Below are 206430 nucleotides of genomic sequence, written 5' to 3' on the forward strand. Positions count from 1 at the left end.
AAGACCGGCTGTTTGTGTTCGATGAAATAGGTTTTGAAATCATTGACCACTTCAACGACGTCATGAAAAACCTTCTCGTCCTTTGCGCGGTTCATCAGGCCGCGTTCGGCGCCGAAAACCTCCGGAATCTCTGTCATGATCGCACGGCCGCCGGCAAAGGCCACGCGGTCGGCGATCAGCCCGACCAGCGGATTGGCGGTCAGGCCGGAAAAGGCATCCGATCCGCCGCATTTGACGCCGATCGTCAGGTCACGGACGGAACAGGTTTCGCGCCGGTCCTTCTCGACGACGGCGACCAGCGCTTCCAGCGCTTCCAGACCGGCCTCGTGTTCGTCCTCGACCATCTGCGCCGCGAAATATTTCAGGCGGTCGGCGGGGCGGTCTATCTCCCTGATCAGGGCCGAAAGCTGGTTGTTCTCGCAGCCCAGGCCAACGATCAGCACGCCGCCGGCATTGGGGTGCATGGCCAGTGACGCCAGCAGTTTGCGCGTATGATCGAGATCGTCACCCAGTTGCGAACAGCCGAGCGGATGGGTCAGGGCATGGATGCCGTCAACGCGGCCCCTGAAGCGTTCGGAAGCGACGCGCGCCAGCTTTTCCGAGGTTTTGGCCACGCAGCCGACCGTGCATAAAATCCAGATTTCGTTGCGAATCCCGACCTGGCCATCTGCACGGCGGTAACCTTCGAAAGTGGCTTCCATAAGGGCTGGCGGCGTTGTAACGGACGTCGGCTGGTAGCTGTAAGCCTCAAGTCCGCTTAAGCCCGTCACCAGGTTATGGGCATGAACATGCTCACCGGCGGCGATATCCTGCGAGGCGCGGCCAATGCTGAAACCGAGCTTGATGATCTCATCGCCCGCCTGGATATCTTTCAGCGCGATCTTGTGGCCCTTCGGCACATCGCTGCGCAGAACAATCTCACGTCCGTCGATGCCAATGACATAGCCCGCCGCCAGGTCCTGGAGAGCCACTGCGACCGAATCGCCCGCGCTGACCCGCAGCCAGGGCAGTGATAAGCCGGCCGGATCATCCGCCATGAACTTAGACTCCAGTATCAGTTTTACAAATAATGATACCGGTGTCATAAACCTAGAGCCCAACCTTTTCAACCGGGCATTTCAAGAAAATAACTGTTCAGCCGCCGCGAAGCCCGCTACCCATAGCCCAACAAGACGATCAGGCCCCATACTCCATGTCCGAAGACGCTATCGAGGAATTCATCCAGCGCCGCAAGAAGGCGACGATCAATGATGTGGCGCGGCTGGCGCGCGTGTCGAAAAAGACGGTGTCGCGGGTTATTAACAAGTCGCCCAGCGTTCGGGCCGAAACGCGTGACAGAGTCAATGCCATTATCGAGCGCATTGGCTTCCGGCCTGATCCACAGGCGCGCGGCCTGGCCTTCCGCCGGTCGTTCCTGATCGGACTGATCTACGACAATCCCAATGCTCAATATGTCGTCAACATGCAGATGGGCGCGCTCGATGCCCTGCGCGGGTCCGGCAGCGAACTGGTGGTCCACCCGTGCGACCGCCACAGTGAGCGCTTCATCGAGGATATCCGCGATTTCATAGAATTGCAGCGTCTGGCCGGGGTGATCATCCTGCCGCCGATTTCCGAGGACAAGCGCCTGCTGGCCCTGCTGGAGGAACTGGACGTCGATTATGTCCGGGTGTCCGCCGTGCAGCCGACCACGACGACCGGTGGTTACGCGGTCCTGTCAAAAGAGCGCATCGGCTGCCGCGCCGCTGGCGAGCATCTGGCGCAACTGGGCCACAAACAGATCGGTTTTATAACGGGCCCTGAAGGCTATGTTTCGGCCATCGAGCGGCGCGCCGGTTTCCGCGAGGGGCTACAGGCCCACGGACTGGATATAAACTGGGAACTGGAGGCGCAAGGCGCCTATACCTTCGAGTCCGGCCATGCCGCCGCCCTTAAAATTCTCGACCGGCCCAACCGCCCGACCGCCATCTTCGCCAGTAATGATGAAATGGCCATCGGCGCCTATAAGGCGGCCTTTGAGCTGGGCCTGCGCATCCCGGCCGATCTCAGCATCTGCGGCTATGACGACAGCCCCATGGCTCTGCGCGTTTCGCCGCCTCTCACCACGGTCAACCTGCCGAGTCGTGACATGGCGAAGGCGGCCGCCATGACCCTGCTGACCGATGAAGACGACCGCCGGGACGAAATCATCTTTGAATCCGGTCTGGTTGTGCGCGAATCGACGGCCCGTCTGTAGGGCTTGCAAAAAAGCCTGTTGTCAAACGTAATGACACCGGTTACCTATGGCGGAAAATATCTCTCAGGGTCGATCCCCAAGGTCAATAACATGTCCAAGCCGCTTTTCCTTCATGCCGACCGCCTGTTCTCCAGCGATCCGGCCCAGCGCGCCATTGCGCGTGATCTCTATGCCAGCGTGAAGGGCCTGCCGATCCTGTCGCCGCACGGCCATACCGATCCGTCATGGTTTGCCGACAACCAGCCCTTCGAAAACGCCACCGAACTGTTCCTGGCACCAGACCACTATATCTACCGGATGCTTTACAGCCAGGGCATCGATATGGATTCGGTCGGTGTCGGTTCGAAAGCCGGGCCGTCCTCCGCCGACGCGCGTGCCGCCTGGCGTATCTATGCCGCCAACCAGCACCTGTTCCGCGGCACGCCCAGCTTCATGTGGATGAGCCACGTTTTCGGCGAGATCATGGGCTTCGAGGTGGCGCTTGATGAAACCACGGCTGATTTCTATTTCGACCGCATCGGCGAATTGCTGGCTTCGGACGCCTATCGCCCGCGCGCTTTGTTCGATCGCTTCAATATCGAGCTTCTGGCCACGACCGAAGGCCCGACCGATACGTTGGAGCATCATGCGAAAATCAAGGCGTCCGGCTGGAAGGGGCGCGTGGTCACGGCCTATCGTCCCGATCCGGTCATCGATCCGGAGCACGAGGACTTCCACGACAAGCTGGCCCTCTTCGCCGACCTGACCGGCGAGGATGTCCATAGCTGGAAGGGCTATCTTAGCGCTCACCGCAAGCGCCGCGATGTCTTCATGGCGCACGGGGCCACCTCGACCGATCACGGCCACCCGACGGCGCAGACCGCCAATCTGTCGCATTCGGATGCCAAGGACCTGTTCCATCGTGTGCTCAAAAAGCATGTCTCGGCCGAAGACGCTGAGCTTTTCCGCGCCCAGATGCTGACCGAGATGGCGCGTATGTCGCTCGATGACGGCCTGACCATGCAGATCCACCCCGGTGCCTACCGCAATCATAATGCCAGGGTGTTTGATACATATGGCCGCGACAAGGGCGCCGATATCCCCATGCCGACCGGTTATGTCCATGCGCTTAAGCCGCTACTCGATGCGTTCGGTAACGAGAAGAATCTGACGATCATCCTATTCACGCTTGATGAGACCAACTATGCCCGTGAACTGGCGCCGCTGGCCGGTCATTACCCCGTGCTGAAGCTTGGCCCGTCGTGGTGGTTCCACGATTCATCCGAAGGCATGATGCGCTTCCGCGAGCAGGTGACCGAGACGGCCGGTTTCTACAATACGGTCGGCTTCAATGACGATACCCGCGCCTTCCTGTCGATCCCCGCGCGCCACGATGTCGCCCGCCGCATCGACTCGGCCTTCCTGGCGCGTCTGGTGGCTGAGCACAGACTGCCGATCGAAGATGCCGCCCAGGTGATCCAGGACCTGACCTACAACCTGCCGAAAGCGGCGTATAAGCTGTGATTTTATCCTCCCCTGCGAAGCGGGGGAGGATAAAATTAGTGAAGCCTTGTCAGCTTGTCCGGATTGCGCTGGAACCAGACGGCGGTAATCTTGCCGTCAGTGATTTCCACGCTCAGCACATCGGTATAGTCGTCCGTATGTGTGGTCAGCAGTGACAGCACACCATTGACGCGTTCATAGCGCAGGGCCGCCGTGGTGTGGTTGCGGAACTTCTGGTAGATGCCGGCCATGAAGGCGCCGACCCGGCGCTTACCATCCAGAATATTGATTGCCGCCGATATCTTGCCGCCACCGTCGCTGTAGAGCTTTACATCATCGGCCAGCAGGGCTTCCAGCGCCGCCATGTCGCCCTTTTGCGAGGCCACCACAAAGGCTTCGAGATAGCGTCGCTCATCATCGGGCGTCACCTTGAAACGCGGCCGGGATGCCCGGACATGCTGGCGAGCACGTGCCGCCAGTTGCCGGCAACTGTCTTCGGAGCGCTCCAGCGTGCGGGCGATTTCATCATAGCCGATATCGAAGACATCATGCAGCAGGAAGCTGGCGCGCTCCAGCGGTGTCAGACGCTCCAGAGCATAAAGCAGGCCGATGGAGAGATCGTCGGCCAACTCTGTGGCCGCCGCCGGCGAACCGGTAAAATCGCTGACATCGTGCAGCGGTTCGGGCAGCCACGGGCCAACATAGTCGACACGTTTTTTGTGCGCCGATTTCAGGATATCGAGACAGAGGCGTGTCACGATCCGAGTGAGATAGGCGCGCTTGTTGTCGATGGTTTCAGGAGCGGTTTCGCGGACGCGCAGAAAGGCGTCCTGCACGGCGTCCTCCGCCTCGCTGACCGTGCCCAGCATCCGGTAGGCCACGCCTTGCAGATAGCGCCGCTCGTCTTCAAACCATTGGATATCGGAGTGAGGGATCATAGTGATTTTTCAAGCAAGTTTGATCCACAGATAAGCCAGATAAGCACAGATGTTTCCACGCATAAATCCTATCTCCGCTTCTCTGGCTTATCTGTGGATATCTTAGGCTTAGGAAGCCGGTTTATCATTGGCATGGAGGAAGCGCATCGAAACAGCCAGCCGGTTCCAGGCATTGATCATGGCTATGGCCAGTGTCAAATCGGCCATTTCCTTGTCGCTGAACTGCGCCTTGACCTCGGCATAGGTCTCGTCTTCGGCGCGATCGACATCGATATGGGTCAGGCTCTCCGCCCACAGCAGCGCCGCGCGTTCTTTTTCCGTGAACATGCGCGATTCCTCCCAGGCGGGCAGCAGGTTCAGGCGGGCAGGGGTGTCGCCGGCCTTGAGGGCCTCCTCATAGTGCATGTGCAGGCAGAAGGCGCAGCCATTGATCTGCGAGACGCGCAGCTTGACCAGGCTGAGCAGCTTGAGGTCAAGCGCGCCGTGCAGATAGGTTTCAGTGGCTATCAGGCCGTTATAGCCATCGGCGGCCAGAGAGGCGAGGTTCAGGCGGTTGAAATGGGTCATGGCAGTCTCCTTTGGTTAGGGTCTGCCAGTATGACGAGTCAGCCGTCGCCGCTGTGACATGACGGGCATTTTTTTCGCAGAAAGCCGCATTTCGATTGAACATGACACCGGTATCTTTTAGGTTCGCGGCCCGGAAGGAAGCTCAATACCATGTCCCATAAGTCCATTGCCGACCGCTTTACTGCCGCCAGACGCACGGCGACGGCTCTGCCGGATTATCCAGGCGAGCTGCCGGCCGGCATGGCCGATGCCTACGCCATCCAGGATGCGGCCATCGACCAGTGGCACCAGAAACTCGTCGGCTGGAAAATCGCCCGCATTCACCCCGATTTTCAGGCGCGGCACGGCGAGCGCCTGGCCGGGCCGATCTTCGCCAACAGCTTCCATGAATACCGGGGCGAGCCCCTGACCTATCCGATTTTCAGCGACGGTTTTGGCGCGGTCGAGGCCGAGTTCGTCCTGCGCATCGACCACGATGCCGATCCGGAAAAGACTGAATATACGGAAGAAGAGGCCCTGCGCCTGTGCGACGGCCTTTATGCCGGCGTGGAAGTGGCTGGTTCGCCCTTCCCCAGGATCAATGAACTGGGCCCCACGGTTACCGCCTCCGATTTCGGCAATAATTTCGGTGAAATCCTCGGGCCGCGCCTGCTGGAAATCGATTCCGACACCACCCTCGATACGGTGGGGCCCGAGGCCCTGAAAAACTACAGGTCGAAGACCGAAATCGACGGCCAGGTGGTCGGCGAAGGCGGACTGTTCGTCATGCCGGGCGGCCCTTTCCAAGCCCTGGCCTGGCTGGCGGGGCATCTGGCCCGGCGCGGCCGTCCGCTGACGCGCGGCCTGCTGATTTCGACCGGCCAGACCACCGGCGTCCATCGCATCCTGCCCGGCCAGAGCTCGGTTATTACCTTCAGCGGTGTCGCGGATGTGGTAATAGAGCTGAATGCAGTGCCGCTGACCGCCGGCGCGCCAGAGATCGCCTAAAGCAATATCACAAGACACGCAGGAACCCCCATGCCATCGACCGCCCCATTCGTCTGTTTCGGCGAACTGCTGATCCGCCTGACCGTCACCGGCGGTCATCTGCTGGAAAGTCTGGCGCCGCTGCAACCGGTCGTGGGCGGGGCGGAAGCCAATGTGGCGGTCGGGCTGGCGCGCCTGGGCCATGAAACGCGCATGGTCAGCGTGGTGGCCGATAATGCCCTGGGCGTGGCGGCGGTCAATGAATTGCGTCGCTGGGGGGTCGATACCTCTGCCGTGACGAAGGCCCCGCAGCGCATGGGGCTCTATTTCCTGACGCCGGGCGCCATTCATCGCCCGTCGGATATCGTCTATGACCGTGCCGGTTCGGCCTTCGCTCTGGCCGATTTCAGCGCGCTCGACTGGCCCAAATTGCTGAAAGACGCCGGCTGGCTGCATGTCTCCGGCGTTACGGCCGCGCTCGGCGAAAATTGCGTGACCGCAGCCCTCACCGCCATGAAAACGGCCCGCAAACTGGGCGTGAAGGTATCTTTCGACTGCAATTACCGCCCAAAACTGTGGGCCGAATGGAGCGCCGACGCACCCGCCTATATCACTCAATTAATGCAACAGGCCGACCTGATCTTCGGCGGTTACCGCGATATCGAACTGGTCAGCGGCCATCGTTTTAATGATGAGCGCGCGGCGGCGGATTATGCGTTTGCCACCTTCCCGCATCTGCAACGCCTGGTCTGTACCCGCCGCGAACAGGTCAATGTCGATCATAACCGCCTGACCGGCCTGATGTATACGCGCGACCAGTCTCTGGAAACCGACACGCACAATATCGAACGCATCATCGACCGCATCGGCGGCGGGGATGCCTTCGCCGCCGGCGTCATGCACGGCCTGCTGACTGGCGCCGATGATGAAAAGGCGCTCGATTACGGCATTGCCTGCGCCTGCCTGAAACACGCTCAGCCGGGCGACGCTAGCCTGGCCACGCCGGCCGATCTCGACGCTTTCCTCAGCGACGATGGTTTCGACGTCAAGCGATAGGGCGAGCGGACGTCCTTATCTTTCAGAACAAACACATCTGCGGATCACCGCCGCGAAACTGTGTGCTGTCGAGCGGCTGTCCGGGCTTGTCCAGTCCGTAGCGTTTGACGGCCATCTTCAGGCGGTTCTGGATCAGGTCGGCATAGACGCCTTCACCGCGCATCCGGCTGCCGAATTGGGCATTGTAAAGCTTGCCGCCCCGGCATTCGCGGATGTGATTGAGCACCTTGTCGGCACGATCGGGGAAATGGGCGCGCAGCCATTCCTCGAACAGCCCCTTGATTTCATGCGGCAGGCGGATCAGCACGCCGCCGGCCCGCGTGGCGCCGGCATGGGCCGCCGCTTCCATGACCTTTTCGATCTCATGGTCGGTCAGGCCGGGAATGACTGGCGCCATCAGGACGCTGGTCGGGATGCCAGCGTCGGTCAGGGCGCGGACCGTATCGAGACGGCGTGACGGGGTGGCGGCGCGCGGTTCCATAACGCGCGCCAGGTCGCGGTCCAGCGTGGTGATCGACAGGGCGGCCTTGAAGAGGTTGAGGTCCGCCATCGCGGCCAGGATATCGATATCGCGCTGGATCAGGGCCGACTTTGTGATGATATGGACGGGATGGCGGAATTCATACAGCACCTCAAGGATTCCGCGCGTCAGTCTCTCCGATTTTTCGGTCGGCTGGTAGGCGTCGGTATTGATGCCGAGTGCAATCGGCGCGGGGGTGTAGCTCCGCGCTGACAGTTCCTGGCGCAGGGCCTGGGCGGCATCGGGTTTGCGAAAGATGCGCGTCTCGAAATCCATGCCGGGTGAGAGATCGAGCCAGGCGTGCGTTGGCCTGGCAAAGCAGTAGATGCAACCGTGTTCGCAGCCTTTATAGGGGTTTATCGAACGATCAAACCCGACATCGGGCGAGCTGTTGCGGCTGATAACCCGCCTGACCGTATCGACGCCCAATATCGTCTTGCGGCGGGCCTTCGCCCAGTCCTCACGCTCATGGTCGCTCCAGCCGTCATCGATATCGTAACGGTCGGCCACGCCGAAGCGGTGACTGGGTCGGTTGGAGACGGAACCGCGTCCCTTGCGCGGCAGGTCGGGCAGGGCGTCATCACTTTTTGTGCGTGTATCTGGTGGAGGCGCGGGCATGGCCGCACCCTACGCCGAAAAGTGAACAAATCAAGAACAAATTATCAGGCGGCTTTTCCAGGTTTCTGGCTTGCCGGCGGGACAAATGGCGTGACGCCGTCATCATAGATGATTGTGCCGGGTCGCTGCGGATCGAGCGAGAAGGCCGGGGTCAGCGGGCTCTTGTGGCCCTTGAAGCCGCCACTCATGAGCTTGTAGGCGCGGGCGAAGACGATCTTCAACGGTTCCAGGATCTTCGGTGATCTGGCGAGGCTCGGATTAAGACCAAACAGGCGGCGCAGCAAGCCGTTGGCATAGATGATATTGGCGTGCCACAGGGCGCGCGGTGTCATGAACTCGATCGACAGCGATACATTGACCATGTCACCATTGACGATGCGGTGCGGCGCGTTCTGCGGCCAGGTCAGCATCTCGCCTGGCTTGAGATCGTGGATCATTGCCCTGTCGTCGAAGGCGGGATCATAGGGCAGGTTTTCATCGCTTTCGCGCAGGGCAATGCCCTCGATCTGGCGATCAGTGAAGAAGCCGGCATCGGCCGGATAGAGATAGACTTTTTTCACGCCGCGCACCTGCCACAACATCACCATCGGCATGTCGAGATGGTAGACGACATGGGCATTGGGTGAGGAGATCAGCAGGCCGAGATCGGTCTTGAGGTTATGCGTGCCGGTCTTTTCCGCCACCTCGGCGAAGATGCGGTCGCACAGGTCGGCTACGGCGGGATCGGCATGATTGACGCGGCGCAGGTTGAGCCACAGGCGGCCGTGCTTCACGGCTTCCATCAGGGCGCGACCATCCAGTTCGGTGCCGTCCTTCGCCGTTTTGCGGCCGAGATACCATTCGCCGAAAACCGTCGGGTCATAGCCCATGGTGAAGACCTCGACGCTGTCACGCGGATAGCGGTCGATCAGGGCGATCAGCGCCTCCTCGCTGAACAGGTCGCTGTCGGCAATGTTGTGCGTGAAGAGCAGGTTTTCCCTGGTGAAGGCACGCTGTGTTTCCGGTGTCCAGTTGATCAGGGTCATGTCTTTGTCTTTGCGTCTTTTTTGAGCAATACCTGCCCATAAAATTTCATCTTGAAGGGCGGAAACCACAGGGTCTTGCCGAGGCCGCGCGCCGCCTTGTCGAGCACGAAGGCCCGGCGCGGATGGCGCATTGCGAACAGGAAAAGGCTGGCGATTCCGAATATCCCGGCCTGAACCAGGCCCTGTGCCATCCAGCCGGCGCAGGCGAGGAACCGGCCATTGACGCCGCTCGAATGGCTGGGGCCTTGGCCGTAGGCGAAGCCGCGTTTCAGAGTATAGGCCAGCGTAGCGCGCGTGGGCGGCACATCTTCAAAAACCGGGGCATCGGCGGCCCAGGCCATGATCCGACCCTCCGCCTTCATGGCGGTGAAGAGGATGTCGTCCTCGCCGCCCATTTCGTTCTGCAGGGTGCTGAAAGGCGTCTTCGAGGTGAGCGCGGCGGTCTTCAGCAGCGAATTGCCGCAGCCATAATAGTGCGGCAGGATTTCCGATTGCGCCGGTCCGAAGCGCGAGAAAAAATGTTCGTAATAGGGACGATTATGGCGGGTATCGGCAGGTAGGCGGGCTGTGACCGGTCCGAAAACGACATCGGCATCGAATTGCCTTTGCGCCGCCATCAGGCGGTTCAGCCAGTTGGCGGGCGCTTCTTCGTCGTCATCGAGAAAGGCGATGAAATCACTGTTGCATAGGGCCACGGCGCTGTTGCGGGCATTGGCGACGCCGGTTTTAGGCTCGTGGATATAGGTGACCGGGAAGGGCGCAGCAAAAGCTTCGACCTGCGCCCGCGCTGAGGCTTCCGGGCTGTTGTCGCAGACAATCAGGCTGAGCGGCGGCGCGTCCTTCTGGGTGAGAATCGAGCGCATCGCCGTTTCCAGTCCCTGTGGCCGGCGGAAGGTCGGGATGATGACGCAGACGCGCGCCAGATCGCTCTCGGTGTTCCGGGACATAAGGGCGTGCGGACTGCTGTCGGGCATGGAGGTAATGGACGCCTTCGGGACGTAAAGAGATCGGAAAGTCGCGAACCGCAAGGTCCGGGCCAAGCGGACACTGCCACAAAAGGGTAAATTTCAGGTATGGCAGCAGGCTTAACGGTCTTTAAGGCATGGGCGAGATGACAAAAATTCTTGACGTAATGACAAGTATACTTGACATATTGAAATCAGCCATGTAAAGCGTCCTTGTCATTTCATGGGAGGTTGGTCATGACAGGTTCGAAATGGAAGTTTGCCGGCGGGGTGGCTGTGGCGGCATTGATCGGTGGGCTGTTGGGCGGGTTCAATATGAGCTGGAGCCGGGAGCCATCGTTTCCGCTTTATGGCCTGATCATAGATGTCTGCGCCGTTCCGGTCCTGATCATGCTGATCCTTTATGTGCGTAAACTGAAGGCGGCCACGAGCGATGAATTCAGTATCGCCAAGAAGCGCTATGCTGCGCAGAGCGGCTTCATGATCGGTTTCGTGCTGTTCCTGATCACTGGCCTGTTTCCGATCTTTTTGCCGGACCTCTATCGCTGGTTCATCGCCAGCATGGATGGCGCGAATGATGGCTTCCTGATCGGGCGCGTATCCGGTATGGCGCCGTTTGTGCTGGGGCTGCTGATCGGACAGGTCAATGCCTGGCTGAAATACCGCTGATGAAAAACCGCCTGAAAATCCTGCGCGCCGAACGCAACTGGTCGCAGGCCGACCTGGCCGATCGGCTGGCCGTATCGCGCCAGACGATCAATGCCATCGAGACGGAAAAGTACGATCCATCCCTGCCGTTGGCTTTTAAAATTGCGGACCTGTTCGCCTTGCGGATAGAAGATATATTTATGGCCATTTGAGGCGCTTGGGGGATTCATGCTTTCCAGATTGAAAACCGGCCTGCTGGCTGTCACCGCTCTCCTTGGCTGCGCTTTCGCGCCGATGGCTCAGGCCGAAGCACTGACCCATGTTAAGACCGCCCAGGCCGAAGCGCCCGCTACGGTCAAGCCGGCCATTTGGGTGATCAGTGATGCGGATTCAACCATTTACTTACTGGGATCGATCCACGTCATGAAACCGGAGACACCCTGGCTGACGCCTGATATCCAGAGCCGTTTCGACAACGCGCAGGATGTGTGGTTCGAGATTCCCGATCTTGATGACGCCGATACCGCCAAGCCGATCGCGCAAAAATATATGATCGATCCAACCGGGCGGATGGCTGCGGGCTTAATGCCGGAAGAGCTTGAGATTATTGCTGAGTTGCTTGAGCCGCTGGATTACAGAACATTGCAAATCGATTACTACCGAAAATGGGCAGTAGGGCTGCTCATCACAATGCAGCAGGTTAAAAAGCTCGGTTACGTGACGGACACGGGCGTCGATGTGACCCTGATGAAGCAGGCGCGTGAGGCCGGCAAGGGCGTTCACGGCTTCGAGACAATGGAATCGCAGATGCAGGCGCTCGTGCCGGAAACCGAGGCCGACGAACTTGCTGGCTTGCGCGCGACGCTATACGATTTTGAAGTCAGGCCGAAGGATGTCGACGATCTGTTCAGCGCCTGGAAGCAGGGCGATACCGAGGCCCTGACCCGTCTGATGATCGACAAGATGCAGGCGGAAGACCCGAAGAGCTACCAGCGCCTGATCGTCGAGCGCAACGCCGCCTGGGAACCGCAGATCGAGCAGATACTGGCTGGCAAGGGCACGGTTTTCATTACGGTCGGCGCCGGGCACCTGGTCGGGCCGGACAGTGTCATCGCCATGCTGAAACAGCACGGCATAACGGCGGAGCGTGTAGCCTACTGACTGTCCCGATCTGACCTTGGCCCAAAGCTTGCAGCGGTTCCACCGGAATATAAAAACCGGAGGTCGGAAATGCGGGCGGTCAATTACGCGGACGGTGTCTTTTTCAAAAAGAGAAAGCGGTCAACCCGCTGGCTGGTGGAAGCCGGGATCATCATGGGGGCGGCCGTGGGCATTGCCGTCGTCGTGCCGCCGCTCGGCATGTGGTGGCACCGCTCGCACAATCCGGACGCGGTCACCGTGGCCTTTACGCCGGCCGCCGATCCGGATACGGCCGAGGCTGGGGCCGGACCCACGGGATCGCCCCTGTTGTGGGTCATGAAGGCCGGCGATTCCACGGTCTATCTGTTCGGCGGATTCAGCAGTTCGGGCGATATCGCATCCGGCTGGATGGACCGGCGCCTGTTCACGGCCTTTGATAATGCCGATACCACCCTGTTCGAGGTCGGCGCCTATCCCGATGTCCTGCCGGCCGACGTGGTGACACTGCGCCCTGACGCAGCGCTTTATCACCGTGCGGACGCGATGCGAAAGATGACCGTCGGGCTTGATAAGGGCGCATCCGAAGCCGGACGCGTCACCGCCGAGGGCGTGACCGATGACGGTTTTGTGCTGCCAGTCGAAGCCTGGCGCACCGGCGACCAGAAGTCTCTGACCGACACCCTGGCCCTGTTGGCCGAGGCCGATCCGGCGGGCTACGATGCCCTGATCGTGAAGCGCAACCAGACCTGGCTGCCGACCATCGAAAAGGCGCTGAATGAAAAAGGGACGACCTTCGTCACGGTGGGGGCCGCGCACCTGATCGGCCCGGATGGGCTTGTGGCGCAACTGCGTCGGAGCGGCTATGCGGTGACACGGCTTGATTCCGTGACCAAACCGGTGGTGGCGGGCTGAATTGACGCCCCGTTCCGCCCTGTGAATATCGTTGACATTGCGGTGATTATTCGACAAAAGGCCCGCCTAAGCCCCCAACAGCTTAGACGCCTTCTTTCCCTTGCGTGAGGTACGCAGGGTTTTTCGCCGTTTTTGGGGTATTGCCATGACTCAGTCTGAGGATCATTTGTTCGGTGTGTATGCGCGGGCGCCTATCGAGGTGGAACGTGGTGAAGGCAGCCGACTGTATGACCGATCGGGCCGCGAATATCTCGATTTCGTCCAGGGCATCGCCGTCAATGGCCTGGGCCACGCCAATCCGGTTCTGATCGACGCCCTGAACGCTCAGGCGCAGAAGCTGTGGCACGTCTCCAATATCTTCCGCATTCCCGGCCAGGACGAACTGGCGGGCAAGCTGTGCGCGTCGTCCTTTGCCGACCAGGTGTTCTTCACCAATTCCGGCACCGAGGCGGTCGAATGCGCCCTGAAGCTGGCGCGCAAATACCATGCCTCGAAAGGCCATGACGAGCGCATCGACATCATCGGCTTCCAGGGCGCTTTCCACGGCCGCACCTACGCCGCCGTGACCGCTGCCGGCAACCAGACCTATCTCGAAGGCTTCGGTCCGCGTCTGCCGGGCTTCGTCAATGTGTCGCTCGATGATCATGACGCGCTGCGCGCTGCGGCCGAAGCGCCGACCGCTGCGGCCATCCTGGTTGAGCCGGTTCAGGGCGAAGGCGGGGCGCGCGCCCTGACCGACCCCGAACTGCAAATGTTGCGCGATCTGTGTGATGCCAACGGTCTGCTGCTGATCTTCGATGAAATTCAGTGCGGCATGGGCCGGAGCGGCAAGCTGTGGGCCTATGAACATTCCGGCGTCACGCCCGATGTCATGTGTATCGCCAAGGCGCTCGGCGGCGGCTTCCCTATCGGTGCCTGCCTGGCCACGCGTGAGGCGGCGTCCGGCATGGTCGTCGGTTCGCATGGCTCGACCTTTGGCGGTAATCCGCTCGCCATGGCGGTCGGGATCGCCGCTTTCGATGAGATCTCGAAGCCGGAACTGCTGGAAAACGTCGTCAAGGTATCGGGCTATCTCAAGCAGCAGCTTGAGGGCCTGAAGCAGACATATCCTGACATGATAGCGGACGTGCGCGGCAAGGGGCTTCTGATCGGCATCAAGCTGAAGCCCAATAACCGCGAAATGATGGCCCTGGCGCGGGATAACGGTCTGCTGGTGGCCGGCGGTGGTGAAAACTGCATCCGTATGCTGCCGGCGCTGAACCTCACCGAGGCCGATGCCCGCGAGGCGCTGGAGCGTCTGGAAAAGACGTTCGTCGCTGCCCGCGAAAAAGCCAAAGAAACCGCGTAAGTTCAAGATTGGGGTCATGAAGTGGCCCCCAAGGGGGAGTCCTCCATGACCCGTCATTTTCTCGATATCTGCGACCTGACCACCGAAGAGCTGCGCGCCATCGTCGATGACGCCCACGCCCGCAAGCGCCTGCGCCGCGACTGGCCGAAGGGCAAACCCGATGCCGATGCGCCGGCGAAGGATCGTGTGCTGGCCATGATCTTCCAGAAGAACTCAACGCGCACGCGCTTTTCGTTCGATGCGGCCATTCGTCAGCTCGGCGGCCAGGCCATCATCTCGACCTCGAACGACATGCAGCTTGGCCGGGGTGAGCCGATCGAAGACACCGCGAAAGTCCTGTCGCGCATGGTCGACGCCATCATGATCCGCGCCAATGAGCATGATGACGTGGTGCGCCTGGCGGCCGCCTCCACCGTGCCGGTCATAAACGGCCTGACCAACGCCTCGCATCCGTGCCAGATCATCGCCGATATCCAGACGATCGAGGAGCATCGCGGCGCTATCGAGGGCAAGACACTTGCCTGGATCAGCGACGGCAATAATGTCTGCAACAGCCTGATCCATGCGGCGGCGCGTTTCGGCTTTACCCTGAAAATCGCCTGCCCGGCGGCCTACAAGCCCTCTCAGGCCGCGATGGTCTTTGCCTCAGAATCGCGCGCCCATGTCACGGTCACGCAGGATCCGCAAGAAGCAGTTCGTGGCGCCGATGTCGTGCTGGCCGATACCTGGGTCAGCATGGGCGATCTCGATCATGACGAGCGCCTGGCGGCTTTCCAGCCCTACCAGGTCAATGCCGGCCTGATGAAACTGGCCAAGGACAATGCCCTGTTCCTGCACTGCCTGCCGGCTCACCGCGGTGAGGAAGTGACCGAAGATGTCATCGACGGTCCGCAGTCGGTGATCTGGGACGAGGCCGAAAACCGGATACATGCTCAAAAAGCCATCCTGGCCTGGTGTTTTAGCACGCCATCCTTGGCCGATTAGTGCGTTGGCAGCGCTTGCAGGTACAAGCGTACCTGCGGCGCTCGCCGCCTGCTACTCGGCTCAAGGCTGACGGCTAAAAGGGCTCCGTGTCTTTAAGGATGCGGGAACTGTTCCGGCGGCTTGGTCTGTATGCCGATCAGGTTCAGCAGATGCACGACCAGCAGCAGGGCCACCGTAAAGGTCAGCAGCATCAGGAAGCGCCAGGGCACCATGCGCGGCCCCTTGTTCGGGTCCATCGGCCGTGCGCCGAGATAACCGAACAATGCGGTAAAAAGCCCGCTGACAATCGTGAGAATCACGGTAAGGGATAAGGTCAGTTCCATCCGTCGCATATGTCGTGGAACGGCATTTCGGGCAAGGTCGCGGAGCGATTTAATCGCGTATTTCCGCCTGACTGTGGCATTTCCCGCATCCGGTTATTGATCTCGCCAGTTTTCCCCAGAAGATTAACGTCCTGCCATATATAGTGGTTAACAAGGTGTTTACACCCCACATAATGTTGTCTACGCTCGCCACCTGACGAAGTTAGGGGAATCGCATGAGCGCGAACGCACCGTGGAGTGTGAAGGGTATTGACGCCAGGGCGCGCGAAGTCGCCAAGGATCTGGCGCGCCGCTCCGGTCTGACTCTCGGCGAATGGCTCAATCAGATGATTCTCGAAGGCGAGGATGTCGGGGCGCTGATCAGCCGCGAAAGTGCTCGTGTTGAACGCCCTGTTTACCGTGATCCCTATAACGAACCCGAAACGGGAGGGCGTATGGCCCAGAGACACAAGGATGCGCCGCGCAAGCCGGCCACGCCCTATTCATCCGCCGCTCAGCCCCTCAGTTCGCGTGATTTGCGCCGCCGGTCGATCTTTGACGAACGGCCGGCCTATGATGACGGTTATGCCGCCGAAGAGGCGCGCTATGAGGCCGCCTCCAGTGACCTCAGCCGGGTGGCCCGCGCGCTTGAATCTCTGGGCGCGCGCATGGAAAATTCGGAAGCGCGTTCTGCCAGCGCCGTGCGTGGCGTCTCCCATGCCGTCGAGTCGGTCCTGAGCCGGCTGGAGCGCAACGAAGCCGCGCACGCCGAGGTTCAGGGGCGGATCGAAGAGCAGTCCGAAGCCGTCGTGTCATCGTTCGAGCGTTTGGCCCGTACCGAGGAAGACCACGGCCTGTTCGCCGAGCGCCTGGAGCAGGCGGAGCGCCTGATCGATGCTCAGGCCGAGCGCCTTGAAGGTCTGTCCACTCATGTCCGCGAAGCGCGCGAACGTGCCGCGAAAATCGAGCAGGAACTGGCCTCGCCGCAAGCGAACGAAACAGTCCGGGCCGTTGAGGCCACGCTCGGTAAGCTGGCCAACCAGCTTTACGAGGGCGAAGCCCGTACCCGCGACAGCCTGACCGGCGTGCGCGAAGATATGGTCGGCCTGTCGCATCGCCTGTCGCAAATGGAACTGCGTGATCCCGACCGTGCGGCGCAAGGGCTGATCGACAAGGTGGTGGCGCAACTGGCGCACCGCCTCGATGCCGCCGAAGCCAATACCACCGGCGCCATCCGCACGCTCGAACAGGCGTTCAAGGCGCTTGAAGGCCGCCTGAACCAGGTGGAAGCGGGTGGCGATGTCACCGATCCGGAAACCATGAAGTCGCTGAGCGGGCTGGCGGCCGACCTGTCACGACGCGTCGAGGAATCGCGCCAGGATCTGTTCAGCGCCTTGCAGACCGGCAAGCAGGAAACCATCGAGCTGGCGGTCAAGGTCGTGGGTGAGCGCATCGAGCAGTCGGAAAAACGCTCCGCCGGCGCCATAGAGCGCATGGGCCAGGACGTGCTGCGCATCGCCGATAATCTCAACCGCCGCATGGCGGGGGTAGAGACCAGCAATCATGACGGCCTGACCCGCGTCAGCCGTGATGTCCAGCGCATCGCCGATACGGTCGATGGCCGCTTCAACCGCATTGAAGGCAGCCATGCCCAGGCGCTGGAACGTCTCGGCGGCGAGATCGCCCGTATTTCCGAACGTCTGACCGGCAAGATGGCGGACTCCGAACGCCGTGCCGCGGAAGTCGTCGGGGCTGTGGGCGAGCAGTTCGAGCGCCAGCGCACTGAGTTGTCCGACCGCATCCGCGCCAGTGAGGAGCGCACAGCGAAGCTGCTGGAAGAAACGCGCGCCCGTATCGATTCGCGCCTTGCCAAGGTGCAGACGGAAAGCCTGCTGGCGGAAGCCGAGGCAAAGCCGGCAACACGGCCCGTCACGCACGATGACGATATGGACGGCGGACTGCCCAACCCGTTCATAAGCGCGCCGCAGCATTCGCAGGCGGAGGCCGAGGCGCCGATATCGTCTGCATCGGCCGAAGAGGAAACCATCGACCTGACCGGTCGTTTGCTTGATTTCGGCGAACCGCAGTTCAAGCCGGATTTCGATCCGTTCGAGGAAGAGGATCTGGAAGCCGATCTGGTGATGAACGAACCTCTGACGGCCGCTGCTGCGCCATTGGCGCCGCAGGTTCAGACGCCGCTTTCGACTCTGGAAGATGATGACGACAGCGACCCGTTCGCCGATATCGAGGTGTCGCGCAAGACGGCCCCGCGCCAGGCCGTGCATATGGAAAGCATTCCGCAGCAGCCGATGATCCATGCCGAGGTGTCGGCCGAAACCGCGCGCAGTCCATTCGATGATGAGGACGAAGGCGATTTTGATGCCGCTCCGGTTTCGGTCTCGACGCGCGATGCCCTGGCAGCGGCGCGGGCGGCGGTGCGCGCCAGCATCGAAGGCAATGACGACCGCAAGTCGGGCGGCCTGGGTCTGGGGCTCCTGCGGGCCGGTCCGTCAAAGGCCAAGGGCGTCAAGCCGGAAGCCGCTGCAAAAAACAAGGGCGGCAGCACCTTCCTGAATGCCGTAAAGGCGTCGTCGGTGGCCATGGGCCTGGTCGCGGTCGGCACGGCCGGCTGGGTTGTTGTCAACAAGCTGGCCAATGAGCAGAAGGCGCCCACGCCCATCGCGGCTTCGGCCCTGACGGTCAGTGCGCCGGCGGTTCAGGATCAGCAGGCCCTCAAAACACGCTATGACCTGGCCTTGCAGGCTTTGCAGGCCCGCGATCCGAAATCGATTGACCTGATGAAGATGGTGGCCAACCAGGGCTATGCGCCGGCCCAGTACCAGCTTGGTATCCTCTATAAGGGCGGCACGCTGGTCACGCCTGACAAGGCCGAGGCACGCACGTGGATGAAGCGCGCGGCTGAAGGTGGCGTTCCCGCAGCCATGAACGAATACGGTTACATGTTCTATAATGGCGAAGGCGGCGCGCAGGATCGCCCGACGGCGGCGCTGTGGTTCCGCAAGGCGGCGGAGCGCGGCGTCGTCGATGGCCAGTATAATCTGGCCCAGCTCTACCAGAGCGGCAAGGGCGTGCCGCTCAATCCGAGCGAAGCCTACAAGTGGATGAAGATCGCCGCCAATAATGGCGCCGATGGCGCCAAGGCTTACGCCGCTGACCTTGGGTCGCAACTGAGCGACGAACAGCGCGCCCGTGCCGATGACGCCGTGGCGCGGTTCACGCCCATCAGCGACGGCGGGCCGGTGGCGGCCGGTTCGGAATCGGCCGGTTAATCGATTGACTCATAAATCTTTTAAAGGCCGCGCCCTCACAGCGCGGCCTTTCTGTTACCAGTAGCTGCCTGTTTTGAGGCACTTTTGCCAGTGACTGTTGGCGCGCATCCGGCAGGCTGTATCCGAACACAGGGCGGCATCGGCCTGGTGCTTCTGGGCGCATTGCAGTTTGTTGGGATTATCGCCCGCGGCCTGAACCGCTTTGGGCGTGCCCAGCAGGGCCTTCATTTCGGGGGAGGTGGCATAGCTGGCGGGATTCTTGCCGAAAGTGTCCGTGGCCGAAAGACTGGCGCCGTGGGCGACGAGGATTTTTGCCATTTCCACCCGGTCGCGTTCGGCGGCGGTGTGCAGAAGGGTCGAGCCGGTATTGTCCTTGTCGTTCACCCCGACGCAGTTTTCGATATAGGCGGTCAATTCATCCGGATGATTGTACCAGATGGCGTCACGGGCACGCAGGCGGGCGCGGTTCTGCGGCGTGCGACCGTCATTCGTGGTGGCCGTCGCTGCGCGTTCGCAATATCCCATCTCATCCGTGCCCTGATGAGGGGCCAGACTCGTGCCCTGGCTGGACGCCGGGGTGATTGCTGGACTGACTGGCGCGGGCTTCGCCTTGGGCGCCGCGGGCGGTTGCGGCGGCAGGCTGGCGAGATAAGCCTTCATGGTGCTGTCATAGGCATATTGCGCCGGTGTCTTGCCGGATGTGTTCTTGATATCCAGCCGCGCGCCGTGCGCCAGCAGGATCTTGACCGCGCTGAGCTTGTTGCCGTCGATCGCGGTATGCAGCAGCGTATTGCCGGAAGAATCGCGCGAATTGATATCGACGCAGTCTTCCAGGAGCGCGGTCAGTTCGTCATCGTTGTTGAAAAATACGTCTTCACGCGCCCGCAGTCGCGGATCGGTGGCCTGCTTGACCACGCCATCATTGGGCGTGTTCGCGACCGCTTCGCAGGCGCCGCCCCTGGTGTAGGTGGCGGCATTTGCGGCCGGACCGGACCCGGCGCCAACAGCCCCTACCACCAGGCATCCGGCGAAAAAACCCGCGGCGGCGAATATGGCAAATTTTTTCATGTGGTTCCCTCCCTGGCGAAAACCTAATATGCGCCTGAGACCGGGTAAAGCCGGCAAACGCTTTTCCCGGTAAAATGCGATTAGCGCGCGGCTTTTTTCTTCGTAATTTAGTCCTTAGATTCGCATTACGGACGACGGGAATTCTGTTTCACATTTTGTTCCTTTTCATCTTGGCCATGTCCCCGGCGCACGTTAAGCTTTGGTTGTGAGTGAAGACGTAACCCTGAAGCCTCCTGAAACGCCGGTCTGGTGGCGTGACCACGCGCCGAAAGCGGCGCTGGGATATTCGCCGGCGCGCGCCTTTATCGCGGGGGAGGACGCCCGCGCGCTTTCCGTCAATGAATTGCGCGAACTGTGGGGCCGTGAACCCCTGATTGTCGCCAATGCGGCCCTGGTCCGGACGCGCCTGTTCGGCAATCGCCAGCACCGCGAGGCGCGCCATTTCGATGTGCTGGAACTCTTTGCCTTCATCCGCCCGGCGCAGTTCTGCGCGCCTTCCGTGGCCGGGCTGGCCCTGGCCTGCGGCTATGCCGAACCACAGACGCCGGAGGCTCAGGCGCAGGTGTTGTTCGATGTCATCACCCGCCTGTGCGAAGACCTGAAGGCCGCGCCGCTCGGCTTCCGGCTGGTGGCGCAATCGGGCGTGCGGCTGATGGAAAAGCAGGGCTGGCCGTGGGCGCCCCTGCTCCAGGCGGTGCTGGACGAAAGCCAGATACCCGCCGATTACGTGCCGCCGCCGGCGCTCGATGTCTGGACCCTGCTGGAGGAATGGGAAGACCAGCCGCCGGAAGGCCAGGCGCGCGCCGTTTCGCTGACTGAAGAGGAGGTCGGTGCGGCGCTGGATGCCAATCTCGCCCGCGCCGGACTGGATGAACGCCGGCCGGAACAGCGCGAATTCGCCCAGAAGGCCCGTGACATCTTCGCGCCGAAATTCATGAAGGACCAGCCCAATATGCTGCTGGCCGAGGCGGGCACCGGCGTCGGCAAGACGCTGGGCTACCTGGCGCCGGCTCATGCCTGGGCGAGGAAGGCGCAGGGGCAGGTCTGGGTTTCGACCTATACCAAGGCGCTGCAGAAGCAGATCTATAACGACACCCGCGCCCTGTTCGACAGCCCGCATGAGCGCGCCGAACAGGTGGTGGTGCGTAAAGGCCGGGAAAATTATCTCTGCCTGCTCAATTTCCAGGAGCGCCTGAACGGCGCCCACAGCCAACCCGAAATCATCATGGCCGTGCTGATGGCGCGCTGGGTGCTCTACAGCCGCGATGGCGACATCATGAGCGGTGACTTTCCAACCTGGCTGCCGTCGCTGCTGCCGCCCTCATCGCCGGCGCACGTTTTCCAGACCCTGACACCATCGGCGCTCGTGGATCGGCGCGGTGAATGCACCTATGCCGCCTGTCCGCATTACCGGGTCTGCTTCATCGAAAAGTCGGTGCGCAAGGCGAAATCGGCCACCCTGGTCATTGCCAACCACGCCCTCGTCATGGCGCAGGCCGCCTATGACCTGCGCGATGTGGCGCGGGCTGAAATGGAAGCCGAGCTGAACGGCGAGGATATGCAGGATGAGGTGGCGACGTCTGCCCTGTCGCGGCTGATCTTCGACGAAGGCCACCATGTCTTCGAGGCGGCGGACAGCGCCTTCGCCACGCGGCTTTCCGGGCTGGAGGCTTTTGAGCTGCGCCGCTGGATACGCGGCAATGAAGGCCGTTCGCGTCGCGGGCGGGGGCTGGAGGCGCGTCTGGGCGACCTGCTTTCCGGCGATGACGCCTCGAAACAGGCCATGCAGGAACTGATGCGCGCCGCCGTCGTCCTGCCGGCGGAAGGGTTTTCCCAGCGCATTACCGTGCGCACGCAAAGCGGCGGCGGCCTTGATCCGGTGGGGCCAATCGAGGCCCTGCTGGTGGAGGTCTACGGGCAGATTGATATCCGGCAAGGCGAAGCGCGCCTTCGCTCCCGTTTTTCGGCCGATGGCGAGCAGGGGGGCGAATGCGAGGCGCATCCGTGTCTGGAGGGCGTGGCTCTGGCTGCGAAGACCGCGGCGCGAGCCCTGGCCGCCATTGAAGCCCCGCTGCTGGCCCTGGTGCGGGCGCTGGAAGACCGCTTGAGTAGCGGCAAGGAAGATATTGAGCCGGCCGATCGCATCCGCATCGAAGGCGCCCTGCGTGGATTGGAACGGCGGGCGCGGATGCTGCTGCCGGCGTGGCGGGCTTTGTTGCAGCAATTGACGCTGGATGATGAGCCGACACCTGAGGGCGCACAGACCATCGACTGGTTCTCGACCGAAGTGATCCGCGGCCGGGTCGTCGATGTCTGCCTCAACCGCCATTATGTCGATCCCTCCCTGCCGCTGGCCGAATATGTCCTCAAGCCGGCGCATGGCGTGCTGGTGGCCTCCGCCACCCTGAGCGACGGCATTAAGGTGGAAGAAGGGGAGAGCCGGGACATTTTTGCCCTGGCCCGCCAGCGCACCGGTGCCAATCATCTGGTCATGGGCGCGAAAGCCATCCGCGTCGCCTCGCCGTTCGATTATGCCGCTCAGGCGCGTCTGTTTGTCGTCACCGATGTCAGCCGCGAGGATGCGCGCTCGGTGGGTGCGGCCATGCAGGCCCTGTTCGTGGCAGCGAAAGGCGGGGCCCTGGGGCTTTTCACCGCCATTCGTCGCCTGAAAGCGGTCTATGAGCAGATCAACAAGCCGCTGAGCGAGCAGGGGCTGTCGCTTTACGCCCAGCATGTCGATCCGCTCGATGTCTCCGACCTGATCAGCGTCTTCCGCGCCGAACATCATTCCTGCCTGCTGGGCACGGATGCCATCCGTGACGGCGTCGATGTGCCCGGCCAGGCCCTTCGGCTGATCGCCTTTGACCGCATTCCGTGGCCGCGGCCGGATACGCTTCACCGCGCCCGTCGTCAGCATTTCGGCGCCAGGCTTTATGATGATGCGCTCACGCGCGCCAAGCTGGCCCAGGCGTTCGGGCGTCTGATCCGCCGCAAGGACGATCGCGGCGTGTTTGTCATGCTCGATTCCGCCGCGCCGACGCGCCTGTTTTCCGGTCTGCCGGAAGGCGTTCTGGTGCAGAGATGCACACTGGCGGAAGCGATTACCGCTATCGAGAAGTTCCTCTATCCCGATTGACTTTGTTCAGGGCGGCGTGTTTGGTTAACGGCTTAATCCGAGGGGCTTACCGTGACCGACGACCTGACCTTACCTGCCAAGCCGCAAAAGAAGGCCAGCCGCTGGGGGCTGTTCGGTCCCGTAATGCTGCTGGCTCTGATCTGCGCGGCCTGGAGCGGTTACTGGTTCTATACCGCCGGCCGCATCCAGGCGCAGGTGCTGCAACACCAGAAGGCACTGATCGCCGCCGGTTATCAGGCCAGTTTCGATCCGATCAAGGTTACCGGTTTTCCCTATCGCATGGTGATCGATTTCCATCGCCTCAACATCATCTCGCCAAACGGAAAGGGCTTTTCCGCACCGGAACTGCGTGCCGAGGCCAATGCCTATGCACTGGATAACTGGGTAGCGGCGGCGCCGCAAGGCCTGACCCTCTATCGCGGACGGACCGGCGGCATCGATCGCGGCAAGGTCTCGGTCATGGGCAACGGCTTGCGGGCCAGCGCCTTCAACCTGTCGAAGCCGGTCCCGACCGTTGCCATCGAAGGCGATAACCTGGTGCTGGCCGCTTCGGATGCGGGTTACCCACTGCCGTTCACCACGGCGAAAACGCTTGAAGCGCATCTGCGACCTACCAACAATGTGCCCGACAGCGCCGATTTTATGCTGAATTTCACCGGTGCGCAGGGACAGCCGAAGAGCCTGGCCGGTGATTTCGGTGCCAGCAAGGCGCTGTCCCTGCAGGTCGAGGGTGCGATCAGCCATGTCTCGACCCTGCGTGATACCGGTGCTTCCGGCGCCTGGGCGGCGAAGGGCGGGCAGGTCTCGGCCTTTCGCCTGAAGCTGGTGCAGGGCGGGCTTGCGCCCCTGCCGGCCAATATCTTTACCACGGACTGCAAGGCGGCCAGTGCCGGCGATCTCAATGTCTGCGCCAGCAGCGATCTTTTGACCCCGGATGCGGCGGGGCGCGTCAATGGCAAGCTGAATATAGAGATGTCGGGCACGTTCAACCCTATCGATGTGCTGGTCGCGCTGAACCTCATCTCTCAGGAAAACATGACCATTGCCCGGCCCTTGCTCAACATGACCCTGGCGACGCAGGGGGCGCAGAAATTCGCCGTCGAATTTCATGATGGCGGCGCCTGGATTGGGCCTTTGAAAGTTTCAGATGCACCTATACTGCCCTACTAGGCTTTTATACTGACATTTTGCCAAACAAGACTTGTGATGCGGGTGATGGAAGCCTAAAGTCAGGACTTCCTGTCGCCTAATAGGATGTGGTTTATTGAGTACGCTTGCCGACCTCCGCACGCAGATTGACGCCCTGGATGCGGAATTACTGCGTCTCGTTGATGCCCGTGCGGCGCTGGGTAAGGCCATCGGCGAGGCCAAGGCAAAGGAAGAGCCGGCCAACATTCAGGTATCGCTGCTGCGTCCGGACCGCGAAGCCATGCTGATCCGCAAGCTGCTGGCCATGCCGCGCCAGGCTGCCAGCGATGGCGTGGTCGTGCGCATCTGGCGTGAACTCATTTCCGAAAACCTGCGCATTCAGGGGGCCGCCAGTAATGGGGGCCTTCATTTGAATCTGAGCGCCGCCGAACACTCGAAGGAAGTGCTGGTGTGGGCACGCGAACGTTTCGGCATTGCGCCGAGCTTCGGCTATGTCAATGATGCGACAGCGGCCATCCAGGCGGCGCGCGATGTGCGTCATATCTCCGTTTTGAGCCTCGATCCGCGTGGCGGCGCCTGGTGGGCGCGTCTGCTGGCCGAACCGAAGGTGCGGATTATCGCTGCGCTCCCCGAACTCTCGACTGCCCGGCCGCACGCCGTGGCGCTGGCGGCTATCGCGCCGGAACCCACGGGAGACGACATGACCTTCTGGGTCAGCGATTCCGCCGAACACGAAAACAAGATCATCGAAGCGCTTGGCCAGCGGGGCTTCGCCGCCGAATGGCTTTGCACCGCCCAGGGCTTGAAGCTGTTCGGCCTGATGGGCTATGTGCAGGAACATGACGAGCGGCTGGCGACCAAGACGCTTGGCAGCCTGTCAGGCATTATCGGCGCCGCGCCACGCATTTAAAGAGATATCGAAATGACCAAGACCGTACCCGCGCCTAAAGCGGGCATACTGGATATCGCCCCCTATGTCGGCGGCAAGTCGAAGATCGAGGGCGTGGCCGAACCGATCAAGCTGTCTTCCAATGAAAATGCGCTGGGTTGTTCGGCGCTTGCCATCGAAGCCTATGAAAAGGCAAGGGAAAAGCTCTTTCGCTATCCGGATGGCCATGCCGCCCCCTTGCGCGCCGCCGTCGCGGAATATCATGGTCTGGAACCGGAGCGCCTGGTCTTCGGCAATGGCTCTGACGAGGTCTTCGCCCTGCTGAACCAGGTCTATCTTGAAGCCGGCGACAATATTGTCACCGGCGAGCACGGCTTCCTGGCCTATCGCATTTCGGCGCTCGCCTGTCAGGCCGAGGTGAAGCTGGCCGAGGAGCCGGATCAGCGTATCAGCATCGACAAACTGCTCGAACTGGTCGATGATCGGACGAAGATTGTCTACATCTCTAATCCGGCCAATCCGACCGGCACCTGGAATACGCCGGAAGAAATCGCCGACCTGCGGGCGCGGCTCGATCCGTCCATCCTGCTGTGCATCGATGAAGCCTATGCCGAATTTGTCGACGAACCGACCTGGGAGACGGCGTTTCCGATGGCGCGCGGCCTGAATAATATGGTCGTCACGCGCACCTTTTCCAAGATTCACGGCCTCGCGGGCCTGCGTATCGGTTTCGGCTATTGTCCGGTTGAGGTCATCGCTGCGATTGACCGTATCCGCCTGCCCTTCAATGCCAATCTTCCGGCGCAATATGCCGCCGTGGCCGCCTTGCAGGATAAGGTCCATATCGAGGCGTCGCGCCAGCAGGTGCTGAACTGGCAGCCGCGGATGCGTCAGGCCATTGCCGGTCTGGGCTTCGATATCCGCAAGGGGACAGGCAATTTCGTGCTGGTCTATTTCCGCGATGCGGAGGAAGCGGCGCGCGCCAACGAGTTCCTGATGACGCAAGGTCTGATCGTGCGTCATGTTGCCAATTACGGCCTGCCGCAATGCCTGCGCATCACCATCGGTAAAGATGAGGAAAATCAGGCGGTGATCGAAGCGCTGGGCAAGTTCGCGGCTCAAAGACAGTAAGCAAGAAGCCCCACCACCATTGCTTCGCAATGGTTCCCCTCCCCAACAAGTTGGGGAGGTATAAGATATAAAAATCATCCTTCTTATACCTCCCCGCTTGTCGGGGAGCCGGGCGGCCGGTGCCGGGGACCATAAGCGAAGCGCAATGGTGGTGGGGTATCTTACTTTCCTTGCTGCAGCGCGGAAATGTCGCATTATTTGCCGGATCGCGCTAAGCTATCTATATTGCTGACACGCTCACAGCCGAAGTTTCCCCATGCCTGATCAATCCGCCCCTGCCGCCAATACCAAAATCGTCTTCGGACAGGGCTTCCTGAAGGATTGCTGGTGGTTTGCCGCGCTCTCCGGCGATCTGGTGGCAGGCAAGCTGCAGCGCTATGTCATCCTGGGCGAACCTGTCCTGCTGGCGCGTGATCTCGACGGCCGCGCCTTTGCCATGCGCGATATCTGCCCGCACCGCGCCGCCCCGCTTTCCGCCGGTGAGATGATTCGCGATGGCAGGGGCGGGGCCTGCGTGGTGCAGTGCTGCTATCACGGCTGGACCTTCGATACTGAGGGCACCTGCAAGAGCATCCCGTCGCTTACCGCCGACCAACCGATGGACGTGGAGAAAATCAAGGTCCGTTCTTACGAAATCCGCGAACAGCAGGGCATCATCTGGATCTACATCACCGCCGATCCACGCCGCCCGACTGAACCCGATCACGAACCGCCGATCCTGCCGGGTGTGGTGGGCGGCCATAAAAACGATATTAGGCCCATCATCGTCGAAACCATGGATTTCGACAGCCATATCGATCATGCCGTGGTCGGTCTGATGGACCCGGCGCACGGTCCTTATGTGCATCAGCAATGGTGGTGGCGCTCGGCCAAGAAGCAGCTTTCCAAGATCAAGCAATTCGAGCCGCGCGAATACGGCTTCTCGATGGTGCGCCACGCGCCGTCTTCCAACAGCCGCGCCTACAAGATCCTCGGTGGCGCACCGGCCACCGAAATCACTTTCCGTCTGCCGGGTATCCGTTACGAGCATATCGAGATCGGCAGCCAGCAGGTTCTCGGCCTGACCTGCCTGACCCCGATCGATGACAATAAAACCCGCATCACGCAAGTTTTCTGGTCGGATCACGGCCTCTTCCGTTTCATCGCGCCGTTGTTCCGCTTTGGTGCGAAAGCCTTCCTCAAGCAGGATGGCGACATGGTCAATCTGCAAAATGAGGGGCTGAAATATGATCCGGCCCTGATCTGGATCGACGATGCCGATACCCAGGCCAAATGGTATCAGCAGCTTAAAAAGGAATGGATGCAGGCGAGGGCCGAGAAGCGGCCCTTCGTCAATCCGGTCAAGCCGACGACCTTGAAGTGGACGAGTTAAACAAAAAGCCTTCAATCGGATGACTGAAGGCCTTTTGTTTGAGGCACGAAACGCGCGGTCAAGCCGCTTTCAGTCCGGCGACGACAAGCGCGATCTGGGCGTTCAGGCTTTTCGCCAGCCGCTCCATATCGAAGGCGCCGCTGTCGTCGCTGCCCTGATAGGCACGGCGCAGATTGGCGAGGCACAGGTCTTCCAGCACTTCGGACGCGCATTCGACATTGACGGACTGCGGCACTTCATTGCGCGCCTGCGCCGCCTTCAGCGTATCGAGCAGGACGAAACGGATCAGGTCGCTCATCTGCCCGACCTGATTGACCGGTGTCTGGCCCTGGCTCCATTTCATCACAAAGGCGGAGAGCACGATGCGGGCATTGTGCTGGGTGGCCTCATAGCCGCGCATCAGTTGCGTATGCAGGCGGCTGACCAGATCAAGCTTTTCGTCAAGCGCGTCGCGCATGGTACGGATCACGCGACTATTTTCGCTTTCCAAAACGGTCAGGAAGATTTCGTTCTTGTCCGCGAAGTTGGCGAACAGGGCGCCGGTGGAAAGCCCGGCGGCGCGGGCGATATCGCGCAGGGTGGCCGCTTCGAAGCCGCGCTCACGGAAAAGGGTCGCAGCCGATTCGAGAATCTTCAGGCGGTTACGTTCTTTCGACTTGGCGCGATTGCCGGCCGGAACGGGTTTGTCGCTGGCGATGGCAGTCTCACTTACAGGATCGGTGGGATGGTGGGGATCGTACATAACGCGTTACTCGCACACAAAAATGAAGTTTACCTTCGGGGAAGAATTCTCGTCGGATTTGCCCTATTTAGTATGGCCGTCTTCCCATTACAAGGATGACGCCGTTATTCTGTGCGTCACTTTTCAGTACGCACATGAACAGCAAATTGTACGCGCGGCATCAGAAAATCCGTCGCTGTACAAGGATAAATAACTCGACTTTTGGCTATAAAAAGGCGATTTTGTCTCATGACCAAAATACTTTTCTATCTGGCGCTTATCGCCATGTTCGCCGTGCTGGTGGTGCTGGGCGCCGGCATATTCAGCCTGGTGCGTGGCGGCACCTTCCGCGAAAACTGGTCGAACAAGCTGATGCGCCTGCGCGTCCTGTTTCAGGCCATCGCCATTGTGTTGCTGGTTATCCTTGCCTGGGCCATGCACCATTCTTCTTAGCCGCTCAAGCGCCGCGAGGCTTACGCGCAAACGTGCGCGGCGGGCCGTCGCCCTTGCCAAATCTCAATGAATGAGATTTGGAGATACGGTATCCTGCTGCGGGGACTATATGGTCAAGCTCAATAAAATCTACACCCGCACCGGTGATGACGGCACCACCGGCCTGGCTGATGGCTCGCGCCGGCCAAAGGACGATCCGCGTCTGGTCGCCATCGGCAGCGTTGACGAAACCAATGCGGCCCTGGGACTGGTGCGGCTGAACAGCGCAGGCGATCCGGCGCTGGATACCCTGCTAGCGCGCATTCAGAACGAATTGTTCGATCTCGGCGCCGACCTGGCCACGCCGTCTGATGAGGTTTCGTGGACGCCTTTACGCATCAAGGCGCATCAGGTCTTGGCGCTGGAAGCGGCGCTGGATGGCTTCAACGCGCCGATTGCGCCCCTGACCTCCTTCATCCTGCCGGCTGGATCGCCCTTGAGCGCCCATCTGCACTTGGCGCGCACCGTGGCCCGGCGAGCCGAGCGCGATGCCGTTGCCCTGGCCCGGATCGATGGCGAAGCGGTCAATCCAGAAGCATTGAAATACCTCAACCGTCTGTCCGATCTGTTGTTCGTTCTGGCGCGCCATGCTAACGATCAGGGCCGCGCCGACGTCTTGTGGGTGCCGTCGAAATAGCCGCCGAGAGAAGATGATGTCGAAAGCTTTTACCGCCATTGCGCTTATCCTGCCTTGTTTGCTGCTGACGCAGTGCGACGCTGTCGAGAAGGCGGCCGGCAGGGGGAATGCTGAAAATCCGGCGGTGGCTTTTGACGTGGCGATCGAAATGACGCCGGCCGCCGCGGCGCGCTTCAAGGCAACCGGGGATACCCTGGTGGTCGATGTCGCCTATTACGGCTACCCCACCGAAGCCGCGCGCTCGAAAGCCAATGGTCTGCATCAGATAGACCTGGGGCAGGAGCGGGTGGGCGTGCTGCCCAATGTGGCGAAGGTGCATATGCCGGGCGGCGGCCTTAACCAGAAGGGGCTTTCGGATATTGTCGATGGGGACGTCATGGTGCTGGTCGATGGGTACAGCATCACGCCTGACAGCAACGAGGACAATCAGGTGCGATGCAGCTATTACCGCGACCGGCTGGAAATGGCGCGCAGCAAGCCGCCGGTCCTGAAGTGCGATATTCCCGCGAACGACTGATTATTTCGAGGCGGCGCTGTTGACCGCACCATTCACCGCTCTGGCATTGCTCGCCTTCAGCGCATCGTCATGATAATCGATGGTGGCTTTTTCGCCGTCTTTGCGGCCAGTGATGGTCGAGAGCGCGATCGGCGCATAGCACTTGTGCGCCTTCCAGGAATACCAGCCCTGGGCGCTTTCGCACTTCTTCTTCGGGATGTCGTAGAGCCAGCCATATCCAACAATACCCGCGCTGCACAGGCCGAGCAGGATGATGAAGACGTATTTCAGTTTGCCGATCTGGCTGGGCATGGGCAGGGTTTTCCGAAGGCGTAACTTGACGTGAACGTAAACATGTGGTTATTCCTTTATGCGCCAATTAAGGCGGTGGGGCAATGGAAAACGTCCGCTAAAACGCCAAACAGGAATTGACTTTGCGGACGTTGGTCGTCATGTGAAGCCCCATATGAATCCCTGGCCGACATGCCCGGCAAAGGCATCAGGAAACGAACTGAAAAAGGTTAGAAGCCATGAAGATTTTGGTCCCCGTCAAGCGGGTGCTGGATTACAACGTCAAGGTCCGGGTCAAGTCCGACCAGTCGGGCGTCGATCTGGCGAACGTCAAGATGTCGATGAACCCGTTCGATGAAATCGCCGTCGAGGAAGCCACCCGCCTGAAGGAAAAAGGCGTGGCCACTGAGATCGTCGCCGTCTCCATCGGGCCGGCGCAGGCGAAGGATACCATCATCACGGCGCTGACCATAGGCGCCGATCGCGGCATCCTGATCCAGACCGACCAGGACGTTGAGCCGCTGGCCGTCGCCAAGCTGCTGAAAGCCGTAGCCGAGACCGAAAAGCCCGACCTGATCATCATGGGCAAGCAGGCGATCGATGGCGATAACAACGCCACCGGTCAGATGCTTTCCACCCTGCTCGATTGGCCCCAGGCCACCTTCGCTTCCAAGGTCGTGGTCGAAAACGGTGAAGCGCAAGTGACGCGCGAAGTCGATGGCGGCCTGCAGACACTCGGCGTCAAGCTGCCGGCAGTCATTACCACCGACCTGCGCCTCAATGAGCCGCGCTATGCCTCGCTGCCCAATATCATGAAGGCGAAGAAGAAGCCGCTGGAGACAAAGACCGTCGCCGATTACGGCGTCGATGTCACGCCACGCCTGAAAGTTCTCAAGGTCACCGAGCCGCCCAAGCGTTCGGCGGGTAAAAAGTTGGCCGATGCCGCCGAACTGGTCGCCAACCTCAAGTCCGCAGGAGTTCTGTAAGATGGCCGCTCTCGTTATTGCCGATCATGATGGCGCCCACCTGCGCGATACCACCCACAAGACCGTCACTGCCGCCCTGGCCCTGTCGTCCGATGTCGACGTGCTGGTCTATGGCGAAGGCGTGAAAACCGTGGCTGAGGCCGCGTCGAAGATCGCCGGTGTCCGCAAGGTGCTGGTCGCTGAATCCGCCGACCTGAAGCAGGATATCGCCGAAGACGTCGCTGCCCTGATCACCGGCCTGGCGGTCAATTATGATGCCGTCGCCATCCCGGCCTCGGCCTCAGGCAAGAACTTCGCCCCGCGCATCGCTGCCGCACTCGATGTGTCGTTGCTGTCGGACGTGATCGAAGTGGTCGATGGTTCAACCTTTGTGCGTCCGATCTATGCCGGCAACGCGCTGGAAACCGTCCAGACTTCGGAAGCCAAGAAGGTGCTGACCGTCCGCACCACGGCCTTCAAGGCTGCCGCTGAGGGCGGTTCGGCTTCGGTCGAAACCGTCACCGCGCCGGCAACCAAGGCCGGTACGCGCTTTATTTCGGAAGAGAAGGTCACCTCGGATCGTCCCGAACTGGGCGCCGCGAAGATCATCGTTTCCGGTGGCCGTGCGCTCGGTTCGAAAGAAGAGTTCGACGCCGTGATCGATCCGCTGGCTGATAAGCTGGGCGCCGCTGTCGGGGCTAGCAGAGCCGCTGTCGATGCCGGCTATGCTCCGAACGACTACCAGGTTGGCCAAACCGGCAAGGTGGTGGCGCCGGAGCTCTACATCGCCGTCGGTATTTCGGGGGCCATCCAGCACCTCGCCGGCATGAAGGATTCCAAGGTCATCGTGGCCATCAACAAAGATCCGGAAGCGCCGATCTTCTCGGTGGCTGATTATGGACTGGTGGCGGATTACAAGACCGCCATCCCCGACCTGATGAAGGCCCTAGGCTAAGCTCATTTTGTCCCTCCCCGAACCTTCGGGGAGGGACAATTTTTTCCGGGCTATTGCCTTGCCGCAAAGCGCGCTTTATCTCCGTAAAAAGATACAAATTCTACAAGGCGGACAGCATGACCACGATCAGGACCGTAGGCATTATTGGTGCAGGCCAGATGGGGGCGGGGATCGCCCAGGTCTGCGCGCAGGGCGGGTATGAGGTCGCGCTGTATGATGCTTCGGCCGATGCGGTGAAGGCCGCTGTCGGCCGCATTGAAAAGGGCCTTGCCCGCCTGGTCGAAAAGGAAGCGATCACGACTGAGCAGGCGACGGACGCTTTGAAGAAGCTGATGCCGGCGGCGTCCGTTTCGGAACTGAAGGACTGCGACCTGGTTATTGAGGCCGCCACCGAAAAGGAAGAGGTCAAGAACGCCATTTTCAAGTCGGTCTGCGAACACCTAAAGCCCGAAGCCCTTCTGGCCTCCAACACCTCGTCGATCTCGATCACGCGCCTCGCCGCCGCCACCGACCGACCCGGCAAGTTCATCGGCCTGCACTTCATGAACCCGGTGCCGATCATGAAACTGGTCGAAATCATCCGGGGCATCGCCACCGACGCCGCGACCTACGAAACGGCGGTCGCCTTTGCCCAGTCGCTCGGCAAGATCACCGCTAATTCCGAAGATTTCCCGGCCTTCATCGTCAACCGCATCCTTATCCCGATGATCAACGAGGCCATCTACACGCTTTATGAAGGGGTCGGCACGGTCGAGGCCATCGATACCGGTATGAAACTGGGCACCAACCACCCGATGGGGCCGCTCGAACTGGCCGATTTCATCGGTCTGGATACCGTCTTGGCCATCATGAACGTGCTTTATGAAGGTCTGTCGGATTCGAAATACCGCCCGTGCCCGCTGCTGGTGAAATATGTCGAGGCCGGCTGGTATGGCCGCAAGACGGGCCGCGGCTTCTACGATTATCGCGGCGAAAAGCCGGTCCCGACGCGCTAGATGCCAAATCCGGGGCTCAGCTATCGACAGCCCGAACTGCGCTGGATGGCGATCGCCGGCGTGGCGGCGCTATGCCTGCACGGCCTGTGCTGGCTGGGCGCCATTATGCTGAACGGCCATTCGGGCGCGTTTGCCGAAGTGCAACGGCAGGTGATGCTGGCCCTGTTCTGGATGATCGGCACCCTGATCATCTGGAAGATCGCCCCCTCGCCCTCGCGTCTGCACGCCGTCATGACGGTGCTGGCCTGCGCCCTGTTTGTCTGTGGCATCGGCTCGGTTTTCGCCATCGCCAATCTCGTATTTATCCAGCACTACACTTTGAACAGCGTGATGAAGACGCTGGGCCTTGCCAGCCTCCTGCTGCTTCTGATGCAGCTCTGCCTGGCCGTGCCCTCGGCCATTCTGTTGCAGGCAATCGCCTTGAAACGTAATTCAGCCGCCGGATGACCGCCCGCATCCGCACACTGGATCATGTGCGCGGCCTGAGTATTCTGGGCATATTGCTGGTCAATGCCATCGCCTTCGCCCAACCCTTCGCGGTCTACAGCCAGCCGAATATATCGCCCCTGCCGCTGACCAAGGCTGATCTGACCATCTGGTGGGTGATCGAGACCTTTTTCAAGGAAAAATTCATCACCTGCTTTACCCTGCTGTTCGGGGTGAGCGTGTATCTGGTCGGGCGTGATCGAAATCCCGCCGATCCGCTCTATCGCACGCCGCTGTTTCGCCGGCTGGCCTGGCTTGTGGTGTTCGGCCTGATCCACGGTGCCCTGATCTGGCATGGCGATATCCTGCTGTCCTATGCCCTGACCGGCTTCATTTTTTGGCGATGGCAGGACGCCTCGGCGCGCAAGCTGCTGGTCTGGGGCCTCGGCCTGTTTATCGCCGGTGCGGTGGTGATGCTTGGCCCCAATATCGCCACGACCCTGCAGGGTGAGCACGTCACGCCGGATTACGGTGATCTTGCTGAACTGGTCGCCCGGATGCGCGGTCCCTTCCTGATCTCGATGGCGCAGAATGCCACGGTCTGGAGCGAGACCATTGTATCGGAAGTGCTCGGTTATATGCCGACCACCCTGGGCTTGATGATGGTGGGCTTAAGCCTCTTCAAGACCGGCCTTTTGCGTGGCGAAGCGCCGATGCGGACCTATCTCTGGCTGATGGCGGCGGGGGCGGTGAGCCTGATGCTGATCGGCTGGCAGGCGCGGGTGACACTGGCGGCCGGTTTTCCCTATCCGGAGATATTTGGGCTTTATGCCCTGGCCAATGATCTTTTGTGCCTGCCGGTGGCGCTGGGCTATGTCAGCGTATTGGTGTTGCTCGGGCGGACATCAGTGGGTGCGGTGCTGTTATATCCACTGGCCTGTGCCGGAAGGATGGCCTTCACCAACTATCTGACGCAGTCCCTGATCATGACGGGGGTGTTCTATGGCGGACGCGGCCCGGACTGGTTTGGTGAAATGAACCATGCGGCGCTGGTGCCGGTCGTCGCGACCATCTGGATCGGTCAGTTGGTTGTCAGCACAATCTGGATGTCGGTCTTCCGTTACGGGCCGTTCGAATGGGGCTGGCGGTGTCTGACTTACCAGCGCTGGATGCCGATTTTAAAGTAAGATACCCCACCACCAACGCGCAAGGGCGCGTCGGTCCCCCTCCCCAGTAAACTGGGGAGGTACAAGAAACCAAACTCTTGTACCTCCCCGACTTGTCGGGGAGGGGGACCGCGCCATTCTTTATGGCGTGGTGGTGGGGCTTCTTGCTTAACCTATTCCGCCAATAGCCTATCCAGCAGGGCCTGGACTTCCGGCGTATCCCACTTGGCCTCACCATCCAGGCGCGCCACCTGACGGCCCTGTTTGTCGAGGATCAGGGTGCCGGGCATTCCGGTGATATTGTATTTCGATGGCGCCTGGAATTCCTGGTCGGCATAGACCTCCAGCGGCTGCTGCACATCCATGAAGGATTTGACATCGGCAAACTTGTCCTCGGTATCAACGCTGAGCGGCAACACTTTCACGCCCTTGCCGGCATAGTGTTCCTGAAGCTTGGCCAGGGTCGGCATCTCGAACCGGCAGGGCGCGCACCACGTCGCCCAGACATTCAGCACCACGACCTGGCCCTTGAAGTCGCTCAGTTTTACAGGCTTCTGGTTACGATCGATAAAGCTGATATCCGCTATTGTGACAGGCGCCTCGTTCGTTACCAGCTTGGCCAGCGCGCCCTTGGCATAGACGGCGAGTGGCCCCTTGGCCTGGGCGACGGCGGGCGCGTTTGTGGCCGCGATTTCGGTGCCCGGTACCGTGCCGGCCGGCTTTGCCACCAGACGCCAGGTTACCAGCGCGACGAGCGCCAGAACCACTATGGTTACAACGGCAATCACCGCCGCCGGCGGGCGTTTCATTTTTCTGACCCTGGGCGTGTTTGCGGCCTTGGGTTCCGCGGCGTCCTCCGCTATAGGCATGACCGCCGGGGCGACAGAAGGCTCGCCCTGAATTTCAGATTCCGTTGAGGGCGTTGCTTCGTCCTCATTCAACCTGGGTTCCGTCATGACCGATCCATCCGCCCAAAAAGCCCCGAACGCGCAGGCCCCTCAACAGGGCCAGAAAATGTGGGGCGGTCGTTTTACTGCCCGACCCGATGAGATTATGCAAGCCATCAATGTCTCCATCGATGTCGATAAACGCCTTTGGCAGCAAGACCTTGCGGGTTCGAAAGCCCACTGCGTCATGCTGGCCAAACAAGGTATCATAAGTTCGGAAGACTCCCAAATCATCCTGAACGGGCTGGAAACCATAACCGCCGAGATCGAGGCCGGAACCTTCCCTTTCCGCGCCGAGTTCGAAGACATTCACATGAATGTCGAGGCGCGTCTGCGCGAACTGATCGGCGCCACAGCCGGCCGCCTGCATACCGCCCGTTCGCGCAATGATCAGGTGGCGACCGATTTCCGCCTGTGGGTGCGCGACCAGGTCGATCTCACCATCCAGCAGCTTTATGACCTGCAGGGCGCACTGCTCAAGCGCGCCGAAGACTATGCCGATGCCCTGATGCCGGGCTTTACCCATTTGCAGCCCGCGCAACCGGTGACTTTTGGTCACCACCTGATGGCCTATGTCGAGATGATCGGCCGCGACCGGACGCGCTTTATCGATGCGCGCGCCCGCATGAACGAGAACCCGCTGGGTTCGGCAGCACTGGCCGGTTCGCCCTTCCCGATCGACCGCCACATGACGGCCCAGGCGTTGGGTTTTGACCGCCCCACCGGTAATTCGCTCGATGGCGTGTCGGATCGTGATTTCGCGCTTGAATCCTTAAGCCACGCCGCCATCTGCGCCGGACACCTGTCGCGCCTGGCCGAAGAGATCGTCATCTGGACGACGCCCTATTTCGGCTTCATCCGCCTGTCGGATGCGTTCTCGACCGGCTCCTCCATCATGCCGCAGAAGCGCAACCCGGATGCAGCCGAACTGGTGCGCGCCAAGACCGGCCGCATCAATGGCGCGCTGATCGCCCTGACCACGGTAATGAAGGGCCTGCCGCTGGCCTATTCCAAGGACATGCAGGAAGACAAGCCGCCGGTCTTCGAAGCCTTCGATGCCCTCGATCTCGCCATCCGCGCCATGACCGGCATGGTGCTCGATCTCCAGGCCAATACCGAGAAGATGGCCGCCGCCGCGGGCGCCGGTTTCTCGACCGCGACCGACCTGGCCGACTGGCTGGTGCGGAACTTAGGCATTCCCTTCCGCGATGCGCACCATATTACCGGCGCTGCGGTCAAGCTGGCGGAAGCGCAGGGTGTGGATTTGGCGCAACTAAGCCTTGGCGATCTGCAAAATCTGGAAGCCAGGATCACGGATGATGTGTATAAGGTGTTAACGCCTGAGGCCAGTTGCGCCAGCCGTCAAAGCTACGGCGGCACGGCGCCCGATCAGGTTCGCATTCAAATCCAGCGCTGGAAGGATCAACGCTCATGATGACGCCTAAAAACACCCGCCTTGCCATGACGATCGTGCTGGGTGCCGCGCTGGCTGCCTCCCTGCTGTCGGCCTGTGGCAAGCTGGGCGATCTCGAGCGCGCGCCGCCGATGATGAACAAGAAGGCGGCCGCCGAATGGTCGACCTCGCAGAACCCAGATGGCGGCGTGACCACCACGACCGATTCCTCGACGTCTCGCGCCACGGAAAAAGCAACGCCGGACGCCGATGCCAAGAACAGTATGGAAAACCCCTATGCCGTCAACAAGCGCATCCAGGATGCGCCGCTGGAAGGCACGGGCAGCAATAACGGCTTCCGCGACGCCCCGAACAAGTAAGTCCAATACGTAGATGAACCATTTCGAGTACCACGACGGCGAACTTTACTGCGAACAGGTCTCTTTGCGCGAACTGGCCGATACCGTCGGCACACCGCTATATGTCTATTCCTCGGCGACCCTTGAGCGGCATTATAATGTCTTCGCCGATGCCCTGTCGTCGAAGCCGGAACTGCGCAGCCCCAAGGGTGAGGCGCCGCTGGTGGCCTATGCCACCAAGGCCAATTCCAACCTGGGCGTGCTGGCCACTCTGGCGGCACAGGGCTGCGGGGCTGATACGGTTTCGGAAGGGGAAATCCGCAAGGCGCTGAAAGCGGGCATTCCGGCGGATCGCATCGTCTTTTCCGGCGTCGGCAAGACCGATGCGGAAATGGCATTCGCGCTGAAAGCGGGCATCTATCAGCTCAATGTCGAGTCACGCCCCGAACTGGAACGCCTGGCCCGCGTGGCCGCCGAACTCGACATGGTGGCGCCCTTTGTCATCCGCATCAATCCGGGCGTCGGCGCCGGTGGTCATGAAAAGATCACCACGGGCGGGGCGAAAGACAAGTTCGGCATCTCGGCGGCGGAAGCCTTGTCGCTTTACGCCGCCGCGGCCGGTCACCCCAATCTCGCGCCCATGGGCATTGCCTGTCATATCGGCAGCCAGATTCTCGATCTCAAGCCGTTGCAGGAAGCCTTCACCAGGATGCGCGGCTGGGTCGAGCAATTGCGCGCTGAGGGCCTGAGCGTTGAGCGCCTCGATCTTGGTGGCGGGCTCGGCGTGCCCTATTTCAACCAGAAGGAGCCGGCCAGCGTGGCCGACTATGCCGAAATGACGGCCCTGGCCGCCGGTAATCTGGGTGTACGCTATACCTTCGAGCCGGGCCGCCTGATCGCCGCCAATGCCGGTGTGCTGATCTCGAAGGTGGTGCATGTCCATGAGCGCGCCGATTCCGGCCAGCAGTTCCTGGTGATCGACGCGGCGATGAACGACCTGATCCGTCCGGCGCTTTACGATGCCTTTCATGATATCCGCCCCGTGGCACGCCCCGGCAACGAGACGGCGACCTATGATGTGGTCGGGCCGATCTGCGAGACCGGCGATACCTTCACGCGCGGGCGGGAGATGCCTGTGATGCAGGCGGGTGAACTGGTGTCCTTCATGAGCGCCGGGGCCTATGGCGCGGTCATGGGAAGCGAATATAATTCGCGGCCACTCGCGCCGGAGGTGTTGGTGCGTGACGCTGACTGGTCTGTCGTGCGTCCTCGGCCAAGTTATGAAGAGATGATGGCGCGGGAGCCGATTCCGGCCTGGCTGTCACCGTCACCACGCGTCAAAACGGCTTGATTTGGAATAGGGGGGGCTATGCAGCAGAGCAATCAATCACCGTTGGCGCCGCTCAATCGCGGATTGTTCTTCACGAAAGCGACGATGATCTGGGAGCGTCTGCTGCTGCCATTCCTGTTCCCATTCGTGCTTCTGGCCCTGCTGATCGCGGTGGCGGGGCAGTGGGGGCTGTTTGGGGGGCTGCCGAAAGCGGCGCATATTGCCGTGCTGGTGGTTGGGCTGATCCTCTGCATCATTGCCGCGGTGCGCACAATTTTACGCTTTCGGATGCCGACCTTCACCGAAATCAATACCCGTCTGGCGCTGGATAATGGCCTTCGCCCGGACCGTTTGCTGGCCATGCGTCATGAGAAAAACCAACCGCCTTTGAAGGTCGGCAAAGCTAAGGCGGGCATCGCGGCCTCCGATCCGTTTGCCCTGCGCTATGTGGCCTTGGCGGCGGCGATACTGGGTTTCCTGATCCAGGGGCCGGTATCGGTTGAGCGGGTGGCGAGCGGATTTGTGCCACTGGGAAATAATGTGCAGAGTTTTGCAGCCGTAAGTCTTAAGTAAGAAACCCCACCACCATTTCGCCTTCGGCTCATGGTCCCCCTCCCCAACAAGTTGGGGAGGTATAAGACAAAGCGCCTTCCTATACCTCCCCACCTCTGGTGGGGAGGGGGACCGCACGACGCGCAAAGCGCTAGATGCAGTGGTGGGGTTTCTTGCTTATTAAACCTAATCCAGAACCCCGATGTAGGGCAGGGCGCGATATTTGCCGCCATCATCCAGTCCGTAGCCGACGAGATAGCGCGCCGGCGCTTCCCAGGCACAGAAATCGACCTCCATCTCACGCATCTTGCTGTCCTTCATCGGATCGGGCTTGCGGGCGAAAACGGCGGTCAGTACTTCCGAAGCACCGGCTTCCCGAGCGATCTCGCAGGCGATTTTCAGTGAGGCGCCGGTATCGAGCACATCGTCCATGATCAGCACCTGCCGGCCTTCGACCGAGCGCTGCAAGGGCGCACGGATCAGCATGGCGCCGCTTTCGTGACTGTCGGCGTAGGAGGACAGCCACAGGGCATCAAAGGCGATATCCTTGCCCGCACGATTGAGGGCGCGGCTGAGATCGGCGGCGAACCAGATGCCGCCGGTCAGCAGGCAGACCCCGACGCAGTCCGGCTTTATATAGTCGATCATCAGATCGGCCAGCGCGGTGACGCGGCCCTGAACCTCGTCTTCACTGAGCAGAGCGGCAGGTCGGTGATCGGTCATGCGTATACTCGGTAAGCTAGTGGGACGCGCCGTGGGTGTCGGCAGCCTCATGAGGCAGGCTTGAGCGCAGGGCCGGCTCCGGCTGGTCATGCGCCGGTTCATCGGCCGCCTCGGCATGGGCAGGTGCGGCCTCCGGCGGTGCGGCCGTTTCGTGCGCTGGTTTGGACGCCGTTTCGTCAGCCACTTCGTGACCGGCGCCTTCGTCATGGCCGCTCACCGGCGTGACGCGCAGGTCGGGGCCGGCGGTCTTCATCTTCTTCATCGCCACCAGGTCGAAATCGAGGTCGAGCGACGAGGTCAGGTTCTTTGGGTCGGCGACATCGAAGACCAGGGTGCGCGTGGCATGGGGCGCCACGACGAGGCCGTCCGACGGCATCAGCACTGAATTGAACTCCTGCAGGGTAGAATCGAGCAGCTTGACGCGGACCGGCGGCACCGGCACCGGCTTGTCACTGGTGTTCTTTATCTGTGCCTTGACCGTCACCACGAAGCGTCCGCCCTTGAAGGCGGCATCCGCGTTCTTGTCGCCGAAGACGAGATGCGTGCCATTGACCTTCATGCCGACCATGGCATAGGCGCCGGCGATGCGCGGGAAGGCGCGGACGATATCGACGCGCAGGAAGAAGCCCAGCGCCAGGATCAGCGCAAAGGCGGCCGCCATGCCGCCCCAGACCATGCCCTGCGCCGCCAGGGCCTTCATCCGCTTCTTGTCTTCGAGGATGGCGCGGTATTTCAGCGGCAGCTTCTTGGCCTTGACCGTATGCAGATCCTCGACCGTTTCCTTCTCGGACTTCTTGACGTCGCTGAAGGAGAGATCGATCGGCTTTTCCGGGCGTTCGGCGTGCCAGGTGGTCTTACAGGCCGCGCAGCGCACAGTCCGTCCGCGAACGCCCAGTTGGGATTCGTTGAGCGTGTATTTCGTCGCGCAGTTAGGACAGCTCAGGATCATGATCAGTTAAGTCGAACGGCACCGAATCAGTACATAAACCCGTTAACCACATACGGGTTCTTAACCTTATGTCCCCAAAAGTCTTAACAACTGATCAAGCCAGGGCCCCGCAAAGCTGATATGACGACCCCGCCATCAGACACCGATCGCCAGCCGCGCCGCCACGCGGAACCGGAGGCTGTTGTGGCCTTCCATGGCGTGTCGCTGGGTTATGACCTGGGGATGCCAAAGACACTGGCCGCCGGGCTGAACGAAGACGACCTGATCCTGAAAAATCTCAATTTCGAGCTGCCGGCCGGGTCGTTTCATTTCCTGACCGGGCCGTCGGGTTCGGGCAAGACCTCGCTGCTGAAGATGATCTATCTGGCGCAGAAACCGACCACCGGCGTGATCGAGCTGTTCGGCGAAACCATCCGGCCGCATGACCGTGCCCAGACCGCCGGCCTGCGCCGCCGCCTCGGCATCATTTTCCAGGATTTCCGCCTGCTTGAGCATCTGAATGTGTTTGATAATGCGGCCCTGCCGCTGTTTGTTCATGGCGCGCATTTCCACGAATATCATGATGATGTCACCGAACTGCTCAACTGGGTGGGGCTGAAAAACCGGCTCGATGCCATGCCGAATGTGCTTTCCGGTGGCGAGAAGCAGCGCCTGGCCATCGCCCGTGCCGTGGTGACGCGTCCAACCCTGATCCTGGCGGACGAACCGACCGGCAATATAGATTACGCCATGGGCCTGCGCATCATGCGCCTGTTCATCGAGCTGAACCGCCTGGGCGCCACTGTGCTGATCGCCACCCATGATGAAGGTCTGGTGAAGGCGTCCGGTATGCCGGTGCTCGAACTGCGCCAGGGGCAGTTATTTCAGCGGGACGTTTCGGAGGGCGTGCGATGATCGGGCCGATCGTTGCAAAACTCGGGGTTTTGAAGGCCGGCAAGCTGTTGCCGCAGCAGGACCAGCGCGAGGTGGCCCTGCATTATGTCATCGGCGTTTTGTGTTTCCTGGCCTGCATGGCGGCCATGGTGGTCATGGCATCCGATCGCGCCGCCCACGGCTGGTCACGCGATATCCGCGCCGAGGTAACCGTTCAGGTGCGTCCGACCGGCCTGGAAAGCGGCTCCATCGCGGCGGCCAAGGCGGCGGAGGTGCTGGCCGGCGTCAAGGGGGTGGGGCAGGTGACGGCGCTGGAACCGGAAAAGGCCAAGGATCTGATCAAGCCCTGGCTGGGCGATGCCGTGCTCGATGATCTGCCGATCCCCAACCTGGTGGAGGTCACGCTCGACCAGCGCCACCCGGCCACGACCCAGGCCATGATGAATGCCCTGACTGATGCCAGTATCGATGCCAGCATCGATGATCATTCGACCTGGCTGAAGGATGTCGAGCAAAGCGCCCTGACCATCCGACTGATTTCGCTGGGGATATTTTTCATCATATTCTCGGCCACCGGCGCCGTGGTGGGGTTTGCCACCCGCGCCGGCCTGACCGCCCGCGCCGATATCGTCGATGTGCTGTCCTTGTGCGGCGCCAGCGATATCTTCATCGCCGAACGCTTCCAGTGGCGCTTTGCCCGCATGGCGTTTGAATCCGGCCTGCTGGGCGCGGGTCTGGCGGGTGCGGTCATGGCGCTCATAAAAGCCACAGGTTCCTCACAAAGCTTTGCCATAGCCCTTCCCTTTTCATGGTCCGACCTGTTAATATTAATTCCATGTCCGTTCCTGGTTGCGTTGATCGGCGCCCTGACCGCGCGTATGGTAACCTTGCGGCTGCTGGCGCAGCATGACTGAACTGTATTGAGGGGGAGGCTGATATTATCAAACATATGCGCACCCTGATCGCCCTGTTCGTGGTTATCCTGCTGTGGACGGCCGGCCTGTTCGCGTTCGCCGACCGCGTCATCGATTCAACCCCCGCCGTCGAACCCGCCGAACCGGCGGACGCCATAGTCGTGCTGACGGGCGCATCTGACCTGCGCCTCAAGGCCGGAATGCGCCTGCTGGAACGCCGTAAGGGCGCGCGCATGTTCATTTCGGGGGTCAATCCGGAGGTCAAGCGGCCGGAACTGATGGCGGTGACCGAAGGCTCGAAGCGGCTTTATGAATGCTGCGTCGATCTCGGCTATCAGGCGGAAAATACCGTCGGCAATGCCCATGAAATCGCTGACTGGGCGCGGGGTCACGACTTCTATACCCTGATCGTCGTCACCTCGGATTATCACATGCCGCGCTCGCTGCTGGAGCTGAAGGCCGATATGCCGGGGGCCACCCTTATTCCCTATCCCGTCGCCACGCCGGACCTCGACGCACGCGGCTGGTGGAAATCGCGCAAGGGCCAGCGCATCATCGTGCTTGAATACTGCAAATACATGGCCATTCTCGGCCGTGACGCCATATTGAGCATATCGCGCAAGTTCGGTGACAAGGGCGGCGCGCCGGAGCCGAAGGCGGGCACCGAAGACGCCATGGCTGCGAGTTCGGCTTCGTGAGTTTTCTGATTACGCGTATTCGGTCTCTGTTGTTCATGCTGTGGCTCTATGGAACCATGGCCTTTTTTGGTATTCTCTGTTCGCCGCTGCTGCTTTTCCCGATACCCGCCGCCATGGCTGTTATCCGCTGGTGGGCCGGGTCAGTGCTCTTCGGGGCGCGCTGGATCGTGGGGGTGAAGGTCGAGTTTCGCGGCCTGGAGCACCGGCCGGATGGCCCGGCCCTGATCGCCGGCAAGCACCTGAGTATGCTCGATACTATTGCGCCTTTCGTTGTGCTGAAGCGGCCGGCCTACGTGCTCAAACACTCGCTGATCTATCTGCCGTTTCTGGGCTGGTACGCCCTGAGAACCAAGATGGTCGCCATCCGCCGCGAAGATGCTGCCAAGGCACTGAAACTCATGGTTTCGGCCTGCCGCGCGCGTTTGAATGAGGGGCGCCAGATCCTTATTTTCCCGGAAGGCACGCGGTCGGATGTCGGTGACGATCCGGTCTACAAACCGGGCGTGGCGGCGCTTTATCGTGATCTCGAAGTGCCCTGTCACCTGCTGGCGACCAACAGCGGCCAGTTCTGGCCCGGCCACGGCATCGACCGTAAACCGGGTACAGTCGTGTTCGAGTTCCTGCCGCCCCTGCCGGCCGGCCTGAAGCGCGGTGAACTGATGGCGCAGATGAAGGAAAGGCTGGAGACTGCGTCCAATGCCCTGGTGGCGGAACATGCGCGCTGAGGATATCGTTGCCCGGCAGTTAGATGCCTATAATGCGAAGGATATCTATGGCTTCATGTCCTGCTGGGCGGAGAATGCCGAGATATTCGCGCATCCGGATGTGCTGCTGGCGCGGGGCCATGCCGATATCCGCGCCCGGCATGTCCTGCGCTTTCAGGAGCCGGACCTCTTTGCGCATCTGGTCAGCCGGATTGTCATGGGCAATCGCGTCGTCGATACCGAACTGGTGACGCGCAATTTCCCAGAAGGCGTCGGTCAGGTCGATGTCATCGGCATCTATGAGATCGAAGACAGCCTGATCGCGCGCGCCTGGTTTTTGATGGGTGAGCCTAGGCTGGCCCCGGCTCACCCTTAAGCCTTACGACAGAACCACCACGACGACGCGGCGGTTGGCGGCGCGGCCTTCGCGGGTATTGTTCGGGGCCACTGGCTGTTCCGAGCCGTAGGAGATGGCCGACATGCGGTTCAGTGCCACGCCCTGCTGGTTCAGGAAGCGGCGGACGCTGTCAGCGCGCGCCTGACCGAGGCGGTAGTTGATGTCATCCGTGCCCGTGGCGTCGGTATAGCCCTGGATTTCGAGATAGACGTTCTTGTTGTCGGTCTTGAGTTGCTCGGCGAGCTGGCTCAGCTTTGCCTTGGTCTCTTCCGAGAGGACGGCCTTGTCGGTATCGAAGCGGGCCGAGTCATCACTGAGGACAATGGAGTAGACGAACTTGCCTTCGGCCAGCTTGCCAGCGGCCGTGGCGCGGTCGAGCGCATCCTGGGTGGTCTTGTCGAGTTGCGACAGGTGTGCGTCGTTCTGGTCGATGCGGCCGTTCACGGTGGTGATTTTTTCATCGACATATTTATGGCTGGCGCAACCGGAAACCGCGATCATAAGCGGCATTGCCGTCAGAAGCGCCATGGATTTGAAACGTATCATAAAGAACCTATTGAATGAAAAGCGGGCCTCTGAGTTGGCCTGAAATTCTCTATAAGCGGGAAAAAAAGACGGAAAGAGGGCAAATTAATAAAGGATTAATAAGGGACTTCGGCATGGCCGGTAAGCCACTGCCAGGCGCACAAAAAGAAGGCGGAGCGGTCAGGGGAGCCGCTCCGCCGTTTTCAAGGCCGGTTGGGGGGTATGGAATACCGGCCTAGAAAGGTGAAATTACGTGATAATCAATGCACGTTGGACATATCGACCGGTCCCTTTGGGCGCGGCACGGTCCAGACCAGCAGGGCGCAGATGAGGAACAGAACGGCGGCGCCCATAAAGACACCATTGGTCGAAATCATCAGGGCTTGTGCGTTCACCAACCGGTCGGCCGTCGCAATAGCGGCTTCGCGTGACATGCCGCCCTGCATCAGCGAATCGATGAACGCCTGAATGCCCTTCAGGCTGTCGACAATGCCTTCATGGTTTTTCGTGGCGTTGTTTTCCCAGATGGTGGTGACGAATGAAGTGGCGACGGCGCCCGACATGGTGCGGATGAAATTCTGCAGGCCGGCGGCATTGGCGGTTTCTTCCGGCTTGACGGAACCCATCGAAATTTGCAGCAGAGGCATGAAGAAGAAGGGCATACCGACGCCGGTCAGGAAGATCAGGAAAGCGATCTGACCGAAGCTCATCTCCATGGTGGAAAGGCCGCGGATGAAGGTAATGATGGCCAGCCAGCCGACGCCTAAGAAGATCAGGCGGCGCGGATCGACCCGGACGGCCAGTTGCGCGGCAATCGGCGCGGCGAAAATGGCGAGTACACCCACCATGCCGGTGGCGTTGCCGGCCCAGGAGGCCGTCCAGCCGAGGTTATTTTGCAGCCATAACGGGCCGATGACATTGATGGCGAAGAAGGAGCCGATCATCAGCGCCATACAGACCATGGCGATGGAGAACCCCCTGTGTCGGAAGACGCGCAGGTCGACGATCGGGTTGGCGTCGGTCAGTTCCCATATCAGGAAGGAGATGAAACCGAGCGCGGCGATGAGGGCCAGGGTGATGATGAAGGGCGAGGCGAACCATTCGTTTTCCTTGCCGAGGTCGAGCATCAGTTGCAGTGCGCCGACCCACAGGATCAGAAGGCCGAGGCCGACCGTATCGACGCGGGCCTTCGTGGTCCGGGTTTCCTGGCTGAACAGAACGCGCCAGACGAGGAAGCCGGCGCCGATAGCGACGGGCACGTTGACGAGGAAGATCGAGCCCCAGCCGAAGTTGTCGCACAGGGTGCCGCCGAGCATCGGGCCGGCGACGGGCGCCACCAGGGTGGTGATGGCCCAGATGCCCATGGCGGCCGGTTGCAGCTTCTTGGGGAAGATGGTCAGCAGCAGGGTTTGCGACAGGGGCATCAGCGGGCCGCCGCAGAAACCCTGCAGGATGCGCGCCATGACCAGGATTTCCAGAGATGGCGAGATGCCGCACAGGAAGGAGGCAATGCCGAAGCCGATCAGGGATACGGAAAAGACGCGGACCGTGCCGAAGCGCGAGGCCAGCCAGCCGGTCAGCGGCACGGCGATGGCCTCGGCCACGGCGTAGGAGGTGATGACCCAGGTGCCCTGCGAGGTGGAGACGCCGAGCGCGCCGGCGATATTGGGCACCGAGACATTGGCGATGGACACGTCGAGAATGGCGACGAAATTAGCCATGGCCAGCAGGATGCCGCAGAGCCAGAGCGTGAGGCCGGTCAGCGGCACGGGTTCTTTGTAGGTTGTGTCGGCGGTGGTGGCGGACATGGGTCGCAACTTTCCAAAATAGGATTTTGGCTCACATATTGAAAGCAAGAGACCCCACCACAACGCCCTTAAGGGCGCGGTCCCCCTCCCCAGTAAACTGGGGAGGTATAAGGGCATCTATTTTCCTTGTAACTCCCCCAGTTTTAGGGGAGGTGGCAGCCCGAAGGGCTGACGGTAGGGGGGCTTTAGTCGTATTTACTCGATAACGCTGATCTTGGCCTTCATGCTCATGCCGACACGAAGCGGGTGTTGCTTCAGCTCCGTCGGGTTGAGCGAGATGCGGACCGGCACGCGCTGGACCACCTTGATCCAGTTGCCGGTGGCGTTCTGGGCCGGGATAATGGCCATGGAGGAGCCGGTGCCGCCGGAAAGGCCGGCGACCTTGCCGTGATACTTGACGCTGCCGCCATAAACGTCAGCGGTCAGTTCAACCGGCTGGCCAACCTTGACCTTCTTGAGCTGCACTTCCTTGAAATTGGCGTTCACATAGGCGCTCTGGATCGGCACGATGCTCATCAGGGCCTGTCCGACCTGGACGCGCTGGCCGACCTCGACGGTATTGCGCGAAACGATGCCGTCGATCGGCGAACGGATGACGGTGCGGTCGAGATCGAGCTGGGCCTGCTCCACCTTGACGCGGGCCGCGACGACCTGCGGGTTCTCGGTGACGCCGACGCCGGAAATCAGGGCGGTGTTGGAGGCGCGCTGACCGACGGCGGCCGCGGCCTGGGCCTTTGCGGTGGCGAGCGCCGCCTGGGCCTGGTCCATGGCGGTTTTGGCGTTCTGCACGTCTTCGCCGGAAACGGCGCCGCTGGCGGCCAGAGCCTTGCGGTCGTTATAGGATTTCACAGCATTGTCGTAGGTCGCCTGGGCGTTATTGACCTGGGCGGCACTGGCATCGGCCTGGGCCTTCAGGGTGGCGTCGTTTTCATAATAGGTGCCGATCTGGCGGGTGGCCTGATCGAGCTGGGCCTGGGCGGCGGCGAGCGCCAGCCTGGCGTCGGTGTCGTCGAGCACCACCAGCACGTCGCCGGCCTTGACCGGCTTGGTCTCGTAGATGTCGGCGACCTTGACCGGCGCCGAGACCAGTGGGGTGATGGAGGCCGTGGAGGCGTCGACATAGGCGTTGTCGGTTTCGACCGACTTGCCGCCCTCGATCAGGGTGTAGGCGCCGAAGCCGAGAGCGGCCACGGCAACCACGCCGCCGAAGATGAGAAAGAGTGGGCCGCGGGCTTTGGAATTGACGGGCCTGGCGGGAGCGGCGGTGTCCAGGGTTGCCGAGGGGGAGGATTGATCGGGCATGATGCTAACTTCGTGTGTGCTTAATGCGATTGAAAGCCGCCGCCGAGGGCGGCGATGAGGCTGATGCGATTATTATAGGCCTGGGCGGTCAGGTCGGACAGGTCGAGTTCGGCGGAGGTCAGCTTGACCTGGGCGTCGATCAGGTCGAGCTTGCTGGACAGGTTGCGCTGGACGCGCAGATTGACCAGGTCATAAGCCTGTTGCGCGCTGTCGACGCGGGTCTTCGCTTCGGCGATCTGGTCTGCGGTCGATTTGGTGCTGATCGCCGCGTCGGAAACCTGGCGCAGGGCGGTCACCAGCGTCTTGTTATAGTTGGCGACGGCCGAATTGTAGTCGGCTTCGGCGCCGCGATACTGGGCGCGCAGGCGACCTTCAGCAAACAGGGGCAGGCTTATGGCCGGGCCGATGCTGCCGATTGTGGAATCATGGCGGGTCAGGCCATCCCAGTCGAGCGCCTGGAGGCCCCATTCGGCGCTGAACTTCACATCGGGATAGAAGTCGGCCCTGGTATATTTGATGTTCTGGCCTTGCGCTTCCACCATCAGGCGGGCGGCTTCGACATCCGGGCGACGGCCGAGCAGATTCAGGCTGGCATCGGCAGGCAGGGACGCAAATTCGACCGGGGCGAGGGCGGGGCGCTGGATGGTCAGGCCGCGATCCGGACCGGCACCGACCAGGGCGGCGATCAGGTTGTTCTGCAGCTTGATGGCGGCTTCGGCGCCGGAAAGGCGGGCGGCCAGGCGGGCCTGCTCGTCAGCATTATTCAGCACCGAGTCCTTCGGTTCCAGGTTGTGCGCGGCGCGGGCCTGCATCAGTTGCAGGCGGGAGTCGCTGTTGGCCTTGACGGCGGCGAGGTCGTCGCGCTGCTGGTAAAGCCGGTCAAGCTCGACATAGGCGCGGGTCACGGCCACGGCGATATCCTGCCGGGCGGCGATGCTTTCGACCTCCGCCGCCTTGCCTTGCGCGAAGGCGCCCTTGCGGGCCGCTTTCGCCTTGCCCCACAGGCCCAGATCGTAGTTGGCGCCGATCGTGGCGCGGGTCAGCGGATGATAGCCCTTGGGCAGGAAGTCGCGGAAGGCCGCCGGATAACCCATGTTCAGGCTCTGTTGGGTCTCGGTGATCGAGCCGTTGAGCGACAGGCTGGGTTTCAGGGCCTCGGTAATCTGTTCGCTGGAGGCCACGGCCTTTTGCAGGCGGGCATCGGCGGTCTGGATATCGGGCGAATTGGCGAAGGCTTCGTCGATCAGGGCATCGAGCTGCGCATCGTTGAAACCTTTCCACCAGTCCTGCGTCGGCCAGGCCCCCGATTCAGCCGGCAGGCTCTGCGTGGCGGCAAGGTCGGAGCGTGGGGCAATAGTATGGGAATCCGGCACGGACGCGCAGTTGGCCAGCAGCGCGGTGGCGGCTGCAAGTGCGCTCAGGCTGGCCGCTTTCGTCAGGAAGGCGCGCGAGAAAACCGGCGCTTCAAATTTATGGGGGGAGGGCATCTGGAGGAGGTCCTGAAACACAAAAAGGTGAACCGTACTGTACAGTTCGGTTTATTTGCGCTAAGATGCAAATCAAGTCAAGCTCTAACTGTACAGTATGGTACAAATTTTTATGGAAATGCCAACAAAAACCTTGAAGGGCGCCGCAACTTTCAAGGAAGCCCCTACTTTTAAGGATCAACGCCGCGAACGCATCATCCAGGTGGCGCGCAGCGTATTTTACGAAGTCGGTTATGCCGGCGCCAGCATGTCGATGATATCGAGCCGCCTTGGCGGTTCGAAGGCGACCCTCTATGCCTATTTCAACAGCAAGGAAGACCTGTTTGAGGCCATTATCCGCGAGCAGTGCGGCCAGATTGCCGACCTGTTCCTGGCCCATACCGGCACGGACGACTTGCGCGCAACGCTCGCGGTCATGGGCCGTGAACTGCTGACGGCGATCATGTCGGATGAGGCGGTCCGCACCTTTCAGCTCATTGTCGAGGAAAGCCACCGCAATCCGCAACTGGCCGAGATGTTTCATAATGTCATCCAGAGCCAGGGCGGTTCCAACCTGGTCAATCTGTTGCAGGCGGCCCACGCGCGCGGCCAGATCAATGCGCCCAACAGCCAGGAAGCGGCCATGGTGCTGAAAAGCCTGATCTTCGGCGACTGCCACTTCAAGCGCATCATGAACCTGGCGGCACAGCCGACCGAGGCGCATCTGTCGCGTCAGGTCGACCTGGCGGTCGATATCTTCATGGCCTATTACGGTTCGAAGTCCGCCGGCTAAGTGTTTACCAAAGTGTAAACCTTTTTGGTTAACGTCCGTTAAGCAAAGGGTTTCACATGGCCAAAACAACAGACGAATCAACGCCTTTTGATGTTCGCCCGAACGCGCAGGCTTTGCTGCGCAAACAACGCCGGGCGGCGGATTTCGACCGGATATGCGCCGGCGTCTGTGAACTGGCCGCGGCGATCTTCGATGTACCGATGGCTGCCTTAAGCCTGCGTGAGGGGGAGGGCCTGACGCCCACCTCCGCCTTTGGCATCCCCAATATCGATGTGCTGGACGACATTGCCTTTACCGAACGTCCGTTGATTGCCGGCGAGGGGCTGAGCATAGAAGACGCCGCGCGCGATGCCCGCTATTTCCTGGAAAGCGCCGTCCTGCGCGCCCCATATATCCGTTTCTATGCCGATATGCCGCTGGTGCATGACGGCGGGATCATCGGCGTTCTCGCCCTGGCCGATGCCGCGCCGCGTACGGATTTCCCGGCGACGAAACAGGCCGTGCTGACAAAATTCGCCGACCAGGCGGCCACCCTGCTGGCCCTGGTGCAAGGCGCGGGCAGTGACATGCAGGGGATATTGCACATGCAGCAAAAACGTCTGGACCGCGCTGCGGAACTGGCCGGCTTCGGTTACTGGACGATAGATCTGGTCAGCCGTGAGGTTGTCTGGTCCAGGGAAATGTATGGCCTGCTGGGCCTGAATCAAAAGACATACCGGCCGCAGGTGGCCACGCAGCTCGATATCTATCAGCCGGAGGATCGTCCGGTCGTGATTGAGCACTTTCAGCGCGCCGTCAATGCCGGTGAGGATTTCGATTTCGAATTGCGCATTATTCGCCGCCGGGACAAGACCGCGCGCCTGATCCGCACAAAAGGCGGGGTCGAATATGATGGCGATGGCGCGCCGGTCCGGCTGTGTGCTGTGGTGCGCGATGTCACCGAAGCGACGGCCCCGACCCCGGCCGAGGAAGGCTTCCTTGGCCATATTGCCGACGAACTGCGCGCGCCGCTCAACGAGATCGTCAGCTATGCCCGAATGATCGAAACGCGGCCGGTTTCCGGCAGCGAAATCGCCGATTTTGCCCGCCATCTGCAAACCTCCGCGCAGGCAATGAAGACGCTGATCGGTGATGCGCTGAGCCATGAACCGGCCGCGTCCAGTGAGAAAGACAACGAGATAATCGATGTCGCCGCGATGATCAGTGAGGCTGTCGAAGCCTTCACGCCTCAGGCCCAGGCTGCACAAACCCGGCTGAGCGCCCATTTTGTCGATTTCACCCGCAAGCAGGCGCGTCTCGACGATATGCGGGTGCGGCAGGTGCTGCAAAACCTGATCGCCAATGCCTGTAAATTCACACAGGGCGGCGTCATCAGCGTCACCGCCAGCCAGGTGACGGCGGAAAATCCGCAGACACTGAAACCGGAAATCCGCCTGCATGTCAGTGTTCGCGATAGCGGCATCGGCATGGAGGAAGCACAGGCGCGCACTCTCTTCAGTGGCGGCAAGAAGAAGCATGGCCTGGGGCTGTCCGTCGCCCAGGCGATCGTCGAAAGTCTCGGCGGTTATATCGGCGTGGTGTCGCGGCCAGGCGAAGGCACCAATGTGTGGTTTGAAATCCCCATCGACTGGGTGGATGCGCCCGAGATGAAACCCGATCCGAAAGCCGTGCCCGTACCGCGTACCTTGAGGCGACAGACTTTTGACACGCCTCAGTCCCCTCCGGCCTATGCGCCGCCCCGGCCGCGTATCGACGCCGTGCCGTCTGCGCCAACAAAACATGCGCCGGTAGATGAAGACCGCATCAACCGCGAATATCTGCGCGCCCTGTTGGCGGATATGAAGCTCGACCTGCAATAACCCTGTTAATCTTGCGGGTAAGTTGTATTTTAAGACTTAGTCAGTAGCCTGACCGCGACCGGCTGCAAAATAAGCAGCCTTTCGGGGACGGGAATGACCGACGATCTCAAGACGCAACGCGACCGCTATATCGCCTTTTCCCTGGCGGCCGCGGATCTGCTGATCGAGGCGGACAGCGACTTTCGTATCATCAGGACGATCGGCGCCACCCAGGCCCTGCTGAGCGGACTGGGCGAAAGCGTGGTCGGGCGAGACGTCTCTGATATCTTTATCCCGATCGATCGCGCCTTTGCCCGCCACCTGTTCAATCGCGCCAAAACGATCGGCCGCATCGAACCCTGCGGCCTGAATCTGCAACAGGCAGAAGGCCCGCCCCTGCTGGTCAATATGGGGGCCTGTTACCTCGGCACCGGCGAGGGCAGCACCTTTATCAGCCTGACTGTTCTGTCGGATGGCGTGGTGGCGCAAACCACGGCGGACGGGCAAGCCGGTCTGCTTGATCTCGATGCCTATCTCGGATTCGCCACGCGGAAGATCGGCGTCAGGGGGGAGACCGCGCCGAAGGATATGAAGCTGGTGCGCGTCGCCGGCCTTTCCCAGGCCATGCGCCAGTTGCCGAAGGATCAGACAGACCTGCTGATGGGCGAGATCAGTTCGGTCCTGCGCGCCCAGGCCGTGGGCGGCAGCGCGGCGGCGCGGTTATCAGACGAAGCCTTCAGCTACATCCCTTCCGCCAAGGGGCAAGGGGCCTCGCCTGAAGTCATTTCGCGCGATATCCGCGCGGCGGCCGTGGCCGCGGGCCTGCCGGAAAACAGTCTTTCCCCCTCTGTACTCAATCTCGAACTCTCCACCGGCAATCTGGATCAGGACAGCATCGCCAAGGCCCTGCAATATGTCCTGAGCGATTTCTGCCGGCCAGAGCGCAGCCCGATCAGTTCGCTGGCGCAGGGTCTGAAATCGGCCATGGCCGAAACGGTCCAGCATTTCGACAGCATCCGCGCCCTGATCGACGGCGACAAATACACTTTGTTCTATCAGCCGGTGGTATGCCTGGCCGATCGCACGACGCACCATTACGAGGCCCTGCTGCGCTTCGCCGACGGCCGGGCGCCCTTCGATACCATCCGCCTGTCCGAGCAACTGGGGCTGGTGCAGGATTTCGACCTGGCGGTGGCCAGGAAGGCGATCGAGACCCTGGGACGGCATGAGGGCGCGACCATCGCCATCAACCTTTCCGGCCTGTCGATCCAGGGCGACCAGTTCCGCGAGCATCTGCGCCAGTTGCTGGGTGGCGCCGGCGGTGTGAGCCAGAGGCTGATGTTCGAATTGACCGAATCCAACGCCATCGAGGATATCGAGGCTGCCGCCACCTTCCTGCGCTGGCTGCAGCGCACGGGCTACCGGGTCTGCCTCGATGATTTCGGCGCCGGCGCGGCCACCTATACCTATCTGCGTCATTTCGATGTCGATTTCGTCAAGATCGACGGGCCTTTCCTCAAGGAGGCCCGCGACAATCCCCGTCAGCGCGCCCTGGTGCGCTCGGTCAGTCATCTGTGCCGTGATCTGCATACCGAGGTAGTGGCCGAAATGATCGAAGATGACGCCATGGCGGCGCTATGCCAGGAAATGGGCATAGGCTATGGCCAGGGCTATCTGTTCGGCAAGCCGAAGCCACAGATCGACACGCCGAAGCCGCTGGTGGTCGGCAAGCGCAAAGGGTTCAGCGAAAGCTGGGGGTAGACTGGCGGAAAATTAGGCGGAAAATCCGATCTGGCGCATCTTAGGTTTTATGAAAATGCACAGACTGATTTCCCTTTTGCCCGCCATCGCCCTGTTAGCCGGAACCGCCGCTGACGCCCGCGACTACTGGTTCGGTGCCGATCTTTCCTATGTCAACGAGATGAAGGCTTGCGGTGCAAAGTACGATTACAAGGGCGAGACCGACGCCTACAGGATCTTCGCGCAGTCGGGCCATAATCTCGTTCGCGTCCGTATCTGGGTCGATGCCAAATGGACGCCCTATTCCAACCTGGCCGATGTCGAAACAACCATCGCCGCCGCGAAAGCGCAGGGGCAGAAGGTGCTGCTCGATTTCCACTATTCCGATGACTGGGCCGATGGCGGCAAGCAACTGGTGCCGGCCGCCTGGGCCGGTCTCTCCGAGGACGATCAGGCGAAGGCGCTCTATCAATATACGCTCAATACGCTGAATGCGCTGAAAGCCAAGGGGCTGATGCCGGAAATGGTGCAGGTGGGCAACGAGACCAATGGTGAGATTCTGCGCACCCAGCCGGAAGAGCATGTCGCCATCAACTGGGCGCGCAATGCGAAGCTGTTCAATGCCGGGATCAGGGGCGTACGCGATGCTTCGGCAGATAGTTCCATAAAGCCGGAAATCATGCTGCACATCGCCCAGCCGGAAAATATCGAGCCGTGGTTCGATGCCGCCACGAAGGCCGGCGTCACCGGCTATGACATCATCGGCATGAGCTATTACAGCCGCTGGTCGAAGGAAGACATGAATGGCCTGGCCGAGACCATTCGCCGGATTCACTACAAATTCGGCAAGGAGGTGGTGGTGGTCGAGACCGGCTATGCCTTCACCGACATGCCGGCCGACAGTGCCAATAATCTGCTGGGTTCTGCCTATGCCCTGAAGGACTATCCGGTCTCGGTGTCCGGGCAGGCAAAATACATGCACGACCTGATGCAGCAGACGCTCGATGCCGGCGGGATCGGCGTCGTCTACTGGGAGCCGGCCTGGGTGTCGACCAAGTGCCGCACGCGCTGGGCGCAAGGGTCAGACTGGGAAAACGCCGCCTTCTTCGACTATAAGGGCAAGGCCCTGCCGGCGCTGGAATGGCCGAAAGCCTCATATGTCTGGCCGGTGGCGGTCACCTTCACGGTGCCGGATCATGGTCAGGCGGCGCAATATCTCGGCGGTGATTTCACCGGCGGTATAGCTGTGGCCATGCAGAAAGTAGGTGGGCAATTCACCTATACCGCCTGGCTGCGGCCGGGCGGTCATGTGTTGGTCGGCACGGCGGAAAATGCAGACGCGCTGGGCGATGCAGAGGCGCTGGACGTGACGGTGCCGGCATCCGGCGGGTCGGTTGTGTTGGGAAGGCCACAGCCATAATATTGTAGTACAATTATCTGGAAGATCGTCGTTATTGTGTTATAAATCCGTAAAAGCCTTAAAACGGCGGATAAAAACACACGGGGAGCGGCGGAAATTCCGATGTCAAACATCGTACATACGGGGCCATCTGGGGAAGCGCGTAAAACGTTGCTGGCTTTTGTGGGCGCGCAGATATTACCGCATGAGGCGGATCTGCGTCATTGGCTGTTGCGACTGGGTGTGAAGGCGCATGAACTTGATGATATCGTCCAGGACGTTTATTGCCGCCTGTTGCGGCTTGAGCGCTTCGATCATATCGAGGATCCGCGCGCCTATCTCTTCCGCTGCGCGCGCAACGTCCTTCTGGAGCAGGTGCGGCGCAGCAAGGTGGTGTCGATCATGACCGTGCAGAATCTCGATGAACTGGGCGTGGCCGATCTGGGACCGAACCCGGAAAGCGCCGCCTCGTCGCGCGCCGAACTGGTCCGGGTGCTGGGCCTGATCGAAGGGCTGCCAGAGCGCTGCCGCCAGGTGTTTGAACTGCGCAAGGTGCATGGTCTCTCCCAGGCCGAAACGGCGAAAGCGCTGCGTCTCAGCGAGAATATTGTCGAGAAGGAAACGGCCAAAGGGCTGGGCCTCATCCTGCGCCATATGGCGGATGCCGGATCGGGTGTGGTGACGGCGCTTAAAGCCAATGCCGGACACAAGAGGATTTATGTCGCGGATTGATGAAGAAGCGACGCGTTGGGTCGCCCGGTTGAGTCATGAGGTCGGTGCCGATGTGAGGGCGGAATTTGACGCCTGGCATGATGCGGACCCGCGCCACCAGGGCGCCTATCTGCGCGCTGAGGCAGCCTGGACAATGCTCGATCGCGCCGAGGTTCTCACGCATGGCGACACCCTGCTGGCCCGCCGGGCGCTGGCGGAAAAGCTGAAGCGGCATCGCGCTTCCGTCAGCCGCCGCTATGTCATGGGCGGGGCGGTGGCGGCATCGCTGACGGGCGCGGTGGCGGTAGGCTATGTGCTGGCCAATCGCTTAAGTGTTGCCACCGGTGTCGGCGAATTGCGCAGTATCCCCCTCAAGGATCGCTCGATCGCCTCTGTCAACACCGACAGCCAGATCGATGTCGATATGACACCGCAGATCCGCCATGTCGCCCTGGTGAAGGGCGAAGCCTGGTTCGAGGTGACGAAGAATCCAGCGGTGCCGTTTGTCGTCTCCGCTGGTGATATCCGCGTGCGCGCGGTCGGCACGGCCTTCAGTGTGCGCCGGCGCGAGGGCGGCGCCGATGTGCTGGTCACCGAAGGCACGGTCGAGGCATGGAACGTCAATGACAAGAATAAGCGCGTCACGCTGACGGCCGGCCATGAAGCCTTCGTGCCGGTGAAGGCGGAAACGGTCGAAGTGACCTACCGCCCCGAAGAGGTCGAGCGCCGGCTGGCCTGGCGGGAGCGCGAGATCGTCCTCAATTCCGAAACCCTGGCCGAGGCGGTGGCCGAATTCAACCGCTATAACAGCCGCCGGATCGTCATTGCTGATCCAGCCCTGGGTGAGCAGAAACTGGTGGGTGGCTTCCATGTCGATCAGCCGGAAACCTTTGCCCGCGCCGTGCAGACGGCGCTCAATGTGCCGGTCAGCGAGACCGACGACCGTATCATAATTGGCACAGCCAGCGCTTCCTTATAAAAAAGTCGTACAATTCGGCGGAAAAAAACCAGCCGGACATCTTGGTTTCAGAAGGCGCGAAAAAATGCGCCTCGACAACAAGATGCAAGCACAAAGTAGTCAGGGAACATCATATGTCACATTGGAATAATGCCGCCTTCCGCGCGGCGCTTATGGGCTCGGTCGCCGCGGTCGTCATGGTGGCGCATCCGGCCGCCGCCCAAACAAAGACTTTCAACATTCCGGCGCAGGACGCCGCCACCGGTATACCGGCCTTTGTCAAACAATCCGGCCTGCAGGTGCTGGCCACGGCCGCCGATCTGCAGGGCATCCGCACCAATGCGGTTTCTGGCAGCCTGAGCAACGATGCGGCGCTGAGCCAACTCGTCGCCAATACCGGCCTGGCCGTGAAGACCAATGATGGCGCCTCCGCCGTGATCGTACGCGCCGCCGCTGCCGATGCCGTGGCCAGCGAGGCCGCCGCCGAAGCCCCGGCCGATCCGCAGGAAGTGGTCGTGGTCGGCGTGCGTAAGTCGTTGCGCGATGCCCTCGATGTCAAGCGCCGCAATACCGGCATTGTCGAAGCCATTTCCTCGAAGGATATCGGCGCCCTGCCGGATGTCACCATCGCCGAGACGCTGAACCGCCTGCCGGGCATCACCGCCACGCGCGACCGCGGCAATGACAGCCAGGCATCGATCCGGGGCCTGGGCGCCCGCATGGTGCTGGGCACGGTCAATGGCCGCGAAGTCGCCTCATCGGAGCCCGACCGCAATGTACGCTGGGAAGTCTATCCGTCGGAAGTTGTCTCCGGTGCGGCGGTCTACAAATCTTCGGAAGCCAGGCTGATCTCCGGCGGCATTTCCGGCACGGTCGACCTGCAAACCATCCGTCCGCTCGATTACAAGGGGCCGTCCTTCGTGCTGCGCGCCGGCCCGGTCTATTATGATGGCGGATCTGCCTTCCCGAACTATGACGGCCTGGGCTATCGCGCCTCGGCCTCTTTCGTCCATCGCTTCTCGAACAGCTTCGCGGCGGTTCTCGGCCTGACCTCGCAGGTCCAGAAGAACGGCTACGAATCCGTGCAGGGCTGGGGCTATAATTCCGGCGCCGATAACGGTCCGGTCGTGGCCGGCGACGCCACCAAATATAATACGCCCTGGGGGGCGCAGGCCGAGGCGAAGCGCCTGAAGGAATCGCGCTTCGGGGCTTCGCTCGGTTTGCAGTTCAAGCCGACCGATAATTTCCAGCTCAGCTATGACCTGCTCTATTCCGACATCAAGATCCACGAATTGCAGGACCAGGCCTGGTATGGCGATGGCGCCTGGGGCAACTGGGACGGCGGCAATTATGGCAACTATACCGACGGCGCCACGGCGTCCGGTCAGGCGCCGGTCATCAACAGCAATGGCGATGTGGTGGCGGCAAGCGTCGCCTGGGCCGGCGATAAGTCGGTCGTGGCGCGCTATACCGAGGACAAGACCCTCATCGTCCAGGGCCTGAACGGCAAGTGGACCAGCGAGCACTGGACGGTGTCGGCCGATGCCTCCTATTCCAAGGCGCAGCGCTATAACCTGTGGGCCGCCAACGAACTCGCCTACTGGCCCAGCCTGATGACCTATGATTTCCGCGACAAGCCGGTCATCACCGTTTCCTCTGCGCCGGAAGATAACACCCAGACCGCGCAGACCGGCCAGACCTCGCTGGGCGCCGTTACCGATGAACTGGGCGCCGTGCATCTCGATTTCGAGCGTCACCTCGACAGCGGCTTTTTCAAGAGCATCCTGTTCGGGGTACGCGCCTCGGACCGCACCAAGGCGCTGGGCTCGCTGAACAGCACGGTCTCGCCGATTATCGGCGCCGTGCCGGATTATCTGCTGTCGGGCTACAGCTTCAAGAACTTCAATATCCCGACCATCCTGACCGGTGATTTCGGCGCCCTGGCGACGCATCTCTACGGCACCTCGTTCGACATCGATCCGAAGACCACGCCGATCACCGACCGGGTCAAGGAAAAGGTCTCCGAAGCCTATCTCGAAGGCACCTATGCCACCACGATCGGCGGCATTCCGGTGGATGGCAATATCGGCGTCCGCGTCGTCGATGTCGATGCCACCTCGGCCGGCACCTCGACCGTCGCCGGTGCCTGGTATGAAGCCACGCCCGGCAACTGGGTACAGACCATGGTCACCACACCGGTCACCGGCGGCGCCAGCTATTCCAAGGTTCTGCCCTCGGCCACGGCGCGTCTCGATTTCGGCAATGGCCAGTACCTGAAGCTTTCGGCCGCCAAGGTGATCTCGCGTCCGCCGCTGAACGACATGATCATTACCCGCCAGATATCCTCCAGCGCGCCCTATACCGGCTCTTCGGGCAATCCGTATCTGAAGCCGTTCGAGGCCACGCAACTGGATATCTCTTACGAGAACTACTTCAACAAGGACGCCCTGTTTGCGGTCAGCGTCTATCACAAGCAGGTCGATAACTTTGTCGGCTACGCGTCGCGTCAGGAAACGATCGACGGCAATGTCTATACCCTGACCTCGCCGGTCAACTCTGACAAGGGCGGCCGTATCGATGGCGTGGAACTGACCTACCAGTCATCGTTCGGCTTTATCGGTCTTGACCACTTCGGCATCTATTCCAACTATGCCTATGTCGATTCCGACCTGACGGAAATGTCGGCGGGGCTGCCGCTGAATGGCCTGGCCAAGAACACCGGGACGCTGGATTTCTGGTACTCCGATCACGGCATCGATGCGCGCCTGGGCACCAAGTATCACGACACCTACACGGCCATCTATGGCTGGAATGATGCGCAACTGATCCGCGTCCGTCCGGAAACGACCATGGATTTCTCGATCAGCTACCAGATCAACCCGATCGTCCAGGTCCGCTTCCAGGCCAACAACCTGCTGGATACGCCGCTGCGCACCTATAACGACAACGTAAAGGACCGTCTGGGCCGCTATGACCTTTATGGCAAGCGCTACCTGCTCGACTTTACGCTGAAGTACTAAAGGGCGTTAAGTAAGAAACCCCACCACCACGCCCATGAAGAATGGGCGCGGTCCCCCTCCCCGAACAAGTCGGGGAGGCATAAGAAAGGAAGCACCTAGCTTGTACCTCCCCACCTATGGTGGGGAGGGGGACCGCACGAAGCGCGATAGCGCTAGATGCGGTGGTGGGGTTTCTTGCTTTCTTAAATTCAATTCCCATGGCCAGCCCTTGACCTCATCAGGGGCTGGCCATCATTGTATCTGCAAACCTAAGAGGAACCGCCGTCATGCTTGACCTGAACCGCCGCCATCTGCTGGCAGGCACCGCCGCCACCTTCGTCGCCGTTCAGGCAAGTACATCGCAGGCGCAGACCGAAACGATCAGACAAGACGATCGCCGCACGCGCTTCGATACCGGCTGGCGGTTTGCCTTTGGTCACCTCTACGACGCGGAAAAGGATTTCGGCTATGGGGCCGACCAGCGCACCTATGCCAAGCAGGGACCGGACGCTACACCGGTGGCCAAGGCGGATTACGATGACTCTCAGTGGCGGCCCGTCACCCTGCCGCACGACTGGGCGGTGGAACTGCCGTTCGTTCATAAAGAGCCGAAAACACCCCTTAAGCCCGATGATCATGGCGCGGTCTGGGACCCGGCCGCCAATCATGGCTACAAGCCGCTTGGGCGCGACTATCCGGAAACCAGCGTTGGCTGGTATCGGAAAGTCTTCACGCTCGATGCCGCCGATAAAGGCAAGCGCATTTCGCTGGAATTCGACGGTGTCTTCCGCGACGCCATGGTGGTGATCAACGGCTATATCGTGAAGCGCAATGACAGCGGCTATACGCCCTTCCGCGTCGAGCTGAACGACTTCCTCAATACGGACAACACACCCAATACGGTGCTGGTGCGCGTCGATGCCTCACTGGGCGAGGGCTGGTTCTATGAAGGTGCGGGCATCTACCGCCATGTCTGGCTGGTGAAGACCGATCCGGTGCATATCCCGCAATATGGTGTCTGCATTAGAGCAAAGGCAGACGGCACGGTAGAGGTCATTACGACGGTGCGGAATGATAGTGATCAGGCTCAGGACGTTATGATTCTGCCGATTACGTCATCACCAAACACTATTCATCCTGCCAAAAATTTGCATCTTGTACCTTGGGAATCTGTAGAAATACGTCAATCTCTGAAAGTCACTTCACCGCACCTTTGGTCCCTTGAAGATCCGTACCTGTATAATTTAAGCATTCAAATTTTTGCTGAAAATCAATTGCGGGATTCCGTCACTACCCGCTTCGGCTTCCGCGATATCCGCTTCGACGCCGAGAGCGGCTTCTTCCTCAATGGCCAATCCGTCAAACTGAAGGGCACCTGCAATCACCAGGACCATGCCGGTGTCGGTGCCGCCATTCCCGATGCCCTGCAACGCTGGCGGTTGCAGCAACTGAAAGACATGGGCTGCAACGCCTATCGCGCCTCGCACAATCCGCCGACGCCGGAACTGCTCGACCTGTGCGACGAGATGGGCATTCTGGTCATCGACGAAACGCGCATGATGACCTCCTCGCCGGAAGGGCTGGCGCAGCTTGAAACCCTGATCAAGCGCGATCGCAATCACCCCTCGGTCATCCTGTGGTCGATCGGCAATGAGGAACCGCAGCAGGGCACCGAACGCGGCGCCCATATCGCCCGCACCATGAAGCGCCTGTGCAATGACCTGGACCCGACCCGCCTGATCACGGCGGCGATGGATAACGGTTACGGCGAGGGCATTACCGAGGTGATCGATGTCATCGGTTTCAACTACCGCGATCAGTTGATCGACGGCTTCCACGACAAGTTCCCCGACAAGCCGATTATCGGCACGGAAACCGCCTCGACGGTTTCGACACGAGGCGAATATGTGAAGAATGACGCCGCCCATATCGTGCCGGCCTATGATACCGCCGCGCCGTGGTGGGCGACCACGGCCGAGGGCTGGTGGCCGCATTTCGATGCCAAGCCCTATATCGCGGGTGGCTTTATCTGGACCGGCTTTGATTATCGCGGCGAGCCGACGCCCTACAGCGAATGGCCGTCGATTTCATCGCAGTTCGGTGCGCTTGATACCTGCGGCTTCCCGAAGGACAACTACTATTATTACCGCGCCTGGTGGCGGCCGGAGCCGCTGCTGCACCTCTTCCCGCACTGGAATTGGGAGGGCCGGGAAGGCAAGGACATTTCCGTCTGGGCGCACAGCAATGCCGATGAGGTCGAACTGTTCGTCAACGGCAAGTCGGCCGGTCGCAAAACCGTCACAAAGGATTTCCACGTCGAATGGACTGTGCCTTACCAGCCGGGCAGGATCGAAGCCTTCGCCTATAAAGCCGGCAAGGTTATCCTGAAAGACAAGCGTGAGACGGCGGGTGTGCCGGCGAAGATCGTCCTGACCACCGATCGCACAGCGCTTGCCAATGACGGCATGGATTGCACGGTGATCAGGGCCGAGGTCTTTGACGCCAGGGGGCGTCCGGTGCCGAGGGCGGATAACCTGATCAAGTTTGCTGTGTCCGGTCCGGGCGCGGTCATCGGCGTCGGCAATGGTAACCCGAACAGTCACGAAGCCGACAAGGCGTCCGAGCGCAAGGCGTTCAATGGCCTGTGTTGCGCTATCGTGCAGGTGACGGGGGCGGGCGGCATCACCGTCACTGCCACGGCGGATGGGTTAGCCGGCGGTAAGGTCATGCTGAAGTCGGCTTAACAGTCGTCGTCAATTACCCCTCCGTCGCGGACTTACGCCGCGCCACCTCCCCTCCAAGAGGGGAGGATTTTTTAATGGCTCCTCCCCTCTTGGAGGGGAGGTGGCGAGCAAGCGCAGCGCGTCGAGACGGAGGGGTAACAACCGGCGGCAATCACCCCGCCTGATCACCCCACAGCTTCTTCAACGCCGGACCGCGACCGCAGCCGACATAATAGGCGTTATAGTGCGCGGCGTGGGTCTGCCAGTAGTGCTGGTGATAGTCCTCTGCCGGATAGAAGGGCAGACCGGTATTGGTCGATTTGACGATCAGCGTATAGATCGGCTTGTTCAGTTGCCGGCCGACCGCCTGTTTCGAGGCCACGGCCGCATTATATTGCGCATCCGAAAAGGTGAAGATGGCCGTGCGGTAATTGTCGCCGCCATCGCAGATGACGCGCGCCTTCGTCGTCGGGTCGGTCGAGTGCCAGTAGGTATCGAGCAATTGCTGGTAGCTGACCTGGTCGGGGTCATAGGTCACTTCCACGGCCTCGACATGGCCGGTGCGGCCGCTGACCACGTCCTCGTAAGAGGGATTTTTTACCGAGCCCCCCATAAAGCCCGCGCGGGTATTGGTCACGCCCTTTACATGGTCGAAGGCTTTCTGGGTGCTCCAGAAACAGCCGCCGGCGAAAACGGCCACCTGTGCGTCAGCCGCCAAGGCATTGCCGGCGAAACTGAAGGCCAGCAGGCTTGTCACAAAAAGTCGTCTCAGCATGCTGATCTCCTATGCCGGAATAAACTTGAGGGCTACGCCATTGCTGCAATAGCGTTTGCCGGTGGGGGCGGGGCCGTCATCAAACAGGTGGCCGTGATGGCCGCCGCAGCGCGCGCAGTGATATTCGGTGCGCGGAATGCCGATGGCGAAGTCGGTCTTGGTTTGCAGATGGCCGGGGATGGCGCGGAAGAAGCTCGGCCAGCCGGTGCCCGAATCATACTTGGTGTCAGAATCAAACAAAGGCAGGTCGCAGCCCAGACAGGCGAAGATGCCTTTGCGGTGTTCATTGAGCAGCGGACTGGTGAATGGCCGCTCGGTCGCCTCATGGCGCAGCACATTATAGGCGGCAGGCGGGAGGCGCTTCTTCCACTCGGCATCGCTGAGTTTCAGCGGCGCGACGGTTTCGGCCTCGCTTTGCGAACAGGCGGCCATAAGCGCGCCCATTCCGGCCAGGGAGAGAAAGTGACGGCGTAACATAGGAGACTCCGTAAAAGGCTTACCCTGACTTATACGCTCAAAATCCGCATCGGGTTACAGGCCGGAAACTGTGGCCATTATAACGCACCCCGTGCCTATCCGGTTTGTAAAGACCTCATAAAGACCGTCGTCACATAAGTGTCAAATCAGTTACACGCGACTGTCATGAAGCGCGCCTATTGCGCCGTGCGTGGCCCTGGCTGTTCGGGGTTCAAAAAATTACAAGCACACGCACAAGGTAATTTCACCATGAAAAAATCCCTCGTCATCGGCACGGCCGTCGCCGCCATCGCGCTGGCCGCCATTGCTTCGGGCGCCTCGGCCCAGGATACGACCATCTCCGGCCGTATGTATGCCGACTTCACCAATATCGACAATAAGGTCGATGGCGTCGAAGCCGCCCCGACGGGCACGGGCTTCGATATCAAGCGCCTGTATATCGGCATCGACCACAAGTTCTCCGACATGTTCTCGGCCAATGTGACGACCGACTTCCAGTACAGCTCGGCCATCAGCTCGACCGAAATCTACCTGAAGAAGGCTTACGTCCAGGCGAAGTTCTCCGACGCCCTGGTCGTGCGCGTCGGCGCCACGGACCTGCCCTGGGTGCCTTACGCCGAAGACATGTACGGCTTCCGCTTTGTTGAAAACACCGTTGCCGACCGTACCAAGTTCGCCACCTCTTCGGACTGGGGCCTGCACGCTGCCGGCAAGCTGAACAGCAACTTCTCCTACGCTGTCGCCGCCATCAACGGCTCCGGCTACAAGAACCCCAGCCGCTCGAAGAGCATGGACTTTGAAGGCCGCCTGAGCGCCAAGTTCGACACGCTGAATTTCGCCATCGGTGGTTACACCGGCAAGCTCGGTCAGGAAGTCGCCGGCGGCGCCGCCACGCCGAACACTGCCACCCGCTTCAACGCCCTGGCCGCCTATATCGGCGACCGCAGCCGTTTCGGCGTCGAATATTTCTCGGCCAACGACTACTCGGCCGCCCTGGTCAAGAGCCCGGCCAGTGTTGACGACAAGGCTGACGGCGTGTCGGTCTTCGGTTCCTACCGCCTGACCCCGGTCTATACCGTGTTCGCCCGCGCCGAAGAAGTGAAGCCCTCGAAGACGCTCTCGCCGTCCAAGAAGGACAAGTACTACAACCTCGGCATCAACTTCACCGCTTACAAGGGCATCCAGTTCGCCGCCGTCGCCAAGCACGACGAGATCACCTCGATCGGTCACAAGACCGAATCCAACGAAATCGGTATCTGGACCGAGGTTCGTTACTAGGAATTGCCGGGCGGGCCGCTGAGTGATCACGGCCCGCTTTTGCATTCGGTTGTCTTTTTAAATTCCGCGCGCTGTAACAAAACTGTCGTAATAACGCGATAGAGCATCCGGACAGCCCGCAAAACATCCCTTCCCAAGGAGATACGCATGTTCAAGTTTCTGAAAGTGGCCCTCGCCGCTGCCGTGATGACCGCTTCGGTCGGTTCGGCTGCCATGGCTGCCGATTCGATTTCCGGCGCCGGCGCCACCTTCCCGGCCCCGCTCTACGCCAAGTGGGCTGAAGGTTACAAGCGCTCGACTGGCATCGCGCTGAACTATCAGGCCATCGGTTCCGGCGGCGGCATCAAGCAGATCAAGGCGAAGACCGTCGATTTCGGCGCCTCCGACAAGCCGCTGACCCCGGATGAACTGGACGCGTCCGGCCTGTATCAGTTCCCGACCGTTGTCGGCGGCGTTGTGCCGGCCATCAACATTCCGGGCGTCCCCACCGGCAAGCTGAAGCTGCCGGGCGCTGTCCTGGCCGATATCTTCCTCGGCAAGATCACCACCTGGAACGATCCGGCCATCACCAAGTGGAACGCCGGCCTGAACCTGCCGGCCCTGCCGATCACCGTCGTTCACCGTTCGGATGGCTCCGGCACCACCTTCCTGTTCACCTCCTATCTTGGCATCGCTTCGCCGGAATGGAAGCAGAACGTCGGTGCCTCTGACGCCGTTGAATGGCCCGCCGGTGTCGGCGGCAAGGGTAACGACGGTGTCGCCGCCCTCGTTCGCCAGACGGCCGGCTCGATCGGTTACGTCGAATACGCCTACGTCATGAAGACCGGCATTGCCTACGCACTGGTCGCCTCCAAGGACGCCACCTGGCCGATGCCGACCGCCGCAAACTTCAAGGCCGCGACCGCCGGCGCCGACTGGGCTCACGCCCCCGGCAACTACGTGCTGATCCTGAACCAGCCGGGCGCCAATGCCTGGCCGATCACCGGCGCTACCTTCATCCTGATGTATAAGGAACAGGCCAATGCCGCCAAGGCCGCCGAAGTGCTGAAGTTCTTCGACTATGCCTATAAGACCGGCGACTTCAACGCCAATGAACTGTACTATGTGCCGCTGCCGGCCACGGTGAAGTCGATGATCCGCAAGCAATGGTCCGCCAACATTAAAGCGAACGGCGCTGCTGTTTACAACTCGCCGAACAAGTAAGATCAGGACTGCCTGACAAGGAAGGCGAGGATGACCTGAAAGGCCATGCCTCGCCTTCTCTTGTTTCTGCTCTCCGCAGCCCTTATAGCTGCATCCCGAAGATGAACCAGGACGAGATTTATGTCTGCTGAAACCAAGTCGCCCCGCTTCGACCCTACCGATCCGATCTTTCGCTGGGTGTCGTTCGGCGCCGCCACCCTGCTGCTGGTGGTTCTGGGCGGGCTGATCGCCTCTCTGGTCTATGGCGGCTGGCCGGCGCTTTCGACCTTCGGCCTGGAATTCTTTCTGAAGTTTAAGGATTGTCCGGCCGGTCACGGTGGTCATTTCTGCATCGATACGCCATGGAACCCGGTCACCGATGTCTATAGCGCCACGGCGCCGATCGTAGGCACGATCGTCTCCTCCTTCCTGGCCCTGCTGTTCGCCTTACCGATCGCCATCGGCGTCGCGGTTTTCCTCACGCAGTTCTGCCCGCGGGCGCTGGCCCAGCCCCTGTCGACGGCGGTCGAGCTTCTGGCCGGCATCCCCTCGATCGTCTACGGCATGTGGGGCCTGTTCGTTTTCGCTCCGTGGTTTGCGAAGACCATCCAGATGCCACTGATGGTCGCGGCCTCGCAGGATCCGACCTCGTGGGGCGCCAAGCTGGTGGCCGGGATCCCCAATGGTGCCAATCTCTTCACCGCCTCGATCATCCTGGCCATCATGGTGCTGCCCTACATGGCTTCGGTATTCCGTGAACTGTTCCGCTCCATTCCCGCGCAGGTGCGCGAAGCGGCCTTCGGTGTCGGCGCCACACCATTTGAAGTCACCACCTCGGTCATCATTCCTTACGTAAAGCAGGGTATGATCGGCGTGATCATGCTGGGCCTCGGCCGCGCGCTCGGCGAGACCATGGCCGTCACCTTCATCATCGGTAATTCACACCGTTTCCCCAAGTCGCTGTTCGACTCATCCTCGACCATCGCTTCCACCATCGCCAACGAATTTGCCGAAGCAACCTCCGACCTGCATACCTCGGCCCTGGTGGCGCTTGGCCTGATCCTCTTCCTGATCACCTTTACCGTGCTGGCGATTGCGCGCTGGCTCCTGTCCACCCAGCGTTACTAAGGAGAGGCAAAAATGGATCGCGCGCTTCGTCGTAAACTCGCCAACTATGTCTTTATCGGGCTGTGCGTCATCGGCACGGCTATCGCTCTGGGCGCCCTGGCACTCATCCTGTGGTCGCTGTTTTCACAGGGTATCGGTGGGATGAACCCGAAAATCTTCACCATGGATACGCCGGCGGCCGGTTCAGAAGGCGGCCTGCGCAACGCCATCGTGGGCTCCATCCTGATGTGCGGCGTCGGCATGATCATCGCCGTGGTAGTCGGCATCCTGGCCGGCACCTGGCTGGCTGAAATCGGCGGCGACACCACCTACGGCCATATCGTCCGCTTTCTGAACGACGTGCTACTGTCGGCGCCCTCCATCCTGATCGGCCTGTTCGTCTACGAACTGCTGGTGTTCAAGAGCAACCCGCTGTCACTGGGCCATTTCTCCGGCTGGGCAGGTGCCATCTCACTTGCCATCCTGGCCACGCCGATCGTGACGCGGACGACCGAGGATATCCTTAATCTGCAACCCAATGCCCTGCGCGAAGCCGGCATGGCGCTGGGCGCCTCGCAGTTCACTACCATCCGCTCGATCATCTGGAAGGCGGCGGGATCCGGTCTGCTCACCGGTGGTCTGCTGGGCTTTGCCCGTATCTCCGGCGAGACCGCGCCGCTGCTGTTCACGGCCCTGGGCAACCAGTTCTACAACGGCAATCTGAGCCAGCCGATGGCCAGCCTGCCGGTCACCATGTTCAACTTCGCGCTGACGCCCTATGAAGACCTCAACAAGCTGGCCTGGGCTGGTGCGCTTCTGGTCGCTGTCGCCGTGCTGGGGGTCAATATTCTTGGCCGCTGGCTCGCGCGCGAAAAGAATGCCGGCCATTAATCCCTTATTGCTCATCAACTGAGAACAGTCATGACAACCGACACGACCTCCCCGGATTTCAAAAGCGTCATCGTTCCGCCGCCCGAAGGCAGCCTGGTGCTTGAAATCAGGAAGCTGAACTTCTTCTATGGCCAGCATCAGGCGCTGTTCGGTGTCGATCTGCCGGTGAAGAAGAACGCCATCACCGCCCTGATCGGGCCGTCGGGCTGCGGGAAATCGACCCTGCTGCGCACGATCAACCGCATCTATGATCTCTATCCCGGCCAGCGCGCCGAGGGCGAGATCCTGTTTGAAGGTGAAAACCTGATCGGCCCCAAGGTGGACGTGGCCGCCCTGCGTGCCCGTATCGGTATGGTCTTCCAGAAGCCGACCCCGTTCCCGATGTCGATCTACGACAATGTCGCCTTCGGTGTGCGCCTGCACAGTTCGAAGTCGAAGGCGGAACTGGATGAACTGGTGGAAAGTTCGCTGCGCAAGGCGGCGCTGTGGGACGAAGTGAAGGACAAGCTGCACAAGTCCGGCCTGGGGCTTTCCGGCGGTCAGCAGCAGCGTCTCTGCGTGGCGCGCGGCATCGCGGTCAATCCGGAAATCCTGCTGCTCGATGAGCCGGCCTCGGCGCTCGATCCGATCTCGACCGCCAAGCTGGAAGACACGCTGGAAGAGCTGAAGAGCGACTACACGATCGTCATCGTGACGCACAACCTGCAACAGGCGGCGCGCCTGTCGAACTATACGGGTTTCATGTTCCTCGGCAAGATGGTCGAGTTCGGCCCGACCGAGGAACTGTTCGTCAAACCGAAGGTCGACAAGACTGGCGATTATATCGGTGGTCGCTTCGGGTGATGATTTCCTGGGCGTGGGGGCTGTGCCCCCACAAACCTTGCCTTATTCCAAAGAAAAACCCGGCCTTTTAAAGGCCGGGTTTTTCTTTGGAAAGAGAGAAGACTTAGGGCCGCGGGCCCCAAACCCCATAAGTCAGTGTACATACAGCGTCCGCGCGTCACTGTCGAAGGTCGTGCCGTCAGTGCGCGTTGCGCGGATGCTCAGCTTGTGTTCGCCCGATGTCAGCGAGCCGGCCGGGAATTTGAAATCATATTGCAGCTTCGGCCAGTTGGGATCGTATTTCAGCATGTCAGGTACGCGGAATGCCTCCGGATCGAGACCATAGCGCGCCCGTGTCACCACCTTGCCATCCAGCAGCACATCAACCGCGGTGACGCCCATCGGATCAGCCGCGGCGCCGTGATAATTGCCGGTATCGTCGCGGCTGAGGAATTCCCCGCGTTCCGGATGGGCGATATAGGCCGGTGGGAAGAAGGCGCATGGTGCGCCGGAAATATCGGTCAGCGGATGGGTGCGCACGCGCGCTGTGTAGAAATCGACGGCCATCTTGTAGGGCGGCAGGGCCACGATGCGGAATGGCTCGATGTCCTCGAAATTCTGGCAAAGCTTGGTATACATCGCCACCTTGTCAGCCTCATGATAGATATAGGACGGCTCCAGCATGGCCAGCATCACGCCCTTGCCGGCCTGCTTTTGCAGAAGGGCCGACATATCCAGCCCCCATTTGTGCCGCGCCACCACGAAGCGCGTCAGTTCATCGTTCGGATCGTCGAGCGTATAGAAGCGGCGATGGCTGTCGCCTGATCCGGGAAATTCCATATGGACGGCGCTCATATGGCTATTGGCGGCCCAGGCCACGTCCGGACCGAAACGTTCCTTCGCGCGGGCATCTGCGGCGGCGATATCGGGCTCCAGAAGCGACCAGTTCTCGTTCTTGAGGATGTTATGCTCGCGCAGCGCATAGGGCAGTTCTGCCGAATGGACGAAGGCCCACTGATAGGCGGTTCCGGCGATGCCGACCGCCAGGGCCATCAGCGGCGCCGTGGCGATCACAGCCATGCGCATATAGCGCCGGCCTTGTGTCACGGCCCGGCTCATGAAGTTTTCCAGCAGGTCCGGTACGAAGGGCAGCAGCGGGATAAAGGCCATGAAGGGCCAGTGCGGCATGATCTTCTTGTTGAAGATGGTCTGCACGCCGTAGAAAACGAGGATGACGACAAACTGCCAGGCCAGCAGGCTTTCCGGCTTGTCGCGGTCGCGGATAAGGCCGTTCTTCGCGGCCACCACCATGGCGGTGAAGAAGACGGGGGTGCCCATGGCGAACTGGGTCTCAAAATAACTCAGCAGGCGGCCGGGATCGGGCTTGAACTGCGGGCGGTTGAGCACATGGAACTGGATGGCCGGCCAGTCATTAAGTGCATTATAGATCAGCGAGGGCAGGAGGCCCAGCAGGGCCACGCCGGCGGTGATCCAGACGCCCGGCTTCGTCCATAATTTGCGCCCCTGCGCATTGGCCAGCATGAAGACGACGACAGCCAGGCCCGGTGCCAGGAAACGGAAATGCACCAGCAGGCCCACCGCCGCGCAGACGCCGGTCAACACCCACCACTTGACCTGATCCTGCTGGATGGCGCGGATCAGGCAGCCGAGCATCAGGGCCATCAGCACCTGCAGTGCGCCTTCGGGATAGAAGACTGTGCCGTTGAGCGACAGGGGCGGCAGGAGCAGGGCGATCATCGCCGCCCACAACGCGTTGCGGTGACTGACCAGCGGCGTGGCCATGAAATAGACGGCAAACGGCATCATCGTGGCGATGATCAGCGAGACGATCCGCAAGGGCAGGACGTGCCAGCCGAAGATCGCTGTCACCAGCCGCGCCAGCCAGGGGAAGCCGGCGGGAATATCGGGATAGCCAAGATCGAGATAGGCGCCAGAGACGACGAAATGGCCTTCTTCCCAGATCACATGGCTGATCAGGGCGACATAGAATTTCCAGGCCAGCAGGATCGCGCCCAGTATGAAGGTGGCGCGGATCAGGCTTTTGTCATCGCCCAGGAAAGGCTTTTGCGGCGCCAGCGGCGGGCGCTCACTATTCAGATCGTAGAATTCGGCCATGTGGTCTCCCCAGTCAGTCCCGACTTATAGCGGGCCTTAGGGAACGGGGTAAAGCCCCCTAAGCTTCGACCCGTTCGCGTGTGGCGCTGGAGACGGTGTAATCGGCGGCGACCCGGACATCGCGCAGGTGGCGCACCTGGCGGATCGATTCCTCGTAAAGCGGATGAGCCTTGTAGGCGCGGAAGTCCTCGATCGTATTGAATTCGCCATAAACGATGACGTCGATCTCGTTGGCGATCTGGTCGATCTTTTCGTTATAGGCCACTTCCAGCAGGGCGGCGTGCTCGATCTGGGTCAGGACGGACAGGCCGCGATAAATGGCCTCACGATCCGCTTCATTCGGGCTGGAAAACATAACAATGTGACGGATCATGACAATTCTTTAGGCAGGCTTTTCGTAACAAATCGAACGACCCCGTTCCCTTAAACCGTGAGGCTTATCCGTCAAGCGCCGATTTGCCGCACGCTTCTGTTCGGGTGCGTTATTCCCCGGCCAATCCTTCAGCGTGGCCGCAGGCGTGGTCATGGACATGAACCGGGCGATGATAGAGATAGTTGCAGGTATGACCGGCAGCGATCAGCATGGCGCCGATCACGCTCATGGCCACTTCCACATCGCTGAGCGCGGGGATAAAGGCGGCGAGGGCCAGCAGGATCAGGCCGGAGACGATGGGGGCGGAAATCTGCCATTTGCGCCAGACGTGTGAGGCGCGAATGGCCCACAGGCTGATCGGCGCGGCGGTCAGCACCAGGGCGGCATGGACCCAGCTTCCGGTAAAGGGGGTCAGGACCGGCAGCAGCACAACCAGGAACGGCAGGGCCAGGCAATGCACCACGCACAGGGCGGAAAGCGCCAGCGAGGCGATATCGAGCCATTTTTTCTTCAGGTCAGGCATGGTCAGTGTTACCGTGGGCCGGCGGAAACGCCGTGGTCATGCAAATATGTTATATTGTAACTTTTTGCAAGGGTGGGCCCGAAATATAATTATGAGGAGGGGATATGATCGCCTTTGCCGAGATTGAAAAACGGGCTGTTGAACGCAAAGGGAATCTGGTGCCGCTGCTGCATAATCCCCTGTCGGCAAAGGAAATCGCCGCCATTCCCGATGACCGTTGGCTGTCGCAGATGACGCGCTGCATTTTCGAGGCCGGGTTCAACTGGGATCTGATCGACAAACGCTGGCCGCAGTTTGAAACGGCCTTTGAAAACTTCGACATTACCCGCTGGGTCTTTATGTCGGACGACGATCTCGACCATCTGCTGAAGACGCCGGGCCTGGTGGCCAATGCGCAGAAGATCCATTCGGTCGGCGAAAATGCCCGCTTCATTTCCGATATCGGCCAGACGCACGGCTCGGCCGGCGCCTGGTTCGCGGACTGGCCGGCCGGGCGCTATATGGAGCTGTGCCTGGAACTGAAGGCGCGTGGGTCACGGCTTGGCGGTATAACCGGCCAGCGCATGATGCGGCGCATGGGTGTCGATGCCCTGATCCTGACCCCGACCGTGGTGAAGGCGCTGAATCACTGGAGCGTAATCGACAGCGAGCCGACCTCGAAAAAAGCTTTTCTCGGTTTGCAGACCATATTGGATGAATGGCGCGCTGAAACTGGACATGGCCTGAACCATATCAGCCAGATTTTGGCCTGGTCGATCGACTGAGCAGGATACCAAAGTAAGACCTTGCGTATTTAATAAATCAATTTTAGTTATTGCGCCAATCCGGACAACACGGACATCGGGAGACGAGATTATGGTGAACGCGCAACAGCGGCTGGCGGACCTGCGCGCCGAATATGAGGCCCTGATTGCGGAAGCCAATGCCCCGCAGCCGCGCAGCAACGGCATCTATCAGCGCTGGCAAAATCCGGTTGTTACAGCCGCCCATGTGCCGCTGGAATGGCGTTACGACTTCAACCCTGAGACCAATCCGTTCATGATGGAGCGGATGGGCATCAACGCCACTTTCAACGCCGGGGCGATGAAGTGGCAGGGGAAGTACATCGTTATGGTGCGCGTCGAGGGCGATGACCGAAAATCGTTCTTCGCCGTCGCCGAGAGCGCCACGGGCATCGATGGCTTCCGCTTCTGGCCGAAACCGGTGGTGCTGCCACAGACAGAAGATCCCGACACCAATGTCTATGATATGCGCCTGACGCAGCACGCCGACGGCTGGATTTACGGCCTCTTCTGTACCGAGCGCAAGGACTTGACCCAGCCGGATGACCTGTCGGCGGCGACGGCGCAGTGCGGCATTGCCCGCACGAAGGATCTGATCACCTGGGAGCGCCTGCCGGACCTGATCACCCATTCCGGCCAGCAACGCAATGTGGTGCTGCATCCCGAATTCATCGACGGCAAGTACGCCCTCTATACCCGCCCGCAGGATGGCTTTATCTCTGTCGGTTCCGGCGGCGGCATCGGTTGGGGCCTGACCGATGATATGACAAACGCGGTGATCGACCGTGAAGTGATCGTCGACAACAAGGTCTACCACACCATCAAGGAGATCAAGAACGGCCAGGGACCGGCGCCGATCAAAACGCCGGAAGGCTGGCTGCATCTGGCGCATGGTGTGCGCAATACGGCGGCGGGCCTGCGCTATGTGCTTTACATGTTCATGACGGCGCTCGACGAACCCTGGAAGATCATCCATGCGCCGGGCGGGCACTTCATAGCGCCACAAGGAGCGGAGCGTGTCGGTGACGTGTCGAACGTCACCTTCGCCAACGGCTGGATCGCCGATGAGGACGGCAAGGTCTTCATCTATTACGCCTCGTCGGACACCCGCCTGCATGTGGCGACCTCGACCGTTGCGCAACTGGTCGATTACTGCCAGAACACCCCGGCTGATCCGCTGACCTCCGCGGCCTGCGTGCAGCAGCGTATCGATCTGATTGCCAAAAATGAGGCATACAATGCTGCCTACACGGCGGCCAAATGAAGCTGCGCGAAGACGCCCGTGCCGAAGGTCTGCGCCTACTCGACTGGTGGGCCAGCCATCTGGTCGATGACTGCGGCGGCTTTTACGGCGAGGTCGATGCCGATGACCGGCCGGTGCCCGAGGCATCGAAAAGTATCATCCTCAATACACGCCTGCTGTGGTTTTTCAGCGCCATGGCGGGAAAGGGTGATGCGCGTGCGGCGGGGCTGGCCCGGCGTGCGGCGGACTATATCCGGACCTATTTCCATGATGCCGAACAGGGTGGCCTCTACTGGTTGCTGAAGGCGGACGGCCGCCCCGAAGACACCCGCAAGCAGGCCTATGCCCAAGCATTTGCGGTCTATGCCTTTGCCGAATATTATCACGCCACCGGCGATGCGGCCGCGCTCACCTTTGCGCGCGACCTTCAGGCCCTGATCGAGGCGAAATACTGGGACTCCGAACGCGGTGGCTATATCGAAGCGCTTAATCGCGCGTGGAATCCGCCGGCGGATCAGCGCCTGTCCGACAAAGACCTCGATGCGCCCAAGACCATGAACACGCACCTGCATGTGCTGGAAGCCTATAGCCGGCTGCATGGGGTAGCGCCGACAGAGGACACGCGCGCGGCCCTGTATCGTATTCTCACCGTGTTTCTCGATCGCTTTGTTGCACCAGATGGCCATCTGCGATTGTTCTTCGATATGGCGTGGAACGACCTGACGCTGTCGATCTCCTATGGTCACGATATCGAGGCCAGTTGGCTGATCTGGGAAGCGGCAGAAGCACTCGACGATAAGGCCCTGCTCGAACGCGCCCGGCCTATCGTGCTGGCCCTGGCCGGGACCGCGCGCCGCGAAGGCATGAGTGAGGGCGGCGCATTCAGCTACGAAAAGAGCTTCGACGGCCATACCGATCCCGACGGTGAATGGTGGGAGCAGGCGGAAGCCCTGGTCGGTTTCGTCAATGCCTGGCAGATGACCGGCGAGGCGAACTGGCTGGAGGCCGCCGAAAAGGTCTGGGCCTATACGAAGACGCAATATGGCGCGGGCGGGGTGTCCGAATGGACCTGGTACGCCGCCTCAGCGTCAAAAGATAAGATCTATAAGGCGGGCCAATGGAAATGCCCGTATCATAACGGACGGGCGATGATTGAAGTGGCCCGCCAGTTGAGGAAGACCTAAATCCCTTGATCCTCCCCTGCGATAGCGGAGGAGGTGGCCAGTTTGTCTGGCCGGAGGGGGCATACTGACGGCGGGGTTTGCCCCCTCCGTCAGCGACTACGCGCTGACACCTCCCCCGTAAACAGGGGAGGATAAGAGAATAAAAGGGGCAAGGAAATGAACTTACAACCAATCGACCTCGCCATCGTCGCCGGCTATCTCTTGCTGACCGTCGGGCTCGGTTTCTGGGTGGCGAAGCTCGCTTCCGGCAGCATCCAGGGCTATTTCCTGGCGGGCAACAAGCTGCCGTGGTGGGTGCTGGGGCTGTCAAACGCGTCAGGGATGTTCGATGTCGCCGGCACCATGTGGATGGTCGGGCTGCTGGTGGTGTACGGCCTGAAATCGGTCTTCATCCCGTGGCTGTGGCCTGTGTTCAACCAGGTCTTCCTGATGGCCTTTCTGGCGATCTGGCTCCGGCGTTCCGGCAAGCTGACTGGCGCCGAATGGATCAGCTTCCGTTTCGGTGAGGATTTCGGTGCCCGCGCCTCGCACCTGATCAATGTCGTCTTCGCCCTGATCATGGTGGTGGGGATGCTGGCCTTCGGATTCCTGGGGATTGGCAAGCTGGCGGCCGAGTTCATCCCCTACAGGTTTTCCGCCGATCCGATGATCAATGACAAGATCTACGGCCTGATCGTCGTGGCCCTGACCACGGTCTATTCGGTCAAGGGCGGCATGTATTCCGTGGTCATGACCGAAATCCTGCAATTCTTCATCAAGCTGGTTGTCTGCATCGCTATCGCCTGGATCGCCATGTCGCTGGTGACGCCCGAGATGATCCGCGCCGTGGTGCCGGCCGGCTGGCACGACATCCTGTTCGGCTGGAAGCTTGATCTCGACTGGGCCGGCCTGGCGCGCTCGGCGGCGCCGGACCAGAAGGTGGTGGCCGATACGGCCGTCTCGGTGATCTCGAAGGAGGGCTATTCGGCCTTCGGCATCTTCTTCATTCTGATGACGTTTCAGGGCGTACTCAAGGCCATGTCCGGGCCGGCGCCGAACTATGACATGCAGCGCCTGCTGTCGGCCAAATCGCCCACCGAAGCGGCCAAGATTTCCGGCTTCGTCAATGTGGTGCTGCTGTTCCCGCGCTACCTGATGATTGCCGGCATGGCGGTGCTGGCCCTGTGCTTTATCGGCCCGCAATGGACGCATATGCAGGCGGTCGCCGCGGCGTCCGGCCAGAGCTTTACCGGCGATATCGATTCCATCCTTCCATGGGTGATCCGCAACTACATGCCGCCGGGCCTGATGGGGCTGGCGCTGGCGGGGATGCTGTCGGCCTTCATGGCCACCTATTCGGCCTCGCTCAATGCGGCGCCAGCCTATGTGGTCAATGATATCTACCGCAAATATATCCGCCCCGATGCGCCGCAGAAGCGACTGGTTCATCTGAGCTATGCCACCTCCCTGACCTTTGCGGTGCTGGGGGCGCTGATCGGCTGGCAACTGACCTCGATCGACGGGATTGTCGGCTGGATCACCACGGGTCTTTATGGCGGCTATACGGTCGCCAATGTCATCAAGTGGTACTGGTGGCGGCTGAATGGCACCGGCTATGCGGCGAGCATGGCGCTGGGCGTGGCCGTGGCGATGTGGATGGCGGTGTGGAAAGACCCGGTGACCGGTCAGGCGATCAATGCGCTGTCGGCCTTTCCGTGGCTGCTGCTGGCCTGTCTGGCTGCGGCGGTGATCGGTTCGTATGTGACTAAGCCGACCGATATGGCGACGCTTAAGCTGTTCTATAAAAAGACTCGCCCCTGGGGTTTCTGGAAGCCGGTGCTGGAGGCCCTGCGCACCGATGAGCCCGAGGTTCAGCCTAATCGTGACTTCTGGCGCGACATGTTCAACTCGCTGACCGGCGTGGTGTGGCAGACGGCGATCACCGCCTCGGCCATCTTCCTGATCATCCGTGAGATGGATCGCTTCTGGCTGTCGCTGGGGCTGGTGGTGCTGTGCTCGGTGGTGATGAAGTTCACCTGGTGGGATAAGCTGCGGGACGAACCGGCGTAGTTTTGGAAAGTAAGATACCCCACCACCATCTTCGCTTACGCTCGATGGTCCCCCTCCCCGGCATAGCCGGGGAGGTATAAGAAAAAACATACCTCCCCAACTTTGTTGGGGAGGGGAACCGCGTCCGCAGGGCGGGGCGGTGGGGTTTCTTGCTTCACTTCTCTTGCATCAAACTGTAACCGAATTACATACAGTGGGCGTCATTCAGGAGTGCCCGCTGTGAAAATCGAAATCTGGTCCGATGTCATCTGTCCGTTCTGCTATATCGGCAAGGCGGAGCTCGAAACCGCGCTGAAACAGTGGGGCGGCGAGGCCGATATCAGTCACCGGTCCTTTCGTCTGTCGCCCGGCCAGACGGTGATCCCCACCGACCTGATGTTGCAGCAGAAATACGGCATGAGTCCGCAGCAGGTAAGTGCCAATCAGGCGCAGGTCACGGCGCGCGCGGCACAGGCGGGGCTCGAGTTTCATCTCGATGGCACACTGGCCGGCGATACCACCGATGCCCACCGCCTGATCGCTTTGGCGCAGGGCCACGGCAAGCAGACCGAGGCGGTCGACCGGCTTTACCGCGCCTATTTCACCGATGGCCGCAATATCTTCGACCGCGCCGTGCTGCATGAGATCGGCGCGGAGCTTGGCTTGGCCGCCGCGGATATCGATGCGGCTTTCACCTCGTCCGATATCGATATGTCCATCGCGCTCGATCAGCGCCAGGCGCAGGTCTACGGCGTGCACGGCGTGCCTTTTGTGGTGGTGGATGGCAAATATGCCGTTTCGGGTGCCCAGCCGGTGGCCGCTTTTCTGCAGACGCTTCAGGCCGCGGAGACCGAAGCGAAAAAGAATCCGGTCGTTGAAGGCGATGCCTGTGGGCATAGATGGCTGCGATCCCGCATAAAATAAATGTGGCGAGTCAATTGGCGAACGGGGAGGCGCGGCCTATATAGCCGTTTATCCTCCATTCCGAGCCCAGTCGAAAGCGACCGCCTGATGAGTCCTCCCAATTTGCAGAATACCCCGATGCCGAAGCCAAAAGCCAAGGTATCGGAGACGATCGCCTTTCTGAAGCCATACCTCTGGCCGTCCGATCGCGCCGACCTGAAAATTCAGGTGATCTGGGCATTGCTCGCCATGCTGGTCGGCAAGCTGTTGACGGTGATCACGCCCTATCTGTTCAAATGGGGCGTCAATGCTCTGGGGCCGCACGCGCCGCAAGTGCAGAATCCGGGCTTCTGGAGCCTGATCCTGGCCATGCCGCTGCTGATGGTCATCGGCTATGGCATTTCCCGTATCTTGTTCAATGTGTTCAACAATATCCGTGACGCCATGTTTGCGGCGGTCGGCCAGCACGCTGTGCGCGGCCTGGCCAACCGCGCCTTCGTCCATCTGCATAATCTGAGCCTGCGCTTCCATCTTCAGCGCCGCACCGGCGGGCTGTCGCGCGTTATCGAACGCGGAAAGGCGGGGATCGAGACCATCATCCGCCTGACTATGATGGTAGGCATCCCGACGATTGTCGAATTTGTCCTGACCGCTGTCATCATCGCTTTTCAGTTTAGCTGGATCTATGTCGTCGTCGTGGCCGCCACGGTTTTCGTCTATGTCTGGTTCTCGATCATCGCCTCCAACTGGCGGATCAGCATCCGCAAGGACATGAACGAGGCGGACTCGGATTCGATGTCCAAGGCGGTCGATTCCCTGCTGAATTTCGAGACCGTCAAATATTTCGGTAACGAGGCGCACGAGTCGGCGCGTTATGACCGCGCCACTGCCATGTATGAAAAGGCGGCCATTCGCACCTATACCTCCCTGGCCTGGCTCAATATCGGCCAGACGGTGATCTTCGGCATCGGCATGACCATCGTCATGGTGCTGTCGGCCTGGGAAGTGTCGCAAGGCAAGCAGTCGATCGGCCACCTGGTCATGATCAATGCCTATATGATGCAACTCTCCATCCCGCTGAACTTTATCGGTACGCTCTACCGCGAAATCTCGACCGGCCTGATCGACATGGAAGCCATGTTCAAGCTGCTGGACGAACCCGCCGAAGTCACCGACAAGGCCGATGCGCCGGACCTGGTGGTCAGCGATGGCAAGGTGGCGTTCAAGGACGTGATCTTCTCCTATGATCCGGACCGAGAAATCCTGAAGGGCGTTTCGTTCGAGATTCCGGCCGGCAAAACGGTCGCTGTCGTCGGACCTTCCGGTGCCGGCAAATCCACCCTGTCGCGCCTGTTGTTCCGCTTCTATGATGTGAAGGGCGGCTCTATCGAGATCGATGGCCAGGATATACGTGAGGTCAACCAGGCCTCCTTGCGCAAGGCCATCGGCATGGTGCCGCAGGATACGGTGCTGTTTAACGATACAGTGGGCTATAATATCGGTTATGGCCGCTATGGCGCCTCGCGCGAGGAGATCGAGGACGCCGCCGAGGCCGCCCAGATCGCCGGCTTTATCAGCACCTTGCCGAAGGGCTATGAGACTGAAGTCGGTGAGCGCGGCCTGAAGCTCTCCGGCGGGGAAAAGCAGCGTGTGGCCATCGCTCGTACCCTTCTGAAAGCGCCGCCGATCCTGATCCTTGATGAGGCGACCTCGGCGCTCGATACCCACACCGAGCGCGAGATCCAGGCATCGCTCGATGACGTGTCTAAGAACCGCACGACACTGGTCATTGCCCACCGCCTGTCAACCGTCGTTGGCGCAGATGAAATCCTGGTGCTCAAGGATGGCGTGGTGGCCGAGCGCGGCAAGCATTCCGACCTGATGAAGCTGAACGGCATCTATCACTCGATGTGGGAACGTCAGCGCGCCGCCGATGCCGCCCGCGAGACGCTTGCCAAAGTGGTTGCGGAAGTCGAATAGCGCTTTCCTGGCGCTTGCACCACGCTACCGCTATCGCCGGGAAGTGAGGCGTGGATTTCCCGCTTCGCGGGAAGGCGAAATGGTCAATAAAAAAAGCCCCTCGCGCCAGATGGTGCGAGGGGCTTTTTTTGCTTATTGCGGCAGCTTACATCGAAGACGAAGTGGTCGTCGTTGTGGTCGTGGTCGACATGGCGGCATCCGACATGGCGGCGTCGGAGGCCGGGGCCATGGTGTCTACGGCCGGCGAGGTAACCTCGGTCGAGGTTTCGGTTGTGGTGGTCGTGTCGGCCGGCTTCGAGCAGGCGGCAACGGAAAGCGAAGCCGCAGCGACGGCGGCGATAGCGATGAACTTGAACGTATTGCGCATGATTGTGATTCCTTCTCACCAAGACGTGAAGGACTATGGCGAAGGGGGCATATGGAAGCGCTGTGGCTGCGGGGCAGATTCCATAAAAATCTCATAAAGAGATTTTACGCACGGTTACTGCGCCACCCAGCCACCGTCGATGCTGAGGGGCGCGCCATTGATCGCCTTGCCGGCATCCGAACACAGGAAGACGGCAAGCGCTGTGATGTCCTCGACCGTGACAAATTCGCCGGTCGGTTGGGCGGCCAGGATGACGTCCTTGATCACCTGCTCGCGCGTCATGTTGCGTGCCTTCATGGTGTCCGGGATCTGCTTGTCGACCAGCGGTGTGTGGACATAGCCGGGGCAGATAGCGTTGGCAGTAATACCAAAGGTGGCGCCTTCGAGCGCAATTGTCTTGGTAAAGCCGAGCAGGCCGTGCTTGGCGGCGACATAGGCCGACTTGAACGGCGATGCCACCAGCGCATGGGCCGAGGCGATGTTGACGATGCGGCCCCACTTCTTCGCCTTCATGCCGGGGAAGGCGAGGCGCGTGGTGTGGAAGCTGGAGGTCAGGTTGAGGCCGATAATGGCGTCCCACTTTTCCGGCGGGAAATCCTCGATCGGCGAAACGAACTGGATGCCGGCATTGTTGACAAGGATATCGACCCCGCCGAGATTGTCGTTGATGTCCTTGAACAGTGCTTCAATCTGGTCGGCCTTTGTCAGGTCGGCGCCGTTGAACCTCACCTCAACGCCGTGTTCGGCCGCCAGATCAGCGCGGACCTTTTCGATCTCGGCGGCGTCGCCGAAACCGTTGAGCATGATCTTCGCCCCCTGCGCCGCCAGCCCCTTCGCTATCGCCAGCCCGATACCGCTGGTGGAGCCTGTGATGAGGGCGGTCTTGCCGGAGAGAGCTTGAGACATGAGCTTATTCCTTTGGCTTTTTGGGGGAGGAGTCTTGTGCGTGTGAGGCGACATTGAGCGCCTGCTTGCCGCATTGTTCGACAAAGGTCATGGTCGCACGAGTCTGGTCCTGGCCGTATTTCAGGCAGGTGGCGGCCCAGCGCTTCTGCAGTTCGGCCATGCTGGCGGGATCATGCTTTGCGGATGCCTCGTTCATCAGGGCGATGGCTTCCTGGGTGAAGGCGGCGGTATCTTCGGCATAACGATGGGAGGTGGTGCTGATCATCTCGATCAGGTTGATCAGGCTGCGCGCGGCGCGCTGCTGCTGGTCAGCCATCAGGCGCAGGCCATTCTCAAAGGACGAGGGGGTGGTCATGTCCGCTGTCTCCTCCGTAAGGCGGTATATTCTCAACCAAATAACGCAAAACTATGGCGGTTTTCGCACAGTTGCGCAAATGCAAAACAACTGATGGGAAAGCGCTGTCTTAATTTAAAAGAATGGTGCCCAGAAGAACCTTGGCGCCCTTGCGGCCGAGGATCGCATCCGTGGCGGACTGGAGCTGCATGGCGATAAAGTCGGTATTGACCATGGCGGTCGAATTGAGCGTGCCGGCATAGGCTTGCAGGCGAGCGACATAGGCATCCTGGAGGCGCGGCTGATAGAGCTTGATCTGTTCGACCAGCTTGGCGTCTTCGCAATAGAGGCCCATGTCGACACTGAGCGTGCCGTGCCGCCGGCGGCTGGCCTCGGTAAAGACATTGATTGTCTTGAACTGCGTATAGTTTTCGCCGCCGCCCTTTTTCTTGGGTTCGGAAGCAAAGGCGACCGGTGCGATAAGACCGGTTGCGGCGGCAAGGGCGAGGAACTGTCTGCGGATCATTTCAGCAGTCTAACCCAGTGGCGTTAAGGTCCGGTTTATGTGAGGTAAATATGAAATTTACCATAAATTCAATGATATAAGTCAACTCAGAATTAAGGGATTCCCGGTATTTTTGATAAAGGCAAAGGGCGACGGACAAATTTCAACCTCATGAACCTGCTTCATTCACAGACCCAGCGCCTGTTGCGAAAGGTCAACTGTCCGGCGGTCAGTCTGCTGATCGTTGAGGACAACGATGCCTCGCGCCGCCTGGTGATCGAGTTGCTGCGCGCCGCCGGCTTCGTCAATCTGAGCTTCGCCCGAAACGCCGAAGAGGCGCTCGATCATCTGCAGAACCAGGCGCCGGACCTCATGTTGCTGGACTGGAACCTGCCGGGCATGTCGGGCCTGGAACTGGTGACCCTGATCCGCGCGGCGGCGCACCGGCCGGACGTGCGCATCCCTGATCCGGCCCTGCCGGTGGTCATGCTGACGGCTCGCCAGCGCGCTAATGATGTGGCGCTGGCGCGCGATGCGGGGATCAGTGAATTTGTCGTCAAGCCGTTTTCCACCAGCTCCCTGCTTAAGGCCATATCATCGGCCCTGACCCGGAAGCGCCCTGCGCTGATGGAGGCCGTCTCGCCCGAGCGCCGCCGGCGCAAGGCGCAACTGTTTCCGGGCCTGCTGCGGCGGCCGGAGGGCGGGGCAAAGCACACGCCCGCGGAAGCCGGACTTCAGACCTTGCGCGGCCTTATGGGCGCCGGCGGCCGGGTGCCGGAGATCGACCATATCAATCAGGTCGTCAGGCATCTGATGGAGAATCAGGCCCAGGCGCACGCCTTTCACCGGCACCTCGTCGAACAGGCGACCCAGTCCCTGAACGAGTATGTGAAGCTGGCCGGCAGAACCGCCGATACCGAGGTCATTGACGTGCATCTCGATGCGCTCATACGTCTGAACGAGACGCCTCACGCTGATGACGATGAGGCCCTGAATATCGTCCGCCACCTCAAGGTGCTTGTCACCAAACGCAAAACCAGCCGCAGGCTTGCTTCCAGGGTTACCCAATGAACGCTTTCACCACTCTGGACAGCCGCACAACCCTCAACAACACCCTGTCGAACCGGGATGTGCGCAGCCTCGCCAATCTCGGCGAGACGGCCTCGACAAGCCGTGTCCTCAACCTGTCGGCGGTCCACGTCAATTCCGCGCACGAGAAGGACTACCAGTTGCGGCCGTTCTTCCGCGATTCGCAGATGAACAAGGCCATACTGGTCAAGCATACGCTGCGCGCCAATGAACGCGAGCTTTTCGGCCGTTATCGCCGCACGGCCACCAAGATCATCCTGCCCTTCGATGCGACGGACCTCAAGCTGGGCGGGCGCTCGATCCTGGTCAACCAGGTCGGTTTCGACGCCTTCTGCCGTGGCTATTTCGGCGATGACATCAATGCCAATACCGATGTGCAGACCTTACGTCTGCTCGATCAGTTGCCCTCGGTCGATCCCTTCCTGGTGCGCGAGCACCTGTCGCGCCATGGCCACAAGCCGGGCGCCTGTTATCTGAAGATTTCACCCTACGACATCCAGCGCATGATCGGTTTCGCCAACGAAGAGATAGAGCGGCTGGTGCGCACGGCCTTTTCCGGTTCGATCGGCGGGTCGGCCATCAAGCTGGCCGGCAAGATTCTCGCTAATGAACTCGATTCCGAACTGTGGCCGCTGAAAGCGACCTTGCGCATGGCGGATGATGAGTTCTCCGATGGTATCTTCTCCTGGCGCGGCTTCCTGTATTTCAAATGGCGCCACATCGAGTTGCAGGACGAAATGCGCAAGGTGCTGGAGGGGCTCTCCACCTACCAGCCTATCGGCGCCTGCGATGACGGCACGCGCGACTACCTGAAAGAGGTGCGCCCGCGCCTGGCCAGCCGGATCGTCAATGCCGTCGCCAGCGTCGGCCGGACGCTCAATGTCTATGACCGGGCCTATCATGCCCTCGTGCATGGCGAAAATCCCGGTCCGTTCCGCCGCTTCCTGCTTGATGGGCCGAGCCTGTTTTTTGAGCTGGGGGAAAGTATCGGCATTCTCAGCCACATCGCCTCCTTCTGGAGCTACCGGATGGGTCAGTCGATGATGACCCAGCGCCTGACGCCGTTTGAATATGGTGACATCCTGATGGATTTTGAAGAGTCGCTGTCGGTCGTCTCGCTGGATGACGAAGAGGGCGCCGGATGATCGGCACCAGTCTCGCCTTCACAGACGGTCTGAACCGCGCCGCCACGGACAGCGACTTTACCTCCACGCGCGAGGTGCGCAATCTCGCCAATCTGAACCGCACCTGGTCGTCCTGCCGGGTGCTCAATCTCGCCAAGATCTATACGGCCTATAAGGACAATGAGGACTATCTCGCCAAGCCCCTGTTTGAGCACTCGGCGCTCAATCGCGCCCTGATCCTCAAGCACACCTTGCGGCTCGACGAACGCGATCTCTTTCCGGGCGGGCGCCGCACGGTCACCAAGGTCATCCTGCCCTACGACCCCTATGACCTGCGCCTGGGCGGCCGGTCGTTCTTCGTGCGCCAGACCCAGTACGAACCGATGATGCGCACCTATCTCGGCATCGAGGACATGGGCAAGAACCGGGATGCGAAAATCCTGCGCTGCATCGACGAACTGCCGTCGCTCGATCCCTTCCTGCTGCGCGAGCACCTCGACAAGGCTGGCTGCAATCCCTCCGGGGTCTATTTCCAGATTTCGCCGCAGGACCTGAAGGCCATGACCGCCTTTACGGCGCGCGAAATCGAGAACCTGGTCAATGTGGCGCTGGGGCAGGGCAAGAACAGCAAGGGCGCCACCCGGCTGGGCAACAAGATCCTGTCGGACAATCTCAGCAAGACCCTGGCGCCTCTGCAAATGACCCTGCAGATGAGCGACGAGGAGTTCCAGGAAGGCATTATGTGCTGGCGCGGTTTCCTCTATTACAAATGGTGTCACGTCGAATTGCAAAGCGGCCTGCGCGACGTTCTGGGCGGGCTGGGCAGTTACCGAACCTCAGGCAGCTATGACGAGGCCATGCGGGGGTATCTGAAAAAGGCGCGGCCGCGTATCGCAAAGGCGGTGGTCGAGATCATCAATGACGCCCGCGATACGCTCGATCACTATGATCAGGTCTATCACGCCCTGGCGGTGCGGCGCGATCCGGAGCCCTTCCGGCAATTCCTGCTGTTCGGCTCGGAACTGTTCATCGAACTGGGCCACAAGATCGGCATTCTGAACCATATCTCGTCGTTCTGGAAATACCGCATGGCGCGGCTTAACCGCAAGGGCGCGAAGCCGCTTCAGGATATCGAATTCGCCGACATGCTCGTGGATTTCGAGGCCAGCCTGTTCAACAATCTGAAGAAAGATCCCATGCGTCAGCGGGCGTAGGACTACTTTCTCCTCCCCTGCGAAGCGGGGGAGGTGTCGAGCAAGCGCAGCGCGTCGAGACGGAGGGGGCATGACGGCGCGTGGTTGCCCCCTCCGTCAGCGACACCGGCTCTGCGAGCCTCGCGCTGCCACCTCCCCCGCTTCGCAAGGGAGGAGATATCTTACTTATCCATCAGCTTCTGCATGAAGTAGGTGTAGTCGATGGCATAACGACGAGCGCGTTCCGGCAGGTTGGAGGCCGCCGCGTGGCCGCCTTCGGTGTTCTCATAATAGTAGAACGGCAGGCCCATTTCTTCAAAGAGGGCCGCCATCTTCCGGGCATGGACCGGGCCGACGCGATCGTCCTTGGTCGAGGTCTCGAACAGCGGTTCCGGATAGGCGACACCGGCTTTCACATTGTGATAGGGCGAGATGCCGCGCAGGAAGGCGCCTTCGACCGGATCGTTCGGATCGCCATATTCGCCCTGCCAGGAAGCGCCGGCCGACATCTTGGTATAGTTGACCATATCGAGCAGCGGCACCTGCACATCGACCGCGTTCCACAGGTCCGGGCGCTGGGTAAGCTGCACGCCCATCAAAAGCCCGCCATTGGAACCGCCCATGATGCCGAGGTGGCGCGGCGTGGTGATCTTTTTGGCGATCAGATCCTCGGCCACGGCCTGGAAGTCATTATAGATATTCTGGCGCTTGGTCTTCAGGCCGGCTTCGTGCCAGGCGGGGCCGAATTCGCCGCCGCCGCGGATATTGGCCAGCACGAAGGCGCCGCCCTTTTCCAGCCACAGCTTGCCGATGGTGCCGGAATAGTAGGGCGTCGAAGAGACTTCGAAACCACCATAGGCATTGAGGATGGTCGGCGTCGTTCCGTCGAGCGGGATGTCCTTCCGCGCGATCAGGAAATAAGGCACCTTCGTGCCGTCCTTCGAGATGGCCCAGAATTGCTGCACCTGCAAGCCATCGGCATTGAAGCGCGCGGGCGAGGTCTTGATCTGCTCCACCGTACCGGCCGCCGCATCGACATTGAGCAGTGTGTTGGGGATCAGGAAGGAGGAGACGCTGACCAGGACGCGGTCGCTCTGGTCGTCGGTCGAGACGATATCGAGCGCCGAATTGGCCGGCAGGTCAAGCTTCTTCGCCGACCATTTACTGCCGCTGTAGTCATAGCTCCACACCTCGCCGGTGACGTTGGACAACAGCGACAGGATCAAGCGATCTTTCGTCTGGCTGATGCTCTCTACCGACTGATGGGCGTCCGGCTGGAAGAGCAGGGTGGGCTCCAGGTGCGACGGATCGGTCAGTGCCTTCGCCAGATCGAACACCAGCACGGCGCCGGTCTTGAAAACCGTGCCCTTGGCCGAGGTCCAGTCCTCTTTCAGGCTGTAGATCGCCTGCCCCTTCATATAGCCATTGAAGTTCGACGATGTCGGCAGGGGCAGTTCGACCGCCTTGTCACCGGCGTAGAAAAGCTGCTGGCTATGGAAGAAATCGAGGCCGCGATAGGCATAATCCATGACATATGTGCCATCAACATCGCGCAGCACGGTGCGGCCGGCGCTGACGTCTTGCTTGGTGCCGCGATAGATTTCGACTGCCTGGTCGAGCGGCTGGCCGCGCTTCAACACCTTGGTGATGTAGGCGTAAGAGGATTCAGTAACATCACCCGGCGTCCACTCGCGCGTGACATAGAGCGTATCGGCATCGCGCCAGGTGACGCTCTGCTTGCCTTCGGGCAGTCCGAAACCGCCGATGATGAAGCTTTTCGTCGTGATATCGAACTCGCGCACGATTGTGGCGTCCTTGCCGCCGTCGGATAACTCGATCAGGCAGCGCGTATAGTCCGGCGCCAGGCAGTTGGCGCCTTCATAGACCCAGTTCTTGCCTTCGGCCTTGGAGAGCGCGTCGATATCGAGGATGGTGTCCCACTGCGGCGTGGCGGACTTGTAAGACTCCCAGGTCGTCTGGCGCCAGATGCCGTGGGTGTGGTCGCTATCCTGCCAGAAGTTCTGCACCAGACCCTTGTGGGCGAAGGTCGGGTAGGCGATGCGGTCGGTGGCCTGGAGGATAGCGAGGGCCTCCGCCTGATTCTGCGCAAAACGCGGGTCTTTGGAAAGTTTGTCGATGGTGGTCTGGTTATGCGCCAGCACCCATTTCATGGCCTCGGCGCCATCGATCTCATCGAGGAAGGCGCGCGGATCGGGCGCATCTTTCGGCGCGGTATTGGGATTGTCGGCGACGGCCTTGGCAACTGTGGTCATGGTCTCTGCGTGCAGGGTAAAGGGAGACAGGGGCAGCGCAAACAGCGCCGTTGTCACACATAGCGATTTCAGGGAAATTTGCATCGGGAGGAGCCACCTTTTTCAGACGCTTAAGATTGCGAATGAAACTAGCGGCTTTCCGCAACTTGGCAAGCTTGGGCAAGATTACAAAAGAGTCATGATCGCCTTTGAAAAAGTACTTTACAAAATAAAGTTCTTTAGTCATTTATGCTGACACCTTCAAAGGAGCCGTTCATGTCCACCCTGTCCCTTACCAACGAAACGTCATTCGATGCTTCCCAGCCGGCCGTCATGGAAGGCGGCATGACCTTCTGGGCGGGCCTGAGCTTCGGCACGGCCAGCTTCGTGCAGTATCTCATTCTCTCCGGTCATATCACCCTGCCGCATCCGGCCCTGATGGGCGTGCTGTGGATGGCGGCTGCTATTGCCTTTGTGCTGTTCGGGATCGTCTTCAAGGTCGGCAGCGACCGCCTGATGCTGCAACAGCCGGCGGTCCGGCGTTTTCGCGCGGTCTGGGGTACGCTGATCCTCGGCGCCGCCGTAGTGATTGCCGCCCTGATGATCATGATGGTCAAGTTCGGTGCCGCCGCTAATGCCAGCTTCATCATCTCGCCGATCGCCCTGTCGGTCTATGGCGTCGGCTGGCGCGTGGCGGGGGTGATGACCGGCAAATCGTGGCCGAAATGGCTGTCGCTGGGGGCTTTCGGCACGGCGATCGGCCTGGCGCTGCTGGCTGGGCGGCCCGAACAGTCGCTGGCCTATGCCGCCGCCCTTTTTGTCTTTGCCATTCTGCCTGGCCTGTCGCTGCTGCTGCGTCCCGTTAACTGATCCGAACAAGGAATAACCCCCATGTCCAACCTGCAATCCGATATCGATTACATGAAATCCCTGGCCGAGGCCGGTGGCAAGGGGCCGCTCAGAAACGGCGCCACCCTCTTTTGGGCCGGTCTGCTCTATGGCCTCGCCGCTATCGGTCAATATGCCATGATCGTGGGTTGGCTGCCGAAATCCGGCGCGGTCTCGGCTTTTATCTGGTTCGGCGCCAGTATCATCTTCGGCATCATTGCCACGGTCTTCTGTTTTGACCGCCTGCGCATAAAGGGATCGGTCAGTAATCGCGCCACGGCCTCAGCCTGGTCGGCGGTCGGCCTGGGGATCGTCGCCTTTCTGATCAGCGTGGCGGTGATTGCCAATATCTACCAGAATTTCGAGCCGCTCTCCTATCTGATCGCCCCGGTGATCCTGCTGTTTTACGGCATGGGCTGGTGGGTCAGCGCCCAGATGTCGGGCCTGGGCTGGCTGAAACTGATCAGCCTGGGCAGTTTTGTCGCGGCGCCTGCGGTTTCCTGCCTGGCCGGGCAGCCGGTCCAGATGCTGGCCTATGCCGGCTGCCTGTTTCTCTTCGCCATGGTGCCGGGCCTCGTGCTGATGCGCGCTGAAAAGGCGTAAGGCTATGGGTGACGATTTCAATATCGAGGCCATTGATGACGTCATCCATGGCCGCCTGCGACTAGGCGTCATGGCTTTTTTGTCGACGGCTGGTTCGGCGGATTTTCCCCTGCTGAAAAGCCGGCTCCAGGCAACGGACGGCAATCTGTCGGTGCAGTTGCGCAAGCTTGAAGAGGCGGGCTATGTGCTGATCGAGAAGGCGTTTGTCGGCAAGAAACCCCAGACTACCGTGACCCTGACCGATACGGGACGCGCCGCCTATATCGGCTATCTCGACGCCATGCGAAAGCTGATCGCGGATTCGGAAGCATAAGAAAGATACCCCACCACCACGCCATGAAGAATGGCGCGGTCCCCCTCCCCACCATAGGTGGGGAGGTATAAAAAAGAAGATGGGCATATACCTTACACCTCCCCGCTTGTCGGGGAGGGGACCGCACGACCGCAGGGAGATGCGGTGGTGGGGTATCTTGCTTTCTTTCCCTCACGAAAAAATCATTTCATTGGAAACCAGTTTGGCGCTACACTTCCAAAAAAGAGGAGGCGCCAATGTTGGATGAAAAGCATGGGATCGTGGGCGGTTATGTGCCCGAGCGCGCCGACTGGACCATCGATCAGGACTGGCACCTCTATACGGCCGAAGAACACGCCACCTGGAAGACGCTCTATGAGCGCCAGATGAAGCTGATCCCCCGCCGCGCTTCGCAGCACTATCTCGACGGCCTGTCCGATCTGCCGATCACCGCTGACGCCATTCCCGATTTCGAGCGCCTCTCCGATGTTCTGGAAAAGCGCACCGGCTGGCGCGTGGTGGCCGTGCCGGGCATGGTGCCGAACGATGTCTTCTTCACCCACATGGCCAATCGTCGCTTCCCGGCCGGGCAGTTTATCCGCAAATCCCACCAGCTCGACTATCTGCAGGAACCGGACGTTTTCCACGATATTTTCGGCCACGTGCCGATGATGGTCAATCCGGTGATGGCCGACTTCATGCAGGCCTATGGCGAAGGCGGTCTCAAGGCCATGCGGCTGGGTGAACTGGACCGCATCGCGCGGCTATACTGGTATACGGTCGAATTCGGCCTGATCGCAGAAAACAACGATGTGCGCATCTTCGGTGGCGGCATATTATCCTCCTTTACCGAAACCCGGTTTGCGCTGGAAAGCCCTTCGCCCAACCGCATCGGCTTCGATCTGGAGCGTGTCATGCGCACGGATTACCGTATCGACGAATTCCAGGAGACCTATTTCGTCATGCCGTCGATCGATACCCTGTTCGACATGGCCAATACCGATTTCGGCCCGATCTATGAGCGTCTGAAATCCGTTCGGGATTACGGCCTGGCCGAAGTCCTGCCAACCGATCATATCTATACGCGCGGCACGGGGGAATATCACCGGGCGCTGGCCTAGATTTGACAGCGCGTCGCGCCCGTGGTCTGTGGTTGCAAAACGGGAGCAAACACATGTCCATCCATCGTCGTCACTTGCTGGCCGGCTTTTCAGCGCTCGGCCTTGTCGGCCTGTCCGCCAATGCGGCCGCGCTCAAACAGCCCTATCAGAAGATCGGCCTTCAGCTTTACACCGTGCGCGATGCCTTTTCCGCCGATCCGGCCGGCACCCTGCAAAAGGTTAAGGCGCTGGGCTATGATTATATTGAAACCATATCGTATGGCGGCATGGCGCCGGCGGCGCTCAAGGCAAAGCTGGCGGAGATCGGCCTGACCGCGCCGTCAGCTCATATCGGCCTTAATGATTGGCAAACCCGCCCGGAAGCCGCGCTGGATGACCTTGCCGCGCTGGGCGCCGACTATGCCGTGCTGGCCTGGATGCCGCCGGAAGACCGCAAGGACTGGAAGGTGCTCGGCGAAAAAATGAACACATGGGGGGCGCTGGCGAAAGCGCGAAGCTTAAGCTTCGCCTATCACAATCACGATTTCGAATTCACCAAAACCGCCGAGGGCGAGATGCCCTATCATCTGCTGCTGGAAAATACCGATCCGGCCCTGGTGAACTTCGAGCTCGATTGCTATTGGGCCAGTTTCGCCGGTCATGATCCGCTGCATATCCTGCAAAAACATGGCGACCGCATCCGGCTGCTGCACCTGAAGGATAAGGCGGCGGATGGTTCGATGGCGCCGGTCGGCGAGGGCACGATCGATTTCGCCGCCATATTGGCGAAGGCCAATGACCTCGGCATCAAATACGGCTTTGTCGAGCATGACAATCCGGCCGATCCGTGGGCGAGTATCGCCACGAGTATCCAGAATTTGAAGGGTTGATCCTTTTATCCTCCCCTGCGATGGCGGGGGAGGTGCCACGGCTTGTCCGTGGCGGAGGGGGCAATTCCACTGTCCGTTTGCCCCCTCCGTCAGCGACACCGGCTCTGCGAGCCTCGCGCTGCCACCTCCCCCGCTATCGCAGGGGAGGAGAAGCAGGAGTTACTTCTCCCCCGCTTTCTTCTGGTAATAATCACCCAGCACGAAAAACGCCTGCTTGCGTTGACCGGTTTCGGAGAGAAGCCCCTTGCGGTTCCAGCCCTGCTGCCAGGTATTCTGCCGGCGCGGTGAACGGAAGTCCTTTAAGATCCACGGCGACATCCCGGCCAGGAAGGGAATATGGTCGGCCATTTCCAGCGTCGCCTTGTAATAGCTTGCCTGATAATCCTCGCTGAAACGGTGCTGCTGAGCCGGATCGTGGTAACCGTATTTGGCCCCGGCGCCGAATTCGGAGAAGATCATCGGCTTGTCATAATCCGAATGCCAGACCGTCTTGCGGACATCTTCCAGCGTGCCGTTTCCGTACCAGCCGTTATAGGTATTGATGCCGATGACATCGAGATAGGCGGCCAGCGGATCCTTGATCGAAATGTCATTGGGGCCGTTGGAGGTGGCAGTGTTCAAAGCCGCCGAAATCAGACGCGAACCATCAAGATCGTGCGCTTCCTGCGCCAGGGTGCCGAGGAAGTGATTGCGCGCGTCTGATATCGGGGTTTCGTTGCCCACGCTCCAGATGACGACGGCGGCGCGGTTGCGGTCACGCAGAATGTTTTCGGCGATCATTTTCTGTGCCGCCTGGAGCGTTTCCGGTCGGGTGAAATTGGCGCTCCAGTAGACCGGGATTTCGCTCCAGACCAGGAGGCCCAGTTCATCGGCCATGCGGGTCGTGACTTCGGAATGCGGATAATGCGCCAGCCTGACAAAATTGCCGTGCAGGCCGGTTTTAATCTCGGTCAGCAGGGCGCGCGAGGCTTCCGGCGTGATGCGGCGTGACGGATCGGGACCGAACTCCTCCTCATGCAGGGAGATGCCGCGCAGGAAAAGCGGCTTGCCATTGAGGATGATCTGGCTGCCCTTCACCTCTATGGTGCGAAAGCCGATGCGGTCGCTTAAGGAATCGGCACCCGCGGTTACTCTGACATCGTAGAGGGTCGGCGTGTCGGGTGACCAGCGTTTCAGCCCGGCCGGCGCCTTGGCCGACAGGCTGACGCGGCCATCGGCGCCGGTGGTGCCCTTCAGCATCAGTTTCAGCGCCGGTACACTGACCTCCACGGCCTGATCGGCCTTATCAGCGCCCTCAAGCGCCACATCGGCGGCGATGCGGCCATCCTTAGTCAGGCGGATGAAATCGTCGTCGATATAGGTCTGTGGCGTGGTGACGAGCGTGACATCGCGGGTGATGCCGCCATAGGTTTCCCAGTCGGTGACCGTCGGCGGAATGGTGTCGGGCGTGCGCGTCGAATCGACCGCGACAACGAGATTGTTATCCTTAGCGCGCAGTTTATCCGTCACGTCGAAGGCGAAAGGGGTAAAGCCGCCTTCGTGCTCGCCGATGACCTGACCGTTGAGATAGACCGTCGCGCGGTAATCCGCCGCGCCGAAGCGCAGGAAGATACGCTTGCCATCCGCTGCGGGCGCATCGAAGCGCTTCTGATACCACATCAGGCCGTTATAATAACGTAGCTGCGGATCGTAGCCGATCCACGAACCGGGGATATCGGCCAGCGGCGCGCGGCCCAGGTCGTATTCGTAAAGCGCGTTGGGATTGTCACGCGATGCCTGCTCGACATTGATATCGGCCCCGCGGGTCTGGCTGACCTTGAAAGGTCGGCCGAGAAAATCGGCCTGGCCATCGCGGTAGGGATCGACACTGTAATGCCAGGGGCCGGACAGCGAGACGCCCTCACGCCGATCGGCATTCACAAGCACATAGGCTGGCACCAGAGCGGCATAGGCGGCATTGTCGGCGGGGCTGGCCGGTGCGGCATAAAGCGGTGTTGCCGCAAGCATCAAGGTTGCGATAATGGATGCAAAAACGGGCCGGTTGCGGCGCATGACGATTTCCTCACCTGTTGTTTTGACCAAGGCTATCCGCTTAAGACACCGGTGGCAAGGTGCCGCAGAATTGACTTGCCGCGACGCTTGTCAAATGCCGCGCCGACGCGCAAGATGTCGTTATGCGCCCTCTACTTTCGACTGATGACCTATCCGCCCTGCCGCAGGATTTGCCCGACTGGACGCTGGAAGACGGCGGAAAGGCGATTTCGCGTCATCTTAAATTCGCCGACTTCAAACAGGCATTCGCCTTCATGACGCGGGTCGCTGCAGAGGCCGACCGCATGGATCACCATCCGGAATGGTCCAATGTCTATAATACCGTCTCGATCCGCCTGACCACGCACGATTCCGGTGGGCTGACCAAAAGCGATATTAAGCTGGCCCGGCTGATCGACCAGGCAGCGTCAGGCGTATAAGCTACTCACGCATTTAATTTTTATTTTTCTGCCCGTAGTTCTGGTTCTACCCATTAGTTAGTGATCCCCTGTCTTCAGGGGTCCGGCGGCGTCTATATTTAGAGGATCACGGAATACCCATGCTCGAAAAGAAAAACACCATTCTGATCGTTGATGACGAAGAAGAAATCCGCAAGATGCTCAGCATCTTTCTCGATGCGGCGGATTTCAAGGTGTGCGAATGCGATTCAGGCAAGCAGGCCCTGCGCATGAGCGCTTCGGTTCGTCCCGATCTTATCCTGCTTGACTTAGGTTTGCCCGATATCGACGGCAAGGAAGTCATCACCAAGATCCGCGAATGGTCGAATGTGCCGATCGTCGTGTTGACCGCCCGCTCGGAAGATGCCGACGCGGCACCGGCGCTCAATACCGGCGCCGATGACTATGTCACCAAGCCGTTCTCGGCCGAAGTCCTGCTGGCCCGCATCAATGCCAATCTGCGCAAGTCGGCGGTGAAGGAAGTCGGCGATCCGGAAATCGTGCATGGTCCGATCCGCATGGACCTGGTGCGCCATGAGGTCTTCATCGATGACGAGCGTATCGGCTTCACCCCCAAGGAATATGACCTGCTGCGCTTCTTCCTGGTCAATCGCGGCCGGATGCTGACGCACAAGCAGATCCTGAAGGAAGTCTGGGGGCCGGCTCACCTGGAGGATACGCAGTATCTGCGCGTCTATATCGGCCAGGTGCGCGACAAGCTGGAGACCCGTCCGGGCCTGGGCAAGTCGATCGTGTCGGAATCCGGTATCGGTTACCGCATGGATATGGTCAGCTAAGTCCTCGCGTACAGCCCGCATAGAAATCCGGCAGGGTATGTCCCTGCCGGATTTTTTATGTCCGCTTTCCGAAACAATGGCGCATTTATTCCATCCTTATCTTCTAATCGTGGGTTGTCTTTGTATATTTATGGCCGGTCGCATACCGTAAACTTAATTATCTGCGCCATTCAGGGCGGGGTTGTATAGGAGAACGCTATGCTTAACTGGATTGTCACTTTCTTTATTCTGGCCGTCATCGCGGCCTTCTTTGGTTTCACGGGCCTGGCCGGCACCTTTGCCGAAATTGCCAAGTTCATTGCCGTAATCTTTGTGGTTCTGTTTGTGGCCAGCCTGGTCTACCGCATGATTACCGGCCGCAGTGCCAATCCACCGCTATAGCTTACCCGGTTGGGAAGTGCTGATCCTGAAAAAACCGGCCCTGTAATGGGGCCGGTTTTTTCGTGGCTGTCCGTGATCTTCCTACGCCTTCTTGTTGGCGTACCAAAGGGTGAAGATGGCGCCGCCTTCGGGGTGGTTATGCAGTTCGATGCGGCCGTCGAGCAGGCGCATGATGTACTGACTGATGGTCAGGCCAAGGCCGGTTGAGGCATTCTGCTGGTCGGTCTTTTGCAGGCGGGTATATTTGTCAAAGACCGCCGCCTGTTTTTCAAGGGGGATGCCTTCGCCATGGTCGCGGATACGAACAAAACCTTCGCCGTTTTCCAGGCCGTATTCGACCTCGATCACCGGATTGGCGGTCTTGCGGCCGCCGAACTTGAAAGCATTGTGGAGCACCAGGCCGATGGCGCGGCTGCCGAGCATCGGATCGGTCACCAGGTCATCGGCGGACCCGATGGCGGTAATCTTGATTTCGCCCTTTGTCTTGAGCGGGCCTAAGCGCGCCAGGCTGTCATTGATCATCTGGCTTAAGCGGGCGCTCTCAAAGCGCGGCCTGACGGCGTCGGCCTCGAACTTGGCCATATCGAGAATATTTGTGATGAAGTGATCGAGGCGGAAGGCTTCGGTCAGGGCCGAGCTGATCAGCGATCTGCGCTTCTCTTCGCTCAGCTTGTCATAAAGCATGGTCATGACCTCCAGCGAGCCGATAATGGTGGCCAGCGGGGTTTTCAGGTCATGTGATACCGACGAAAGCATTTGGCGATGCAGGTATTCACGAATCTCGTCATGTGTCGGGGAGCTTATATCTTCGGGCTTCATAGCCATTTCTTACCAACAATGTACAGGTTGCGCAAACAGACTTGAGCAGTATTAAAGGAAGGGCGCAAAGAAAGGGAGCAAGGCCTTACACCTTGCTCCCTCAGGAACCGAAGCCTGTCAGCCAGGGGAAAAACTGAGGCTTCGGCAATGACGGAGATCAGCGCATCACGCCAAACAGATAGAGCAGAAGAATGACGGGGATGGGCACCCCTACGAGCCACAGCAATATGCCTTTCATGCCTTATCCTTTTTGGTCCTGTGCGTTTTGTGCTTTTTGTTTGTCGGCTTTGGCCTTCAGGTCGGTCGAGGTTTCCGACACCGCGCTGGATGTGACCTTGCCGGTCTTTGACAGTGCCGAGGAAGCGGCCTGGCCGGTATCCTTCAGCGCATCGCCGACCTTGTCTATATTGTCCTTGTCGGTGGCTTCATCGGCCGCCTTGCTGACCACTGCGGGCAGCGCATCGACCGCCTTGCCGACCTGATCGCCGGCGGTCACGACATGCGTCTTGTTATAATACCAGACGCCGGCGACCGCGACGATCAGCAGAAGAATGATGATCAGGACAAACCGGCCGAAACCGGAACCGCGGGTATATTCCGTCATCGATCAATCATTCCAGGTATCAGCGATATGAGCATAGATGGCCAGTTCGCCGAAATCCTCATCAATGTCGAACAGCTCGGGAATATCGTCCTCGAAATATTCGCCATCGATGCTGACCTGACGGACCGGCGTGGGTTTCGGTGCGGGGAAGGGAATGATCTGTGCGTTCATGACTGTCTCCTTCATCGGGAAAATTACATCTTAGGGTCCATGACCGGCGGGATTTCCGACGGCAGTTCCGGATTGCCGTCCGGCGCCGGCGGATCGTATTCCGGTGCATTGTCCGGCGGCGGCGTTGTGTCCGGGGTAGCGGGTTCGACTTCAGGGTCACCGGCAGAAGCGAAGGTTTCCTCGACCGCTGGAATAAGACTACTGATACGGCGTAGCGCCTTCGACATTTCCTCGACGCGGCGTTCCTGGTCGGTCGAGGGGGCAAGATTGCCGCCTTCACCTTCGAAGCGCAGGAAATCATCCAGCGACAGGGCCAGTTCCTTTTGCGCCTCGATCAGGGTGTCATAGCCGACTTCACTGATCTTCTGCGCGGCGTCGAGGCCCTTGAGATAGGTGGTGGTCCAGTCATTCAACCTAGCCACCTGGAGCTTGACATCGGTCTTGAGCCGGGCGGCATCGCAGCCGGACAGAAGCCGCTTGAGGTCATGCGACATCTTCTGAACGGATTCGATATGATCGTGGTCATAGAGCGCGGAAAGGGCCTGCGGATTCAGGGCCGCGCTGCCGGCCGGCGCGCGTTTGACCTCGCTTGCGGTCACACCCTGGCTGGTTGGGCTGGTGCGGACAGAATTGTCGCGGACGTGTGTGTCGGGCATGGCCACCTCCTCCTGGCAATAAGGTTGGAGGTCAGCCTAACCCTAAAGCCTGCAAGGGCTCAGTGCCTAAGCTTCGCATTGCGGATAAGGGAGCGGTAAAGGGCTCAGGCCGGCTGGCGCGCGGGAATGGCGCCGAGCTTCTGCGCCAATATGCCGGGCAGGACGGGCTTGGAGATATAGTCGTCCATGCCGGCCGCCAGGCAGCGTTCGCGGTCACCGGCCAGGGCATGGGCCGTGACACCGATAATGGTATGGCGCGGGTCTCCGGCCTTTTCGCCTTCGCGGATATGGCGGGTGGTATCGAGGCCGTCCATGCCGTGCATCTGCACGTCCATCAGGATGGCGTGGAAGGGCGGGGAGGTCTCGATCAGGTCCAGCGCCTCGCGCCCGGATGTGGCGGCGACCGTTTCATAACCCAGTTCATCAAGCATCAGGTTGAGGACCATGATATTGGGTTCGTAGTCCTCAACGATCAACACGGTCGGCTTTGCGCCTGCCGCCGTGACCGGTGCCTGGTAAGCTGTGGCGGGCTCGGCGGCGTTTTCCGGTGCGGCCGTCTCCGGGTCAGGCGCGCACGGCAGGTCGAGGGTAACGGTAAAGCTTGAGCCGGTGCCCGGATCGCTCTCGACCACGACATCGCCGCCCATCAGTTGCACCAGCGAGCGGGCGATAGAAAGGCCAAGGCCCGATCCGCCGAAGCGTCGCGTAATGCTTTCATCGGCCTGGGTGAATTTCTCGAATATCAGTGGCAACTTGTCGGCCGGGATGCCGATGCCGCTGTCATGGACGCGGATCATCAGCCCGCAGGTTTCGCCGTCAGACGGCCGGACATGCGCCTCGATGGCAATTTCGCCGCTGTCGGTGAACTTCAGCGCATTGCTGACCAGGTTCATCAAGACCTGCTGGAGCCGCGAACGGTCGCCGAGCATCCATTGACCCGCCGATTCATCCTCGACGCGCAAGGAGAGGCCCTTGCGCTCTATATCCGGCTCGAACATGACGCGGATATCGTGAAGGATGGCCGAGACCTGAAAAGGAATGCTTTCCAGTTCGATATGGTCGTCCTCGATGCGGCTGATATCGAGCAGGTCGTTGATCAGCTTGAGCAGCAAATCGGCATTGGTGCGTAGGGTCTCGACGATCTTCTGCTGGTGATCGTCCAGTGCCGTATGTGACAGAACCGTAGCCAGACCCGTCACCACGTTCATAGGCGTGCGGATTTCGTGGCTCATGGTGGCCAGGAAACGGCTCTTGGCCTGGTTGGCGGCTTCCGCGCGTTCCTTGGCCAGTTTAAGCTCGACGCTTTGCTGCGCATTTTCGCGCAACAACCGTTCCTTGGTGAAGGCGGCCACCATGATGGCCGGCAGCAGGTCGAGATAGGTCTGGTTGACGTCCTTCACCGCATAGTCGGCCGCGCCCTTTTCCAGCGCTTCCAGGGCAATGCGCTCGTCGCCGCCGGCGGTCAGGATAACGGCGGGCGGCACGACGGCCAGTTGGGTCAGGCGGTCGAGCATCTGCAGGCCGCTCATGCCCGGCAGGTTGTAATCGACCAGCAGCAGATCGAAATCACGCTGATTCAGCAGCGCCAGCGCTTCCTCGGCGGTGACGACGGTCTCTACCTTCAGCCCGATCCGTTCCATGCGCTTTTGCAGCAGGCGCGCCAGCGCCGCATCGTCCTCGACATAGAGGATATTCTGCATCGCGGGGTGCGTTGTCTTGGAAACGGGCGTTTCAGGCATGGTTCAGGCACACTCAGGGACGGGTATGTGGGACGCGAACTATGGTCAGCATAAGGCCAAGCTTCTGTATGGCCTCGGAAAAATCGTTATAACCCACCGGCTTGGTCATGAAGGCGTTGCAGCCGAGCGCATAGCAGCGATCGATGTCGCGCGGATTGTCGGTGGTGGTCAGTACAATGACCGGAATGCGCCGGGTGGTTTCGTCGGTCTTGAGGCGGCCAAGGATTTCAAATCCGTCGACATCCGGCAGGTTGAGATCAAGGACGACAACCGTCCGGTCGAGCGGCTGGGTATGGGCGTCGCTGCCGAAGAAATAGGTCAGGGCCTCGTGACCGTCCCGCAGGCGGGTGATCGGGTTGAGCACGCCGGCGCGCTGGAGATTGCGGTTGATCAGGTTGGCGTGGCCTTCGTCGTCCTCGATCAGGACCACTGAAAAGGGCTGGGTAAAGGTACTGATCATGCCGCGTCCTCACCCTTTATCGTCTGGTCATTGGAGGCGGTCACTGGCATCCGCTTCGGCAGGCTGACATGGAAGGCTGTGCCGACACCTAATTGGGAGTCAAACCAGATGGCGCCGTTCATCTTGCGCAGGGTGGCCTTCACGAAAGCCATGCCTAAACCTAAGCCGCGCACATCGCCGGTATTGCGGGCGCGGCGGAAGATATTGAAAACACGGTCGGAATCCTCGGCATCGATGCCCCGGCCATTATCGCGGAGCGTGAAGATATAGTCGCGGCTCGTCTCCTGGCACGACATCTCGATGCGCCCCGGCTCGCCGGGCTTAAGATATTTGACGGCGTTATCGAGCAGGTTGGAAAAGACCTGTTCGAGCGCGATCGGATCGGTGATCAGTTTCGGCAGGGGTTTGACATTGACCTCGACCGCCTTGCTGCTGATCTCGTAGCTCTGGGCGCCCAGGCATTTGTCGAAGACGGCCTGGGCATCGACCAGTTCATCCCGGTAGACGAACTTGCCGATGCGCGACAAGTCGAGAATGGCGGTGGTCAGGGTATCCATGCGATCGACGGCATTGCCGATGAAACCCAGGGCTTCCGGGATGTCCTTGCGCAGGATATGCTCCAGTCGCGCCCAGGCTTCCGCGCCCAGCTTTTTCTGCTGCGGTTCGAGCAGGTCGTCCACCTCCTGCACGGCCAGGGCCAGTTCATGCGAGAAGCCCTTGAGATTGACCAGGGGCGAACGCATGTCGTGCGATGTGATGTAGGTGAAGGCTTCCATGTCGTTATTGAGCTGGCGCAGTTCTTCCTCGCGGTTTTTCTGCTCGGTGATGTCGGTATGGGTGCCGATCATGGTGCGGATCTGGCCGAACTTGTCCCAGGCGCCGACGCCGCGCGCCATCATCCAGCGCCAGGTGCCGTCCTTGTGTTTCAGGCGGAAGATGTTGTTGTAGGTCGGGGTCTGCTTGATGATGTAGTCGTGGCGCACCTGCATGTAGGCGTCGAAGTCGTCCGGATGGACCAGGGCGCTGAAGGTGTGCATGTCCGTATCCAGCTCGTCTTCGCCGTAGCCGAGCATGGCCTTGAATTCTTTGGACATATATATGGTTTCATTGATGAAGTTCAGCTCGAAGACGCCATCGTTTGTGCCGTTCATCACGGAGCGGAAACGCGCTTCGGCACCTTCGTTGAGCGCCCGGATATCTTCGTTTTCACTTTCTAGGCGGATGATCAGGATGGTGCCGCACAGAACGATACCGACACCGAGGATCGTGCCGATGACAAGAATATAGAAGAAGTTGGTCTTGCGCGGCTCGACCAGGTCGCGGCGGGTCTTCACGCTGGCCAGACGGTGGGCGATGCTGGCTTCGATGATGGTCTCCACCTCGTCCATCTGGGCACGCTGTATGCTGAGGGCGTTCTGGCTGACCTGCCCGCGGCCATGCGCGTGCATGTAGTTCATCTGCGATTCCAGCAGCTTCTGCAGGCTGTCCACGCGATCCAGCAGGCTGTTGGTTTCAGCGAAGGCGTTGGATTCGTAATAGGTGGCCTGGCGCAGGGCCATGATCTCGCCAGGCAGGCGGTCCGAGGCAATTTCATAGGGTTTCAGGTAGGTCTTGTCGCCGGTCAGCACATATCCGCGCACCCCGGTTTCCATATCGACAATATCCATCAATATGTTCTTGGTGCGCCGGATGTTTTCGTACTCATAACGCATGTAATCATTCAGGTTTTGCGACTTCTGGTACTGGTCGTAGATGACGAGGCTGAAGGCGCACAGCGCTATCGAAATGACGCTGAAAAATGCCAGATACAGGTGTTTGACATTGAGTCCCCACGGCATTTTCATCAGGATCGGCCAAACCCCCTGCGGCGCAGTAATCAACCCCTTGTCGGGATTGGTAAAACCCGCGGTTTTTACACGCACAAACTCTCTCTCGTGATCACGCTAATGCACGAGCGGTAATAGGGCAATAAGCGAGGATGGGGATAATATAAAGAAGGCGTAAGGACGATATGCGAGAAAATAGCCAAAAATCGTCACAGTGAACTGGATTTTGGGGGCTTCTGTGCCCTGGCATTCGATTTGTCACGCGATCTGCGCAGGCCGGACCAAAAGGCGCCGGCCACATCGCCGACCTTGTTTATGACGGGCGCGACGATCGGTGCCTGGCTTTGAAAAATCTGTTCGACATCACTGCGCACCCGGCCGAAAAGCGCGGCGGCTGCCCACCCGGATGCCCCCAGAATGACAAGTGTCAGGGCCGTCGTGGAGAGCGTGGCCGCCACAACGCCAATGCCGGCCGCCACGAGCTGCAGGTAAATCACATACAGCAGGCCGGCGATCATGAGGGCGGATAGAATGATGCCGAACAGACCCATGAGTGTTGCCAGCATCAGGTTGGAAACAGCACTCATGACATGGGTTTTCGAGTCGTTGAGCTTCTTCGTCGCCGACAGAAGGTCAAAGATTCGCGTGACCCAGAACATGAGCGGGAATACCTCCTGAAGCTGACAATCTGTATCCGGATGAAATCTTAACGGCGGGTCAGTAGGGCGCCCAGGATGAAGCCGGCACCAAGCGCGATGGCGGACGAGCGGACCGGATTGGTCTTGATCTCGGTTTCGATGCGGTGCGTCGCATTCTTGCTGCCATCGAGCGTGCGGTCGAACAGGCCGCGAACCTTCTGGCCCGCTTCGTTGGCATAGCCGCTGACATCATTCAGGATGTCGTGGCCGCGGTCATTCAGATCACGGGCAGCTTCGCGGGCATTATTCGAGGCTTCGCGGGCGCTGCTGCGGATGTCATGTTCGGCCAGGCTCTTGGTGACATTGGCGGCGGCCTTGGTGGCGGAAGACAGCATGGGGTAATCTCCTGACTGAGTGTAACCGGAAAGTCCGGCGTTACAGATATTTCGGGGAGGAAGAATGGGGGTCACGTTCACATCAGGCTTGTCTGAAACCCAGGGGCTGGGGGGGCGGAGAAGGGCTTGAGAGAAGCGGATGTGAACGTGATGATTGAAGACTAAAGGCCGGGCTTTAAGGAAGCCATGTGCAGGCGGACAGCCATAAATAAAGAAACCATAAACGGGCTTAGTGCCGTAAAGCGACTTACGTCATTCTTACCGGTAATCAGGCGCTCCGGTGCATCAATTTTACGGGCGAAACCCTATGGTCATGATGACTGCGGAGATGTCCGCGGCATTGATTTTAAAATTGATTTAAAGGAGAAGCCACATGACAGTTAAGGCCAGTATCAAGGAAACCACGGGGGCCGCCGAAGAAGAACTGGGTGAAGCCCTGGGTGATGCCAAAATGGCCGACAAGGGCCGCCAGTTGCGCAATGAAGGCCGTGTTGAAAACGGCAAAACGCCGAAGACGACGGTCCCCGGTACGCAGAAGGAAAAGCACCATATGGGCTCCTGAGCCCGGAAGGTATGATCTGAAAAGACCTCTCCCGGATGCCGGAAGAGGTCTTTTCTATGTTTATTCGGCGGCATCCCTCTGTGCGGCGGCATCATAGCCCAGGTGCGCCAGCAGATCCTTTATCTTGATCGAGGCGAAGTGGATCGATGAGTCGGCCACACCATAGGGCATGAATATCCATTCGCCGCAGCGCAGGGCGCCGCAGGTATAGATGACGTTAGGCACATAGCCTTCACGATTGTCTTCGGAAGGCGACAATAAAGCCTCCTTTGAGCGCGCCAGGACGATGCGCGGGTCATTCTTGTCCAGCAGGGCGGCGCCAAGCGAATAGCGCCTGACAGGCCCGACGCCGTGGGTCAGCACCAGCCAGCCCTCATCCAGTTCGATCGGCGAACCGCAATTCCCCATCTGGATCAGTTCCCACGGCGCCTCCGGCCCCAGGATCTTGTCGCCATTGTTCCAGGTGTATTTATCGTCGCTCTCAAGATAGAAGATGCTCTCGTGATCGAGCCGTCCGACCGCCGCCCAGCGGCCGTTGATCTTGCGCGGAAAGAAGCCCAGTCCTTTGTGCTGCGAGGCGGCGCCGCGAAACGGCGTCAGGCGGAACGAGCGGAAATCTGAGGTTTCAAAGCATTCGCAGGCAATTTCACGGCCGTTATAGGCCGTATAGGTGCCCATGATGGCCGAGGCGCCGTTTTCATCGATGAACTTGACCATGCGCAGGTCTTCCAGGCCGTTGGTCTGCGAGCGCGTTACCGGAAACAGCACGGTTTCGGAAATCGGGCACGCCTGATGGCCATGAACGGTGATGGCGCCGTCAAGCGGCGCATTGCCAAGAGGCTTGGCGGCGACGGCAAAATCGGCTTCCGGCTTCAGTTCCATCGTGCCGTCCTTGTAAAAGGTGCCTTCGCGGAAGGAGATGGTCGAGATATGGCCTTCGCCGACCGTGCGCGTCGACATGATGAAATTGGTGCCGCCATTGGCATTGCTCTGGTCGGGATGCACCACCACGCTGGGGTTCATGACCGCGGCCGCCTGATAGCTGTATTCATGGCAGAAATAGGCACCGATCAGGGCCATATGGTCCTCGTCCAGGTGCTCCATGCCGCCCTGCATGGCCTGCATGGCCTTGAAGCGATCCAGGAAGATACCGCGCGTCTGCCAGTGCCGGCCGGTAAAGTCGCGGTTGACGATTTCAAGCTCCTCCCTGACTGTATCGGGCGACATGGCCGAGATCGCATTGCAGATGCGGGTGACGCGAGACATCGCCCCCATGGCGCTGTCTCGCGGATTGACGGAAATCGAAAACGGCAGGATGACGACGCGGTCCGGATTGGAGCGCAGCATTGTCGGGCTGATCAGCATGTCGGTCATTTTGTAACCCCTCAGATGGGCAGTTTAAGCAACGCAGATGGCGGGGCGCCTGCGCGACCCGCCTGACTTGTGATATCTGTATCCAGCGGACTACAGGTCAGCCTTCAGGGCCGCCCAGCTCATCGGATACGAGAGGATGGATTCCGCGCCCTGGTTGAAATTGAGGCCGTTGGGATTGAGGCCGTCATAGCAGCCGCCTTCGCCATCGAGCAGCGACAGGCCGGCGGTGTTTTCGCCATGGAACCAGGCAAAGGCGCGCAGGGCTTCTTCCCGCCACGAATGGTCGCCGGTAATACGCCAGGCGCTTAAAGATGCGTCGATTGTGGCCAGAACCTCCAGCGGCTGCTGGTCGTAGAGTGGGTGATCCGGGCCGTCGTCGGAGAATTTGGAATTGGGGATCGGCACGAAGACGCCATCCCTTATCTGCTTTTTCATCAGCCATTTTTGCGCCGTCAGGCCGTCTTCAACCATGTCCGGCTCGGCCAGGAAGGCGCCGCCCAGAATGAGCCCCTCACTGATGCGCGCATTGTCATAGGCCAGGTCAGGTTCGAACCACTCGTGCCCGGCACGCGCATGAGCTTTGAAGCGCTGGTGCAGATCGCGCGTGAAATACCGGACAAGCACCTGCATTTCCTGGCCATCGCCGAACACGCCGAAGGCGCGGACCAGCGACTTGATCATGACGGCGCGCGACCGCAGGCTGGTCCAGCTTTCGACCTTTGGCAGGATCTGCGTGCCGAGATCGCAGGCCCACCGCCTCAGGTCTTCCGGCAGGCCAGAGCGGGCGACATCGACCAGAGCTTCGCAGGAGCGGGCATTGCAGTCATCAAAACCGCCGTCATCGAGCCAGTCGCGGCCATAGGACATGAAATTACGGAAACTTTCGCCATTCCAGGCGTGATTCAGGAAGGCGGCATACCGATAAGCCAGCGAGACCTGCCCGGCGGTCAGTGGCATGAGGCGCGACTGCCGGGCCACCAGGGAAAGCGCGCGGGCATTGTCATCGGCACAATAACCATGCTGGCGATCCGGCAGGCGGTACTTGCCATGCTGGAAAATGCCGCAGTCGTCGGTCATGCGTTCGATAGCGGCCCAGGATGGCGGCGCCGGCAGGGCGGCGGCATGGCGCTTCGGGGCTTCATAATGGGCCACGTCATCGGTGGCGCGGGCGACATAGGCGCCGGCCACGGCGGACCAGCGCGAGGGCTGGGCGGCCAAATAGGCGCGCATCGACATGTCCGCGCGGATCTTGTCGGAGGCCAGCAGTTTGGTAATCGCTTCGGCGAACGCCTTAGTGTCATGGAAGTCGCACAGGATGCCGACGCCATCGGCCAGAGCCTCCACCGCGTGCCAGTAGGGCGTCGAAACTGTCGGGCGGCCGAGCGCCAGGGCATAGGACAGTGTACCTGAGGTGATCTGGGTTTCGGTCAGATAGGGCGTGACATAGACATCCGTCGCCTGAAGAATATCGATCAGGTCGTTGTCGCTGATAAAGCGGTTGATGAAGCGGATATTGTCCTCGACGCCCAGTTCGCGCGCCATGGCTTTCAGGCCGTCGCGGTATTTCTCGCCTTCGTGCCTGACCAGGTGAGGATGCGTGGCGCCGATAACGAGATAAACCACGTCAGGGCAGGTCTTGCGGATGTCCGGCAGGGCGGCGATGACCGTTTCAATACCCTTATTGGGAGACAACAGGCCAAAAGTGGTCAGGGTCTTCTTGCCGGCCAGGTGCAGGTGTGGCTTGAATTCGGCGGTATCGCGCAGAGGCCGAGACGGCGCGCCGTGCGGGACGATGCTGATCTGCTCCGGTTTGACGCCATAGACGCGCTGGAGGATATCAGCGCCTTTCTGTGCCATGGTGACCAGGGTCGAGGACAGGCGGATCAGCGCCTGCATGACCCGCTTCTGTTCGTCGTTCGGCTTTTCCAGGATCGTGTGCAGGGTGGTGACGATCGGGAAATTGACGCGCTCCAGGCATTCGATCAGATGGGCGCCGGACGGGCCGCCATAGATGCCGAATTCATGCTGTACGAAAAGCACCTGCGTGCCGTCGGCATTGAGTGTTTCGGCGAGATCGCGGTAGGCGGCGATGTCATCCTGCGGAATCTGGTGCGTGACTTCGAGCGGATAATCGTAGGTCGCGCCGGGATCATTCATGGCGATGACGTCCCAGTCGGTATTCGGCAGGGCCTTGCTCAGGCAGGCATACATGTCACGGGTAAAGGTGGCCAGGCCGCACTGGCGCGGCGGGAAATTGCCGATGATCGCGGCTTTGGACAGGACGACATCTTTGCCCGACAGGCTGTCATTCAGCGTCGTGGCGATGCTTTGCGGCAAACCTTCCGTTTCAACTTCGGCATCATGGGCAATTTCGAAACTGTTGGCCTGCAGCATGTCCGGGCTCCGCGAAGATGAAAGGCGCCCAGCAGAAAAGTCACAGATAAACCGTCTGAAAGAACCTTTGCGGGCATCGATGGAATGAAGGCGGCGGGGCTGATATTACCTCGCTTCTGATTGACAGTGGCGGTTCGGCTGTAAAGATTCAGTATGATTCACGGTGCGGCGCAATAAACGGCCTGTCACACTTGCGTGACTCAGGCGGCGCGAACAGGTGTGAAAAAGCTGTTGGCGGTCAGTCGGCCGGTGCGGGGATTATCGGTCAGGCGGGCGCCATCGAACAGGGCGCAGTGAAGCACGTGGCTGCAATAAATCACCAGACGGTTGAATTTTGGCGCGACTGTTTCCAGCAGTTCGTAATTGGGCGTATCTGGCCCGGTATAACCGGTCAGGCGGTCACCCAGGGCGTCCAGTTCGCTGGCAACCATCGCCATATAGGCTTCGCGGCGGGTACGGTCGATCGATTCAAAGCCTGTGGGTATGTGCCGGAAAAAGCCGGTGCCGCCGGCCTGGTCACGGCCGAGATAATGCACCATGGCCAGGCAGCGCGGATCGGGCTGGTCATAATGCGGAATCTTTTGCAGCGGCTGCATTTCCTCGGCGGGCAGGGTCGACAGCGCGAAGAAGGCGCGGGAGAGCAGCCGGCCGTCACCGATGTCGAAAGCGCGCATCAGGCTGGGACGCAGGATCGGCAGCAGGGTTTGAAGATAGGCCGGTGGCAGCGGCGCGTTGAGGCCGGGATAGAAGGTGGCCTCCGGTGCCGAAAAGGAGGTTTGCGCGGCGGCTTCAACCAACTGTTCCGGGTTGAGCAGAACATCGTCTATGACGATGAGCGGGTGCAATTCTTCGCCATAATGGCGAAGTTGCACGCGGGCGGCGGGATTGATCTGGATAACGAGATCGGCAGCAGACATGCCCGATCCTAGCGCAGATTCCACGACTCTGCCCGTGATTTTTGAAGTGATTTTTAATGCACGAAATTTTGAACGGCAAAAATGCTGCGTCGCAATATGGATGCTTGACGCGGATAACGGCCGCTGACAGGTTTCAACTCCCAATGTGCAGATTAAATGTCACAACCAGATGACATACTGCCGTCATTACCGAGGCCAGACCCTTAACCTCAGATGCTCACAGGAGCCGCCAATGACCAGTAGCCATTTTGTCACCACGCCCGATGGGGCCGAGATATATTTCAAGGACTGGGGGGCGAAAGAGGCGCCCGTCATCATGTTCCACCACGGCTGGCCCCTGTCATCGGACGATTGGGACACCCAGATGCTGTATTTCCTGGGCAAGGGTTTCCGCGTCGTCGCTCACGACCGCCGCGGCCATGGCCGGTCTTCGCAGATCAGTGAAGGTCACGACATGGATCATTACGCCGCCGACGCCAATGCCGTGGTCGAACATCTCGACCTGAAGAACGCTGTCCATATCGGTCACTCGACCGGCGGCGGCCAGGTGGCGCGCTATGTGGCGAAATTCGGGGGAAATGGCCGGGTTTCCAAGGCCGTGCTGATCAGCGCCGTCACGCCGATCATGCTGAAGACCGAGGCCTTCCCGCTGGGCTCGCCGATCGATGTTTTTGACGGCCTGCGCGAACAGACGGCCAGTAATCGCACCCAGTTTTACAAGGATCTGCCCATTCCCTTCTATGGCTTCAACCGCGACGGCGCAAAACCGATCGATGGCGTGATCGACAACTGGTGGCGTCAGGGCATGATGGGTAGTGCCAAGGCGCACTATGAAGGCATCAAGGCATTCTCCGAAACCGACCTGAGCGGTGACCTCAAGGCGATCGACGTGCCGGTGCTGATCATGCACGGTGATGACGACCAGATCGTGCCTTACAAGGCGGCCGCTCTGGAAGCCGTCAAGCTGGTCAAGCACGGCGCGCTGAAAATCTACGAGGGCTTTCCGCACGGCATGTGTACCACCCATGCCGATGTGATTAATCCGGACCTGCTGGCCTTTATCCAGTCTTGATCTGATATCGCCGCCGGTCTTCTTTGAGACCGGCGGTTTTCATGTGCCGTTCAGCGCCTGATACAGCGTTGACTGACGCTCTACGCCTTAACGGGAAACGGCTTCCCAGCGTCCTGAAGTCTCCGAACGGAACAGGGCGTCGATGATCCGCATATTGATGCGGGCGTCCTCAATGCCATAGGGTAGAGGGCTTTCGCCGCGCACGGCGGAGGTAAAGGCTTCGCCCATCAGGGTATACTGGTTCGATGGTTGCAGGGTATGCGTCACCGCCGTGGCGCCATTGAAGCTCTGGCCGTCATCGACCGTGATGACCTGCGGGGCATCGGGCGGCTGGTTGAAGGGGATGGACAGTGACAGGCGCGCCTTGTCGCCCATGATGGTGACGCCTTGGCCGGGGGTAAGCGCGGTCGAAACGGCGAAGGTCAGTTGGCGCCCCTCACCGAAATCGAGCAGGCCGGAGGTGATGGTATCTGTGCCGAAGGTCGCATCCCTGCTGATCAGAGCCATGACGCGCACCGGCTCGGCCTCGAAAAAGAAGCGTCCGGCGACAATCGGATAACAACCGATGTCCATCAGGCCGCCGCCGCCCCATTCCACCTTGTTGCGGATATTATTGGCGTCCATGTTGTTGTAGCTGAACCACGACTGGATTATTTTCGGCGCGCCGATGGCGCCTTCGCGGATCAGCCGGCGCGCCTCCAGCCATTGCAGCGAATGGCGCACCATAAAGGCTTCCATAATGTGAACCTTGTGGCTCACCTCGGCCAGTTGGTCGAGCTCGGCAGCATTGAGCGCCATTGGTTTTTCGCACAGCACATGCTTGCCGGCCCTCGCGGCGGCAAGTGTCATGGGCACATGCAGGTGGTTGGGCAGGGGATTGTAGATGACCTCGATCTCCGGATCGGCCAGCAGGTCTTCATAGGATCCGTAGGCCGCTTCCAGGCCGAGTGTTTCGACAGCGCTTTTTGCAGCGTCGAAATTGCGTGACGCCAGCCCCTTCACGCGGATCAGGTCACTCTGCATCAGCGCCGGGATGACCTTGTTGACACCGATCTTTGCCGTGCTCAGCACGCCCCATACGGTCTTTTGCATCTATTTCAGTCTCTCGATGAGCGCCATGGCAGCGGCGGGATTCAGCACCTTATGGCCGCTGATCACATACAGGAAGACGTCGTGAGGCTTCGGCGACTGTTTTTCACCATAGGTGGCCAGATCGCCGGGCACCTGGCCCTCGGCGAGCGTGCGGGCGCGATAGGCCCATTCATCCAGCGCCTGTTCGCTATAGCCTTTTTCATGCTGGTCGCTTGTGCCCATGATGCGGACATAGGCGAAATCGGCGGTCAGGTCGGCGATGACCGGGAAATCGCTGTCGGCGCCGGTGATAATGGCCACATTATAGTGTCGCGCCAAATCGACAAATGCCCTGCACTGGAACGTCGGATGACGCACCTCGACGGCATGGCGCAGGCGAACGCCATCCTGCTCCGGCGGCAGCAGCTTGAAGAAGTTCTCGAAATCGGCAGGATCAAATTTCTTGGTGGCCATGAACTGCCAATTGATCGGCCCCAGCTTCTCCTTCAGTTCGGTAATGCCGCTAGCCAGAAAGCGCTCGACCGACTCCTTCGATTCGGCCAGGTTCTTGCGGTTGGTGGCGTAGCGAGTGCCCTTGACAGAGAAGACAAAATTATCCGGCGTCTCCGCCCGCCATTTCTGGAACGAGGACGGCTTCTGTGCGCCGTAATAGGTGCCGTTGATCTCGATCGAGGTCAGCTTGGAGGATGCATATTCAAGCTCGCGTTTCTGCGCCAGGCCCTCGGGATAGAAGGGGCCGCGCCAGTCTTCATAGGTCCAGCCGCCGATACCGACATAGATGGTCATGCGTGTCTCCCTTACATAAAAAATTTTGCTGCGTCATAATTCGCAATTCTATTTGCCAGTTGGTGTGGCGAAGTACCCGATTGATTTGCCAAGTCAGGCAGTGCTCCGGCAGCCAGAAGTAGCTCTATTGTTTCACCCGCACCTCGATAGTTAAATACAGCTCGAAAGAGAGCGGTATTGCCGAAACTATCCTGAATATTGCAAGAAGCGCCACTTTCCAACAACATGCCAATTGATTTCGCATCTTGATTTTGGGCAGCGAAGTGTAAAGCGGTCCAACCCTCCCGATCTACAGCATCTACCGCTACACCTGCTGTTATTAAATCGCGCACCTTTGAGTGATCCTGATCAATAACGGCTTCGTGCAGCTCGGTCCTCCTGACCGCGTCCTTGATGCTCATATGATTACCCGATCCGTTTCCCTTGCTGACATGTTCTGATGTGGTGCCAAACTATGCTATAAAAAGCCAATCTAAAATGTGGCAGTATTTTACATGTTCACTTTATGTTCTTGTTGTGGCAAGAGTCAATGATTATGGATAGTGACCTTCCAGAAATGCGGCAAAGAAAGATCATCCATATCGATATGGATGCCTTTTTCGCGTCGGTGGAACAGCGTGATCATCCGGAGCTGCGCGGCAAGCCGGTGGCCGTGGGCGGCGGCTCCGAACGCGGAGTCGTGGCGGCGGCCAGTTACGAGGCGCGCAAGTATGGCGTCCATTCGGCCATGCCGTCGGTTACTGCCAAACGCAAATGCCCGGACCTGATTTTCGTGCGGCATCGCTTCGATGTCTACAAGCAGGTGTCGCGTCAGATCCGGGATATTTTCGAGGACTACACGCCGCTGGTCGAGCCGCTGTCGCTCGATGAAGCCTATCTCGATGTCACCGAAAACCGCAAGGGCATGGCCTCCGCCACGGAAATCGCGGAGGAGATCCGCGCCCGCATCTGGGAGACGACGCAACTGACCGCCTCGGCTGGCGTTTCCTACAACAAGTTCCTGGCCAAGCTGGCCTCGGATCAGAACAAGCCCAACGGCCTGTTCGTCATCAAGCCGGCCATGGGGCCGGTATTTGCCGCCTCATTGCCGGTCAAGAAATTCCACGGCATCGGCCCGGCGACGGCAGCCAAGATGAACCGGCTGGGCCTCTATACGGGCGAGGATATCCGCAACCAGACGCTTGATTTCCTGGAGCAGCATTTCGGCGTGTCGGGGCGGTATTACTACGGCATTTCGCGCGGCATCGATCACCGCCAGGTCAGGCCCGACCGCGAGCGCAAGTCGATCGGCGCCGAGAACACCTTCTTTACCGACACGACTGATTTCGATACGGCCTGGGGGTTTCTCGATCCGTTGATCGACAAGGTGTGGCGCTATGTCGAGGCCAATGACATCAAGGGGCGGACGGTCACGCTCAAGGTCAAGTTTTCCGATTTTCGCATCATTACCCGCAGCCGGTCAGGACTTGTGCCTGTGATGAGCAAGCCCGAACTGACAGGGTATGTGCGGGCGTTGCTCGAAGGCGTATTTCCGGTGTCGAAGGGCATACGGCTTCTGGGAGTTACACTTTCATCTCTGGGAGAGAGAGCGGAAAACGAAACTGAACAATTAAGCTTGTCGCTCTAAATAAGATACCCCACCACCGCGTCTCCCTACGGTCGTGCGGTCCCCGGCACCGGCCGCCCGGCTTCCCAACAAGTTGGGGAGGTATAAAAAGATAAATGCGACCTTCTTATACCTCCCCGGCTATGCCGGGGAGGGGGACCACGAGCGCAGCGAAGTGGTGGTGGGGTTTCTTACTTCTCCTACTACCCATTTCCTCAGCTTGTTATTTGGACGATGCGCGACTAGATTAACCTCATGTCTTCGCGTCCCGCATTGATCGATGGATTTGGCCGCCGCCTCAGCTATGTGCGGCTGTCGGTGACGGATCGCTGCGACCTGCGCTGCACCTATTGCATGAGCGAGCACCAGACCTTCCTGCCGCGCAAGGACCTGCTCAGTTTTGAGGAAATGGAGCGCCTCAGCCTGTTCCTTATCGACAGTGGCGTCGAGCGCCTGCGCATTACCGGCGGCGAGCCTTTGGTACGCAAGGGGGTGCTGGAGTTTATCACCCGGTTGGGTGAGCAGGTGCATGAGGGGCGCCTGAAGGAACTCACACTGACGACCAACGGCACCTTGCTTGAGGGCGCCGCGCCGGTTCTGGCCGAAGCGGGGGTAAAGCGCATCAATGTGTCGTGTGACAGCCTGAATCCGGAAGTCTATCGCCGCATCACCCGCGGCGGCGATCTCGGCAAGGTGCTGGCGGGCATTGAAGCGGCGCAAGGCGAGGGCATACATATCAAGCTCAATGTCGTCGCCCTGGCCGAGGATAACCGCGCCGAGATTCCCGATATCATCCGCTTCGCCCATAAGCGCGGTATGGATGTGTCCCTGATTGAGACCATGCCGCTGGGCGATGAGATTTCAGGCCGCGAGGCGCAGTTCGTGTCGCTGAAGGATGTGCTGTCGAGCCTACGCAGTTTCTGGCAGGTCGAGGGCGTCAGCGACACGACCGGCGGACCGGCGCGATATTATCGCATCGCGGAAACAGGGGGCAAACTCGGCCTGATTACGCCGCTCAGCCATAATTTCTGTGATACCTGCAATCGCGTGCGCATCACCTGCACCGGCCAGCTCTATATGTGCCTGGGCCAGGACGACCACGTCGATCTTCGCGCGGCCCTGCGTGAGGATGCCACGAATGGCGGCCTTGAGGCGGCGCTGGCGCAAGCTTTGGCGCATAAGCCAAAAGCGCATGATTTTTTCATTGCCGAGGCCGGGCTGGCGCAACCGGAACGTCCGCACGCACCGGCGCGGACGATGTCGCTTACAGGTGGTTGATATTGGCAAAGGCCGCGTCGTCAGACACGGCAATTGTATGGACATCCTGGCTGGCCAGGAAGCGCATAACCGCCAGTCCGCCCTCGGCTTTTTGCAGAGCCTCGCGCAGGGCATCGGCGACCGACACCCGCCACAGGGCGCACAGTGGATAGTCTCGTACACCCTTGAAATAAACCACGTCGGCGGGCGGGGCCGCCAGAAGCTGCGCTACCATGTCTTCCGGCAGGTCGGGCATGTCGCAGGGCGCGGTGATGACCTGTGTTTCACCCGCCGCTCTTGCCATTTCCAGTGCGCTCAGGACGCCCGTCAGCGGGCCCAGCTCGACCAATGCCGGGTCATCGAAGATCAGCGAAAGGCCAAGGCATGACAGGGGCAGGACGAGGGGGGTGCCCTTTGCGCCGGCATTTATGACGAGGCCGTTCACCTGCGGTTTGAGGCGGGCGATCATGGTTTCGATCAGGGTAGAACGGCCATAGGGCGCAAAGGGCTTATTACCGCCCATGCGTTTGCCTTTGCCGCCGGCCAGGAGTACCAGTTGTGGTGTCATGATATGTCAGTTTAAAGCCGGGGCGGCAGGTGTAAAGGCCGGGTTTTGAGTCTAACTGCCTGAATTATAACTCTCCTTATGGGTTTTTTATAAGGCGTATCTGGCTCCTTATTGGATGCTTATGCGGGCGCCCTATAGGGTTTTTGACAATCGGATGAACGGCCAGGCAGTCCGCCTGACCGCCAAGGGGCATGGCACAGGGGGCATGGAAGACGAATGAACAGAGGCAAGGCCGGGCGTTTGGGCAAACAATTCAGAATGGACCTGAGCGTATCGCTTGGCTTGTCCGTGGTCGCCATGTTTTTTTTCATCAGCGGGATTATTTCATACGTCAATATTCAGACCCTGAACCGCGACAGCGAGCAGATCGCCCATACCCATGAAGTCCTGCTGGGGCTGAACAATGTGCTGTCCACGATGAAGGATGCCGAGACCGGCCAGCGCGGCTTTGTCATCACCGGCCAGGAAAGCTATCTTGAGCCCTATAACGAGGCCCTGACCGGCATCGATGAGCAGATCCAGCGCATCGAGCAACTGACTCGTGACAATCCGGATCAGCAGCGCCGCATCGCCCCTCTGAAATCGCACATTGCCGCCAAGCTCCAGGAGTTGAGCACGGTCATCGAGATGCGCCGCAGCGAAGGTGTGCAGGCCGCCATGGCGCGTGTGGCCACCAATCGCGGCAAGGAAGACATGGATGCCATCAGGGCCCAGGTCGCTTTGATGCAGACGACGGAAAGTAATCTGCGCCAGGTGCGTGTCGCAGAGATGGATGCCGCCTATGACACGGCGGTCGCCAGTATTTCGGTCACCGCCCTGATCGGTGTCCTGCTATCAATCGTCATTACTATCATGATCAGTCGCGCCTCGGCCATGCGCCGCCGGGAGGAATGGTTGCAGGCCGGCCAAGTCGGGCTGTCCGCGGCCATGATGGGCGAGCAGAGGCTGGATCAACTGGGCCACAGCATTCTGGCCTTCCTGTCGGACTATGCCCATGCCAGTGCCGGCGCCTTCTACGCCCTGACCGACGGCGCCTATAAGCGCAGCGCAACTGTGGGCGTGCCGGAGCAGGCGCCGGTGCCGGTGACGTTCACGGCGAAGGACGGCCTGCTCGGCCAGGCCGTCAGCGAAGGCAAGGCGATCATGCTGCGAGACCTGCCCGCCACGGATGAGAACCATCATCTCTCGGTCGGTGCCGCGCTGGGTCAATGGCGCCCGCGTCACCTGCTGGTGGCGCCGGCGAAGTCGGAACGCCGGGTGGATGCGGTCATCGAACTGGGCTTCGTGGAGCCCGTTTCCGACCTGACGCTTGATTTGATGGCGCGGGTCTCCGAATCCATCAGCATCGCCGTGCAAACCGCCAACTACCGTGCCAACCTGCAAAACCTGCTGGAAGAAACCCAGCGCCAGTCTGAGGAACTGCAAAGCCAGGGCGAGGAACTGCGCGTCAATAACGAGGAACTGGAAGAGCAGGGGCGCGCGCTCAAGGAATCGCACTTCCGCCTCGAACAGCAGCAGGCCGAGCTGGAACAGACCAATTCCCAACTGGAAGAACAGACTGCCGCCCTTGAACGCCAAAAGGATGACCTGGCCCGTTCGACGAAGGAGATCGAGGCCAAGGCGCGCGAACTGGAGCAGGCCAGCCGCTACAAATCCGACTTTCTGGCCAATATGTCGCACGAACTGCGCACCCCGCTCAATTCGTCGCTGATCCTGGCCAAGCTGCTGGGGGATAATCCGGACGGCAACCTGACCGAGGAGCAGGTCAAGTTCGCCCAGACCATCCAGTCGTCCGGCAATGACCTGCTGGCCCTGATCAATGATATTCTCGACCTGTCGAAGATCGAGGCCGGCCAGATGGAAATCCGCGCCGAAAGCCTGTCCCTGGCGCGGCTGGTGAAAGACATGCAGCGCACCTTCGAGCCGATCGCGGCGCAAAAGGGGTTGGCCTTCAATGTGAAGATTGCCAGGGGATTGCCGGACACCATCGAAACCGATCGCCAGCGCCTGGAGCAGGTCTTGAAGAACCTGCTGTCGAACGCCTTCAAGTTCACCGAAAAGGGTTCGGTCGAACTGGCCCTGTCGAAGGACGGAGACGACCAGGTGGTCATGGCGGTCACCGATACCGGCATCGGCATTTCCTCGGACCACCAGGCCGCGATATTCGAAGCCTTCAGGCAGGCGGACGGCACGATCAGCCGTAAATACGGCGGCACCGGCCTCGGCCTGTCGATCTCGCGTGAACTGACCCGCCTGCTTGGTGGCGCCATCGCCCTGAAAAGCACGCCGGGCAAGGGCTCGACCTTCGCCCTGAACCTGCCGCTGGCCTATGATCCGGGGCATGTCTCCACCGCTCTGATCACGCCCCTCCTGACCGGTGCGCATGAGCCTGACGATCATGCCCTGGCCGAAACCGCGCCGCCCGTCATCAAGGGCAAGGCGGTGAGGAAGCCCTTGCCGCCCGGCCGCGTGCAGGACGACCGCGACCGGCTCGATCCGAAACGCCGCACCATACTGGTGGTGGAGGATGATGTGTCCTTTGCCGGCATCCTCTATGAGCTGGCGCATGGCCAGGAGTTTCAGTGCCTCGTCGCCACCTCGGCCGAGGAAGCACTCGACATGGTGCAGCAATATACCCCGGCCGCCGTGGTGCTCGATATCGGCCTGCCGGATCATTCCGGTCTGTCCGTGCTCGATCGCCTGAAGCGCGATACCCGCACGCGTCACATTCCGGTCCATGTCGTTTCCGGCTCGGATTACCAGCATACGGCCCTGTCGCTGGGCGCCGTCGGCTACATGCTGAAACCGGTCAAGCGCGATGAACTGGTCGATGCCTTCAAGTCGCTGGAAAACCGCCTGAGCCAGCAGATGCGTCGGGTGCTGATTGTCGAAGACGATGAGGTCCAGCGCGACAGTGTGTCCCGACTGCTGAAATCGAACGACACGGAAACCATCGCGGTAGGCACTGCGGCGGAATGCCTTGACCTGCTCAAGAGTCAGACCTTCGACTGCATGGTGCTCGATCTCACCCTGCCGGACGCCACCGGCTATTCGCTGCTGGAAACCCTGTCTCAGGAAGACGCCTATGCCTTCCCGCCGGTCATCGTCTATACCGGCCGCGACCTCTCTTACGATGACGAGCAGAAGCTGCGCCGTTATTCGTCCTCCATCATCATCAAGGGCGCCAAGTCGCCGGAGCGCCTGCTCGATGAGGTGACTCTTTTCCTGCATCAGGTGGTCTCCGAGCTGTCTCCGGAACAGCAGACCCTGCTGAAAAAGGCCAAGAACCGCGACGCCATGCTGGAGGGCCGCCGCATTCTGGTGGTCGAGGATGATGTGCGCAATGTCTATGCCGTCACCAATATCTTCGAGCCCCTGGGCGCCATCGTTTCGATCGCCCGCAATGGCCGCGAGGCGCTCGACCTGCTGGAAAAGACCAATGACCGCAAGGACAGCGACAGCGCCATAGACCTGGTGCTGATGGACGTGATGATGCCGGAAATGGACGGCCTGACCGCCACGCGCGAAATCCGCAAGCGCAAGGACTGGGCCAAATTGCCGGTCATCATGCTGACGGCCAAGGCGATGAAGGACGACCAGGAGCGCTGCCTCGATGCCGGCGCCAATGATTACATGGCCAAGCCGCTCGATGTCGAAAAGCTTATTTCACTGGTGCGGGTATGGATGCCGAGGTAACAGACGTGACCCCCGTTGGGAACGTGAAAACGGAAGATATCGAAATCCGGCTGCTGCTGGAGGCGATTTTCCGCAGGTATCACTATGATTTCCGCGGCTATGCCATGGCATCGGTCAAGCGTCGCCTGATCCAGGCGCGCGAACATTTCCACTGCCAGACCTTCTCCGCCCTGCAGGATCTGATCCTGCATGATCCCGGCATGATGACGGCCATGCTGCCCTACCTGACGGTACAGGTCTCCGAACTGTTCCGTGACCCGCTCTATTTCAAGGCCGTCCGCGAAAAGGTGGTGCCGCACCTGAAGACGTACCCGTCGCTCAAGGTATGGATCGCCGGATGCAGCACCGGCGAGGAGCTTTATTCCTTCGCTATTCTGTTCCGCGAGGAGGGGCTGTTCGACCGCACCCTGTTCTACGCCACCGATATCAATCACGACGCGCTGAAAAAGGCCGAGGCCGGCGTCTACAGTCTCGACCGCATCAAGCTGTTCACCGAGAACCATCGCCTCTCTGGCGGCAAGGGGTCGCTGTCGGACTATTACAATGCCGCCTATGGCGCGGCGTCGTTCGATAAATCCTTGCGCAAAAATGTCGTCTTTTCGGATCACAGCCTGGCCACCGATGCGGTCTTTGCGGAGACCCAGATGGTCTCCTGCCGCAACGTGCTGATCTATTTCGATCGGGAATTGCAGGACCGCGCCATCAGCCTCTTCAAAGGCTCGCTGACGCGCAAGGGCTTTCTCGGCCTGGGCTCCAAGGAGACCCTGCGCTTTTCCTCAAGCGCCGACGCCTTCAGCGATTTCGCCCATGACGAGCGCATCTATCAGAAGCGGGATGGGACATGAGCATATCTGCCAGAAGTCAGCCCTCATCCAGGGAAGCGGCACCGCAGGCGGTGGTGATCGGCGTATCGGCCGGCGGCCTTAACGCGTTGTCGGCCATCCTGCCGCAACTGCCTGCCGATTATCCCCTGCCGGTCATGATCGTCATCCATCTGCCGCCGGACCGCAATAGCGTGGTCGCCGAACTGTTTGATGAAAAATGCGCCCTGACCGTGCGCGAAGCCGAGGACAAGGAAGATATCCTGCCGGGACATGTCTATTTCGCCCCGCCCGACTACCATCTGCTGGTCGAGGCCGATCATCGCCTGTCGCTCTCTTCGGAGGAGCCGGTGCTGTTCTCGCGGCCATCGGTCGATGTGCTGTTCGAGACAGCGGCTGATGTCTATGGCGAGGGCCTGATCGGGGTCATCCTGACCGGCGCCAACCCGGACGGTGCGGCGGGCCTCAAGGCGGTGATGGCCGCCGGCGGCCGGGGACTGGTCCAGCGGCCTGATCTGTCCTATGCCAGCGCCATGCCGGAAGCCGCGCTCGAATTCAGCCCCCAGGCCGAGGCCCTGAGCCTGGAGCAGATCGCCGAAAAGCTTCGGGAGGCGGTCTCAATATGAACCCCGCCCATATTCCCGTACCGATCCTGATCGTCGATGATCTGCCGGAAAACCTGCTGTCGCTTGAGGCCGTGCTGCGCCGCGACGGGCTGGAATTCATCAAGGCACGCTCCGGCACCGAGGCGCTGGAAATCCTGCTGCGTCAGGAAGTGGCGCTCGCCCTGCTGGATGTCCAGATGCCGGAGATGGACGGTTTTGAGTTGGCCGAGACCATGCGCGGGTCTGAGCGCACACGGCGCATCCCGATCATCTTCCTGACGGCCGGCGTCACCGACCGGGCGCGGCGCTTCCGCGGCTATGAGGCCGGCGCGGTGGATTTTCTCGAAAAACCGATCGAGGCAGATATCCTGCGCTCCAAGGTCGCTGTCTTTTCCGAACTTTACCTGCAGCGTCGCCAACTGGCCGTTCAGCGCGACAACCTGAAAGCCTTCGCCGAGGAAAACCTGCGCCTGCTGAAGGAAAGCCGGGAAAACGCCCAGGCGCTGAAGGAGGCTGATATCCGCAAGGATGAATTCCTGGCCACCCTGGCGCATGAGCTGCGCAATCCGCTGGCGCCGATCCGCAACGGTCTGCAGATCCTGCGCATGGCCCCGGAAGGCCCGCGGGCCGAGGAGGTGCGTGGCATGATGGATCGCCAGCTCACCCATATGGTGCGCCTGATAGATGACCTGCTTGATGTTTCCCGCGTCTCGCGCGGCCGTATCGATCTGCGCAAGGCCAGGATGAGTCTCCAGTCAGCCGTTCAATCGGCGCTGGAAACCTCGCGGCCGCTGATCGAGGATAACCGGCACAATCTGATCCTCGATATTCCCGAAACACCGCTGTGGGTGGAGGGCGACCTGACGCGCCTGGCGCAGGTCGTATCGAACCTGCTCAATAATGCCGCCAAATATACGCCACCCGGCGGTGAAATCCGGCTGACGATGCGTGAACATGACGGTCAGGCCGATATAGAGGTCGCCGATAATGGCCTGGGTATCGATCCCGACATGCTGCCGCGGGTCTTCGAGCTGTTCACCCAGGCCGACCGTCATCTCGATCGCTCGCAGGGGGGATTAGGTATCGGCCTGGCGCTGGTCAGCAAGCTGGTGGAGATGCACGGCGGCACCAGCCGCGCGGTCAGCGAAGGCGCCGGCAAGGGCAGTACCTTTACGATCAGCCTGCCCCTGTCCGATACGCATGGGGAATTCGCTGGTGAGGGGTTGCAGAAAAAACAGACAAGGGACGCTGCGCCCCTCAAGGTGCTGATCGTCGATGACAATGTCGATTCCGCCCAGACCAGTCTGTGGATGCTTGACCTGATGGGGCACAGGGGTATGGTGGCGCACGAGGGCGTCCGCGCCCTTGAGATGGCCCGTGAGCAGACACCCGATGTCGTGCTGCTGGATATCGGAATGCCGGGCATGGATGGCTATGAGGTCTGCCGGCAACTCCGGCAGATGCCCGAAATGAAAAACAAAACCGTGATCGCCCAGACCGGATGGGGCCAGGAAAGTGATCGCCAGAAGGCGTTTGCGGCCGGTTTCGACCATCATATCACCAAGCCGGTGAGTCTTGACCTGCTGACGCAATTGTTGGCGGATATACGTCTCACCGCAGCAAAAGCCGGAGACCCGCAACATGGCTGACGGACCAGGTAAGGCAAATAACGGGAATGGGCCCATGCGCATCATGATCGTCGAGGACAACGAGGCCCTGGCGCAGACCACCGGCTGGCTGGTCGAGATGATCGGCTATGATTACCGGCTGGCGGCCAATGGCCCGGAGGCCATCGCCACCTATCCGGAGTACAGGCCGGATGTCTTCATGATCGATATCGGCTTGCCGGGCATGAATGGCTACGACCTGTGCCGTGAGCTGAAGTCACGCCCGGATATCGGCAAGGCCATCTTCATCGCCCAGACCGGATGGGGCGAAGCCGAGCATCGCCGAATGACGGCGGAAGCTGGTTTCGATCATCATCTGGTCAAGCCGCTCTATCTCGAAACGCTGGAAGCCGTGCTCGGCGAAATCGCCAAAGCCAAGTAAATCTCCATCCTTGGCCGATTAGTACGCAGTCTACGCTTGCAGGTACAAGTGTACCTGCGGCGCTTGCCGGCTACTACTCGACTCAAGGCTGAAAATTTACCACGCAGTGCGGAAGAAAGTAAAAAGTTAGCCGATCCTGATCTGAAAATGGAAACAGGCGCCGCCGAGCGGATCGGGACGATGTGCCTGTGGCGAGGCCAGCACAAGCGCGCTGCCGTGGCCGGCGATAATCTGCTTCGCCAGGCTGAGGCCGACGCCGGTACCGGTCGCCTTGGTGGAATAAAAGGGCATGAAGACCTGGTCGGCATTTTCCGCCGGAATGCCCTTGCCGGAGTCCTCGATCTCGAACAGCACGGCCTCGCCATCGCGTTTCAGCCGCAGGCGGACGCGCGGATCTGGCTTTTCCAGCGCCGCCTGAGCCCCATTATTGAGCAGGTTGGAAACCCCCAGCCACATCTGGTCCTCGTCCATCATCAGCGACAGGTCACTATCGGCGATATCGGTCTCGAAGCGGACGCCCTTGTCGCCCCATTGCGCGGCAAAACTCTCACACAGCACTTCGAGCCAAAGGTTCAGGCCGCAAGACCGGATGACCGGCGGCGGCAGGCGCGTCAGGGCGCGGTAGGCGTTGATGAAATCGGTCAGGCCCTCCGTGCGCGCCACCACCCGCTCCAGCGCCTTCACAGCCGCGGCGCGAGACTCCGGCGTGTCGTCGCCCAGCAGATCGAGTGCGCTCTTGCTCATCGAGGCCACCGGCGTCAGGGCGTTCATCAGTTCGTGGTTCAGCACCTTCAGCAGGTCGCGCAGGGCATTGGCCTCGGCGGCGCGGACATCGGCCGAGATATCGGTCAGAACGGCGAGATGCGACAGATGATCCGCCTCTTCCATTTCGGCGATATGAACCGCGAAGGTCTGGCCTTTCCATTTGATCTGTGACGCCATGCCGGCGAGGCCCAGTGGGGCGGCTCCGGACGTATCGCCCAGAAGCGCCCGACGCGCCGCCACCGGCAGGGCGTAGGAGACATCGAACAGATTGCGCGCCGCCCGGTTGACGGCGATCAACTGGCCGTTATCCGGTTGCAGCAGGAGCGGGGAAGGCGTCTGGTCGAGCAATACCTGCAGACGCCGGCGGCTGAGTTCAGCGGTGAAGATGGCACCCGGCTGGGTGCGTTTCAGCAGATCGCGGCCGAGGACAAGCGCGCTGTGACTGAGGCCGAGCCAGGCGAGGGTTATGGCTCCCAGTCCGCAGACCAGCGCGCTGGCATAAAGGCCGCGCGTCAGGGCCAGCCACCCGAAGGCGCCCAGAACGAAGACGCCTGCCTGTGCTGTCAGGGGCCAGACAACCGGCGGTATGGCGCGTTTAAAGACCATGCTTTTCCATCCGCCGGTAAAGCGCCGCCCGCGTCACGCCCAGATCCTTCGCCGCCTGCGAGATATTGAACTGATGGCGGTTGAGGGCTTCGCGGATCAGTTCCTTCTCGGAGCGTTCCAGGTTCAGGTCCTGCGGGGGCGGCGGCGCGGCGACAACGCGCGGTGCTTCCAGCGCGGCCCGGATCGAGGCAATGAAGCGGTCATTGTTCCACGGTTTGACGACGAAATCCTGCGCCCCCATGCGCATGGCCTGGATGGCGATGGTCATGCCGGAATGGCCGGTTACGACGACTACGGGCAGGGCGGGGGTCAGCGCCATCTGTTCGGCGAGGAATTTCAGGCCCGCCTCGCCGGAGGTATCGCCGCGCCTGTAGTTGAGGTCGAGCAGCAGGATATCGACCGGCGTCACCGCCAGTTTTTCACGCGCCTCTTCGGGGGTCTGCGCCTTGACCAGGGTGAAGCCGTGGCGCAACAAAACCAGCTCCGCCGCATCGAGAACATCGGCGTCGTCATCGAGAAACAGGGCGGTCAGAGGCGGCTTGATCATGTTCGGAATCGGACACTTTGCGGCGGGCAATTTCGGGAGTATGGGGTGAAAAATGCTGAAAAGTCAAATAAAAATAGTGGTTTATGCCTATTGAAAAACCTGTGTTAGCTTCTTACCATGCCCGATACACCTGTTAAATCCGCCCGCGCCGACCGCATCATCGCCAAAACGTGGTGGCGGCGCCGCCCGTTCCAGATCGGCCTGGCCGCCGGTATGGTGGTAGTGGTTACCCTAGGCGCTTTCGCCCTGTTGCCACCGTCCAATACCGTCACGGTCGCCGCCGACAGCCTCGATACGGGCGAGGTCACCCGCGCCGCCTTTCAGGACTATGTCGCCCTGCGCGCCGCCGTCGAGCCGCTGGATATCACCTACATCACCGCCGAGACCAGTGGCCGGGTGATCAGCGTCGCGGCATCGGACGGCATCATGGTCACGCCTGGCCAGCCGCTGGCCATGCTGGGCAATCCGGACCTGACGCTTCAGGTCTCGTCACGCGAGGCCGATATCTCCGCCCGCCTCAGCGATACCAATAACCAGTTGATGAACCTGCAGACCCAGCAGCAGGCGAATGAGCAGGCCGTGGCCGATGTCGCCTATGCCCTGCACAGGGCCGAGGAAGAGTTGTCCAAGCGCCAGATGCTGCGCGAGCATGGCGTCTATAACGATGCCGCTGTCCAGACCTATGTCGATGAAGTCGCCTACCAGAAGCAGCGCCTCGCGGGCCTGAAAAGCCAGCAGGCGCAGCAATCGCAATTCTATATCAGCCAGCGCCAGCAGATTCTCGCCAGCGCCAGTGACCTGCGTCAGAGCCGCGATGAGGTCCGCCGCGGACTGAACGCGCTCAATCTCACGGCGCCGGTGGCCGGCCGCCTGACCGATTTCAATCTGAAGCCCGGCCAGGCCGTGAAGATTGGCGATCCGCTGGGTGAGGTCGATTCCGAAGGCACTTACAAACTGAAGGCAGAGGTCGATGAATTCTATCTCAGCCGCCTGTCGGTGGGGCTGAAGGCCACGACCAGTGTGCATGGCCAGGAGACCCCCGTGCATATCAGCAAGGTCTTTCCGCAGGTCAATAATGGCCGGATCACCGTCGAACTCGAATTCGACCGGATGCCCGCCGACCTCAAGCGCGGCGAAACCGTCGATGTCCGCCTGTCGCTCGGCGCCACCGAAATGGCGCTTCTGGCGCCCTCCGGCTCCTGGCTGAATGACACCGGCGGCGCGTCGATTTTCGTCCTGAACAGCAGCGGTGACAAGGCCAGCCGCCGTGCCGTCACTGTTGGCCGCCGCAATCCGGAATATGTCGAAATTCTTTCCGGCCTCAAACCCGGTGACCGCGTCGTCACCGGCGGCACCCAGAATCTCATCAAGGCCCAACACCTTCGTCTTACCAAGAGCGCCAAATGACCAACCTGATCGAACTCCAGAATATCACCCGCCTCTATCGCTCGGACGAGGTCGAGACCACGGCGCTGCATAATATCTCGCTGCATATCAAACGTGGCGAATTCGTCGCCATCATGGGGCCTTCGGGCTGCGGGAAATCGACCCTGCTGAATATCCTCGGCACCATCGACCGCCCGACCGCCGGCGCGTATCTCTTTGATGGTGCCGACCTGGCGAAGATGAGCGAGAAAAACCTGGCGAAGCACCGCGCCCGCCACCTGGGCTTCATCTTCCAGAGCTTCAACTTGGTCGATGACCTGACCATCTACGAAAATATCGAACTGGGCCTGCTCTATCGTGGCGGCATCAAGGGCGGCCGCCGTCAGGCGATCGAAGGCGCCATGGACAAGGTCGGCATCGCCCACCGTGCCCGCCACTTTCCGCACCAGCTTTCCGGCGGCCAGCAGCAGCGCGCCGCCATTGCCCGCGCCATTGTGGGCCAGCCTGACCTGATCCTAGCCGATGAGCCGACGGGCAATCTCGATACCGAAAACGGCGCGCAGGTGATGGAGATTTTGAAGAGTCTGAACAAGGCAGGCGCCACCATCATCATGGTCACTCACTCGCAAAGCCATGCTGATCAGGCCAGCCGCCAGGTCGATATCCTCGACGGCCAACTGGTCGCCTCTGTGGCCCAAGTTCTTTAGGAAGGTGTTGTAATGCTGCGCTCCGCCTTCACCGCCTTTTTCCGATCGTTTATCCGCCATCCGCTCTATGCCCTGCTCAACCTGCTGGGCCTGAGCTTCGGCATCGCCGTCTTCATCACGCTCAGCCTGTTTTACCGCTTTGAAACCAGTTACGAAAACTGGAGTCCGGAACGGCCGCATATCTACGAAATGGGTACGCGCTATCATTTCCCCGGCATGACCGAGGATGTTTTCATGAGCGCCATGGGCGGCCTAACCGAAGAAATCAAAACGGCCTATCCGCAGATCGAGAGCACCCGCGACTGGAGCAATCCGGTGATCGTCCACAAGGGCGCCGAAGTCTATAACGAGCAGATCGAACTGGTTGACGGAAACTTCCTGACTTTTTTCGGCGTGCCCATGCTCTATGGCGACGCGGCGACGGCGCTGGCCGATCCGTCGAAAGTGGTGCTGAGTGTCAGTATGGCGCGTAAATATTTCGGCACGGTCAACGCCGTCGGGCGCATCATGACCCTGAATGACGAGGAGGGGCTGAAGACCTACACGGTCAGCGCCATCATCGCCGACCTGCCGAAAAATACCGACACCAAGCTGGACATGCTGCGCCTGCTGACGCCGCAACGCACGGCGATGGAGCCCTATACCTGGCATAATTGGGGCTCAGGCCAACTGGAAGCCTATTTCAGGTTTAAAACTCCGGCGGACGCCAGTGCCTTTGCACGACAATTGCCGGCCTTCACCGACCGTCAGATTGGCCAGAAATTCGGCACCGATGTCACGCCGCACAAGATCCTCGAACTGGTTCTGGTGCCATGGGCCGACAAACATCTGATCGATCCAAAGCTGAAAGCGGCCATTATCTCGCTGGGTGTGGTCGGTATCGTCGCCCTGGTTCTGGCCCTGATCAACTATGTCAACCTGGCGACGGCGCGGGCGGGCCTGCGGGCACGCGAGGTGGCCGTGCGCAAGACACTGGGCGCGCCGCCCGCCACCCTGCGGCTACAATTCCTTGTCGAAGCTCTGTTGACCATGCTTCTGGCTTTTTTGGTGGCGCTGTCGCTCGTCGAACTGAGCCTGCCGCTCATCAACAGCGCCGGCGGCCTGTTCCTCAAGCTCGATTACCAGACAGATATCACTTGGCTTTTGAGCGTGCTGGGTATTGTGCTGGCGGCAGGCCTGTTGGCAGCCCTTTATCCGGCCTTTGCCCTGGCGGCGTTCAAACCGGCGCAGGTCCTGGCGTCCAGCCGCACGCCGGGGGGCGGCCGCATGGCGGGATTTTTGCGCGTCGGCCTGGCCATGGTGCAGTTCGCCGCCGTGGCCGTGGCCTTTGTCCTGATCATGGGCTTCATGCTGCAAATTCAGCATATCCAGAATGCAGACATCGGCTTCCAGCGTGACAACCTGATGATCGTTCAGTCGATACGCGACAATGCCGTCAGCCAGGCGCAGCGCGAAAGCTTTATCGCCGCTGCCCGCACCTTGCCCGGCGTCAGCCACGCTGCCATAGCCAATGCGATTCCCGGTGACCAAAGCACAAGCAACAGCTCGAATATCGTCCGCCCCGGTCAGGTCGATAGCCCGACCCTGTCGCCAACGGTGAACTGGTCGATTGTCGGTGAGGATTACTTCCAACTGCTTGGCGCAAAGGTTCTGGTTGGTCGCGTTTTCGACGCGCAGCGTGGCGAGGACCAGAAGTGGGCCGACGACGGCGCGGGAGACAAAAGCCGTGTCTACAGCGTCGTCATCAGCCGCCGTGCCGCGAAAGACATGGGCTTCGCTTCGCCGCAGGCTGCGCTGAACCAGCCCGCCAGGTTCAATGACCATCAGGTGCGCATCATCGGTGTCGTTGAGGACATGCGCTTCTACAATCCGAACCAGCCTATCCCGCCGAAGCTTTACCTGTTCGATGTTCACGCCTCTTATGCGGTCGTCGGCATGGTGCGCTATCAGGGCCTGTCCGAGCCGAAGATGCGCGAGCAACTCCGCAAGCTGTGGCGTCAGATCGCGCCGGACGTGCCGTTCGACGTCACGAGTGCGGCCGACAATCTCGACACCTATTACAAGCCCGAACGCGACCGCACGCACCTGTTCACCATCGGTGCCGGGATCGCCGCCCTCATCGGCTGTATCGGCCTCTACGGCATGGCGGCCTTCAATACCGGACGGCGCGTGCGCGAAATCGGCGTACGCAAGGTACTGGGGGCCTCGGCCGGACAGGTGGTCGGCTTGCTGCTGGTGCAGTTCCTGCTGCCGGTGGCCCTGGCCAGCCTGATCGCCTGGCCGCTGGGCTGGCTGGCCCTGCAACGCTGGCTGATGCAGTTCGATGACGCCATCGCCATGCCGCTGTGGATCTTCCCGGTGGCATCAGTGGTGGCGCTGCTGATCGCCCTGGTGACGGTGGCGGGCGTGGCCTTCGGTGCCGCCCGCACCGAACCAGGAAAGGCGCTGCGTCACGAGTGATCAGTCGATCAGCGGCGCGACCCAATTCTGGAATGCCGCAACGGCCGTCTCATGCTTCGGCGAGAGACGGCCGGTGTCGTAGACGCCGGCGTCAAGGTTTTGCTGCACCTTCTCGGCGATCCATTTGTCTTCGGCCGTCACCTGATCGGACATGGCGATAGTGGCATCCGGCACCGGTTCGCCGTCGGGCGTCAGGTAGAGATAATCGAGTTGGGTCTGCTTATGCCCCACTGGCGACATACGCTCGATCATCAGGCCGCGATTATAGACATTGATGCCGATATTGGGCCACACCCAGCCCCACAGGCCGTCATAGACCGCGCCTGATTTCGGTGGGGCGTCGTGCAGCACCGCGTGGCCTTCCACCGTCACCTTGTACTGTTCCGAGATGATCTCCGCATCTAACGAAGGGTGCATGGCCGGCACATGATAGCCTTCGAGATAGTTCTCCACATAGGTCTTCCAGTTGCAATCGAGCAGGTGGGTGCGGCGCAAGCCCACCTTCAGGTTCGACCAGTCGGTATCCTTCAGCCGCGCATCGAGCGGCGCCATTTGGGCCTGAAAATCGGGCAGGTTTTCACCGATGCCGGCAAACACCAAACCGCGCCAGACTTGCAGCTTGATCGGATAGAGACCGTATTCGCGCGGGTCGAAATCGGAGGCCGCGCCGAAGTCACGAGCGGCGCGCAGGCGGCCGTCCAGCGTATAGCGCCAGCCATGATACTGGCAGGTAAGATAGCCGTCACAGGTGCCTGACTCTTCGCGCGTCAGCGGTCCGGCGCGGTGGCGGCAGACATTGTGAAAGGCGCGTAAAGTCCCGTCATCGCCACGCACGATGACCACGGGATAGCCGGCAAGGATATCCGCCCGCCAGTCACACGGCTTGGCCAGGGCGCTTTCATGTGTCAGGAACTGCCAGTGATCGGCAAAGACCCGCTGGCGCTCGATCGGCCAGAATGCCGGATCGACATACCATTTTGCCGGGGCCGTAACAGGCGAGCTGGTTTTCGCGGGGCTGTCGGCGGTGTCCATCATTTTTGTCCTTTTGTGCGCAATATGTGCGCGCCATAAATCAGGGCGCCGACAGTGATCATCACCGTGGAGGCCCCCAGCAGTTTCAGGAAAGCCATCAGCGGGTGCGGTTCTTCCGGACTCGGCACCAGGCTGCCCGCAATAGCGCTCAGCACCATGACGGTGCCCAGAAGCGCCAGAAAGAGTGCCCAAGGCTTGCCGCCCGGCGTGCGAAAATCCAGCCTGCCGTCATTGCGTTTCTGCACAATCCAGTAGGCGGCGAACATCCACAGATAGGGGATCATGAAGGTGATGACGCCCATGGCGACGACGAAATCATAGGCGCCGGCCACGGTCGAGCCCAGGGCGCTCAGGGCCAGTACGGCGATGGTCAGCAATGCCTGTATCCAGATGGCGACGACCGGCGCGCCAGTCCTCGGATCGAGGCGGCCCACCGCCGGGGGCAGCATCCGGTCGACGCCGACGGCGAAGGGCAGGCGCGCCGCCGCGCCGAACCAGGCGCTCAAGCCGCCCAGCAGGGATAAGCCGATGATCAGCAGAAAGGCGGGTTGCGCCGCCGCCAGATGCAGTTTGTCCAGCGCTGCGCCAATCGCCTCGGGCAGGCCGCCCAGCCGCGAGGCCAGGCTCTGCGGCACGATCATCAGCATGGCACCGGTGCCGATGGCATAGCCCAGGGTCTGCAATATGGCCAGCAGGCCCAGCGCCCGCACGACCGTTTTGACGCCGCCCTTCACCTCATTGCGCATCAGGGCCACGCCCTCGACGCCGGCATAGGCGAACAACATGCTCGACCACAGGATGGCGCCATTGGCATTGAGCGGCGGCAGGTAGCTGGCAGCGGCGAAGTCGGTGGCGGAACCATCGCGGCCGCTCAGGTAAAATCCGGTGGCGATGATAAAGACAAGCAGCGAAATCGACATGGCGGCGCCGATCACTGGCAGCCATTTGCCGACACCGAAGCCTCGCGCGTGCATCAGCGCCACGAGGATGACCAGCAGGGACGTGGCGGCGAAAGCGCCCGACGGCTGCGCGAATATCAAGCCCAGCGGAGCGCCCCAGCCAGTGGCGACCAGGGACCGTCCGAACAGATTGACGATGAAGAACAGCAGGCTGGCGAAATAGGGCAGGTTGCACGCCCAGTATAACCAGCCGCACAGGAAGCCGGCGAAGGGGCCTTGCGTCTCGCGCGTCCAGGCATAGATGGCGCCCTCTTCGGGAAAGCGCGCGGAAAGCTCCAAAGTGGCCGTCAGCAGCGGAATGAGAAACAGGATGGCGGCGGCGATCCAGATCGGCAGGGCCACCGGTCCGGTCGCTGCGCCCGTGGCCAGCCAGCGGATGCTGAAATTCATCGCGGCGGCATAGAGGGTAATGCCGAGGAGACCCGTTTTTTTCGCCGTTGTCATGATGCCGTCCCCGCGCCTTAAGGATGATTGCGCCGGTAACGGATAATCGTCAAGCCACCGTCAGATGATCGCCCAATCTGACCAAGCCGCTTTTCAGCACCCGCGCCGTTATGCCGCCGTGGCCGCGCACGGCATTGTAACCGCCAGTGCCGAAGGTTTCCTCCATGCGCGAACAGGGATGGCATTCACCGGTCATTTCCAGCAGGGCTTCGCCCAGCCGGAAGCGCTTGTCCTTCAGGGCCAGCAGGTTAAGGCCGCGAATGACGATATTGCGGCGGAGTTGTTCGGGCGTCACCTTTTGATCGAGGTAGCTGGCTATGGCGGCGATATCTTCGCTCTGGATCAGCGTGACGTGGCGCGTGCCGCGTTTCGGGTTGCTGTAATGATCGCCGATCACGCCGGCCTGCGTATCCAGAACCACGCTGTCGACCACGCTGACCGGCCCGCGCCTGATGGGACGCACGCCCATCCAATCGACCACGCCCGGCCGCATCCGTGCGTTCAGCAGTTCGGCCAGCGGTGATTTCGGATTGAGCATGACATCAGACTATCCCGCCTCCGGTATAGTATCAATGATTGGGCGTTAGTTTTTCCGCCTCGCCCATATCGGCGTGGACGCGCGTCAGGGCCATTGAGGCCGCCGCGATCCGGTTCAGGCTTTCGCTGATCTGCGGCAGGGCGCTGTGTGTTTCGATGACCTGCGCCGATTCCAGGATATCGTTCAGCGGGCCGGTGATCTTCTGGCGTGACAGGCGCAGGATTCGGTCCTTGAGTTCATTGACCTTTTTCAGGGCCTCCAGTTGTCCGCGCACCTGTCCTTCGGCGCGGGCATTGCGCAGCACATAGGCCAGTTGGTGCGACAGCAACCGCCAGTTCAGCGGCTTGACGACGAAGGACGTAGCGCCCAGAGCAAAGGCGCGATCGACCGCCACCATGTCCTCGCGGCCGGTCACCACCACGATCGGCAGGTGCTTCAATTGCTCGTCCCAACGGATGCGTTCGATCAGTTCGAAACCATCCAGGCGCGGCATGTCGAGATCGACCAGGGCAATATCGATGCCGCCCTGGTTCAGCCGTTCGAGCGCCACCAGGCCATCTTCCGCCACCTCGACCTCGACTGTTGGCGTTGCCAGGTGAACCATGGCGAATTCACGCAGGATGGGATCATCGTCGGCCACCAGAACGCGGGCAGATTCAAATTCAACAAAATGGGTCATGAGGATAATTTGGGTGCGGATTTCATCGGGCCTACGCCTTCGGGTACGGGCACCCCCGAACCGGTATAGTTGCTGTTGATGGTCAGGACCGGATTTTGCCGCAAGGTCAGGGTCTTGGCGACGATGACGCTCCAGGCGGAATCCTGCGCCACATTGCCCGGCGTATCGACAACCAGATGGGCGTTGGGAATATAGATGGTGCCGAGCAACTGGCTGACATTGCCTGAGGCGATGCTGAACGTGCCAAGATTGTCACGCGAGGTGGCGATCAGGAAGCCGGCATTGGGGCCGCTCTTGCGCGCCGTCAGGCGAACCGTGGCGTTTTTCGAGAAGTTGAACACATTGCCAACGCCGAAGACCAGCGACACATCGTCTCCGCGCAGTGTCGAATTGTCGGTCATGATCAGCGGCGCCAGGAAATAGTGATCGCCGGGCTGCAAAAAGAGCGTTCCATTGCCGATGACAGTGATCGGCAGGCAGTGCAGGCCGGGCGGCAGGCTCATCGTGCCGGAGCCGAGCTGTATGGGGAGCAGGGGGCCTTTGAGCAGGTTGCACGGCGTCTTGCTGCCCAGGTCCATGGCGGCAAACGGATCATCTATGGGCAGGGCGCCGGAATGGCCGGTGGGCTCCACCGGGCCGGACACGGAGCCCACCGCCTGGGCGGCCTCGGCCTGGATCAGTGCGCTGCTGGCCACCCTGATATCGGCATTGGCATGAACGGCGCAGCCGGTGGCGCGAATGCGTGCGGAGCCCTGCACCTGGATGCCGCCGGCTTTTGCCGTTTGCAGGATGCACAGAGGCACGCGCTGCACGTTTTCAGCCGTGGCGGTGGCGGCCAGGGCTTGATCGCCGAAGTTCATGAAACCGATCAGCGGTTTGTGTTCGGCGGTTCCGGTGACCGTCACCGAACCGGCGCGCTTATCTACCGTTGCGGTGAAGGTGGGCGTTGTCGTCTTGCCGCCGGTGCCACTTGTTTCGATTGATTGTTGAGCAACGGTTATGGCTGTCTGTGTGACCTGGGCGGAACCGACCGTGGCGACCGCAAGCTGCCCCGCGCCGGCCAGGGCCCCGGCATCGGCGGCGGCCTGAAGGCCTGAACGCGCGCTGGTCATGTCGGTGATTTCGAGAACGCCGGTCACGGCCAGTATGACAGGCACGGCGGAAAGCGCCGCGATCACGCTGACATTGCCGCCGATTTGCCGGCAGGCCCAGGTCAGATAGGTTTGAAGTCTCAGCCGGCCCATGGATTTGTCCTTAGTCTAAACCATGGCAGTGAGATTTTAAGATTTGCTTATTAGACTTGGTTTACGACGCAATGTAGACAAGACTATCGCAAAGGTTGTGCGCGCTTAAGCTCATTTCGTTTTATGTATAGAGGGTGAATAAACGCGCAATGCCGGCAGATATCCAAAACAGTCGCAGTAAATCCTCTATTTCCACACGCTTAAACTGGCTGGTTATTGGATCGGTTCTGTTTTCAACCCTGCCAGTTGCCGGTCTGTTTGTCGCCCGCGAATCCACGCGCCAGGCCGAATCCCGCTGGTCGGTGATGAAGACTGCGGCCGATGTCCTGGCTTCCAGCGCGGAAGATGCGGTCGCTGTCAGTGACCGCAGCCGCGCCTATACCGCCCTGCGCGCCGTCACACGCACGCCCGGCATCACCTATGCCCGCGTCGAGGCGCATGATGGCTCGGCCCTGGCTGAAATGGGGGCCGGCGCCCGCCTGAAAAGCGATGTCACGCTCGATGCCGAGAACCGCCATCCCGATATCATGGCCCTGGTCTCGACCCGCACCATCGAGGTTCATGCCCCGGTGATGAGTAGCGGCCACCAGATCGGTCAGGTGGTCGTGGTCCACAAATCGGAGGATTTTGCCCGCACCCTTTTGCAGGCGCTGGCGGGCATTTTCGGACTGGCGGCCATAGCCCTGGGGCTGGCGCTTTTCGTGGCGCGCCGCCTGCAAAGGGCGATGATCCGGCCCCTGACCGATCTGACCGGCGCCATCGAGGCGATCACCCAACAGGGCGATTTTAGCCGCCGGGTCGAGACCAAAAGCCGGGATGAGCTGGGCGTTCTGGTCACCGGCTTCAACACCATGATAGACGCCATACGGGTGCGCGACAAAAAACTGGAAGCCCATCTGATCGGGTTGGAGCAGGAGGTCGAGGACCGCACGGCCGACTATCTGAAGGCGCGCGACGAGGCCCTTTCCGCCAATGCCGCCAAGTCGGATTTCCTCGCCACCATGAGTCACGAAATCCGCACGCCGATGAACGGGGTCATGGTCATGGCCGAACTTCTGGCCGCCGAAAGCCTGCCGGCACGTGCCAAACGCCATGCCCGTACCATCGCCAAATCTGGCCGGTCGCTTCTGGCTGTGATCAACGATATCCTCGATTTTTCCAAGATCGAGGCCGGCAAGCTGGAGGTCGAGATCTGTGAGGTCGATATCCTTGATTGCGTCGATGACACCCTGGCCCTGTTCCAGGCGAAGGCGCGCGAAAAAGGCATCGAACTGGTGGCCCATGCGCATCCCGAAGCACCGCGCCTGGCGCCGGCCGACCCGGTCCGGCTGGGGCAGGTGGTGTCGAATCTTGTTTCAAATGCCCTGAAATTTACCGAAAAAGGCCATGTGCTGGTGTCGATCGAACCGGATAAGAAACCCGGCTTCTGGCGCCTGGTGGTCAGGGATACCGGTATCGGTATTGCGCGTGACAAGCTGGGCGCCATCTTCTCCGCCTTCACTCAGGAAGACCAGACGACGACGCGGCGTTTCGGCGGTACTGGCCTGGGCCTGAGCATTTCCAAGCGTCTGGTCGAGGCCATGGGCGGCGCCATCGCCGTTACCAGCGAACAGGGAAAAGGCACGCAATTCCATGTGCGGATGCCGGCGCTGGACTATGCGCCACCTTGCGCCCCGCCGGTGATCCATGACCTAGTGCGGCCGGTCGTCAATCTCCACATTCACGGCGATGTCGAAAACGAAGTCCTGGCCGAGCGGCTGAAAGAGGCGAATATCCGCTTCGGTCCGGACAGGCCGCGTCTGGTCCTGGCGGATGCCGCAAGCCGCGATCACCTGGATGTCAAACCGGAAGCCCTGGTTCTGCTGGCCTATCCTGATGATGCCGATGCCGAACAGTGGGTGCGCGATGGCCGCGCCGCCGCCGTGCTTTCGCGGCCCCTGCGCCACCGCGATATCGACACGCTGATCGAACGCCTGCGCGATGGTGGCGATTTCGTGCTTTATGATACCGATGCCGATCCCGAAGGCGTCGATGCCGCCTACCCGCAGGCGCGGGTGCTGGTGGTCGATGATGGCGAGGTCAACCGTGAGGTCGCCATCGAGGCGCTGGCGCGGTTCGGTATTGCCGCCGCCGTGGCGGTCGATGGCGCCGATGCTCTGGAAAAGATGCAGGTGCAGGATTTCGACCTGGTGCTGATGGATGGCTCCATGCCGGTGATGGATGGCTTCGAGGCTACCCGGCAATGGAGAACTCTGGAAGCGGAGGGGCAGCGCCTGCCGATTGTCGCCCTGACGGCCCATGTGGTTGGCCATGCCGCCCAGGCGTGGAAGGAGGCCGGCATGGACGATGTGCTGCACAAGCCCTTCACGCTGCGCGACATGGCCGCCATACTGCGCACACACCTGCGGGAAGACCTGCGCACCGCCGCCCTGCCGCGCGTGGCCGAAATCGAGGTGCCGGCGCCGGTCCTGCCGGAAGTTGATGGCGATCTGTTCGACAAGGCGGTAATCACCGGACTGGTCGAAGGGCTGCACAATGGCCGGGGTGATTTCGTCCGCCGCGTCGTCGGGCTTTATCGCAGCCATGCGCCGGAAGCGGCCACTACCCTGCTGGCCGCCCACGCCGAGGGCGACGATGACCGCCTGGCGCGCGCGGCCCACGCGCTGAAATCGATGAGCCTCAATATCGGCGCCAAAACCGTTGCCGGCGTGGCGGCGGGTATCGAACGCGCCATTCGGGTCGAGCACCGGGCCATCGCCTCCGACGAGATCGCCATGGCGGCGACCTGGGTGGAACGCACGCTCGCCGGACTGGAGCAGATGATCGGCGACGAGCCGACAGCACCGGAAAACCCAAAAACCGCAGCCAAGCCCAAAAAGAAAAAGGCCACGCCGGCGGTGGCCGTGACGGTTGATCCGGAGGTTGCTCTGGTCCGCGAGATCGAGGCCGATATCGAGGCGGGCGCATTCGAGATGGAATATCAGCCGATCTATGACCGCACCGGCGAGGCGATCGTCAGCGCTGAGGCCCTGATGCGCTGGCGCCGCGGTGATCGTGCGCCCATCGGTCCGGCGGTGTTTATTCCCGTGGCCGAGCGTTCGGGCCTGATCACGCGGCTCGGCACTTTCGCCCGTCGCCGCGTGCTGGAAACCACGGCCGACTGGAATATTCCGGTGGCGATCAATGTATCGCCGATCGAACTGGACAAGCCGGGCTTCGTGGCCGGCGTCCGTGCCCTGCTCGATGAGACCGGTTTCGATCCGAAGCGCCTGGTGCTGGAAGTGACCGAAACCGCCTTCCTCGGTGACCCCGATCGCGTGCGGCAATTGTTCAATGACCTGCGCAGCCTCGGCATCAAGCTGGCGCTCGATGATTTCGGCGTCGGCTATTCCTCTCTGACGGCCCTGCATCGTTTCCCGTTCGACAAGATCAAGATCGATAGGGAATTCGTCATGGCACTGGATGGCGAACCGCGCGCGGCGCTGGAGGCCCTGGCGATTATCCAGGCGGTCACCGGCATTGGTCGCGCTTTCGGTATGCGGGTCACGGCCGAAGGGATCGAGACCATCAGCCAGCACAGCCACCTGAAGGCGGCGGGTGTCCACACCATGCAGGGCTACCTGTTCGGCAAGGCCATGCCGGCGGAGGCGTTCGGACGGCTGATCAGTACGTCGCCCATACTGAAACGCGCCTGACGTTTTTAGCTGGATTTCTTATTTTATTCCCGCAAAAGAGTACCGGCGCATTTGCGGGAGGTGGATAGTGGCGGTTCGATATCTGGGGGTGAGCCTGCTGGCAATGGTGGCGATGTCGGCCCATGCTGAGCCGCCGACGGAAGTCATTGTCCAGGGGCAGCGTTTCGCCCCCTATAGCGGGGATGCCGTTTTCAGCCGTGTGGATCTGACCGGTACTCAACTGACCGGCGGCGCCTCGCTTGACCAGGTTTTGAAACAAACGGCACAGGCGTCCCTGTTCCGTCGCTCGTCCAGCCTGACCGCCAATCCGACCGTGCAGGGTATGTCATTGCGTGCCATCGCCCCGTCCGGCGCCGGGCGGGCACTGGTGACGATGGATGGTATTCCGCAGAACGACCCCTTCGGCGGCTGGGTGATCTGGGCCGGCATTCCATCGGACGGACTCGCCAGCGCCCATGTGGTACGCGGCGCTGGCGGCGGGGCCTATGGCGCGGGCGCACTGACCGGCGTGGTCGATCTGTCGCTTGTACCGCCGCAGGCTTTACGTCCCTATATCCAGGCCAGTATCGATAATCATGACGGTGGTGGCCTTCAGGCCGGTTTTGCCATGGGCAATCATATCGGCGTCCATCTCACCGACCGGACCCTTGAGGGTGATATACCCGTGCGCGGCAGCCAGCGCGGTGCCGCCGATGTGGCGACACACGGCCGGGACCGCAGCCTGCTGATCAATGGCCAGTGGGCGGTGGCTGAGGGCGAACTGTCCCTGCTGGCCGGAGGCTATGACAGTATGCGCGAGACCGGCCTGAAAGGGGCTGTGGCGCGATCGAAAGGCGATCAGATCAGCCTGGCCTGGACGCGCCAGCCGACCGCTGAGGCGCTCGGTTATCGTTTGCAAATCTGGCACAAGGACTCAGACCTCTCCAACCGCTCGATGTCAGTCCTGCCCGGCCGCAGCGGCACGTCCCTGGCCAATGATCAGGTCAAGACGCCGGCGACAGGCGATGGTTTTAATGCGGCGATCCGCCACCAGACCCTCCATTCCGAATGGGAAATCGGCATCGATGCCCGTACCGGCGAGGGGGAGTCGCGCGAATATTACCGCTATATGGCCGGTGCGGCGACACGGTATCGCGTCTCCGGCGGCGAGAATGCCCTGGCCGGACTCTATGTGCAGGGCACACACGCCATTGACCGCTGGACCCTGACCGGTGCGGTGCGCATCGATGAATGGAAGACCTCGGGCGCGCATCGCTTCGAACGTGACCTGACCACCGGTTTGCCCGTACTCGATCTGGACCTGCCATCCAAACAGCAGACCGTCGGGTCTGGCCGGCTGGGGGTGGCATATCAGGTCTCGCCACAAAATGCCCTGCGCGCGGCCATCTACAGCGGCTTCCGGCCGCCGAGCCTGAATGAACTCTACCGGCCATTCCGCGTCGGCAATGATGTCACCGAAGCCAATGCCGACCTGAAGCCGGAGACCCTGACCGGTGGTGAAATCGGCTGGCGGCGCAGTGGCCAGCGCCTGCATCTCGACGCCGATATCTTCTCCAATATCGTCAGCGATCCGGTCACCAATGTCACGCTCGGTATCGGGCCGGGCACCTTTCCGGTGGCCGGCTTTATTCCCGCAGGCGGCGCCTATCGTCAGCGCCGGAATGTCGGTGAAATCCGTGCCTATGGGCTGGAAGCGCAGGCTCAGTATCAGATCAGCGATACCCTGGCGCTCAATGCCGCCCTGACCGCCACCCATGCGCGCGTCGGCAAGGCAGACGCAGCGGTCAATGGCAAGCGGCCCGCCCAAGCACCGGCTTACAGCGCCTCGATCGGCGCCGAAGGGCAGATGGCGAAATTCGGCTGGCGTGCCGACTGGCTGTTCGAGGGACAGAGCTTCGAGGACGATCTCAATGCCCTGCCGCTGAAGCCCTACAGCAATTTAAACCTGGCGCTGGACTATTCGTTTACGCCGCGGGTCAGCCTGGGCCTGCGTGTCGATAATGCCTTCGACGCGGCGATCCAGATCCAGCGCAGCAATGACGGCACGGTCAGTTTCGACACCAGCCGCATGGTCACGCTAACCCTGAGTTATCGGCGTTAAAGCGTGGCGATATAGGCACGGCTTTCCTTGAGCGACTCGATCACCGGCTTGAGATAGGGCGGCTCCTGTTCGATGAAGTAATTCTTCACGCCCAGTTCCTGCGCGGCGGCGAAGACCGGCTTCCAGTCGATCATGCCCTTGCCGATTTCGGTCGAACGGAATCCGGCCGGGATGGTCGCGTCCTTGATCATGTCCTTGACGTGCAGCAGGTCGAGACGATCGGCATATTTCTTCATCATCGCCACCGGATCGGCGCCGGCCACCGCCACCCAGCCGAGGTCGAGCTCGGCGCGCAACTGGTCGGCCGGAGCGGCGGCCATCAGGATATCGTAGCCGGTCTGCCCGTTGCCGAGATCGGTGAATTCCATCGGGTGATTGTGCCAGGCCAGTTTCAGGCCCGCCTTGTTTATGGCCGGCGCGATGGCCGCCAGGTGTTCGGCATTCATTTTCCAGGCATCCAGAGTCATGGCCTTGATCATGCCGGTTATCCAGTCGCTGCCAGCAGGCAGGGGGGCGGGCGTCTTCGGCGAGGAACAGACCAGCCATTCGGCGCCGAGCGCCAGGGCCTCGGCTATTTCCTTGTCGAGATTGTCGATCAGCTTGGGCATGTTGGAGTGGGCGCTGCGGACTTTCAGCCCCGCCGACTCGATCAGGGCTTTGTATTCGGCGGCGGTCTTGCCTTGCGTGCCGGCCGTCTCGACGACGTCATAACCGGCGTTTTTCACCGCGTTCAGGGTGCCGGCAATGTCCTTCGCCAGTTCGGCATTGACTGTATAGAGCTGGACGCCGACCGGCCAGGTTGCCAGCACGCTTTTAGCTTTGGTTTCAGGTGCAGGAGCAGGCGGCGCTTTGCAGCCGGCAAGCGCCGTCAGGCTGAATATGCCTGCACCGAGGAGCATGTGGCGGCGCGAGGGGACGGGTTGTGTCATGGTATCTTCCTGCCTGTAAAAGCACGGTCTGCGCCGCGATCCGTCGCAGATAAGCACGAATTGTAATCGAATACAATCGCCGCTCTTACGAATGCGTCCTTGTGGATTGCTGCGAGAACATATATAGAACTTTTGGTCATGTCCCGCGAATTCACCACTCTTCCGCCGCTCTATTACCGCGATCATTTCCGCGAAATGATCGGCTTCCTCACCTCGGTCTACGGCGCGATGCTGGGCACGGAAGAGCGGGCTTTCATCACGCGTTTCGATGCGCTCGATGAATGGGCGCAGTGCCTTTATATCCGCATGAGCAACCGCAAGAAGGCCGTTTTTTCGCCGCGCGACCTGGCCTATCAGGAGATCGGCGACCTGTGGGGCGGGCTTGACCAGTTGCGCGCGCACGGTTTTATCCGCGAGATCGACGTGCGTGATTATCGCGCCTGTCTGGACGATCGTCCGAAGCCGGACCTGATCGACCTGGCGCGCGGTCATCAGCTTGAGGTGAAAAGCGGCTGGAGCAAGCCGAAACTGGTCGGCTTCCTGTATGAACACCTGCCTTACGAGCGCTTTTCATCCGGTTTCCTGCACTCGGATCATTTCGTGCCCGAACATAAGGAGACGCTGGGCTTCCTGCTCTATCTCTATTTCGGCAAACTCAGCGACAACATGACCAGCTTCGCCCTGCGTGACCTGGGCGTCGTGTCGGTGAAAGCGCGCGACAGCTACCAGGCGCGCTTCGAGACTCTGGAAGAGGCACGGGCCGGTTATTTCTACACGCGGCAGCTCCGCGCCCTGAAAGACGGGGCGGATTTTCGCGCGCTGGCCGAAACGCTTGATGACTGGCCGATGCCGCTGGCGGAACCCGCGATCGGCCTGCGTGATACCCTGCTGCACCAGATCGGCCTGGCGTTTGAAAAACAGAGAGATGCTGCTTCGGCGCTTGCCGTTTATGCGCGGTCCGGCGCCTTTGAGAGCCATGAGCGCAGTGTGCGCCTGCTGTATAATATCGGCGCGGCCGAAGAGGCGAAGGTCCGGCTGGAAGCCATGCTGGAAAGCCCGGCGCATGACGAGGAATATATCTTCGCCAGCGATTTTTATGCCCGCAAGTTCGGCCAGCAGCGCATTGGAGTCTACACGCAATTGCTGCGTTCGGCGGAGACGATCGAGGTCGATGAGCTTTATCGTGGCGACGCCGAATTTGCCGCCATGCAGGTCTATGCCCGGCAGGGCTGGACCGCGCATCACACCGAAAACGGCCTGTGGCCGGTATTGTTCGGACTTGTCTTCTGGGAGGAGCTGTTTGGCAGCGGTGCCGGCTTTGCCTCCGAATTTGACCAACGCCCGCAAAGCCTGAAGGACAAGATTTTCCATACGCGCTTTGCCGATGAGATCGCGGAAAAGCTGGCGCGTGTGCAGTCCGGCACGGCGCTGAAAATGCTGCGCGAAACGATCCGGCAAAGACAGGGCGAACATAACGGTCTGTTTGACTGGTTCGATGGCCTGGAGGCGTTGGTCACCTCGTTTCTGACCGCCGCACCATCCGAAGCCGTGGCGGTATTGCTGCAAAAAATGGCGGAAGATTTCCATGCCCTGCGCGATGGTTTCCCCGATTTGGTGCTTATCCGTGACGGGCAGGTGCGCTTCGTCGAGATCAAGGGCGAAGGCGACCAAATCCGTCGTCACCAGTTGGCGCGGCTGAATTTGCTGCGCAATATCGGCTTTGAAGCCGATATCTGCCGCGTGACCTACCGCACCGATCCGGACCAGGTCTATGTCGTGGTCGACGTCGAAACCACGGGCGGGCGGCCGCCCAATGACCGGGTCACCGAAATCGGCGCGGTCAAGGTCCGTAAGGGCGAAATCATCGGCGAGTGGTCGTCTCTGATCAATCCGGAAAAGCGCATCCCGCATTTCATCACCCAACTGACAGGCATCAGCAACGATATGGTGCGCGATGCGCCGAAATTCGCTGATATCGCTGATGACTTCGCCGATTTCATAGAAGGCGCCATTTTTGTGGCGCATAATGCGACATTCGATCATGGGTTCATCGCCAGCGAGTTTCGCCGGATCGAGCGGCGCTTCCGTCACCCGAAGCTGTGTACTTGCGCGGCCATGCGCAAACACTATCCTGGCCAGGCTTCCTATGGCCTGGCGAACCTGTGCCGCACCTTCGATATCGAGTTGGTCAATCACCACCGGGCGCTAGCGGATGCCCGCGCGGCAGCGGCCCTGCTGAACCTGGTGAACGAAAAGCGCCTGGAAATGTATCTGCCAAACGCCAAAAATCGCAAAAATATCACAGTAGACTAAAAATACTGATCCACTCTGGCGTCGAATCCTTATAAACAGGCACTATAGTGCCGGCTTTGGAGGGAAGATGTCGGAAGAATTGCCGCAGGTGCTGATCGTGATCGATGTCCAGGAAGGCTTCATCACGCCGCATTCGCAGCATGTGGTAACCCCGCTGGAAAACCTTCAGTACGAGTTCGATCATGTCATTTTCACCAGGTTCTATAATCCGGAGCCCTCGCCGTTCCGGAAGATACTCGGCTATGACAGGATGCCTCCGAAAAGCCCGGAAACCGAACTGGCGCTTCTGCCGCGCGATGACGCCGTGGTCATCAGCCGGCCTCTCTACAGCTGCGTCACCGAAACCCTGTTGGTGCGTTTGAAAACCTGGGGCGTGCGTGAGGTCTTTATTGCCGGTATCGCCACCGAAGCCTGTATTCTCAAAAGCGTGCTTGATCTGTTTGAACTGAATATTCGGCCGTGGGTGCTGGAAGACCTGTGCGCGAGCGACAAGGGCGCGGAGTTTCACGATCCGGCAATCAAGCTCATGGGCAAGCTGATCGGACCGCAGCACATCATAAAGAGCACCGGCCCGGAAGCCTCGGCTGGCCGCGTCTAGTCCTCACAATCCGCGATGTGGTGCGGGAAAAGCCTGTTCTTTCCCATCCACAGGCCACCCAGGATAGCCAGCACACCCACGCCGGCCAGTCCGGCCAGGGCCAGGCTCGTTTTCGGCAGGTTGCGGTAGTTTTCCAATAGACGCTCAGCCTTCATGCTTAGCGTGTCCCTGGCGGGAATGGCGGCGTAGGTGTTGGGGGCGTCGATATAGTCCATGGCGGCACCTCATTTTTGTAGTGCTAATCTAACCGCGAAAATCATCAGAAAACACAGCTTAACCGTTTCCATCATGTAAGGATTTGGTGAACCGTATACGCCCGTTCTTGCGCGTATTTGTGCCGCAGCGGGAAGGTTTACGTCTCATCGCTTACGGCTTTTTTACGAAAGTGCCTGCCTTTCTGCTTTTTTTCCTTACGGATGATTTGAGATACTGAAAATGTCAAAGAGTCAAACTCAATGACAATAAAAAAGCCAGAGAGACGAAGCGTTTGACACATGTCAACCCATTCACCTCTCTGGTTTTTTATTGTCTGAACCGTAAGAAAACGGCCCCATGTTCGGGGCCGTTTCTGTTGGTAAGCATCAGTAGCTGCTGGGCGGGTCGCTGGCCGGAAAGCTGTCATCGATCATGGAATCGATCTGACCTTCATCAAGATTATCGCGCAATTTCTTATCACGGCGCAATTGCGTGCGATGGGGCGTCGTGCGGAAAAAGCCCGTCAGGAAGGCCGTTACGAAGGTCGTGACGGTATCGATCATTCCGGCCTTGTGGCTGGCGTCCAGACCGAGCGCACTCTTTGTCGCCTTGAGGGTGTCGGCTTCGCTGATCGCATCCTCGCCGGTTCTGACCGGCGAGATGATTTTTTCGTCCGTACCTTCGGGGGGGAAGGGGTCGTTTTGGTCCGACCCGCGCGCCACGTCGGACGGGTGTGTGCCGCTGCCGGAACTGCACGTCCGGGCGTCCGCGTTCTGATCGGTCCTGATGTCAAAATCGGCCATGGAGTCCTCCTGTGAAGGTTCAAGTTTAGGCGCTGACGGATAAAGTCACGCTGGCGATCATCCCTTGTCAAAATAAGGCTGTAATAAGCATCTTGAGATCGGTCGCGCGGCGTGACATAGAGGCCGCACCGGATGCCGGATAGCCAAGGAACCGACATGATCACCGAAATCGCCACCCTGACCATCGATCCTGCTAGGGCCGCTGACTTTGAAGCCGCCGTGGCGGCTGCCGCGCCGCACTTTAAAAGCGCCGAAGGCTGTCACGGCATGTCGCTGGAAAAGGTGATCGAGACGCCGGGCCTGTATAATCTGCGCGTTCTGTGGGAAACGGTCGATCATCACATGGTCACTTTCCGCAGCAGCGATAATTTTCAGCAATGGCGTGCCCTGGCCGGTCCCTTCTTTACCGACGCCCCTAAAGTGGTGCATGGTGAAACCGTTGGCCAGTATTTCTGACGACCAAGAGATTTTTTGATATGACCGAACCAACCAAGCCCGCCCGCGAGACGCGCAAGTCGCTGCTGACTCCGCTCGAATTCGCCCGTATTGCCGATCTGGCATGGCGCACTGATCCGCGCGGTTCGCTGGCGCGTCAGATTTCCGAAGCGACCGGCGTGTCGGAAAGCTCGATCGAGCGCTGGTTGAAGGATGAGCGTCATCCGGCGCCGGCGGAGCGCATTGCCGAAGCCCTGCGTCTGGCCGACAAGCGGATGCATGAAAACAGCGATTTTCTCTATAATGTCGCCATGACCCTGGCGAAAAATCCGAACTAATCCCGGGGCAGGATCACCCGCAAGATCGTGGTGATCACCACGCCGAGGCTTACACCCGCGATCACGGTCAGGGCCACGTTCAGCAGATCATTGGTATCGGGCTGGGTTTCGGGAACGCCTTCTGAACCGCCGAGCGGGCGCCGGGCCTTCAGCGGGGCATTGCGCGCTTCGGCGGCCTGCCATACAGCATCCGCGCGCGGCGTCCAGTCCCAGATGCCGGGGTGCTCGCTTTCCGGTTCCAGCGCGTTCGGATGTAAGGGCGGCTGGAAGGGGGCGGGTTTTGTCAAAGGGGTTTGCCGGGCGGGAACGGTGAGTTCTGTCATGACGGGCTCCTTATGCGGATCGTCAGCATAAACCACCGGGCATAAAAATGGACATCACGCTTCCGGCACGGCCCATCAACAGCGCGTAAGCAAAAAAGCGCGTGACGGAGGCCACGCGCTTTCATACCAAATTTAGGAAAGCGCCGCCGTTACGATGATCTCGACGCGGTATTCCGGCGCGGCCAGTTTGACTTCGCCGGTGGCGCGGGCCGGCGGATTGGCCGGGTCGACCCAGGCGTCCCAGACGGCGTTCATGGCGGCGAAATCGGCCATGTCGGCCAGCCAGATGGTGGCGGTGAGCAGGCGCGATTTGTCGGTGCCGGCCTCGGCCAGCAGGGCATCGATCTGCGCCAGCACGACAGTGGTCTGTTCGGTGAGCGAGGTGCCCGGTTCGCCGACCTGGCCGGCCAGATAGACGATACCGTTATGGATGACGGCCTGGCTCATGCGCTTGCCGGGGTCGAGTCTTTTGATAGTCATATGAAGCTCCTTCTTGACTGCGCAGCCATGCCGGGGATTGGTGTGCCTGGCAACAGTCCTGAGACAAAAAATGCCCGTCCGGTCGTGCCGGACGGGCATCAGGATATGAGAACGGTCAGTCAGCCTAGAAGCGGTAGCTCATGCCGAGCTTGTAAGAAGCGCCATAGCGGTAATAGCCCTGCGGCAGCAATGGATTGCCGTTGATGCTGTAGGTATTGGCCTCGTCGAGCAGGTTCTGGCCTTCCAGGGTGATGTCCAGGTGTTCATTGATCTTGTAGGAGGCGTGCGCCGTCACCCAGGTGATCGGATCGGCCTGCTCGTTATAGCCGGCGCCGAGCACATTGGTGGCCGTGACGAAGCCGTCCGTATGGTCGCCGGTCAGGCTGAGCGAGATCGGACCATGATCATAGAAGAGGCCGAGCGAGTAGACCGACGGCGCAATGCCTTCGAGCGGTCGCTCCTGGTCGCCGACAAAGCTCGTGGACCAGTTGCGGGTATATTGCGCGCGCACGCCCAGGCCGTTTTCCAGGAAGTGCTGGAGACCGATTTCAATGCCGCTGACCTTGGCGTAATCGCCATTGATCGGGCGGCTGACATTGAACAGATAGCCCGGCACGCCGATATCCTGGCCCGGTTCCCAGCTACTGGTGATCTGGTCCTTGATATGCTTGTGGAAGGCGGCGAAGTTGAAGATCGAGTTCTTGCCGAAATACCATTCCAGAGAGGCGTCAACCTGATCGGCCGAATAGGGCCGCAGGTTGGCATTGCCGCCGTAGATCTGGGTGAACTCACCCCACGAGACGCTTTCCGTGGTATTGGTCGGGGCCAGCATTTCGACTGACGGACGCGCCATGGTGCGGGCGGCGCCCAGGCGCAGGCGCAGGGTTTCGGTGAGGCGGTAGTTGAGGTTGGCCGAGGGCAGCCAATAGGTATATTCGCTGTCCTGCGTCACCGAGGTCGGATCGGCATAGACGGCGGTGTAGTTGAAGGCGCCGTTCTCGATGATGTCGAGGATTTTGGCATCCCACGCCTGGGCGGTTGTCTGCGTCTGCACCACGCGCAGGCCGACATTGCCCGTCCAGCGCTCGCCGGAGAGATTGGCCTGCACAAAGCCGGCCCAGGTCTTTTCACCGACGCGATAGCTTTGCAGCGGGTTCCAGACCGGGGCCGCATCGGCATAAGTGTAGGGCTCGCCATCCGGGCGCAGGTGGCCGTCATAGGCGGCCAGGGCCTGCTCATAGGCGGGCACGTCAAACGCCAGGAAGGTGCGCGGGAAGTTGCCGGGCACTTCGCTCATGAAGTTGGGCAGGGTGAAGCTGTGCGAAATCACGTTGCTGCCGAGATCGCCGACATTGATCGCATTGTCGCCGGAATAATAGTCGGCGCCGCCGGTCAGCGAGTTGTTGATCAGGTCGCGCGACTTCTTGCGGTCAGTATAGGTGACACCGAATTGCAGGCTTTCAAGCCATCCCTTACTGGCCGCCCACTTGCCGGCGAACGAGGCGCCGTTGATTTCATCGTCGATATTGTCGCCTGCCAGCGAGAAATAGTGGGTGTTGAAATCGGAGTCGGTAAAGGCGCCGCTGGCCAGCCCGCTCGACAGATCACGGCCGTCGTCGAAATTGACGGTGACGCTCGGCACATAGGCGCCGGTCAGTTCGATATGAGCCGAATTGGGCTGGTTCATTCGCAGCACGACATAGCTGTCCTGACCGCCGGAATGACGCGATGAGGTCGAGCGATAGACATCGCCGGTCAGGGTCAGGGTGTCGCTCACGCGCCATTCGGCATTGGCGCCGAACAGGTCGGTTTCGACAACGCGGTAGGAGGTCTGGTTGAGCAGTTCCGGATTGAGCCGCATCTCCGGATCGGGGTTGGTCATGTCGAAGCTGGTGACGATACCGTTCTGGATCACCATGTTGGACCAGCGGCCGGGCGCATACAGCGGATAGAAGGACTGCTGGTAACCGACCTGCGGGGAATCGAGTTTCGTTGTCAGACCATCCACCACCAGGCGGAAATTGTCGTTCGGCCGCCATTCGACCTTGGCGGTGAAAGCGCTGCGCTTCTTCTGCTCCAAGATGGAACCGACGCGGAACTGGCCCGGACCGATGAGGCCATATTCCTCCGGATCGAGCACACCATTGTTGTTCGGGTCGATATTGCCGCCCCAGGCATTGCCCCACAGCCAGCTTTCATCGGTGGGGTCGGGGTTGCGCGTCCAGCCGCCGTCATTGCCGGCCACGTCGGTGCGGTCGTCGCGCTTTTCGAGGACGACACCGAACAGGACACCCAGCTTGTCGTCCGCGAAGGTGTTGCTGTAGACGCCGGACAGCTTTTGCCCGTCGAGTTCGGACATCTGGTTGCGGTCGCCTTCCAGGCGCAGGATGCCGTGCTGGCCGCGCTTGTCGAACGGGCTGGCCGAACGCAGGTTGATCAGGCCGCCGATCGCGCCTTCCGTCAGCGAGGCTTCGGCCCCCTTGATGACATCGGCGCCGCTGATGACATCGGAGGGCAGCACATCATAGGCGAAGTCGCGGCCGGCGCCGTCGGTCGCCAGGATGCGGCCATTGAAGGTGGAGAGCGTGTATTCCGGCCCAAGGCCGCGGACACTGACCTTCTGGCCTTCGCCGCCGGCCGTGCGGGAAATCGACACGCCGGTAATGTGGCTGAGCGAGTCGGCGACGTTATCGTCGGGGAACATGCCGAGTTCCAGGGCACTGATCGAATCCTGCACGGTGGTGGCATCGCGCTTCAGCTTGACGGCGCGCGCGACGCTGGCCCGGACGCCGACGACGATAACTTCCTGGGGGACTTCAGTGGTGGCCGGATCGGCGGCTGGGGTTTCCTGGGCACTGACGTGGGGCGCTGTCGCAAGCGCAATCAGTGCGGCGCCCGAAGCAAGCCATTTGCGTTTCATTCCTATGGTCGGCATTTCTAGTCTCCATATATAATGGCGCGTGGCGGCGCTCATTCCCTTATGTTGCGATTTATGTACGCTTTTGTTGTTTTGTCTACATTATCTTTCGTTTTATATGTTAATCGCAACAAAAAAGAAGCAAATTTGACACATATTTGATCAGGCCGCCGGGTTTTGCCAGCCTGAAACTGATGGTCGATGTTGAATTTCCGCTGTGTTTGAGGGATAAGCGGCATATCGAAACGAAACCTGTGAGTCCGGGGACCGAAACAAAATGGCCGAAGGTGCGGTAAAACTGACGCGCGATACCTCAGAGCGCCGGCGCGAGATCACGGCCATGCTCAAATCGAGAGGCAGCGTACAGGTCGTGGCCCTGTCGGAACAGTTTGGCGTCTCCATGCAGACCATCCGCAAGGACCTGCACTATCTGGAAGAGCACGGCATCGCCACACGCGCCTATGGCGGCGCCATTTCCTCGGAAGTGGTGACGGTCAATGCCGAGCCGCCGATCGAGGCCAAGCGCACCAGCCACCCGGAAGAAAAGGAACGGATCGGCCGCCTCGCCGCATCTATGGTGCAGCCGGGTGATTCGATCATGCTCGATTCGGGCACCACGGCGCTCCAGATCGCCCGTTTTCTGCCGGATGACGAGGATGTCACGGTCGTCACCAATGATTTCGAGGTGCTGTCGGCCCTGGCGCAGAAACGAAAGATAAAGATCGTTATGCTGGGCGGCGAGCTGCGCCGCAAGAACATGGCCTTTTATGGCGCGCAGACTGTAGCGGCGCTAGATGACCTACTGCTCGACAAGCTGTTCCTCGGCGTCGATGGTTTCGATGTCGAGCGCGGCATCACTACGCACCACGAACCGGAAGCGCAACTGAATCGCAAGATGGTCGAGACGGCGCGCCAGGTGATCGCCATTACCGACTCATCGAAGTTCGGCAAGGTCTGCCTGCATCGCATTATCGACATCAGCGAGATCGACGCCCTGATTACCGATGCCGACGCGCCTGACTTCATTCGGGAGGCTGCCGACCGCCTCGGTTTCAAGCTGCATATGGCCTGATTATTTTTTCAGCGCCGCGTCGCCCCAGGTGACGATCAGCGGTAGATCACTTGTGCGATTGTCGGCACGGGCCACCAGTTCCACCACTTTTACGCCGGAAATATCGGCGTTCAGGGTCTTTGCCGGCTCGCCGTAAACGCTTTTGGTTTCCGTCAGCAGTCTGCCGTCGCCATAGACCTGAAAGATCACCGCGTCCTTGAGGTTCTGGGTGGTGTCATCCACCCCGGCCTGCGTCTCGAAGCGCGTGAAACCATCATTTTTCACTTCCATGCGCGAGCCGGCCAGTATACCGATGCCAGTGGCGAAGGGATGGCCAGCCACCTGCAAATTCTGGTCATAGGGCGTGGAATCGGCCTGCGCCCCGCCCCAGCCGGTATAGGCCGCCCGCGAACCGCCGCCCCGGCTGCTGTCCCACGGACTGATCATGCGGTGGACCATCGGATCGGGTTGCGGCACGATCACGCCGTCCTCGGCAACATGGATATTGCCGGGTATTTCCGAAAGGTACAGGCCATCGGCCAGTTGCCGCGCGCCCCTGGCCTCAAAGACAAGCGTCTCACGCGGCGCAACCTTCAGCAGGGTTTCGCCGCTGAAGCTTTGCGTAGCCTTAGACCAGAGGTCGGTAAGTGCGATAGTGCCGGTCATCTTGAGATGGGCAGCCGTCAGCGCCACATCGGCCGGCGCCAGTCCGCGATTGAAAATGGCCACGGCCTTGTCGCCATTGCTCAGGGTTTTGACAAAGATCTCGACATCATCGGACATATATTCGAGCACCGCCTGATGGCCGCTCTTGTCCTGATTGAGCCGGATAATATCGGCATTGCCCCAGATATCCAGCAGGGATTTCGGCGCCTTGCGCAGGTCATAACCAATGATCAGGGGCGCGTTGATAATGGCCCACAGGCTGAAATGCGAGCGCGCCTCGGTCAGGTGGTTTTCATCGAAATCACCATGGCCGACGAACAGCATGTCCGGATCATTCCACGCGCCAGGATGGGCATAGAGGGCACGCGTGGCGGCACTGTCAAAGGTATGCAGCATTCTTGTCCATTCCGGCGTAATGTCCTGGCTGGTGCGCCACATGTTCCCGACGTCATGGCCCCACTGGCGCACATCGGCCGTGCCCCAGTTGCAAAGAGACAGGATGTAATCGTTATCCGGGTTGCTTTTGGCCAGGGCGTCAGAGACGCTTTGATACAGGGCGCGAACCTGCGGAATATCGGTGCGGTTAATGGCGCTCTGATCGATAATCGGCGCGAAGGCGCGGTAGCCTTCCGATTTCACCACCGGCTCATCTGGGCCGTAATAGTTCAGGCCGCAGGCATCGACCTTGATATAGTCAAAGCCCCACTGGCGGAAATAGAGATCGATATCCTGATCGACATGGCCATATAACCCGACCTCGCGTTCGGCCGCTGTGCCCTCAGGCAGGTTGGGCGAATGCAGGTCAAAGCGCTGCGAGCAGGCATTGCGGCCCATGTCGCTGTAGATGCCGGCCTTTAATCCCATGGCGTGGATGCGATCGGTGAACGGCTTGAAACTGCTGTCACCTTTCAATTTTGCCGACGGAAATATCTGCGTGCGGATCAGCATCCGTCCATCGGAGGTGCGGCGCTTCAGCCACCAGCCGTCATCGATATTGACGTAGTTGTAGCCGAGTTTGGCAAGGCCGCTGTCTACCAAAGCCTGGGCGGCGCCGAGCACCTTTTCCTCATCGACTTCGGTGCGATAGGCATTCCACGAATTCCAGCCCATCGGCGGGGTCAGCGCCTGGCCACGAGTTTTGGCGGTCCATTTGCCGGTAACTTCTAAATGACCAGTCGCGTCCAAAGTATCAGCCATGGCCGAACCGCTGGCGAACAAAGCGGCCGCAATAGCGAGCGTGGCAGGGATGAGCGTCCTGTAGCGGGGCATTAAGGCGTTTCCTGTCAGTTCAGATATTCGCGGACGGCATTGCGGTAATATATCTTATCGATAACGGCCTTGGGCAGGGCCAGGCCCTTTGCGTCGGCGTGGATGTCGCTGACGTGCTGGCTTTCGCCGGTCGCCAGATAGGTCCAGTCCGACAGCCAGTAGTCGTGCGCCACCTTTTTGAATTCCGCGGGGTTTTCCCCCGGATTCAGCGTCAGGTCGGTGCCGTACATGATGCGATCCTGGTATTTGATAAAGAAATTCCGTACCTTGTCGTAATCCTGCACCGACTGGGCCTGGATCTGCGTGATCCGCGCCGCCAGTTCGATATTGGCGTTGGGATAGGCATCCAGGAATTTCGCCGCTTCATCGACGCTCCATTCCAGACTGGCGAAGTGAGCGCCGACGAATTTCAGGTCGGGATGACGGGCCACGAAGCGGTCGCGCGTCGCCATCAGCGCTTCGTAGCGCGGCATTTCCGGGTGCAGGTACATGTAGTATTCCGGATGCGCCTTGAAATATGAGCGGTCATTATCCGTGCTCATTTCATCCATCGGCAGCCAGCAGTTTTTCGGTTCGCCCTGGTGATTTATCAGCACCTTGTCGGCGGCAATGATGTGGGCGATCACCGGATCAAAGCGCGGGTCGTCGATGAAGATCAGCTTGCCGTCAGTATCGCGTTCGATCAGGCCGACATTTTTCCAGATCTTGACCGCCACGGCACCCTGTTTGAATTCGGAATCAAGCCAGGCATTGGTCTTTTCCGCCCAGCCGGGCGCGGTAAAACCCTTCATGGTGAAGGCGGTGGCGAAGTGAAAATGCGCCGGATCGGCATTATGGAAGTGATGGGCGACGGCGGCCTGATCGGCGAGGGCCGGAAATTCCGGATAATCGACGTTGATGCTCAAGAGCTCGAAACCATCTGCCTTCGCCTGGTCGACAAAGGCCGGATCGGTGACATTGACATGGACGTGGGAGTCGAACTTTTTCACCTTGGCGAAATCGGCCACCGTATAGCCCGGATCGGCGGCGCAGGCCCCTGTGGCGAGCAATGAGGCCGTGGCGAGAAGGCTCAAAAACAGGCGGCGTCTGGTCATATTCCGGCTCCCAAATTTTGAAAACAAAGAAAACGAAATTTAATGTTGCGTTTTCATGTCTTTTTGTTTGCCTTTTTAATTTGACTTATGCAAGATCAAAAATGAACCATGCGCAACAGCGGGGAGGCGCCGACCATGATAACGCAGAACCTGACCAGCCGGCGCGGTATGCTCAAGCTATTGTCGGGCACGGTTATGGCTTCCGGGCTGATGGCCACGGCCGGCCGCGCGCAAAGCGCTTCCGTCGCCACGGTCGGTGATTCCGCCATCGCCATCGATTTCGACCTGAGCCTGAATAGCCGCATCATCGCCCGACAAAATGGCAAGGCGGTCGAACTGACCGATTTCGCGCCGTCGGAAACGGTGACGCTCAAGGATGGTACGCTGATTGACCGCTTTACTTTCGCCGACAAGAGCCAGAAGCCGCTCAGCGATATCCACGGCAAGGGCATTCTGTACACCGTGCGCGGCGTCTCTCCGGAAGGGCTGGAAAAGACGGTCGAGATCGCGTTCTATGACCGCTATCCCGGCTTCGCCATCGCCAAAGTCACCTATCGCAATACTGGCAGCGCCAACATCGATGTCGCCGCCTGGACGTCGCACAGCCATATGCTGAAAGGCACCACCTTCTGGTCCTTTTCCGGTTCGTCACACGACGACCGCCGGGATTGGGTGCAGCCGGTCAAAGCCGGTTTCGATCAGCCGAATTTCATGGGCATGAACGCCTCCGATTATGGCAGCGGCACGCCGATCGTCGATGTTTGGCGGCCGGATGCCGGTCTGGCGGTCGGCCATATCGAAAACACGCCCAAGCTGATCTCCCTGCCGCTGATTGCCACGGCGGCCGGCGCCGGTGTCGGTATCCGCTATGATCATGCCGCCACACTGAAAGCCGGCGACAGCCTGACCACGCTCGATACCTTTATCAGTGTCCACCAGCGCGATCACTACGCCACGCTCGATACCTACCGCCGGGTGATGGCCGATCGTGGTCTGGCGGCGCCGAAGCCCCCGGCGGAATCCTACGAGCCCGTCTGGTGCGCCTGGGGCTATCAGCGCAATTTCACGGTGGAGGAGATCGAAAGCACCTTTGCCAAGGCGAAAGATGTGGGGCTGGGCTGGGCCGTGCTCGATGATGGCTGGCAGACCTCCGAGGGCGACTGGTATCTCGATGCGAAAAAGTTTCCGCGTAAGGACGCGGACATGATCGCCTTTGTGCAGTCGATCAAAAAGGCGGGCTTGCGGCCGCGCCTGTGGCTGGCGCCTTTGGCTGTCGATCCGGGCACCGACCTGCTGCACGATCACACTGACATGCTGCTGCTCAATCAGGACGGCGCGGTGCAGAATGTCACCTGGTGGAATGCCTTCTATCTGTGTCCGGCCTACCAGCCGACGCGCGAATATTATCGCCAGCTTATCCGTAAAATCATCGGCGAGTGGGGCTTCGAGGGGCTGAAACTCGATGGTCAGCACATGAACGGCGTGGCGCCCTGTTATAATCCGGCGCACAATCACGCCAAACCGGAAGACTCTGTCGAGCATCTCCAGGATTTCTGGAAGCTGATCTATGACACGGCACGCGAGATCAATCCGAATGCGGTGGTCGAATTCTGCCCGTGCGGCACGTCCTACGCCTTCCATAACCTGCCCTACACCAATCATGTGCCGGCCTCTGATCCGCTCAGCTCGTGGCAGGTGCGCCTGAAGGGCAAGTCACTGAAGGGCCTGATGGGGCGCGATGCGGCCTATGCCGGTGATCACGTCGAGCTTTCCGATGGCGGCGACGATTTCGCCTCGACCGTCGGCATAGGCGGCATCGTCTCGACCAAGTTCACCTGGCCGGGGCCGGGCCATGAAAAGGGCGAGAACTTCCAGTTGACGCCGGAGCGCGAGGTGATGTGGCGCAAGTGGGTGGGGCTTTACAAAACACACATGCTTTCCACCGGCCAGTATCGCGGCGAACTTTACGATATCGGCTTCGACAAGCCGGAAGCCCATGCCGTCGAAAAGGACGGCAAGTTCTATTACGCCTTCTATGCTGACAAGTGGGATGGCGAGGTGGAGCTGCGCGGATTGACGAAGAAACGCTACCGCCTGCGCGACTATTTCAACGACAAGGCTTTGGGTGATATCGCGCCGGCCAGGAACCGAATTCCGGCAAAATTCGAGCGCTTCCTGCTGATTGAAGCCACGCCGGTTTAAAGGGGGAATTACATGAATGAACCGATGCCGGAAGGCACACCTGTGGCGGCGACCGGCAAGCGCTGGCTGATCTTTGCGCTGGCCGTTGTGGCCCTGTGGGGCGTCTGGGGCGCCTTTACCGGCATCTCGGCGCAGAAGGGCTTCCCTGAAACCCTGACCTATTGCGTGTGGGCGGTGACCATGATCCTGCCGGCGCTCTATGTGCTGGCGAGGGCGGGCTGGAAGCTCGACCGCGATCCGAAATCCATCCTCTACGGCCTGATCATCGGCCTGCTGGGCGCCGGTGGCCAGATGGTGCTGTTCTATGCCGTCAATACCGGCCCGGCCTATCTGATCTTTCCGGTGATTTCGCTGTCGCCGCTGGTGACCATCCTGATGTCGGCTGCCTTCCTGAAAGAGCGGACGACAAAGCTGGGCCTGCTCGGTGTGGTGCTGGCCCTGATCGCCCTGCCGATGTTCGATTTCTCGCCGGATAAGGGGTTCAGCTTCATGAATGGCGGGGTGTGGTTTCCGCTCGCCCTGATCATCATGGCGTGTTGGGGCGTCCAGGCCTATTTCATGAAACTCTCCAATAATTCGATGAGCGCCGAGAGCATCTTCTTCTACATGATGATCACCGGCCTGATGCTGGTGCCGGTGGCCTGGCTGATGACCGATTTCAGCAAGCCGATCAACTGGGGACTGGATGGGCCGTGGCTGGCTGCGGCCATCCAGGTACTGAATGCCATCGGCGCCCTGTGTCTGGTCTATGCCTTCCGTCATGGCAAGGCGATCGTGGTGGCGCCCCTGACCAATGCCGGTGCGCCGCTGGTAACGGCGGTGATTTCGCTGGTCGTCGCCAATGTCATCCCCGGCGAACTGAAAATTGTCGGCCTGGTGCTGGCGGTGATCGCTTCGGCCCTGCTGGCCCTGGCGGCCTGATTTTATCTCAACTGATGGCCGGTCCTGTGTTCCCTTCAGGATCGGTCTTTTTTGTTTCGCGTTTCATCTAAAGACCATAAAAACGAAATTTATATGTTTCGTTTTCATTGTTTTGGTTGCGTTGTGTCGTCTGTTGCAGTAAGAGTCGCTTTAACACACAGACTCTGACTTAAAGGGATATTCCATGAAGGCCATGCTCGATCTGGTCGCCCGCCACAAGGCCGGGCAGGCGGTCGGTATAACCTCGGTCTGCTCGGCGCACCCACTGGTCGTGGAAGCGACTTTTGTTCACGCGCTGAAGCGAAAATCCGACGTCACCCTGATCGAGGCGACCTGCAATCAGGTCAATCAGGACGGCGGCTATACCGGCATGAAACCGGCCGATTTCGTCGCCTTCGTCCATGCCATCGCCGACAAGGTTGGTCTTGCTCGCCAGCGCATCCTGCTGGGAGGTGATCACCTTGGTCCCAATCCCTGGACGCATCTTGGCGCTGATGAGGCAATGCAAAAAGCCGAAGTGCTGATCGAACAATATGTCGCTGCCGGCTTCCGCAAGATCCACGCCGATTGCTCGATGTCATGCGCCGGTGATCCGGTGCCCCTGCCGGAAGAGACCATCGCCCGCCGTGCCGCCCGCCTGATCGCTATCGCCGAAGCGACCCACGCCAGGGTCGGTGGTGAACCGCCGGTCTATGTCATCGGCACCGAAGTGCCGGTGCCGGGCGGCGCCCATGAAGACCTGCCGGAACTGGAGGTCACCACGCCCGAAGCCGCACTGGCCACCATCGAAACCCACATGGCGATCTTTGCCGAACTGGGGCTTTCCGCTGCCTGGCCGCGTGTTATCGCAACGGTGGTGCAGCCTGGCGTCGAGTTCGATCACCACAAGGTCATCGACTATAGCCGCGCCAAGGCGGTCAAACTCAGCCACGCCATCGATAGCCTGCCGACGATTGTTTTCGAGGCCCATTCCACCGATTACCAGACGCCGAAGGCGCTGAAGCAACTGGTCGAGGACCATTTCGCTATCCTCAAGGTTGGCCCCGGCGTCACCTTCGCCCTGCGCGAGGCGCTGTGGGCGCTCGATGCCATCGAAGGCGAATGGATCGCACCGGACAAACAATCGGGCTTCCGCGAAGTGGTCATCGATCGCATGACGGCCGAGCCGAAGAACTGGGCGAAATATTATCACGCCACAGGCGCGGCCCTGCAGTTTGACCTGCAATACAGCCTCTCCGACCGCATCCGCTATTACTGGCCCGATGACAAGATCCAGGCGGCGCAGGAAAGGCTGTTCGGCAACCTGACGCAGTCGCCACCGCCTTTGGCCCTGGTCAGCCAGTATCTGCCGGATGCCTATGCGTCTATCCGTGCCGGTGGCCTGAAACTGACACCTGAAAACCTGGTGATCGCCCATATCGGCGCCACCCTCGATGCCTATCTGGCCGCCTGTACGCCTATTTTGGAGTTGATTGATGCCTGACCCTGTAACTCAACTTGGTATCGATGAGGCGGAGCTGCAAAGGCTGGGCGCTTTATGGACGGCGCGCGAAATCGAGCAACAGCCGGAAATGCTGCGCCAGACACAAAGCCTGCTCTCTGCACAAAAAGACGCGATCGAAGCCTTTCTCAAGCCGCTGCTTGATCGCAAGGCACGCATTATCCTGACCGGCGCCGGCACCTCGGCCTTTATTGGCGAATGCCTGGCGCCAGCTCTGGCGGCGCGCCTGAAAACGCGCGTTGAGGCCATCCCGACCACCGATCTCGCCTGCGCCCCGCAACTCTATTTCGAAACGGATACGCCGACCCTGCTGGTCTCCTTCGGCCGTTCTGGCAACAGTCCCGAAAGCGTCGCCGCCGCGCAACTGGCCGATCGCTTCGTCATCGACCTGCATCATCTGGTCATCACCTGTAACGCGGAGGGCGCGCTTGCGGCCTATGGCCAGGGCGCCAGGGGGCTGACCATCCTGCTGCCGGAAGCGACGCATGACCGCAGCTTCGCCATGACCTCCAGCTTCTCGTGCATGACCTATGCGGCACTGGCGGCGTTTTCCGGCATTGAGGCCATGCAGGGCCGTATCGAGGCCATCGCCACGGCGACGCAAGGTGTGCTTACCGATTACACCGCGGCCATGAAGCAGACGGCCTCGGAAGGCTATGAACGCATCGTCTATCTTGGTAGTCATATCTTCCAGGGGCTGGCGCGCGAGTCCGGTCTCAAGCTGCTGGAACTGACCAATGGCGGTCTGGTGACCATGTTCGATTCGCCGCTCGGTTTCCGCCATGGCCCGAAGACCATCGTAAACAGCAAGACCCTGGTGGTCGTCTTCTTCTCCAACAACGCCTATACCCGCGGCTATGATGGCGATCTGCTAGACGAGCTGCGTAAGGATAATGACGCCGCCCGCGTCATCGCCATCACGGCGCAGGATGGCGTCGGCGTCGAGGCGGCCGATACGGTGCGCATCCGGGGGCTGGAAACGGCCGACGACACCGACCTGCTTTTCCCCTATATCATCTGTCCGCAGGTTTTCGCCTTTTACGAATCCCTGAACCATGGCCTGACGCCCGACAAGCCGAATGCGTCGGGCACGGTCAATCGCGTCGTGCAGGGCGTGCGTATCCACGAACTGGGGTAAATCGGATAATGGGGTATCTGTTAGGCGTCGATGGTGGTGGCACCAAGACCGAATTCGTCCTGGTCGATGCTAAAGGGCATGTGCGGGCCACTTATCAGGGCGGTTCGTGCTACTATATCCAGATCGGCTTCGATGGCCTGCATGAACTGCTGGCCGAAGGTGTTCAGGCTGTGCTTTCTCAGGTTTCCGGAAAACCGGAAGATATCGATTTCGCCTTTTTCGGCCTGCCCGCCTATGGCGAGGATTCTATCGCCGAGCCGATGCTTGATGTTGTGCCGGAAGCGGTGCTGGGGCATCGTCGTTATGCCTGCGGCAATGACATGATCTGCGGCTGGGCCGGATCGCTGGCGGGTGCCGACGGCATCAATATCGTGGCTGGCACCGGCTCGATCGGCTATGGCGAGCATGGCGGCCTGTCGGCACGCGGCGGCGGCTGGGGCGAAGTCTTTTCCGACGAAGGCTCTGCCTACTGGATCGCCATTTCCGGCCTCAATGCCTTTTCGCGCATGGCCGATGGCCGGCTGGTAAAAGGGCCGCTCTATGACGTGTTCATGCAGGCGCTGGACCTGAAAAACGACCTGGATATCTGCGGGTATGTCTTTGGCCGCGAAACGCCCTCGCGTGACAAGATCGCCGCCATGTCGAAGCTGGTGTCGCAATCCGCCGAGGCTGGCGATCGCGTGGCATTGAAGATTTTCGGTTCAGCAGGCTATGAACTGGCGGCCATTGTGGATGCCATCCGCGGTAAGCTGAACTACGCGCCGGATGAGTCGGTGGTCCTGTCCTATTCCGGCGGTGTCTTCAAATGCGGTGCGCTGATCCTTGAGCCGTTCCGCAAGCATCTCAACAGTTTCTCGCGGATGCCAGATAGCCCCCGCTATGACCTGCGCAAGCCGCTCCATGCGCCCAGCATCGGATCGGCCCTCTATGCGGCGCGGCGTTTGGGACGGCCGTTCAGTGCCGATGTGCTGGCCACCCTGCCACGCCTGTAAAAAGCAGGTGCCGCATCTGCCTGTTTGACAAAAGCCCATCTGCCATTGATGTTTGTCGGATACAAAAAAAGCAGGAAGCGACATGGATATCTTCAGGATCAAAATGGCCCTTAGCTGGCTGATCTGCGGCCTGATGGCGGCGGCGCCGGCGACGCAGGTGCAGGCCGCAAAGCCGACGGTAAGCGCCATGCCGGCAAAGGTGTCGTTCGCGCCGGCGGATGTTATCGCCCTGACCGAAAAGGTGGCCGATTATCAGATCGCCACTCTGGCGGCTGGCTGGATACCTGCGAACGCCTCCTGGGATACGCCAGACCCGAAGGGCTGGGTGCAGGGCGCGCTGTTCGTCGGCCTGACCGACATGGCCGATCATAGCCACAATCCGATCTACAAGGATCTGATCCTGGCAAGAGGCGAGGCCAACAAATGGGAACTCGGCAAGCGCGTGTATCACGCCGACGATCATGTCATCGGCCAGTCCTATCTGTGGGCGGCGAAGCACGGCGCACCCGCCGGTGCGCTTAAGCCGATGCAGGCGCGTTTCGACGCGATCCTGGCCAAGCCGGCCGATGTCACTCTGATCTATCCGGCGGAGGGCGATGCCAACTGCACCGATCGCTGGTGCTGGTGCGATGCCCTTTTCATGGCCCCGGCCACATGGATCGGGCTTTCGGCCGCCACCGGCGACCCACGTTATGCCGAGTTTGCCAAAAAGGAATTCTGGGCGACCTACGACGTTCTCTATGACAAGGACGAACACCTGTTCTACCGCGATGCCCGCTTCTTCGACCGCCGCGGACCGAATGGCGAAAAGGTCTTCTGGAGCCGGGGCGATGGCTGGGTCTTCGCCGGTCTGGCGCGTATTCTGGAGGTTCTTCCGGCCAATGATGTCGACCATCCGCGCTTTGTGGCGCTCTATAGGGAGATGGCGGCGAAGATTAAAGCGATCCAGTTGGATACCGGCTACTGGGCGCCTTCGCTGCTGGCCGATCCGAAGACAGCTCTGCCGGAGACCAGCGGCACCGCCTTCTATACCTACGGCCTGGCCTGGGGTGTGCGCAACGGTACGCTTTCGCGCGCCGAATACGAACCGGCCGTCCGCAAGGGCTGGGCGGCGCTGGTGGCGGCGGTCCATCCCGATGGCAAGCTGGGCTACGTCCAGCCGGTCAGCGATCGCCCGGATAATGTCGGCTACGATGATACGCAGTTCTACGGCGTTGGCGCCTTCCTGCTGGCCGGCACCGCCGTGGCCGATCTCAAGCTGCAATAGGAGAATATGATGCGCTTCATATCCGTTGTTGCTCTCGCGCTCATGGCCACCGGCGCACAGGCGCAAAGCCTGACCGTGCATAATCCCGGTCCGGCACGCGATAGTGCTGTGATCGACCTGCCGGCACCTATGGATGCCAAGGTGCAATCCGCCCGGATCGGCGATACGGCCTATCCAGTGCAGGCGCTCAACGCGAAATTCCGGCTTGTCGCGCCGCTGAAAGCTGGTGACACCATGGTGACGCTTTCGCCTGACGCCGCGCCTGAACAGCCCCGGCGTGTTCTGGTGACGCTGAATATCCAGGATGGCGGCCATCTCGAAGGCGATGCGAATAAAGGCGGTGCGATCAAGGGCGGCACCTTCCATCTGCGTGACCGGTTCACTTCGCCGCCCGATCATTTCATTCATGACGGCCTGATTGCCTTTGAAGGTATCGGCTGGGAATCCGACAAGGTGGCCTATCGCCTCTATCTTGATGAACGTAATGTCACCGACATCTTCGGTAAGTATTGCTCAGGCATGATCTTCCCCAATGTCGGCCATGGCTTCGACGACTATCAGTATCCGGTCGCCTGGGGCGGGGATATCTTCAAGGTCGGGGCGTCGCTGGGCGTTGGTGGCATAGGACTGCTGCGCGACGGCAAGGCGACGCAGATCGGGCCTTCGACCATTACTGGCCGCGTGATCGCCAATGGTCCGGTGACGGCCATAGCCGGTGTCGATGCCGATACCATAGGCGGCGGTAAGGGCAGTATCCACGCCACCTATGCCATCACAGCCGGCAGCGTCATCACCGAAGTGACCGTAAAGGCCGATCAGGTGGGCGAGCCTCTGGTGACCGGCCTGACCATTCATCCCGGCGACCAGACCTTTACCCCGCAAGCGTCCCGCGACTGGACCTATATCGCCGCCTGGGGACCGCAGGAGCATGGCCCCGACTGCGTAGGCTGGGCGGTCTTCTATCGCGCCGGTGATGTGACGGGTGCGCCGGTTAATGACGGCCAGACCCTATTTATCCAGTTCAAATCACTCACCGACGCCCATTCCCGCTTCGGTGCCCGCTGGACTCAGGAGGGCAGGGACGCCGCACCTGGCATCCGCGATCTGGCTGGCTTCAGGGCATGGCTCGAACAGACGATGGACGAGTTCAACCATCCGCTGACGATTGGCGGTTAATCGAACAGCGTCGCCAGACCGATCAGTTCCATATCGGGAACGGCGGTGCGCCAGACGGGAATTCGGCTGAGGAAACCGCTGAAGGACGGATTTTCGGTAAAGCGTGCGGCAAAGACCTCGGCATCAAACGCATCGCCAATGATATCCATCAAGGCGCCGGCCAGATAGATACCGCTGGTGGCACTCATTATCAGGGCGATATCGGCGGCCATGTCGGCCAGCCAGACCGTGGTCAGGTGGATAACCTCGCACGCGGTGGCATCGCCCGAGCGGGCGCGTTCGACGATTTCCGCAGGCGACAGTTCGGGTGCGGTCTGGTCATCCAGGGCGTTCAGTATGGTCCACAGGTCGCGGAATCCCTGCTGCGACATCGCCGTTTCGCGCACCACGCCGCCGCGCAGGTCGCGCAGGCCATTGATGACCTGCCATTCGCGTTCGGTTTTGGCCGCCAGACTGGAATGTCCGCCTTCGCCGGGCAGGGCTGTCCAGCCGCCGGCGCCATCGGAGAGCAGGGCGGCATTGCCCAGGCCGTAATTTGGGCCCAGCACCAGCATGACCGTCTCTTCGCCCGGTTGGCCTTCCTGGACGCTGATTCGTTCGCCGCGGCGCAGTTTGGGCATGGCCAGGGCGCGGGCCACGAAGCAATTGACCAGGTTGACGCGCTGGATATCAAGCGCCGCCCGCAGGTCTTCACGCGTGATTTCCATGCCGTCTTCCAGGCGTGTCAGCCGGCCGTTCTCTTCGGATCGGCGGGCGGAAACGGCGGCGCCCTTCAGTTTCGGATGGCCATGAGCGTCCAGGAAATGGGCCAGCGCCACATCAAAATCCGCCCGGCTGGCGCAGATGAAGGTGGCGGCTTCGCCGGGGCGTCGCCCGATCTCCGCCAGCGCAAAGCTAACGCGCGCACCCTTGGAAAAGTCACAAACCAGCACCTGTTCAGTCACTGGACACTCCCCGTATTACTCTGTTGCGGCTTTTCCACCGCTTATTTTCAGAGCTTACGCGCCCACTGTTAAGGCAAGCTGAATCCTGCAAAGTGCAGATTTAAAGGTCGAGGAACAGGGCCTTCCCAGACCGGCATGAAGCGGGGCTGGATTGCATTTGTCGATGGACGGAGAGGCCGGATAGGGGCACGGTGGTGGAGCTAAGCGGATTCGAACCGCTGGCCTCCTCATTGCGAACGAGGCGCTCTACCAACTGAGCTATAGCCCCGTGCCGTTCGGTGGGTGTCTTATTAAGGCAAGTTTGCCGCCTGTCAAGCGGTCCTTAACTTGTAACCGATAGGGAATGTCCTATATTCACAGACGTAGTCAGATCAGGGGTTCTATATGCCAGTCGGTATCGCCGGTTTTCTTTATTTTGTGGTCGATGGCCTGTTCGGCATTATCATTCTGGCGCTGGTGCTTTCGGCCATTCTGAGCTGGCTGGTGGCCTTCAATATCATCAACACGCGCAATCGTGCCGTCTATATGATCCTGGACGTGCTGGACCGGATCACCACGCCGATCCTGGCGCCTTTCCGTGCCATCATTCCGCCGATGGGCGGGCTGGATATCAGCTTTATCGTCGCCTTCCTGGTTATTCAGGGCATCAAGATTTATCTGTTGCCGCCGGCCTTCCTGACCTTGCAGCAGCTCATTGGTTAATTCACCGCTATGCGGCTTTTTGTCCGCCTGACGCCGAAATCTTCGGTCGAGCGTATCGATGGTTGGGACCAGGATGAAAAGGGCCGCCGGTTCCTGAAAGTTCGTGTGCGCGCCGCGCCGATCGAAGGGCGCGCCAACGAGGCCCTGATCGCTTTCCTGGCCAAGTCCCTGAAACTGCCGAAATCGCGCCTGTCGCTTGTGGTCGGCGATACCGCTCGTCTCAAGCAGATCGAGATAGACGGATTGGACGAAAGCGAACTGACCGGCCTGCTTCCATAAAGAAAGCCCCCGGCACTTTCGCACCGGAGGCCAGTTCACCTTTGCGAGGTGGCTCTGTTACGCGGCAACCGTGGCGGCAGCGCGAATCTGGTCATTGATGGCGGCCGAGACCTGGCTGCCTGAAGCGGTGCCGCCGAGATCCTTGGTCAGCACGCCCTTTTCAACGATGGCATCAATAGCCGCGTCCAGTGCGTCAGCTTCCGTCAGCAGGTTGAGCGAGAAGCGCAGCAGCATGGCGACCGACTTCAATGTGCCGATCGGATTAGCGAGATCCTTGCCGGCGATATCCGGCGCGGAGCCGTGGATCGGCTCGTAGAGCCCCTTGCCGGAGGTGCCCAGCGAGGCCGAGCCCAGCAGGCCGATTGAGCCCGGCAGGACCGAGGCAAGGTCGGAGAGGATGTCGCCGAACATGTTCTCGGTCACGATCACATCGAACGCCGTCGGGCGGGTGACGAGGTGCATGGCCATCGAGTCGACAAGGTTGTGCTCCAGCTCGACGTCGGAATACTCGGCCTTGTGCAGCTTCATGACGGTTTCGCGCCACAGGCGGCTGGTTTCAATGACATTGGCCTTGTCGACGCTGGTCACCTTGTTGCGGCGCTTGCGGGCGGCCTCGAAGGCGACGCGAGCGACGCGTTCGATTTCCGCGACCGTATAGACGCATTCGTCGATCGCGGTATCTTCGGTGCGGGTCTGCTTGCCGAAATAGAGGCCACCCGTCAGTTCACGGACGATCAGCATGTCGGCGCCTTCGACCACTTCACGCTTCAGCGGCGAACGGTGGATCTGCGAGGCCTTGACCTCCATCGGGCGAAGATTGGCGAACAGGCCCATCGACTTGCGCACGGCCAGCAGGCCCTGCTCCGGGCGCATCTTGCCGAGGTCCCACTTAGGCCCGCCGACGGCGCCGAGCAGCACGGCATCGGCCGCCAGGCAGGCCTTGTCGGTATCTTCCGGGTACGGATTGTTGTCGGTATCGATGGCGATGCCGCCGATACGCTTCTCTTCGAAATTGAAGGTGTGGCCGTAGACCTCGCCGATGACCTTCAGGGCCGATACGCCGGCGGCGGCGACTTCGGGACCGATGCCGTCACCCGGCAGGACGACGATGTTAAAAGTACCCATTTAAGCGGCCTTTCCGTGGGATTGTTCGTAAGCTTCAATTTGCGGCAGGCGCTTTTGCAGCCAACCCATGGCATCCACGCCTTCCAGCAGGCACTGGCGGGCGAATTCCTCGACCTGGAAGGTGAAGACGGTGCCGTCTTCCAGGGTCAGGGCGCATTTTTCCAGATCGACGGTAACGCGCTGCTGCGGGTTCTTGAGCAGCTTGTCATAGGTCGGCTGATCGACCACGATCGGCACCAGGCCGTTCTTGAGCGAGTTCGACTTGAAGATGTCGGCGATCTCGGTCGAGATCACGGCCTTGAAGCCATAGTCCATTAACGCCCACGGGGCGTGTTCGCGCGACGAGCCGCAGCCGAGATTGTTGCCGGCCACCAGCACGCGGTGCTCGGTCGGGTCGATGGTGTTGAGGATGAAATCCTTGTTCGAGCCATCGGCATTGTAGCGCCAGTCATTGAACGCCACCTTGCCGAGACCGGCCTTGGTGGTGGTGGTCAGGAAGCGGGCTGGAATGATCTGGTCGGTATCGATATTGGCTTCCGGCAGGACGACGATGCGCGACGAGAAGCTGTTTACGGGTTCCTGATTGGACATGGATTAAGCCTCCTCAAGAGCCATGAATTGACGGGGATCGGCGACATGGCCGGCGATGGCGGAGGCGGCAGCGGTGGCCGGCGAGGCCAGTACGGTGCGCGAACCGGGGCCCTGGCGGCCTTCGAAGTTGCGGTTCGAGGTCGAAACGGCCAATTGGCCCGGCAGGACGAAGTCACCATTCATGGCGATGCACATCGAGCAGCCCGGCAGACGCCATTCGGCGCCGGCCTCGGTGAAGATCTTGTCCAGGCCTTCCTTTTCGGCCTCGACACGAACCCATTCCGAACCCGGTACGACGAGGGCGCGCACGCCTTCAGCGACCTTGCGACCCTTGAAGATTTCGGCCGCGGCGCGCAGGTCGGCCATGCGGCCGTTGGTGCACGAGCCGATGAAGACGACATCGACCTTCTCGACTTCGCGCTTTTCGCCGCCGGTGAAGTGCATGTACTTCAGGGCGCGTTCTTCATCCTCGTTGGCGGCCACGGGCACGCCCTTGACGATCGGGGCGCCCTGATCCGGGCTGGTGCCCCAGGTGGCCATCGGCTCGATGGCCGAGCCGTCGATGCGGATTTCCTTGTCGAAGGTAGCGCCATCGTCGGACTTCAGCTTTAGCCACTCAGCGGCGGCGGCATCGTAGGCCTCGCCTTGCGGCACATACTGACGGCCGCGCAGCCAGTCGACCGTCTTCTGGTCGGGGGCGATCATGCCGCAGCGGGCGCCGGCTTCGATGGAGAGGTTGCAGACCGTCATGCGGCCTTCCATGTCCAGCGCCTCGATGACCGGGCCGGCATATTCCAGCGCGTAGCCGGTGCCACCCGAAAATCCCAAGGTGGCGATGACCGTCAGGGCAACGTCCTTGCCGGTGACGCCCGGCTGGAGCTTGCCGTCGATGGTGATGCGCATGGTCTTGGGCTTGCGCTGGGCCAGGCACTGGGTGGCCAGGACGTGGCCGACTTCCGAGGTGCCGATGCCGAAGGCGATGCAGCCAAAGGCGCCGTGGGTCGAGGTGTGCGAGTCGCCGCAGACGACCGTGTAGCCCGGCTGGGTCAGGCCCATTTCCGGCCCGATGACGTGGACGACGCCGCGGTTCTCAGCATCATAGCCGAAGAGGCGCACGCCGTTCTTGGCGGCATTCTGTTCGAGCGTATGGACCTGGATTTCCGCCTGCTTGGTGACGTAGGGGCGATTGCCTTGCGCATCGGGGCGCAGGGTCGGAATCGAGTGATCCAGGGTGGCGAAGGTGCGGTCCGGGCGGCGGACCTTCAGGCCGCGTGCCTCCAGTTCGGAAAACGCCTGCGGGCTCGTGACTTCGTGGACCAGGTGCAGGTCGATATAGAGCACGGCGGGGCTGTTGGCGCCCTCCGGCTCGACGACGTGCGCGTCCCATACTTTTTCAAACAGCGACTTTGGTCGGGTAGATTGGGCCATGGTTATAACTCTAGGTTCGTTTCATTTTCTCCTCCCCTGCAAAGCGGGGGAGGTGTCGCGGCTTGTCCGCGACGGAGGGGGCATTTGCTTTCGTGGCGGCCCCCTCCACCACTTCGTGGTCCCCCTCCCCCGCAAGCAGGGGAGGAGAAAAGAGTCTTACTCGGCCGGGACGGGCGCCTGGATCGGGTCCAGCCAACCGAAGCGGTCTTCCGTGGTGCCGTTGAACAGGCCGTGGAACAGGGTCATCAGACGCTTGGTGACCTTGCCCGGACCGGCGGCGCGGGTGGGGATATCATCGACCGAACGGATCGGAGTGATTTCCGCCGCCGTGCCGCACATGAAGATTTCGTCAGCCAGGTACATCATCTCGCGCGGCAGGGCCTGTTCGATGACTTCGATGCCATCGGCCCTGGCCAGCTTGATGATCGAATCGCGCGTGATGCCGCCGAGGATGGAGGCCGCGACCGGCGGGGTGTGGATCTTGCCGTTCATGATCAGGAACAGGTTTTCACCCGCGCCTTCCGACAGACGGCCGTCGGTACCCAAACCAATACCTTCAGCATAACCACGACCACGGGCTTCCTTGCCGATCAGGTAGGACGACAGATAGTTGCCACCCATCTTCGCGGCGGTCGGGATGGTGTTCGGCGCGGCGCGCTGCCACGACGAGATGCAGACATCCACGCCCTTTTGCAGGCCCTCTTCACCGAGATAGGCGCCCCACGGGAAGGCGGCGACGGCGAAATCGACCTTGATGTTATCGCCCTTCGGCGTGACGCCGAGGCCGTTTTCACCCAGGAAGGCAACCGGACGCCAGTAGGCACTCTTCAGGCCGTTGGCGGTGAGGGTGTCCTTACAGGCCGCGATCATCTGATCCAGCGTGTAGGGGATTTTGATGCCGTAGATACGGGCGGAATCTTCGAGGCGGATCAGGTGGTCGCGCAGGCGGAAACCGACCGAGCCATTCGGCGTGTCATAGGCGCGGATGCCTTCGAAGACGGAGGTGCCGTAGTGCAGGGCGTGGGTCAGAACGTGGACCTTGGCGTCTTCCCAGGCAACCATTTGGCCGTTCAGCCAGATTTTGTCAGCGAGTTTTGTCATGTTCAACAATCTTGATATGTTCGTATTGGGGAGTTCTGTACGCCTTTTCACAGGCGTCAAAAAGATGGATTTTGCTTAAAACAACCCAAATACTTGGCCGGGGCCGCGACCACGGCCCCGATACCTCATCCCCTGACTTCCTGCCGTCGCCTGCGTGCTCATGCGCTGACCTTGCTCTTCGCTGCCGGCGCAGAAGCGCCGCGCGGATCACTGGCCAGACGCTTGATGCCGTAAAGACGATCGATCTGCAGGCCGAGAATATCCGTGTTGCGTGAGGGGTCACGCGGACGCACCGTCAGGGACAGGCCGCGCTTGTCCTCGCCGAGATCGTAGAGTTCAGCACCATCGATGTTGAACCCCCGCCGCTCGACGAGGCCCAGAATTCGCAGGAGGCTGCCTTCGAGGCGATCCAGCTCAATATGAATCAAGTGGCTCATCCCAACGCTCCTCCATCATTTCCGCATTCGAGGCGCCTGGGGGAACCAGGGGCCAGACGTTTTCGCGCGGATCAATTAACACATGCAACAGGGTTGGCCCCTCGGCGGCCAGCAGCTTGTCCAGCGCCCCCTCGACCTCATGGCGATGAGTGATGCGGAAGGCGGACAGGCCAAAGGCGCGGGCGACCTCGACGAAGTCGGGATTGTCCGACAGGTCGATTTCACTGTAATTTTCCTGGTAGAATAGCTCCTGCCACTGACGCACCAGGCCGAGCGAGGAGTTGTCCAGAAGAACGATCTTCAGGGGGATATTGTAGCGATTGAGCGTCGCCATCTCCTGAATATTCATCATGAAGCTGCCATCGCCCGAAATGGTGACGACGTGGTGGTCGGGCTTGGCCAGCTTGGCGCCGACCCCGGCCGGCAGGCCGTAGCCCATGGCGCCTGAGCCGCCGGAGGTCAGGTGACCGCGGTTGTGGGCGAATTCGCAGTGCTGCGCCACCCACATCTGGTGCTGGCCGACGTCACAGGCGGCGATGAAGGTATCACCGGCCTTTTCCGACAGCGATTTCAGCAGGCCCGGCGCATAGATGCCCTTGCCTGGCGCATTGTACTTGAAGCGGTATTCCCACTTGTCGGCCTTGCACTTCTCGACCCACTTCTGGATACCCTGAACCTTGGGGTTCAGGGTCTCGATGGTGGTCTTGAGATTGCCGACAATGGCGACATCGGCGCGGCGCAGCTTGTTGATCTCGGCCGGATCAATATCGGCGTGGATGATCCTGGCGTTCGGCGCGAAGGCGTTCAGCTTGCCGGTGGCGCGGTCATCGAAGCGCGCGCCCAGCACGATCAGCAGGTCCGAATCCTGGACGGCGATATTGGCGGCACGGGTGCCGTGCATACCCAGCATACCAAGGAACAGGTCATCGGTGGTCGGGATTGTGCCCAGCCCCTTCAGGGTAGAGACGGCGGGAATGCCGGTACGGGCGACCAGAGCGCGCAATTCGGCGGAAGCGTGGGCCATCTCGACCCCGCCGCCGATATAGAACAGCGGGTGCTTCGATTGTTCGATCAGTTTTTCAGCCGCCCGGATGGCAGAGGCGTCCGGTTCGGGCGCGGTCCATTCCGGGAAGGTGGCGGCACCGGAAACGGCGACGTAAGAGGCCGCGACGTCCTTCGGGATATCGACCAGCACCGGGCCGGGACGGCCTTCGGCGGCGATCGCAAAGGCTTCGGACAGGATGGCGGGGATATCGGCGGCGTTACGGACCAGCCACGAATGTTTGACAATCGGCAGGGTCAGGCCCAGGATATCGACTTCCTGGAAGCCGTCCGTACCCATCAGGTGCGTGGCGACCTGGCCGGTGATGCAGACGAGCGGGACGCTGTCCATATAGGCATTGGCGATGCCGGTGATCAGGTTGGTGGCGCCGGGACCGGACGTGGCCATGCAGACGCCGGTCTTGCCGGTGGCGCGCGCATAGGCGTCTGCGGCAAACGCCGCGCCCTGCTCATGGCGCACCAGGATATGCTGCAAACCAGAACCGGCCAAAGCATCATAGATGGGCATGATGGCGCCGCCGGGATAGCCGAACACGGTCTCGACCCCCAGCGCCTTCAGCGTGGAGATGACCAGTTGTGCGCCTGTCGGTTGGTTGCTCATCGTAAAACTCGGAAAATCTTGAAAGGGTGCGGCGGACCCGCCTAGGTCCGCCGCCGCCACTGGATTGAACCCGTCCAATCCAGGGTAATGCTTATCGATGCTTACGCGTCGACATTGGCCTTGTTCTGCAGCCAGCTCATGCGGCCGCGCAGATCCTTGCCGACCTTTTCGATCGGGTGGTTCAGGTCGGTGTTCATCAGCGAGTTGTAGCGCGGCCGGCCGGCCTGGTTTTCCAGGATCCATTCACGGGCGAAGGTGGCGTCCTGAATGTCCTTCAGAACTTCACGCATACGCTCGCGCGTTTCGCTGTTGATGATGCGCGGGCCGGAGACCAGGTCGCCATACTTGCAGGTTTCCGAAACGAAGGAGTGCATCTTGGCGAAGCCGCCTTCATACAGCAGGTCGACGATCAGCTTCAGTTCGTGCAGCACTTCGAAATAGGCGATTTCCGGACGATAGCCGGCTTCGACCAGGGTCTCGAAGCCCATCAGGACCAGTTCGGTGGTGCCGCCGCAGAGAACGGCCTGTTCGCCGAACAGGTCGGTTTCGGTTTCTTCACGGAAGGTCGTTTCGATAACGCCGCCGACGGTGCCGCCGATGCCGCGGGCATAGCCCAGGGCCTTGCGGGCAGCCGTACCGGTGACGTCGCGGTCAACGGCGAAGAGCGACGGCACGCCGCGGCCGCGCTGGTATTCGCGGCGGACGAGATCGCCGGGGCCCTTCGGGGCAACCAGGATGACATCCATGTCGGCGCGCGGCACGACGCGGCCATAGAGGACCGAGAAGCCGTGAGCGAACAGCAGGGCCGCACCCTTGGGGGCGAAGGGCTCGATGATGTCCTTGTAGATCTCGGCGTGCGACATGTCCGGGGTCAGGATGGCGATGATGGTGGCGTCGGCGATCGCGTCCTTGATTTCGGCGGTTTGCAGGCCGTCATGGGTGGCCTTGTCGTAGCCGGAACCGCCCTTGCGGACACCGACGATGACATCGGCGCCGGAATCGCGGAGGTTCTGGGCATGGGCGCGGCCCTGGCTGCCGTAACCGATAATGGCGATGCGCTCGCCCTTCAGGCTGTCCGGCGAAACGTCGTCATTGGTGTAGATCTTCACAGTAGTCTCCAAGGTATGGGGTATTGAGGATTAAAAGGAACCGTCGCGGGTGACCGAGGTCACCATGCGGGCATATTTTTCCAGGGCGCCGGCGCCGAAGGTCTTTTGACCGGGCTTTTGCATCCTGGCGGCACGGCGCATGTCGATATCGGCGAGGATATCGATGCGGCGCGCCGCGATGTCGATGTGGATGATGTCGTCGTCATTGATATAGGCGATCGGGCCGCGCGCCGAGGCGGACGGCGCGACCTGACCGATGACCGACCCGGAACAGGTGCCAATATGACCGTCGGTGATGAGGGTGACGCGCTCGATGCCGGCGCCTTCCAGGGCGGCGCTGATGTCGCCGAGATCGTCGGCGCGATAGGCCATGTCGCCTTCGTGGCGGATGATGACGATGTCGCAATCGCGGATCTGGCCGGCATGAACCGCCGCCAGGGCGTCACCGGCGGATTCGAAGACGCGGGCACGACCGTCATAGGCTTCGGTTGTGAAACCATCGAGGCGGATGACGCAGCCAGCAGGTGCCAGCGAACCATGGAGAATAGCGAAGCCTTGCGAAGCGCGTACCACGGCGGCCGAACCCTTGAACGGGGCGGCTGTCTGCGTGTTGATCTGGCTCTGCATGGTCACGATAAAATCTCTTCCGGTTCAGATATTGAGATGTGCGAAAAAATCCCGCTCAGGTCAGGAGCGGGAGGATGTATCCTCTTTAGTGCGGGTGTTTAAACCTGCGCTACCACTCCGAAAGCATGGGGCGTACTACGCCCCCAATAAGCAGCGATACGAGGTCAAGTACAATGACAGCCATAACGAACGAGGTCGCCAGAGCGCGAAGCTCTTGCGTCTTGTTCTTTGCAATGGCGATGGCCGAAGCCTTGGTCATAACTCAACTCCGCGCTACCCCGGATGGGTGCGTTATCCACATATAGCCAGAACTCTTTTCAAATTGCAAAGGAAATTTGGAAAAATTTTTCGGCAATTCAAGTTATTACGGCAATGCAGCAAAAGATTTTATCGAAATTCGCGGAATATGGGGTAAATAAATTCAAAATTGAGGGTGAAATCACGAAAAAGGGCGAGGCGGAAGGCAAAAAAACGCAACAATCTGTCCCCTGCATAAATCGCATCATTCCCTAACGGCAGGGCATCCCTTGTCATGTGCCATTTGCGGCCTATCATAGGCTTATAATAAGGGGAACCGCCATGAAGATATTCGCTGTCGCCGCCATAGGGCTCTGCCTGGCTATGCCCGCTTTCGCAGAGGACTTGCGCAAACCGGGCGATTATCCGCTCGGCGCCGACTCGCAGGTTCAGGCCGTGCCACATGGCCAGGTGGTCGGGCCCATGGAATTTCACTCGCGGGCGATCCCCGATACGGTGCGGCGCTACTGGGTCTACGTGCCGGCGGGCTACAGCGCCGCCACGCCGCCCAACCTTTTGGTCTTCCAGGATGGCCAGCGGGCGCTCAATCCGGGCGGGCCACTGCGCATCAATACCGTGCTGGATAACCTGATCGCCAGGGGCGATATTCCGCCGACGCTCGGCGTTTTCGTCACGCCCGGTAATGTCAGCGAACACTATCCCGATAATCTTGGCATGGGTAATCCCGATCACCGCGCCGAGGAATACGACGCCTTGAACGACGATTACAGCCGGATGCTGATCGATGAACTGCTGCCGGAAGTGGCGAAGAGCTACAGGTTCAGTGACGATCCGAAGAAACGCATTATCGGCGGCACCTCCAGCGGGGCGATCGCGGCGTTTACCGTGGCGTGGAATCATCCGGAGGCGTTCGGCAATGTCATCAGCATGATCGGCAGTTTCACCTCGATCGGTATGCATCCGGCGACGGCGACCACGCCCTTTATCCCCGGCGGCGACACCTATCCCGGCCTGATCCGCAAATCGAAGATCAGGCCCTTGCGGATTTTCATGCAGGACGGCTCGAACGATCTCGACAACGAGCATGGCAACTGGTTTCTGTCCAGCCAGCAGATGGTCAAATCGATCGAATGGGCCAATGCCAATGCCGATAAGTGGAACCTCGGCCCGGCACGCTACGACCTGAAACATGTCTGGGGCGACGGAGGCCATTCCGACCAGCACGGCGGCTCGATGCTGCCGGATATCCTGCGCTGGATGTGGCGGGATCAAGGAAAGTAAGGCTATCCACAGATTACACAGATTGCGCAGATTTTTAGAAAGGGAAGGAATCCACAGATTAAGCCAGGTAAGCGCAGATGATTTGATGCGGGCTGTGATTCAGGCGCGAAATGAAGCCCATTCTTATGCGCCTTCGGCGCGTCTTATGACTTATCACGTGCTCGAACCATCTGTGCAATCTGTGTAATCTGTGGATCACCTTATCCTTCGTGAAATCGCAAAAATCATTGCCTTAAATCGGATGAGGACTATATAGAGCCCATCCCGCAAAACCTTGTTCCGTCTACATTTGCTTACATAGGTAACGGGTTTTTGTTTTACCGCACTTTTTAGTCCAAAAAGTGCGTCACACTTTTTGGAAAGTGCTCTGTCATGCCCGCCTTACGTTCCCGCACCACCACCTTCGGCCGCAACATGGCGGGCGCGCGGGCGCTCTGGCGGGCCACCGGCATGAAGAACGAGGATTTCTCCAAGCCGATCATCGCGGTCGTCAACTCCTTCACCCAGTTCGTGCCGGGCCACGTTCATCTGAAAGACCTCGGCCAACTTGTGGCGCGCGAGATCGAGAAGGCTGGCGGCGTTGCCAAGGAATTCAACACCATCGCGGTCGACGACGGCATCGCCATGGGCCACGGCGGGATGCTCTATTCACTGCCGTCGCGCGACATCATCGCCGACAGCGTCGAATATATGGTCAATGCCCACTGCGCCGACGCCATGGTCTGCATCTCGAACTGCGACAAGATCACGCCGGGGATGCTGAATGCCGCCCTGCGCATCAATATCCCCGTCATCTTCGTCTCCGGTGGCCCGATGGAGGCCGGCAAGGTGGTCTGGCCCGATGAAAGCGGCAAGGCGAAAACCCATGCGCTCGATCTGGTTGATGCCATGATGCAGGCCGGCGATGACCGCATTTCCGATGCCCAGGTCCAGGCCGTCGAGGAAGCCGCCTGCCCGACCTGCGGCTCGTGCTCCGGCATGTTCACCGCCAATTCGATGAACTGCCTGACCGAAGCGCTCGGCCTGTCGCTCCCCGGCAATGGCACGACGCTTGCCACCCACTCCGACCGTCAGCGCCTGTTCTGCGAAGCCGGCCGCACCATCGTCGACCTGTGCGACCGCTGGTACGGCCAGGACGACGCCTCGGTGCTGCCGCGCTCCATCGCCACCAAGGAAGCCTTCGAGAACGCCATGACGCTCGACGTCGCCATGGGCGGCTCGACCAATACCGTGCTGCATATCCTGGCCGCGGCGCAGGAAGCCGGTGTCGATTTCACCATGCAGGACATCGACCGGATTTCGCGCAAGACGCCCTGCATCTGCAAGGTAGCGCCGGCCTCTTCGGAGGTGCATATCGAGGACGTTCACCGCGCCGGCGGCATTGTCGGCATCATGGGCGAACTGCATCGCGGCGGCCTGATCCATGGCGAACAGCCGACCGTGCATTCGCCCACACTGGCCGCGGCGCTGGCCCACTGGGACATCAAATCCTCCAATGATTCCTCGGTCGCCGAATTCTTCAAGGCGGCGCCGGGCGGCGTGCGCACCACGCAGGCCTTCTCACAATCGAAGCGCTGGGACGAACTCGACACCAACCGCCAGTCGGGTGTGATCCGCTCGGTCGAGAACGCCTTCACCAAGGATGGCGGCCTGGCTGTGCTCTACGGCAATATCGCCGAAAAGGGCTGCATCGTGAAAACCGCCGGGGTCGATGAATCTATCTGGAAGTTTACTGGCAAGGCGCGCGTGTTTGAAAGCCAGGATTCGGCAACGACCGCCATCCTCGGCAACCAGATCGTCGAAGGCGATGTCGTGGTCATCCGCTACGAAGGCCCCAAGGGCGGTCCGGGCATGCAGGAAATGCTCTACCCAACCACCTATCTGAAGTCCAAGGGGTTGGGCAAGGCCTGCGCCTTGTTGACCGACGGCCGCTTCTCCGGCGGCACCTCGGGCCTGTCCATCGGCCATGCCTCGCCGGAAGCGGCGGCCGGTGGGCTGATCGCCCTTGTGGAAGACGGCGACCTGATCGAGATCGATATCCCGAACCGCACCATCCATCTGGTGCTGTCGGATCGTGAGATCGCCGAACGCCGCGCCGCCGAAGAGCATCGCGGGGCGGATGCCTACACACCGAAGAACCGCGAGCGCTATGTCTCCAAAGCACTTCAGGCCTATGCGGCGCTTGTCACCTCGGCCGATACCGGTGCCGTGCGTGATCTGGGGCAACTGAAGAAGTAGGGCCTAAAGGGACGCCTGCTCATCCGTCTGCAAGGGCCGGGAGATGGTGGTGTGGCCGAAGGCGGAAACCGGATAGGTCAGGGCCGGGGCGGGTTCTGGCGCCGGCGCTTCTGATGGCGCTGCGCTGGTGATCATCCCCAGAAGGCGCTCGGTTTCCGGTCGCGGCCGCCTCAACCGGTCGCGCAGCCCGCGTGCCAGCCAGTCGCCGATCGGCAGGCAGATCACAAAGGCGGTGAGCAGGATGAGGAAGCCCTGAAACATAAGCAAAATCATGGGCGCCGGCGCCTTTTCCGGCTGATCCAGCGTTCGGCGAAGCCGCAGGCAATGCCGAGGCACAGGGCGATGACTATGGCGCCGCGCAGTTCATAGACCAGGTAGATCATGGGGCGATCCTGATCCGTGTCACCGGCCCCAGGAGGGGGCCATAGCCACCGGGCAGGGTCTTGGCGGCCTCAATGGCGGGCTTGAGGTCCTGGGCCAGGCAGGGTTTCATTTCATCTGCGGATTGCGACCTGCAGGTAAAGGTGACCGTCTGGCCATCCATATGGACCTCGATATCGGTCAGTCCCTTTTCGGCGAGGGTGGAGTCCATTTCCGATTGCAGGTGCGCTTCAATGGCCCGGCTGGTGCGGGGCAGAACGAGAGCGGCCAGTAGAATCAGCCCTACAAGACCCGAAAAATAGATTGCCCCCCGCTTCACTCCACGCCCCCGAAGCTTTCTGCCGCGAAATCAATATCCACTATGCGAAGGTTAATGCTTTGTACGAGGTTGCACAACGGCGGTGCGGCATAAATACGCCTGGTGTCACCTAAATACCTCGCATATGCGCTGAAAAAGCCGCGCGACAGGTCACCGATTTGCTGTAGATTTGACACGAGACTAACGGAGGCAGAATGGACAGGCGGTTTTTACTGACGGGCATTGTTAGCCTGGGGGCAATGAGTTTGGCGAGTGATGCTTTGGCAAAACTCTCCATTGCGGATGCGCAAGCGGGACTGCGTGCCGCGCTGAAACAGGGGGCGGATACGGCGGTGACGCATCTCTCCCAGACCAATGGCTACTGGGGTGATCCGCAGATTCGCATCCCCCTGCCGAAATCCTTAGCCAGCGCGCAGAAGTTGTTGAAGCCGTTGGGCCAGTCCGGCCTGCTCGATGACCTGCATCTGCGCATGAACCGGGCCGCGGAAAACGCGGCGCCTGTGGCGCGCGGCCTGTTCGTCAATGCCATCCAGACCCTGACCATCAATGACGCGGTGGGCATCATCAGGGGCGGCAATACGGCCGGCACCCTCTATCTGCAAAAGAAAACGACGCCGGCTCTGACGGCCGCCTTCACCCCGCCGATGGAAAACGCCATGCAGGCCAGCGGTGCGGTTGATTATTTCGACCGGGCGATAAAGCGTAACAACCTGAAATCCTATTTCCAGACCGATGCCAAGACCTATCTCGGGCAATATGCCACGGGTCTCGCCCTGCAAGGGCTGTTCATCTTTGTGGGAAGAGAGGAAACCGCCATCCGCCGCGATCCGGCCAAGCGGACCACCCAGATTCTGAAGTCGGTTTTCGGCTGATCAGGCGCGCTTTTCATCTGCTGAGGCAAGAAATGCCGGCACTTCCGCTTCCGTCATCGGTTGGGCGAAATAATAGCCCTGCACCATGCGGCAGCCGAGATCACGCAAGGTCGCAAGTTGCGCCGCCGTTTCCACGCCCTCGATAATGCAGTCCAGCCCCATGTCGGCGCAAAGGGCGGTCAGGGATTTGACGATCTTGAGGCTGACCGGGTTTGAGCCGATATCGGTGATGAAACTGCGGTCGACCTTGATCTTGTCGAGCGGCAGACGATGGACATGGCTTAAGGACGAATAGCCGGTGCCGAAATCATCGAGCGAAATGCCGGCGCCCAGCGCCTTGAGGGTCTGAACTGCCGCCACCGCCTGCTTGAAATCATGCGCGACGGCGGTTTCGGTAATTTCGAAATCGATGCGCTTCGGATCGACCCGGCTGCGGTTGATAATGGCGATGATCTGCACCACGGTTTCCGAATCCGACAGGTCGTGCGCCGACAGGTTGAACGACATGCGGATGTCCGCCGGCCATTGCGCCAGCGCCGCCAGCGCTTTTTTCAGCAGGGTCTTGGTGACGCCGCGCACATGTCCGGCGCGTTCGGCCACAGGGATGAAGCGATCGGGGCTGACATTGCCCAGAGTCGGGCTTTGCCAGCGCGCCAGGGCCTCGAAGGCACGGACCCGGCCGGTGGTGATGTCGACGATCGGCTGGAAAACCATGGACAGTTCGGCGTCGAGATCGGCATTTTGCAGGGCCTGTTCGATGACGCTGTGGCTGCGGATCTGTTCCTCGTGTTCCGTGGAAAAGATGACCATCTGGCCGCGCTGGTGGCGCTTGGCGTGGTAAAGCGCATAGTCGGCGCGCTCAAACAGGGCCTGCGGGTCGTTCGCTGACTGCGGATAGCCGGCCACGCCGATGGAGGAGCCGAGCAGCGCCTGCGAACTGCCGACGGCATAGGGCAGGCGGATGACGTCGCTAATGGCGGCCCCCAGCCAGCGCAGTTCGTCGCGTGTCGGGTTGCCGGAAACGATAAAGCCGAATTCGTCGCCGCCGAGGCGCGCCAGGATGATGTCGTCACCGCAGGCTTCCTTCAAACGTTGCGCGGCCTCGGTCAGGACCCGGTCGCCGGTCATGTGGCCATAGGTATCATTGACCGGTTTGAATCCATCGAGATCTACGATGCCGATGGCGAAGGCCGCGCCGGTCGTTTGGGCCCGTTCGTGTTGCTTGGTCAGTTCGGCGAAAAACCAGCGGCGGTTGGCCAGGCCGGTCAGGGCGTCGAGATTGGCGATACGGAAATTTTCATCGCCCAGCCGGCGTGTTTCGCTGCGTGATTCCACCAGCCGCGCGAAATCACGCGAATAGATCAGAAGGACGATGATCATGGCGGCGGAGACGAATACCAGGTTGAGCGCCATGGCTTTCAGGCTCGTCTGCGGCTGGAGCAGGAAGAAGATAATGAAGGGGACGTTGACGATCAGTGTCACGATAATCGCCGCGGACCGCATGTGCATCAGGCAGAAGATGCAGCCTATGACGGTCACGGCCATGTAAAAGGCGACATGGCCATGTGCATAGGCATCGCCATATCCATAGAGGATCAGGCCCCAGGCCGTGAAGGCGGCGGCAATGACAATCGCCAGTCGGTTGGTCTGGCGCAATTGTTTGAGGACCATCTCGTCCGTCGGCATTTTACGCGAACGATTGAGCCACTTGACCAGGCGCAGAATACACATCAGGCACAGCACGGCCGGCAGGCCCACGGTCAGCCAGAAGGGCGCCACATTCACATAACTCGTGGCCACGGCAATCGTATTGGTCGTCAGCAGCAAGTAAAGCAGGGGGATCTGCTTGGCAAAGGCGTCATACTGCGCACGCGACAACTCCGCATTGCCGGTCGGCACCCGAAAGACATTCGCCACACGCTGAAAAAACAATAATCCGGACACCAATACCCTGCACCTGTCTTCCCGCCCTCAAACAGCGGCGGGTACAACCATAGCGCAGTTATGTATATAATCGGTTAGTGGCCGTGATTACGCCGCCAGATTGTCCATTTCCTGCTTCACGCGCCCGGATTCCTCCGCCACATGGGCAAAGGTGTGGCTGATATTTTCCAGACTTTCGTTGATTTCGCTGACCGCCGTGACCGCCGCCTGCATGTTGGCGGTGATCTCGCTGGTGGCGGCACTCTGCTGCTCCAGTGTGCCGGCCACGGAGGTGACATTGCCGAGCACTTCATTCATCGAACTTGAAATCAGGCCGAGTGCGCCGACCACCTCGCCGGTGACGGCCTGCATGTTGGCGATTTCGGCGGCGATGGTCTGGGTGGAGCGCGCCGCCTGGTTGGCCAGGGACTTGACCTCGGAGGCGACGACAGCAAAACCGCGGCCGGCCTCCCCCGCGCGGGCGGATTCGATGGTGGCATTGAGTGCCAGCAGGTTGATCTGGCCGGCGATGTCCTGGATCAGGGTCACCACATTGGTCATGGAGGTGGCCGACTTGTTGAGCGATTCGGCCGAAGTATTGGCGACCTCGGTATGTTTGAACACGCCTTCCACGCTGCCGCGCGCATGGCCCATGCTGTTGGAGATGTCGCGCACGCTCTGCGCCAGTTCTTCCGATGCCGCGGCCACGCTGTGGATCATGGCGCCGGTTTCGGTCGAGGCGCTGGCGGCGATGCCGGCCTTTTCATGGGCTTCGGAAATGCTGCCGACCACCACGCCGAGTTCGCTGTTCAGTTCGGTGCCGCGGATACGGCGTCGTACCGTATCCGTGATATCGGTGGCAAACTTGACAACCTTCACCACGGCGCCGGTGTCGTCAAAGATCGGATTATAGGTGGCCTGGATATAGATATCGCGGCCGCCCTTGCCGAGGCGGCGGTATTCAGCGGCCTGGTATTCGCCGCGCCCCAGCTTATCCCAGAACTGGCGATAGGCGCTCGATTGCACATAGTCCGGTTCGCAGAACATGGCGTGATGCTTGCCGACGATTTCATCGAGACTATACCCGACAGCCGCAAGGAAGTTCGGGTTGGCGTTGAGAATTGTGCCGGATGGCGTAAATTCGATGACGGCCTGGGCGCGATCGAGCGCCTCCATCTTGCCATTGACATCGAGGTCGCGCAGGCGGGACTGTGTGATGTCGGAGGCAAACTTGATGACCTTGGTCACCTTGCCGGCTTCATCGCGGATCGGGTTGTAAGTGGCCTGGAGCCAGATGACCCGTCCGCCCTTGCCGAAACGCTTGAAGGTATTGGAGGCAAAATGCCCCTGGCCGAGATCGTGCCAGAATTGGCGATAGTCCTGCGTTTTTATATATTCCGGATCGCAGAAGAGACTGTGATGCTGGCCGGAAATCTCGCTCAGGCTGTAACCGACGGTGTTGAGAAAGTTGCTGTTGGCGGTCAGGATCTCTCCCGACGGAGTGAATTCTATGACGGCCTGCGAAGCGTGGAGGGCGTCGATGATGGCCTTGGTATCGTTGTGGTTGGTCTTTTTGAAAAACATGATACGCCTCACGCCCCTGAAACGGTTACTCTTCCGAATCTGGATCAGGCTAGGGCGTATAGGGTTAATGGATAGTTTATTGGCGTGTAAATATGTATTGGATACTTATTTCGTATATCGGATACGGATCTTTTTATTCAGTATAGGAAATTAATACTGATAAAGAATTTAAATAAGGCCAAATAATTTTGCGGCTCCGTGATGTTATGCAAAGATAGTAGAAAGCGGAAGGTGTTAAATTGTTTGCGTGCTGTAACAATTATGGCGTGTATATTCGTCAAACTCTGGCCGTGAACATTGATTTATATTCGCCATATGAGCGAAAATTCCATCTAAAGATATTTTTAAACAATTCAGGATTGCAGAAGGCGCGCGAAAGTTGATTATTGTGCTGTCCGAACCGGCGCCTGCGCATTGCAGATATCGACCGCGCCGGCGGGCCTCACGAAAAACGCGCCGGAGCGATTGGCGCGGGCCTTTATCCACGCGGCAAAGGCCGGGCTGTCGCTGTCCATTACCTGAAAGGATGGGCGTTCGGCTGGCGGCAGGTCAGCGGCCATTTTCGCGGAAACGATCTTTATGCGCTGGCTGTCATCCTTGTAAAAGCCCAGCTCTTCCGTGCCGCGCGGCCGGTCGGTCAGGAACTCCATACCATTGATCACGCGTCCGACCACGGCCAGATTGCGGTCGAGATGGCGCGGGGCGTGACCGATCGCGGTATAAAGCTGTGTGCCGGAGCCGGTATCGGGCGCTACATCACGCGCCACGCCGATCATGCCATAGCAATGGATCAGCCAGGCGGTGTGACCATCGCTCGCCACCGGCCAGGACTTCACATGGCCAGCCTGTTCGGCATAGGCGTCACGATATGGCAATGCCTTGAAACCCGATGGCAGGGCAAATTCATATTCCGCCGGCGGGGTGGGGTTTATTCCCTTTGCCTCGGTCTTGTCCTCGTCAGGCCGGCCCCATTGCACGACATAGGCGTCCTGAACGCGCAGGATCGAGGCGCCGTCGAAATAGCCGGAGCGCACAAGCTGGCGGATATTGGCGACATGGACCGGTGCGAAATCCGGCGCCAGTTGGTAGGTGACCTGATGACCGTCGGCCAGGGTCATCACCACCAGGTCATCCGGCGATACAGTCATCCAGGCGCTGGCCGGGGCGGCGTCGAGCACTTCCTGCGGCGATGCCTGGGTAGCGCCGCCCTGCTGGGTAATGGGCGCGGCCCCGATCAGGAACAGGGCGGCGGTGCCGGTCAGGAGCAGGCGCTTGAACATTGATATCTCCAGAAGGTTTCACTGGAGACTACGCCGTCGCAGGTCGGTTGCAAGCATAAAAACTGACGGTTTTCTTCGTATTTTGGCTCAAATTGATGACTGCAATCATTGTTGATCCGGGTTGGCGGACAAGGATATTGCGGTCCTGTAATGAACATGAAAAGCAGGAGAGGTATTTAAGAGGTTGTCTGTTGAGTAAGCATCGTTTTGTTGTTTTGGATGCCGTTCGCGGCGTATGTGCGCTGGCCGTCATGGCGTTTCATTTTACCGGTCATACCGATTTTCCGAACGCCGTTGTCGCTGTCGATCTGTTTTTCATGCTGAGCGGCTTTGTTATTTGCGCCTCGTACGGTCAGCGAGTCGAACGGGGTGAGATTACCTTTAGCCAACTCATCATGAAACGCCTCATACGTCTGTATCCTATGTTCCTGCTCGGCCTGGCTCTGGGCAGCCTGACGCTGATCGTCATGCGCGCCAATGGTTATACGACGATCAGCAATTTTGAAATTTTGGGCGCCGCCGTTTTCAATTCGCTGTTCATGCCTTTGATCAACACCATATCGATCCACAATTTCGGCAATCTCCAACCAGCCATCGGCTCAATAGCGCCGGCAAACGGTGCACTATGGTCATTGTTTTTCGAGGCATTCATCAGTTTGTGCATGATGGCTTTCATAAATCGCAGGCCCAGGGAACTGGCCATGATTTGTGTTCTGGCCTTGGTGTTCTGGTTCATTCTGGGTCTCGCGCTTAATATTTCTGCGCATAGCCGTACGCTCCAGATAATGGGGGGATATACGTCCGGAAATGTGATGCTGGGCTATCCAAGGGTCATATTCGGCTTCTCAGTCGGAGTCCTTATTTATAAACTGACGGAAGGGACAACGCCGGCCGGTCTTGCCCTGCTGAAAATGAGGGCAAGCCTCGGCCTGTTTGCCAAAAGTCCGGTCATGCTGATAATCCTGACTATAGCTGCGCTGTGCATCACCTATGATCTGCGTGGAATGGTATATCTGGCTTCGCTGATTGTCCTTTGCCCGCTTATTCTTTTGCTCGGATCCGGAATGACCGCGCCTGGGCGCATTGTGGCGGGCATATCAAATGCCTTGGGCTGGTTGTCCTATCCACTCTATTGTCTGCATATTCCAGTTGGTAATCTGATTTCGGTCTGGCTCCACGGAATAAGGGCAGACGCGCCTCTGGCCTTCCAATTGGACTTTCCGCTGGTGGCCTCGGCCGCGAGCATTTTACTGGCTGTGATAGCCGGGTTGGCCATCGATGAGCCTGTCCGAAAATGGCTCACGCGGCGGTTTGATAATGGAGGTGCCGTCGTCAGAAAAACCTCTGGCCGTACTGAACCGGGTAAAACCACATCTTAACCACGTCTGTTCACCGCGTTTTCGCATCCGCAGCGTAGGATGGAGGCTCAATCGATGGAGTTTCCCTTGCTGCCCCAAATGTCGCGCGCCGCCAAAATGACCCTGCTTGTCCGCACCTGCCTGGCGGTCCTTACCGTGACCATTGCCATTCTGGTCTTCGGGCCGTTTGGCGGTCTGGAACAGAAGGTCGGCTTCACCGACAAGGAAGCGCATGTGCTGGCTTTTTATGCCCTGACGGGCTTAAGCCTGCTGGCCCTGCCGAAAATCCGCAAATGGGACGTGGCCCTGATCTGCCTGGCCATCGGCGGCCTGATCGAGGTGGTGCAGGCCATGGTGGGCCGCGATGGCAATGTACCAGACTGGCTGGCGGATGCGTTCGGCATATCCCTGGTCATGGCGCCGCTGGTCATGCAGTCGATGCGCCGGTCGATGCAGGGCAGCCGCCCGTCGCGCCGCCGCACAGATCGTGTGGGCGCGAATGCCGATGCGGTCAGCAAGTTGCCTCTCTGAATTTTCCATAGTTATAAAAATGGCGCCGGTAGCTGAGTTCCGGCGCCATTTCATTTCGTCCGGTGTCAGGCCCTATTCGACATAGTTGCTGTCGATGGAGGCATAGACGATGCCTGGCTTTTCGATCTGTGCCAGTTCGACCGCGCCGGTCGCATCGACTTTTGCCTTGCCGTCAACGGCGTAGGCAACATTGTTCGAAACGTAGTTGTAAGTGAAATAGGTGCTGACCACGCCGTCATTGACCTTGCAGCCTTCGACCTTGATCAGGCGCTTGCTCTGGGCGGGGGCGCTGTCACGGACCTTGTCAGCGGCCGCATCGGCGATGGGCTTGCCGACGGCTTCTTCCTGGGCGGTGGTGCAGCTATGCGACGAGGGGTTAGTGAAGCTGCCTTCGGCAAAGCTCGGGGCAGCGGAAACGGAAGCGACCAGCAGGGCGGCGCCGGCGAGGAGGGAGACGGATTTCATCATGGGACACACTCACAAAGTTTAGGGTTGCGGTTTATAGCGCGTCACGGCCTAAAAGAGGGGAGGGAGTGGCTGTGACAAACCGAGGCTGCACCACATTGACAGCGCTGTCATTAACAAATATCGCGCTGCAACATTTTGTGATCGTATACGATTATTCAGTCAAATGTACGATCAGCGAATTGTGACCAAAACCGTATGGGTTTTAATTCGGCGGGAACAGGTACAGTAATCGGTAGGTGGGTTTCCCGGCCAATATATTCGTGAAGGTTGGTCCCGTAATAAATAATATCGGATTGATAGACGGAGAATACGGGATTGTCGGCCTCGGCGGGATCAGACGGCAGATAGCGGTGACCGCACAGAGGGATAAGCTTAGGCGCAGCATCAACAATTTCATTAAGCGCACTGGCACGTAATTTCGCCGTCACAGGACGGTTTCCCCAATCAGGCAACCACAGGCTATTGTTTTCAACATCAAACAATAGCCCTTCGTAAGGCCAACGCAACATTGTTCTGATTGCCTCATTATCCGATCGCCAATCGTAATGCAGAAGTGGATGGCGCTCACTCAGAAAGGCCATCAGGTCCGGCGGAAACACCAAACCGTACATATCCTGCGCCCGATCCAGTTCTTTCGGTGTATAAGCCTCAAACCATTCGATCTTCATATGCCCCCGCCCTATTTTTGCTTTCGGCCTAAGCCCGCTCGCTTTTCAGTGGCCGTGACAACAGGGCCTCGATGGCGCGGGACACGTCCATCTCGCCGGTCAGGACGGCATTGACCGCCTCGCAGATCGGCAGTTCGACCTTGTGTTTGCGGCCGAGATCAACCACGGCCGGCGCCGATTGCACACCTTCCGCCACTGACACCTTGCCTTCGAGGAACTGGGCCAGGGTCTGCCCCTGACCAAGCGCCAGGCCGACGCTCATATTGCGTGATTGCGGCGAGCTACATGTGAGCACCAGATCGCCCAGCCCGCACAGGCCGGACATGGTCTCGAAGCGCGCGCCTAGCGCAATCGCCATGCGCGACATCTCGGCGAAGCCACGCGTGATCAGGGCGGCGTGGGCATTGCGCCCCAGCCCCTTGCCCTCGGCGATGCCGCAGGCGATGGCGATGACGTTCTTGATCGCGCCACCAGCCTCGGCGCCGATCAGGTCGGTCGATTGATAGGGCCGGAAGGTGGGGCCGGCCAGGGTGGCGGCGATGCGCGCGCCCAGCGCCTCATCCTCGCAGGCGATGGTGACGGCCGACGGCAGTCCCATGGCCACTTCCCTGGCGAAGTTGGGACCGGCCAGCACGCCGGGACTGGCTTCGGGCAGAACATCTTCCAGCACCTCGGTCATCAGGGCGTCCGTGCCGCGCTCGACGCCCTTGGCGCACAACACCACCGGTAGGCCGTCTCTGACATAAGGCTTGAAGGCGGACAGTGTGGCGCGCATGAACTGCGCCGGCGGCACGGCCAGGATCAGGTCGCACGCCGCCAGGTCGGCGAAGTCGCTGGTGGCGGTGATATCGGCCGAAAGCCTGACCCCGCCGAGATAGAGGCTGTTTTCGTGCTGGCCATTGATCGAGGCCACCACCTCCGGTTCGCGGGCGTGGAGGATGACGGTATTGCCGCCGAGCGTCGAAACCTGCGCCAGCGCCGTGCCCCAGGCGCCCGCGCCGATGACGCCTACCTTGTTGAAAGTCTGAACCGTCACGCCTTGGCTCCCTTGCGGCCGGAATATTTATGGATCGGCGCATGGGCGGCGCTCGTCTCATCGAGCGGCCAGCGCGGCCGCGCGATGGTGCTCATGCCCGTCTCTGTGTCGGGGAGCGCACCCTTGCCCAGCTTTTCATAATGTTCAAGCCCCGCCAGGGCGATCATGGCGGCATTATCGGTGCAGTATTTCAGCGGCGGGGCTTTCAGCACGAAGCCATTTTTCTCCGCCGTGGCGGTCAGAGCCGCGCGCAGCGCCAGATTGGCCGCCACGCCGCCGGCCACCACAAAGGCCGGATCGGTTACGGTGGTTTGTTCTCTGAAAAGCTTCATGGCGCGGTCGGAGCGTTCGACCAGTTGCCGGGCAATCGCCGCCTGCACACCGGCGCAGAGGTCGGCCCGATCCTGCTCTGTCTTCACTTCGGCATGGGCGATCAGGGCGGCGGCGGTCTTCAGGCCCGAAAAGGAAAAGTCGCAGTCCTTGCGGCCCAGCAGGGCGCGCGGCAGGGTAAAGCGGCTGGCGTCGCCGGTTTTGGCGCAGGCTTCCAGCGCCGGACCGCCGGGATAGCCCAGTCCCAGCACCTTGGCGATCTTGTCGAAAGCCTCGCCCGCCGCGTCATCGATGGTGGTGCCGAGACGCTCATAATCGCCGACGCCCTTCACGCTCAGAAGCTGGCAATGGCCGCCGGAAATCAGCAACAACAGGAAGGGAAACTGGACATCTTCGGTCAGGCGGGCGGAAAGGGCGTGGCCTTCCAGATGGTTGATACCGATCAGCGGCAGGTCGCGCGCCAGGGCAAAGCCCTTGGCGAACGAAAGCCCCACCATCACACCGCCGATCAGACCGGGGCCGGAGGTGGCCGCCACCAGATCAAGCCCCGGATCGCCGGCTTCCGCCAGCGCCTGCCGCGCCAGATCGTCAATGGTCTCGACATGGCTGCGCGCGGCGATTTCCGGCACCACGCCGCCGAACGCCTTGTGCTGCATCACCTGGCTGTGGATGACCGATGACAGTACATGCGTGCCCGCATCATCGCGGCGCACCACCGCCACGGCGGTTTCGTCGCAACTCGATTCGATACCCAGAACGGTCAGGCTTGAGGACATAACAACCCTTGCAAGATACCCCACCACCCCGCCCTTCGGGCGCGGTCCCCCTCCCCATCAAAGATGGGGAGGTACAGGAAAAACTATACCTCCCCGGCTATGCCGGGGAGGGGGACCGCACGACGCGCGAAGCGCTAGATGCGGTGGTGGGGCTTCTTACTACAAAGAACATAAGAAAGATGGCTCTTAACACCCTGCCATATAGTCGCACGTCAAGTCTTTTGCATTGATCCTGCATGACAAAGTGCTAGTGAAGGGCCATGAGCAAGCTGAAAATCGGTACGCGTGGATCGAAACTGGCCCTGACGCAATGCGGCTGGGTGCAGCGGCAGATCGTGGCCTTGATGGGTTTTGATCCGGCCCAGGCCGACGACATTGCCCCCTTGACCATCATCACCACCCAGGGTGACCGTATCCAGGACCGCCGCCTGATCGAGGCCGGTGGCAAGCAGTTGTTCACCAAGGAAATCGAGGACGCCCTGCTGCGCGGCGATATCGATGTCGCCGTTCATTCGCTGAAGGATATGCCGGCGGCCGATATTCCCGGCCTCAGCCTTTGCGCCATACCGGTGCGCGAAGACCCGCGCGACGCCTTTATCAGCCTGAAGTATGAACGTGTGGAAGACATGCCCGCCGGTGCGCGGCTCGGCACGGCCAGTTTGCGGCGTCAGGCGCAGATGCTCAGCCTGCGCCCGGATCTCGAAATCGTCATGATACGCGGCAATGTCGATACGCGCCTGTCGAAACTGGCCGCCGGCGATTGTGACGCCATGCTGCTGGCGGCGGCGGGCCTCAACCGCATGGGGCTGAGCGCGCATATCCGCTCCTATATTGATGCCGATATCCACGCCTCCGCCCCCGGCCAGGGCGCGCTGGCCGTGCAATGCCGCTCCGATGATCTCGGCGCCGAATGGATGCGCAAGCTGCATCACGAACCGACCTTCCTCGCAGTCCAGGCCGAGCGCGGCGCGCTCGAAGCGCTCGAAGCCTCCTGCCGCACGGCGGTGGGCGCCTATGCGACCATCGACGGCGATACCCTGTCGCTGTTTGTCGAGGCGCTCAGCGCCGATGGCAAGACCCGCTGGCAGCGGCGCGAAACCCTGATCCATCCGAATGCCCTGAGCGCCCGCAATCTGGGCCTGCGGCTGGGCGTTGAAATCAAGGTCGAGGCGGGGCCTGATCTTATTCAGATCGGCGGCTAGGATGACAAATCGCGCGCCTCTCGTCTGGGTTACGCGCACCACCGAAGGCGCCCGCCGGACCGCCCGCGCGGTCGAAGCCTTGGGCTATCACACCCTCGTCGCGCCGGTGCTGAAGATTCAGGCGCTAAAGCCGATCATTGATCCACACAGTTTTGACGGGGTGATTTTCACCAGCCGCAATGGGCTGAATGCCTTCTCTAGCTTGTGTGGCCGCCGCGCGCTGACGGCCTGGTGCGTCGGTGACGCCACCGCCCGGGCGGCAGGCGAGAAAGGTTTTCAGCCGGTGATCAGCGCCGGCGCTGATAGCAAGGCGCTCGTCGCGCTAATTCGCCAGACCGCCGATCGGCACAGCCGCCTTTTCTATGCTGCGCCGGCCGAACCGGCGGCGGCACTCTGTCAGGTTCTGTGCGCCGATGGTTTTCAGGTCAGTGAAGCGGCAGTTTACGAAACGCAAAGTGTGGTGCCGCGCCTGAACCCTGCCGATCTGCCGCGCATCCGCCATATCCTTGTGCAATCGCCAAAGGCCGGCCGCGCCATCGCCGAGGCGCTGATCGCCTGGCATGATAAACTTTGCTTCCCCAATCTCCGCTTTATCTGTATTTCTGAAGCGGCATGGCAAGGCGTGGAAGCCGGTTTGCGCCAAAGCGCCGCGCCGGAAATCAGAAAGGCCGTGGCGGCGGGACTGGATCGGCGCATTGCCGAGACGCCCGATGAGGCCGCCATGCTGAGACTGTTAGAGACGGACGGATGATATGAGCGACCCGCTAAATACCAGCGACATCAATGCCGAGGGCCAGGCCATAGAGACTCAAGATTGGGCCGATCCGAAAACCACAAATATCGCGCGCCTGATGGCCTTCTTCATCCTGCCGTCGGTGTTTGTCCTGATCGCCATTTTCGCCGTTTTCTGGGGGCTGACCCATCAGAAGAAACCGGCCGTCGCCACCGCGGCACCGGTGCCCGCTGTCAGCGCCCCGGCCGTGGCCACCGACAAGGATGCCCAGATCGCGCAACTGCAAGCCCAGCTTCTGGCCCTGCAGAGCCAGTTTCATCCCGTTGAAGGCGCTCCTGCGGCTCCCGCGCAGCCCTATTATGCTCCAGACCCCACGGCTTTGGCGCAACTCTCCGCCCGTGTCGACCGCGTCGAGGCCGCCCAGCGCGAACTGGTCAAGGCCACGGCCGCCGCCTATGCCGCGCGCAGCCTGCAACTGGCGGCGCAGGATGAAAAGCCCTTCCTTTCGGAACTGGCCGTGGTCGAGCCGGCGCTGAATGATCCGGCTGTTGCCGCAGCCTTACGCCCCTATGCCGAAAAGGGCGTGCCAAGCGCGGTCGCCCTGGCCGTCACCTTTCCCTCTGTCGCCGCCCGCGCCAATATCGCCGCCCATGCCGATGACGGCAAGACCGGCCTCCTCGACAAGATCCGTCACGCACTCGGCGGCTTCATCTCAGTGCGGCGCATTGGCAATCCGGGCGGGCAAGGGGCAGAAGCCATACTCGAACGGGCTGAAATCCGGCTGAACAGCGGCGATCTCAAAGGCGCCGTCGCCTATCTCGATACGCTTTCTCCCGCGGCGCAAAAAGCCCTGTCGCCGTGGCTGGAGGAAGCCCGCGCCCGCGTACTGGTCGATGACACCACGCGACGCCTTTCGGAAACCGCACTCAATCGCCTGAGCCAGATGACCGGCAGCCCGTCCGCGCCGCTGATCAATGGGGGCGTCCTGTGACCCGGACCGTTCTCATCCTGCTGGGTATCATTGCCCTTGTGGCCCTGGCCATTGCCGGTATCGGCGATGCCGGGCAGGCGTCGCTCGTCTGGCTCGGCTATCGCATCGATACATCGGCGTCGGCAGCCATTATCATCGTCGGCATCATGGCCTTCTGCGCCGTCAGCTTCTGGAACGTCGCCCTGTGGCTGTCGCGCTCACCGCAGCGTGCCGAACGCGCCCGCGCCCGCGCGCGCCGCAAACAGGGGGATGAGACCCTCACACGCGGCTTCCTGGCCGTGGCCAATGGCGATGGCGCCGAGGCCCGGCGGCAGGCGGCCAAGGCGCTCGATGTCTGCGATAACGTCCCAGTCGTTCGCATCCTGACCGCCATGGCCGCCGAACAGTCCGGCGATGACGTGGCAACCCGGACGGCCTATTCCGCCATGCTGAACGTGCCCGAACTGAAACTGGCCGGCCTCAAGGGACTGATGCACCTGGCGAAAGGCCAGGGCGAAAAGACAGAAGCGGTCCGTTTGGCCACTGAAGCCTACAACCAGTCAAAACCCGCCATGTGGGCCTTTGAGACCCTGTTCGAGGCCCGTCTCGAAGCCGGTGAGTGGGCCGAAGCGCTCGACCTGATCGATGGCGCCCTGAACCGCAAGCTGATCTCGCCGATCTTCTCCGAGCGCGCCAAGGCATCGCTGATGGCCGCCTCGGCTGCGCGGCTGGAAACCTCTGACGACGCCCAGATGCGCGACCAGGCGCTCGATTACGCGCAGCGCGCGGCCAAGCTGCAACCGGCCTTCACGCCGGCGGCGATCATCGCCGCGCGCCTGCTGAACAAGGCGAAAAAAGTGGGCCGCGCCGAGGATGTGCTGGAAGCGGCCTGGGGCGCCCAGCCGCATCCGGCCATCTGGCTGACCTACCGCGATCTCGTTTCCAGCGAGACGCCGAAGGAGCGCGCGCGCCGCCTTCAGGGTCTGATCGACCGCAACAAGAACCACCGCGAAAGCCGGATGCTGCAACTGGAACGCGCCTTGCTGGCCGGATCGAAACCCGACATCACCGCCGCCATGGCGGCCCTGGCCGATGACGCCACGGAAGACAAGCTGACCAAGCGGGTGAGCGGGCTGATGTCGCGCGGGGCTCAAGGTCTGGGCGACCTTGAGGCCGCCCGCACCTGGGTGGCGCAGGCGGCCCTGGCCAGTGGCGAACCGGAATGGTCGGATATCGATGCTGAAGGCAATGCGTTTGCCTATAGCGCCTCGGACTGGAGCGATCTGATCCTGACCTTTGCCCGCAACGCTGCCCTGGCCCATCCGCGCTATGAACGGGGGGAAAAGGGCCTGCCGGAAGTGCCGGACCTGTCGTCGCGCTACGTGCCGTCCATGCCGTTCATCAAGGCGGCGCGCAAAACGACCGGCGGCAAGATCAATCCGATTCCACAGCCGGACGATCCGGGCGATTACGATACGGCGATTACCGGCCAGAATCTGGATGTGATTGCGGTGCCCCAGGTCAAGACGGCCCGTCCGCGCCGCACATCGCCGCGCACAAAGAAATAGCGTTTAGGCTCTTGGCAAGCCGCCAAGACCTGTGTAATGAACGCGCCTGCTCGCGCGCCACGCGCCGCGACGCTGTTTCCGGGCCGCTTTAGCTCAGCCGGTAGAGCACCTCATTCGTAATTAGCGGGTCTAATTACTTTTGACGTGTAAAACCAATGAGTTATTTGCGACAACGCCGAATTAGTAGGGCATTAGTAGGGCCTTGCTTTAATTGGGCCGCTTTAGCTCAGCCGGTAGAGCACATCATTCGTAATGATGGGGTCAGGTGTTCGAGTCACCTAAGCGGCACCACTTTCTTTTGAAAATCAACACACTAACCACCTTGTCTTGGCCGCTTTGCGCCCCAATCCGGACATGCGGGTGACCATCTCATAGCCAACCCAAAATCGGACAAAGTTGGCATCATAGTGCCTTAGTGCTTCAATGCCGAACCGGCTGCGAGCACTAGGCTCAGGGAGGCGGCGGCACGCAACCTTATTTTGCGACAAATGTTCACTATTTGTTCCCATGTGGATCAAATGTGTGTAAAATCGGTGTTGTTAACAGGGTGATTCGTTTTTGTGGGGAAGTTTGTGCACAAGGCCGCCACCAGTTGCACAACAAGAACCATCCATCCAAAGGTGAAAGGCTGCGCACGCCCGCAAAAATAAGGCGGCATTAACCAAATCGTGAGTCAGATCGTATCATGAATATTATGGCAGACAAATTCGCCCGCGCACCGATTGCGAGTTTGCGTAGCAACCTCGAATTTGTCTGCTGGTCACGGATGCAAGCCGAAGCCGGACAGGCTTTGGAGGAGATAGTAAGGCGCAAAGAGCTTGAACGCCAGTCTGGAAATGGCGTTTTCTTTTGGGGAGTAGGCAACCCTCCCGCCAAAATCACTTCCGCATTAGCCAAGGTGCACCATCCTGTCGCAGTAGTTTTTTCGATTATGAAATCAAAGCCAAAGGCGGGGGACGTTTCGCCAAGCCGGATAGTAATGTGGCAGACTTATATTGATCGAGATGGCTTGAAGCGCGAAATGCCCGACCACGTTTTGGTGACAAGCCGAGGCGATACCACTAAAGGCGCCAAGCGTAGCCACTATGCCCTAATCTGCTATTCGGCGGCTCCGCTTGCTATTGAGCGAGGCTGCCCCTTCGACCCTGGGGCCTATCGGAATACGGGCGAAATGGGAAAGCCGATCGGGGCATCGCAGGTCACAGCTTTACTCCAGCCTATCCGCGAAGAAAGCCGTTCTTCTTCCTATGAAGTTAATTTGCGGGCGACATTGCATGATAGCTATTGGGTCAGGCTCGAAGATCCGGTTGACGTCAACGCCGCGGCCATGACGAAAGCGCTGAAATCGACCGATCGAATTGATTGGCTAGATTCCGTAAGAAAAATGAAGGCCGTCGCGGGCCAAGTTCCCGCGAGTGTACGGTTTCCAAAATCTCTCCAACTTGATCTTATGTAGAAAGCGGTCTAATTTTACAACTTTCGAGTTCATCATGAGCAAAATATATTGAATGCCGACACCAAAAATCTGGTTAGTGAATTGCGTAATGCCGGCTTTACTATGGAGGCAATTGATGCGGCGTGGCCAAGTTGGTGGACTGACGATGCAGAGTCCTCACCATCCGCGCGAACTGAACTGCGGTTTGCGCTAGCTCGTAAGCTTGGCCTTTCCCCCAAGCCACTGCTTGGAGAAAGAGTTGAATTTGTTTGGAACGATGAAGCTCGTTTCAAACACCTGACGGCACAAGATAAACTTCAGCAGTCTGTGCTGTCATCGTTCGGCGTATCAATCGGCCGTATATTAGTCCGATCGCTTGAAAAATCATCCCACAGCTCGATCACCGCCGGTGCCCTTCGGCAAGCCATCCTTTCAAGTTCCGACTACGTCGATTTGAAAAGCTTAATTTCGTTTTGCTGGTCAATCGGTATTCCCATCATTCATCTTCGCGTTTTCCCCCTCGCGGCGAAGAACATGCACGCCATGGTCGTTTCGACCGAGGGCCAATATGCTATTCTCTTAGGCAAGGACGATAAGTACCCAGCTCCCTTAGCGTTTACGCTGGCCCACGAGATCGGTCATATCCTTTTAGGACATTTGGCAAACACGCCCGCATTGGTTGACATGGCTGACCCTGGAGAAGGGGATGCAGACGATAACCAGGAAGTCCAAGCCAATGAATTTGCCCTCGAGCTACTTACAGGATCGCCTAAACCCAATATTCAGACCGAAATAGAATTCTTTTCGGCGAGGGCGCTTGCAGAATCGGTCATAAATGCTGGCCCACATTACAAAATTGAGCCTGGCACATTAGCTCTCTGCGCTGGCTATGTAACTAAACGCTGGCCAGCCGCGATCGGAGCTCTGCGGCACATTTATGGACAACCCACTCCCCTATGGGAATCAATAAATAACTTCGCCGCTCAACAAATTGAATGGGATAGAATATCGATTGAATCGGCTGAATATTTAAGCAACATCATGAATGTAGCAAATGGCTAGTGAAATTTTACTCGACAACGATATCATTATAAAGTCTTCACAGTTCTCCATAACTGATGAATTGGTGAAATCCCTTAATAATTACGGCTCACCTCATATATTATCCGTATCGGCCTTTGTAATTTTGAAGCAGGTTACGGCTAAGAAAAAGCTAAGTAACCCGGGTCAAATATCAAAAAACTGCACGACTTTATTAGGGCATCTTAATAGGATTGAGCCTACCGAAAAAGAAATAAGTTTGGCTGCGGATTTGGAAGACCAAGCGCGCACAATGCTACTGGAATTAGACGTCGGCGAAAGCCAGCTGCTTGCAATTTTGATGAATAGAGGCTCACGCCTTATGGTAACGGGTGATAAAAGAGCGATTATTGGCATAGAACAATTCATAAAAGGAAAATTCGAGTTTAAACATAAGATAGCTTGCTTTGAACAATTACTTTTGGAAATAATAGGCATGCATGATTTCGACACACTTCGTGCTAAAATCTGCACAGAAGCGGTGGCCGACAAAGCTATATCCATTTGCTTTTCCTGTCTATCGGGCGAATCTCAAAAAGACAGCGCCCTCTCAGGGCTTTCTAGTTACATAAACAGTGTCCGAAATACCTCCCCTGAAAGCTTAATTATTTCGAATGATCTTTCAGCCTTGTCCTCTTAGATAAACTGCGTATGGCGGTTTGAGCTCCGCTACTAGATTGATCTTGACTTCCGAACGCGGCACCTCATTCGAAAGTTGAGGCGCGTCCAGCACCTCCAGACACGCTTTGTCTACTCGGCCTTTAATGTAATTGCTGCCCAGCCGGCCTGTACTGGGACCAACCGGCACCCGCGTCTGATCCAAGTAAAAGCTAAAATCTTCTGCATGAAGCTTATCGATTACCAATGCGTATCGAGAACCAAGGACATTAATTGGCGCCGGGATGTCGGTCCATTTTACGCCGTCTGCTGAAAACTCACTCGCTCGGAGCGGTTCAGCATAATGATTGGATTCCATCTCCTGCATGCATAAAAAAATTGGCTCATCTTTTTTTGCAATGCTCTCAGCGAATGGCTGAACCATTTTGAGTGGATGGCAGGTATTTCCGCCATATCCCCACATAGCAAAGCCAGCATCATCAATTTCTTTCGATTTTCTCTTGATGATATCGGCCAAGCTTTCCTGCGCATGGACTCCTACTTTCATGTAGAGGAGGCCTGCCCCAGGTTTGAAGATTTTAGCCATTATTTTCCTCCAGAAATTCTAATTCGTACTCGTCGTCATGCGCCATACCATAATCGAGTCGCTTCTTTTCACGCACATAACGAACGCGTGGCTCTTTGGATCTCCCATAAAAATTTTGGAGGCGAATAGCGTCAGTTATTGCTTCGCTAGGCATTTCACTAGGAATGATGCCCGGCACTGACTTAAAGTACATATTGCAAGACTTGAGGTCTGGCGCATCATCCAAATGATACAAGTGCAGCTTAGGCTGAAATTTTGAAACGAAAAATCCGCTCTCCAACGCAAAAAGTTGAACCCTCGCAAGTACTTGCTGAGGCCAAACCAATTCGTTGTCGTCAGCGATAACAACCATGCCCTCGCCCTGCCAGCCGATTGCTTCCATACCTCGTTGAGCGAAGACATTAACGCTCGCGCCACCATTGGAGGCGCCCCAGGGCGGATTAGTATAGAAGCAGTCGTATTTTTGGCTGGATGGGAATGCATCAAGGACATTATAAAGCTTAGCATCCAGATTTTCGATCCTCTCGCGGTCCGCAAACCTCATCACGGCTTGGACAACACGTTCGTCAAAGTCGAAAACGGTTATTCTGCTTGGGCCAAAGTCCAAAACATTTCGGGCCTTAAGATAAGCAACGCAAACGCTGATCGCGTCTCCATCACCTATGAATGCTAAGCGTTTTCCGTCAGCCCAATCAGCGACGGCTTCACTTTGCAAGACCATGTCACCTGTTTTCATGTGAATTTGGTCAAATTGCCTAAGCGGTCGAGGGCGATTTTGAATCACGTCCGATACCGCATTAATCGCCTCTTTTAAGTCGATCTTTCCTCGCATGCCCCCTCCGTTCAAACGGCTTATTGTAGTCTTGCTGCTAACTCCTGGGTTAAGTCATCGATGGGTTTATTAGAGTCGAAAAAGTAAACAGGTGTGCCTATAGATATCCCGTAAGAAACAGCTACAGAACCCTGTAAATATGTATGAAGCCGAGCCTCTTCAAGAGTAACAGCTGGTCGTCCTGCCGCATTTGCGGCAATCCGGGATATCGCAATGTCGGGTGGCGTGAACAATACCCATATTTCATCCGGTAAGAGTGCTTGAATTTGCTCCGCCGCGAATGCGGTTACACGGTAACCATAGTGCTCTTTAGTTACAGGATGGCTATCAATTATTACGTGTCCAATTGACCGTTTTTGCGCCACCCACTTTAACAGCTGTGTGTCGAGAGCCAAGATGTGTTCTGCAGTTGCAACCCTTGAGGATTTGCTGCGAAGGTCGTCCTGGCTACCGATATCTGAACCCAGGTTGCTGAGATATTCTGTGAGACGAGCCCCATATTCCCAAACAGCCAGCCCTTCTTTTAAGGCAGAGAGCCTCTTTGTTACGCTGCTTTTCCCAGCTGCAGGCGCGCCAGTCAGATAGATCGTTTTCCAGCTCATACGCATCTCCGACTCGAATCATTATCACAGGTATTGTTTTCTGTCCAAGTAACTCGGGGTTGCTCAACAGCGGTTGCCGAATGTCCGCTTTGATAAGCTGCCGGACCATTCGAAATGTCCGCAAAGGGCCGATATTGTTGAAAAAGTCTGATTTAGAGTAATTTTGAAGAAAAAGTTGGCCATAGAGATCGATGGGAAAATCTGACGCGAGTGGAGCCGCGAATTTGTCCATCGGCACTCAGCGGCGTCCCTGGCTCGATTTAATGGAGGTTTTGCGTCGGAATAATGATCGGCGTTCAGCTAGCGAAATTTAAGAGACCGTGCGACTGAGGACTTTTTCAACAATATCGGCCAAGTCCGGTCGTCAGATGTCAATTTTCTGGGGTAATCTGGCCGAAAGTTCCTGAAATAATGCTTCCGGCGTAACGCCTATTGCTCGTGCAATAGCATAAAATTCGAGAACGTCGATCCGCCGTTGTGAGGACTCTACCAGCGAAATGAATTTTTGGGTTTTACCGAGGCGTTGGCCTAATTCAGTCTGAGTAAGACCTGCCTTCTTTCTCGTTTCGATCAGAAGGTCGATCAATGTCTTATGATGTCCTGTAAAAACTGTTTTGGGCATCACGGGGCCTGATCAGTAAATGATACAAGCGCTCCAATTAAACCGAAGGATGAACTACCCGAATTTTCGGTAGTCAAATTTTCTGTATTTTTGTTGCCTTTGCGCGAAATCCTGTTGTAGTGAGCATGGAGAATGGGGATATCAATTGCCGCGTATCCAGGGTTCCAAAGCTTACTATATAAAGTTAGGCCCTGGTGGGGCGTGGGAAACCACGTGCCTGAACGAAGGAACATTACGCCTCGGCCATAACGAAATCCCACACGAGCTTGCCCAGACTAAAGATCGGGAAGCTATCCGCCAGCGCTTCATTGATTTGGGCGTATCGTCCGCTAAAGCCAGCGACAAGACGCGCGAATTGCTGACCTTCTATGCTGGCGACGAGTCAGTGATTTGGATTACGTTTTCGCGCGGTTTGCTTTGGTGGTGCCATGCCATGGCCGAGGTCAAGCCGACACCAGACGGAGACGACCGTGGCGCGCGCTGGAAGCGATGTGTAACGCCCTGGTCGAGCTTTAGCGTTGGTGGCGCCCTTTTACACATAAGCGCCCTCAGCGGTCGCCTGACACGCACAGCGGGCTATCGCCAGAATATATGCAATATCGCCGATACGGACTATCTGCTGGCACGCCTCAATGACGAACCGCAGCCTGATATCGCAAAGGCTGTTGAGGCACGGGACAACCTATCGACCGCACTCGTCCGTCTTATCGCAAAACTCTCATGGCAAGATTTCGAACTCTTTGTCGATTTGATCTTCACCAGCAGCGGGTGGCGGCGTACCGGTGCCCTGGGTGGGACGCAAAAGACTGTCGATATCGAACTCGAACTGCCCTCCACTAACGAGCGAGCGTTTGTGCAAGTCAAATCTGCGACGAATCAATCTGAGTTTGATCAATATCTGTCGGCGTTCGGATCACGGCCAGAGACACGCATGTTCTACGCCTACCACACTTTGGATAAGGGCTGTGCTTTGAATTGCGCTGAAAAGGGTGTGGCGATCTTGGGGCCAGAACGCTTATCAAAAATGGCATTGAATGCAGGTTTAACAGACTGGCTCATTCAAAAGGCATCCTAGTCATTTCGTCGCGGAATAAATGGTAATATATAACCATATTTGTAAATTTCTGGAGGGGTTGAAATGAGAAATATGCTAGAAGCACTGGCGATCAGTGGGCTCGTCATGTCGTTTGCAAATAACGCAACAGCTAGAGAAGTCCCGCTTACACAACATGTGGTAGGAGCCGCTCCAACCTGGGACCAAGCGATTTCCACTGGGGAACGCGCAATCAAGGATCGGATGGTTGATCCGGATTCTACGAAGATCGAGTGGCCATATCAATTTTCTGCAGTTTCTAGGAAGGCGCCCTTCGGCAAAACGCGCTACGGTTATTTTACCTGTGGTACAGTCAATAGCAAAAATCGAATGGGCGGCTACTCAGGCAAGCAGTGGTTTCTGATAATGTTGAAGGACGGCGCCGTCACGGACCTAGAAATCGATTCACCCGGCGATGGTCAATGGACGGCTTATGAGTGCCTTGCTGACGTAAAAGCAGGCAATTTAGTGCCGATCACCATCAATGCTAGCTCGCACCCGGCTCCAGCAACTAGCCTTATAACAAAGCCGGTCATGGGCATTGATTTTGCGGCCGTGCCCGAAGGCGCTTATATTGGTAAGGTGACACCTAAAGGAGCCGCCGATCAAGCAGGGCTCAAACCGGGAATGGTCATCGCCGAAGTCAATGGCATCTCATTGAAGGGTATGACGCTTGCTGGCATCCAAAGCATCTTCACCGCTATCGAGGGCGAAATGAACCTTATGGTGGTCGGCGTGGGCGAGGTGCGTATGCACAAAGCCATTCCGTCTGGTTAGAACCGTCGGTAACGGTCGTAACCCCTATAACGGTAAAAGCGATTAAAAGCCCTAAGGCCCACCCGCTTTAGTACCCATATAGGGTAGTAAAGGGGTGGGTTATAACCGTTACCGACGTAGTCACATGGGCGAATTGGGGCGCGATGTAAGCCGCCAATATCCCTTCATTTTCCTTCCAGCTTCGGTGGTGATGGTTGTAGGACCGTTCCAACCGAGAGCTTTCATGACCTTTGAAAGGCGTCGATAATGATGTTTCTGAAGCTGAGCACCTGAAATCTTCAGGACGTTTTCAAGCAGGTAAACACTTGACATAAGTTCACGCCCATTAAAGACATCGGGCTCGGTGCTCAACACGACGTCTTCCCAAGGGTCGGGTTCCAACCGTTGCCCCTGCTCAGAAGCAGCCACGTCCCATAAGTCAATTGGGAGCAAGATGCTTTCCCCATTAGCCTCACGAAAAGCCGCCTCTGCCCAAAGCTGATTTCGGGTAACAGAAAGCAGTTCGGTGTCTATATCCCCGGTTCGCACGGGCCAGAACCTTCGATTGCCAGTTTCATCCTTGAGATACTGATCATCATTCGTCGTGCCGATAAGAATCACTCGACGAGGACGAACTTCAGCAAATCGACCATACGCTGCACGGCCCCGATCAATCGAGCGAGAAGCAAACGCCTTCACCTTATTGACATCGGCATGACGCATACCTGCCAATTCCCCAAGTTCATAAAGCCATACCCCTTCCAGCGCCTCCATCTGCGCCCGAGGTTCTAAGGCTAGCAAATCTTGATCGCTGAAATATTCTTCTCCTGCGAGAATTTTGATTGCCGAAGACTTTCCGGAACCTTGAGGCCCTTCAAGAACCAAGATGGTATCAAACTTTACGCCAGGGCTTCGGACGCGGCGTACAGCGGCAATCAGTACGATGCGACCAACAGCCCGGATGTACTGGCTATCTTCTGCACCAGCGAGATCAACCAGCCAGCGGTCAATGCGCTCAATCCCGTCCCAAACTAGCGAATTGAGATAGTCAAGCAAAGGGTCATACGCATTTTCATTGCATAATTGATAGACAGCATCACGCGTCATTTCCGAGCCGGGATCAAACCCGAAGTGCTTATTAATCAAATCTCTAACAAGGAGGCACACCTTGTCAGTCATTTCACCGTGGTGAGACTGAAGCGCTTCCCCCTCAACGTACATACGGTTTTTGAAAACATTGTACGAACATCGAATACGAAGACGAATTATCCCTACTTGCGTATTTTGGAACGTTCTTTTGGGGATGCCGTGACTTTCACCGTCCGGCCAATCATTACTGACTGCACGCAATGATTTTTGCGTCTGACGTAGCGCCTCAGCATGTGGATTGCGCTTTTCTAAGATGGATTCGGAAATACCATAGTCGCTATTGAGCAGGATGCCTGCGACTTCCTCGACGCTATAGCCGGCTCGATGCAGGGCGCATGTGACCGCGAATACCGTTTCACTTCTGCTTCGGTATCGAGGTTTAGCTGAATTACGAGGGTTTTCAGGATCGTCTCCTTTACGAATAAGCTGATCAATTCGAGAGGCGAGCCCTGGGCGAATTTCAGCGGGCCGTAGATTCGAGTTGGCAACGGACACTGCATTCGTTTTCTCGACAACATGCCTGGGACTAATTTCTAAAACTTCGCCGAATTCAGAAATGTCATATGCACGTGACATGTCAGTATATTCTCTGACAATGCGCGACAGCGTGCGCTTTCGCCCTTTTGAAGCCTTAACCTTGGTAGGAATATTTATGGTCCCCGGAAGGCGTAAAATACGGCTTACGTCTGTGGCCGCTCGGTCACCATCAAGCCGCTCCACTAACCAGCGGTTACGGTTCTCTACACCAGCAATGTCAGTAGTTTCCTGCTTAAGTCTCCAATAAACATTATACCCACCGCCTGAGAGAACGACGACGGTAGGAGGCAGTGGAAAATTCTTAATACGTTCCAAGCCTTCCGGATCATCGATGTCGACGTGTAAATACCTTACACTGGCGACGTCTTCTTTCTTAGCTTTTCGGTTTCGAATGCCGGGCTTCAATATGTTGACGTGCAGGTACATATTTTCACGTCCCTGCCTCTGGTCAATAAACTGACGCATCGCAAGTAAGTCTGTCGGTGCAAAACTACGCGCGGTTATAGAGCCATCAGGGACTATGGTGACAAAATGGGCGATGTCGTTAGGATGAAGCAGGGAGGCAAACTCCAAAGCTTCATTCGTATTCCCCTTGAATTCTGTATCGGTCATCAGGCCACCCCGCCTTCAGGGGAAACGCGATGCGCCTGTATCCAAGCGTCCAATGCGTCTGGTTCATACCGGACCGCCCGTCCGTATTTGACATATGGTGGCCCAGACCCTTCCCAGCGCTTACGCTGCAACCAGGCGGGCGAAATGCCCATGATTTTAGCCACCTGCATTTCGTGCAGAAGAGGCTTGCGGTGATTGATTTCCTTCATTGAAAACTCCTTCAGATTGAGGGAGTTTCAAAATTGTTCAGAACGGTCGTGAATTGTTGGGGAGAAAATCAGCCAATTTCCCCAACATTTCATTCTTCGTCTGGGAGCGAGACAGGAACAGCCGCCTGCCTTAATTCAAGCAAAATCCGAATTAAAATTTGGTTCTCAATGCTTTCTCTCAAGTAGTCATGTTGTGAAATACGATATTTGAGCGTATTTGGCATATCAGGAAGTATTTCATTAAGTTTTTTGGCTTTATTTATCACATCTTTCCCATTGTATTTATGGCGAAGATGTTCTTTTTTTGAATACAGATTGTTTTTGTCTACACTGTAATAGAATTTATTAGCTGCTAATTCGGACAACTTATTTACAGAAATCGTTTTTTTCTTTTTGGCTTTATATTGCAGGGCTTGATCTGCCATCCAAAGCAAGACCTGTTCCTCTTTTTCTTTATCAGGTCCATTGTCGCCGGCTCTTCGAGGTAGCGGGGCATCTGACAATTCCCTTCCAGTAATAGCTTGGATCGCCGTTTTTAAACGTGTGCCCCGCTGCGCCCCATCGTCCGAAGGGTGCGCATCAATCAACGACAAAACCAACCGTTCTAACAAAGTCGGGCCAAAGCTTATTCCTTTGAGTGGGTCGAATTCGTCATCGGTCGTTGGTCTGCTCTCCTCAGCATCTGCGGAAACGCCCATACCAGCGTCCTGTTCCATTTGCGCTCTGAGATCATCCGGGAATGCTCGCCCGTCCTCGATTTTATTACCGCCCACCCACCAACTCCAAAATCTGCTGCGCCACTTTTTCGACCGGCTTACGCAACCGCTCGACGTCCATAATAATGTAACCGCCAGTCACATCACCGTCGCTGCGGTGATTGAGCAAGCGCTTCAAGGCATAATGCGGTACATCCATGCTTTCCGCTACAGTCACGAAGGTCCGCCGAAGATCATGCAGCGTAAAGGCAATGCCGCACCTTTCCTTGACTCGATTATAGAACCGCTTCGTCTCAACCAAATGCCCGGTTACGCCGTCACCGGGGAATACCCATTCCTCATCTGGCATCTGATCACGGCGGGATAGCAACAACTCATAAAGATATGTCGACAACGGCAATTGCAGCGGATCGCCATTTTTGGTCCTCGGAACTGTCAATATGCGGCCGTCAAGGTCGATGCAGTCCCATCTTAAGCGGGCGATTTCAGAGCGGCGCATACCGGTCAAAAGCGCAACGATAAGAAAGTCGCGCACACTATCATCTTCCTCGTGGACGGCTTGCCACCAGTCGGGCAGGCCATGTACGGGGATAACGCTCCGGCGGCGACGCTCCTTATTCCAGGCGCGCGCCTGGGTCAGGATGGACACGGGGTTGGGCGGAATGTCGTCATATGCCGCTGCCGTGAAATTATAGACCGATCTTAAATGCCGCATGACAGTATTGGCGGTGTAAGCGCCGTTCTTGTCACTGAGCCACTTATGCCGGTCCAATACCATCCGCCGGCTGATTTCGATAATCGGTTTGTCGGCCCAATCCTTTAGATAGACCCTGACGGTTCGCTCATAGTTGAACTGGCTGGATTTCGCCAAAGGGCGCCGATTGAAAAATTCATCGAACGCGCCTTTGACTGTCAGATCAGCGCCAGTAATTTCCTCGCTTCGCGGATCATTACCATTGGCCATTTCACTGAGAATTTCCATGGCCCGCTTGCGCGCCACTTCAGGCGTTGTGGTTCCATATTTGCCTATGGTGACGCGGATGGTACGCCTCTTCACCTGAGCTTCGGCGTAAAACACTTTGGTTTTGGTCCCGACCCGGAGGCCGAACCCGATTAAATCGGAATCCCGGTACAGGATTTGCCCCGAGGCGGGGCTTTCGATGGCATCGATTGAACGTTTTGTGAGACGAATTGCTGGCATGGTGCACCTCCAAGCCAATTCCAAATATATCCATTTTGGAAAAAACATAGAGAATTCAGCACGCTAAAAGTGCATTCAAATGTGTTCAAAGATATTCCGGTAAAGTGGAGACCATCAACAGGTGGTAAAATGATCGATAGAGCGAAAGCTCACGCCCAAGCAATGTGAAGGCCCGGCTAACGGCGATCCGAAATCGTTGTGGCCGGTCGATTAGGGGAGGGGAGAGTTACGGCCACATTCTGCTGGTTCCTGCCAATGCGATAGGGCGCGCAAGCGGCCACGGCCTGAAGAGCTAGGGCTTCCGATTGCAGGGTCTGCTCCGTGATTCGCTCATTGGGGTCGCGTTCGATCTCGGGTGGCGTGGCCAGTTCTCCCCGCTCGTCGAAACTCAGCTTCAAGCGGGTCGGCAAGGTGTAAGCGTTCGCCAAACGGCTCCAGCACGGGGCGATGGCGTTCCACAGCTCATGAGCAGCTTGGTCCTGGTTATTTGTTGCGGCCGCAACTCCTTCAACGGCGCTCGTCTTATGGGCCATGGCAGCCCTGGCGTAATCCATGGCTGGCTGACGCTTCAGATAGAGGACCGTGCCCATCACAATGATAGCAAAGACGAGCAGGAATTTAACTTGCCACGACATCGAAAGCGCACTCTCTCTTCGCAGGTAAAGACATCATCATTAAGGGCCGCATCGGGCCATTCCAAAATCGTCTGCTGATCCTCATCGTACGACCGCAGCCATTTGACCTGACTTGCCTGTCGGACTGGCTGGCATTTGTCCCGGTGTCGGGAACTGCACCACGACATTCTGCTGACCTTGCGCCATCGGGTAGGCGCCGCATTCAGACAAGGCCTGGAGCGCCTGCGCCTCGGACTTCAGACTCTGATCGGTGATTTTCGCATCCGGATCCCGTTCGATTTCAGGTGGCAAAGCCAGCCCACCATTGGCATCGAAGCTGATCTTCAGTGTCGCCGGCAGGGTCGCGCCATCGGCGATGCGGTTCCAGCAGGGGGCTATAGCATTCCACAGATCGAGATTGGCTTGACCGTTTTGGCCGAAGGCGCCGGCCGTGGCTTCGGCAGTGCTGTCCTTGAGGTCGTTGCTGTCTGACTGTAGCGCTTGCCTGACGGGCGCTTCCGGCTTTTCGGCCCGGGACACTTGCTGATCCGCTGGGGTGGCCTCGTCCTGGGTTTCGGAGATATCGGTAGGTTCCGGTGTCGCCACAGACGGTTCAGCCGTCGCCGTTTGTCCCGCTTCCTCGGATGCTTTGGGAGGCGTCAGCTCAGACAGGTCGACGAGCGTTACAGCCGTGCCGGCGCCATTGACCGTGCCAAGGCCGGTTACGGTTCCCATACTGGCGCTAAGCCCCGTGTTGGAAGGGAGGAGCAAAAGCACCAGGCCAAGATGCAGCAATGCTGAGCCCGTTATAGCGATCGCTCGGCGTTGATAGGGAGATGAGCTGTCCAACCGGGACATGATCGGGAAGAGGGCGGCACCGGTCCACCGCCGCAGACGGCGGCCCAAAACCGAGGGAAAAGAATTGAACACCAACAAGGCCGGCACAGTCATATCGATACGCTCCGAAGCCCTGGCTGGCGGATCACGGGCCTAGTTGGTTGTAGCCGTTTCTTCCGTCGGTGCGGTATCCGTTACGGCGTAGGTTGCAATCTGATTGTCAGTGGTCGAGACCGTCGCACTGTCCGCCTGAAGCGCACTCGACTGCTGCGCCGTAAGCATCGTCTCAGCAGTCAGGGAACTGCTCAGCGTCGATCCGGTCACTGTGCAGGTGCCCGTCGCCTGGCGTTTGACCTGCGTCCGGTTACCGGCGGAATCGTAGGCGTAACAGATTTGCTTACTATCGGGATAGGTGACCTTGATGACCCGGCCGAGGGCATCATACTGATAGGTTGTATTGCCGGCAGAGGCCGACGTCCCCCAAAGCATTCCGGCGCACAAAACGGCCGAAATGGCTACCCTGGTGGAGACGGCAATCGCTTTATCCACAACGTTTTTAGGTGAACCTGTCATTTACCATCCCCCAGCATTGGCTGTTGGGGAGGATGCAACTAAAGAGGCGTGAAATTCAAGACATATATTTTCAAAGTGAGCAGAAATTTCGCTTGTCAGGCGGTATTATTTCATAGCACCTTCAGCGGTGGGATGTGGCACTGGAGGGGGCGGATGCGTAAATTGCATCGTGTCAAACGTGGCGTGGCTGTCGTCGGCATTGCGGGGATTTGCGGGGCGGTTTTGACGCCATTGGCAGCCCTTGCCGACAACTCTCCTTATACCGCTCCGGACAAGGTGGCCATTGACCCGAATGGCGTCGACCTGCTGGGGCTCCACCTGATGAAGCCGCAGACCTTCCTGACCATCGGCGACCCGAATGCGGGCGGTCTTGTCGTCGACTATCAAGGTCCACAGTCGCATAGCTATGCCGGCGCGATTGTATACTGGGGTAAAAAGGCAGGCACCAGCAGTCCCGGCTATGTCACGTTGAATCAGTTGAGGGTAAAAATCGGAGGCTCCACCGATACCTTCTATATGCAACCGTCCAATGCCAGTTGCGCGACGGCGTGTCCCAATGAAAATGGCCCCGGCAACTCGATCGCCAAATCTGGCTCGAACTGGATATATACCTCCAAGGACGGAGCGATCTACACATTCGATGCACTCGATACGCCGGCTTATAGCTCGACACGGGTCGAGCAATTCATTGGCAAGCTTCAAAGCATCCTTCGGCCAGACGGCACCCTTATAACCATCAACTACGACATCAACCCGACCTGCCCGATTGCCGGCACCTGCTACCGTATCAAAAGCGTTATCAGCAACCGGGGCTACG

General features: G+C 59.9%; 194 protein-coding genes and 2 tRNA genes (1 of these 196 only partly in view). 107 read left to right on the top strand and 89 right to left on the bottom strand.

What is annotated here, in order from left to right; all coding sequences use genetic code 11:
- A protein-coding gene (locus BLO49_RS12900; protein WP_090649324.1) for a UxaA family hydrolase crosses the window boundary here: on the bottom strand, positions 1-1037 show its 5' portion. Its footprint begins 469 nt before the window's first position; the window shows 1037 of its 1506 coding nt (coding positions 1-1037); the start codon lies at positions 1035-1037; its stop codon lies beyond the left edge, outside the window.
- Positions 1038-1192: 155 nt separating this feature from the next.
- Here BLO49_RS12900 and BLO49_RS12905 point away from each other — a divergent pair, with 155 nt between their 5' ends.
- Both BLO49_RS12905 and uxaC read left to right on the top strand, forming a co-directional pair.
- Positions 1193-2236 (top strand): LacI family DNA-binding transcriptional regulator, encoded by a 1044-nt coding sequence (locus tag BLO49_RS12905; protein ID WP_090649327.1) that lies wholly within the window; start codon positions 1193-1195, stop codon positions 2234-2236.
- A 90-nt stretch (positions 2237-2326) separates the two neighbouring features.
- A complete protein-coding gene (gene uxaC, locus BLO49_RS12910; protein WP_090649731.1) occupies positions 2327-3739 on the top strand; it encodes a glucuronate isomerase in 1413 nt (470 codons plus the stop codon).
- A 35-nt stretch (positions 3740-3774) separates the two neighbouring features.
- On the opposite strand, the gene BLO49_RS12915 is transcribed toward uxaC, so the two are convergent.
- Both BLO49_RS12915 and BLO49_RS12920 read right to left on the bottom strand, forming a co-directional pair.
- A complete protein-coding gene (locus BLO49_RS12915) occupies positions 3775-4656 on the bottom strand; it encodes a sigma-70 family RNA polymerase sigma factor (protein ID WP_090649330.1) in 882 nt (293 codons plus the stop codon).
- A 108-nt stretch (positions 4657-4764) separates the two neighbouring features.
- Positions 4765-5223 (bottom strand): carboxymuconolactone decarboxylase family protein, encoded by a 459-nt coding sequence (locus tag BLO49_RS12920; protein ID WP_090649333.1) that lies wholly within the window; start codon positions 5221-5223, stop codon positions 4765-4767.
- 150 nt (positions 5224-5373) lie between these two features.
- Between BLO49_RS12920 and BLO49_RS12925 the strand changes: the two genes are divergently transcribed.
- On the top strand, positions 5374-6210 hold the full coding sequence (locus BLO49_RS12925; RefSeq protein WP_090649336.1) for a 2-keto-4-pentenoate hydratase: 837 nt from the start codon (positions 5374-5376) through the stop codon (positions 6208-6210).
- A gap of 30 nt (positions 6211-6240) precedes the next feature.
- The gene (locus BLO49_RS12930; RefSeq protein WP_090649339.1) at positions 6241-7245 is read left to right on the top strand and encodes a sugar kinase; all 1005 of its coding nucleotides are present in this window, start codon (positions 6241-6243) and stop codon (positions 7243-7245) included.
- A 22-nt stretch (positions 7246-7267) separates the two neighbouring features.
- Here the strand turns inward: BLO49_RS12930 and BLO49_RS12935 are convergent, their stop codons facing one another.
- From BLO49_RS12935 to BLO49_RS12945, 3 genes are read right to left on the bottom strand one after another with little or no spacing between them, the layout of a single operon-like run.
- Entirely contained in the window at positions 7268-8383 is a 1116-nt protein-coding gene (locus BLO49_RS12935; RefSeq protein WP_090649342.1) for a PA0069 family radical SAM protein, read from the bottom strand.
- A 44-nt stretch (positions 8384-8427) separates the two neighbouring features.
- Positions 8428-9408, bottom strand: coding sequence for a hypothetical protein (locus tag BLO49_RS12940; RefSeq protein ID WP_090649345.1), 981 nt, complete (start codon positions 9406-9408; stop codon positions 8428-8430).
- Positions 9405-10355 (bottom strand): glycosyltransferase family 2 protein, encoded by a 951-nt coding sequence (locus BLO49_RS12945; protein ID WP_090649732.1) that lies wholly within the window; start codon positions 10353-10355, stop codon positions 9405-9407. The genes BLO49_RS12940 and BLO49_RS12945 overlap by 4 nt, the downstream gene beginning before the upstream one ends.
- A gap of 255 nt (positions 10356-10610) precedes the next feature.
- On the opposite strand from BLO49_RS12945, the gene BLO49_RS12950 reads away from it, so the two are divergent.
- The 6 genes from BLO49_RS12950 to argF all read left to right on the top strand — a co-directional run bounded on the left by BLO49_RS12950 (position 10611) and on the right by argF (position 15405).
- Positions 10611-11042: a hypothetical protein gene (locus BLO49_RS12950; RefSeq protein WP_090649348.1), complete on the top strand. Its 432-nt coding sequence runs from the start codon at positions 10611-10613 to the stop codon at positions 11040-11042.
- Positions 11042-11233 (top strand): helix-turn-helix transcriptional regulator, encoded by a 192-nt coding sequence (locus tag BLO49_RS12955; protein WP_090649352.1) that lies wholly within the window; start codon positions 11042-11044, stop codon positions 11231-11233. Before BLO49_RS12950 ends, BLO49_RS12955 begins: the two co-directional genes overlap by 1 nt.
- 16 nt (positions 11234-11249) lie before the next feature.
- Positions 11250-12182: a TraB/GumN family protein gene (locus BLO49_RS12960; RefSeq protein ID WP_090649355.1), complete on the top strand. Its 933-nt coding sequence runs from the start codon at positions 11250-11252 to the stop codon at positions 12180-12182.
- Positions 12183-12251: 69 nt separating this feature from the next.
- Positions 12252-13073: a TraB/GumN family protein gene (locus BLO49_RS12965; RefSeq protein ID WP_090649358.1), complete on the top strand. Its 822-nt coding sequence runs from the start codon at positions 12252-12254 to the stop codon at positions 13071-13073.
- Between the two features lie 145 nt (positions 13074-13218).
- Positions 13219-14421 carry an aspartate aminotransferase family protein gene (locus tag BLO49_RS12970; RefSeq protein ID WP_090649361.1) on the top strand — a complete coding sequence of 401 codons (1203 nt, stop codon included), beginning with the start codon at positions 13219-13221 and terminating at the stop codon, positions 14419-14421.
- Between the two features lie 45 nt (positions 14422-14466).
- Positions 14467-15405, top strand: coding sequence for an ornithine carbamoyltransferase (argF, locus tag BLO49_RS12975; RefSeq protein ID WP_090649364.1), 939 nt, complete (start codon positions 14467-14469; stop codon positions 15403-15405).
- A gap of 92 nt (positions 15406-15497) precedes the next feature.
- Here the strand turns inward: argF and BLO49_RS12980 are convergent, their stop codons facing one another.
- A complete protein-coding gene (locus tag BLO49_RS12980) occupies positions 15498-15728 on the bottom strand; it encodes a hypothetical protein (RefSeq protein WP_170828337.1) in 231 nt (76 codons plus the stop codon).
- A gap of 215 nt (positions 15729-15943) precedes the next feature.
- On the opposite strand from BLO49_RS12980, the gene BLO49_RS12985 reads away from it, so the two are divergent.
- Positions 15944-18997 (top strand): SEL1-like repeat protein, encoded by a 3054-nt coding sequence (locus BLO49_RS12985; RefSeq protein WP_090649369.1) that lies wholly within the window; start codon positions 15944-15946, stop codon positions 18995-18997.
- Positions 18998-19051: 54 nt separating this feature from the next.
- On the opposite strand, the gene BLO49_RS12990 is transcribed toward BLO49_RS12985, so the two are convergent.
- On the bottom strand, positions 19052-20065 hold the full coding sequence (locus BLO49_RS12990) for an ankyrin repeat domain-containing protein (protein WP_090649373.1): 1014 nt from the start codon (positions 20063-20065) through the stop codon (positions 19052-19054).
- A gap of 205 nt (positions 20066-20270) precedes the next feature.
- Between BLO49_RS12990 and BLO49_RS12995 the strand changes: the two genes are divergently transcribed.
- The 5 genes from BLO49_RS12995 to BLO49_RS13015 all read left to right on the top strand — a co-directional run bounded on the left by BLO49_RS12995 (position 20271) and on the right by BLO49_RS13015 (position 27742).
- Entirely contained in the window at positions 20271-23201 is a 2931-nt protein-coding gene (locus BLO49_RS12995; RefSeq protein ID WP_245679022.1) for an ATP-dependent DNA helicase, read from the top strand.
- A 51-nt stretch (positions 23202-23252) separates the two neighbouring features.
- Positions 23253-24371 (top strand): DUF2125 domain-containing protein, encoded by a 1119-nt coding sequence (locus BLO49_RS13000; protein WP_245679023.1) that lies wholly within the window; start codon positions 23253-23255, stop codon positions 24369-24371.
- Positions 24372-24465: 94 nt separating this feature from the next.
- Entirely contained in the window at positions 24466-25260 is a 795-nt protein-coding gene (locus BLO49_RS13005) for a chorismate mutase (RefSeq protein WP_090649379.1), read from the top strand.
- 12 nt (positions 25261-25272) lie between these two features.
- Positions 25273-26370 (top strand): histidinol-phosphate transaminase, encoded by a 1098-nt coding sequence (gene hisC, locus BLO49_RS13010; RefSeq protein ID WP_090649382.1) that lies wholly within the window; start codon positions 25273-25275, stop codon positions 26368-26370.
- Positions 26371-26626: 256 nt separating this feature from the next.
- On the top strand, positions 26627-27742 hold the full coding sequence (locus tag BLO49_RS13015; protein WP_090649385.1) for an aromatic ring-hydroxylating oxygenase subunit alpha: 1116 nt from the start codon (positions 26627-26629) through the stop codon (positions 27740-27742).
- A 58-nt stretch (positions 27743-27800) separates the two neighbouring features.
- On the opposite strand, the gene BLO49_RS13020 is transcribed toward BLO49_RS13015, so the two are convergent.
- Positions 27801-28484, bottom strand: a complete 684-nt coding sequence (locus tag BLO49_RS13020) for a TetR/AcrR family transcriptional regulator (RefSeq protein ID WP_090649388.1) — start codon at positions 28482-28484, stop codon at positions 27801-27803.
- 228 nt (positions 28485-28712) lie between these two features.
- On the opposite strand from BLO49_RS13020, the gene BLO49_RS13025 reads away from it, so the two are divergent.
- The 3 genes from BLO49_RS13025 (at position 28713) to BLO49_RS13035 (ending at position 30109) form a co-directional block, all read left to right on the top strand.
- Entirely contained in the window at positions 28713-28916 is a 204-nt protein-coding gene (locus BLO49_RS13025; protein ID WP_090649391.1) for a twin transmembrane helix small protein, read from the top strand.
- A 109-nt stretch (positions 28917-29025) separates the two neighbouring features.
- Complete coding sequence (locus BLO49_RS13030) at positions 29026-29592, top strand: cob(I)yrinic acid a,c-diamide adenosyltransferase (RefSeq protein WP_090649394.1); 567 nt, start codon at positions 29026-29028, stop codon at positions 29590-29592.
- A gap of 16 nt (positions 29593-29608) precedes the next feature.
- Positions 29609-30109, top strand: coding sequence for a hypothetical protein (locus tag BLO49_RS13035; RefSeq protein WP_139159692.1), 501 nt, complete (start codon positions 29609-29611; stop codon positions 30107-30109).
- Here BLO49_RS13035 and BLO49_RS13040 read toward each other — a convergent pair whose 3' ends face one another.
- A complete protein-coding gene (locus tag BLO49_RS13040) occupies positions 30110-30400 on the bottom strand; it encodes a hypothetical protein (RefSeq protein ID WP_090649400.1) in 291 nt (96 codons plus the stop codon). It lies immediately after the preceding gene.
- Between the two features lie 218 nt (positions 30401-30618).
- Here BLO49_RS13040 and BLO49_RS13045 point away from each other — a divergent pair, with 218 nt between their 5' ends.
- The 5 genes from BLO49_RS13045 to BLO49_RS13065 all read left to right on the top strand — a co-directional run bounded on the left by BLO49_RS13045 (position 30619) and on the right by BLO49_RS13065 (position 34907).
- A complete protein-coding gene (locus BLO49_RS13045; protein WP_090649403.1) occupies positions 30619-31365 on the top strand; it encodes an electron transfer flavoprotein subunit beta/FixA family protein in 747 nt (248 codons plus the stop codon).
- A 1-nt stretch (position 31366) separates the two neighbouring features.
- Entirely contained in the window at positions 31367-32299 is a 933-nt protein-coding gene (locus BLO49_RS13050; RefSeq protein WP_090649406.1) for an electron transfer flavoprotein subunit alpha/FixB family protein, read from the top strand.
- Between the two features lie 116 nt (positions 32300-32415).
- Positions 32416-33294 carry a 3-hydroxybutyryl-CoA dehydrogenase gene (locus BLO49_RS13055; RefSeq protein WP_090649408.1) on the top strand — a complete coding sequence of 293 codons (879 nt, stop codon included), beginning with the start codon at positions 32416-32418 and terminating at the stop codon, positions 33292-33294.
- Complete coding sequence (locus tag BLO49_RS13060; RefSeq protein WP_090649410.1) at positions 33295-33741, top strand: hypothetical protein; 447 nt, start codon at positions 33295-33297, stop codon at positions 33739-33741.
- Entirely contained in the window at positions 33738-34907 is a 1170-nt protein-coding gene (locus BLO49_RS13065) for a DUF418 domain-containing protein (RefSeq protein WP_090649413.1), read from the top strand. Before BLO49_RS13060 ends, BLO49_RS13065 begins: the two co-directional genes overlap by 4 nt.
- A gap of 152 nt (positions 34908-35059) precedes the next feature.
- On the opposite strand, the gene BLO49_RS13070 is transcribed toward BLO49_RS13065, so the two are convergent.
- The gene (locus BLO49_RS13070) at positions 35060-35695 is read right to left on the bottom strand and encodes a TlpA family protein disulfide reductase (RefSeq protein WP_170828338.1); all 636 of its coding nucleotides are present in this window, start codon (positions 35693-35695) and stop codon (positions 35060-35062) included.
- 145 nt (positions 35696-35840) lie between these two features.
- On the opposite strand from BLO49_RS13070, the gene argH reads away from it, so the two are divergent.
- The 4 genes from argH to BLO49_RS13090 are packed head-to-tail and all read left to right on the top strand — an operon-like array spanning position 35841 to position 39488.
- Positions 35841-37268 (top strand): argininosuccinate lyase, encoded by a 1428-nt coding sequence (gene argH / locus BLO49_RS13075; RefSeq protein ID WP_245679024.1) that lies wholly within the window; start codon positions 35841-35843, stop codon positions 37266-37268.
- Positions 37265-37606: a hypothetical protein gene (locus BLO49_RS13080; protein ID WP_245679025.1), complete on the top strand. Its 342-nt coding sequence runs from the start codon at positions 37265-37267 to the stop codon at positions 37604-37606. Before argH ends, BLO49_RS13080 begins: the two co-directional genes overlap by 4 nt.
- Positions 37607-37619: 13 nt before the next feature.
- On the top strand, positions 37620-38936 hold the full coding sequence (gene lysA / locus BLO49_RS13085; RefSeq protein WP_090649418.1) for a diaminopimelate decarboxylase: 1317 nt from the start codon (positions 37620-37622) through the stop codon (positions 38934-38936).
- A gap of 18 nt (positions 38937-38954) precedes the next feature.
- Positions 38955-39488, top strand: a complete 534-nt coding sequence (locus BLO49_RS13090; protein ID WP_090649421.1) for a DUF4175 family protein — start codon at positions 38955-38957, stop codon at positions 39486-39488.
- A 165-nt stretch (positions 39489-39653) separates the two neighbouring features.
- Here BLO49_RS13090 and BLO49_RS13095 read toward each other — a convergent pair whose 3' ends face one another.
- Both BLO49_RS13095 and BLO49_RS13100 read right to left on the bottom strand, forming a co-directional pair.
- On the bottom strand, positions 39654-40190 hold the full coding sequence (locus tag BLO49_RS13095; RefSeq protein ID WP_090649424.1) for a phosphoribosyltransferase: 537 nt from the start codon (positions 40188-40190) through the stop codon (positions 39654-39656).
- A 16-nt stretch (positions 40191-40206) separates the two neighbouring features.
- Positions 40207-41139, bottom strand: coding sequence for an MJ0042-type zinc finger domain-containing protein (locus BLO49_RS13100; protein WP_090649427.1), 933 nt, complete (start codon positions 41137-41139; stop codon positions 40207-40209).
- Positions 41140-41259: 120 nt separating this feature from the next.
- On the opposite strand from BLO49_RS13100, the gene BLO49_RS13105 reads away from it, so the two are divergent.
- Genes BLO49_RS13105 through BLO49_RS13125 form a run of 5 tightly spaced genes read left to right on the top strand, consistent with a single transcriptional unit; the run spans position 41260 to position 44704 of the window.
- The gene (locus tag BLO49_RS13105) at positions 41260-42033 is read left to right on the top strand and encodes a cell division ATP-binding protein FtsE (protein WP_090649430.1); all 774 of its coding nucleotides are present in this window, start codon (positions 41260-41262) and stop codon (positions 42031-42033) included.
- A complete protein-coding gene (locus BLO49_RS13110; protein WP_090649433.1) occupies positions 42030-42926 on the top strand; it encodes a cell division protein FtsX in 897 nt (298 codons plus the stop codon). The genes BLO49_RS13105 and BLO49_RS13110 overlap by 4 nt, the downstream gene beginning before the upstream one ends.
- A 35-nt stretch (positions 42927-42961) precedes the next feature.
- The gene (locus BLO49_RS13115; protein ID WP_090649436.1) at positions 42962-43624 is read left to right on the top strand and encodes a YdcF family protein; all 663 of its coding nucleotides are present in this window, start codon (positions 42962-42964) and stop codon (positions 43622-43624) included.
- Positions 43625-43632: 8 nt separating this feature from the next.
- Positions 43633-44349 (top strand): lysophospholipid acyltransferase family protein, encoded by a 717-nt coding sequence (locus BLO49_RS13120; RefSeq protein ID WP_090649739.1) that lies wholly within the window; start codon positions 43633-43635, stop codon positions 44347-44349.
- Positions 44339-44704, top strand: a complete 366-nt coding sequence (locus tag BLO49_RS13125) for a nuclear transport factor 2 family protein (RefSeq protein WP_245679026.1) — start codon at positions 44339-44341, stop codon at positions 44702-44704. Before BLO49_RS13120 ends, BLO49_RS13125 begins: the two co-directional genes overlap by 11 nt.
- A gap of 3 nt (positions 44705-44707) precedes the next feature.
- On the opposite strand, the gene BLO49_RS13130 is transcribed toward BLO49_RS13125, so the two are convergent.
- The 4 genes from BLO49_RS13130 to BLO49_RS13145 all read right to left on the bottom strand — a co-directional run bounded on the left by BLO49_RS13130 (position 44708) and on the right by BLO49_RS13145 (position 49847).
- Positions 44708-45271, bottom strand: coding sequence for an OmpA family protein (locus tag BLO49_RS13130; protein WP_090649442.1), 564 nt, complete (start codon positions 45269-45271; stop codon positions 44708-44710).
- 239 nt (positions 45272-45510) lie between these two features.
- Entirely contained in the window at positions 45511-47058 is a 1548-nt protein-coding gene (locus BLO49_RS13135) for a DHA2 family efflux MFS transporter permease subunit (protein ID WP_090649445.1), read from the bottom strand.
- Between the two features lie 195 nt (positions 47059-47253).
- Positions 47254-48360: an HlyD family secretion protein gene (locus BLO49_RS13140; RefSeq protein ID WP_090649448.1), complete on the bottom strand. Its 1107-nt coding sequence runs from the start codon at positions 48358-48360 to the stop codon at positions 47254-47256.
- Positions 48361-48380: 20 nt separating this feature from the next.
- On the bottom strand, positions 48381-49847 hold the full coding sequence (locus BLO49_RS13145) for an efflux transporter outer membrane subunit (protein WP_090649451.1): 1467 nt from the start codon (positions 49845-49847) through the stop codon (positions 48381-48383).
- A 118-nt stretch (positions 49848-49965) separates the two neighbouring features.
- On the opposite strand from BLO49_RS13145, the gene BLO49_RS13150 reads away from it, so the two are divergent.
- The 8 genes from BLO49_RS13150 to galA all read left to right on the top strand — a co-directional run bounded on the left by BLO49_RS13150 (position 49966) and on the right by galA (position 63008).
- On the top strand, positions 49966-50619 hold the full coding sequence (locus tag BLO49_RS13150; protein WP_245679027.1) for a TetR/AcrR family transcriptional regulator: 654 nt from the start codon (positions 49966-49968) through the stop codon (positions 50617-50619).
- Between the two features lie 56 nt (positions 50620-50675).
- The gene (locus tag BLO49_RS13155) at positions 50676-52478 is read left to right on the top strand and encodes a sensor histidine kinase (RefSeq protein WP_090649457.1); all 1803 of its coding nucleotides are present in this window, start codon (positions 50676-50678) and stop codon (positions 52476-52478) included.
- Between the two features lie 93 nt (positions 52479-52571).
- Positions 52572-54218: an EAL domain-containing protein gene (locus BLO49_RS13160; protein WP_090649460.1), complete on the top strand. Its 1647-nt coding sequence runs from the start codon at positions 52572-52574 to the stop codon at positions 54216-54218.
- A gap of 55 nt (positions 54219-54273) precedes the next feature.
- Entirely contained in the window at positions 54274-55617 is a 1344-nt protein-coding gene (locus tag BLO49_RS13165; protein WP_245679028.1) for a glycoside hydrolase family 53 protein, read from the top strand.
- Positions 55618-55719: 102 nt separating this feature from the next.
- Positions 55720-56328, top strand: a complete 609-nt coding sequence (locus BLO49_RS13170) for an RNA polymerase sigma factor (protein WP_090649466.1) — start codon at positions 55720-55722, stop codon at positions 56326-56328.
- Positions 56315-57286 carry a FecR family protein gene (locus BLO49_RS13175; RefSeq protein ID WP_090649470.1) on the top strand — a complete coding sequence of 324 codons (972 nt, stop codon included), beginning with the start codon at positions 56315-56317 and terminating at the stop codon, positions 57284-57286. The genes BLO49_RS13170 and BLO49_RS13175 overlap by 14 nt, the downstream gene beginning before the upstream one ends.
- A gap of 113 nt (positions 57287-57399) precedes the next feature.
- Complete coding sequence (locus tag BLO49_RS13180) at positions 57400-60285, top strand: TonB-dependent receptor (protein ID WP_090649471.1); 2886 nt, start codon at positions 57400-57402, stop codon at positions 60283-60285.
- Positions 60286-60551: 266 nt separating this feature from the next.
- Positions 60552-63008: a beta-galactosidase GalA gene (gene galA, locus BLO49_RS13185; RefSeq protein WP_090649474.1), complete on the top strand. Its 2457-nt coding sequence runs from the start codon at positions 60552-60554 to the stop codon at positions 63006-63008.
- A gap of 151 nt (positions 63009-63159) precedes the next feature.
- Here galA and msrA read toward each other — a convergent pair whose 3' ends face one another.
- Together msrA and msrB are read right to left on the bottom strand one after the other, a co-directional pair.
- Positions 63160-63762: a peptide-methionine (S)-S-oxide reductase MsrA gene (gene msrA / locus BLO49_RS13190; RefSeq protein ID WP_090649477.1), complete on the bottom strand. Its 603-nt coding sequence runs from the start codon at positions 63760-63762 to the stop codon at positions 63160-63162.
- A gap of 9 nt (positions 63763-63771) precedes the next feature.
- Positions 63772-64239, bottom strand: a complete 468-nt coding sequence (gene msrB, locus BLO49_RS13195; RefSeq protein ID WP_090649480.1) for a peptide-methionine (R)-S-oxide reductase MsrB — start codon at positions 64237-64239, stop codon at positions 63772-63774.
- A gap of 249 nt (positions 64240-64488) precedes the next feature.
- On the opposite strand from msrB, the gene BLO49_RS13200 reads away from it, so the two are divergent.
- The 5 genes from BLO49_RS13200 (at position 64489) to pstB (ending at position 69540) form a co-directional block, all read left to right on the top strand.
- Positions 64489-65517, top strand: a complete 1029-nt coding sequence (locus tag BLO49_RS13200) for a porin (protein WP_090649483.1) — start codon at positions 64489-64491, stop codon at positions 65515-65517.
- Between the two features lie 147 nt (positions 65518-65664).
- On the top strand, positions 65665-66720 hold the full coding sequence (gene pstS, locus BLO49_RS13205; RefSeq protein WP_090649486.1) for a phosphate ABC transporter substrate-binding protein PstS: 1056 nt from the start codon (positions 65665-65667) through the stop codon (positions 66718-66720).
- A gap of 120 nt (positions 66721-66840) precedes the next feature.
- The gene (gene pstC / locus BLO49_RS13210) at positions 66841-67827 is read left to right on the top strand and encodes a phosphate ABC transporter permease subunit PstC (protein ID WP_090649489.1); all 987 of its coding nucleotides are present in this window, start codon (positions 66841-66843) and stop codon (positions 67825-67827) included.
- A gap of 12 nt (positions 67828-67839) precedes the next feature.
- Entirely contained in the window at positions 67840-68697 is an 858-nt protein-coding gene (pstA, locus tag BLO49_RS13215) for a phosphate ABC transporter permease PstA (protein ID WP_090649492.1), read from the top strand.
- 30 nt (positions 68698-68727) lie between these two features.
- Positions 68728-69540, top strand: coding sequence for a phosphate ABC transporter ATP-binding protein PstB (gene pstB, locus BLO49_RS13220; RefSeq protein WP_090649495.1), 813 nt, complete (start codon positions 68728-68730; stop codon positions 69538-69540).
- Between the two features lie 132 nt (positions 69541-69672).
- On the opposite strand, the gene BLO49_RS13225 is transcribed toward pstB, so the two are convergent.
- The 3 genes from BLO49_RS13225 to BLO49_RS13235 form a co-directional block, all read right to left on the bottom strand.
- A complete protein-coding gene (locus BLO49_RS13225) occupies positions 69673-71655 on the bottom strand; it encodes an ArnT family glycosyltransferase (RefSeq protein WP_090649497.1) in 1983 nt (660 codons plus the stop codon).
- 58 nt (positions 71656-71713) lie between these two features.
- Positions 71714-72028 carry a Dabb family protein gene (locus BLO49_RS13230; protein ID WP_090649500.1) on the bottom strand — a complete coding sequence of 105 codons (315 nt, stop codon included), beginning with the start codon at positions 72026-72028 and terminating at the stop codon, positions 71714-71716.
- 109 nt (positions 72029-72137) lie between these two features.
- Positions 72138-72551 carry a MerC domain-containing protein gene (locus tag BLO49_RS13235; RefSeq protein WP_090649503.1) on the bottom strand — a complete coding sequence of 138 codons (414 nt, stop codon included), beginning with the start codon at positions 72549-72551 and terminating at the stop codon, positions 72138-72140.
- Positions 72552-72655: 104 nt separating this feature from the next.
- Here BLO49_RS13235 and BLO49_RS13240 point away from each other — a divergent pair, with 104 nt between their 5' ends.
- The 6 genes from BLO49_RS13240 (at position 72656) to BLO49_RS13265 (ending at position 80671) form a co-directional block, all read left to right on the top strand.
- Positions 72656-73315 carry a DNA-3-methyladenine glycosylase I gene (locus BLO49_RS13240; protein WP_090649505.1) on the top strand — a complete coding sequence of 220 codons (660 nt, stop codon included), beginning with the start codon at positions 72656-72658 and terminating at the stop codon, positions 73313-73315.
- A gap of 91 nt (positions 73316-73406) precedes the next feature.
- Entirely contained in the window at positions 73407-74597 is a 1191-nt protein-coding gene (locus BLO49_RS13245) for a glycoside hydrolase family 130 protein (protein ID WP_090649508.1), read from the top strand.
- Positions 74594-75760 carry an AGE family epimerase/isomerase gene (locus BLO49_RS13250; RefSeq protein WP_090649511.1) on the top strand — a complete coding sequence of 389 codons (1167 nt, stop codon included), beginning with the start codon at positions 74594-74596 and terminating at the stop codon, positions 75758-75760. The genes BLO49_RS13245 and BLO49_RS13250 overlap by 4 nt, the downstream gene beginning before the upstream one ends.
- Before the next feature lie 156 nt (positions 75761-75916).
- On the top strand, positions 75917-77809 hold the full coding sequence (locus tag BLO49_RS13255; RefSeq protein ID WP_090649514.1) for a sodium:solute symporter family protein: 1893 nt from the start codon (positions 75917-75919) through the stop codon (positions 77807-77809).
- Positions 77810-78028: 219 nt separating this feature from the next.
- Positions 78029-78712, top strand: a complete 684-nt coding sequence (locus BLO49_RS13260; protein ID WP_090649517.1) for a DsbA family oxidoreductase — start codon at positions 78029-78031, stop codon at positions 78710-78712.
- A gap of 87 nt (positions 78713-78799) precedes the next feature.
- Positions 78800-80671 (top strand): ABCB family ABC transporter ATP-binding protein/permease, encoded by a 1872-nt coding sequence (locus BLO49_RS13265; RefSeq protein ID WP_220083745.1) that lies wholly within the window; start codon positions 78800-78802, stop codon positions 80669-80671.
- A gap of 145 nt (positions 80672-80816) precedes the next feature.
- Here BLO49_RS13265 and BLO49_RS13270 read toward each other — a convergent pair whose 3' ends face one another.
- The 4 genes from BLO49_RS13270 to BLO49_RS13285 form a co-directional block, all read right to left on the bottom strand.
- Positions 80817-81038, bottom strand: coding sequence for a hypothetical protein (locus BLO49_RS13270; protein WP_090649520.1), 222 nt, complete (start codon positions 81036-81038; stop codon positions 80817-80819).
- A 114-nt stretch (positions 81039-81152) separates the two neighbouring features.
- Positions 81153-81944 (bottom strand): 3-hydroxybutyrate dehydrogenase, encoded by a 792-nt coding sequence (locus tag BLO49_RS13275; protein ID WP_090649523.1) that lies wholly within the window; start codon positions 81942-81944, stop codon positions 81153-81155.
- Between the two features lie 4 nt (positions 81945-81948).
- A complete protein-coding gene (locus BLO49_RS13280; protein ID WP_090649526.1) occupies positions 81949-82299 on the bottom strand; it encodes a phasin in 351 nt (116 codons plus the stop codon).
- A gap of 109 nt (positions 82300-82408) precedes the next feature.
- The gene (locus tag BLO49_RS13285; protein ID WP_090649529.1) at positions 82409-82804 is read right to left on the bottom strand and encodes a Tat pathway signal protein; all 396 of its coding nucleotides are present in this window, start codon (positions 82802-82804) and stop codon (positions 82409-82411) included.
- Positions 82805-82954: 150 nt separating this feature from the next.
- Between BLO49_RS13285 and BLO49_RS13290 the strand changes: the two genes are divergently transcribed.
- From BLO49_RS13290 to BLO49_RS13300, 3 genes are read left to right on the top strand one after another with little or no spacing between them, the layout of a single operon-like run.
- Positions 82955-83854 carry a response regulator gene (locus tag BLO49_RS13290; protein WP_090649532.1) on the top strand — a complete coding sequence of 300 codons (900 nt, stop codon included), beginning with the start codon at positions 82955-82957 and terminating at the stop codon, positions 83852-83854.
- Positions 83851-85017 carry a hypothetical protein gene (locus tag BLO49_RS13295; protein WP_090649535.1) on the top strand — a complete coding sequence of 389 codons (1167 nt, stop codon included), beginning with the start codon at positions 83851-83853 and terminating at the stop codon, positions 85015-85017. The genes BLO49_RS13290 and BLO49_RS13295 overlap by 4 nt, the downstream gene beginning before the upstream one ends.
- Positions 85014-86210 carry a hypothetical protein gene (locus BLO49_RS13300; RefSeq protein ID WP_090649537.1) on the top strand — a complete coding sequence of 399 codons (1197 nt, stop codon included), beginning with the start codon at positions 85014-85016 and terminating at the stop codon, positions 86208-86210. The genes BLO49_RS13295 and BLO49_RS13300 overlap by 4 nt, the downstream gene beginning before the upstream one ends.
- A gap of 161 nt (positions 86211-86371) precedes the next feature.
- Here BLO49_RS13300 and BLO49_RS13305 read toward each other — a convergent pair whose 3' ends face one another.
- Positions 86372-88462, bottom strand: coding sequence for a prolyl oligopeptidase family serine peptidase (locus tag BLO49_RS13305; RefSeq protein WP_090649743.1), 2091 nt, complete (start codon positions 88460-88462; stop codon positions 86372-86374).
- A 255-nt stretch (positions 88463-88717) separates the two neighbouring features.
- Here BLO49_RS13305 and BLO49_RS13310 point away from each other — a divergent pair, with 255 nt between their 5' ends.
- The 5 genes from BLO49_RS13310 to BLO49_RS13330 all read left to right on the top strand — a co-directional run bounded on the left by BLO49_RS13310 (position 88718) and on the right by BLO49_RS13330 (position 92214).
- Complete coding sequence (locus tag BLO49_RS13310; RefSeq protein ID WP_245679029.1) at positions 88718-89311, top strand: hypothetical protein; 594 nt, start codon at positions 88718-88720, stop codon at positions 89309-89311.
- Between the two features lie 21 nt (positions 89312-89332).
- Positions 89333-89932 (top strand): hypothetical protein, encoded by a 600-nt coding sequence (locus BLO49_RS13315; RefSeq protein ID WP_090649539.1) that lies wholly within the window; start codon positions 89333-89335, stop codon positions 89930-89932.
- Positions 89933-89936: 4 nt separating this feature from the next.
- Positions 89937-90245 carry a winged helix-turn-helix domain-containing protein gene (locus tag BLO49_RS13320; RefSeq protein WP_090649542.1) on the top strand — a complete coding sequence of 103 codons (309 nt, stop codon included), beginning with the start codon at positions 89937-89939 and terminating at the stop codon, positions 90243-90245.
- Positions 90246-90481: 236 nt separating this feature from the next.
- Positions 90482-91345, top strand: coding sequence for a phenylalanine 4-monooxygenase (phhA, locus tag BLO49_RS13325; RefSeq protein WP_090649545.1), 864 nt, complete (start codon positions 90482-90484; stop codon positions 91343-91345).
- A 53-nt stretch (positions 91346-91398) separates the two neighbouring features.
- Positions 91399-92214 (top strand): sugar phosphate isomerase/epimerase family protein, encoded by an 816-nt coding sequence (locus BLO49_RS13330; RefSeq protein WP_090649548.1) that lies wholly within the window; start codon positions 91399-91401, stop codon positions 92212-92214.
- 159 nt (positions 92215-92373) lie between these two features.
- Here the strand turns inward: BLO49_RS13330 and BLO49_RS13335 are convergent, their stop codons facing one another.
- Positions 92374-94296, bottom strand: a complete 1923-nt coding sequence (locus BLO49_RS13335; protein WP_245679030.1) for a glycoside hydrolase family 2 protein — start codon at positions 94294-94296, stop codon at positions 92374-92376.
- A 92-nt stretch (positions 94297-94388) separates the two neighbouring features.
- Here BLO49_RS13335 and BLO49_RS13340 point away from each other — a divergent pair, with 92 nt between their 5' ends.
- From BLO49_RS13340 to BLO49_RS13350, 3 genes are all read left to right on the top strand, one after another.
- Positions 94389-94685 carry a 4a-hydroxytetrahydrobiopterin dehydratase gene (locus BLO49_RS13340; RefSeq protein ID WP_090649554.1) on the top strand — a complete coding sequence of 99 codons (297 nt, stop codon included), beginning with the start codon at positions 94389-94391 and terminating at the stop codon, positions 94683-94685.
- Between the two features lie 119 nt (positions 94686-94804).
- Positions 94805-95500 carry a response regulator gene (locus BLO49_RS13345; protein ID WP_090649556.1) on the top strand — a complete coding sequence of 232 codons (696 nt, stop codon included), beginning with the start codon at positions 94805-94807 and terminating at the stop codon, positions 95498-95500.
- Positions 95501-95698: 198 nt separating this feature from the next.
- Positions 95699-95881, top strand: a complete 183-nt coding sequence (locus BLO49_RS13350) for a DUF1328 domain-containing protein (RefSeq protein ID WP_090649558.1) — start codon at positions 95699-95701, stop codon at positions 95879-95881.
- Positions 95882-95962: 81 nt separating this feature from the next.
- On the opposite strand, the gene BLO49_RS13355 is transcribed toward BLO49_RS13350, so the two are convergent.
- The 9 genes from BLO49_RS13355 to BLO49_RS13390 all read right to left on the bottom strand — a co-directional run bounded on the left by BLO49_RS13355 (position 95963) and on the right by BLO49_RS13390 (position 103189).
- The gene (locus tag BLO49_RS13355) at positions 95963-96700 is read right to left on the bottom strand and encodes a sensor histidine kinase (protein WP_090649560.1); all 738 of its coding nucleotides are present in this window, start codon (positions 96698-96700) and stop codon (positions 95963-95965) included.
- 241 nt (positions 96701-96941) lie between these two features.
- Positions 96942-97304 carry a hypothetical protein gene (locus tag BLO49_RS13360; protein WP_090649562.1) on the bottom strand — a complete coding sequence of 121 codons (363 nt, stop codon included), beginning with the start codon at positions 97302-97304 and terminating at the stop codon, positions 96942-96944.
- A 3-nt stretch (positions 97305-97307) separates the two neighbouring features.
- A complete protein-coding gene (locus tag BLO49_RS18430; RefSeq protein ID WP_170828339.1) occupies positions 97308-97475 on the bottom strand; it encodes a hypothetical protein in 168 nt (55 codons plus the stop codon).
- Between the two features lie 23 nt (positions 97476-97498).
- On the bottom strand, positions 97499-98131 hold the full coding sequence (locus BLO49_RS13365) for a hypothetical protein (RefSeq protein ID WP_090649565.1): 633 nt from the start codon (positions 98129-98131) through the stop codon (positions 97499-97501).
- Between the two features lie 104 nt (positions 98132-98235).
- Positions 98236-99870: a hybrid sensor histidine kinase/response regulator gene (locus tag BLO49_RS13370; protein WP_245679031.1), complete on the bottom strand. Its 1635-nt coding sequence runs from the start codon at positions 99868-99870 to the stop codon at positions 98236-98238.
- Between the two features lie 13 nt (positions 99871-99883).
- Positions 99884-100330 (bottom strand): response regulator, encoded by a 447-nt coding sequence (locus tag BLO49_RS13375; protein WP_090649570.1) that lies wholly within the window; start codon positions 100328-100330, stop codon positions 99884-99886.
- Positions 100327-102252, bottom strand: a complete 1926-nt coding sequence (locus BLO49_RS13380; RefSeq protein WP_245679032.1) for a sensor histidine kinase — start codon at positions 102250-102252, stop codon at positions 100327-100329. Before BLO49_RS13380 ends, BLO49_RS13375 begins: the two co-directional genes overlap by 4 nt.
- A gap of 113 nt (positions 102253-102365) precedes the next feature.
- Positions 102366-102815 (bottom strand): hypothetical protein, encoded by a 450-nt coding sequence (locus BLO49_RS13385; protein WP_090649573.1) that lies wholly within the window; start codon positions 102813-102815, stop codon positions 102366-102368.
- A 47-nt stretch (positions 102816-102862) separates the two neighbouring features.
- A complete protein-coding gene (locus BLO49_RS13390; RefSeq protein ID WP_090649575.1) occupies positions 102863-103189 on the bottom strand; it encodes an ElaB/YgaM/YqjD family protein in 327 nt (108 codons plus the stop codon).
- Positions 103190-103562: 373 nt separating this feature from the next.
- Here BLO49_RS13390 and BLO49_RS13395 point away from each other — a divergent pair, with 373 nt between their 5' ends.
- Positions 103563-103751, top strand: a complete 189-nt coding sequence (locus BLO49_RS13395; protein WP_090649577.1) for a hypothetical protein — start codon at positions 103563-103565, stop codon at positions 103749-103751.
- 60 nt (positions 103752-103811) lie between these two features.
- Here BLO49_RS13395 and BLO49_RS13400 read toward each other — a convergent pair whose 3' ends face one another.
- The 3 genes from BLO49_RS13400 to BLO49_RS13410 form a co-directional block, all read right to left on the bottom strand.
- The gene (locus BLO49_RS13400) at positions 103812-105125 is read right to left on the bottom strand and encodes a glycoside hydrolase family 130 protein (RefSeq protein ID WP_090649580.1); all 1314 of its coding nucleotides are present in this window, start codon (positions 105123-105125) and stop codon (positions 103812-103814) included.
- Between the two features lie 90 nt (positions 105126-105215).
- On the bottom strand, positions 105216-107519 hold the full coding sequence (locus tag BLO49_RS13405) for a glycosyltransferase family 4 protein (RefSeq protein ID WP_090649583.1): 2304 nt from the start codon (positions 107517-107519) through the stop codon (positions 105216-105218).
- A 200-nt stretch (positions 107520-107719) separates the two neighbouring features.
- Entirely contained in the window at positions 107720-108436 is a 717-nt protein-coding gene (locus BLO49_RS13410; protein ID WP_090649585.1) for a DUF6445 family protein, read from the bottom strand.
- A gap of 232 nt (positions 108437-108668) precedes the next feature.
- On the opposite strand from BLO49_RS13410, the gene BLO49_RS13415 reads away from it, so the two are divergent.
- Positions 108669-109508 carry an alpha/beta fold hydrolase gene (locus tag BLO49_RS13415; protein WP_181444860.1) on the top strand — a complete coding sequence of 280 codons (840 nt, stop codon included), beginning with the start codon at positions 108669-108671 and terminating at the stop codon, positions 109506-109508.
- 87 nt (positions 109509-109595) lie between these two features.
- On the opposite strand, the gene BLO49_RS13420 is transcribed toward BLO49_RS13415, so the two are convergent.
- From BLO49_RS13420 to BLO49_RS13430, 3 genes are read right to left on the bottom strand one after another with little or no spacing between them, the layout of a single operon-like run.
- Positions 109596-110600, bottom strand: a complete 1005-nt coding sequence (locus BLO49_RS13420) for a Gfo/Idh/MocA family protein (protein ID WP_090649589.1) — start codon at positions 110598-110600, stop codon at positions 109596-109598.
- Complete coding sequence (locus BLO49_RS13425; protein ID WP_090649591.1) at positions 110601-111386, bottom strand: DUF72 domain-containing protein; 786 nt, start codon at positions 111384-111386, stop codon at positions 110601-110603. It abuts the gene before it with no gap.
- An 11-nt stretch (positions 111387-111397) separates the two neighbouring features.
- Positions 111398-111787, bottom strand: a complete 390-nt coding sequence (locus BLO49_RS13430; RefSeq protein WP_090649592.1) for an ankyrin repeat domain-containing protein — start codon at positions 111785-111787, stop codon at positions 111398-111400.
- A gap of 134 nt (positions 111788-111921) precedes the next feature.
- On the opposite strand from BLO49_RS13430, the gene dinB reads away from it, so the two are divergent.
- Together dinB and moaA are read left to right on the top strand one after the other, a co-directional pair.
- Positions 111922-113013: a DNA polymerase IV gene (gene dinB, locus BLO49_RS13435; RefSeq protein WP_090649747.1), complete on the top strand. Its 1092-nt coding sequence runs from the start codon at positions 111922-111924 to the stop codon at positions 113011-113013.
- A 234-nt stretch (positions 113014-113247) separates the two neighbouring features.
- Entirely contained in the window at positions 113248-114270 is a 1023-nt protein-coding gene (gene moaA, locus BLO49_RS13440; protein ID WP_090649593.1) for a GTP 3',8-cyclase MoaA, read from the top strand.
- Here the strand turns inward: moaA and mobA are convergent.
- Positions 114257-114817 carry a molybdenum cofactor guanylyltransferase gene (gene mobA, locus BLO49_RS13445; protein ID WP_090649595.1) on the bottom strand — a complete coding sequence of 187 codons (561 nt, stop codon included), beginning with the start codon at positions 114815-114817 and terminating at the stop codon, positions 114257-114259. The two genes, moaA and mobA, sit on opposite strands and share 14 nt — an antisense overlap.
- Before the next feature lie 216 nt (positions 114818-115033).
- Here mobA and BLO49_RS13450 point away from each other — a divergent pair, with 216 nt between their 5' ends.
- Genes BLO49_RS13450 through BLO49_RS13470 form a run of 5 tightly spaced genes read left to right on the top strand, consistent with a single transcriptional unit; the run spans position 115034 to position 121988 of the window.
- The gene (locus BLO49_RS13450; protein WP_090649597.1) at positions 115034-118513 is read left to right on the top strand and encodes a response regulator; all 3480 of its coding nucleotides are present in this window, start codon (positions 115034-115036) and stop codon (positions 118511-118513) included.
- Positions 118498-119358, top strand: a complete 861-nt coding sequence (locus tag BLO49_RS13455) for a CheR family methyltransferase (RefSeq protein WP_090649599.1) — start codon at positions 118498-118500, stop codon at positions 119356-119358. The genes BLO49_RS13450 and BLO49_RS13455 overlap by 16 nt, the downstream gene beginning before the upstream one ends.
- Positions 119355-119960 (top strand): chemotaxis protein CheB, encoded by a 606-nt coding sequence (locus tag BLO49_RS13460; RefSeq protein WP_090649601.1) that lies wholly within the window; start codon positions 119355-119357, stop codon positions 119958-119960. Before BLO49_RS13455 ends, BLO49_RS13460 begins: the two co-directional genes overlap by 4 nt.
- Positions 119957-121588, top strand: a complete 1632-nt coding sequence (locus tag BLO49_RS13465; RefSeq protein WP_090649602.1) for a response regulator — start codon at positions 119957-119959, stop codon at positions 121586-121588. The genes BLO49_RS13460 and BLO49_RS13465 overlap by 4 nt, the downstream gene beginning before the upstream one ends.
- A 34-nt stretch (positions 121589-121622) precedes the next feature.
- A complete protein-coding gene (locus tag BLO49_RS13470; protein ID WP_245679033.1) occupies positions 121623-121988 on the top strand; it encodes a response regulator in 366 nt (121 codons plus the stop codon).
- Between the two features lie 126 nt (positions 121989-122114).
- Here BLO49_RS13470 and BLO49_RS13475 read toward each other — a convergent pair whose 3' ends face one another.
- Together BLO49_RS13475 and BLO49_RS13480 are read right to left on the bottom strand one after the other, a co-directional pair.
- Complete coding sequence (locus tag BLO49_RS13475) at positions 122115-123359, bottom strand: sensor histidine kinase (RefSeq protein ID WP_090649606.1); 1245 nt, start codon at positions 123357-123359, stop codon at positions 122115-122117.
- Positions 123349-123906: a response regulator transcription factor gene (locus tag BLO49_RS13480; RefSeq protein WP_090649607.1), complete on the bottom strand. Its 558-nt coding sequence runs from the start codon at positions 123904-123906 to the stop codon at positions 123349-123351. The genes BLO49_RS13475 and BLO49_RS13480 overlap by 11 nt, the downstream gene beginning before the upstream one ends.
- Before the next feature lie 117 nt (positions 123907-124023).
- On the opposite strand from BLO49_RS13480, the gene BLO49_RS13485 reads away from it, so the two are divergent.
- The 3 genes from BLO49_RS13485 to BLO49_RS13495 are packed head-to-tail and all read left to right on the top strand — an operon-like array spanning position 124024 to position 128459.
- On the top strand, positions 124024-125313 hold the full coding sequence (locus tag BLO49_RS13485; RefSeq protein WP_090649609.1) for an efflux RND transporter periplasmic adaptor subunit: 1290 nt from the start codon (positions 124024-124026) through the stop codon (positions 125311-125313).
- A complete protein-coding gene (locus BLO49_RS13490) occupies positions 125310-125999 on the top strand; it encodes an ABC transporter ATP-binding protein (protein WP_090649610.1) in 690 nt (229 codons plus the stop codon). The genes BLO49_RS13485 and BLO49_RS13490 overlap by 4 nt, the downstream gene beginning before the upstream one ends.
- Before the next feature lie 12 nt (positions 126000-126011).
- Positions 126012-128459 carry an ABC transporter permease gene (locus tag BLO49_RS13495; protein ID WP_090649612.1) on the top strand — a complete coding sequence of 816 codons (2448 nt, stop codon included), beginning with the start codon at positions 126012-126014 and terminating at the stop codon, positions 128457-128459.
- On the opposite strand, the gene BLO49_RS13500 is transcribed toward BLO49_RS13495, so the two are convergent.
- Genes BLO49_RS13500 through BLO49_RS13520 form a run of 5 tightly spaced genes read right to left on the bottom strand, consistent with a single transcriptional unit; the run spans position 128460 to position 133355 of the window.
- Entirely contained in the window at positions 128460-129494 is a 1035-nt protein-coding gene (locus BLO49_RS13500) for an aromatic ring-hydroxylating oxygenase subunit alpha (protein WP_245679034.1), read from the bottom strand.
- Positions 129491-130894 (bottom strand): APC family permease, encoded by a 1404-nt coding sequence (locus tag BLO49_RS13505; protein ID WP_090649615.1) that lies wholly within the window; start codon positions 130892-130894, stop codon positions 129491-129493. The genes BLO49_RS13500 and BLO49_RS13505 overlap by 4 nt, the downstream gene beginning before the upstream one ends.
- A gap of 49 nt (positions 130895-130943) precedes the next feature.
- Positions 130944-131432: an MOSC domain-containing protein gene (locus BLO49_RS13510; protein WP_090649617.1), complete on the bottom strand. Its 489-nt coding sequence runs from the start codon at positions 131430-131432 to the stop codon at positions 130944-130946.
- Positions 131433-131463: 31 nt separating this feature from the next.
- Complete coding sequence (locus BLO49_RS13515; protein ID WP_090649618.1) at positions 131464-132111, bottom strand: response regulator; 648 nt, start codon at positions 132109-132111, stop codon at positions 131464-131466.
- On the bottom strand, positions 132108-133355 hold the full coding sequence (locus BLO49_RS13520; protein ID WP_090649620.1) for a pilus assembly protein TadG-related protein: 1248 nt from the start codon (positions 133353-133355) through the stop codon (positions 132108-132110). Before BLO49_RS13520 ends, BLO49_RS13515 begins: the two co-directional genes overlap by 4 nt.
- Before the next feature lie 149 nt (positions 133356-133504).
- Here BLO49_RS13520 and BLO49_RS13525 point away from each other — a divergent pair, with 149 nt between their 5' ends.
- Entirely contained in the window at positions 133505-137050 is a 3546-nt protein-coding gene (locus BLO49_RS13525; RefSeq protein WP_245679035.1) for an EAL domain-containing protein, read from the top strand.
- A 67-nt stretch (positions 137051-137117) separates the two neighbouring features.
- Positions 137118-139151, top strand: coding sequence for a TonB-dependent receptor (locus BLO49_RS13530; RefSeq protein WP_245679036.1), 2034 nt, complete (start codon positions 137118-137120; stop codon positions 139149-139151).
- Here the strand turns inward: BLO49_RS13530 and BLO49_RS13535 are convergent.
- Positions 139148-140080 carry a sugar phosphate isomerase/epimerase family protein gene (locus tag BLO49_RS13535; protein ID WP_245679037.1) on the bottom strand — a complete coding sequence of 311 codons (933 nt, stop codon included), beginning with the start codon at positions 140078-140080 and terminating at the stop codon, positions 139148-139150. The two genes, BLO49_RS13530 and BLO49_RS13535, sit on opposite strands and share 4 nt — an antisense overlap.
- 138 nt (positions 140081-140218) lie before the next feature.
- Here BLO49_RS13535 and BLO49_RS13540 point away from each other — a divergent pair, with 138 nt between their 5' ends.
- Both BLO49_RS13540 and BLO49_RS13545 read left to right on the top strand, forming a co-directional pair.
- Positions 140219-142393, top strand: a complete 2175-nt coding sequence (locus BLO49_RS13540) for an exonuclease domain-containing protein (protein WP_090649623.1) — start codon at positions 140219-140221, stop codon at positions 142391-142393.
- 67 nt (positions 142394-142460) lie between these two features.
- On the top strand, positions 142461-142991 hold the full coding sequence (locus tag BLO49_RS13545) for a cysteine hydrolase family protein (protein ID WP_090649625.1): 531 nt from the start codon (positions 142461-142463) through the stop codon (positions 142989-142991).
- Here BLO49_RS13545 and BLO49_RS13550 read toward each other — a convergent pair.
- Positions 142988-143206 (bottom strand): hypothetical protein, encoded by a 219-nt coding sequence (locus BLO49_RS13550; protein WP_090649626.1) that lies wholly within the window; start codon positions 143204-143206, stop codon positions 142988-142990. The two genes, BLO49_RS13545 and BLO49_RS13550, sit on opposite strands and share 4 nt — an antisense overlap.
- Before the next feature lie 366 nt (positions 143207-143572).
- Positions 143573-143989: a hypothetical protein gene (locus tag BLO49_RS13555; protein ID WP_090649628.1), complete on the bottom strand. Its 417-nt coding sequence runs from the start codon at positions 143987-143989 to the stop codon at positions 143573-143575.
- A 156-nt stretch (positions 143990-144145) separates the two neighbouring features.
- On the opposite strand from BLO49_RS13555, the gene BLO49_RS13560 reads away from it, so the two are divergent.
- Together BLO49_RS13560 and BLO49_RS13565 are read left to right on the top strand one after the other, a co-directional pair.
- Positions 144146-144445 (top strand): antibiotic biosynthesis monooxygenase family protein, encoded by a 300-nt coding sequence (locus BLO49_RS13560; protein WP_090649751.1) that lies wholly within the window; start codon positions 144146-144148, stop codon positions 144443-144445.
- 20 nt (positions 144446-144465) lie between these two features.
- Positions 144466-144762 carry a hypothetical protein gene (locus BLO49_RS13565; RefSeq protein ID WP_090649630.1) on the top strand — a complete coding sequence of 99 codons (297 nt, stop codon included), beginning with the start codon at positions 144466-144468 and terminating at the stop codon, positions 144760-144762.
- On the opposite strand, the gene BLO49_RS13570 is transcribed toward BLO49_RS13565, so the two are convergent.
- The 3 genes from BLO49_RS13570 to BLO49_RS13580 form a co-directional block, all read right to left on the bottom strand.
- Entirely contained in the window at positions 144759-145085 is a 327-nt protein-coding gene (locus tag BLO49_RS13570; RefSeq protein ID WP_090649631.1) for a hypothetical protein, read from the bottom strand. The genes BLO49_RS13565 and BLO49_RS13570 overlap by 4 nt on opposite strands.
- A 132-nt stretch (positions 145086-145217) precedes the next feature.
- The gene (locus BLO49_RS13575; protein WP_090649633.1) at positions 145218-145565 is read right to left on the bottom strand and encodes a RidA family protein; all 348 of its coding nucleotides are present in this window, start codon (positions 145563-145565) and stop codon (positions 145218-145220) included.
- Between the two features lie 124 nt (positions 145566-145689).
- Positions 145690-148500, bottom strand: a complete 2811-nt coding sequence (locus tag BLO49_RS13580; RefSeq protein ID WP_090649753.1) for a TonB-dependent receptor — start codon at positions 148498-148500, stop codon at positions 145690-145692.
- A gap of 259 nt (positions 148501-148759) precedes the next feature.
- Between BLO49_RS13580 and agaR the strand changes: the two genes are divergently transcribed.
- Positions 148760-149554: a transcriptional repressor AgaR gene (gene agaR, locus BLO49_RS13585; protein WP_090649635.1), complete on the top strand. Its 795-nt coding sequence runs from the start codon at positions 148760-148762 to the stop codon at positions 149552-149554.
- On the opposite strand, the gene BLO49_RS13590 is transcribed toward agaR, so the two are convergent.
- Positions 149555-151468 carry an NPCBM/NEW2 domain-containing protein gene (locus BLO49_RS13590; RefSeq protein WP_090649636.1) on the bottom strand — a complete coding sequence of 638 codons (1914 nt, stop codon included), beginning with the start codon at positions 151466-151468 and terminating at the stop codon, positions 149555-149557.
- 14 nt (positions 151469-151482) lie between these two features.
- A complete protein-coding gene (locus BLO49_RS13595; RefSeq protein WP_090649638.1) occupies positions 151483-152562 on the bottom strand; it encodes an amidohydrolase family protein in 1080 nt (359 codons plus the stop codon).
- Positions 152563-152697: 135 nt separating this feature from the next.
- On the opposite strand from BLO49_RS13595, the gene BLO49_RS13600 reads away from it, so the two are divergent.
- The 7 genes from BLO49_RS13600 to BLO49_RS13630 all read left to right on the top strand — a co-directional run bounded on the left by BLO49_RS13600 (position 152698) and on the right by BLO49_RS13630 (position 161759).
- Positions 152698-154764 (top strand): glycoside hydrolase family 36 protein, encoded by a 2067-nt coding sequence (locus BLO49_RS13600; RefSeq protein WP_090649754.1) that lies wholly within the window; start codon positions 152698-152700, stop codon positions 154762-154764.
- A 12-nt stretch (positions 154765-154776) separates the two neighbouring features.
- Positions 154777-155685: an EamA family transporter gene (locus BLO49_RS13605; protein ID WP_090649639.1), complete on the top strand. Its 909-nt coding sequence runs from the start codon at positions 154777-154779 to the stop codon at positions 155683-155685.
- A gap of 184 nt (positions 155686-155869) precedes the next feature.
- Positions 155870-157168: a D-tagatose-bisphosphate aldolase, class II, non-catalytic subunit gene (locus BLO49_RS13610; protein WP_090649641.1), complete on the top strand. Its 1299-nt coding sequence runs from the start codon at positions 155870-155872 to the stop codon at positions 157166-157168.
- Positions 157161-158324 carry an SIS domain-containing protein gene (locus tag BLO49_RS13615; RefSeq protein WP_090649643.1) on the top strand — a complete coding sequence of 388 codons (1164 nt, stop codon included), beginning with the start codon at positions 157161-157163 and terminating at the stop codon, positions 158322-158324. Before BLO49_RS13610 ends, BLO49_RS13615 begins: the two co-directional genes overlap by 8 nt.
- Before the next feature lie 8 nt (positions 158325-158332).
- Complete coding sequence (locus BLO49_RS13620; protein ID WP_090649645.1) at positions 158333-159316, top strand: N-acetylglucosamine kinase; 984 nt, start codon at positions 158333-158335, stop codon at positions 159314-159316.
- A gap of 82 nt (positions 159317-159398) precedes the next feature.
- Positions 159399-160583, top strand: coding sequence for a glycoside hydrolase family 88/105 protein (locus BLO49_RS13625; RefSeq protein WP_245679038.1), 1185 nt, complete (start codon positions 159399-159401; stop codon positions 160581-160583).
- Between the two features lie 9 nt (positions 160584-160592).
- Positions 160593-161759, top strand: a complete 1167-nt coding sequence (locus BLO49_RS13630) for a DUF4861 family protein (protein WP_170828340.1) — start codon at positions 160593-160595, stop codon at positions 161757-161759.
- On the opposite strand, the gene BLO49_RS13635 is transcribed toward BLO49_RS13630, so the two are convergent.
- Together BLO49_RS13635 and BLO49_RS13640 are read right to left on the bottom strand one after the other, a co-directional pair.
- The gene (locus BLO49_RS13635; protein ID WP_090649648.1) at positions 161756-162703 is read right to left on the bottom strand and encodes a glucokinase; all 948 of its coding nucleotides are present in this window, start codon (positions 162701-162703) and stop codon (positions 161756-161758) included. The genes BLO49_RS13630 and BLO49_RS13635 overlap by 4 nt on opposite strands.
- 192 nt (positions 162704-162895) lie before the next feature.
- Positions 162896-162971, bottom strand: a tRNA-Ala gene (locus BLO49_RS13640).
- A 116-nt stretch (positions 162972-163087) separates the two neighbouring features.
- Between BLO49_RS13640 and BLO49_RS13645 the strand changes: the two genes are divergently transcribed.
- The gene (locus BLO49_RS13645) at positions 163088-163405 is read left to right on the top strand and encodes a YggT family protein (protein WP_245679039.1); all 318 of its coding nucleotides are present in this window, start codon (positions 163088-163090) and stop codon (positions 163403-163405) included.
- Positions 163406-163414: 9 nt separating this feature from the next.
- Positions 163415-163684 carry a DUF167 family protein gene (locus tag BLO49_RS13650; protein WP_090649649.1) on the top strand — a complete coding sequence of 90 codons (270 nt, stop codon included), beginning with the start codon at positions 163415-163417 and terminating at the stop codon, positions 163682-163684.
- 57 nt (positions 163685-163741) lie between these two features.
- On the opposite strand, the gene leuB is transcribed toward BLO49_RS13650, so the two are convergent.
- The 8 genes from leuB to BLO49_RS13690 all read right to left on the bottom strand — a co-directional run bounded on the left by leuB (position 163742) and on the right by BLO49_RS13690 (position 171765).
- Positions 163742-164809 carry a 3-isopropylmalate dehydrogenase gene (gene leuB, locus BLO49_RS13655; RefSeq protein ID WP_090649651.1) on the bottom strand — a complete coding sequence of 356 codons (1068 nt, stop codon included), beginning with the start codon at positions 164807-164809 and terminating at the stop codon, positions 163742-163744.
- On the bottom strand, positions 164810-165400 hold the full coding sequence (leuD, locus tag BLO49_RS13660) for a 3-isopropylmalate dehydratase small subunit (RefSeq protein WP_090649652.1): 591 nt from the start codon (positions 165398-165400) through the stop codon (positions 164810-164812).
- A gap of 3 nt (positions 165401-165403) precedes the next feature.
- Positions 165404-166828 (bottom strand): 3-isopropylmalate dehydratase large subunit, encoded by a 1425-nt coding sequence (gene leuC, locus BLO49_RS13665; protein ID WP_090649654.1) that lies wholly within the window; start codon positions 166826-166828, stop codon positions 165404-165406.
- A 156-nt stretch (positions 166829-166984) separates the two neighbouring features.
- Positions 166985-167929, bottom strand: a complete 945-nt coding sequence (locus tag BLO49_RS13670; protein WP_090649655.1) for a branched-chain amino acid transaminase — start codon at positions 167927-167929, stop codon at positions 166985-166987.
- A gap of 158 nt (positions 167930-168087) precedes the next feature.
- Positions 168088-168366: an ACT domain-containing protein gene (locus tag BLO49_RS13675; RefSeq protein ID WP_090649656.1), complete on the bottom strand. Its 279-nt coding sequence runs from the start codon at positions 168364-168366 to the stop codon at positions 168088-168090.
- The gene (gene ilvG, locus BLO49_RS13680) at positions 168344-170029 is read right to left on the bottom strand and encodes an acetolactate synthase 2 catalytic subunit (protein WP_090649658.1); all 1686 of its coding nucleotides are present in this window, start codon (positions 170027-170029) and stop codon (positions 168344-168346) included. Before ilvG ends, BLO49_RS13675 begins: the two co-directional genes overlap by 23 nt.
- A 101-nt stretch (positions 170030-170130) precedes the next feature.
- Positions 170131-171138 (bottom strand): ketol-acid reductoisomerase, encoded by a 1008-nt coding sequence (ilvC, locus tag BLO49_RS13685; protein WP_090649660.1) that lies wholly within the window; start codon positions 171136-171138, stop codon positions 170131-170133.
- 30 nt (positions 171139-171168) lie between these two features.
- Positions 171169-171765, bottom strand: a complete 597-nt coding sequence (locus tag BLO49_RS13690; RefSeq protein WP_090649661.1) for an IlvD/Edd family dehydratase — start codon at positions 171763-171765, stop codon at positions 171169-171171.
- A 579-nt stretch (positions 171766-172344) separates the two neighbouring features.
- On the opposite strand from BLO49_RS13690, the gene BLO49_RS13695 reads away from it, so the two are divergent.
- Positions 172345-173304, top strand: coding sequence for an alpha/beta hydrolase (locus BLO49_RS13695; protein ID WP_090649663.1), 960 nt, complete (start codon positions 172345-172347; stop codon positions 173302-173304).
- A gap of 372 nt (positions 173305-173676) precedes the next feature.
- Positions 173677-175542: a dihydroxy-acid dehydratase gene (ilvD, locus tag BLO49_RS13700; protein WP_090649665.1), complete on the top strand. Its 1866-nt coding sequence runs from the start codon at positions 173677-173679 to the stop codon at positions 175540-175542.
- Positions 175543-175545: 3 nt separating this feature from the next.
- Here the strand turns inward: ilvD and BLO49_RS13705 are convergent, their stop codons facing one another.
- Positions 175546-175815 carry a hypothetical protein gene (locus BLO49_RS13705; protein WP_090649666.1) on the bottom strand — a complete coding sequence of 90 codons (270 nt, stop codon included), beginning with the start codon at positions 175813-175815 and terminating at the stop codon, positions 175546-175548.
- A gap of 106 nt (positions 175816-175921) precedes the next feature.
- A complete protein-coding gene (locus BLO49_RS13710) occupies positions 175922-176242 on the bottom strand; it encodes a hypothetical protein (RefSeq protein WP_090649668.1) in 321 nt (106 codons plus the stop codon).
- Between the two features lie 239 nt (positions 176243-176481).
- Between BLO49_RS13710 and BLO49_RS13715 the strand changes: the two genes are divergently transcribed.
- Positions 176482-177114 carry a DUF4197 domain-containing protein gene (locus BLO49_RS13715; RefSeq protein ID WP_090649669.1) on the top strand — a complete coding sequence of 211 codons (633 nt, stop codon included), beginning with the start codon at positions 176482-176484 and terminating at the stop codon, positions 177112-177114.
- On the opposite strand, the gene BLO49_RS13720 is transcribed toward BLO49_RS13715, so the two are convergent.
- The 3 genes from BLO49_RS13720 to BLO49_RS13730 form a co-directional block, all read right to left on the bottom strand.
- Complete coding sequence (locus BLO49_RS13720) at positions 177115-179046, bottom strand: putative bifunctional diguanylate cyclase/phosphodiesterase (protein WP_220083746.1); 1932 nt, start codon at positions 179044-179046, stop codon at positions 177115-177117.
- Between the two features lie 99 nt (positions 179047-179145).
- On the bottom strand, positions 179146-180621 hold the full coding sequence (locus BLO49_RS13725; RefSeq protein ID WP_090649672.1) for a methyl-accepting chemotaxis protein: 1476 nt from the start codon (positions 180619-180621) through the stop codon (positions 179146-179148).
- Positions 180622-181004: 383 nt separating this feature from the next.
- Positions 181005-181901, bottom strand: coding sequence for a peptidylprolyl isomerase (locus tag BLO49_RS13730; RefSeq protein ID WP_090649674.1), 897 nt, complete (start codon positions 181899-181901; stop codon positions 181005-181007).
- Between the two features lie 191 nt (positions 181902-182092).
- Between BLO49_RS13730 and BLO49_RS13735 the strand changes: the two genes are divergently transcribed.
- Positions 182093-183280 (top strand): acyltransferase family protein, encoded by a 1188-nt coding sequence (locus tag BLO49_RS13735; protein ID WP_170828341.1) that lies wholly within the window; start codon positions 182093-182095, stop codon positions 183278-183280.
- A 66-nt stretch (positions 183281-183346) separates the two neighbouring features.
- A complete protein-coding gene (locus tag BLO49_RS13740; protein WP_245679040.1) occupies positions 183347-183790 on the top strand; it encodes a VanZ family protein in 444 nt (147 codons plus the stop codon).
- 72 nt (positions 183791-183862) lie between these two features.
- On the opposite strand, the gene BLO49_RS13745 is transcribed toward BLO49_RS13740, so the two are convergent.
- The 4 genes from BLO49_RS13745 to tsaD all read right to left on the bottom strand — a co-directional run bounded on the left by BLO49_RS13745 (position 183863) and on the right by tsaD (position 187068).
- The gene (locus BLO49_RS13745) at positions 183863-184258 is read right to left on the bottom strand and encodes a hypothetical protein (RefSeq protein ID WP_090649677.1); all 396 of its coding nucleotides are present in this window, start codon (positions 184256-184258) and stop codon (positions 183863-183865) included.
- Positions 184259-184413: 155 nt separating this feature from the next.
- Positions 184414-184926 carry a hypothetical protein gene (locus BLO49_RS13750; RefSeq protein WP_090649678.1) on the bottom strand — a complete coding sequence of 171 codons (513 nt, stop codon included), beginning with the start codon at positions 184924-184926 and terminating at the stop codon, positions 184414-184416.
- 28 nt (positions 184927-184954) lie between these two features.
- Positions 184955-185962: an NAD(P)H-dependent glycerol-3-phosphate dehydrogenase gene (locus tag BLO49_RS13755; protein WP_090649680.1), complete on the bottom strand. Its 1008-nt coding sequence runs from the start codon at positions 185960-185962 to the stop codon at positions 184955-184957.
- Complete coding sequence (gene tsaD / locus BLO49_RS13760) at positions 185959-187068, bottom strand: tRNA (adenosine(37)-N6)-threonylcarbamoyltransferase complex transferase subunit TsaD (protein ID WP_090649681.1); 1110 nt, start codon at positions 187066-187068, stop codon at positions 185959-185961. The genes BLO49_RS13755 and tsaD overlap by 4 nt, the downstream gene beginning before the upstream one ends.
- Before the next feature lie 260 nt (positions 187069-187328).
- Here tsaD and hemC point away from each other — a divergent pair, with 260 nt between their 5' ends.
- The 8 genes from hemC to BLO49_RS13800 all read left to right on the top strand — a co-directional run bounded on the left by hemC (position 187329) and on the right by BLO49_RS13800 (position 194696).
- Positions 187329-188270 carry a hydroxymethylbilane synthase gene (gene hemC / locus BLO49_RS13765; RefSeq protein WP_090649683.1) on the top strand — a complete coding sequence of 314 codons (942 nt, stop codon included), beginning with the start codon at positions 187329-187331 and terminating at the stop codon, positions 188268-188270.
- A gap of 1 nt (position 188271) precedes the next feature.
- Positions 188272-189021, top strand: a complete 750-nt coding sequence (locus BLO49_RS13770; protein ID WP_090649685.1) for a uroporphyrinogen-III synthase — start codon at positions 188272-188274, stop codon at positions 189019-189021.
- Between the two features lies 1 nt (position 189022).
- Positions 189023-189994 (top strand): COG4223 family protein, encoded by a 972-nt coding sequence (locus tag BLO49_RS13775; RefSeq protein ID WP_090649686.1) that lies wholly within the window; start codon positions 189023-189025, stop codon positions 189992-189994.
- Complete coding sequence (locus BLO49_RS13780; protein WP_090649688.1) at positions 189991-191541, top strand: heme biosynthesis protein HemY; 1551 nt, start codon at positions 189991-189993, stop codon at positions 191539-191541. Before BLO49_RS13775 ends, BLO49_RS13780 begins: the two co-directional genes overlap by 4 nt.
- A gap of 215 nt (positions 191542-191756) precedes the next feature.
- Positions 191757-191832 (top strand) — tRNA-Thr (locus tag BLO49_RS13785).
- A 394-nt stretch (positions 191833-192226) separates the two neighbouring features.
- The gene (locus BLO49_RS13790) at positions 192227-192997 is read left to right on the top strand and encodes a hypothetical protein (RefSeq protein WP_090649689.1); all 771 of its coding nucleotides are present in this window, start codon (positions 192227-192229) and stop codon (positions 192995-192997) included.
- Between the two features lie 48 nt (positions 192998-193045).
- A complete protein-coding gene (locus BLO49_RS13795; protein ID WP_220083747.1) occupies positions 193046-194038 on the top strand; it encodes an ImmA/IrrE family metallo-endopeptidase in 993 nt (330 codons plus the stop codon).
- Positions 194031-194696, top strand: coding sequence for a hypothetical protein (locus BLO49_RS13800; protein WP_090649691.1), 666 nt, complete (start codon positions 194031-194033; stop codon positions 194694-194696). The genes BLO49_RS13795 and BLO49_RS13800 overlap by 8 nt, the downstream gene beginning before the upstream one ends.
- Here BLO49_RS13800 and BLO49_RS13805 read toward each other — a convergent pair.
- From BLO49_RS13805 to BLO49_RS13820, 4 genes are all read right to left on the bottom strand, one after another.
- The gene (locus BLO49_RS13805) at positions 194679-195260 is read right to left on the bottom strand and encodes a hypothetical protein (protein ID WP_090649692.1); all 582 of its coding nucleotides are present in this window, start codon (positions 195258-195260) and stop codon (positions 194679-194681) included. The two genes, BLO49_RS13800 and BLO49_RS13805, sit on opposite strands and share 18 nt — an antisense overlap.
- On the bottom strand, positions 195253-196092 hold the full coding sequence (locus BLO49_RS13810; protein ID WP_090649694.1) for a bis-aminopropyl spermidine synthase family protein: 840 nt from the start codon (positions 196090-196092) through the stop codon (positions 195253-195255). The genes BLO49_RS13805 and BLO49_RS13810 overlap by 8 nt, the downstream gene beginning before the upstream one ends.
- Positions 196093-196112: 20 nt before the next feature.
- Positions 196113-196694 (bottom strand): AAA family ATPase, encoded by a 582-nt coding sequence (locus BLO49_RS13815; RefSeq protein WP_170828342.1) that lies wholly within the window; start codon positions 196692-196694, stop codon positions 196113-196115.
- 364 nt (positions 196695-197058) lie between these two features.
- On the bottom strand, positions 197059-197316 hold the full coding sequence (locus BLO49_RS13820; RefSeq protein WP_090649697.1) for a helix-turn-helix domain-containing protein: 258 nt from the start codon (positions 197314-197316) through the stop codon (positions 197059-197061).
- A 145-nt stretch (positions 197317-197461) separates the two neighbouring features.
- Between BLO49_RS13820 and BLO49_RS13825 the strand changes: the two genes are divergently transcribed.
- Together BLO49_RS13825 and BLO49_RS13830 are read left to right on the top strand one after the other, a co-directional pair.
- On the top strand, positions 197462-198391 hold the full coding sequence (locus BLO49_RS13825) for a restriction endonuclease (protein WP_090649698.1): 930 nt from the start codon (positions 197462-197464) through the stop codon (positions 198389-198391).
- A gap of 63 nt (positions 198392-198454) precedes the next feature.
- On the top strand, positions 198455-199186 hold the full coding sequence (locus BLO49_RS13830) for a PDZ domain-containing protein (protein WP_090649700.1): 732 nt from the start codon (positions 198455-198457) through the stop codon (positions 199184-199186).
- Positions 199187-199306: 120 nt separating this feature from the next.
- Here BLO49_RS13830 and BLO49_RS13835 read toward each other — a convergent pair whose 3' ends face one another.
- The 7 genes from BLO49_RS13835 to BLO49_RS13865 all read right to left on the bottom strand — a co-directional run bounded on the left by BLO49_RS13835 (position 199307) and on the right by BLO49_RS13865 (position 205529).
- Positions 199307-201463 carry a VapE domain-containing protein gene (locus BLO49_RS13835; RefSeq protein WP_090649701.1) on the bottom strand — a complete coding sequence of 719 codons (2157 nt, stop codon included), beginning with the start codon at positions 201461-201463 and terminating at the stop codon, positions 199307-199309.
- The gene (locus BLO49_RS13840) at positions 201463-201672 is read right to left on the bottom strand and encodes a helix-turn-helix transcriptional regulator (RefSeq protein WP_090649703.1); all 210 of its coding nucleotides are present in this window, start codon (positions 201670-201672) and stop codon (positions 201463-201465) included. The genes BLO49_RS13835 and BLO49_RS13840 overlap by 1 nt, the downstream gene beginning before the upstream one ends.
- A gap of 89 nt (positions 201673-201761) precedes the next feature.
- Positions 201762-202445 carry a hypothetical protein gene (locus BLO49_RS13845; protein ID WP_090649704.1) on the bottom strand — a complete coding sequence of 228 codons (684 nt, stop codon included), beginning with the start codon at positions 202443-202445 and terminating at the stop codon, positions 201762-201764.
- Positions 202435-203589, bottom strand: a complete 1155-nt coding sequence (locus tag BLO49_RS13850) for a tyrosine-type recombinase/integrase (protein WP_090649706.1) — start codon at positions 203587-203589, stop codon at positions 202435-202437. The genes BLO49_RS13845 and BLO49_RS13850 overlap by 11 nt, the downstream gene beginning before the upstream one ends.
- Positions 203590-203765: 176 nt before the next feature.
- Positions 203766-204224 (bottom strand): hypothetical protein, encoded by a 459-nt coding sequence (locus tag BLO49_RS13855; RefSeq protein ID WP_090649707.1) that lies wholly within the window; start codon positions 204222-204224, stop codon positions 203766-203768.
- 81 nt (positions 204225-204305) lie between these two features.
- Positions 204306-204938, bottom strand: coding sequence for a superantigen-like protein SSL4 (locus tag BLO49_RS13860; RefSeq protein WP_090649709.1), 633 nt, complete (start codon positions 204936-204938; stop codon positions 204306-204308).
- A 255-nt stretch (positions 204939-205193) separates the two neighbouring features.
- Entirely contained in the window at positions 205194-205529 is a 336-nt protein-coding gene (locus BLO49_RS13865) for an RHS repeat domain-containing protein (protein ID WP_090649710.1), read from the bottom strand.
- 237 nt (positions 205530-205766) lie between these two features.
- Here BLO49_RS13865 and BLO49_RS13870 point away from each other — a divergent pair.
- Positions 205767-206430, top strand: a 664-nt coding sequence (locus tag BLO49_RS13870; protein WP_139159695.1) for a hypothetical protein, incomplete at its 3' end; no start/stop codon positions are given.

The sequence above is a fragment of the Asticcacaulis taihuensis genome (genome assembly GCF_900100255.1).
Lineage (GTDB): Bacteria > Pseudomonadota > Alphaproteobacteria > Caulobacterales > Caulobacteraceae > Asticcacaulis > Asticcacaulis taihuensis.

What these genes read in the sequence shown, in the direction of transcription:
- BLO49_RS12990 (WP_090649373.1), bottom strand. Translation starts at nt 20,065, where the DNA reads ATGAAAAAATTTGCCATATTCGCCGCCGCGGGTTTTTTCGCCGGATGC.
- BLO49_RS13815 (WP_170828342.1), bottom strand. Translation starts at nt 196,694, where the DNA reads ATGAGCTGGAAAACGATCTATCTGACTGGCGCGCCTGCAGCTGGGAAA.
- argF (WP_090649364.1), top strand. Translation starts at nt 14,467, where the DNA reads ATGACCCGTCATTTTCTCGATATCTGCGACCTGACCACCGAAGAGCTG.
- BLO49_RS12940 (WP_090649345.1), bottom strand. Translation starts at nt 9,408, where the DNA reads ATGACCCTGATCAACTGGACACCGGAAACACAGCGTGCCTTCACCAGG.
- pstA (WP_090649492.1), top strand. Translation starts at nt 67,840, where the DNA reads ATGGATCGCGCGCTTCGTCGTAAACTCGCCAACTATGTCTTTATCGGG.
- mobA (WP_090649595.1), bottom strand. Translation starts at nt 114,817, where the DNA reads ATGACACCACAACTGGTACTCCTGGCCGGCGGCAAAGGCAAACGCATG.
- moaA (WP_090649593.1), top strand. Translation starts at nt 113,248, where the DNA reads ATGTCTTCGCGTCCCGCATTGATCGATGGATTTGGCCGCCGCCTCAGC.
- BLO49_RS13200 (WP_090649483.1), top strand. Translation starts at nt 64,489, where the DNA reads ATGAAAAAATCCCTCGTCATCGGCACGGCCGTCGCCGCCATCGCGCTG.
- pstS (WP_090649486.1), top strand. Translation starts at nt 65,665, where the DNA reads ATGTTCAAGTTTCTGAAAGTGGCCCTCGCCGCTGCCGTGATGACCGCT.
- BLO49_RS13630 (WP_170828340.1), top strand. Translation starts at nt 160,593, where the DNA reads ATGCGCTTCATATCCGTTGTTGCTCTCGCGCTCATGGCCACCGGCGCA.
- leuD (WP_090649652.1), bottom strand. Translation starts at nt 165,400, where the DNA reads ATGTCCAATCAGGAACCCGTAAACAGCTTCTCGTCGCGCATCGTCGTC.
- BLO49_RS13400 (WP_090649580.1), bottom strand. Translation starts at nt 105,125, where the DNA reads ATGACCGACATGCTGATCAGCCCGACAATGCTGCGCTCCAATCCGGAC.
- BLO49_RS13070 (WP_170828338.1), bottom strand. Translation starts at nt 35,695, where the DNA reads ATGAAACGCCCGCCGGCGGCGGTGATTGCCGTTGTAACCATAGTGGTT.
- BLO49_RS13165 (WP_245679028.1), top strand. Translation starts at nt 54,274, where the DNA reads ATGCACAGACTGATTTCCCTTTTGCCCGCCATCGCCCTGTTAGCCGGA.
- BLO49_RS13460 (WP_090649601.1), top strand. Translation starts at nt 119,355, where the DNA reads ATGAGCATATCTGCCAGAAGTCAGCCCTCATCCAGGGAAGCGGCACCG.
- BLO49_RS13330 (WP_090649548.1), top strand. Translation starts at nt 91,399, where the DNA reads ATGTCCATCCATCGTCGTCACTTGCTGGCCGGCTTTTCAGCGCTCGGC.
- BLO49_RS13575 (WP_090649633.1), bottom strand. Translation starts at nt 145,565, where the DNA reads ATGACTATCAAAAGACTCGACCCCGGCAAGCGCATGAGCCAGGCCGTC.
- dinB (WP_090649747.1), top strand. Translation starts at nt 111,922, where the DNA reads ATGGATAGTGACCTTCCAGAAATGCGGCAAAGAAAGATCATCCATATC.
- BLO49_RS13430 (WP_090649592.1), bottom strand. Translation starts at nt 111,787, where the DNA reads ATGAGCATCAAGGACGCGGTCAGGAGGACCGAGCTGCACGAAGCCGTT.
- BLO49_RS13805 (WP_090649692.1), bottom strand. Translation starts at nt 195,260, where the DNA reads ATGGCTAAAATCTTCAAACCTGGGGCAGGCCTCCTCTACATGAAAGTA.
- BLO49_RS13770 (WP_090649685.1), top strand. Translation starts at nt 188,272, where the DNA reads ATGACAAATCGCGCGCCTCTCGTCTGGGTTACGCGCACCACCGAAGGC.
- BLO49_RS12960 (WP_090649355.1), top strand. Translation starts at nt 11,250, where the DNA reads ATGCTTTCCAGATTGAAAACCGGCCTGCTGGCTGTCACCGCTCTCCTT.
- BLO49_RS13255 (WP_090649514.1), top strand. Translation starts at nt 75,917, where the DNA reads ATGAACTTACAACCAATCGACCTCGCCATCGTCGCCGGCTATCTCTTG.
- BLO49_RS12920 (WP_090649333.1), bottom strand. Translation starts at nt 5,223, where the DNA reads ATGACCCATTTCAACCGCCTGAACCTCGCCTCTCTGGCCGCCGATGGC.
- BLO49_RS13615 (WP_090649643.1), top strand. Translation starts at nt 157,161, where the DNA reads ATGCCTGACCCTGTAACTCAACTTGGTATCGATGAGGCGGAGCTGCAA.
- BLO49_RS13465 (WP_090649602.1), top strand. Translation starts at nt 119,957, where the DNA reads ATGAACCCCGCCCATATTCCCGTACCGATCCTGATCGTCGATGATCTG.
- BLO49_RS13360 (WP_090649562.1), bottom strand. Translation starts at nt 97,304, where the DNA reads ATGACGGAATATACCCGCGGTTCCGGTTTCGGCCGGTTTGTCCTGATC.
- BLO49_RS13750 (WP_090649678.1), bottom strand. Translation starts at nt 184,926, where the DNA reads ATGAAGATCGAATGGTTTGAGGCTTATACACCGAAAGAACTGGATCGG.
- BLO49_RS13090 (WP_090649421.1), top strand. Translation starts at nt 38,955, where the DNA reads ATGCAGCAGAGCAATCAATCACCGTTGGCGCCGCTCAATCGCGGATTG.
- BLO49_RS13420 (WP_090649589.1), bottom strand. Translation starts at nt 110,600, where the DNA reads ATGCAAAAGACCGTATGGGGCGTGCTGAGCACGGCAAAGATCGGTGTC.
- agaR (WP_090649635.1), top strand. Translation starts at nt 148,760, where the DNA reads ATGGCCGAAGGTGCGGTAAAACTGACGCGCGATACCTCAGAGCGCCGG.
- argH (WP_245679024.1), top strand. Translation starts at nt 35,841, where the DNA reads ATGACCGATCCATCCGCCCAAAAAGCCCCGAACGCGCAGGCCCCTCAA.
- BLO49_RS13050 (WP_090649406.1), top strand. Translation starts at nt 31,367, where the DNA reads ATGGCCGCTCTCGTTATTGCCGATCATGATGGCGCCCACCTGCGCGAT.
- BLO49_RS13670 (WP_090649655.1), bottom strand. Translation starts at nt 167,929, where the DNA reads ATGACAAAACTCGCTGACAAAATCTGGCTGAACGGCCAAATGGTTGCC.
- BLO49_RS13545 (WP_090649625.1), top strand. Translation starts at nt 142,461, where the DNA reads ATGTCGGAAGAATTGCCGCAGGTGCTGATCGTGATCGATGTCCAGGAA.
- BLO49_RS13455 (WP_090649599.1), top strand. Translation starts at nt 118,498, where the DNA reads ATGGATGCCGAGGTAACAGACGTGACCCCCGTTGGGAACGTGAAAACG.
- BLO49_RS13705 (WP_090649666.1), bottom strand. Translation starts at nt 175,815, where the DNA reads ATGATTTTGCTTATGTTTCAGGGCTTCCTCATCCTGCTCACCGCCTTT.
- BLO49_RS13800 (WP_090649691.1), top strand. Translation starts at nt 194,031, where the DNA reads ATGGCTAGTGAAATTTTACTCGACAACGATATCATTATAAAGTCTTCA.
- BLO49_RS13485 (WP_090649609.1), top strand. Translation starts at nt 124,024, where the DNA reads ATGCCCGATACACCTGTTAAATCCGCCCGCGCCGACCGCATCATCGCC.
- BLO49_RS13830 (WP_090649700.1), top strand. Translation starts at nt 198,455, where the DNA reads ATGAGAAATATGCTAGAAGCACTGGCGATCAGTGGGCTCGTCATGTCG.
- BLO49_RS13500 (WP_245679034.1), bottom strand. Translation starts at nt 129,494, where the DNA reads ATGATGGACACCGCCGACAGCCCCGCGAAAACCAGCTCGCCTGTTACG.
- uxaC (WP_090649731.1), top strand. Translation starts at nt 2,327, where the DNA reads ATGTCCAAGCCGCTTTTCCTTCATGCCGACCGCCTGTTCTCCAGCGAT.
- BLO49_RS13300 (WP_090649537.1), top strand. Translation starts at nt 85,014, where the DNA reads ATGATCGGCACCAGTCTCGCCTTCACAGACGGTCTGAACCGCGCCGCC.
- msrA (WP_090649477.1), bottom strand. Translation starts at nt 63,762, where the DNA reads ATGCTGAGACGACTTTTTGTGACAAGCCTGCTGGCCTTCAGTTTCGCC.
- BLO49_RS13355 (WP_090649560.1), bottom strand. Translation starts at nt 96,700, where the DNA reads ATGAAGCCCGAAGATATAAGCTCCCCGACACATGACGAGATTCGTGAA.
- BLO49_RS13110 (WP_090649433.1), top strand. Translation starts at nt 42,030, where the DNA reads ATGATCGGGCCGATCGTTGCAAAACTCGGGGTTTTGAAGGCCGGCAAG.
- BLO49_RS12905 (WP_090649327.1), top strand. Translation starts at nt 1,193, where the DNA reads ATGTCCGAAGACGCTATCGAGGAATTCATCCAGCGCCGCAAGAAGGCG.
- BLO49_RS13280 (WP_090649526.1), bottom strand. Translation starts at nt 82,299, where the DNA reads ATGACCACCCCCTCGTCCTTTGAGAATGGCCTGCGCCTGATGGCTGAC.
- BLO49_RS12980 (WP_170828337.1), bottom strand. Translation starts at nt 15,728, where the DNA reads ATGGAACTGACCTTATCCCTTACCGTGATTCTCACGATTGTCAGCGGG.
- BLO49_RS13600 (WP_090649754.1), top strand. Translation starts at nt 152,698, where the DNA reads ATGATAACGCAGAACCTGACCAGCCGGCGCGGTATGCTCAAGCTATTG.
- BLO49_RS13540 (WP_090649623.1), top strand. Translation starts at nt 140,219, where the DNA reads ATGTCCCGCGAATTCACCACTCTTCCGCCGCTCTATTACCGCGATCAT.
- BLO49_RS13285 (WP_090649529.1), bottom strand. Translation starts at nt 82,804, where the DNA reads ATGATCCGCAGACAGTTCCTCGCCCTTGCCGCCGCAACCGGTCTTATC.
- BLO49_RS13225 (WP_090649497.1), bottom strand. Translation starts at nt 71,655, where the DNA reads ATGGCCGAATTCTACGATCTGAATAGTGAGCGCCCGCCGCTGGCGCCG.
- BLO49_RS13520 (WP_090649620.1), bottom strand. Translation starts at nt 133,355, where the DNA reads ATGGGCCGGCTGAGACTTCAAACCTATCTGACCTGGGCCTGCCGGCAA.
- BLO49_RS13320 (WP_090649542.1), top strand. Translation starts at nt 89,937, where the DNA reads ATGGGTGACGATTTCAATATCGAGGCCATTGATGACGTCATCCATGGC.
- BLO49_RS13265 (WP_220083745.1), top strand. Translation starts at nt 78,800, where the DNA reads ATGAGTCCTCCCAATTTGCAGAATACCCCGATGCCGAAGCCAAAAGCC.
- BLO49_RS13745 (WP_090649677.1), bottom strand. Translation starts at nt 184,258, where the DNA reads ATGATGAAATCCGTCTCCCTCCTCGCCGGCGCCGCCCTGCTGGTCGCT.
- BLO49_RS13560 (WP_090649751.1), top strand. Translation starts at nt 144,146, where the DNA reads ATGATCACCGAAATCGCCACCCTGACCATCGATCCTGCTAGGGCCGCT.
- BLO49_RS13450 (WP_090649597.1), top strand. Translation starts at nt 115,034, where the DNA reads ATGAACAGAGGCAAGGCCGGGCGTTTGGGCAAACAATTCAGAATGGAC.
- galA (WP_090649474.1), top strand. Translation starts at nt 60,552, where the DNA reads ATGCTTGACCTGAACCGCCGCCATCTGCTGGCAGGCACCGCCGCCACC.
- BLO49_RS12965 (WP_090649358.1), top strand. Translation starts at nt 12,252, where the DNA reads ATGCGGGCGGTCAATTACGCGGACGGTGTCTTTTTCAAAAAGAGAAAG.
- BLO49_RS13565 (WP_090649630.1), top strand. Translation starts at nt 144,466, where the DNA reads ATGACCGAACCAACCAAGCCCGCCCGCGAGACGCGCAAGTCGCTGCTG.
- BLO49_RS12930 (WP_090649339.1), top strand. Translation starts at nt 6,241, where the DNA reads ATGCCATCGACCGCCCCATTCGTCTGTTTCGGCGAACTGCTGATCCGC.
- BLO49_RS13375 (WP_090649570.1), bottom strand. Translation starts at nt 100,330, where the DNA reads ATGATCAGTACCTTTACCCAGCCCTTTTCAGTGGTCCTGATCGAGGAC.
- BLO49_RS13345 (WP_090649556.1), top strand. Translation starts at nt 94,805, where the DNA reads ATGCTCGAAAAGAAAAACACCATTCTGATCGTTGATGACGAAGAAGAA.
- BLO49_RS12915 (WP_090649330.1), bottom strand. Translation starts at nt 4,656, where the DNA reads ATGATCCCTCACTCCGATATCCAATGGTTTGAAGACGAGCGGCGCTAT.
- BLO49_RS13080 (WP_245679025.1), top strand. Translation starts at nt 37,265, where the DNA reads ATGATGACGCCTAAAAACACCCGCCTTGCCATGACGATCGTGCTGGGT.
- BLO49_RS18430 (WP_170828339.1), bottom strand. Translation starts at nt 97,475, where the DNA reads ATGAACGCACAGATCATTCCCTTCCCCGCACCGAAACCCACGCCGGTC.
- BLO49_RS13470 (WP_245679033.1), top strand. Translation starts at nt 121,623, where the DNA reads ATGCGCATCATGATCGTCGAGGACAACGAGGCCCTGGCGCAGACCACC.
- BLO49_RS13130 (WP_090649442.1), bottom strand. Translation starts at nt 45,271, where the DNA reads ATGATACGTTTCAAATCCATGGCGCTTCTGACGGCAATGCCGCTTATG.
- BLO49_RS13370 (WP_245679031.1), bottom strand. Translation starts at nt 99,870, where the DNA reads ATGCCTGAAACGCCCGTTTCCAAGACAACGCACCCCGCGATGCAGAAT.
- BLO49_RS13275 (WP_090649523.1), bottom strand. Translation starts at nt 81,944, where the DNA reads ATGTCTCAAGCTCTCTCCGGCAAGACCGCCCTCATCACAGGCTCCACC.
- tsaD (WP_090649681.1), bottom strand. Translation starts at nt 187,068, where the DNA reads ATGTCCTCAAGCCTGACCGTTCTGGGTATCGAATCGAGTTGCGACGAA.
- BLO49_RS13045 (WP_090649403.1), top strand. Translation starts at nt 30,619, where the DNA reads ATGAAGATTTTGGTCCCCGTCAAGCGGGTGCTGGATTACAACGTCAAG.
- BLO49_RS13125 (WP_245679026.1), top strand. Translation starts at nt 44,339, where the DNA reads ATGCGCGCTGAGGATATCGTTGCCCGGCAGTTAGATGCCTATAATGCG.
- BLO49_RS13160 (WP_090649460.1), top strand. Translation starts at nt 52,572, where the DNA reads ATGACCGACGATCTCAAGACGCAACGCGACCGCTATATCGCCTTTTCC.
- pstC (WP_090649489.1), top strand. Translation starts at nt 66,841, where the DNA reads ATGTCTGCTGAAACCAAGTCGCCCCGCTTCGACCCTACCGATCCGATC.
- BLO49_RS13550 (WP_090649626.1), bottom strand. Translation starts at nt 143,206, where the DNA reads ATGGACTATATCGACGCCCCCAACACCTACGCCGCCATTCCCGCCAGG.
- BLO49_RS13055 (WP_090649408.1), top strand. Translation starts at nt 32,416, where the DNA reads ATGACCACGATCAGGACCGTAGGCATTATTGGTGCAGGCCAGATGGGG.
- hemC (WP_090649683.1), top strand. Translation starts at nt 187,329, where the DNA reads ATGAGCAAGCTGAAAATCGGTACGCGTGGATCGAAACTGGCCCTGACG.
- phhA (WP_090649545.1), top strand. Translation starts at nt 90,482, where the DNA reads ATGTTGGATGAAAAGCATGGGATCGTGGGCGGTTATGTGCCCGAGCGC.
- BLO49_RS13495 (WP_090649612.1), top strand. Translation starts at nt 126,012, where the DNA reads ATGCTGCGCTCCGCCTTCACCGCCTTTTTCCGATCGTTTATCCGCCAT.
- BLO49_RS13390 (WP_090649575.1), bottom strand. Translation starts at nt 103,189, where the DNA reads ATGCTGTCTTCCGCCACCAAGGCCGCCGCCAATGTCACCAAGAGCCTG.
- BLO49_RS13240 (WP_090649505.1), top strand. Translation starts at nt 72,656, where the DNA reads ATGATCGCCTTTGCCGAGATTGAAAAACGGGCTGTTGAACGCAAAGGG.
- BLO49_RS13105 (WP_090649430.1), top strand. Translation starts at nt 41,260, where the DNA reads ATGACGACCCCGCCATCAGACACCGATCGCCAGCCGCGCCGCCACGCG.
- BLO49_RS13030 (WP_090649394.1), top strand. Translation starts at nt 29,026, where the DNA reads ATGGTCAAGCTCAATAAAATCTACACCCGCACCGGTGATGACGGCACC.
- BLO49_RS13480 (WP_090649607.1), bottom strand. Translation starts at nt 123,906, where the DNA reads ATGATCAAGCCGCCTCTGACCGCCCTGTTTCTCGATGACGACGCCGAT.
- BLO49_RS13490 (WP_090649610.1), top strand. Translation starts at nt 125,310, where the DNA reads ATGACCAACCTGATCGAACTCCAGAATATCACCCGCCTCTATCGCTCG.
- BLO49_RS13625 (WP_245679038.1), top strand. Translation starts at nt 159,399, where the DNA reads ATGGATATCTTCAGGATCAAAATGGCCCTTAGCTGGCTGATCTGCGGC.
- BLO49_RS13135 (WP_090649445.1), bottom strand. Translation starts at nt 47,058, where the DNA reads ATGTCCGCCACCACCGCCGACACAACCTACAAAGAACCCGTGCCGCTG.
- BLO49_RS13850 (WP_090649706.1), bottom strand. Translation starts at nt 203,589, where the DNA reads ATGCCAGCAATTCGTCTCACAAAACGTTCAATCGATGCCATCGAAAGC.
- leuC (WP_090649654.1), bottom strand. Translation starts at nt 166,828, where the DNA reads ATGGCCCAATCTACCCGACCAAAGTCGCTGTTTGAAAAAGTATGGGAC.
- BLO49_RS13175 (WP_090649470.1), top strand. Translation starts at nt 56,315, where the DNA reads ATGTCGCGGATTGATGAAGAAGCGACGCGTTGGGTCGCCCGGTTGAGT.
- BLO49_RS13570 (WP_090649631.1), bottom strand. Translation starts at nt 145,085, where the DNA reads ATGACAGAACTCACCGTTCCCGCCCGGCAAACCCCTTTGACAAAACCC.
- BLO49_RS13180 (WP_090649471.1), top strand. Translation starts at nt 57,400, where the DNA reads ATGTCACATTGGAATAATGCCGCCTTCCGCGCGGCGCTTATGGGCTCG.
- BLO49_RS13775 (WP_090649686.1), top strand. Translation starts at nt 189,023, where the DNA reads ATGAGCGACCCGCTAAATACCAGCGACATCAATGCCGAGGGCCAGGCC.
- BLO49_RS13840 (WP_090649703.1), bottom strand. Translation starts at nt 201,672, where the DNA reads ATGAAGGAAATCAATCACCGCAAGCCTCTTCTGCACGAAATGCAGGTG.
- BLO49_RS13860 (WP_090649709.1), bottom strand. Translation starts at nt 204,938, where the DNA reads ATGGGAACCGTAACCGGCCTTGGCACGGTCAATGGCGCCGGCACGGCT.
- BLO49_RS13100 (WP_090649427.1), bottom strand. Translation starts at nt 41,139, where the DNA reads ATGATCCTGAGCTGTCCTAACTGCGCGACGAAATACACGCTCAACGAA.
- BLO49_RS13610 (WP_090649641.1), top strand. Translation starts at nt 155,870, where the DNA reads ATGAAGGCCATGCTCGATCTGGTCGCCCGCCACAAGGCCGGGCAGGCG.
- BLO49_RS13035 (WP_139159692.1), top strand. Translation starts at nt 29,609, where the DNA reads ATGTCGAAAGCTTTTACCGCCATTGCGCTTATCCTGCCTTGTTTGCTG.
- leuB (WP_090649651.1), bottom strand. Translation starts at nt 164,809, where the DNA reads ATGGGTACTTTTAACATCGTCGTCCTGCCGGGTGACGGCATCGGTCCC.
- BLO49_RS13040 (WP_090649400.1), bottom strand. Translation starts at nt 30,400, where the DNA reads ATGCCCAGCCAGATCGGCAAACTGAAATACGTCTTCATCATCCTGCTC.
- BLO49_RS13595 (WP_090649638.1), bottom strand. Translation starts at nt 152,562, where the DNA reads ATGACCAGACGCCGCCTGTTTTTGAGCCTTCTCGCCACGGCCTCATTG.
- BLO49_RS13290 (WP_090649532.1), top strand. Translation starts at nt 82,955, where the DNA reads ATGAACCTGCTTCATTCACAGACCCAGCGCCTGTTGCGAAAGGTCAAC.
- BLO49_RS12985 (WP_090649369.1), top strand. Translation starts at nt 15,944, where the DNA reads ATGAGCGCGAACGCACCGTGGAGTGTGAAGGGTATTGACGCCAGGGCG.
- BLO49_RS13725 (WP_090649672.1), bottom strand. Translation starts at nt 180,621, where the DNA reads ATGTTTTTCAAAAAGACCAACCACAACGATACCAAGGCCATCATCGAC.
- BLO49_RS13620 (WP_090649645.1), top strand. Translation starts at nt 158,333, where the DNA reads ATGGGGTATCTGTTAGGCGTCGATGGTGGTGGCACCAAGACCGAATTC.
- BLO49_RS13015 (WP_090649385.1), top strand. Translation starts at nt 26,627, where the DNA reads ATGCCTGATCAATCCGCCCCTGCCGCCAATACCAAAATCGTCTTCGGA.
- BLO49_RS13295 (WP_090649535.1), top strand. Translation starts at nt 83,851, where the DNA reads ATGAACGCTTTCACCACTCTGGACAGCCGCACAACCCTCAACAACACC.
- BLO49_RS13555 (WP_090649628.1), bottom strand. Translation starts at nt 143,989, where the DNA reads ATGGCCGATTTTGACATCAGGACCGATCAGAACGCGGACGCCCGGACG.
- BLO49_RS13835 (WP_090649701.1), bottom strand. Translation starts at nt 201,463, where the DNA reads ATGACCGATACAGAATTCAAGGGGAATACGAATGAAGCTTTGGAGTTT.
- BLO49_RS13790 (WP_090649689.1), top strand. Translation starts at nt 192,227, where the DNA reads ATGAATATTATGGCAGACAAATTCGCCCGCGCACCGATTGCGAGTTTG.
- BLO49_RS13235 (WP_090649503.1), bottom strand. Translation starts at nt 72,551, where the DNA reads ATGCCTGACCTGAAGAAAAAATGGCTCGATATCGCCTCGCTGGCGCTT.
- BLO49_RS12950 (WP_090649348.1), top strand. Translation starts at nt 10,611, where the DNA reads ATGACAGGTTCGAAATGGAAGTTTGCCGGCGGGGTGGCTGTGGCGGCA.
- BLO49_RS13340 (WP_090649554.1), top strand. Translation starts at nt 94,389, where the DNA reads ATGCGCCCTCTACTTTCGACTGATGACCTATCCGCCCTGCCGCAGGAT.
- BLO49_RS13150 (WP_245679027.1), top strand. Translation starts at nt 49,966, where the DNA reads ATGCCAACAAAAACCTTGAAGGGCGCCGCAACTTTCAAGGAAGCCCCT.
- hisC (WP_090649382.1), top strand. Translation starts at nt 25,273, where the DNA reads ATGACCAAGACCGTACCCGCGCCTAAAGCGGGCATACTGGATATCGCC.
- BLO49_RS13170 (WP_090649466.1), top strand. Translation starts at nt 55,720, where the DNA reads ATGTCAAACATCGTACATACGGGGCCATCTGGGGAAGCGCGTAAAACG.
- BLO49_RS13250 (WP_090649511.1), top strand. Translation starts at nt 74,594, where the DNA reads ATGAAGCTGCGCGAAGACGCCCGTGCCGAAGGTCTGCGCCTACTCGAC.
- ilvG (WP_090649658.1), bottom strand. Translation starts at nt 170,029, where the DNA reads ATGAGCAACCAACCGACAGGCGCACAACTGGTCATCTCCACGCTGAAG.
- BLO49_RS13155 (WP_090649457.1), top strand. Translation starts at nt 50,676, where the DNA reads ATGGCCAAAACAACAGACGAATCAACGCCTTTTGATGTTCGCCCGAAC.
- BLO49_RS13095 (WP_090649424.1), bottom strand. Translation starts at nt 40,190, where the DNA reads ATGACCGATCACCGACCTGCCGCTCTGCTCAGTGAAGACGAGGTTCAG.
- BLO49_RS13675 (WP_090649656.1), bottom strand. Translation starts at nt 168,366, where the DNA reads ATGAGCCACTTGATTCATATTGAGCTGGATCGCCTCGAAGGCAGCCTC.
- BLO49_RS13580 (WP_090649753.1), bottom strand. Translation starts at nt 148,500, where the DNA reads ATGCCGACCATAGGAATGAAACGCAAATGGCTTGCTTCGGGCGCCGCA.
- BLO49_RS13645 (WP_245679039.1), top strand. Translation starts at nt 163,088, where the DNA reads ATGCCAGTCGGTATCGCCGGTTTTCTTTATTTTGTGGTCGATGGCCTG.
- BLO49_RS13810 (WP_090649694.1), bottom strand. Translation starts at nt 196,092, where the DNA reads ATGCGAGGAAAGATCGACTTAAAAGAGGCGATTAATGCGGTATCGGAC.
- BLO49_RS13695 (WP_090649663.1), top strand. Translation starts at nt 172,345, where the DNA reads ATGAAGATATTCGCTGTCGCCGCCATAGGGCTCTGCCTGGCTATGCCC.
- BLO49_RS13865 (WP_090649710.1), bottom strand. Translation starts at nt 205,529, where the DNA reads ATGCTTTGGGGGACGTCGGCCTCTGCCGGCAATACAACCTATCAGTAT.
- BLO49_RS12970 (WP_090649361.1), top strand. Translation starts at nt 13,219, where the DNA reads ATGACTCAGTCTGAGGATCATTTGTTCGGTGTGTATGCGCGGGCGCCT.
- BLO49_RS13730 (WP_090649674.1), bottom strand. Translation starts at nt 181,901, where the DNA reads ATGTTCAAGCGCCTGCTCCTGACCGGCACCGCCGCCCTGTTCCTGATC.
- lysA (WP_090649418.1), top strand. Translation starts at nt 37,620, where the DNA reads ATGAACCATTTCGAGTACCACGACGGCGAACTTTACTGCGAACAGGTC.
- BLO49_RS13515 (WP_090649618.1), bottom strand. Translation starts at nt 132,111, where the DNA reads ATGACCCATTTTGTTGAATTTGAATCTGCCCGCGTTCTGGTGGCCGAC.
- BLO49_RS13410 (WP_090649585.1), bottom strand. Translation starts at nt 108,436, where the DNA reads ATGTCTGCTGCCGATCTCGTTATCCAGATCAATCCCGCCGCCCGCGTG.
- pstB (WP_090649495.1), top strand. Translation starts at nt 68,728, where the DNA reads ATGACAACCGACACGACCTCCCCGGATTTCAAAAGCGTCATCGTTCCG.
- BLO49_RS12955 (WP_090649352.1), top strand. Translation starts at nt 11,042, where the DNA reads ATGAAAAACCGCCTGAAAATCCTGCGCGCCGAACGCAACTGGTCGCAG.
- BLO49_RS13605 (WP_090649639.1), top strand. Translation starts at nt 154,777, where the DNA reads ATGAATGAACCGATGCCGGAAGGCACACCTGTGGCGGCGACCGGCAAG.
- BLO49_RS13020 (WP_090649388.1), bottom strand. Translation starts at nt 28,484, where the DNA reads ATGTACGATCCCCACCATCCCACCGATCCTGTAAGTGAGACTGCCATC.
- BLO49_RS13525 (WP_245679035.1), top strand. Translation starts at nt 133,505, where the DNA reads ATGCCGGCAGATATCCAAAACAGTCGCAGTAAATCCTCTATTTCCACA.
- msrB (WP_090649480.1), bottom strand. Translation starts at nt 64,239, where the DNA reads ATGTTACGCCGTCACTTTCTCTCCCTGGCCGGAATGGGCGCGCTTATG.
- BLO49_RS13820 (WP_090649697.1), bottom strand. Translation starts at nt 197,316, where the DNA reads ATGCCCAAAACAGTTTTTACAGGACATCATAAGACATTGATCGACCTT.
- BLO49_RS13305 (WP_090649743.1), bottom strand. Translation starts at nt 88,462, where the DNA reads ATGACCACAGTTGCCAAGGCCGTCGCCGACAATCCCAATACCGCGCCG.
- BLO49_RS13025 (WP_090649391.1), top strand. Translation starts at nt 28,713, where the DNA reads ATGACCAAAATACTTTTCTATCTGGCGCTTATCGCCATGTTCGCCGTG.
- BLO49_RS13590 (WP_090649636.1), bottom strand. Translation starts at nt 151,468, where the DNA reads ATGCCCCGCTACAGGACGCTCATCCCTGCCACGCTCGCTATTGCGGCC.
- BLO49_RS13315 (WP_090649539.1), top strand. Translation starts at nt 89,333, where the DNA reads ATGTCCAACCTGCAATCCGATATCGATTACATGAAATCCCTGGCCGAG.
- BLO49_RS13415 (WP_181444860.1), top strand. Translation starts at nt 108,669, where the DNA reads ATGACCAGTAGCCATTTTGTCACCACGCCCGATGGGGCCGAGATATAT.
- BLO49_RS13510 (WP_090649617.1), bottom strand. Translation starts at nt 131,432, where the DNA reads ATGCTCAATCCGAAATCACCGCTGGCCGAACTGCTGAACGCACGGATG.
- BLO49_RS13405 (WP_090649583.1), bottom strand. Translation starts at nt 107,519, where the DNA reads ATGCTGCAGGCCAACAGTTTCGAAATTGCCCATGATGCCGAAGTTGAA.
- BLO49_RS13140 (WP_090649448.1), bottom strand. Translation starts at nt 48,360, where the DNA reads ATGCCCGATCAATCCTCCCCCTCGGCAACCCTGGACACCGCCGCTCCC.
- BLO49_RS13385 (WP_090649573.1), bottom strand. Translation starts at nt 102,815, where the DNA reads ATGTTCTGGGTCACGCGAATCTTTGACCTTCTGTCGGCGACGAAGAAG.
- BLO49_RS13505 (WP_090649615.1), bottom strand. Translation starts at nt 130,894, where the DNA reads ATGACAACGGCGAAAAAAACGGGTCTCCTCGGCATTACCCTCTATGCC.
- BLO49_RS13395 (WP_090649577.1), top strand. Translation starts at nt 103,563, where the DNA reads ATGACAGTTAAGGCCAGTATCAAGGAAACCACGGGGGCCGCCGAAGAA.
- BLO49_RS13065 (WP_090649413.1), top strand. Translation starts at nt 33,738, where the DNA reads ATGACCGCCCGCATCCGCACACTGGATCATGTGCGCGGCCTGAGTATT.
- BLO49_RS13245 (WP_090649508.1), top strand. Translation starts at nt 73,407, where the DNA reads ATGGTGAACGCGCAACAGCGGCTGGCGGACCTGCGCGCCGAATATGAG.
- BLO49_RS12925 (WP_090649336.1), top strand. Translation starts at nt 5,374, where the DNA reads ATGTCCCATAAGTCCATTGCCGACCGCTTTACTGCCGCCAGACGCACG.
- BLO49_RS13350 (WP_090649558.1), top strand. Translation starts at nt 95,699, where the DNA reads ATGCTTAACTGGATTGTCACTTTCTTTATTCTGGCCGTCATCGCGGCC.
- BLO49_RS13365 (WP_090649565.1), bottom strand. Translation starts at nt 98,131, where the DNA reads ATGCCCGACACACACGTCCGCGACAATTCTGTCCGCACCAGCCCAACC.
- BLO49_RS13425 (WP_090649591.1), bottom strand. Translation starts at nt 111,386, where the DNA reads ATGACCATCTATGTCGGTATCGGCGGCTGGACCTATGAAGACTGGCGC.
- BLO49_RS13855 (WP_090649707.1), bottom strand. Translation starts at nt 204,224, where the DNA reads ATGTCGTGGCAAGTTAAATTCCTGCTCGTCTTTGCTATCATTGTGATG.
- BLO49_RS13475 (WP_090649606.1), bottom strand. Translation starts at nt 123,359, where the DNA reads ATGGTCTTTAAACGCGCCATACCGCCGGTTGTCTGGCCCCTGACAGCA.
- BLO49_RS13230 (WP_090649500.1), bottom strand. Translation starts at nt 72,028, where the DNA reads ATGATCCGTCACATTGTTATGTTTTCCAGCCCGAATGAAGCGGATCGT.
- BLO49_RS12935 (WP_090649342.1), bottom strand. Translation starts at nt 8,383, where the DNA reads ATGCCCGCGCCTCCACCAGATACACGCACAAAAAGTGATGACGCCCTG.
- BLO49_RS13145 (WP_090649451.1), bottom strand. Translation starts at nt 49,847, where the DNA reads ATGCCCTCCCCCCATAAATTTGAAGCGCCGGTTTTCTCGCGCGCCTTC.
- BLO49_RS13535 (WP_245679037.1), bottom strand. Translation starts at nt 140,080, where the DNA reads ATGACACAACCCGTCCCCTCGCGCCGCCACATGCTCCTCGGTGCAGGC.
- BLO49_RS13715 (WP_090649669.1), top strand. Translation starts at nt 176,482, where the DNA reads ATGAGTTTGGCGAGTGATGCTTTGGCAAAACTCTCCATTGCGGATGCG.
- BLO49_RS13650 (WP_090649649.1), top strand. Translation starts at nt 163,415, where the DNA reads ATGCGGCTTTTTGTCCGCCTGACGCCGAAATCTTCGGTCGAGCGTATC.
- BLO49_RS13690 (WP_090649661.1), bottom strand. Translation starts at nt 171,765, where the DNA reads ATGCAGAGCCAGATCAACACGCAGACAGCCGCCCCGTTCAAGGGTTCG.
- ilvD (WP_090649665.1), top strand. Translation starts at nt 173,677, where the DNA reads ATGCCCGCCTTACGTTCCCGCACCACCACCTTCGGCCGCAACATGGCG.
- BLO49_RS13060 (WP_090649410.1), top strand. Translation starts at nt 33,295, where the DNA reads ATGCCAAATCCGGGGCTCAGCTATCGACAGCCCGAACTGCGCTGGATG.
- BLO49_RS13270 (WP_090649520.1), bottom strand. Translation starts at nt 81,038, where the DNA reads ATGCGCAATACGTTCAAGTTCATCGCTATCGCCGCCGTCGCTGCGGCT.
- BLO49_RS12945 (WP_090649732.1), bottom strand. Translation starts at nt 10,355, where the DNA reads ATGTCCCGGAACACCGAGAGCGATCTGGCGCGCGTCTGCGTCATCATC.
- BLO49_RS13115 (WP_090649436.1), top strand. Translation starts at nt 42,962, where the DNA reads ATGCGCACCCTGATCGCCCTGTTCGTGGTTATCCTGCTGTGGACGGCC.
- BLO49_RS13310 (WP_245679029.1), top strand. Translation starts at nt 88,718, where the DNA reads ATGTCCACCCTGTCCCTTACCAACGAAACGTCATTCGATGCTTCCCAG.